The organism is Kaistia sp. SLG-1, assembly GCF_059699055.1.
On record NZ_AP048544.1, the window covers coordinates 1,998,237 to 2,224,758 of the forward strand.

Genomic DNA, 226,522 nt, shown 5'->3' on the forward strand with positions numbered 1-226,522 from the left:
GACGACGCGGACACCCGCCGCCTGTTGGTCGCGACGCAGCGCGCCTGGGTCTCGTTCCGCGATGCCGAATGTGCCTTCAGGGGTTCCGCCGTGGCCGGCGGCAGCGCCGAGCCGATGATCGTCAGCCAGTGCAACGACAATCTTACCCGGCTCAGGATCGAGGACCTCAAGGGCTATCTGGCCTGCCAGGAGGGCGATCTCGACTGCCCGGTGCCGGCCGCGGAGTAGGGCGGGCTCTGTCCAGGCGCGCCCTGACTTCACCTCTCCCTGAGGGAGAGGTCGACGGCCGGAGGCCGGCGGGTGAGGGTTTAGGGAACTAGCCGGATGAGGCCGTAAACCCTCACCCGGAGCTGCGCTCCGACCTCTCCCTCAGGGAGAGGTGAAGAAGCGGCTCCGATCGCGCGGTCGTATACGCCTCCCTCCCTCTCGCAGCACCGCAGGATCGTTCAATCCTGCCAGCGCGCGCCTCCGTATCCTGCCGGCCGGCCGAGGCGATCGCGCCCGGTCGAAGGTGAACGGAAGAGGAGGGAATGGAAATGCTGAACGGTCTCACTCTGGCTGTCTCCGTGGCGGCGCTCGTTCTCGGCATGAGCGCGACGGGCGCCTCGGCGGCGGACAAGGCGGCGACGAAGTCCATCATTCTCGTGCATGGCGGCTTCGTGGACGGCGCCGGATGGCAAGGCGTCTACGACATCCTGAAGAAGAAGGGATATGACGTCACCATCGTCCAGAACCCGACGACGTCGCTCGCCGACGATGTCGCCGTCACCAAGCGGGCCATCGCGGCCGCCCCCGGCAAGGTGATCCTGGTCGGCCATTCCTATGGCGGCGTCGTCGTTTCCGAGGCCGGCACCGATCCCAAGGTGGCGGGCGTCGTCTACATCGCCGCCTTCGCGCCCGACGCCGGCGAATCCGTCTCGAGCCTGATCGCCAATCCGCCGCCGGGCGCGCCTGTGCCGCCGATCCTGCCGCCGGTCGACGGGTTCCTGTTCCTCGACCGCGCCAAGTTCGCCGAGGCCTTCGCGGCGGATGTCCGCCCGGATCTCGCGGCGTTCATGGCGGATTCGCAGGTTCCCTGGGGTGTCGCGGCGCTCGACGGCAAGGTCACCGCGCCGGCCTGGAAGGCGAAGCCGAGCTGGTACCTGATCGCGACCGAGGACAAGATGATCCCGCCGCCGGCGCAGCACGCCATGGCCGCGCGCGCCAAGGCCGTCACCGTCGAGGCCGCCGGCAGCCATGCCATCTATGTCTCGAAGCCCGAGGCGGTCGCCGCGCTGATCGAAAAGGCCGCCGCCGGCGTCCCGGCGAACTGAGCCGCTAACCGAAACCGCCGGGCACCGGCCTCGCCGGCGCCCGTTGCCGTGTCGGCGAAACCCGTCGCGGCCTCCGGTGCATGGGCCATCCGCGCCGCCGCGATCCCTGTGGTTGCGGCGGCGCGGATTTGCTATTCTGCGGGGACGAGCCGGAGGTTCCCATGACCCTCGATGCGATCGTCCATGACGTCGACAAGGCTGTCGACTTGGCATCCGTCCCGGTCGGCCTCCCGGCCAGCTCGAACCACAGGCTCGCCTTTCGGGGCCTCTCCGGCTCGCGGCTTATCTCGGCCGATATCCGCTACGGCCCGACGCCGGCCTATCCCGTCGACGTGCCGCGGCCGTCGAGCCGCGGCAACTGGACCGACGCCTATTCGATCGGCGTGCGCCTGCATGACGGGACGTCCGACGTCTTCGTCGACGCCCGCACCTATTCGCTGCCGCGCCACACGGTCGAGATCATCCTGCCGCAGAGCTTTATCCGCGAGATCGCGGAGGATCTGGAGGTGCCGTATGTCACGCATCTCGGGAACAGCCTCTATCCCATCGTCGACGATCCCTTCCTGATGCAACTGGTGCTGCGCATCCATCCCTTCTTCGAGGCGCCCGAGACGCTCGATCCGCGGCTCGCCGATCATCTGATGTGGGAGCTCGGCATCTATGTCTGCGCCCGCTATGGCGACCTCGCCACGCGCCGCCGCGTCGTCGGCGGCTTGAGCACCTGGCAGGAGCGGCTGGCGAAGGAGATCATCGAGACCAGCCTGATCGGCGGCATCGGTCTCGCGGAGCTCGCCGCGCCCTGCGGCCTGCGCACGAGCCAGTTCGCCCATGCCTTCAAGCGATCGACCGGCGTCGCGCCGCATCAATGGCTGCTCGGTCGCCGCATGGCGCGCGCCACCGAGATGATCGCAGCGCGCCAGGTCTCGCTCGCCGCCGTCGCCGGCATGTGCGGTTTCGCCGATCAGGCGCACATGACCCGCATGTTCTCCCGGCACCTCGGCAAGACGCCCGCGACCTACCGTTCGGCGCCGCACTGAGCGATCCGCCGCCGGGCGGTCCGGAGGCATCGCGGCGGCGCTCCACCGTTCGCCGCGATGACTTCTGCCAGGGGGAGAGAGCGAGGCGGGAAGCTCGACGGATCGAAAGGGCCGCTTAGCCCGTTGATAGCCTGCGCCGGATCCCGGCGTAACTGGAGGTACGGAATCATGACCCGGCATATCCCGAAGATCGCGTTCGCCCTCGCTGCGACGAGCCTGCTCTTCGCCTTCCCCGTTTCAGCCAAGATGGTCCCCTACAAGGCGGACCTGACCGGCAAGCAGGAGACGCCCCCCAATACGAGCAAGGGGCAGGGGACGCTGAAGGCCGATTACGACAGCGCCAACAAGACGTTGAAATGGACCGTCACCTTCACGGATTTGACCGGGCCGGTGACCGCCGCGCATTTCCATGGACCCGCCGCGGCGGGCGCCAAGGCGCCGCCGGTCATCCCGATCAAGGGCAAGATGGCGAGCCCGATCACCGGTTCCGCCACGCTGACCGCCAAGCAGGCGTCCGAGCTCGAAGCGGGCCAGCTCTATTTCAACCTGCATACGGCGAAATTCCCGGACGGCGAGATCCGGGGACAGGTGGCTAAGTAGCGTCGGAGTAGCGCCCGGCGCCCTCGCGGCGCCAGCCTGAAAGAAACCCGCCGACCGGAGTGAACCGGTCGACGGGTTTCAAGAGTGCAGGGCGGGGGCATTGCACCCTCGCATCCTCAACGCGCATCGGTTGTATCGGTTCCGAGTCCGTCTGCGAAAATCGTCGGCAGTACAGGGAGGAGGGCGTCGCGCGGGGCGGAGCGCCCTCAGCCGATCAGGCGTCGATATTCCCGCTCCGGAACGCCATAGAAACCGTCGACGCTTGCCTCCAGCCCCGCGCGGTCGAGCACCAGGATGCGGTTGCGCGTCGCCTTGATCAGTCCCTTGCCCTCGAGCATGTGGATGGCGATCGTCACGCCGGGCCGCCGCACGCCCAGCATCGCCGCGATGAGATCGTGCGTCAGGGGCAGTTCATCGCCCGGAACCCGGTCGAGCGACATCAGGATCCAGCGCGCTAGCCGGCCCTCCAGTTTCTGGCGGCTGCTCGCCAGCACGGTATAGGACACCTGGATGAAGAACGCCTGCGCATAGGCGAGCAGGACGTCCCGCAGGCCGGGGCTGACGGCGAGGACCTCGCGCAGATCCGCCGCCGATATTTCGAGCGCGGTTCCGGGGATCTGGATGAAGACCTCGTGCGGGGATTGATAGTCGCCGAGCAGGATGCTGGAGCCGGAGCATCCTTCCGGGCCGATCAGGCCGATTTCGACCTGGTCGCGCTCGCCGCCGACCGCCACCACCGAGGCGACGGCGGTTTCCAGGAAATAGATCGACGAAACCGGCTGGTCGGGCGTCTGCAGGCGCGTCCTTGTCTCGAGCGAGACCCGCTTCAGCCGGGGAAAGATCCGCCTCCGGTCTTCGATGCCAAGCGCCTTCAGGAGCCGGTTGTTCGTCTTCTCGGGCATCGCCTGCCTCGATCCGGCGCGTGTCCGTCGCGGCGTCCCGCCGGGCCGCGTTCGATCTCCTCCCGAAATGTTCGCAATCGAACCCGCGCGCTAAGCGTATGAAATAGTACAGAGAATTTTCTTGAAAAGTGTCCATTGGCATCTATTTTTCGAGATCAATCTAGATCTGTCATCGGGAGTAGGTGATGCCGGTTCTGTTAGAGGAAATCATCATTTCTGAAGTAATGCATGCGCAGTATGCTGGAGCTTTGGTTGAATTTCAGGATGTGGTCGAGCGGATAAAGGGTATATTCCCTACGGAAGGTGTGACGGATGGCGAAATTGAACTGGCGCTCGTCAATGCCGCCGCGGCGCGAAAGGTGGGCGTTTCGCTGTCGCGCGCCGCGTGACCTCGCCGCTGCTGTGGCCCGGCCGTTCCCCGAAAGTCATGCGGCGGCCCGGCTCCATCTCTTATCTTCCCTAAGGTAACTTTCGTCCCGGCGAGGAGGGATCGCCGGGCAGGCGGAGCAGGCGCTCCGCGCCGCGACGCATCGCCGGACGAAGCCGCGGAAGCACGTCTTCCACTTCGCTTGGGATAGGCGGGGATTCGTCGGGGAGGGCGTTTCCCAGCCCGTCGCCGCGGCCTCGCGGAAGGCCGCGGCGACGTTTTTCGATCGATGGCGGAAGGCCATCCGTGGGGATTACGGGTTCGGCTTGTGCGACTGCTGGAAGCCGGCCACGTCGTATTGGGACACGCTCTTCGGATTGTTGGAGTTTTGCGGCTGCGTCCCGGCGTAGTGGGTCCCGGCATTGCCGCTCGGATTGAAGGCGGAGCCGGGGGCGCTGGCGGCATGGCCCGGCGTGACGCTTCCGGTCTGCGGCGTGCCGATGGTCTGGCTCGGCTGGCCGGTCGTGCCGGTGACGGTGTGGACATTGGCGGCGAGCGCCAGGCCGGCCGAGGCGACGAGCAGCGATGTGCCGAGGATCGTTGGTGCGATGAACTCTCTGGCGATGAACTGTTTCATGGCATTCCTCCCAGAAAACAGTGCTTCAGGAAGGCTCGGGCACGGGAAGCACCCGGCCAGCCGTGGATTTTTCCACCGCGTGCAACCGCATACCACCACCCACGGCGAGCATGTCTGAATTGTAATGTTGGGCGGAAAACGGCGCGGCGGTTGCAGTGGTGGTTCGGGCGGGGGCGAGGCGGGAGCCCATGGGCTGCCCGGAAAACGGCGATTGAGCGAGCAGCTCGATCTAACGCCATGCTCGACGCAACGGACATGACTGGTGCGAGTTGTCGCACAGGAATGGCTGAATTCGGGGATTTTGGGGCTGACTGGCTGGGGCGGGAGGATTCGAACCTCCGAATGGCGGTACCAAAAACCGCTGCCTTACCGCTTGGCGACGCCCCAGCAACGACGCCCGGGGGCGCCGCAATGCCCGTCCTATAGACGGTTGGAGCGGCGCTCGCAACGGTCAGCGCCCCCCGTCATCAACAGCCCTCTTCTCCAGTCATCCACAGGGCCGTCGAAGACCTTCACAAGCCCCCTTGCGGCTCACGAATCCTCTGTCTATAACCCGGCTCATCGGCGGTCACGGAGTGTAGCGCAGCCTGGTAGCGCACCTCGTTCGGGACGAGGGGGTCGCAGGTTCAAATCCTGCCACTCCGACCATCGATCTTCCAGGGCTTGAGAATTCGCCCTGGCCCCTCCCGACAGTTTCCTGACAGAAATGAAGCTGGGCCCGCTACTTGCGGCGGCTTCGCGTTCGCGTTCTGACGCCTGCAACAATCCTCCCCCACATAGCCACTGCCCTCGCACGAATTCGTACGTCGCACGACCCTTGGTAGGGCCTGCGCAAGCGAGCGCTCGTCCCGGTTTTGACGCACCCGCCGCCGTGGCGGCTCCGGGCCGTCCGGATCTACTGAAACGCTTTACAGGGCCGTCTGTCGCTTCTACCTCTGCCGGCTTCGCAACGTTTGCTCGACAGGCCCCCCGATGGTTTCCCCCCCCGCGCCGCTTCCCGCCGATCTCCTGATCGACGCCACCGATGAGATCGCGATCCGCCAGGATTTGACGCTGGTGGCGTTGGCCAAGCGCCCGGCCGACCGCGTGCTGCGCGTCGGGCGGCTGCTCGACGTACATTCGCGGACCTGGGCGGACGATCAGGAGATCGTCATCAAGGGCCGCCGCATCGCCTATGTCGGCCCGGCCGGTTCCTGGACCGGCGAGGCGGCCGAGCGCCTGCACGAGCCGGATCTCGCCGCCGTGCCTGGCTTCGGCGAGGCGCACAAGCATATCGAGAGCTCGCACCTGACGCCGGAACATGAGGCGGCGCTGGTGATGCCGCATGGCGTCACCTGGGTCTGCGAGGCGAGCCACGAATTCTCCAACGTCAACGGCGCCAACAATCTCGAATTCTGGCTGGAGGCGCGCCGGCGCGGCTCGCCGATGAAGATCTTCCCGCTGCCGGGCTCGGCCGTGCCGCCGACCGCCTATGAATGGGGCGGCGGCTATTTCGGCTATGACGAGCAGAAGCAGTTCCTGAACGAGAGCCTGATGGTCGCCGGCCTCGACGAGGTGATGGACTGGCCGTCGGTCTGGAACCCGGAAAACCCGTCCTATGACCGGCTCTGGGGCATGATCCGCGCCACCTTCGAGAAGCGCGCCGTCGTCGAGGGCCATGCAGCCGGCCTGCGCGATCTCGCCTCGATCAACGCCTTCGCCGCCGCCGGCATGGCGTCGGACCATGAGGGCTGGTTCCTGGAGGAGGTCTGGGAGAAGCTGACGCACGGCCTCTTCGTCGAGCTGCGCCCGCATTCGCTGCCCGAGCTGATCCAGGGGCTCCTCGCCAAGGGGCTTTCCGACTGGTCGCAGATCGCCTTCGTCACCGACGACCGCAGCGCCACCGACACGCTGAAGCTGGGCGCGACCGACTACAACATGCGGCTCGCGATCGAGAACGGCCTGGCGCCGGAGATCGCCATCCAGTGCGTCACCATCAACCCCGCCCGCCACATGCGGCTGACGCCCTGGGTCGGCTCGATCGCGCCGGGCCGTTTCGCCGACATCGTCCTGCTCGAGGACGTCGCCTCGCTGAAGATCGCAAAAGTCTGGGCCGATGGCCATCCGGCCTCCGAGGGGACGACATTCGTCGGCGAGCTGCCCGCGATCGATTGGCCGGAATGGGCGACGCGGACGGTGAAGATCGACCGCACCGTTACGGCCGAGGATTTCCGTATTCCCGCGCCGGGCGAGGGCGCGACCGCCAAGGCGGCGCTGCTCCGGCCGTTCCACTGGCATGATGATTTCATAACCATGGAGCTCCCCGTCGCGGACGGCGCTGTGCAGCGCGATTTCGAGCGCAACGTGACGAAGTTCGCCATCGTCGACCGCTTCTCCGGCGAGGCGAAGGTCTCCAAAATGTTCTGGCTGGGGACGGGGCCGCGCACGCCGGATACGGCGCTGGGCGCGACGCTCGGCCATGACAAGCACAATATCTGGGTCGTCGGCTCGTCGGACGAGGCGATGGCGATGGTCGCCAACGAACTGGCGGCGCAGCAGGGCGGCTGGGTGCTGGTTTCGGGCGGCAAGGTAGTGGCGCGCGTGCTCTACGAGGTCGGCGGGCTGATGACGGCGCGGCCGGCCGACGTCCTCGATGCCGAGATGCAGGCGCTCTATGCCGAGGGCGCCAAGATTGACTGGATGTACGAGCCGACCTTCTCGCCGCGCTGGTGGCCGGGCTTCCCGGAGCGGCTCTCCTTCGCGACGCTGACCTGCGCGCCCTGGCGCTGGGTGCTGGTGGCGCCGTCGCCGTTGGCGCCGGAGGGCTTCGTCAATGTGGCGACCGGGGCGACCCATCCGGTCGTCTGGTAAGGATTCCGGCAAACGGCACGATTGGAGGCTGGAAAAGCCTTCGATTTGGGCTGGCCAAAACTTGTGCATGGATTAGAGCATTCGGCCAGACGGGCGTCTGACGCCACAGCAGGGGAAAGAGGTTGCACATGTTCGAGAAATTGAAGCAGGGAATTCGCGTCGCGGCGGTCGCCTTGCCGTTCGCGTTGGGCGGCGTCGTCACGGCCGAGGCGGAAGGCCTGAAGATCGCCATGGTCCTGCCGGGCCCGATCAGCGACAATGACTGGAACTCGGTCGGCTATAACGGCCTGCAGGCGGCCGCCAAGGCGCTCGGCGCCGAAGTCGCCTATTCCGAGAACGTCAACGACGCCGATGCCGAGCGTATCCTGCGCGACTACGCCGCGCGCGGCTACAACCTCGTCTTCGCCCATTCGTTCTCGTTCGGCGACGCGGCATTGAACGTTGCCGAGGATTTCCCGGACACGGTGTTCATGGCCGGCACGGCCAAGGAACTGGCGCCCAATCTCGGCACCTATTCCAACCCGGACTACCAGGGCGCCTATCTCGCCGGCATGCTCGGCGCCGGCGCTTCCAAGTCGAAGACGATCGGCTGGGTCGGCGGCATGCCCGCTCCCAACATGCTCGCCAACCTGCACGCCTATGAGGCGGGCGCGAAGGAGATGGTGCCGGACGCCAAGGTGCTGCACACCTTCATCGGCTCGTGGTTCGATCCGCCGAAGGCCAAGGAAGCCGCCATCGCCCAGGTCGAGCAGGGCGCCGACGTGCTCTCCGCCCAGGGCGTCGGCGTCATCGACGCGGCGCTGGCCAAGAACGTGCTCGCGCTCGGCGCCATGACCGACCAGAACCACCTCGGCCCGAAGGTCGTACTGACCAGCGTGCTCTGGGATCTCGGCCCGCTCGTCACCGCCGTCGGCAAGGCGGTCCAGGACAAGAGCTGGAAGAGCGAGAACTGGGCCTATGGCATCGCCGAGGGCTCGGTGAAGCTCGCCGATTTCCACGGCCTCGACGCCGGCGTGCCGCCGGAGGTTCTGAAGGCGGTGCAGGCGAAGTTCGACGCGATCCAGTCCGGCGCCTTCACCGTGCCGCTCGACACCTCGAACGCCGAGTAGTTTTTTGCTCCCGGCAGGCCGGGCGTTCGCCTCCGGCCTGCCATTTGCATGCTCCGCCGTCATCCCCGCGAAGGCGGGGATCCATCCAGCCAAGACGTCGCCGTGCGAAACGCCGTCTGTCGCGGCTGAATGGATCCCGGGTCAAGCCCGGGATGACGGAGTTTGGGATGGCTGCTGCGACAGCCTCCCAACAGGTTTTGCTTCCCGGCCCGCCAGACGGCGAGAGGACCGATTTGACAGCTTCCGCTCAACCTCTCCTCGACATGCGCGGCATTCGCGTCGTGTTCGGGCCGCTCGTCGCCAATGACGACGTCAACCTGGTGGTCGACCGGGGCGAGATCCACGCGCTGCTCGGCGAGAACGGCGCCGGCAAGTCGACGCTGATGCGGGCGCTCGCCGGCCTGCTCGTGCCGGCGGCGGGCGAGATCCGCATCGACGGCAAACTCGAGCCGCTCGGCTCGGCGCATGAGGCGATGCGGCTCGGCATCGGCATGGTGCACCAGCACTTCATGCTCGTGCCAACGCTGACGGTGGCGGAGAATGTCTGCCTCGGCCTCGCCTCGACCGGCCGCGTCTTTCCGGACTTGAAGACCGCCGCGGCGAAAATCCGCGATCTGGCAGACACCTACGGCCTCGATGTCGATCCGAATGCGCGCGTCGCCGATCTCTCGATCGCCGGCCAGCAGCGCGTCGAGATCCTGAAGGCGCTCTATCGCGGCGCCCGCATCCTGATCCTCGACGAGCCGACCGCGGTGCTGACGCCGCAGGAGACGGAAGGCCTGTTCCGCATCCTGCGCTCGCTGGCGGCCGAGGGCACGGCCATCCTCTTCATCAGCCACAAGCTGAACGAGGTGATGGCGCTCACCTCCGGCGTCACCGTGCTGCGGCAGGGCAGGGTCGTCGCCTCTGCGAAGACCGCCGACACCGACGCGCGCGGTCTGGCGCGGATGATGGTTGGTTCCGAAATCGAGCTGCCGAAGCTCGAAGACGTGCCGTCGCTGGAAGCAGCCGGCGCCGAGCCCGATGCCGCAGGCCAGCCGGCGCGGGCGACGGCGACGCCGATCCTCGCCGTCGAAAACGTCGTCTGCCGCGATGCGCGCGGAACGATCCGGGTCGATCGCGCCAGCCTCAAAGTGCGGCCGGGCGAGATCGTCGGCGTCGCCGGCGTCGACGGCAACGGCCAGCAGGAACTCGCCGAAGCGATCGTCGGTCTCGCGAAGACCGAGGCCGGCACGATCCGCCTGATGGGCGAGGACGTGACGGCGGCCTCGGTGGCGCGTCGCATCGCGCTCGGCCTCGCGCATATCCCGGAGGACCGGCACCGCACGGCGATCGTCGGGCCGATGTCGATCGAGGACAATCTCATTCTGGAGCAGGCCGGCGACGCGCCGCTCTCGAAGCGCGGCTGGCTCGACCGCCGCGCCATCGCCGAAAATGCCCGGCGGATCATGGCCGAATTCGACGTGCGGGCGACCGGCGCGAACCAGAAGGTCGGCACGCTCTCGGGCGGCAACCAGCAGAAGGTCGTGCTCGGCCGGGCGCTGTCGCGCGCGCCGAACCTTGTCGTCGCGGTGCAGCCGGTGCGCGGGCTCGATGTCGGCGCGACCGCCTTCGTGCACCGGCAATTGCTGGCGCGGCGGGCGGCCGGCGCCGGCGTGCTGCTGATCTCGACGGAGCTGGACGAGATCCTGGCGCTGTCGGACCGCATCGTCGTGATGTTCAAGGGCGCGATCATGGGCGAGCTCGCCCGCGCCGATGTGACGGTTGAAAGGCTCGGACTGATGATGGCGGGACGGACGGCATGAGCGCGGTCGAACCGATGCCCGCCGCGAAATTCAAACTGCCGCCGGCGCTCGCCGGCAGCATCTTCGCAGTGCTGGCCGCCTTCGTCGTCGGCGCGGCGCTGATCGCCGCCGTCGGCGTCAATCCGCTCACCGCCTATTCGGCGCTGTTCGAGGCGGCACTCGGCAGCCGCAACGGCCTCGCCGAGACGCTGCTGCGCACCGTGCCGCTGGCGCTCTGCGGCCTTGGCATCGCGCTGGCCTTCCGGGCCGGCGTGTTCAATGTCGGCGCCGAGGGCCAGCTCTTTCTCGGCGGCACGGCGGCGGCCGCCGTCGGCGTGGCGGGGGCAGGGCTTCCAGGCTATCTGCTGCTGCCGGCGATGGGGCTTTCGGCGATGATCGCCGGCGCGCTCTGGTCCGGCCTCGCCGCCTGGCTGAAGCTGCGCTTCCGCGCCGACGAGCTGATCACCACGATCATGCTGAACTATGTCGCGATCCACCTCGTCGGCTTCCTGCTGCACGGGCCGTTGCGCGATCCCAATGCGGCGCTGGCGCAGACGGCGCGGTTGACGGCCGATGCGCGCCTGCCGGTATTGCTCTCCGGCACGCGGCTGCATGCCGGCATCCTGATCGTCGTCATCGCCGTCATCCTCGCCCACCTCTTCCTCTGGAAGCGCACCAACGGTTTTCGCCTGCGCGTCGTGGGACTTAACCCGCGCGCGGCGCTGAACGCCGGCATGAATGTGCGCGGCACCATCCTGTTCGGCTTTCTCATCTGCGGCGCGCTGGCGGGGCTCGCCGGTTTCGCCGAGGTTTCCGGCGTGCAGCGGCGGATGATCGAGAACCTGTCGCCGGGCTTCGGCTATACGGCGATCATCGTGGCGCTGCTCGGCCAGACCAACCCGTTCGGCGTACTTGCCGCCGCCTTCCTGTTCGCGGCGCTGCAGATCGGCGCCACGACGATGGAATCGGCGGCCGGCGTTCCCGGCACGCTCACCACCGTGATCCAGGGTCTCGTCGTGCTGTTCCTCCTCGGCCGCCCGGCGCTCGCCATGCTGCGCGCGCGGTTTTCTGGCGGAGGCGCGAGATGAGGACTGTCTTGTCTCTCACCACCAATCTCCGGCGTCATCCCCGCGAAGGCGGGGATCCATACAGCTTCCGTCGGAAGGCGGCTGCATGGATCCCGGGTCAAGCCCGGGATGACGGCGCGTGTGCTGAAGCCTCGAGCGAGAGGCTCGTTCCATGCAGTTCCTGAATTTCCTCACCGATCCGGTGCTTGCCGGTTTCCTCGCCGCCTCGATGCGGCTCGCCATCCCGATCATGCTGGCGGCACTGGGCGGGCTGTTCTCCGAGCGCTCCGGCGTGCTCAACATCGGCCTCGAGGGTGCGATGCTGATCGGCGCCTTTGTCGGCTTCGTCGCCGCCTTTTTGACCGGCAGCCTGGCGCTCGGCGTCCTCGCGGCTGTTCTCGCCGGCATCGTCTTCGGCCTGGTCCTCGGCTTCTACACGATCACGCTCGGCGCCAATCAGGTCGTCGTCGGCATCGCGATGAACCTGCTCGCCGTCGGCGTCACCGCCTTCTTCTACCGGCTGATCTTCGGCTCCGGCACGCAGAGCCCGCGCATCGACGCCTTTCCGCCGCTGGATCTAGGCCGGCTCGCCGACATCCCGCTGATCGGGCCGCTGCTGTTCCGGCAGGATCTCCTCGCCTATGTCGCGCTCGGCCTCGTCGTCGTCGCCTGGGTGGTGATGGCGAAGACCCGGCTTGGCCTCAACATCCGCGCCGTCGGCGAACATCCGGAAGCGGCGGAGACGCTGGGCCTCGACGTCTATCGCATCCGCTATCTCGCCGTCGCCATCTCCGGCGCACTCGCGGGCCTCGGCGGCGCCTTCCTGTCGCTGTCGGCGACCGGCATCTTCATCGACAACATGACGGCGGGACGCGGCTATATCGCGCTGGCGATCCTGATCCTCGGCCGCCGCCATCCCGTCGGCGTGCTGCTGGCAGCGCTCCTCTTCGGTGCCGCCGACGCGTTGCAGCTGCGCGCGCAGCTGCTGCCGACCGGCGTGCCGTTCCAGTTCATGCTGATGCTTCCCTACGTTCTCACCATCATCGTGCTGGCCGGCTTCGTCGGACGCGGGGGCGCACCCGCGGCCCTCGGCGTGCCGTTCCGGCGCGGCCGCTCCGGAGACTGATTGCCATGCTCGATCTTCATGCCGCCACGTCGCCGGAAGTGAAGGAAGCGCTCGGAAAGGGCGCGGTCGCGGTGCTCGCGGTCGGCGCATTGGAACAGCATGGCGCGCACCTGCCGCTCTCGACCGACACGATCATGGCGCAGGGCGTGGCAAGGCGGATCGCCGCCGAGATCGACGGCCTGCTGCTGCCGCCGATCGCCTATGGCGACGCCTGGAACAATGAGGGCTTCGCCGGCACGCTGTCGCTGTCGTCGGACACGATGCGGGCGATCTTCCTCGATATCGGCCGCGGCCTGAAGCGGATGGGCGTCAAGGCGCTCATCATCATCAATGGCCATTTCGGCAATCGCGTCGCGATCCAACAGGCGGCGCAGGCACTGAAGGTCGAGGCCGGCTTCCCGGTGATGTATCTCGACTATCCCGGCATGGAAGCGATCGCGTCCAAAATCTGCGACAGCGAGCCGGCGGCGCCGACCTTCTACCATGCCGACGAGGTGGAGACCTCGATGGTGCTGGCGCTGGAACCGGAACTGGTGCGGATGGACAAGGCGGCGGCGGAATATCCGGTGTTCCCGGAAACCTTCGGGCTGGAGCCGATGGGGCTCGACAGCTTCAACAAGTCCGGCGTTTTTGGTGATCCGCGTCCGTCGACGGCGGAGAAGGGCGAGACCCTGATCGCCGGCATCGCGGAAGAGAGCGTCCGGTTGATCCGGCTTTTTCTCGCGAAGCTCTAGCGTTTCATTTCAACACGTAGTCTGCATCGCGCAGGGGGCCGGGCCCCCTGCGCGATTTGTTTGGTAGCCGCGATCAGGCGGCCGAGATCTTGACCGCGTCGGTCGAGAGCGCGCCCTCGCGGACGGTCAAGCCGATGCCGCCATCCTTGAACGCCTCGGCGCTGTCGTCCGTCGCCTCGATGGCGACGCCGCCGACGGTGGCCGAGATCGTCGAGCCGACGACCTTGGCGTGGACGGGGATCGCCTTCTCCAGCACGAAGTCGAACGGCTTCGACGCCAGGACCACTTCCTTGTCGTCGCGGACGCGCACGATCTGCAGCTCGCCGCCCTGGGTGATGCGCAGGTCGTAGTAGCGACGCAGGCCCTGGACGCGCAGCGCGACGCCGCCATGCACGGCAAGATGGATCATGATGTCGGCGTCGAGCGCGTAGTCAGTCCATTCGCGGGTGCCGTGCGAGACGATGCCGTCTCCCAGCGACTGCGAGATGCGGAAGCTCGGCGGGAAGCGCTTCGAGAAGAAGCTGACGCCGTTGACCCAGGCCATGCGCCAGAAATCGCCGTCGCCGGCCGGACGCTTCAGCGTCACTTCCGGCGCGCCGTCCCAGCGCAGATAGTCGACCAGGATCTTGCCGTCGGCGCGCGGACCGGATGCCGTCAGCACGACGCCGATCTCGGCGATCGGCTGGCCGTCGAGCTCCGGCAGGCGCCACGAGAGCACGGCGTCGGCGCCGGGGGCGAGCGTCACCGCATCGCCGTCGACATCGCGCAGCTTGTCGGCGCCGTCATAGACGCGGAGCCGCAGCTTTGCCTCGACCGCGCCCTTGTTGGCGGCCGGCGCCACGAGGCGCGCCGTCACCACCTGGCCCGGATAGACCAGCGGCGTCGCCATCAGGTCGTAGGTGCGCATGTTGAGCAGCTCGGGCGGCGAGAAGGTCGGCGTGATCGCCGCCGCTTCCTGGCCGGGGCCGAGCGCCTCGTAGCCGATCGAGAGCGCGCGGGCCGGGCCGAATTCCTCGTTGCCGACGCGGAGGAAGGCGTTCGCGGTGAAGCCACCCTGCGGCCGGAAACCCTGCTGGCTGCCCGGCAGCGAGAAGTGGAACTGCGCGCCGTCCTTCGGCTTGTCGAGACGGCTCTCGCCGGCGAGCAGGCGCCCGAGATTGGCGAGGTAGTAGGAAACGCGGACGGCGTCGTTGATCGAATTGCCGCCATCGGCCGAGGAGATCAGCAGGCGGTCGGCGATCGGGCCGCGCCAGTCGGGGCCGGCCTCGATGCCGTCGAGACCAAGCATGATGCCCATCAGGCAGCCGACATTGCCGGCGTTGCAGTCGGTGTCCCAGCCCGACGTGTTGACGATCATCTGCGCCTTCTGGAAATCGTCCGGCGCGTAGAGCACCGACATGATCATCAGCGCGTGGTTCGGCACGACGTGGCAGTTGCCGGGATATTTGTCGTAGCCGTAGTGGTCCTGGATCAGCTGGCGGGCGACGCGCCAGTCGGCGTTCTCCTTGTGCCAGCGGCGGACGTCGGCGATCAGCCTGGCGATCAGGCTGTCGGCCGGAATGACCGAGAGGCCGACATCGAGCAGGTGGTCGATGTCGCGGCTCTTGAAGGCTTCCGCTTCCATCGCCGCCCACAGCATCGCCGCATAGACGGATTCGCCGTCATGGCTGACCTTGCCGGCCTGTTCGGCGAGCTTCGCCGCCAGCTTCGGCTGGTTCGGCGCGACCAGCGCCCAGCCGTCGATGAAGATCTGCGCGCCGATCTGCTCGGCGACCGGCTGGCCGTTGACGGCGATCGAGCCGGAAGCGGGGGCGGGGATGCCCTTCTTCAGGTTGATCCAGGCGGTGTGCTCGGTCGAGTTGCCGACGCCGCCCCACCACAGGATCGAGCGCTCCTCGACGATGTAGTTGAGCCAGGCCTTGCCGATGTCCTCGGCCTTGAGGTCCGGCGAGATGCCGTAGTCCTCGAGCGCGCGGACGAAGGTGAAGGTGCCGGCGACGTCGTCATCGGTGACGACGAGCGGCTGGTCGAGGCGATCGTGGACGTAATAGTCGATCGGCCCCAGCTCTTCCATGATGCGCTGGTAGGTCCAGCCCTCGAACGGGCGGCCGAGATAGACGCCGATCAGCTTGCCGAGAACGCCGGCATAGACGCGGTCCAGATAATCGTTCGGTAGGGTCAATGTTGCCTCCATGGAAACTTTGTTCTCAGCCCTTCACCGAGCCGCCGGCCATGCCTTCGATGAAGCGGCGCTGCAGCAGGACGAAGAGGATGACGACGGGAAGGACGATGATCAGCGCGGCGGCCATGATCTCACCCCAGTCCGAGCTGTACTGGCCGCTCAGCAGGAAGAAGGAGACGATGGCCGTCATGTTGTCGGAGCCCTGCAGGAAGGTCGTGGCGATCAGGAACTCGTTCCACGAATAGAGCCCGATGATCAGCGCGACGGTCAGGATGCCGGGCGAGACGATCGGCAGCATCACGCGGGTGAAGATCTGCCAGTGATTGGCGCCGTCGATCTGGGCTGCTTCTTCCAGCTCGCGCGGAATGGCGAGGAAATAGGTCCGCAGCAGCATGACGGCGAAGGGCGAGAAGATCGCCGTGTAGATCAGCGCGACGGCGAAGGGGTTGTTGATCAGCCCGAGCTTGGCGAAGCCGAAATAGAGCGGGAACAGGAAGAGCTGGATCGGCGCCGTGGTGGTGCCGAGCAGGTAGAAGGTGACGATCTTCCAGCTCTCGATCTTGCGCCGGGCCAGAACATAGGCCGTCAGCGACGACGTCGAGCACACCAGGACGATGGTGGTCGCCGTCAGGATGGCCGAGTTCAGCATGGTGGTCGAGAAGCGGGCGTCTTCCCAGGCGCGGGTGAAATTGTCCCAGCGGAAGGTTTCCGGCCACGCCAGCGGGTTCTGCACGATCTGCGCCGCCGGCTTGACGGAGTTGAGCACCAGCAGCGCGATCGGGAACAGCGTGATAACAAGCGCGATGACGAGCACGCCATAGGTCAGGAGGAGCGTCGTCCGGTTCTCGACGAGTTTCACTTCGTGCTTCACTGGTGGAACTCCTTGGCCTGCGCCCGGATGTAGAAGGCGGTCGCGATCAGGCCGAACAGGCTGATGACGACGGCGACGGCCGCGGCCTTGCCGACGGCGAGGTCATAGAAGGCGCTGCGATAGGCGAGGGTGGAGAGCACTTCGCTGGAGAAGGCGGGGCCGCCCTGGGTCAGGATGTAGACGAAGTCGAAGACGAGGAACGACCAGATGACGGTCATGATCATCATCAGCGTGATGGTCGGGCGGATCGCCGGGATCAGCACGTAGCGCAGCGTGTTCCAGAAGCTGACGCCTTCGACGCGGGCGAACTCGATCTGCTCCTGCGGCACCTGGCGGAGGGCGGCGAAGAAGATCACGCAGAGGAAGCCCCACCAATGCCAGAGGTCGACGGTGGCGATGCCGAGCAGCGCGGTGGAGGGCTGTGTCAGCGGGTCGACCGTCGGGAAGCCCATGCGCTGGAGCATGCCGTTCACGCCCGAGACCGGGCTGTAGATCATGCCCTGCCAGACGCGCGCCAGGATGGCGGTCGCGATGATCATCGGCATGAAATAGATGACCTGGAAGAACATGCTGCCGCGCTTGGCGACGAGCAGCAGCGTCGCCGCCAGCAATCCCATGAAGATCGGGATGGTCAGGAAGATGCCGGTCCAGATCAGGTTGTTGGTGAGTGCCGTCCAGAACACGCGGTCGGACCAGAGCGCCTGGAAATTCTGCAAGCCGATGAAGACGGGCGTCGTGATGCCGTCCCAGCGGAAGAAGGCCAGCGCGATGGTCAGGAGTGCCGGAATAAGGATGATGACGACATTGATGAGCAATGTCGGGACGAGATAGAGCCGATGCATGCTGGTTTCTCCGCGGGAAGGCGCGGCGGCGCCGATCGCGCCGCCGCTCCGTCAGGCGTGGGGTTTACCGGGCCGGGATGGCCGGCACCTTGCCGTCGGCCTTTTCCTGCAGGAACGACGCGTTCAACTGCTCCAGGAACTGGGCGGTGGTGGTGCGGCCGAGCCAGACTTCCTCGATGCCGCTGACCAGGTAGGAATCGGTCGCCGGCGGCAGGAAGGTCCAGGTCGTGTAGCCGTAGTGGTTGTCGCCGACGGCGTCGGCCAGCGTCTTCATCGTCTCGTTGTAGAGCGGCAGGCCATTGTCGACCTTCACCTTCGACAGGTCGTCCAGCGGCGTGTTCCACTCGCCCGGCCAGACCGAGTTCATGACGCCATAGGTGCGGTCGGAGAAGATGTAGTCGATCGCCGTCGCGGCGCCGTCCGCGTTCTTGGAAGCCGAGGCGATCGAGAAGGTCGAGCCGACGCCGAGCGGATAGACCGGGCCGGCGAGGCCCTCGGCGCTCGGGAAGCCGACGAAGCCGGCCTCGGCGTTGTTGCGCGGGAAATAGGTGTTCACGCGCTGGAACTGCCAGGTGCCCGTCGGCATCATGCCGGCTTGGCCGGATGCCATCTGGGCGAAGGCCTGCTCGTCGGTGAGCGAGAAGTAGTTGGGGCCGAAATAGCCCTTCTGCCACCAGCGGTTCAGCGTATCGATCGCCTTGACGAAGGGCTCGGCCGTCCAGGGGATCTCGCCCTTCAGCGCCTTGTAGACGTTCTCCGGGCCGGCGATCGAGTTCAGCACGATCGAGACATAGTGCTCGTTGGCCGGGCGCCAGTTGGCGTTGCCCGAAGCGAACGGAATGATCTTCTCGGCGAGCATGGCGTCGGCCAGCGTCTCGATCTCGGCGATCGTCGTCGGCGCCTTCCAGCCATGCTTCTCGAACAGGGTCTTGTTGTAGAAGAGACCGAGCGTCTCGTAGGTCTTCGGCAGCGCATAGAGCTTGCCGTCATACTTGCCCATCTCGATGAAGACGGGGAGGATGCGGTCGCCCCAGCCGAAGCGGGTGAGATAGTCGTCGAGCGGCAGCAGCTGGCCGGCGCGGGCCATCGGCGCGACATAGGTCGGGCCGGCGGTATAGACGATGTCGGGGCCGTTGCCGGACAGAAGCGCCACGCGCATCTGCTTGTCGAGCTCGGTGCCGCGATAGTCGATGGTCAGCTTGAGGTCCGGATGGTCGGCATTGAAGGGCTCGATGATGCCGGTCTTGATGAAGCCCTGCTGCTGCGGATCGGCGGCTTCGTACCACCAGGTGATGGGCTTGCCCGCCGCGAGGGCGCTGCCGATCAGGGCGGTGCTGGCGAGGAGCCCGAGGGATCCGGCGATGAATGTGCGTCTGTTCATGGTTTCCTCCTGAGATCAGTCTGACGTCTAGACCGTGCCGCGCTCGATCAGCTGGAACGGCATTTCCTCGGTAGTGCCTCCGCCCGAGCGGGATCCGCTCAGACGGTCGATCAGGATTTCGGCTGCCTTCTCTCCCATCCGGTCCTGGAACTGCGCGACGGTGCTGAGCGGCGGGGTGACAAGCCGCGCCGCCGAGATGTCGTCGAAGCCGAAGACGGCGATCTGGCCGGGGATGTCGATGCCCCGCTCGCGCAGCGCCTGCATGACGCCGATCGCCATCAAATCGTTGGCGGCGAAGATCGCGGTCGGCTCGTAGCCGGTGGCGAGGATCGCCTCGGCGGCGCGAAAGCCGCCTGCCTCGCTGAAGGCGCTCTCGATCGCGACCAGCGGCTCGATGCCGGCGCGGGCGAGCGCCTCGCGATAGCCCTCGACGCGCACACCCTGCGGTCCGCCGCTGCCGGCCACCATGGCGATGCGCCGATGGCCCTTGGCGATCAGGTGCTCGGTGACGGCGACGGCGGCGGCCCGGCTGTCGACGAAGATGTCGTCGACGGCGAGATCGCCGCCCCGCTTCTTGGCCGATTCAATCCGCACCACCGGGACGCCGGTGTTGAGCAGGGGCACGAAATCCTGCACGCGCACCGTGAAGAAGACGCCGATGACGCCGTCGACGCGGCCCTGCCGGGCCCAGTCGAGGAAGTGCCGCTCGCGCGCCGGCACGCCGTCGGTGTTGACGGCGATGACGTCGTAATCGCGCTCCTGGGCGATCTTCTGAACGCCGCGGATGAGGCCCGGATAGAAGGGGTTGGTGATGTCGGGGACGATGCAGGCGATCGTCATCGTCCGCCGCGTCTTCAGCGCCTGCGCGAAGCGGTTCGGCACATAGCCGAGCTCCTCGGCGACGGCACGGATCCGCTGCACGGTCTCGGCGGAGACCGACTGCGTGCTGGCGCCTCCCAGCACCATCGACACCGTCGCCTGCGAGACGCCGGCACGGATGGCGACATCCTTCTGGGTTGGCCTGCTCGACACCGACGCTCCTCCTTATACGTATTATTTATACGTATAAGTGAGCTTTTGCGGAGTCAAATGGATTCCTTTGCTCCATCTCCGCCGCATCGTGAAAGACCCGTCCGGTGGACAGGCTGTTCAACGCCAGGCTGTGGCGGCGGCATGGCCGAAGCGGCTCCGGCGACCTACATGGGGCTCGAACAAGCGCGGATTTCGCGCTTTGAGCCACGGGAGATCCCCATGTCGAACGGCATCCATCACGTTACCGCGATCTCCGGCCCGGCCCGCCGCAACCTCGGGTTCTATGCCGGCATTCTCGGGCTGCGCCTCGTCAAGAAGACCGTCAATTTCGACGATCCCGGCACCTATCACTTCTATTACGGCGACGACGCCGGGCATCCGGGCACGCTTCTGACCTTCTTCCCCTGGGAGACGGCCTCGAAGGGCCAGGTCGGCACCGGCGAGACCTTCGAGACAGCGTTTCGTGTGCCGGCCGCCGCGATCGGCTACTGGGCGCAGCGCTTCGTCGAGAAGGGTGTCGCACACGAGACGCCGGCGCGGCGCTTCGGCGATCCGGTGCTGTCGTTCCGCGATCCTGACGGCATGCGGCTGGCGCTGGTCGGCGTCGCCGGCGCGCAAGGCGAGCCCGGACGGGAAGCGGCCGACATTCCGGCCGAGATGGCGATCCGCGGCTTCCATTCGGTGACGCTGCTGATCGAGGACGCGCAGCCGACCGGCGGTATCCTCGCCGACGTCTTCGGTTTCGCCGAGACGGCGAGCGAAGGGACGACGGTTCGCTACCAGGTCGCGGGTGAGGGGCAGGGCGGCATCGTCGACCTCCGCGTCGCACCGGGTTTTCCGCGCGGCAGTCTCGGCGCTGCATCGGTGCATCACGTCGCCTTCCGCGCCGCCGACGACGCGGCGCAGGCGGCGATGGTCGAGAAGCTGGTGGCGAACCACGGCCTCCGGACGACACGGCAGAAGGACCGCGCCTATTTCCGCTCGGTCTATTTCCGCGAGCCGAACGGCGTCCTGTTCGAGATCGCCACCGACGTGCCGGGCTTCGCCGTCGACGAGCCGCTGGCCGGCCTCGGCCAGTCGCTGAAGCTGCCGGCCTTCCTCGAGCCCCGCCGCGCCACGCTCGAGCGCGTCCTGCCGGATCTCGGCTGAGGCCCAAAAACGAAAACGGCCCGCGCGGAAGCGCGGGCCGTCAAGATTTCAGACGTTTCCGGCGCTTACGCGTCGATGTCGACGTCCTTGGTCTCCTTGCCGGCGAGGAGCGCGATCAGCGTCAGCGTCGCCATTGCCGACAGATAGATGCCGACCCAGAACGGGCTGCCGCCGCCATAGCTCCAGAGCGCCACGGCGACGAAGGGCGCCACAGCGGCGCCGAGGATCGACGACACGTTGTAGGAGATGCCGGAGCCGGTATAGCGGACATTGGCCGGGAACAGTTCCGGCAGCAGCGCGCCCATCGGCCCGAAGGTCATGCCCATCAGCGTGAAGCCGAGGATCAGCCAGGCCATGACGCCGACCGTGCCGGCGGCGAGCAGCGGCACCCAGACGAGGCCGAACAGGATGATGGCGAGCGTGATCCAGATCAGCGTCTTGCGGCGGCCCCAGCGATCGGCCCAGGGGCCGGAGGCGAGCGTGAAGATGCCGAAGAAGACGACGCCGATGATCATCATGACGACGAAGGTGCGGTAGTCGTAGCCGAGGCCCGGCAGCGCGGCGTCGATCGCGGCGCGGCCATAGCTGAGCGAGAACGTCGTCATCAGGTAGAACAGCACATAGGTCGCCAGCATATAGAAGGTGCCGAGGATCAGCTGCCGCCAATGCAGCTTGAAGGCGGCGGCGAGCGGAACCTTCTGCACCTTGCCGGTCTCGACCGTCTTCTCGAAGGCCGCGCTCTCGACGAGGTTCAGCCGGACCCAGAGGCCGACGATCACCATCACGACCGAGAACAGGAACGGGATGCGCCAGCCCCAGTCGAGGAAGGCCGTCGACGGGCGGGACGGATCGTCGGAGGGCATCAGTGCCGCGATGATCAGGAACAGGCCGTTGGCGATGATGAAGCCGACCGGCGCGCCGAGCTGCGGGAAGGTGCCGAAGATGGCGCGCTTTCCGGCGGGCGCGTTTTCCGTCGCGACCAGCGCCGCGCCGCTCCATTCGCCGCCGATGGCGAAGCCCTGCGCGAGGCGCAGCAGCACCAGCAGCCCCGGCGCGAACCAGCCGACCATCGCATAGGTCGGCAGCAGGCCGATCAGGAAGGTGGCGATGCCCATGGTGAGCAACGCGCCGACCAGCGTGATCTTGCGGCCGCGCTTGTCGCCGAGATGGCCGAAGAAGATGGCGCCGATCGGCCGCGCCACCATCGCCGCGCCGAAGATGGCGAAGGAGTTCAACAGCGCCGTCGTCTCGTTGCCGGGCGGGAAGAACAGATGCGGGAAGACCAGCACGGCCGCCGTCGCATAGACGTAGAAATCATAGAATTCGATGGTCGTGCCGACCAGGCTCGCGAGGATGACGCGCGAGCGAGAATTGGCGGGGGCGGCGGGCAGGGCCGCCGCGGTGGTCGATGTCATGGCAAATGGGCTCCACGAGGACGAAGCAGCAGCGACCGGGGTTTTTACCCACGCGGGACGCGGGTGCGTTGGCCTGCCTGGGCGGGCCCGCCCGTTCGGTCGTGTTGCCGACTTTTGGAATTATCGACGGAGCGTATAGCCGAGGTTGAGCGTCTGTGCACGCATTCTGTGCAGGAGAGCTCGCGCGCTAAGCGGCGCGTTCGCCTGCCGCAATCCAGACGGGATGCAGTAGATCGATGCCGCGCATAGGTAGCGGCCAAGATGACGCCGTGCCCGATACTGCGGCGGAACTGGCGTTTTCGCGGCGCGCCGGCTTTCGGGCCGTCGGGGGAGGGTTGTGGCGAAAACGGTCCGCTCCCGGCGCGGAGCAAAAAAGAGCGGCGCGCGGAACGGGTCCGCGCGCCGGCAGTTTCCTGCCTTTCGGCTATTCCTTGTCGGCCATCCGCTTCAGCCGGTCGAGCACTTCGGCGACGACGATGTTCGGCGGCGGCTGGCGCGTGCCGGCCTTCATATTGCTCGGCACGTTCAGGCGCACCTTGACGGCTTCGATATCGACATCCTTGGCGCCGGGGATCGAGGCGACGAAGGCCATGATCGCCGTCATGCCGGCGTCGATATTGCGCATGGCGTGATTGATCTCGTCGATCAAAGCCTGGGTATTCGGTTCCATTACGCCGTTCTCCTTGGATGGGCGCGGCTTGATCCCATGAATTGCCGGAGCTGTCGACCCTTGGCGACGTATCCGGCCGGCGCCGCCGTCTTCCGGAGCGGGACGGTGATTCGCCCGCGTCACGGGCCGACGTGCTTTCCCCAGGGGCACAACCAAGGAATGTGTGTCGTATGGGCAACAATCCAAAAAATCGAACCGCGCCCCACAACCGAAAATGCGCCATTTTTCCTCGATGCACGCATCGCGATCAATCGTATGGCTGACGAACGATATCTCGGACATGTAGTTCAAAATTCAAACTAAATGCTGATTTTTATACTCCTGCAGGTTGCATAAATCAGGAAGTCAACACGAGTTGAGTCCTTAAGGTTGTCTTATTCAACCTGCGGATGCTGTATCTGGACTCCGCCACCGAGCTCTGGCTCATATCTCAGCCATGTAAATGCGCCTGGCGGCTCGTGGGGCTGTCGCCGGCTATGGCTTGGATGAATCCGGGGGTCTGGATGTCGATTTCGAAATGGAACGCTGGCCGCAAGGCCTCGCTGCTGAGCTCAGCCTCCGGCGCGGTGCTGCTCGCAGGCATGGCGATGATGACGCCGCAGCAGGCGAGGGCGGCGTGTACGGCCAGTGGAAATGAATTTTTCGGCAATCGCACGATCACCTGCGCCACAGGTGTGCAGGCAGGTACTTCGGCTTCATCAGGGGTGGGAAGTATCACGACCAATATCAATGCGGGATCGGAGGTAAACTCGCCTATCACTGCCACCGCGACAATCGGCACTTTCACGTTCAACATGCTGGACCAATTCAGTTCTGTTGTTGGCGACGGGACCATGGTGAACGCCAGCTCCGGCGGCGCGCAGAACTGGACCATCAACGGCACGATTAAGAGTAACGATGGAAACGCGATCGTCGCTGGCTCTGCCTCGGGTACGCTCAACATGACGGTGGGCCCTTCGGGCCTTGTGAAGGCTCAGGACGACGCAATCTCGATCACGAAGGCTCTGGGTCAGACCAATGTAACCAACAGAGGAACGATTGACGCGGGTGGCATCGGTCTCAAGATTGCCGCCGGTCAATCGGTGACTATCAAGAATTCCGGGACAATTTCTGGCGACAAGACGGGCATCCAGGCGCTGTCTGGATTGGGCAATGTCGTAATAGGTGGTGAAACGGTCGGCGGCACCACCGTCTATGGCTCGGTGAAGTCCGCGGACGGAGTAGGTATTGTTGGCATTGCCGGTTTTGGCGTGGGCGCCAACTCTGGCGATGTAACGATCGATGCAGGCAAGGTTGAAGCGGGTGCGGGCGCGCTTGATCTTGCCAATATCGTCCCCGGGTTCGATCTCGGCACGATCATCGGCAACGCCACCGGCGTTGATCTGACCGCGGTTGGCATTAGCGGCGGCGTGATTGGCGTTGCCCTGACTGGCAAGGCGACGGTCAATCTTCATGACGATGTGACGGTCGCCAATGGCGGCCTGCTCGGCGCCGCCGCCTTCTCCGTCAACAAGGACGCCAGTGTCTCGCTCGATCCGACCGTCACGGTGAGCGGCGCCCAGATCGGCGCGGCGGCCGCGGCGTTCGCCGACGGCAATGCCACGGTCACCCTCGGTGAGGGAAGCACGGTCAATGCGGCGCTGATCGGCGCGGTCGGCGCCACCCTCGGCACGGGCAACGCCACGGTCACCCTCGGTCAGGGAAGCACGGTCAATGGGGGGCTGGTCGGCTTGGCCGGCGCCACCCTCGGCACGGGCAAGGTGATTGTCACCATCGACGAAAACGCTGAGGTCAACAGCGGCGGCATCGGCGTCGCGGGCCTCGCCCTGAATTCGTCGGTCGAGATCGACGTCAAGAAAGATGGCTCCATCAACGGCGGTGGCGGCGCCATCGTTCCGGTCGTCGTCTCCTATTCGAAGACCGGGACCACGATCAACAATGCGGGCGAGATCCGCGGCGCCGGCGGATCCAGTCAGATCGCCGTGGCGACGGCTGGCGGCCATCTTGACCTGAACAACACCGGCAAGGTTGTCGGCTCGGTGATCGCCTACACGACCGGCGACAATGCCGCCAACTTCATCCACAACAAGGCAGGCGGCATCTGGCAGACCTCGGGCCTCAGCGTCCTGGCGAGAGACGGGGCTGGCGACAATCGCATCCAGAATGACGGGACGGTCGATGCCTCCGGCAACGCCGTTGTCGCCATGGTCGCGGATGAGGGCAACAACGCCATCACCAACAACGGCGCCTTCAACGTCAATGTCGGCAAGCCGGCGACCCTGGCCAACACGTCGCTCTTCGCGCAGTACAGCCAGGGCGGCCAGAACACGATCACCAACAACGGCGCCATGGACCTTGGCGGCATCACCAATTTCGTCCAGTGGACCGACAAGGGCGGCAATCAGGTCACGAACACGCTCAACGGCACCATCGACGCCACCGGCCTGACGACCTTCACGCTCGGCACGGGCAAGGGGACGAACGAACTCGTCAATGACGGCGAGATCAACGGCGAAAACCTCGCCTTCACGCTGCTGAACGGCGGCGGCGACAACAAGGTGACGAATACCGGGGCACTGAACACCACCGGCTCCGCCGTATTCACGCTCGCCACCGACGCCGGCACGAACACCCTGACGAACACCGGCGACATCAAGATCGACGATGCGTCGGTGGTCACGCTGTTCGCGGCCAACGGCGTCAACGAGGTCGTCAACAAGGGCAGCTTCGTGACGGGCGATACGGCCGTGCTCACGCTCGGCGCGCTCGAGGGCTCGAACTCCGTGACGAACGTCGCCGGCGGGACGTTCCGCACTGGTGACGACGCGGTCTTCACGCTGGCGACCGGCGAAGGCGCGAATACTGTCAACAATGGCGGTCTCTTCGTGGCCGGGCAGGACGCCGTCTTCACGCTCGGCGCGGTCACGGGCCACAACCTGGTGACGAATGCCGCCAGCGGGACGTTCCGGACGGGCGACGATGCCGTGTTCACGCTGGCGACCGGCGACGGCACCAATACTGTCGGCAACGCCGGCAGCTTCGTGGCGGGTGACGACGCCGTGTTCACGCTGGGCGCGGTCAAGGGCTCCAACTTGGTGGCGAATGCCGCCAGCGGGACGTTCCGGACGGGTGGGGACGCGGTGTTCACGCTGGCTTCCGGGGAAGGTGCGAACTCGGTCAGCAACGACGGCCGCTTCGTGGTGGGCGACGACGCTGTGTTCACCCTTGGCGCGGTCACGGGCTTCAACTCGGTGACGAACGCCGCCGGCGCGACGTTCCGCACGGGCGACGACGCCGTGTTCTCGCTCGTGACAGGCGCCGGCGCGAACTCGGTCAGCAATGACGGTCGCTTCGTAGCGGGCAATGACGCTGTTTTCACCCTTGGCGCGGTCACAGGCTTCAACTCGGTGACGAACGCCGCCGGCGCGACGTTCCGCACGGGCGACGACGCCGTGTTCTCGCTCGTGACGGGGGCCGGCGCGAACCTGGTCAGCAATGACGGTCGCTTCGTAGCGGGCAATGACGCGGCGTTCACACTGGTGAACGGCGACGGCAACAACACCCTCAGCAACACCGGCCGCTTCTTCGCTGGGAACGACGCGATCTTCACGCTCGGCGCGGTCACTGGCCACAACTCTGTGACGAACCTCGCTAGCGGGACGTTCCGCACCGGCGACGACGCGGTGTTCTCGCTGGCGACGGGCGCCGGCAACAACCGAGTGGACAACGAAGGTCGCTTCGTGGCGGGCGACGACGCCGTGTTCACCCTGGCGACAGGCGACGGCATCAACACGGTCAGCAACGATGGTCGCTTCCGGGCGGGCAACGATGCTGTGTTCACACTCGCCGCCGTCAAGGGCGATAATGCCGTCTCGAACTTTGCCGGCGCGACATTCCGCACGGGCGACGACGCGATCTTCTCGCTGGCGACGGGCGCAGGCACCAACACGGTCAGCAACGCCGGTCGCTTCGTGGCGGGCGACGACGCGGTGTTCTCGCTGTTCGCAGGCGGTGGCGCCAATGCTGCCAATATCGTCAGCAACGATGGCGACTTCCTCGCCGGAAACGACGCGATCTTCACGCTCGGGGCCGTCAAGGGCTCGAACACGGTAACGAACAGCACGAATGGGACGTTCCGCACCGGCGACGACGCCGTGTTCACGCTGGTGAACGGCGACGGCACCAACACGGTCAGCAATGCCGGCGGCTTCGTGGCCGGCAATGACGCGGTGTTCACGCTCGCCGCGGTCAAGGGCGACAACACGGTGTCGAACCTCACCGGCGGGACGTTCCGCACCGGCGACGATGCCGTGTTCTCGCTGGCCACGGGTGATGGCATCAACACTGTCAGCAACGATGGTCGCTTCCGGGCGGGCAACGATGCGGTGTTCTCGCTGTTCGCAGGCGGTGGCGCCAATGCTGCCAATATCATCAGCAACGATGGCGACTTCCTCGCCGGACAGGACGCTGTCTTCACGCTCGGGGCCGTCAAGGGCTCGAACTCGGTAACGAACGGCCCGAATGGGACGTTCCGCACCGGCGATGACGCCGTGTTCACGCTGGTGAACGGGGACGGCACCAACACGGTCAGCAATGCAGGCGGCTTCGTGGCCGGCAATGACGCGGTGTTCTCGCTCGGCGCGCTCAAGGGCGACAACACAGTGTCGAACCTCGCCAGCGGGACGTTCCGCACGGGCGACGACGCGATCTTCTCGCTGGCGACGGGCGAGGGTGCCAATGCCGTCAGCAATGCCGGCGACTTCCTCGCCGGTGACGATGCCGTCTTCACGCTCGGCGCGATCAAGGGCGACAACAGCCTGACGAACAGCGGTCGTTTCGAGATTGGCGATACCTCGGCCTTCACGCTGGTGAGCGGCAAGGGCAACAACACCGTCGACAATTCCGGGACCTTCCTGGGCGGCGATACCACGGCGTTCACGCTCGGCACGCTGGACGGCGACAACAGCCTCCGGAACAGCGATACGTTCGAAGTCTCGGGAACGTCGGTGTTCACGCTCGGAACCGCGCTCGGCGACAATGAGGTCCTCAACACCGGCAACTTCAAGGCGACCGGCACGACGGTGTTCGCGCTCGGAACCGGGGCCGGCGACAGCCATGTCCGGAACGGCTCCGGGGGGAACTTCGACGTCAACGGCTTCACGGCGTTCAGTTTTGTCGGCGGCAGCAGCCTGGTCGAGAACGAGGGCACGTTCCGGTCGACCGGCCTGACGACGTTCACCGGCCTCGACAACTTCAACAATACCGGCCTGCTCAGCATGCAGAACGGCCTGGTCGGCCATGCGCCGATGCTCGCGCCGTACTATGGCTCGAACGTCGGCGACGTCACCTACATGTCCGGCAACTTCAACGCCGGCGCCGGCAGCAAGCTCGCGGTCGACGCCATCCTTGCCGGCCGCTACAACTCCGCCTCCGATCTCCTGATCGTCGGCGGCGACGTGACCGGCAAGACGGCTGTCCATGTCAACTTCGACCCGACCGTGAACGCCGAATACAATCCGGTCGGCACGCCGGTCGTCGGCGTCGTCCTCGGCAATGCGTCGAAGGACGCCTTCTACCTCGCCAACGGACCGATCGATCGCGGGCTCTTCACCTACGATCTCTTCCTCGACTCGCCCGGTCCCACGGCACCGCCCGGTTCCAACGCCTTCGTGCTGGCGAACTATGCCGACAGCAGCGCCTATGCGCTGGCCGAATTCGCCGGTCTCGCCGGGGGCATCTGGAACACGACGTCCGACAGCTGGATCGACCGTGCGGGCGACCTGCGCGTCAGCGCCCAGCAGACCACGGCCGACCCGACCAAGAAGTCGGGCATCTGGGCCCGCCTGATCGGCAATGGCGCCGAGCGCAGCACGGAAACGACGATCACGCCGTTCCAGAACCAGTCGGTGACGCTCGATACCGGCTATGACCAGACGCTCTGGGGCTTCCAGGGCGGTATCGACCACGAGTTCGAGGGCACGGTCGCCGACGGCGTCCTGATCGCCGGCGTGCTCGCGGGCTACGTGACCAGCAATGTCGACTTCAACAATGGCGACAACGTCCGGTTCTCGGGCCCGCAGGTCGGCGTCTATGCCAGCTGGGTCAAGGGTGGCGCGTATGTCGATGCCCTGATCAAGGGCGACTTCCTGAAGGCCGACTACGATATCGGCGGCGCCAGCGACAGCACCGACTCGACGACGATCGGCGGGCGGGTCGAGACCGGCTACCGCTTCTACACGGCGACCGGCATGTTCATCGAGCCGAACGCCAGCCTGGCCTACGCCCATACCCGGATCGACAACGTCACGATCCAGGGCACGCCGGTCAACTTCGACAATGGCGACGGCCTCGAGGGCAAGCTCGGCGCGCGGTTCGGCGGTTCGTCGCTGAAGGACGGCGTCAAGTACGACCCCTATGTCAGCATCGGCATCGCCGGCCAGCTCTTGAGCAACAACACGGTCTTCTTCGACAGCGGCCCGGGCCTCGTCGTCGAGGACGACGCGCCGGATGTCTTCGGCGAGATCGGCGCGGGCATCAACATCTTCTCGACGAAGAGCGGATGGACGGGCTTTGCCAAGGCGGACCTGCGCTTCGGCGACGACTATATCGGCGGCACCGGCAAGATCGGCGCCCGCTGGGCCTGGTAGTCTTCCGGTCCGGGACAAGAACAGGAACCGCCGGCCGCAAGGTCGGCGGTTCAGCCTTTTGCAGCGTCGGTCAAGGGTTCGTGCGGCACAGGTCCTGACGGGGTGCTCTGGCGAGCCGGCGGGATGGTTCCGCCGCCGGCCACCGGCGGGGATAGGGACCGCGACTTGCTTTCACCATCTTGCCGGGAGCACCGACTCCGGCGAAACTCCGCGAAATTTTCTGGGGGACTATATGACCAAGCATTTTGGGCGCGGGTTCGGGCCTGCGCTGGCCGGCGCGGCGCTGTTCTTCGCGGCGCCTTCTCTCGCGGTGGCGCAGGACGCCCCGGCGGCGCCGAGCTGGATCAGCACCTGCCAGGGCCCTGGCCGCGCCGCCGAGCTCGAATGCCAGATGGAGCAGCGCGCCGTCATTTCCGGCTCGGGCCAGCTCGTCGGTTCGATCACGGTGCGCGTCCCGTCGCAGACGCGCGCGCCGGTCCTGATGATCCGCGGGCCCCTCGGCCTGTCGCTGGCCGGCGGCGTCACCATCGACGTCGATGGCGCCAGCGGCGAAGTGCTGCCGCTGCAGACCTGCGACGCTGGCGGCTGCTATGCCGGCGCGCCGGTGAGCGACGCGCTTTTGGCCGCGATGTTCAAGGGCAAGGTCTTCAACGTCACGTTCCAGAACCTGAACAAGGAAGCGATCAAGCTGCCGATGTCGCTGGCCGGCTTCTCGGCGACTTACGGCAAGATCAAGTGATCGGCGGCCGCGGAAGCGGCCGGCAGGAACGACACCAAGAATGACGTGAAGTATGGCGCCAGGCATGGCGCCAAGAAGGACACCAAGAAGGACGCTCCCTGCTGAAGGGAGCGCGGCGGCGGGAGCGGGGGCACGCCGCCCGGGGAAGGCCGAATCCGGGCTTCCCGTTGCGATCCGCCGTGGGGGCAGGCGAGATGATCGAGGACGACTATGACGTCTATGACGAGGAGGAGCCGTCGGGGCGACGCTCCTGGCTCTGGGCTCTCGTCTTCGTGCTCGTCGTCGTGTTTTCCGCCACGGTCGGGATCGTCTGGAAGGACCAGCTGATCGACCCCGCCGTCGCCTGGGCGCAGACGGCCCTCGCGGCGGCGCACGGCGGGGGACCGGACGCTTCCGCGCCGGGCAAAAGCGTCGGCGCCTGGGGGCTTCACTGCGATGCCGGATCCGTCTGCGCGCTGGTCCAGTCCAGGCGGGACGAGGCCGGCCTCGACGCGACCTGGCGCATCGAGCGCGCCGGGGACGGCGAGATGCATGCGGTCTGGACCGTGCCGACCGGGGTGATGGTGCGGGCCGGCATGTCGCTCCATTTCGACGACAAGCAGCCGATCGACGTTCCCTATGATTCCTGCGGCGCGACCTCGTGCGAGGTTCGCGCCAAGCTGACGCCGGGCTTCGTCGACAGCATGCGCGCGGCGAAGGTCAGCGTCGTCCAGGTGACGCTGAAGCCGGGCGACAAGCCGGCTTTCACCTTCAGCCATGACGGCCTGGCGGAGGGGCTGGCCCTGCTGGCGTCGGGCCAGGCGGCTCGCCAGGGGGATTGAGGCCCAGGGGATTGACGTCCAAGGGAACGGACGCCCACTGAGATTGACCCTAGGGGATTGACGCCGGGCCCGCGTGTCGGCAGCCTGCTCCCACAGCTTCCGGTTGGGGTCGATCCGCCCGAAGCGTCGTGAAAATGGCGTGGCCGTGGCGGGTTCGGATGACCGGCGATCTGGCTTCCCTGTTTCGCATGCCCGTGCTTGCCGCGCTTGCGCTGCTCATGGCCAGCGATGCCTTGGGCGGGCCGCTGCGCTACGGGCTCTCGCAGCTCGGCCTGGTCGGCCTCTCCTATGCGCCCATCCTCGTGGCGACGGCCGTCGTCGTCGCCTATCTCGGCCTGCGCTTCGGCTCGCTTCGGGCCGATCCGGCGGCGATCGCTATTTTCACGGTATCCACCCTCTGGCTGTTCCATGCGCTCTGGCTCGGGCGGGCGCCGTTGCAGGCGGCGTTCGGGCTCTACACCTTCATGCCGCTCTTCCTCGGCATGCTGGTCGTCGCGGTCGGCGGACTGCCGGCGGCGCTCCGGATGGTTGGCGCGCTCTGGTGGATCGCCGTGCTCGGCGTCTTCGTCAGCGCCGTCGTCTGGTTCCCGTGGCACGGCCAGAGCTACGAGATCCTCGGCGTGAAGACCGTGTTCGCGCGCAGCTGGAGCGCCTTCGAGGTCGAGCGGCTGCCCGGCTTCTCGCGGGCGAGCTTCACGGCCGCCAACCAGATCGCGCTCGGCGGCGCGCTGCTGCTCGTCGGCCGGCTCGGACGGCCGGCCAAGGCGGCCGTGTGGATCGTCTCGCTCGCCGCCGTCTGGCTGACGACGTCGAAGGCGCCGTTGGTCGCGGTGTTGCTGACGCCGCTGTTCGTCGCCTTTTTTGATCATGCCGGCCGCCGGCCCGGCGCCTTCGAACGCCGCCAGGGATTGCTGGTCCTCCTGCTTGCGATTCTGATCGGCCTGCCCATCGCCGCGCTTCTCGGCCTGCGCCTGCCGCAATGGGGGAATGCCGGCTTCCTGTCGTTCGGCTCGCTCAATCTGCGCCTGGCCGACATGTGGCCGCGCGCCTTCGCGCTGCTCGATCCGCCCTGGCCGCGCCTGCTCCTTGGCCTCGGCTTCGGCGGCATCGGCGCCGGCCAGGCCTATTTCGATCCGGCCCGCTACAGCGCCGCCGACAATCTGTTCGTCTTTCTCTATGCGAGCTTCGGCATCGGCTCGGCCGTGTTCTTGCTCGCCTTCCTGCAGGGCAATCGCGCGCTCGCCGCCGCCGCCCCGGCGGTGTTCCGCAAGGTCTTCGTGCTGGCGGCGGTCCTCCTCGTCATCGGCATGATGTCGAATGTCGTCGAATCGATCTTGCCGGCCCTCCTGCTCGGCATGCTCGCGGGCAAGGCGCTGGATCCGTTCGCCGCCGCCGGTTTGACGGCGCCGGTGCGATCCTCCGGCGTCTCCGCGAGCCTCCCTGCGCCGGTCCGCGTCTGATGGCGATGCGGATCCTGCTGATCGCCGCGCTCTATCCGCCCAATGCGCGGGGAGGCGCGGAGAATTCGGCCGCCAATCTCGCCGCCTGGCTCGCGGGGCAGGGGCATGAGGTCGCCGTCCTGACCGGGGCTCGGCGCGAAGATGAGGTCCTCGACGGCGAGCTGGTGGGCGGCTTGCGGATCTGGCGGCTGCGCACCGCCCATCTCTATCCCGCCGTCGAGGCGCCGGACGCGCCGCTCTGGCAGAAGCCGATCTGGCACCTGCAGGATCATTTCGATCCGCGCAACCGCCGGCTCGTCGCGCGCGTGCTCGACGCCTTCCGGCCGGATTTCGTCGGCGTCCATATCATTCAGGGGATCGGCTATGCCGCACTTGCCGAGATCGCCGACCGCGACCTGCCGACGCTCGTCATGCTGCACGATCTCGGTCTCGCCTGCATCCGGATGTCGATGTTCCGTCGCGGTGAGAATTGCCGCCGCCAATGCGTCGGGTGCCGGCTCTCGGCGCGCTACAAGCTATCGCTCATCCGCCGTTTCCGGCGCGTCGGGTTCAACTCGCCGTCTGAGGCCAATCTGGCGGCGCTCGCGGATTTCTTCCCGGTGTCCGAGTATCCGCACGCCAGCATTCCGAACCCGAACCACTACCTGCCGCCCACGGTGGCGCGCACCGGGGCGGACCGGGTGCGGCTGCTCTATGTCGGCCGCCTGCATCCGAGCAAGGGCGTCGAGATCCTGCTCGACGCCGCGGCGGCGCTGGCGCGCTCGCACCGTTTCCAGCTCGCGATCGTCGGCGGCGGCGTGGAGGAGGCGAGGCTGAGGGCCCGCTATCCGGGCGCGGCGTGGCTGCGCTTTCACGGCCAGGTTTCCGAGACGGAGGTCGCCGACCACATGCAGAACGCCGATCTTCTCTGCGTCCCCTCCGTCTGGCGGGAGAACTGGCCGGGCGTCGTCGTGCGGGCGCAGAGCCTCGGCCTGCCGGTGCTCGGCAGCCGGATCGGCGGCATTCCAGAGCTGGTCGAACCCGGGGTCACCGGCGATCTGGCGGCGCCGGGCGATCGGCGGGACTGGGAACAGGCGCTCGGCCGGATTCTCGTCGAGCCGGCACAACTCTTGGCGTGGCGGCGGAACGCGGAAGCGACGCGGGACCGGTTCGACCAGGACGCGCTCGGCGAGCGGATGGTCGCCTTCATGCAGGCGATTGCCGCCGGGTCCGACTGCCGACCGGGGACGGAAAGCTAGGCGACCCGCCAGCGTCGCGACGAGACGGAATCGACGAAGTCGGTAACGAAGCCCGGCACGTCTTCCGCCGCCATCGGCTGGGCGATCAGATAGCCCTGGATGATCGGGCAACCGAGCGCGCGCACGGCGTCGAGCTGGGCCCGCGTCTCGACGCCCTCGGCGATGATCTCGAGTTCCAGCGCCGCGGCGAGCTCGATGATCGAGCGGACGATCGCGTTGGTCTTCGGGTCGTGCTCGAGGTCGGTGACGAAGGACCGGTCGATCTTGAGGCTGTTGACGGGCAGGGCGCGCAGATGGCTGAGCGAGGCGTAGCCCGTGCCGAAATCGTCGAGCGCGATCGAGAAGCCGAGCCGGCGCAGTTCGTGCAGCGTCGCCTCGATGCGTTCGGCGTCGCGCGACAGGATGGTCGTCTCCGTCACCTCGATGCCGAGCTGGTCGCTGTCCAGCCCGTGCCGGCGCAGCTGCGCCACCAGATCGTCGGCGAAGCCGGGATTGCGCAGATCGAACGCCGTGACGTTCATGTTGGTCCGGATCGCCAGGCCCTGGCTGCGCCAGTTGGCCAGATCCTCCAGCACGCGACCGAGCATCATCTTGGTCATCGCCTGCGCGATGTCGGGCTCGTCGAAGGTCTCGGCGAAGGCGGCGGGCGCCAGCATGCCGCGTTCCGGGTGCTGCCAGCGGGCCAGCGCCTCGAAGCCGGCCAGCCCGCCCGTGCGAATGTCGACCAGCGGCTGGTACACCGGCATGATCTGCCCGGCATCGAGCGCCAGGCGCAGCGCCTTCAACAGGCCGTAGCGGCGCTCGGCGTCGTCGCGCATCGACGGCTCGAAGAACACCGTGCGGCCGCGGCCGGCGCGCTTGGCGCGGTAGACGGCGATGTCGGCATCCGCCATCAGCTCGCCGAAGGTGCGGCCGTCGGCCGGGAAGATGGCGATGCCGGCGCTCAGACTGATCGGCACGTCCTGGCCCTTGACCGAGAACGGGCGGGCGACGGCCACCATCATGCGCCGCACGGCGGTGGCGGCGTCCTCGATGTCGTGCGCGTTGGTCAGCACGACGGCGAACTCGTCGCCGCCGAGCCGGCCGATGACGTCCGATTTGCGGATGGTGCTGCGCAGGCGGCTCGAGATTTCGCGCAACACCATGTCGCCGGCGTCGTGGCCGAGGCTATCGTTGATGTCCTTGAAATGGTCGAGATCGATGATGCAGAGCGCGGCGCGGCGGCGGGCCCGCTTCATCTGCTTCAGCTTCTCCTCGAAGCGCAGCTCGAAGAAGCTGCGGTTCGGCAGGCTGGTCAGGCTGTCGTGATGGGCGAGATGCACCAGTTCCGCCTCGAGGGCGCGATTGCGGGTGATCTCGTCGCGCAGTTCCTGCGTGGTGCGTTCGAGCGACTCGTAGCTCGCCATCAGATCGATGGCGCGCGCCTCCAGCATCTCGTTCGCCTTGATCAGGTCCTGATGCTGCTGGTTGATGGCGCGGGCGGCCGCCAGCGTCGGTCCGATGTCGACGTCGGTGATGGTGAGCCCTTCGCCATGCGGCGCCAGCCGCAGCTGCCGGTCCACCAGCTTGCCGTCCTGCGGATAGCTGGCGTCGAAGACGTCGGAGATCTGGCTCTCGACGGCGCGCACGAAACGGGCGAGCAGGCCTTTTTCCTGGGCAAACGGCCAGATCTCGCGGATCGACCTGCCGATCAGCAATTCCGGCGTCGCATTGAGCCGCCGCGCGGATTCGGCGTTGGCCGCCAGGACCCCGAAATCCTCGATCGCGCCGCTGGCATCGCGGAAGGCATGGATGACGGTGATGGCGTCGGCGCTGACGTTGAACACCGAGCGCAGGATGTTGGTGGCGTCCTCGCGGGGGCGGATATAGCAGAGGAGGCAGGGCGTGCCCCGGTCCTGGACGGGAAGGATCAGCCGCTCGGTGATGCCGACCGCGCCGAAGCCGACCTTGTTGTGCAGGCCGAGGCCCGGCCGGCCGCTCCGCAGCACGTCGACATAGACGGGGCGGAACGAGATCGCGCCGGGATTGGTCAGCGCCTCCAGCGCCTTGCCGGTGGGGTCGTGGCCGAACAGCGCCAGCACGCGGCTGCCGACATGCGCGTAGACGAGCGCGTCGCCATCGGCGCGCAGCAACAGCGTGCGCTCGCCCAGCGGACCCGTGAGCCAGTCGGCGAAATGCGTGAGCTCCGGCAGCGCGCCGTCCTTCGCCTGGAGCCACAATGCATGCAGATCCCGAACGTCGCTGAAGTCGGTCGTTTGCTCGATGTCGTCTGAACGGACGTCAATGTAGTTCGTCAAACGGGACGCTTTCCTGAGGACCACACCGGCGACGAAACTATAGGGCCCTGCCTTTACAAGCGATTAAGTGAAGATCCCGCCCAATTCAATCAATGGGTGCAAGGCTAAGGGACCCTGACAGACTGCGTTGCAAATCTCCCGATCGGCCTCAGGCTCAGGCTGGCCGCCGCCCCGACCTCGCGCCGCGAGGAACGCCTTGCGCGCGTCGTTCCGAGATAAACGGAGGTTGGCGACCGAAACCCTCGCCCGCGAGCGGGAGAGGGCAGGGCGAGGGGGAGTGCGTCTCGAAGGGCGGAGGGTGGCAGCAGCGTCCAGCGCCCTCCGCATTGCCTTAGGGCCCGCGCGCCTGACATCGGCGCGCGGATCCAATATCAGGACGCGCGCGCCAGTTGCGTCGCGGGATGGCGGCGGATCTTGCGCGCGGCGCGCTCCGCGGCGATCACATCCGTGAAGATCTGGCCTTCGAGCGTCGCGAAGGCGCCCTCCAGCGCGTGAAATGCGAAGCTCCTGCCGGACCGGATCAGGATGCCGGCCGCCTCGTCGTCGATCTCGATAATGTAGTTGTCGAACACCGAAGTTCTCCTTTCGCCGCCGAAACCTGCCATGCAAGCTTCAGGCCGCGATCGATCATGTCTCTTTTCGAGAGCCATCCGGACACCGCCCGGCGACCCTCAATGTCGAAATTCAGCCAGAGTTCCGACAGCGGCGACACATCATCATTCGGCGGAGGGGATGACGCAGGGTTGCTGTTGTTTTCGGCATCGAAGATCTCCTCATCGAAATCCAGAGCCACGAACCCGTCGTGACGCTTTAGCGTTTGGTGTCGCGGCGCAAGCTGCTTTTCAAATCACCGCGGCATCGCGTGGATGCGATGCTCATATGGGGCCGAACGGCGCCTTCCTACCAGTCATGCATTTCCTTTTTTTGACACTCGTCGAGGAGGATGTTGCGGGCTTTTCCGCAATGGCGAAAGTCGGGGGAAATTCACGCCTGTGCGCTGTGCGAGGAACGGCGCGAGGAACGGATTGACAAGTCGGGTCGCTTGCAACGTTCTTGAGCCCTGCACGGGAGCGAGCGCACATGACTTATATCGGCATCGACATCGGCACATCGGCAGTGAAGGCGCTGCTCGTCGACGAGAACCAGGCGGTGCTCGCCGAGACGGATGTCCCGCTGCCGATTTCCCGGCCGCATCCGCTCTGGTCGGAGCAGGATCCGGAGGATTGGTGGCGCGCCACCGAGAGCGCGCTCGGCGCGCTCCGGGCCAAGGCTCCGGCCGCGTTCGAGGCGACCGTCGCCATCGGCCTCTCCGGCCAGATGCATGGCGCCGTGCTGCTCGATCAGGCAGGTCGGATCCTGCGCCCGGCCATCCTCTGGAACGACGGCCGCAGCCATGCCGAATGCGCGCAGCTCGAACACCGGCTCCCCGATCTCGGCCGCATCGCCGGCGTGCCCGCCATGCCGGGCTTCACCGCGCCGAAGCTGCTCTGGGTCGCGCGGCACGAGCCGGAGATCTTCGCCAGCATCGCGCATGTGCTGCTCCCGAAGGATTATGTCCGCTTCCGCCTGACCGGCACCTATGTCTCGGAAATGTCGGACGCCGCCGGCACGCTCTGGCTCGACGAGGCGGAGCGCCGCTGGTCGCCGGAAGTGATGAGCGCGACGGGGCTCGATCCCGCCGTGATGCCGAGGCTGGTCGAGGGCTCCGACGTCTCCGGCGCCGTGGCCGCGCCTGTCGCGGCGGCGCTCGGCCTGAAGCCGGGCGTGATCGTCGCGGGCGGCGCGGGTGACGCGGCCGCCGGCGGCGTCGGCATCGGCGCCATCGACGAGGGCGACGCCTTCATCTCGCTCGGCACGTCGGGGCAATATTTCGTCGTCAACGAGACCTATCGCCCGCATCCGGCCGCCTATGTCCACGCCTTCGCGCATGCTTTGCCGGGGCGCTGGTTCCAGATGGCGGCGATGCTGAACGGCGCCAGCGCGCTCGCCTGGGTGGCACAGCTGGTCGGCGAGGCGGATATCGGCAAGCTGCTCGCCCGCGTCGAGGCCGAGCCGGTCCGGAACAGCGACCTCCTGTTCCTGCCCTATCTCGCCGGCGAGCGCACGCCGCACAACGATCCCTATGCGCGCGGCGTCTTCTTCGGCCTGACGCCCGCGACGCAGACGACCGACCTGGTCCGCGCTGTGCTGGAGGGCGTCGCCTTCTCCTTCGCCGACGCGCAGGCGGCGCTGGCCGCCGCCGGCACGCGCCCGACGCGGATGGCGGTCATCGGCGGCGGCGCCAGGAGCCCGCTCTGGATCAAGATGTTCGCCGACGTGCTCGGCGTGCAGATCGTGCTCAACGAGGGCGGCGCCAAGGGACCCGCCTTCGGCGCGGCCAGGCTCGCCATCCTCGCCGCGACGGGCGGACAGCCGGCACGCATCTGCACGGCGCCGCCGATCCGCGCGACGATCGATCCGGACCCGGCCGAGACCGCCCGCTACGCCGAGAAGATCGAGCGCTTCCGCCGGCTCTATACCGTGCTCAAGCCCGAGTTCGCGCGGCGCTGACAAACGCGGCGCTTGAAGCGCCGGTGCGCGCCTTCGGCCTTTTGCTGCAGTTCGTCTCCGGCGGCGTGCTGCTCTCGGCCGAGGCGAGCGCGCTGGTCCGCAATCCCGCCTTCCAGCTCAAGATGGCGATGCTTCTGATCGGCCTCGTCAATGTCGCGGCGTTTCACGGCTTCGTCGCCGTCGATCTCCGGCGCGGCGATCTCGGACGGGCGCGCCCGTTCGCGGCGCTCTCGCTCGCCGTCTGGGTGGTCGTGCTGCTCGCTGGCCGCGCCATCGCCTATCTCTGATGCACCCCTCTGCCGCAGCGCGGTGACGAATCCATATTGACTTAAAGGAAGCTGCGTCGACTAACTGCATCAAAACAAGTTAATCGAGCGGCTGAAAAGCAGCCCGCCGCAGGGAGGCAGGATTGGAGAGGCCCGGCACGGGTCGTGGAAGTAATTCCGCGCAACTTCGCCGCTATTGGGAGTGTCTCGTCCTGCATAGGTTGCGCCGCGCGGGCGAAGCCTGCAAGGCTGACCTTGCCCACGCCGCCGATCTGACCAGCACCGCCATCGGCGCCATCATCCGCAAGATGTTCTTCAATGTCTCGTCCCGCGCCTCGATCGCAATGCGCGGCGACGACAGGGAGCTCGATACCGGCGGAACCCTCGGTTTCGCCGGCCTCGCCTAGCATTCTCGGGAGGAGACCGGGAGCGTCGCGGAGAGACTGGTCGCTTCGCGGACGAGAACAAGAAACGACCAGGGAGGAACGGACATGCTGAAGAAACTTCTGCTTGCCGGCGGCATTCTGGCGCTGAGCGCGGCGCCGGTTCTGGCTGACGAGGTCATCGGCCTGATCACCAAGACCGAAACCAACCCCTTCTTCGTCAAGATGCGCGAGGGCGCCCAGGCGAAGGCCAAGGAGCTCGGCGTCACGCTGATCACCGCCGCCGGCAAGTATGACGGCGACAATGACGGTCAGGTCGCGGCGATCGAGAATTTGATCGCGGCCGGCGCCAAGGGCTTCGCCATCGTTCCCTCGGATTCGAAGGCGATCGTGCCGACGATCCAGAAGGCGCGCGACGCGGGCCTCAAGGTGATCGTGCTCGATACGCCGCTCGATCCGATGAACGCGGCCGACGCCACCTTCGCCACCGACAACCGCAAGGCCGGCCAGCTGATCGGCCAGTGGGCCAAGGGCACGCTCGGCGACAAGGCCAAGGACGCGAAGATCGTCTTCCTCGACCTCGCCACCAACCAGCCGACCGTCGACTTCCTGCGCGACCAGGGCTTCATGCAGGGCTTCGGCATCGACGTGAAGGATCCGAACAAGTACGGCGACGAGGACGATCCGCGCATCTGCACGCATGAAATCAGCCAGGGCGACCAGGAGAAGGGCCGCACGGCGATGGAGAACGCGCTGCAGAAATGCCCGGACGTGAACGTCGTCTACACGATCAACGAGCCGGCGGCGGCCGGCGCGTGGGAAGCGTTGAAGGCGGTCGGCAAGGATGACGGCAGCGTGCTGCTCGTCTCGATCGACGGCGGCTGCCCGGGCGTCAAGAACGTCCAGGCCGGCACCCTCGGCGCCACCTCGCAGCAATATCCGCTGAAGATGGCGGCAATGGCGCTCGAGGCGATCCATGCCGGCAAGATCCCGGAGATCGACCCGAAGGCCGGCTTCCTCGACACCGGCGCGCAGCTGATCACCGCCAAGCCGGTCGACGGCGTTCCGTCGATCACCGTCGAGGAGGGCCTCAAGCTCTGCTGGGGCTGAGACTTTCGCGCCGCGCAAGCGGCTGTCGTCGTAAGACGTGGGGGCGCTTCGGCGCTCCCACGATGAGGCGTCGGGGAGGATGGCCTTATGAGTGACAATGCAACGGGCTCGGCCGCGGCGGAGAGCGGATTGACCGAATCCGCCCCGGTCGGTGTTGCGACCTTCGACGAGATGGACCGCGGCCCGATCCGGCGCGCGCAGGAGTTCCTGCACCGGTTTCCGACCAGCATCCCCTTCATCGTGCTCTTGATCGGCATCGTGATCTTCTCGTTCGCCGCGCCCGGCAAGTTCCTGTCGGCGTTCAATTTCTCGCTGATCCTGCAGCAGGTGACGATCATCGCGATTCTCGGCGTCGCGCAGACGCTGGTGATCCTGACCGCCGGCATCGACTTGTCCGTCGGCGTGATCATGATCCTCGCCTCGGTGGTGATGGGGCGCACGGCGGTCGTCTATGGCGTGCCGGTCGAGATCGCCTTTCCGCTGGGGCTGTTGGTCGGCTTCGCCTGCGGCATGGTCAACGGGCTGATCGTCACCAAGCTGCGGCTGCCACCCTTCATCGTCACGCTCGGCACCTGGAGCATCTTCGGCGCGCTCAACGTCTGGTATTCGAAGAGCGAGACGATCCGCCAGGCCGACATGCAGGAAACCGCGCCCTTCCTGCAATGGACCGGCACGATCCTCCGGCCCTACAATTTCTTCGCCGAGATGGGCCTCGACTGGACCTTCCTGAAGGGCTGGGTGCTGAACTACGGCTCGATCGTGATGCTGCTGGTCGCGGCGGTCATCTGGTACGTGCTGAACAAGACGGCGTTCGGCCGCCACGTCTACGCGGCGGGCGACGATCCCGACGCGGCGCGCCTCGCCGGCATCAATACCGATCGCACGCTGATCGCCGTCTATGCGCTGGCCGGTTTCATCTGCGCCATCGCCGCCTGGGTGCTGATCGGCCGCATCGGCGGCGTCAGCCCGCAGGCCGGCCAGACCGCCAATCTCGATTCGATCACCGCCGTGGTGATCGGCGGCACCAGCCTGTTCGGCGGGCGCGGCTCGATCATCGGCACGCTGGTGGGCGCGCTGATCGTCGGCGTCTTCCGCAACGGCCTGGCCCTCTCCGGCCTCGAGCTGCTCTGGCAGGACTTCGCCGTCGGCGTGCTGATCATCGTCGCCGTCACCATCGACCAGTGGATCCGGAAGATTTCGTCATGACCCTTGAACCTGGAACGGGCTCCGCGCCCGATACGGTCGTCGCGGCGCCGGCGGAGGCCGTGCCCGCGCTCCGGGCCCGCGCGCTCAACAAGCGCTACGGCCGGGTCGTGGCGCTCGACAATGCCGATTTCGACCTGATGCCGAACGAGATCCTCGCCGTCATCGGCGACAACGGCGCCGGCAAGTCGACGCTGATCAAGGCGCTGACCGGCGCCGTGGCGCCCGACCATGGCGAGATCTGGCTGAACGGCCAGCCGGTCGCGTTCAAGAGCCCGATCGAGGCGCGTAACCTCGGCATCGAGACCGTGTACCAGAACCTCGCTTTGTCGCCGGCGCTGTCGATCGCCGACAACATGTTCCTCGGCCGCGAGAAGCGGCGCGAGGACTTCTTCGGCCGGATGTTTCGCACCCTCGACAGCGCCTACATGCAGAAGATGGCGCGGCAGAAGCTGACCGAGCTCGGCCTCTTGACGATCCAGAACATCAACCAGCCGGTCGAGACGCTGTCGGGCGGCCAGCGCCAGGGCGTCGCCGTGGCGCGCGCCGCCGCCTTCGGCAGCCGGGTCGTCATCATGGACGAGCCGACGGCGGCGCTCGGCGTCAAGGAATCGCGAAAAGTGCTGGAGACGATCCTGCGCCTGAAGGAGCGGGGGCTGCCGATCGTCCTGATCAGCCACAACATGCCGCATGTGTTCGAGGTGGCCGACCGCATCCACATCCATCGCCTCGGCAAGCGCATCGCGGTGATCAATCCGAAGCGCCACACCATGTCGGATGCCGTCGCCATTATGACGGGGGCGATGGCGCCACCGGCGGACGAGGTGCCCGCCTAGATCGCGGGAGAGCCGCTGAGGCGGCTTTCCGATCCGCTTCGCCATCGGCTATCGTCGCGGCGACGTGCGCGAGCGGGCAGTTCATGCGATTCCTGGGCAGATCCGTCTATTTCCTGGTCGTTGCGGCGTTTCTCGGCGGCGCCGTCGCGCTGCGCGTGGCCGATCCCTTTCCGGTGCAGGCGATCCGCCTGCTCGCCTTCGACCTCTACCAGCGCATGGCGCCGGCGGCGGCGCTGCCGGAACAGCCGGTGGTTGTCGTCGACATCGACGAGGCGTCGCTGAAGGTGGTCGGGCAATGGCCCTGGCCGCGAACCGTTCTCGCCGACCTGACCCGCAAGCTCGCCGAGGCCGGCGCCGCCTCGGTCGCCTTCGACATGCTGTTCTCCGAGGCCGACCAGAGTTCGCCGGAAGAGGTCGTCCGGCGCCTGCCGCCCGAGCCGGCGGCACTGGTCGCCGCCTCGATCGGCCAGGCGCCGACCCACGACACGATCTTCGCGGCGGCGCTCGCTTCCACCCCCTCCGTGCTCGGGCTGGCGCTTTCCGGCGGCGGCGGGCCGTTGCCGCATCTCAACACGGGCTTCGCCGTCGCCGGCGACGATCCGCGCCCCTTCATCCCGCGCTTCGCCGGCGTCGTCGCCAACCTGCCGCCGCTGGACGAGGCGGCCAAGGGCCTCGGCTCGATCAACTGGATTGAGGATCGCGACCAGATCGTGCGCCGCGTGCCGCTGGTGCTGCGCGTCGGCGACGCGCTGGTGCCGTCCTTCGCGGCCGAGGCGCTGCGGGTCGGCCAGGACGCCGGCTCCTACATCCTGAAGGCGTCGAATGCCAGCGGCGAGGAGGCCTTCGGCCGTTCGACCGGGCTCAACCATATCCGGATCGGCAGCTTCATCGTGCCGACAGACCCGGACGGCGCGATCTGGCTGCGCTTCCGCCCCAGCGATCCCCAAAACTTCATTTCGGCCAAGACCGTGCTCGACGGCAGCATGCCGATCGACCGGGTGCAGGGGCGGATCGTGCTGGTCGGCACCTCGGCCGCCGGACTGCTCGACCTTCGCGCCACGCCGCTCGATTCCGCCGTGCCGGGCGTCGAGATCCATGCCCAGGTGATCGAGCATATTCTGACGGGGCGGACGCTGACCCGGCCCGATTATGCCAGCGGGCTGGAGATCGCCGGCATTGTCGGGCTCGGCCTGCTGCTAGCGCTGATCCTGCCCTTCGTCTCGGCCGCGATGGCGGCGCTGCTCGGCGTGGCGGCGATCGGCGGCATCCTGGTCGGCGGCTTCCTCGCCTTCCAGGAGGCCGGCCTGCTCATTGATCCGTTCTATCCGGCGCTGGTGACCGGCCTCCTGGTGATCGGCAGCGTGCTCTACACCTTCCGCCAGGCCGAGCGCGCCCGCGCCGGCATCCGCCGCGCCTTCCAGCATTATGTCGCGCCGGCCGTGGTCGACGAGATCATCGCCGATCCGGCCCGGCTCGAGCTCGGCGGCGAGGTGCGGGAGCTGACGCTGCTCTTCTGCGACGTGCGCAATTTCTCGGCGCTGTCGGAGGGGCTTTCGGCGGCCGAGCTGACCCGCTTCCTGAACGAGCTGCTGGCGCCGCTCTCCGACATCATCCTCGCCCATCGCGGCACGATCGACAAATATATGGGCGACGCCGTCATGGCGTTCTGGAACGCGCCGCTCGACGATCCCGACCATGCGCGCCACGCGATCGACGCGGCCGAGAAGATGACCGCCACGATGGCCGGCCTGAACGCGGAATGGCAGCGACCGTCGGCGGCGCGGGGGCGGGCGATGCCGGATGTGCGGATCGGCATCGGCATCAACACCGGCCCCTGCTGCGTCGGCAATCTCGGCACGGCGCAGCGCTTCGACTATTCGGCGATCGGCGACGAGGTCAATATCGCGAGCCGGCTCGAGCAGCTGACCAAGGACTACGGCCTCAGCGTCATCGTCGGCGAAGCGACGGCCCGCGAGGCGGGGGCGGCCGGGCTGATCGAGATCGACCAGGTGCAGCTGCGCGGTCGCAGCGGCACGACGCGCATCTTCACGCTCGTTCCCGCCGACGCAGCGCCCGATTTCGTCGAGGCGCAGCGCGCCTTCATCGCCTGCCTGCGCGAGCCGGACCCGAGCATCTGGCAGGCGGCGCTCTACCGGGCGAAATCCGCCGCGCCGGCTCGCTTTGCCACCTATTATCACCTTATGCTGGAACGGCTTGCGGCGCGCGGGGGGCTCGGGGGCGAGCCGGCTTCGCAAATCACCATCGACCTGTGACGGCCGTCACAGGTCTCCCAACTGAGATATGTCAGAATCCAAGCAAGCCCGGCGTTCAAGCCGGCAGCACTCCGGAGGGCCGTGTTGATCGATCCTACGTTCGCAGCGCTGGCCGTCCTGACAGTGTTTCAAGTCAAACACGTCATTTGCGATTATTTCCTGCAGACGACCAACCAGCTGCAGAACAAGGGCCGATACGGCCACCCCGCCGGGTTGATCCATGCCGGCATCCACGTCCTCGGCTCGCTGCCGGTATTCCTGATCCTGCCGGTGTCGCTGCCCGCCGCGGCGCTGATCCTCGCCTTCGAATTCGTCGTGCACTATCACATCGACTGGCTGAAGAACGATCTCACCCGCCGCTACGGCTGGGAGACCAAGGACAAGCAGTACTGGTGGGCCCTCGGCCTCGACCAGTTCGCCCACCAGCTCACCTATCTGGCGATGACCCTGGCGCTGGTGTTGCTGTCGCGGTGAGGGCGGGGGACTTCACCTCTCCCTGTCTGGCCCGTAGTTCGAGAATGGAACCGGCGCCTTGAACCCTCCCCTTGAGGGAGGGTCAAGACCGCCGATCGGCGGTCTTGGGGAGGGGGTAGTTTTACCGCTCCGCGAATATACCCCTTCCCGAAAACGCAAAGCGCGTTTTCGACCTCCCCTCAAGGGGGAGGTTCAAGGAAGAAAGCCGGCCTCCACCGCAGCCCTGCGTGCTTCGAGACGGCCCTGCGGGCCTCCTCAGCATGATGAGGATGGTGTTCTGCAAAGATCATCTCAGGGAGGGGTGAAGAGCCGGCTTCAGCAACCGCCTCAAAACCGCGTCACCACCCTCGCGGTCAGGATGTGGTTTTCAAAATCGCGGTTTTCGTCGTTCGACTGGTTCCACTGGAAGCGGTAGTCGAGGGCGAGGTCGGTCTGCATGCCGAGGGCGCGGTTGAACACGGCGCTCAAGAGCGGCTCGATCATCACGTCGTCGCGCTTGTCGCCATCGGGGGCGTAGAGCTTGCGATAGAGGGTCTGGGTGACGTCGACGCCGCCGCCCAGCGTCAGCCAGTCGGCCACCTTGTTGAAATACTCGACCCGCGCGCCCCACTGCGAATATTCGCCCGGCTTGATGTCGTCGGGGCCCGGCCCGACGTCGATGCCGCCGATGCCGCTCCAGCGCGCATGCGGGGTGAAGACGAGCACGTCGTCCAGCGTCGCCACTTCCGGGATCGCCCAGCGCGCCACGGCATCGGCGTAGAAGCCGTCGGTCGAGACCGACTGGTCGCCGAAATCGCGATAGCCGGCGCGGACCCGCATCAGCTGGTAGGCGCCTTGCAGGTAGCCCTCGAACTGCATGCCGGCGATCGCCTCGGAATAGTAATAGGCATTGTCGAGCGCGGAGACCCCGCCGCCGGCGAAGGGATTTATGGTTAGGCGGGGGCTGACCGGGAGCAGCGGGCCGCTGACCGCGCCGAAATAGGCGTAGTCGAGCTCGCTGACATTGTTGAAATACTCGGCATTGCCGGTGATCAGCGTGCGCCAGCGCGTATCGCCGAAGCGGCGCTCGTCCTCGATGCGGGCATTCGCGAAGGCCTTCAGCGAGCTTTCGAGATCGGTATGCCGCTGCAGCGGATTGCTCTCGTAGCCGAAGCCGGTATCGAAGGTGATCAGCGTCTTGTCCGGCTGCAGCAGATGCCGGATCCGCACCATCGCCGCGAGCGCCTCGGCATTGTCGGGATCGTTGAGCAGCACGCGCTCATAGGTCGCCAGCGCCTTGCGCGGCTGCCCGACCGCCTCGGCGAGGCGGGCATATTCCATGTTGGCTGCGACGTCGGTCGGGTCCGCCAGGACGCGCTGATAGGCCTCCGCCAACGCCTCGGCCTGCGCGCGCTCGACGGCATGCGCGGCCGTCACCCCGGCGCCGGCGACGGCGGCCAGGGCGGAGAGGGCAGCGGCAAGAAGGCGGCGCTTCACGCTCGAATGCTCCCCACGGCGAAACAAGGTTAGCCAAGAGTAAATTCGGGCTCGTCTCGCCGCAATCGCCACGGAGGGGAGGGCGCGCGTTTGACCGCGAACGGTGCAGTTTGGCCACGTCTCGCGCAAATTGCCGTCCTCGGTCGGCAGCTGGCGCCTGTTTCGGCCGCCGGCCTTGGTTTGTCGGCGCGGGAGTGGCAAAATCCCACCGATTTCCCATTCCGCGCGGCCGGGAGCGAACCATGCGTGTCGGCTTATTCCGCAGGACGATCGCGGCGGTTCTGCTCGTTGCGTTCAGCGCGACCGCCGCATCGGCGGCCGAGACCCTGATCGGGCGCGCCGGCGCCGTGCACAACAAGGTCGAGGGCGTCGTGCGCGGGACGGCGCGGCCGCTCGCGGTGCGCGACCCGCTGATCCAGAACCAGCAGGTCAGGACCGGTCGCGATGCGACGGCGCAGCTGCTCTTCCTCGACGAGACGAGCCTCAATGTCGGGCCGGGATCCGACATCACGCTGGATCGCTTCGTCTATGATCCCGGCAGTGCCCGCAACGACATCGCGCTGCGCGCCACAAAGGGCATCTTCCGCTTCGTCTCCGGCTCCTCGGATCCGCGCAGCTATCATTTGAAGACGCCGGTGGCGACGATCGGCGTGCGCGGCACGATCTACGACACCATCGTCGGGCCGAACGAATCCGTCATCGTGCTGGTCGAGGGTAAGCTGGTGGTGACGTTGCCGGGCGGCCGCGTCGTCCATCTCGACAAGCCCGGCAAGACGATCCGTATCCATCGCGGCGGGCGGGTCGAGGGGCCGATCACCTGGGACGGCTCGCTGATCCGGGTTACCGGCGTCGTGCCCTATCCGCTCTACGGCGACAGCTTCCTGCCGTACCCGGAGAAGCTGCGCGCGGAGAGCGGACGGACGGACGCCGTCAACGAGCTCAACGCCCGCGATCTCGGGCGTCGGCCGGATCCGCCGCGCGAGACGCCGGGGCAGAACCCGGGCGGCTGCGTGACGAACTGCTGCAACTGCTCGCGGTAGAGCTCTGTCTGATCCGTCATGTCCGGATGGTGAAGAGCTCTTCTTAAACCTCCCTCAAGGGGAGGGTTCAGCCGCCCTCAGCCGCGTCCGAACAGCCGTCGCATCGCCCCGACGATTTCGTCGGTGCGGACGCCGAGGATCCGGCGGGCGTGCTCGTCGTCGGCGATCTCGTCCAGCTCCGCCCGGCGCCTGGCCAGGAGCGCGCCGAAGCGGTCGAGCAGTTCCGGCGAGCCGGCGAGCACGGCCTCGAGCGCCACCTTGGTGATCTCGACGACCCGGCTCGGCTCGAGGGCGACAACGGTCGCGGCGCGGCGCGCGCCCGTCATCAGCGAGATCTCGCCAAAAATGTCGCCGCGGCCGAGCATGGCGACCTCGCGGTTCGGATGGCGGGTGCCGGCGACGGTGACGTCGACCTTGCCGTCAACGATGATGAACATCGAGGCGCCGAAATCGCCCTCCGCCATCAGGACGCGGCCGGGCGCGACGTCATAGACCTTGCACCGGCCGGCGAGGGCGTCGAGCTGCCGGTCCGAGAGCACGTCTGCGAACAGGCTGGTCCGGCCGAGAACCTCGCGGGCTTCCATGGACGTTTGCCTCCGTTGCCGGCCGAGTGTCGGGCCATCGGCGAGCGTCCGTCAATACGGGGCTTTCGGCGTTTGGGCGGCGGTGGCAACGCCCGGCAGGCGGGGCAATGCCTCGCCCGCACGGCGGCGATCGCCGCCGCTAGCGCATCTTGCTTTCGAAGATGATCGGCGCGGTGAGGCTCAGCTGCGGCATGCCTTCCGGCATGCGGGGGAAGGGCGACGCCTGGCGGACCGCGGCGAGGGCGGCGCTGTCGAGCATCTCGTTGCCGGAGCTGCTGGCCAGAACGATGTTCTGCGCGGCGCCGGAGGGCTGGACCGTGAAGCTGACCATGGCCTTGCCGGAGATGCCGAGGCGCGCCGCCTTCGACGGCGTCCGGGTGTTGCGGCGGATGGCGGCCTGGACCTTGCCCTTGTAGTTCGAATTGGCGGCGGCGCCGGCGCCGGCCTCGCGGGAACGGCCTGTGCCGTTGTCGCGGGCGCTGGAGGCCTGGTTGGGATTGGCGGCGCCCTGGCGGCTTTCCGCCTCGGCATTGCCGCGACGCGGCGCTTCCGCCTTGCGCGTCTTGTCGGCCTTCTGCGCCTTCTCGCGCGGCGGCTTGCGGGTGGGCTCGGCCTTCTCCGTGCGCTTCGCTTCGACCGGCTTGGTCTCGGCCGTCTCTTCCGGTTTCGCTTCCACCGGCTTCGCCTCGACGGGCTTGGTTTCGACGGGCTTGGTCTCGACAGGCTTGGTTTCGACCGGCGTCGCTTCGGCGACGCGCATTTCGGTCGGCTGGACCTCCAGCGGCTTCGTCTCGCTTTCGACCGCCTTCAGCTCCGCCGGCTTGGCGGCGGGGCGCGGCGGCACATCCGTGGTCGCGACTTCGACAGCGGGCTGGGCCGCCGTCGGCTCGACGGGCTTGGCCTCCTGGGCCGGCGCCGCCGTCAGCGCTTCGGTCGGGACGATCTCGGTCGGCTCGGTGGCCGGGGCGGCGGCCAGATCGCTCTCGATCGGCGTCGCCGAAATGTCGGCCGTCAGCGTCGGGGCGATGGCGTTTGCGGTCTCGACCGGCGTGATTTCGGCGGCGGCGGGAGCCTCGACGGCGGCCGAGGTCGCGGGCGCGATGGCGGGCGGCTCGACCGGGGTCGGCATCGTCTCGGCGGGGGCGATCGCCGCCACCGTCACCGGCTCCGACACCTCGACGACCTCGGTATCGAGGGCGACCTGAAGCTCCTCGCTGACGATGTCCTCGACCTCGACATCCGTGCCGAGGACGGCGTCGACTGATCCTTCGATCGAGCTGCCGGCGCCGCTGCCGGCCTCGGCGATGTCAGCCGTGTCGGGCGTGAACGCCGCGACCACGGCGCCATGCGCCGCCACCGAAAGGATGAGGGCCAAGACCCAGGATGCGCGTCGCACGTTCATCATCTAACCTCGCCGCGTCACGCCGCCATCAATTCTCGAACTTGATGTCGGAGCGCGAGGCAACCTGGATGCTTTCGGCGCAGGCGGCCGGCGTGAGACCCGCGCCGGCGCATTCCTTGACGTCGTTGACGAGGATGCGGGCGATCGAGGGGCAGGTCGTCTCGGGGATATCGAACTGGCGGACGCGGCTCTTGCCGGCGGGGACCTTGGCGGTGCGCACGACGACGAAGCGGTCGACGCGGCCCTCCTTGTCGAACAGCACCAGCTCGAGCGCCATGTCATCGATCGACTGTTCGAGGCCGTTGGCGACGACGAAGCTCAGCCGGCAGGCCTTGCCGTTGGCTTCGGCGCCGTTGAGCTCGATCGAGATCGACCGCGGCGCGCCCTCGGCCAGGGCGGTGGTGGTCCCGGCGGCGAGGAGTGCCGCGCAGGCCAAACTCTGGACAAGGGCCGACCGCTTGCGATCGCTCGAAACTGACATGTTCCACTCCGTCTCACGATGGAAGCCGGCGTCATCGTTCGACGATGTCTGCCGCATGTGCAGCTATTAAAATATGAGGGTTAAAGTCAACTATAAACTTCGCGTCAGTGCAACTCAGGAGGGCTGCGGGGCGAAGGAAGCGGTGACGATCGGCGGCATCACCTCATGGTCGAGGTCGAGCAGGCCGCGCAGCTGGCCGCGGTCCTTGGCGACGTCGGCAATCGTGTAGCTGTCGAGGACGGCGAAGAACGCGCGCAGCGCCTCGGCGAGGATCCGGTTCACGCCGCAGGAATCGACCAGCGGGCAATCCCGATTCGTCGTGTCGAAGCAGTCGGTCAGGTAGAAATTGCTCTCCGTCGCGCGCACGACCTCGCCGATCGTGATCGTGTTGGCGGGGCGGGCGAGGCGGATGCCGCCATTGCGGCCGCGGATGGTCTCGACGAAGCCGCTCTCGACGAGCACATGCATGATCTTGAAGAGATGCAGCTCGGAGATGCTGTAGGTGGTGGCGATGTCCTTGATCCGGCTGTTGTTGCCCGGGTTCGCGGCGCAATAGAGCAGGATGCGGATCGAATAGCTGGTCTGTTGGGTCAGGCGCATGGGCGTCCCTCTCGTAACCCGTCTCGCAGGCGCCCGGAATCGGTCGCCCCGCGCACGGTCGTTAATACCTTCTCTTTAAAGTCTCCTTTTCCGGAACTCAACCGACTCGGTGCGCCGCGCGGCTTCCGGCGGGGCGGTCGGACACGAAGATCCGCGTCAGCGTTAACGATTGGCGCATAAAAATGCCGGAAAGCAAAATGCCCGGAAGGCGGACCTTCCGGGCATCGGACTTCATGGGGGCGCCGGAGACAAGCCTCCGGCGGCCGGGATCAGATCAGCGAGCCGTTGACGATCGCCTTGCCCGACTTGTCGAACAGGTGGACCGTTTCCGGAGCGATGACGATGCGAACCTTGTCGCCAGCGCGCTGGCCGGCGAGGCCGTCCGCCTTGACGATCGTCGATTCCGCGCCCTCGACGTCGACATAGAGCATGGTCTCGCCGCCGAGATGCTCGGAGAGCGCGACGGTGCCGGGGACGCCGCCCGTCTCGGTCGGGGCGATGGTGAGATGCTCGGGACGGACGCCGAGCGTCATCGGGCCGGGGGTGACCGATGCGCCGCGCGTCGGGATCGCCAGCGTCGAGCCGCCGGGGAGGGCGACGATGGCCGAACCGCCCGTCACTTCCGTGACGTTGACGTTGAACAGGTTCATCTTCGGGCTGCCGATGAAGGTGGCGACGAAGAGGTTGTTCGGACGGTGGTAGAGCTCGAGCGGCGAACCGACCTGCTCGATGCGGCCGGCGTTGAGCACGACGATCTTGTCGGCCATGGTCATGGCTTCGACCTGATCGTGCGTGACGTAGATCATCGTCGCGCCGAGGTCATTGTGCAGCTTCGAGATCTCGATGCGCATCTGCACGCGCAGCGCAGCGTCGAGGTTCGACAGCGGCTCGTCGAACAGGAACACGTCCGGCTCGCGCACGATGGCGCGACCGATGGCGACGCGCTGGCGCTGACCGCCGGAGAGCTGGGCCGGGCGGCGCTGCAGCAGCTCCGTCAGGTGCAGCATCTTCGCTGCCTTCTGGGTCCGGGCCTGGATTTCGGGCTTCGGCATCTTCGCCATCTTCATGCCGAAACCGATGTTCTCGGCGACGGTCATGTGCGGGTACAGCGCGTAGGACTGGAAAACCATCGAAACGCCGCGTTCGGCCGGCGCGAGACGGGTCACGTCCCGGTCACCGATCCGGACCGTTCCGTCCGTCGTGCCTTCAAGGCCCGCGATCAGACGAAGAAGCGTCGACTTGCCACAACCCGACGGGCCGACGAAGACGCAGAACTCGCCGTCCTTGACCTCGAGATCAACGCCGCGGATGATCGGCACCTCCCCGAACGACTTCTGGACTTCGCGCAACGTCAGACTTGCCATAAATCAACCTCCATGATGGACGCACGAAGAGAGACACCGAAGCGTCCCGCTGGTTTCGTGCGCAGGATCATTCCTCCGGGCCATACCGTCCACGATCCAAGCCCTTGAGTAAAGACCTGAAATGCGGCAGCGGCCGCAGGGCCGGGGATGTTGGTTTTCCTTAGCTCGCGAGGGGTGGATTTTGTTTGAGGTGCGAACCTCAGAAAATGATCCCCGGAACGGCGGAAATGGCCATTTTTCGCCACGGGCACCCATCGCGGCCCCCTCCGGGCCCGCCCGTGGCGCGGGCGCCGGAAGGCAAGGTCCCCCGGCTGTAAAATGCGCGTCATGACGAGATTATGCACAGCCTGAAACGGGCTCGCGGGACTGGCGCCGCCGCGTCGTTGCCACATTTCCTAACGGCAGGTGCGCTATGCTAGGGCGCGGCCGGGGCGTTTCGTCGGGCGGCGCCGAGGCGCTGACGCATCGCGGTCCCGCGGGTCTCGCCCCGACCGCCGATCGCGCCCGATGCGACGGAATCCGCCGCGAAACTTTTTTGCATCGCGTCGACGGATCCGCGAGGCCGCTGCGTTCAAGGGAGGAACGGGCCCACATACCGGAACCAACATGCCGCTTTGGAAACAGATCCTGCTCTGCCTCGTCGTCGTCCTTCTGGCCGCTGGCGGCTGGTATTTCTACCAGCAGCGTGATTCGAGCGGCGGCGCGTTGGTCGCGGCCGGCGGGCAGGGCGGTGGTGGAGGCGGCGGCGGACAGCCGCGCTTCGGTCCGACCTTCGTCGTCACCGATGCCGTGACCAGCGATGTCGAGAAGGATCAGGTCCGCTCCGTCGGCACGGTCAAGGTGCCGCGCTCGATCAATCTCTATCCGCAGGTCTCCGCTGTTGTCACCGAGGTCCTGTTCAAGGCCGGCGACAAGGTGGCCAAGGACCAGCCGCTGGTCCGGCTCGACGATCAGGACCAGCGCGTCGCGCTCGACCTCGCCAATGTGGCGCTGAAGGACGCGAAATCCGCGCTCGATCGCGCCCAGAAGCTCGCCGACAGCCGCAACCTTTCCGTATCGGCGCTGGAAGATGCGCAATCTGGCTATCGCAAGGCGCAGATCGCCGTGCTCGGGGCGCAGATCGCGCTCGATCGCCGGACCATCTCGGCGCCGTTCGAAGGCGTCGTCGGCCTGAGCAACCTGTCGGAGGGCGATTTCGTCACCTCCTCGACGGTGGTCACCACGGTGGACGACGTCTCGACGATGCTGGTCAGCTTCCCGGTGCCGGAGCGCTATTCGGGCCGCCTCGCCGAAGGGCTCGCGGTGAAGGCGACGCCGGCGAGCCAGGCGAACACGTCGATCGCCGGCAAGGTCACCTCGATCGACACGCGTGTCGATCCGGCCGCCCGTACGCTCAAGGTGGAGGCCTCGCTCGATGCGGCCGCCGCCGCGGCGGCCGGCGTCAAGCCCGGCATGTCGGTTGTCGTCACCCTCGATTTCGAGGGCGAGAAGCGGCTGGCGATCTCGGCCCTCTCCATCCAGTGGGACCGCAACGGCTCCTATATCTGGACGGTCAAGGACGACGTCGCGAAGCGGGTGCCGGTCAATGTGCTCGAGCGGCAAAGCGGCCAGGTTCTGGTCGCGGGCGAGGGCCTGTCGGAAGGCGACCGGGTCGTCGTCGAGGGCCTGCAGCGGCTGCGCGACGGCGCCAAGGTGACGGAGCTCGGCATCGATCCGAGCGGGAACCGGGCCGCCGGCGCCGACAAGAGCGAGAGCGGGGCCGGCAACGCGCCGGCAACCGTCGCGAAGGGAGGCTGACGATGCGCGTCGACGGATCGGATACGCCGAACCCCACCACGCACGAGCCCGGTCCGCACGACCCGATGCCGAAGGGCGGCGCGGTGCCGGGCGGCATCTCGGCGCTGTCGGTGCGCCGGCCCGTGCTCGCGATCGTGCTGAACCTCCTGATCGTCGTCGCGGGCCTCGCGGCCTATGGCGGCGTCGAGATCCGCGAGCTGCCGAACATCGACCAGCCGGTCGTCACGATCACCACCACCTATACCGGCGCCACGCCGGACACGATGGACAAGGAGATCACCAGCGTCATCGAGAAGGCGGCGGCCGGCGTCACCGGCTGGACCGACATCTCCTCGCAGTCGACCAGCGGACGCAGCCGCGTCACGGTGCAGTTCTCCGATTCGACCGACATCAACGTCGCCGCCAACGACCTGCGCGACGCCGTCGGCAATGCGCAGCGCAACCTTCCCGACGACGCCGATCCGCCGACCATCGCCAAGGCCGACACCAATGGCGACGCCATCATGCGGCTCGCCATCACCTCGCCGACGATGAAGATCGAGGACCTGACCAAGCTGGTCAACGACGTCATCGTCGATCGCCTGAAGGCGGTCGACGGCGTCGCCGACGTCCAGGTCAACGGCGACCGCTCGCCCAATATCTCGATCTATGTCGACCCGATGCGGCTCGCCGCCTTCGGCCTGACGGTGGCGGATTTGAAGACGGCGCTCGCGACCGTCGCCCTCGACGTGCCGGCCGGCAATCTCCGCGACACCAACCGCAACATGTTCGTGCGCGCCGACGCCAGCGTGAAGAGCGCCGAGGACGTCAAGGCGATCCGCGTCAAGGGCGACACCCGCGTCGGCGACGTCGCCGATGTCGTGTTCGGGCCGGCGGCGAAGTCCTCCAGCCTGCAGGTCAACGGCCGCACCGGTATCGGCATCGGCATCGTCCGCCAGGCGAGCTCCAACACGCTCGCCATCTCGACGGCCGTGCGCGGCGCCGTCGAGGAGCTGACGGCGACGCTGCCGAAGGACGTGACGATCCGCATCACCTCGGACGACGCCGACTTCATCGCCGGCTCCTTCGAGGAGGTCGAGCGCAGCCTTTTCCTCGCCATCGTCATCGTGATCGGCGTCATCTACCTCTTTCTCGGCTCGCTCCGTGCGACGCTGATCCCCGCCGTCACCGTGCCGGTCTCGCTGCTGGGCACCATCGCGGCGATGTATCTGATGGGCTTCTCGCTCAACATCCTGACGCTGCTCGCGCTCGTGCTCGCCACCGGCATGGTGGTCGACGACGCCATCGTCGTGCTGGAGAACATCACCCGCCGCCGCGCCGAGGGCATGGGGGCGCGCGCCGCCGCCGTGCTCGGCGCCAAGCAGGTGTTCTTCGCCGTCATCTCGACCACGGCGACGCTGGCGGCGGTGTTCATCCCGATCTCCTTCTTCAAGGGAACCGCCGGACGCCTGTTCTCCGAATTCGGCTTCGTGCTCGCCTTCGCCGTGGCGCTCTCCGCCTTCGTCGCGCTGACGCTGGCGCCGATGCTCGCCTCGCGCATTCTCGACACCAAGACACCCAAGGTCGCGAAGCGTCCCAACCTTCTGCAGCGCGGCCTCGATGCAGCAGGTAATTTCGGCCAGCGGCTCTACGAGCGCGTGCTCGACTTCTCGCTGAAGGCGCCGCTCGTCATCATCCTGATCAGCGTGGTCTTCGCCGGCGGCGCGGTGCTGGCGTTCGAGATGCTGCCGCAGCAATTGACGCCGCAGGAGGATCGCGGCGCGGTGATGATCGCCATGAACGCGCCGCAGGGCGCGACGGTCGACTATACGCAGGGCCAGATGCAACTGGTCACCCGCGTCGTCGAGCCGCTGCTCAAATCCGGCGAGGCGACCAACATCTTCTCGGTCGCCGGCAATTTCGGCAGTCCCAGCAACGGCTTCATGTTCGTCACGCTGGCCCCCTGGGGCGAGCGCAGCCGCAGCCAGGCCCAAATCAGCGCCGAGATCGGCCAGAAACTGCGCTCGATCCCGGGCGCTGTCATCAATCTGCGCCAGGGCAACAGCCTCGGCATTCGTGGCGGCGGCCAGGGCCTGACCTTCGCCGTCACCGGCGTCGAATATGACGGCATCACCAAGGCGGCCCAGCAGCTGATCGGCACGCTCGCCGCCAATCCGGCATTTTCCAACGTCCAGCTGAACTACGACCTGAACCAGCCGCAGCTCTCGGTCGACATCGACCGCGACCGCGCCGCCGATCTCGGCGTCTCGGTTTCGGATATCGGCACGATCGTCTCGACGCTTCTGGCCGGCGCCGACATGGGCAATTTCTACATCGGCGACGACAAGATCGACATCACGGCGCTGGCGCCCGACGGCATGATCGTCACGCCGAGCGACCTGATGAACGTGCAGGTCCGCACCGCGAGCGGCGCGATGGTGCCGTTGTCCTCGGTGATTTCGGTCAGCGAGGGCGCCACCTCGCCGACGCTGGCTCGTCAGTCGCTGCGCCGCGCCGTGCCGATCACGGCGACGCTCTCGCCCGGCGTCGACCTCGGCTCGGCGATGAAGATCCTGGACGAGGCGGCGGCGAAGGACCTTCCGTCCGGCATGAACATCGTGCTGACCGGCGAGGCGAGGACGCTGACCGAGACGTCGAGCGGCATCCTGCAGACCTTCCTGTTCGCCGTGATCATCATCCTCCTGGTGCTGGCGGCGCAGTTCGAAAGCTTCGTCTCGGCCGCCATCCTGTTCACGACGGTGCCGTTCGGCGTCGCCGCCGGCATCTATGCCATCCTGCTCTCCGGCGGCTCGCTCAACATCTACACCCAGATCGGCCTCGTCATGCTGGTCGGACTGATGGCGAAGAACGGCATCCTCATCGTCGAGTTCGCCAACCAGCTGCGCGACGAGGGCCTGTCGGTCTATGACGCGATCCGCGACGCTTGCCTGATCCGCCTGCGTCCGGTGCTGATGACGATGATCGCGACGGTGCTGGGCGGCCTGCCGCTGATCCTGACCGGCGGCGCCGGTTCGGAAGCTCGCGCCGCGCTCGGCTGGATCATGGTCGGCGGCCTCGGCGTCTCGGCGCTCGCCACCCTGTTCCTGACGCCGGTCTCCTTCCTGCTGCTCGCCCGCTTCTCGAAGCCGCGCATCGCCGAGGAGCAGCGCCTGGCGCGCGAACTCGCCGAGGTCGAGGCGAAGGAGCGCGCGCGCCGGGGCGACGTCCCGGCGGAGGAACGCGCTCCGTCGCCGCTGGCGATCGCGGCCGAATAGGGGAGCGGAACCGTGTCGCCGCAGGCAGAACGGAAACGGGAGGAAGGGCGCGACGCGGCTGCCACGGCCGCGCCGATGCGCTATCGTCTGCTTCCGGGCGGCCAGGCGGATGACGCGGCCGAATTCGAGCATGGGAAAGGTCGGGCGCAGGCATTGGCGGGAATAGACGATCCGGATGACGAGGCTGCGATCCGTGCCGATCACGCGCTCATGCAGGCGGTGGCCGACGGCGAGGACGGCGCCTTCGCGCGCCTGATCGCCGCCGAAGCGCCGAAGCTGACGCGCTTCGTCGCCTCGATCCTCTCCGATCTCGCCGAGGCCGAGGAGGTCGTGCAGGAGGCGCTGCTGCGGCTCTGGAAGCAGGCCGCGACCTGGGAGCCGCAGGCCCGCATCGGCACGTTCCTGCACCAGGTCGCCTACCGCATCGCGATCGACCGCCTGCGCCGGCGGCGGCCGCATGTCGATATCGACGGGCTCGACGACATCCTCGAGGACGAGGGCCCGTCGCCGGAGCGCCAGCTCGTGCGGATGGACGACGGCCGCGTCGTCCAGGCGGCCCTCGACAAGCTCTCGGAACGGCAACGCACCGTCATCGTCCTCGCCCATTTCCAGGAACTGGGCCAGGCGGAGGCGGCGGACATCATGGGAATAGGCGAGCACGCCTATGAATCGCTCCTCGCCCGGGCGCGGCGGCGGCTTCGCAGCCTGCTGGTCCGCAAGGACGAGGATGATCGGCAGGAAGGAAAGCGGTCATGACCAAGACGCCCGGCGGAAAATATTCCGAGCTGGTCAACGCCCCGGCCAATCTGCATGACGCCATCGATCGCTGGGGGCCGGATCTGAACCGCTGGCCCGATCTGATGCTGGTGCGCCGCGCGCGCGAGGCGCTCCTGGCCGATCGCAGCTTCCGGGCCTATCGCGACCAGACGGTGGCGGACGCCGCCCGGCTGAAGCGGGCGGCCGCGGTTCTCGACCAGCGCATCGCCGAAAGCGGTTCCGTCGATCGGATCACCCGCAAGCTGCTCGAGAAGACGGGCACCCGCGTCGTGCACTGGGGCCGGCGGATCGCGGCGCTGGCCGCCGTCGTGGCCGTGTCGGCCGGGCTCGGCAGCGCCTTCGCCGACCGCCTGCCGGAGTTCAAGGCCCAGCCACGGATCGAGGTGGTGCAGCTGGACGCGCTGGTGTTCGGCCCGTCGGAGGCAGATTTCTGATGGCATGGAAGGTCGCCTCGAAAACCCGGCGCACGCTGCTCTGGGCGCTGCTCGTGCTCTCGCTCGGCGCCAACGCGTTCTTCATCGGCGCGACGGTGACGGATTTCATCCGCTTCCGCCACGATACGTCCGACAAGGGCCCGCGCGTCATCCGCACGGAACTGCGCTGGCTGAAGGATCGCCTGTCGCCCGAGGCGGTGAAGAGTATCGAGGCGCAGCTCGACCCCCTGAGGCCCGACATCGTGGCCCGGCTGGACCGGCTGAAGACGCTGCGCGCCGAGCTGAACGCGCTGGTCGCGGCGCCGACCCCCGACAAGGCGGCTATCGACGCGCATCTGCGCAACATCCGGATCGAGGTCGGCGCGATGCAGGAGCAGGTGCAGTCCCGCACCTTCGAGGCGCTGCTGAGCCTTCCGCCGGAGCAGAGGGCGGCCCTCGCGCAGAACCGGGGCGACGACGACTAGCCTCCGTTCTCTCTCTCTCTCTCTCTCTCTCTCGCCCTGTGCCGCTACGGAATGTCGGTGTAGCCTGTGCGGATCGAGGGTGGGCCGCGCGGGCCCGGGAGGAGGGCCCATGAAGCCTTTTGCCGTTGCGGCCATCTCGGCGGTGATGTCGCTTGTTCTGATGGGAACAGCCCCTCTCGCCGCTGAGGATCCGGAGGTCGCGGACCTCCATCGCCGCCTGGTCGAACGCCGCGCCTTCGAGGCGATGATCTGGGGCATGCCGGCGGTCAATGCCGATCTGATGCTGCAGGCGATGCTGAGCCAGACCGACGCGAAGCCAAACGACATCCTCTACTGGTCGCGCCCGGCCGACTGGAAGAACCAGACGCTGACGCCCAATCCGGATTCGATCTACTTCATGTCGTTCTGGAACGTGAAGGACGGGCCGATCGTCATCGAGGTGCCGCCGGCCGTCGGCGGCTCGATCGCCGGCAACATCGTCGATGCCTGGCAGATGCCGCTCGAGGACGCCGGGCCGGAAGGCGCCGACGCCGGCAAGGGCGGCAAATATCTCATCCTGCCGCCTGGCTATCCGGCGCGGGTCCCCAAGGGCTACATCGCGCTGCCGTCCGATACCTATACCGGCTTCGCGCTGCTGCGCTCCAGCCTGGCGAGCCACGCCAAGGCCGACATCGCCAAGGCGGTCGCCTATGGCAAGGCGCTGAAGGTCTATCCGCTGGCCAAGGCCGGCAACCCGCCGCCGACCCGCTTCGTCGACGCTTCCGGCACGCTGTTCGACGCGACCATCCGCTATGACGCGAGCTTCTTCGAGAACCTCGATCGCGTCGTCCAGCGGGAGCCCTGGCTGCCGCGCGACCGCGCCATGATCGACCCGCTGCGCACGCTCGGCATCGAGAAGGGAAAGAGCTATGCGCCCAACGCGGCGACACGCGCGGCGCTGCTCGCCGGGGCGCACGAGGCGCAGGCCTGGCTCTCGGCGCAATATGATGCCGGTTTTCCGGTGATGAACGAGGGGATCCGCTGGTTTCCCGCCGCGCGGGCCGATGTCGTGAAGGCGGTCCAGAACGGCTATGCCGATCCCGACACCTATCCCGTTGACGCGCGCGGCGTCACCTACACGCTGGGCTTCACCGGCATCAAGCGGATCGGGACGGCGCAGTTCTACCTGATGACGAGCAAGGACCGGGACGGCCATCCCTTCGACGGCGGCAGAACGTATCGCCTGCGGGTTCCGGCGGATGCGCCGGTCAAGCAGTACTGGTCCGCGACGGTCTATGACCGCGCCACCCATGCGCTGATCCGCAATCTCGACCGCGCCAGCCTCGCCTCGATCACCAAGGGAGTGGCGAAGAACGCCGACGGGTCGGTCGACGTCTATTTCGGACCCAAGGCGCCGGAGGGCCGGGAGGCAAACTGGGTGCCGACGGATCCGAACGGCGAGTTCGAGCTTCTGTTCCGGCTCTATGGTCCCGAGAAGCCGCTCTTCGACAAGACGTGGAAGCTGCCCGACGTGGAAAAGCTCGCCGCGCCGTGAATGGAGCGCGCCATGGAAAAAGGGCCGCGACATGTCGCGGCCCTTTCTGTTTCGTGATGTCGGTTGCGTCGTGCTCAGCGCGGCGCGGTCAGCCGCTCCGCATCGGCCGCCGTCAGCGGGGCCGGGCGTTCGGTCGTGGTCGAGAGCGTGATCACGCGGCTCTCGGCCGCCGCCTGCAGGATCGACACCATGACGTCGAGCGCGTGCAGGGCGACGCGGCCCGAGCAGCGCGGCTCGCGGCCATGATCTGCCGCGTCGAGCAGGTCGGCGACGCCGAGCATGCGGTAGTTGGCGTGCTTGCCGTCCTGCCAGTTGGACTTGCCGAACGGCGCGTCCGAGGTGTCGACCTCGATATAGTCGCCGCCTTCCTTCGAGTAGCGGATCTTGCCGCCGAAGAAGTTCGGGTCGGGCACCAGCATCGTGCCGTCCGAGCCGTAGAGCTCGATCGGGTTGACGTGGCCGTGCTTCCAGACGTCCCAGCTGGCGCCGAGCGTCACCTGCGCGCCGGAGGCGAAGTTCAGGATGGCGTTGATCGTCGTCGGCGTGCCGACCGGCACGGTCTTGCCCTTGAGCGGGCCTTCCGCCGTCACCAGGCGCTCTTCAAAGCCCTTGCTTGCGACGGCGGTGACCGCCTTGATCGGGCCGAGCAGATTGACCAGGGCTGCGATGTAGTAGGGGCCGAGATCGAGGATCGGGCCGCCGCCCGGCTGGAAGAAGAAGCCGGGATTGGGGTGCCACATCTCCATGCCGCGGCTGATCACATGCATGGTGCCGGCGATGACGCGGCCGATCTTGCCATCGTCGATCAGCTTGCGGGCCGTCTGGCCGCCGCCGCCGAGGAAGGTGTCGGGCGCGCTGCCGAGCTTGAGGCCGCGCGCGTCGGCCTCGGCGACCAGCTTCTTGCCGTCCTCGACGGAGAGCGCGAACGGCTTCTCCGAATAGGCGTGCTTGCCGGCCGAAAGGATCGCGTTCGACACCTCGTAATGGGCCGAGGGGATGGTCAGGTTGATGACCGTGTCGATCTCGGAGTCCTTCAGGAGCTCGTCGACGGTGAGGGCGCGGACGCCGAACTGGCCGGCGCGCGCCTTGGCTGCCTCGGCCGAGAGGTCGGCGACCGCGACGATCTTCGTGCCCGGGAAGAGCGGCGCGAGCTTCAGATAGGCTTCCGAGATATTGCCGGCGCCGATCAGGCCGATCTGGTGGATCTTGGACATGGAACGGTCGCCTTTCAGGAAACCAGGGCCTTGATCGAGGCGAAGGAACGCTCGGCGAACCGCTTCCAGTCGGCGGGATTGTCATGCTCGGCCACCAGCACGCGCGCCTTCGGCGCCTTCTGGATATGCGACCAGAGCGACTTCCAGTCGACGACGCCGTGGCCGACATCGGCCCAGCCGTCTTCCTCGGCCGTGCCGGCCGGGGCGAGGTCCTTGATGTGGAAGGCGATCGTCTCGCCGGCGAGCTTGTCGATCTCGGCCGCCGCGTCCTTGCCGGCGCGGGCCACCCAGCCGATGTCGAGCTCGGCCGAGACGCCGTTGCCGATCAGGTGGTCGATCGGGCGCGAGCCGTCGGCGAGCGTGACATATTCGAAGTCATGGTTGTGGTAGCCGAGGCCGAGGCCGGCGGCCTTCGCCTTCTCCGCCGCCGTGGCGATCGTCTCGTGCAGCTTCTTCCAGCCGTCGACGTCGGTCGGGCGCTGCTCGGCGACGAGATAGGGGATGACGATGGTCTCGGCGCCGATCGTCTTGGCGATGTCGATGAAGCGCTCGGTCTCGCCCGTGACGCCCTCGATCGGCGCATGGAAGGTCGGGGTCACGAGGCCGACGGCGTCGACCTTCCGGCGGTAGCCGGCCGGGTCCTCGCCATAGAGCGGGTAATAGGGTTCGACCGCGTCGTAGCCGATCTTGGCGACACCTTCGAGGACCGTCTCCAGCGGCGGGAAATTGCGGGCGGAGTAGAGCTGGAACGAGATCTTATGCTGCGACATGGGGATGTCTTCCTGCGTCAGTTCGGAAAGAAAGGGCCCGAGAGTGGGCCCGAGGGGGAGGCGAAGGGGAGGTTAGAGACGGCTGCCGGTCGCGAGATCGAAGACCGAAGCCTGTGCGGGCTGGAACCAGGCGTCAACCGAGGACGGCGTGTCGACATGCGCGTCGCCGTCGATGCGGACGGAGAATTGCGAGCCGGCGACGTCGCCCCAGACGAGGCTGTCGGCGCCCATCGGTTCCATCAGCGTCAGATTGACGGGAATGGCGGCGGATTCGGCCTCGCGCTTCTCGAGGTCGATCTGCTCCGGCCGGATGCCGAGGGTCGCCGGGCGGCCATGCTCGGGCGGCTGCTCGAACTCATAGCCGGTCAGGTCGACCAGCCGGCCGTCCTTCAGCTTGAACGCGGCGCGGCCTTCCTCGATTGCCAGCGTGCCGTCGATGAAGTTCATCGAGGGCGAGCCGACGAAGCCGGCGACGAAGCGGTTGAGCGGGCGGCGATAGATCTCCTTGGGCGAGGCGAGCTGCTGGATGACGCCGCCATTCATGACCGCGATCCGATCGGCGAGCGTCAGCGCCTCGATCTGGTCGTGGGTGACGTAGATCATGGTCGAACCGAGGCCCTGGTGCAGGCGCTTCAGCTCGACGCGCAGCTCCGTGCGCAGCTTCGCGTCGAGATTGGAGAGCGGCTCGTCGAACAGGAAGACGTCGACGTCGCGGACCAGCGCGCGGCCGATGGCGACGCGCTGGCGCTGGCCGCCGGAGAGCTCGGCCGGCCGGCGGTTCAAGAGCGGCTGGATCTGCAGGATCTCGGCGGCGCGGGCGACCCGCTTGTCGATCTCGGCCTGCGGCGTCTTCGCCATCTTGAGGCCGAAGGAGAGGTTGCCGGTGACCGTCATGCGCGGATAGAGCGCGTAGGACTGGAACACCATGCCGATGCCGCGGTCCTTCGGCTCTTCCCAGGTGACGTTCTTGCCGCCGATCCAGATCTGGCCGGCCGAGATGTCGAGGAGGCCGGCGACCGCGTTCAGGAGCGTGGACTTGCCGCAGCCGGAGGGGCCGAGCAGGACGATGAACTCGCCCTGTTCGATCTCGAGGTCGAGGTTCTTCAGAACCTTCAGGTTGCCGAACTCGATCTCGAGGTCACGGATGGAGACTGTGGCCATGGCTTATCCCTTCACGGCGCCGGCGGCGATACCGCGCACGAACCAGCGTCCCGATATGAAATAGACGACGAGCGGAACGAGGGCGGTCAGGATCGTCGCCGCCATGTTCACGTTGTAAAGCTTCTCGCCCTGGGTCGAGTTGACGATGTTGTTCAGCTGCACCGTCATCGGCAGGTTCTCGCGGCCGGCGAAGATCACGCCGAACAGGAAGTCGTTCCAGATGCCGGTCACCTGCAGGATGCAGGCGACGATGACGATCGGCGTCGACATCGGCAGCATCAGGCGGAAGAAGATCTGGAAGAAGCCGCCGCCGTCGACGCGCGCCGCCTTGAACAGCTCGATCGGCAGGCTCGAATAGTAGTTGCGGAACAGGAGCGTCATCAGCGGCAGGCCGAAGATGGTGTGGGTGACGACGATGCCCGTCATGGTGCCGTAGATGCCGATCGTCGAATAGATGCGCACCAGCGGGTAGATGAAGACCTGGTAGGGCAGGAACGCGCCGAGCAGCAGGATGGCGAAGAGCAGGTTCGCACCCTTCACGCGCCAGAGCGACAGCGCGTAGCCGGTCAGCGCGCCGATGAAGATCGACAGGATGACGCTCGGGATCAGGATGCGGACCGAATTCCAGAAGCCGACCTTGATGCCGCCGCAGTTCAGGCCCGTGCAGGCGGAGTTCCAGGCCTGGATCCAGGGCTCGATCGTCGCCTCCGAGGGCAGCGAGAAGATGTTGCCCATGCGGATCTCGCCCATCGTCTTCAGCGAGGTGACGAGCATTACGTACATCGGCAGCAGGAAGAAGAGCGCCGCAAAGACGAGGAAGGCGTAAAGCCCGATGCGGCCGGCGGTGACCGAGCGGGGGCGCGGGCCGGAGGGACCGCTGAGCGCCGCCGCCGTGGCAGGGGTGGAGGTTGCCTGCAGCATCACTTGGCTCCCTTGGCGCGTTCGGGCCGGAAGTACTCGTAGTAGAGCCACGGCGTGATGATCACGAGGACGATGACCAGCAGCACCGAGGAGGCGGCGGTCGCAAGGCCGATGTTCGAACGCCCGAACAGGTAGTCGAGGATAAACTTGGCCGGGACTTCCGAGGCGATGCCGGGGCCGCCGCCGGTCAGCGCGATGACGAGGTCGTAGACGCGCACCACGGCGAGCGAGAGCAGCACGACGGAGGTGATGATGGTCGGCCGCAGCATCGGCACGACGATGTTGAGATAGACGCGCCAGGCCGGGATGCCGTCGACGCGGGAAGCCTTCCAGAGCTCCTGATCGATGCCCCGGAGGCCCGCCAGCATCAGCGCCATCACAAGGCCGGAGGCTTGCCAGACACCGGCGATGATGACGACATAGATCGCCTTGTCGTTCTGGATGATCCAGTCGAAGCGGAAGTCGGTCCAGCCCAGATTGCGCACATATTGCTGCACGCCGAGCGTCGGATTGAGGATCCACTGCCAGGCAAGGCCGGTGACGATGAACGACATCGCGTAGGGGTAGAGAAAGATCGTCCGGAAGGTGTTCTCGAAGCGGATCTTCTGGTCGAGCGCCGCTGCCATCAGGAAGCCGAGGATGAGGCAGACGAAGATCAGCCCCACGCCGAAGATGACCATGTTCTCCAGCGAGATGATCCAGCGTGGCGTCGCGAACAGGCGCTCGTACTGGCGGATTCCGATGAAGTTCATCGAGGGTAGGAGCCTCGAGTCCGTGAAGGAGATCTGCACGGTCCACAGCATCGTCCCGAGATAGGCGAAGACGACGATGATGAAGGCGGGTATCAGCGCCACATAGCTGGCGACATTCTTCCGGCGGCGAGGCTTCACGCTTCCCGACCTCTCTGGCTCAGACTGTACGTGTAGAGGGGCAATCCGGCGACGCGAGCGGAGGGGACGCCGCGCCGCCGGATTGTCATGGTCGAGGGCGTTACTTCGCCTGCTCGACGGCCGTGTTCCACTTCTCGACAAAGGCATCGGCCGTCATCGAGGGATTGGCCCAGTATTCGGCCACGACGTCCGTCAGGCTCTGCACGACGTCGGCCGAGGCCAGGATGTCGGCTGCCGGGATCTGCTTGTCCGGATCCTGCAGGACCTGGACGCCGATCTGGGCGCAGGCGTCCAGCTTGGAGTTGTCGACGTCGAGGCGGACCGGGACGGAGCCCTTCTTGGCGTTGAACGCGACCTGCGCGTCCTTCGACATGAAGGTGGTGGCGAGAAGATCCTGAGCCTTGGTGCCGGCTTCATCCTTCAGCTTCGGGAAGATGAAGACGTCGCCGCCCATGATGAAGTTCTTCTGGCCCGGCCCGAGGATACAGCCGAAGTCCTTGCCGGCGACCTGGTCGGCCAGCACGAACTCGCCCTTGGCCCAGTCACCCATGAACTGGAAGCCGGCCTTGCCCGTGATCACCATGCCGGTCGCGACGTTCCAGTCGCGGTTCGGATTGCCCGGGTCCGAGTAATCGCGGATCTTGCCGAAGATCTCTGCGACCTTCTTGAATTCCGGCGACTTGACCGCTTCCGGATCGAGGTCCTTGTAGACCTTGAGGTAGAGATCCTTGCCGCCCTCGCTGAGCAGGATGGCGTTCAGCATCAGGTTGAGCTGCCAGGGCTGGCCGCCGACGGCGACCGGGATGATGCCCGCCGCCTTCAGCTTGTCGCCGACGGCGAAGAACTCGTCCCAGGTGGTGGGCTCGGCCGCGCCGACCTTTTCGAGCGCCGGCTTGCTGTACCAGACCCAGTTCTGGCCGTGATTGTTGATCGGCACGGCGATGACGTGGCCGTCACGCGTGACCGCGTCGTAGAACGCCGGCGGCAGGGCGGCCTTCCAGCCTTCCTTCTCGGCGATGTCGTCGAGGTTGCGGATCAGGCCCTGGGCGACCAGCTCGTCGATCTGCTTGCCGGTGTTGAACTGCATGGCCGCCGGCGGATCGCCACCGATGATGCGGTTGATGCCGATCGGGCGAGCCGTGGCGCCCGAACCGCCGATGGCGGTGTCGACCCATTCGCCGCCCGCGGCGTTGAAGGCCTTGGCGAATTCCTTGACGGCGGCGGCTTCACCGCCCGACGTCCACCAATGGAATACTTCGGCCTTTTGCGGATCAGCCTGGGCGACGCCCACGGCCAAACCAACCATCGCGACGGCGCCCAAGAGCACTCGCGTAACGCGCTTCATGCTTTTCCTCCCAAATGAGACGCCCCGTCGAGGCGTCTGCTCAACGAACGTTTCGTCACCGATCCATCGGACTTGCGATATCCGTATTCTTGTAATCGATTACATCTACCGTATACTCCCTGCGCCGGCTGTCAACGCAAAGTTATTTTGCAGTGCGAAAGAAAAAGGTCCGGCATCGAAGGGACTCATGTCGCAACAATCGGAAACTCCCGAACTCGAAGGTCCGGCGCGCGCCGCCACGATCCAGGACGTGGCGCGCAGGGCAGGGGTTTCCACGGCGACCGTGAGCCGGGCCCTGGCGCTGCCCGAGCGCGTCGCCGAAGCGACCCGCGAAGCCGTGTTCTCGGCGATCCGCGAGACCGGCTATACCCCCAACGCCGCGGCCCGCTCGCTGCGTGCGAAATCGACCAAGATGGTGCTGGTGCTGCTGCCGGGGATCGGCAATTCCTTCTTCACGCCCGTGCTCAATGCGCTCGAGGAAGTGTTCACGGAGGCCGGTTACGGCGTGCTGATCGGCTATACGCGCGAGAGCCGCCGCCGCGAGACCCACTATGCGCGGGTGATCCGGGCGGGCCAAGTCGACGGCGTGCTGGTGGTCACCGGCAACGTGCCGCGCGACGAGGAATTCGCCTCCGTTCCGGACACGGTGCCGACATCGCTGATGTTCGCGGACATGCCGGGCACCGAGCATGTCTCGCTCTTCGACGTCGACAACCGCGAGGCCTCGGCGGCGGCCGTCCGCTATCTGATCAGCCAGGGACACCGGCGGATCGCCCACATCCCCGGCGCCGCCGGCGGGGTCGAGGCGCAGGAACGACTCGGCGGTTATTGCGATGCAATACGCGAAGCGGGTTTGCCGGTGGACGAGGCGCTGATCTGGCGCGGCGCCAGCAATTTCGACTTCGCCTCGGGCGACCGGGCGGCGGCGCGCTATTTCGAGCTGGCCGCAAAGCCGACGGCGGTGTTCGCGGCGGCGGACGAAATCGCGCTCGGCTTCATGCGCGCGCTGAAGAGCAAGGGCGTCGGCATCCCTTCGGACGTTTCGGTGGTCGGCTTCGACGACATCGAATATGCCGTCCACTACGACCCGGCGCTGACGACGATGCGCCAGCCGCGCACCGAACTCGGCCGGCTCGCGGCCCATGACCTTCTCGGCCGCATGACGGGGCGCAACGAGAAGGTGGCGCTCTCGAAGGTCCGGCTGCCCTGCGAGCTGGTAGTGCGCGAGAGCGTGCGACGCATCGAATAGGGGCTCCCTCGCCGAAGAACCTCCGCTGGAACCCTCCCCTTGAGGGAGGGTCGAAAACGCCTTGGCGTTTTCGGGGAGGGGTAACTTCGATGGGCCAAGCCTGGTTGGCGCGTGCTCGACGCGCTCGGGGAAAGAACCCCTCCCCAAAACCGCTTCGCGGTTTTGACCCTCCCTCAAGGGGAGGGGTCAGGCGGAGTTCCGGCCGGCTTGCGGCGACGCCTTACCCCGCCAGCTCCTCGCGCAGCATTTCCAGCGTCAGCCATTCCTCCTCGGCCGCGTCGCGCTCGTTCTGTGCGGCGGCGAGGCGGGTGTTGGCCGTGTCGAACGCCTTGCGGTCGCTAGCGAACAGGTTCGGCTTGGCGATCGTCGCTTCCAGCTTGGCGATTTCGGCGGTCAGCGCCTCGATCTTCGCCGGCAGCGTCTCCAGCGCGTGCTTCTGCTTGAAGGAGAGCTTGCCCTTGGCCGGCGCGGCGCGCTCGGCGGCGGGCTTCTTCTCGTCCTTGCGCGGCTCGCCCTTGGCGATCGCGCGAGCGGGCGCGGCGGCGCCGCGCTGCGCCAGCATGTCGGTATAGCCGCCGGCATAGTCGGTCCAGCGGCCGTCGCCTTCCGCCACGATCACCGAGGTGGCGACGCGGTCGAGGAAGTCACGGTCGTGGCTGACGAGCAGGATCGTGCCCTCGTAGTCGTCGAGCAGCTCTTCAAGCAGGTCCAGCGTCTCCAGGTCGAGATCGTTGGTCGGTTCGTCGAGCACCAGCAGGTTGGACGGGCGGGCAAGCGCCCGCGCCAGCATCAGCCGGCCGCGCTCGCCGCCGGAGAGCGCCGTGATCGGCGCACGCGCCTGCTCCGGCGTGAACAGGAAGTCGCGCATATAGCCGATGACGTGGCGCGGCTGGCCGTTGACCATGACGTTGTCGCCGCGGCCTTCGGTCAGCGCATCGGCGAGGCGGAGGCTCGCGTCCAGGCTTTCGCGGCGCTGGTCGAGCGTCACCATCTGCAGATTGGTGCCGAGCTTGATCGTGCCGCTGTCGGGCGCGAGCACGCCGGTCAGGAGGTTCAGCAGCGTCGTCTTGCCGGCGCCGTTCGCGCCGACCAGGCCGATGCGGTCGCCGCGCAGGATGCGGGTCGAGAATTCGCGGACGATGGTGCGCTCGCCGAACGCTTTCGAGACATCGGCCGCCTCGACGACAGCCTTGCCGGAGACGTCGCCCTCGCTCGCCTGCAGCTTGACGCTGCCGACGGCGCGGCGCTGGTCGCGCCGTTCCTGGCGCAGGCCTTCCAGCTTGCGCAGGCGGCCCATGTTGCGCTTGCGCCGGGCGGTGACGCCGTAGCGCACCCAGTCGATCTCCTGGCTGATCTTGCGGTCGAGGCGCTCGCGCTCCTTCTCCTCCTCATGCAGGACGCTGTCGCGCCATTCCTCGAAGGCGGAGAAGCCCTGTTCGAGCCGGCGGGTCGTGCCGCGGTCGAGCCACAGCGTCGCCTTGGACAGGCGCTCCAGGAAGCGGCGGTCGTGGCTGATCAGCACCAGTGCCGAGCGCATGGATTTCAGCGTCTCTTCCAGCCATTCGATCGCCGGCAGGTCGAGATGGTTGGTCGGCTCGTCGAGCAGCAGCACGTCCGGCTCCGGCGCGATGGCGCGGGCGAGCGCCGCGCGGCGCGCCTCGCCGCCGGAAAGCTGGCCGGGCGTCTCCTCGCCGGTGAGGCCGAGCGCCTCCATCAGCATGGTGGCGCGATAGGGATCGTCTCCCGGCCCGAGGCCCGCCTCGACATAGGCGCGCACCGTCGGGAAGGCGGAAAGGTCCGGCTCCTGCGGCAGGTAGCGCAAGGTCGCGCCGGGCTGCACGAAGCGCGTGCCCGAATCCGCCTCGACGGTGCCGGCGGCGATCTTCAGGAGCGTCGACTTGCCGGAACCGTTGCGGCCGACGAAGCACAGCCGCTCGCCGGCCGAGACCGACAGCGTCGCGTTTTCGATGAGCGGGCGTCCGCCGAAGGTGAGGCGGATATCCTGGAGGAGAAGAAGAGGAGGAGCCATGCGCGGGATGTAGCGGTCGCCGTGCGCCCAAGCAAGGCGGATCGCGCGCCCCATGGCGGGCCGCGAGCGTTTCGCCTAAGCTGGCCCGCGACCGCGCGAGACGCCCCCGGGGAGAATGAAGTTGGAAGATCGAGGCTCCGGAGCATCGCCGCAGGCGGAACTGGTCGGGCTGATGCGGGCCGTGGCGGCGCGCGACGAGACGGCGTTCCGGACGCTCTACGAGCGCAGTTCCGCGAAACTTTTCGCGATCGTCCGGCGTATCGCAATCAGTGAGGCGGCGGCCGAAGAGGCGCTGCAGGAGGCGTGGGTCCGGATCTGGAACCATGCCGACCGTTTCGATCCGGCCCTGGCGTCCCCCATCACGTGGATGACGACGATCGCGCGCCATGCGGCGATTGATGCTGTGCGCAAGGGGGCGGAGCGGGTGTCGGCGACGGCGGTCGTCATCGATGAGGAACTGGCGGACAAGCTGCCGGCTCCGGGAGCGGTGGCGGACGGCCTGACGGCGCCGCACCTCAGGCGCTGTCTCGAAGGGCTCGATGCCGACCGGCGCGGCATGGTGCTGCTCGCCTATAGCTACGGTTACAGCCGGGAAGAGCTGTCGCGCCGCTTCGACAAACCGGTGGCGACGGTGAAGACGATATTGCGGCGCAGCCTGATCGCGCTGAAGGAGTGCCTCGGTGGCCGATAAAGACGAAATCGAAGGCGTGGCCGGCGAATATGTCCTGGGCACGCTCGACAAGGCCGAGCGCGACGCCGTCGAGGCGGAGAGCGCCGGCGATCCCGCGCTCCGTGCCGCGATCGGCGACTGGGCCGGCCGCCTGCAGCCGCTCGCGGATCTCGCCGGCGAAACGCCGCCGCCCGCCAGCGTCTGGAGCGGCATTCTCGGTCGCATCCGCGCCACCGGCGGGGATGCGCGCGTGCTGCTGCTCGAACGCACGGTCCGCCGGCTGCGGATCGCGGCGGTCGGCTTCGGCGCCATCGCCGCGGGGCTGGCGATCTTCATCATCAGCGAGCGCGAGCTGCCGCCGCCGCCGATGGCCGGCATGAACTATGTCTCGGTGCTGAACGGGGAGGGCGGCCGGCCCGCCTTCGTCGCCATGGTCAACACCGAGACCGGCATGATCAAGCTGCGCCGGGTCGGCGAGGCGCCGCCGCCGGACAAGAGCTTCGAGCTCTGGCAGGTGCCGGAGACGGGGCCGACCGTCTCGATGGGCGTCGCCGACCAGCAGAGCGACCTGATGCCGATGAACGTGTCGCTGAAGCCGGGCGAGAAGCTCGCCATCTCGCTCGAGCCGAAGGGCGGCTCGCCGACGGGCCAGGCGACCGGCCCCGTCGTTTATGTCGGCGACCTGCTGGCGGTGAAGTAAAGACGGGCGCTTAGGCTACCGCCTTCACGCGCTGGTTGATCCAGTTGCCCAGCCGCTCCAGGGCGCTGTCGAGGATCTCGTCCCGCTTCGAGAAGCAGAAGCGCACGAAGGTTCCGGGCGCGTCGCCATCATAGAAGGCCGAGACGGGAACGGCGGTGACGCCGGCCTCCACCGTGATGCGCTGGCAGATCTCGGCATCGGTGCCGGTAAGGCCGAGCGGCGCCACGTCTGCGGTGACGAAATAGGTGCCGGCGCAGGGCGCGACGCCGAAGCCGAGGCGGGCCAGGCCCGTGGCGAGCCGGTCGCGCTTCTGCGCGAGATCGCCGGCGAGCGACGCATAATAGTCGTCGCCCTTGCCGAGGCCGAAGGCGACGGCGGTCTGCAGCGCCGCCGGCGTCGTGAAGGTGGTGAACTGGTGCGCCTTGGTGATCGGATCGAGCAGGCGCGGCGTCGCCGTGACGTAGCCGACCTTCCAGCCCGTGAGTGAAAACGTCTTGCCGGCCGAGCCGATGCGGATGGCGCGCTCGCGCATGCCGGGCAGCGTCATCAGCGGGATGTGCTCGCGCCCGTCGAAGACGATGTGCTCGTAGACCTCGTCGCAGATCGCATAGGCGTCGTGGCGTACGCAGAGCTCGGCGATGAAGGCGAGCTCGTCGCGGGTGAACACCTTGGCGGCGGGGTTCATCGGGTTGTTGAGAAGGATCGCCTTCGTCTTGTCGGAGAAAGCGGCCGCCAGCGCGTCCCGGTCGAGCTCCCAGAGCGGCGGCGTCACGCGCACCAGCTTCGGGATGCCGCCGGCGCGGCGGATCAGCGGCAGGTAGCAGTCATAGAGCGGTTCGATGACGACGATCTCGTCGCCGGGCTCGATGACGGCGGCGATGATGTCGGACAGCGCCTCGGTGGCGCCGGAGGTAATGAGTACTTCCGACTTCCAGTCGACGTCGAGATCGTAGAAGCGCTTGTTGGCGGCCGCGACGGCCTGGCGCAGCGCCGGCACGCCCATCATCGGCGGATACTGGTTCGGCCCGGCGATCAGCGCCTCGGCCGCGAGGCGGCGAACGTCCTCGGGTCCGTCGACATCGGGAAAGCCCTGGCCGAGATTGATCGAGCCGTGCTCGATGGCAAGCCGCGACATGACCTCGAAAATCGTTGTCGGCAGACCGGTATAGACGGGATTGGTTGTTTTCATCGACGACTCCACTCGGCGCGGGAGATTATGGCGGGCCTCCCGGCGGCGCAAGCAATCCCGTGCCCTGGCGCCGGCTCTCCGCAACCGACATTTTCTCTCGGCCCATCGGCCGCGATCCCGTCGTGGGAAATTTTCGACGGCGGGCTGAAACCGTTTCCAACCGCGTTCGTATAAGTCAGTGGAAGTACGTTTCAGGGCTTATCATCGGAACGTTGAGCGGTTTTCGGTCAGTATCGCATGGATCAAATGCGGTTCTGTGGCTGGTTGATCTATGGTCGGTTCTCAATCTTTGTTTCGATAGTTCCTGAGCGTGACTTCGAGAGTTGGATCTGGATCGGCGATCGGGCATGGCCCGTCGCCGCAGGAGGAAGTTCATGTCTCGTCTTGTCAAGATTACCCGGGGCGCCGCGGTTGCAACTCTTGTTTTCGGCGGTGTCGCCACGGTGGCGATACCCGCCTTCGCCGAGACCGCCATGAAGGCCGGGGCTGCGATGAAGGGCGACACCGCCATGAAGATGTCGATGGAGACCGTCATGGTCGGCGGCGCGGCGATGTATCCCACCAAGAACATCGTCGAGAACGCCGTCCATTCGAAGGACCACACGACCCTGGTCACCGCCGTCAAGGCGGCGGGCCTGGTCGATACGCTGGCCGGGAAGGGGCCGTTCACGGTCTTCGCGCCGACCAACGAAGCCTTTGCCAAATTGCCGAAGGGGACGGTCGATACGCTGTTGAAGCCCGAGAGCAAGGCCAAGCTGACCAGCGTCCTGACCTATCACGTCGTCCCCGGCAAGATTTCCGCCGCCGACATCCGCGCCGCCGCGAAGACGATGAACGGCATGGCCGAATACAAGACCGTCGAGGGCGAGACGCTGAAGTTCAAGGTCGACGGCAAGAAGATCTGGATCATGGGCGAGGGCGGCGGCAAGGCCCAGATCACGATTCCCGACGTCAACCAGTCGAACGGCGTCATTCACGTCGTCAACGCGGTTCTCCTCCCTTAGCCTCCCCGGGATGAGACCGACCTGAGCCCGGCCGAAAGGCCGGGTTCTTTTTGCCGGCAGCGCCTCTCGACGCCGCTCGCAAAATAAAATCGTCCGGCGCTGAAACTTTTGCGGACCCGCGCGCGTATCCCGGATGCTGGAGGGCGATGCCGTCTTCTTGCCTCCTGACGGATCGCCCATTCCTCCGCGCCCGATCGCTCCCGCGATCGGCGCACGGCGCCGTCCCGGAGGTAGCCCCGCCCACCGGGGCGGCGACCCGTGCCTCGTGGCTTTCTTCCCGCTACGACGCAAAGGCACGCGAGCGGCAGAGCCCACCTTGGCGGAGGCCTCCGCGCACCGTTGGCCGGCCGCCATGCCGCACTAGATTCCCATCATCCTGAGGTGCCCGAGCGCAGCTCGGGCCTCGAAGGACGCACGGTCCCGGTGCAACTTATAGACTGCACGGCCGCCCTGCGTGCTTCGAGACGGCCCTGCGGGCCTCCTCAGCATGATGAGGGTGGCGATTTGCAGGGACCTCGCCACAGGAGGTGCAGAAGCGTCAGTACGTCAGCACGGGCGGCAGGTTCTTCGCCTGCTCGATCCAGCTTTCGACCAGCTTTTCTGCCGGCAGCTGGCGGACCAGCTTCTTGGCCGCGTTGATCTCGGTCATCTTGGCGGTGAGGTTGTCGGCGCGGCGGGTCTTCAGTTCCTTGACCGTGTCGACGCCGGCCGCCTCGAGCAGCTCGGAATATTCCTCGGCGACGCCCTTGATCCGCATCAAATCGGCCATGTTGGCCCATTTCAGGATCTTGTGTTCGTCGATGCCGGATTTCTCGGCGACTGCCTTGCGCCCCTTGGGATCCTTGGCCTGCTCCAGCAATGCGCCGGTCGTCTTGATGCCGACGGCGGTGAGTTTCTCGGCGAAGGCCGGGCCGATACCTTCGATATCTTTGATGGGGTAAGACATTCTCGAACTCTCCTGAGCGAATCCCAAGTGTTTGAAGTCTAGAAAGGGATGTTCGCTTGTGCGTACCGTTAAGGCAAGTCGTCTCGTCCGGCGGCGTCGGGAGCGGCAAGATTGCGTCGCCGGAATTCGGTCCTATAAGGTCGCAAGGCCCTTCGATCACCGGAGGGGCGATGGCCTAAGGGAATGTGTCGATGCCGATGCTGGAAGCGGACAAGATCTATCTCGGGACGAGCGACAAGCCGGAATATCTCCTGCTCGGCCTCGCCAACCGGCATGGACTGGTCACCGGCGCCACCGGCACCGGCAAGACGGTGACGCTGCAGGTGCTGGCCCAGGGCTTCTCCGACGCCGGCGTCCCGGTCTTCTGCGCCGACATCAAGGGCGACCTCTCCGGAATCGCCGAGCCGGGCACGCCGCAGGATTTCCTGTTGAAGCGGGCGAAGGAGATCGGCTTCGAGGACGAGTACAAGTTCAGCGCCTGCCCGACGATCTTCTGGGACCTGTTCGGCCAGCAGGGCCATCCGATCCGCACCACGGTCAGCGAGATGGGGCCGCTGCTGCTCGCGCGGCTGATGAATTTGAACGACACGCAGGAGGGTGTTCTGACCATCGCCTTCCGCGTTGCCGACGAGGAAGGGCTGCTGCTGCTCGACCTCAAGGACCTGCGCGCCATGCTCGGCTTCATGGCCGAGAACGCGGACCGCATCCAGGCGAAGTACGGCAACGTCACCAAGGCGTCGGTCGGCGCGATCCAGCGCCAGCTGCTGGTGCTGGAGAACCAGGGCGGCGACGCCTTCTTCGGCGAGCCGGCGCTCAATATCGCTGATCTGATGCGCACCACGATCGACGGCCGCGGCGTGGTCAACGTGCTGGCCGCCGACAAGCTGATGAATTCGCCGCGCCTCTACGCCACCTTCCTGCTGTGGCTGCTGTCGGAACTGTTCGAGGTGCTGCCCGAAGTCGGCGACCCGGCCAAGCCGCGCTTGGTCTTCTTCTTCGACGAGGCGCATCTCCTGTTCGACGAGGCGCCGAAGGCGCTGCTCGAAAAGGTCGAGCAGGTGGTCAAGCTGATCCGCTCGAAGGGCGTCGGCGTCTATTTCGTCACCCAGAACCCGCTCGACGTGCCGGACAGCGTGCTGTCGCAGCTCGGCAACCGCGTCCAGCATGCGCTGCGCGCCTATACGCCCCGCGACCAGAAGGCGGTGAAGGTCGCGGCCGACACGTTCCGGCCCAATCCTGCCTTCAAGACGATGGACGTCATCACCCAGCTCGCCGTCGGCGAGGCCCTGGTCTCGACGCTGGAGCCGAAGGGCGTGCCGGGCATCGTCGCGCGCACCTCCATCCGGCCGCCATCCTCGCGCATCGGGCCGGTGACGCCTGCCGAGCGCGCGCAGATCATTGCCACCAGCCCGGTCGGCATCGCCTATGACAAGACGGTCGATCGCGAGTCGGCCTACGAGATCCTCGGCCGCCAGCAGGCGGAGGCGGCTTCCGCTGATGGCGAGGACGGCGCCGCGCCGTCGTCCGGGGGCTTCGACGTCGGCTCTATCCTCGGCTCGCTGCTCGGCACCAACAAGAAGCGCGGCGAGCGCTACACGGCGACGCAGCGTGTGGCACGCGATGTGACGCGGACCGTCACCAACAAAGTGGCGGGCGACGTCGCTGCCAATATCGGCAAGAGCGTCGCCGGCTCGATCGGCGGCTCGGTTGGCCGCTCCATCGTGCGCGGCGTGCTCGGCAGCATTCTTCGCCCGCGCTGAAGACTAGAGCCTTTCATCGTTTCATGGAAACGACGAAAGGCTCTAACTCTTTGTTTAGTCGCGTTTTCTTCACGCGAACCGGTACCCACTTCGCTCGAAAACGCTCTAAGCCGAACCCAGACACATAAAATCCCCGGAGCCGAAACTCCGGGGATTTTCGTTGGGATTGTTGTCCCGCCTAGATCAGGCGGCGGTCTTGAGGCCCTCGGCCTCAAGCGCGGCCTTGACCGCGGGACGCGCCGCAACGCGGTCGAAATAGGCGTCGAGCTTCGGACCGACGTCGAACTTGAAGGCCCGGGCCCAGCGCAGGATCGTGAACAGATAGCCGTCGGCGACGCTGAAATCGTCGCCCATCAGGTAGGGCTTGTCGCCGAGCGCGTCGGTCAGGTAGCCGAGGCGCAGCTTCAGACGCTCGGTGAAGCTCTGCTTGGCTTCCTCGTTCACCGCCGGGTTGAAGAACGGGCTGAAGCCCTTGTGCAGCTCGGTCGCAATGAACGAAAGCCAGTCCATCAGCTGGTAGCGCTCGGTCGAGCCGAGCGGGGCGGCGAGGCGCTTCTCCGGGGCGAGGTCGGCGATCATCTGGACGATGACCGGGCCCTCGGTGACAATGCGGCCGTCGTCGAGTTCCAGCGCAGGCACATAGCCCTTGGGGTTGATCGCCTTGAAGTCCGAACCGGTCTCGGTCGACTTGGCGCGCAGGTCGACCTTTTCCATCGTGAAGGGGACGCCGGCTTCGCGGAGCGCGATATGGGGCGAAAGCGAGCACGCGCCCGGAGCGTAGTAAAGCTTCATGCAGAACATCCTGGGGAAGGGGCCGTCGGGAGACGGCGGGGAATGGTTTGGCGTCTGGCGTCGATCTGTAAGTTGGGCTTTCCAACGCGGGCGCGCAATGCGGTGAAATGTGGCTGCACCGTCAACAAGCGCTTGCCTTTTCTTTTGCTGGCCGCAAGCGTATCAGGACCGTTTATCGCGCGTACCTCGCACGCCTCTCCCTGGAGCCCGCTCGTGTCCGATCGCCTCGCCGACGTTCTTGCCCATATCGACGCCGATATCGAAAACAGCCTCGCGCGGCTGTTCAAGCTGGTCCGCATCGAGAGCATTTCGACCGATCCGGCCTATGCCGGCGCCTGCCGCGAGGCGGCCGAGCTGATCGCCGCCGATCTCGCCTCGATCGGCTTCGAGGCGAGCTCCCGGCCGACCGCCGGCCATCCGATGGTCGTCGGCCACCAGGACGGCGGCAAGGGGCCGCGCGCCCTGTTCTACGGTCATTACGACGTGCAGCCGGTCGATCCGATCGAGCTCTGGGACACCGCGCCTTTCGAGCCGAAGATCGTCACCGCCGCCGACGGCACCAAGCAGATCGTCGCCCGCGGCACCTCGGACGACAAGGGCCAGCTGATGACCTTCATCGAGGCGTTCCGCGCCTGGAAGGCGGTCACTGGCAAGCTGCCGATCCCGGTCTCGGTCATCCTGGAGGGCGAGGAGGAATCGGGCGGCGCCAATCTGGTGCCGTTCATGCAGGCCAACAAGGACGAGCTGAAAGCCGATTTCGCCTTCGTCTGCGACACGAACATGTGGGACGCGCAGACGCCTGCCGTGACGACGATGCTGCGCGGCCTGGTCGGCGAGGAGATCACGATCACCGCCGCCTCGCGCGACCTGCATTCCGGCATGTATGGCGGCGCCGCGCGCAACCCGATCCACGTCCTCGTCTCGATCCTCGACGGCCTGCGCGACGAGAACGGCCGCGTCACGCTGCCGGGCTTCTATGACGGCGTCGGCGAGGTGCCCGACAGCACCCGCCAGCAGTGGCAGTCGCTCGGCTTCGATCCCGACAAGTTCCTCGGCGAAGTCGGCCTCAGCGTGCCGGCCGGCGAGGTCGACCGCAGCGTGCTGGAGAAGATCTGGGCGCGGCCGACCTGCGAGGTCAACGGCATCTCCGGCGGCTATACCGGCAAGGGCTTCAAGACGGTGATCGCCTCGCAGGCCTTCGCCAAGGTCTCGTTCCGTCTGGTCGACAAGCAGGATCCGGACAAGATCCGCGCCGCCTTCCGCGCCTATGTGCAGTCGAAGCTGCCGGCCGATTGCACCGTCGAATTCACCGCGCATGGCGGCTCGCCGGGCATCCGCCTGTCGGCCGACAATCCGGCGCTGGTCAAGACGCGCGCGGCGCTGACGGACGAATGGGGCCATGAATGCGTCGTCGTCGGCTCGGGCGGATCGATCCCCGTCGCCGGCGACTTCAAGACCGTGCTCGGCCTCGACGCGCTGATGGTCGGCTTCGCGCAGGAGAACGACCGCATCCATTCGCCGAACGAGAAGTACAACCTCTCCTCGTTCCACGGCGGCATCCGCTCCTGGGCGCGTGTCCTCGCCGCCCTTTCCGAGGAGAGCGGTTCGTGAAGATCTGCGTTTTCTGCGGTTCGAGCGCCGGCTTCCGGCCGGATTATCACGAGGCGGCGGTGGCGCTCGGACGCGCCATTGCCCAGCGCGGCGCATCGCTCGTCTATGGCGGCTCGAAGGTCGGCCTGATGGGCGCGGTCGCCGATGCGGCGCTGATGGCCGGCGGCGAGGTGATCGGCGTCCTCCCGACGGCGCTGCGCGACAAGGAAATCGCCCATCCCGGCCTGACGCAGCTGCATATCGTCAACTCGATGCATGAGCGCAAGCAGATGATGGCCGATCTCTCGACCGGCTTCGTCGCGCTGCCGGGCGGCCTCGGCACGCTGGAGGAATTGTTCGAGATCTGGACCTGGGCCCAGCTCGGCTACCACCGCAAGCCGGTCGGCCTGCTCGATGTCGCCGGCTTCTACGACAAGCTCGAAGGCTTCCTCGACCACACGGTCGAGGCCGGCTTCGTGCGGGCCGAGCATCGCGACATGCTTGTGGTCGACGAGGACCCGGTCTCGCTGCTCGACCGCTACGAGACCTACCAGCCGGTTGCGGTGGCGAAATGGATCGGCCCGACGGAGCGTTGATCGGCTGCGCGAGGGCGGTGTCCCGGCCAAGCCCCGGGACGCTGGCCCTCTGTTTTCCGAATGACGCCACCTCAATCGGTCACTAAGGCCTTTCCTGCAAGCTCGACCATCATCCTGAGGTGCCCGGCGAAGCCGGGCCTCGAAGGAGGGTCCAGGAAGCGATCCCTGACGGAGACTGAGCGGATGCCGGATCGCTGGGCGTCTGCCGCATAGTACCCCGCTGGACCCTCCTTCGAGGCTTCGCTACGCGAAGCACCTCAGGATGATGGTGGAGGCGGTTGAGGGAGAGGCAAAGGGTAGCCTGCGGGCCTACTTCGCCTTCGCGCCTTCCGCCGCCGCCACCGGCGGGACCTGCTTCAGATATTCGGCGATCGCCGCGCGGTCTTCGGCCGGGAGCTTCGCCATGTTGCGCTGGACCTCGGCCATGGTGCCGCCGATCGAATCGAACGAGGGCGTGAAGCCGGTTTCGAGCGCGTTGGCGATGTCCTCGGCGCTCCAGTCGCCGATGCCGCCGGGGCCGGGCGTGATGTCGGGGATGCGGCCCTTGCCGGAGGGGTCGGGCGCGCCGCCGAGGGCGCGGTTCCTCTCCAGGCCGCCGAGCGCGGTGCGCGGCGTGTGGCACTCGTTGCAGTGGCCGGGCCCCTCGACCAGATAGGCGCCGTGATTGACGGCTTCGCTCTTCGCCGGATCGGGCGCAAACGTCTCGCCGTCGAGATAGAGCCACTTCCAGAGCCCGAGGCCGCGCCGGATCGAGAAGGGGAAGGGGAGCTCGTGCGGCTTGTTGGCGGTCGCGTCGGCGGGCAGCGTATCGAGATAGGCCTTCAGATCGACGAGGTCCGGCACCGTCATCCGCTGATAGGACGTATAGGGGAAGGCCGGATAGAGATGCGATCCGTCGGGCGCCAGGCCGCGCTTCATCGCGTTTACGAAGTCGAGCGTGCTCCAGTTGCCGATGCCATGCGCCTTGTCGGGCGACAGGTTCGGCGCGTGGAAGGTGCCGAAGGGCGAGGCGATCGCCACGCCGCCCGAGAGTTTGAGAAGATCGCCGTCCTTGGCGCCAGGCGCCGCGTGGCAGGATGCACAGCCGCCGGCCCAGAACAGCCGTTCGCCCTTCGCCGCGTCGCCCGGCTTGTCGGGCAGAACGGAGGCGTCGAGCGGCTGCGGCGCGGTCAGGAACCAGAAAGCCGCCGCGGCGAGGGCCGCGACAGCGATGACGGGAATGGCGGCGGTACGGATACGCACCGGTCAGCTTTTCTTGACGCGGAACTTCTCGTGGCAGCTCTGGCAGCTGCCGCCGACCGCGCCCGCCGATGCCTTGATGGCGTCGAGCCCGCCGGCAGCCGCCGCGGCGCCCGCCGTGGCATCGGCGCCGAGCTTGACGGCGATCGCCTCGAAGCCGGCCTTGTCCTGCCAGATCGCCGGCGAGGCCGTCGTCTTGCCCTGGTCGGAGCCTTCCGGGAACAGGGAGGGGAAGCTCTTCATGTCGACGGCAAGCTTCTCGAACGCGGCCTGCGCGGCGGCGGCGTCATAGTCCGTCTTGCCCTGGACCATTTCGAAGATCGTCTTGGCAGCGGCTGCGTTCGCCTTCATCAGCGCCTGACGCTCGGCGATGACATCGTCTGCGGCATGGGCCAGCCCCGTGGCCCCGAGCGTCAGGACGAGCCCGGCCAGAATGATCTTGAAGCGCATCGAGTAACCTCCGTTGTGGTGTCCGGAACGGTTCTAAGTTTTCCCGCTAAACGTGACGGTGGCAAGTCGGAGTGAATCCGTCACGCAAAAATGATGACGCCGGACAAGCCTTTGCGCGCATCACTTGCCAGCGCCGGGGGCGGATCGGAAACACCCATAGCTTTGATTGTGCATCGGAGCGGAGGCGAGTTGCCGGACACGTTGCCGGTGCCTATGTTGCATCCGGAACCTTCCCGCCGGGGCATCGTTTGCAAGCGAGTCCCACCCAACCGACATGGTCGATAGGAGTCTTCCCATGGCTTTCGAACTTCCGCCGCTCCCCTATGACTACGAGGCGCTCGCGCCCTTCATGTCGAAGGAGACGCTGGAGTATCACCACGACAAGCACCATCAGGCCTATGTCACCAACGGCAACAACCTGCTGAAGGACTCGGGCCTCGAGGGCAAGAGCCTGGAAGACATCGTCAAGGAGAGCTACGGCAAGAATGCCGGCCTCTTCAACAATGCAGGCCAGCACTACAACCACCTGCATTTCTGGAACTGGCTGAAGAAGGACGGCGGCGGCAAGAAGCTGCCGGCCAAGCTGCAGGCGGCGATCGATTCCGACCTCGGCGGCTACGACAAGTTCCGCACGGACTTCATCGCAGCCGGCACGACGCAGTTCGGCTCCGGCTGGGCCTGGGTCGAGGTCAAGGACGGCAAGCTCGCCATCTCCAAGACCCCGAACGGCGAGAACCCGCTGATCCACGGCGCGACACCGATCCTCGGCGTCGACGTCTGGGAGCACTCCTATTACATCGACTACCGCAACGCCCGCCCGAAGTACCTCGAGGCGTTCGTCGACAGCCTGATCAACTGGGACTACGTCCTGGAGCTCTACGAGAAGGCCGTCTGATCCGGCGCTCGGAATTTCTGACGGAAACCCCGGCCTCGCGCCGGGGTTTTCTTTTGGGGCTGTAAATCAGGCCGTGGCGAGGCCCGCCTGCGCCAGCCATTCGCGCATCAGCGCGTCGGCGCGCCGAGCCAGCGCAGGGCCATATTCGGCCGCGTCTCGACGCAGGCGAGGGATGTCTATGCCGGCTCCGGCCAGCTCGGCCGCGTGACCGACCAGCCAGCGCTCGAAGCGCAGCCCGGTATCCGCCTCGGGATGGAACTGCAGGGCGAGGATCGCCGGGCCGAGCGAGAAGGCCTGCTGGGCGCAAAGCGAGGTCGAGGCGAGATGGCTCGCTCCCTCCGGCAGATCGTAGGTGTCGCCGTGCCAATGCAGCACCGGCCCGCCCTCGAGATGGCGCAGCGGGCTGGCGGCCCCGGCGGCCGTCAGCGTCACCGGCGCAAAGCCGATTTCCTTGACCCCGGACGGAAACACGCGCCCGCCAAGCGCCGCCGCCATCAGCTGCGCGCCGAGGCAGAGGCCGAGCGTCGGCCGGCCGGCGGCGAGGCGTCGGGCGAGGAAGTCGCGCTCGGCCTTCAGGAAGGGATAGGTTTCGTCCTCATAGACGCCGATCGGTCCGCCGAGGACGACCAGCAGGTCCGGCGCCAGCGGGTCGCCGGCCAGGAAATCCGCGTCGCCGGCATCGCGATATGTGATGGAGAAGCCCGCATCGGCGAGGGCCGGCGCGAACACGCCAAGATCCTCGAACTGGACATGGCGGAGCGCCAGAACTGTCTTCGACATCGTCTCGATCTGTCATGGAGGAGAGGGCGGGCCGGGCGGCGCGGCTCTGTTGAATGGATGGTATGCCGGCGGGTCAGTACCGCGCCGGCAGGCCCTGCTTGCAGAAGGTGAAGTTCATCAGCCGCGGCCATTCCGACTGGGTGTCGTAGAGCCAGTGCTTGCATTCCTTCTGGGTGCGGAAGCAGCCGACGCCCCAGGCGGGCTCGAGACCGCGATCCCAGACATCCGGCTTCGAGCCGGAGAAGCGCGAGAACCAGACCTTGCCGGGGCCGATCGCGGCCGCGAGGCCCCGGCAGTCGCCCTGCGAAACATTCTGGCCGTAGCTCAGGCCGAAGAAGACCTGCGCGCTCGCCTGCGAGGGAACTGCGACCAGCCCCGCCAAGGTCGACGCAACCAGTGCCGCCGCCGCCAATCGTTTCATCGTGACGCCCTCGATTACCCCTGACGTTAAGGTGCGGCAGCGCCGGATGAAGTCAAGCGCCGCCGCGTTTGTCGAGAGGGAAGATCAGCCGTTGCCGATGATCTTGCTGGCGACGATCTTGATCGCGAAGGCGGTCGAGAACGCCGTCTCCTTCAGCCGGTCGAAGCGGCCGGAGGCGCCGCCATGGCCGGCGTCCATGTTGGTCTTCAGCATCAGCACCGCGTCGCCGCGCTTCGTCTCGCGCAGCTTCGCGACCCATTTCGCCGGTTCCCAATAGGTCACGCGCGGGTCGGTCAGGCCGCCGATCGCCAGGATCGGCGGATAGGCGTGGGCGCCGACATTGTCGTAGGGCGAGTAGGACGCGATGTTCTTGAAATCCTCCGCGCTCTCGATCGGGTTGCCCCATTCCGGCCATTCCGGCGGCGTCAGCGGCAGGGTGTCGTCGAGCATGGTGTTGAGCACGTCGACGAAAGGCACCTCGGCGATGATGCCGCCGAAGAGATCCGGCTGCATGTTGGCGACGGCGCCCATCAGCATGCCGCCGGCCGATCCGCCCCAGGCCACGATTTTTCCGCGCGACGTGAAGCCTTCCTTGGCCAGATATTCGCCGGCGGCGATGAAGTCGGTGAAGGTGTTCACCTTCTTCTCGCGCCTTCCGTCGGTGTACCAGCGGAAGCCCTTGTCCTTGCCGCCCCGGATATGGGCGATGGCATAGACGAAGCCGCGATCGACCAGCGACAGGCGCGAGATCGAGAACGAGGCGGGGATGGTGATGCCGTAGGCGCCATAGCCATAGAGCAGGCAGGGCGCGCTGCCGTCGAGCTTCGTGTCCTTGTGGTAGAGCAGCGACACCGGAACCGTCTCGCCGTCGGCGGCCTTGGCGAACACGCGGCGCGTCACATAGTCGGCCGGGTTGTGGCCGGAGGGAATCTCCTCCTCCTTGCGCAGCGTGCGTTCGCGCGTCGCCATGTCGTAGTCATAGACGCGCGACGGCGTCGTCATCGACGAATAGGTGAAGCGGAGCGTCGAGGTGTCGAACTCGTAGCCGTCGCCCATGCCGAGCGAATAGGCCTCCTCGTCGAAGGCGATCGCATGTTCCTCGCCGCTGGCGAGCGCCCGCACGACGATGCGCGGCAGGCCCGCGAAGCGCTCCAGCCGGACCAGGTAGTCCTTGTAGACGGTCATGCCGAGGATCAGCGTGCCGGGATTGTGCGGCACCAGGTCCTTCCAGTTCGCGCGGCCGGGCGAGGCGACCGGGGCGGTGACGATCTTGAAGTCCTCAGCGTCGCCGGCATTGGTCAGGATGTAGAGCGTGTCGCCATTGTGGTCGACGGAGTATTCCTCCGCCGTCTGGCGCTCGGCGATCAGGCGAGGCTCCCCGGTCGGGTCCTCGGCGTCGAGCAGGCGGACTTCCGAGGTTTCGTGGTCGTGGCTGTCGATCAGGATGTAGCGCGAGGACTGCGTCTGGCCGACGCCGAGGAAGAAGCCCGGATCCTGCTCCTCGAAGACGAGCACGTCGTCCGCCTGCGGCGTGCCGACGACGTGGCGGTAGACGCGGCAGGGGCGGTGGTTGTCGTCGAGGACGGTATAGAAGATCGTGTTGCTGTCGGCCGCCCAGACGCCGCCGCCCGTCGTCGCCTCGATCGTGTCGCTGAGATCGGCGCCGGTCGCGATGTCGCGGACATGCAGCGTGTAATATTCCGAACCCTTGTCGTCATAGGCAAAGGCGAGAAGCTTGTGGTCGGGGCTGTGGTCGGCGCTGCCGAGCCGGAGATAGGCGCGGCCCTCGGCCAGCTTGTTGCCGTCGAGCAGGGTGGTTTCCGGGCCGCTGCCGTCGCGCGCCGTGCGGACGACCAGCGGCTGCTCGGCGCCCTCGGTGAAGCGCATCGCATAGGCGAAGGGGCCGTCGGGCGAGGGAACGGAGGAATCGTCTTCCTTGATCCGCCCGCGCATCTCGGCGAACAGAGTCGCCTGCAGCGCCTCGGTATCGGCCATCTCATTGGCCGTATAGGCGTTTTCCGCCTCGAGATGGGCGCGGATATCTGGCGCCAGCACGCTCGGATCGCGCATCACCTCCTGCCAATTGTCGGCGCGAAGCCAGGCATAGTCGTCGGTGAGCGTGACGCCGTGATGGCTTGATGTCACGGGGCGCTTGGCGGCAATCGGCGGGTTCACGAGAGATATGGCTCCTGCGGGAGGATCGTTGGGACAGGGCGGGACGGCTCGGTAAGCGTCCGTTCGAAAGGAGGCGTGTATTGGTACCGCCGCGCGGGCGGGGGTTCAATGCGGGGGTATTGGAGGCACGGCAGACTTCTCCCGCCGCCAGGAGACGCGGGCGAAGACGGTGGTTTCCTCTCCGCCAGCCTTGGGCAGGCGAAGAGGGGCGCTGACGAGGTCGAGCGCGTCGCCGTCCAGCGTGAAATAGCGGACCTGCTCGCTGCCGACCCAGGGCTCGAACCAGGCGATGTCGACCGAGGTCACGAGCCGGTTCGGCGGTTCCAGCCGATAGGGGCCGGAATAGGCGATCAGCGACTGGAACGCCGCCGCCTGCTCGCCTTCGGAATGCGGAACGGAACGCTCGCCCGGCGTCATCAGGGCGAAGAAGCGGCCATCGGCGTGGAACAGGATCGTGCCGGAAGGGCGCGCCCCGAAGGGCTCGTGGCGTTCTCCCGTCCGGACGTCCTCATAGACGAAGGACTTCAACAGCCATGCGCCGAGCAGTCGATCGTTCTCCATGGCCGCGCCTCGTTTCTCCGAGCCGCCGGCCCGCCTTCCGGCTCAGGCTTCCTCGCCGTCGTCCGGCTTCAGCTTCAGGGCGGTGCCGTTGGTGCAATAGCGCAGGCCGGTCGGGTTCGGCCCGTCTGGGAAGAGATGGCCGAGATGCGCCTCGCAGCTGGCGCAGACGATCTCGGTCCGCACCATGCCGTGCGAGCGGTCGGTCACTTCGCTGATCGCCTTGTCGTCGACGGCGTCGAAGAAGCTCGGCCAGCCGCTGCCGGATTCATACTTGGTCTCGGAGCGGAACAGCGGCGCGCCGCAGGCGACGCAGGTATAGAGCCCGGCGCGCTTCTCGTGCAGATAGGGTCCGGTGCCCGGCCGCTCGGTCGCCTGCTGCCGCGTGACGGCATATTGCTCCGGCGTCAGCTCGGCGCGCCATTCGGCGTCGGTCTTCTCGATCTTGGGACGGTCGGTGGTGGACATGCCTGCTCCTCGGTCTGTGGCCGCTACCTTGGCGACAGATGGCAATCGGGTGAAACACAGCTCGTTGTTCTAGATAGGCGATCGCCGCAAATTCACAATCGCTTCCGTTCGCCTTGTCGCACCCGTCGCTTTTACGGTCGTGTTTGTCTTGGGTTGGGCGGCTCATCGTGCTTTATCTCAGCCGATCCATCGAATCACGATCCCGTCCCGAAGATGTCCTGAACAGGAGGAGCTGATTACATGCTGCGCACCGCCAGCCTTGCCCTCTTTCTGTTTGCATTCTGGCTGCTGCTTTCAGGGCATTACACGGTCTGGTTGATCGCATCGGGCGCGATCCTCTCCGTCCTCTTGGCGCTTCTCGGCCGGCGTTTCGGATTTTCTGACGAGGAGGGGCATCCGGTCGATCGTCTTCTGTCCGGCCTGACCTACTGGCCCTGGCTCGCCCGCGAGATCGTCAAATCGGCGATCGGGGTGACCCGGATCATCCTCGATCCGAAGCTGCCGATCTCGCCGCAGCTCTTCCACACCAGGGTCTCGGCGCGGACGCCGGTCGGCATCGCCACCTACGCCAATTCGATCACGCTGACGCCCGGCACGATCACGGTCGCGATCGACCGCGAGAAGGATCATTTCCTCGTCCATGCCCTGACGAAGGAGGGCGCCGCCGATGTCGAGGCCGGCGAGATGGACCGCCGCGTCGCCCGCTTCGAGGGGAGGGAGGCATGATCGCCGCAGCCCTTCTCGCCGTTCTGGTCGCGATGGCGCTGGTCGTCGTTAGGGCCCTGCGCGGGCCGACGACCTTCGACCGGCTGCTCGCCGCCAATTCGATCGGCAATGGCGCGATCCTCGTCCTCGCGCTGTTCGGCTTCCTGACCGGGCGGCCGGAATTCCTCGATCTCGGCCTCACCTACGCGCTGCTCAACTATGTCGGCATCTTTGCCGTGCTGAAGTTCTTCCGGCACGGCTCGCTCGGCGCCGAGGCGGAGGCGGACAAGTCTTGATGGCGCTCATCACCCAGATCGTCGCGGGCCTCTTCCTGTTCGCGGGCGCGTTCTTCCTGATCGCCGGCGCGATCGGCATGAACCGGATGCCGGATCTCTTCACGCGCATGCACGCCGCCTCGGTCGCCGACACACTGGGCGTCAGCCTGATGCTGATCGGCATGGTGTTTCTGGCCGGCTTCTCGCTGGTTTCGGTCAAGCTCGCGCTGCTTCTCGCTTTCCTGCTCTTCATGGGTCCCGTCGCCTCGCATGCGCTCGCCGCGGCGGCGCTGCAGGCTGGCGTCAAGCCTGTGCTGGCCGGGGACGGCAAGCGGACCGAGCCGGCCACGGCGAAGAAGGCCGGCGGCAAGCCGAAGGCCGCGACGCGGAAGGGCCGCAAGTCATGATCGAGACCGCGGTCACCATCGTCCTCTTGCTGCTGCTCGGCGCGGTCACGATCGGCATCGTCCGCGTGCGCGGCCTGTTCGCCGCCGTGGTCCTGCTCGGCATCTACAGCTTCCTGATGGCGACGCTGTTCATCGTGCTCGATGCCGTCGACGTCGCGATGACCGAGGCCGCCGTCGGCGCCGGCGTCTCGACCGTCTTCTTCCTCGGCGCGCTCTACCTGACCGACACCGTCGAGGCGCCGTCGACGCGCGGACAGTTCGTGCCGCTTCTCGTCGCCCTGGTCACGGCCGGCGCGCTGGTCTGGGGGCTCAGCGACCTGCCGGAGTTCGGCTCGCCCGACCAGCCGATCCACCGCCAAGGCGCCGATTATCTGGCGCGGTCGGTGCCGGAGACCGGCATTGCCAACGTCGTCAGCGCGGTTCTCGCCAGTTATCGCGGCTTCGACACGCTGGGCGAGACGACGGTCGTCTTCACGGCCGGCATCGGCGTGCTGGCGCTCTTGCGCCGCCGCCGGAGCGAGGGAGGCAACTGATGCGGTTCGACATCATCCTGCGCGTCGCGACCAAGTTCATGCTCGCCCCGCTGCTTCTGTTCGCGCTCTATGTGCAGCTGCACGGCGATTACGGCCCGGGCGGCGGTTTCCAGGCGGGCGTCATCGCGGCAGCGGCCATCATTCTCTACGGCCTGATCGTCGGTCTTGCCCCGGTGCAGAAGATCGTCCCGATGCGCCTGCTGGAGGTCCTGATCCCCGGCGGCGTGCTGATCTACATGGGCGTCGGCATCGCCGGCCTGCTGACCGGCGCCAATTTCCTCGACTACAACCATCTCGCCCATGACGCCGTGCACGGGCAGGAATGGGGCGTGTTCCTGGTCGAGATCGGCGTCTTCATGACCGTGTTCTCGACCATGGTCGCGATCTTCTATGCCTTCGCCGGCCGGAGGCGCTCGTGATCGCCCATTTCAGCCAGATCGCCACGATCTTCCTGATGGTCGCCGGCCTCTATGTCGTCATCGCGCGCGGCAACATGGTCAAGAAGCTGATCGGCCTGTCGTTGTTCCAGACCTCGGTCTACCTGCTCTACATCCTGCCCGGAAAGCTCCTCGGCGGCACGGCGCCGATCCTTGACGCCGGGCATGCCGTCTACGCCAACCCGCTGCCGCATGTGCTGATCCTGACCGCCATCGTCGTCGGCATCGCCACGCTTGCGCTCGGGCTGACGCTGGTGGTGCGGATCAAGGAAGCCTACGGCACGATCGAAGAAGACGAGATCATCGCCAGGGATACGCCGAAGGCTCGCTCGACACCCGGCTGGGGCGCGAAATCCGCATGATCGCGCCGCACCTGCCGATCCTTTTGATCGTCGTTCCGCTGCTTGGCGCCGTGCTGGCGGCGCTGTCGCGCCATCCCTTTGCCGCCTGGGCGATCGCGCTCATCGCCTCCGCCGCGACGGCGGCGATCGCGATCGCGCTGCTCTGGCGCGTACAGGCGGAAGGGGTGATCTCCTACCGCATCGGTGGCTGGGCGCCCGAGCTCGGCATCGAATATCGCGTCGACGCGTTCAATGCCTTCATCGTTGTTCTGGTCGGCATCGTCGCCGTCGTGACGATGCTCTATGCGCGCCGCAGCGTTGTGGCCGAGATCATCCCCGAGCGCATCGCGTGGTTCTACACGATGATGCTGCTCTGCATCGCCGGCCTGCTCGGCATCGCGGTGACGGGCGATGCCTTCAACGCCTTCGTCTTCCTGGAGATCTCGTCGCTCGCGACCTATACGCTGATCGCGCTCGGGCGCGACCGGCGGGCGCTGGTCGCCGCCTACCAGTATCTGATCGTCGGCACGATCGGCGCGACCTTCTACGTCATCGGCGTCGGGCTGATCTATCTCTCGACCGGCACGCTCAATCTGGGCCTGATCGTCGAGCGCCTCGCGGGAACAGAGGGATCGCGCGCGTTGATCGTCGCCGAGGCGTTCATCGCTGTCGGCATCTGTCTGAAGCTGGCGCTGTTCCCGCTGCATGCCTGGCTTCCCAACGCCTATGCCTATGCGCCGTCCGCCGCCACCACGCTGCTCGCCTCGACCGCCACCAAGGTGGCGCTCTATCTGCTGGCGCGCTTCCTGTTCACCGTGTTCGGCGGCCATGTCGATGTCGGCGAGATCCCGATCGGCTCGATCCTGATCGTGCTGTCGGTGGCGGCGATGTTCATCCCGTCCGCCGCCGCGATCTTCCAGAACGACGTCAAGCGCATCCTCGCCTTCTCGTCGGTCGGCCAGATCGGCTACATCACGCTCGGCCTCGCGCTCGCCAATCCGACCGGACTGACCGGCGGCCTGCTGCACCTCTTCAATCACGCGCTGATGAAAGGCGCCGCGTTCATGGCGATCGGCGCGATCGTCTTCCGTTCGGGCACGGCCAAGCTGGACGAACTCTCCGGTATCGGCCGCACCATGCCGTGGACCTCAGCCGCGCTGACGATCGCCGGCCTCGGCCTGATCGGCGTGCCCGGCACCAGCGGTTTCGTCTCGAAATACTATCTGATCCTCGGCTCGCTCGAGGCGGGCCTCGGCTGGCTGGCGATCCTGATCGTCGCGAGCTCGGTCCTCGCTGTGCTCTATGTCGGCCGCATCGTCGAGGTGGTCTGGTTCCGCGAGCCGGCAATGGCCGCCCGTGAAAGCCGGGAGGCGCCGTTCGAGCTGCTCGTGCCGATGTGGATCCTTGCCGGCGCGACGATCTGGTTCGGCATCGACGCGGAATGGCCGGCCGGCCTCGCCGCGGCGGCCGCCAACCGGCTGCTCGGGGTGGCGCCATGACGGCTTTCCCCCTGACCGACGCGAACCTGCTGGCGCTGTCGCTGGCTCTGCCGGCGCTCGCGACGCTGGCGATCGCGCTGCTCGGCCGCTGGCCGAACGCGCGCGAGGCGGCGACGCTGGTCGGCGCGGTGCTGTTGTTCGGCGTGGTGATGGCTCTGCTCACGCATGTGCTGCAGGGCGCGCGGCCGGAGCTGCACCTCGCCTCTGTCGCGCCCGGTCTGGCGCTGGCGCTGAAAATCGATCCGCTCGGCATGCTGTTCGCCGCCGTCGCCTCGACGCTCTGGATCGCGAATTCGCTCTATTCGATCGGCTACATGCGCGGCAATGACGAGCCGCGCCAGACGATCTTCTATGCCTGCTTCGCGATCGCCATCTTCGCGACGATGGGGCTGGCTTTCGCCGGCAATCTCTTCACGCTCTTCGTCTTCTACGAGATCCTGTCGCTCTCGACCTATCCGCTGGTCACGCACAAGCAGAGCCCGGCGGCGATGAAGGCCGGCCGGGTCTATCTGCTGACGCTGATCGGCGCCTCGATGATCCTGCTGCTGCCGGCGATCGTCTGGACCGGCATGGTCGCCGGCACGCTCGATTTCCGCACCGGCGGCATTCTCGACGGCAAGCTCGGCGCGGGCGCAATGACCGTGCTGCTCGCGCTCTTCGTCTTCGGCGCGGCCAAGGCGGCGGTGATGCCGCTGCATCGCTGGCTGCCGGCCGCGATGGTGGCGCCGACGCCGGTCTCCGCGCTGTTGCATGCCGTCGCCGTCGTCAAGGCAGGCGTCTTCACCATCCTCAAGGTCGTCGTCTCGGTGTTCGGCATCGAGACGCTCGCGGCGAGCGGCGCCAGCCAGTGGCTGGTCTATGTCGCTGGCTTCACCATCGTCGCCGCTTCGATCGTCGCGCTCCGGGCGGATGATCTGAAGCGCCGTCTCGCCTATTCGACGGTCGGCCAGCTTTCCTATGTCGTGCTTGCCGCCGCGCTTGCTTCGCCGGTGGCGGTGCTCGGCGCAGCACTCCATATCGCGGCACACGCGGTCTCCAAGATCACGCTCTTCTTCGCCGCCGGCTCGGTCTACACGGCCGAGCATGTCACCAAGGTCAGCCAGATGGACGGCATCGGCCGGCGCATGCCCTGGACGATGGGAGCCTTCGCCATCGGAGCGCTGTCGATGATCGGCCTGCCGCCGGCGGCCGGGTTCCTCGGCAAATGGTTCATCCTTGACGCGGCGACGGGTGCTGCGAACTGGGTCGCGGTCGGCGTCATCATCGTCTCGACCGTGCTGAACGCCGCCTATTTCCTGCCGATCCTGACGCGCGCCTTCCTGCGACCGGCGAACGGCCCCCGCCAGGAGGCGCCGCTGCCGATGGTGGTCGCGCTGACGGCCACTGCGGCCGGCACGGTGCTGCTGTTCCTGTTTCCCGGCGTGCCGTTCCGCCTCGCCTCGATGATCGTGGGAGGGTGAGATGGAGCGCACGCGTCGCCGGGTTCTGTTTTGCCTGTTGTTTCTGCTCGTTCTGCTGATCGGCGCCGACCTCTTCGTCGAGCACCACGCCAGTTTCTGGATCGAGGGCACGCCGGGCTTCGCCGCCTGGTTCGGGCTCTCGAGCGCGGCGTTGGCCGTTGCCGTCGCCTGGGGCTGGGCGAGGCTGATGCGCCGTCCGGGGGAGAGCTCCGATGACTGAGACCTTCGGCCCCCTGTCGCCGGCGCTTATCCTCATCCTCGCTGGGCTGCTATTGCCGCTCCTCAAGGGCTGGTTGCGCGACGGTGTCTTCCTGGCCGCGCCGCTCGCCGCGCTCGCCCTCGTCTGGCTGCTGCCGCTCGGGCCGGGACTGGTCGTCGACTGGCTCGGGCTTCCTCTCATGCCGCTCGCGCCCGACCGGATGGCGCGCATCTTCGGCACCGCCTTCGGCCTCGCCGCCGTCGCCGGCGCGCTCTATGGCGTCACGCAGCCAAACGTCGCCGAGAAGGCCGCGGCCCTGATCTACGCCGGCGCCGCGCAGGGCATCGCCTTCGCCGGCGATCTGGTCACGCTGTTCGTGTTCTGGGAAATCATGGCGATCGGCTCGACCGTGGTCATCTGGTCGAACGGCAACGCGCGGGCCGGCCTGCGCTATGCTCTGATCCATGTCCTCGGTGGCGTGCTGCTCTTCGCCGGCATCACCGCCGAAATCGCGACGTCCGGCAGTGTCGCCCTGCAGGCGATCCGCGCCGACAATCTCGGCCGCTGGCTGATGCTCGCGGGCATCCTCGTCAATGCCGGCGCGCCGCCGCTCTCGGCCTGGGTTGCCGACGCCTACCCGAAGGCGTCGTGGTCGGGCACCGTGTTCCTGTCGGCCTTCACCACCAAGGCCGCCGTCCTGGTGCTGATCCGCCTGTTTCCCGGCGAGCCGGCGCTCGTCTGGTTCGGCCTCGCCATGGCGGTCTACGGCCTCGTCTATGCGCTGCTCGAGGACGATATCCGCAAGCTGCTTTCCTATTCGATCGTCGGGCAGGTCGGCTTCATGCTGGTCGCGATCGGCATCGGTTCGGAGCTGGCGCTCGCCGCCGCCGCGCTGCATGCCTTCGCGCACATCCTCTACAAGGCGCTCTTGATGATGACGGCCGGCGCCATCCTGCGCGCCACCGGCGAGACGAGGCTCTCCGCGCTCGGCGGCCTTGCCCGCGCCATGCCGCTGACCGCAGCTGCCCTGCTGGTCGGGGCCTTCTCGCTCTCCGCTGTGCCGCTCACGGCCGGATTTGTCAGCAAGTCCGCGATCCTGGCCGCGCTCGCTGAGGACCAGGCGGGATGGCCCTGGTTCGCGCTGACGGCGATATCCGCCGGGTCGTTCCTCTATGTCGGGCTCAAATTGCCGTGGTTCGCGCTGTTCCGTTCCAGCAAGCCGCGCGATGTGGCGGCGACCGCGTGGTCGATGAAGGCGGCGATGGCGCTTCTCGGCGGCAGCATCCTCGCGATCGGCTGTTTCCCCTCGGCGCTCGCTGGTCTCGTCCCGGAGATCGCCGATGTCGCTGTTATGACGCCGGACCACATCCTGTTCCAACTGCAACTCTTAATCGCCGCAAGTTGCATATTTGTCGGCTTGTTTCCGTTACTTCAGCCCAAAGCCGGATTTACGCTGGATGTCGACTGGTTCTGGCGGGAACTGCCGCGAAAGGCCGCGGTAGTCTGGGGCCTTGCCTGCCGGCCGCTGCAAGACAAGGCCGCTGACCTGCGCGGCATTCTGCACGGGAGCTGGAGGGAAGTCTCAATTCGGGCCGTCGCGCAATTGTCCGGTGCCTCCAACTGGCGGACGGGACGAATCGCCTTCTGGGCGACGGCACTGCTCGCGACATATGTGTTGATCGCGGCATTGTGAATGGGTTTCCGCCGCTCAATGTGAACACGAGAAGATTGACCGAGACGAATCGTCGCGAGCACAAAGATGTGCCGCGGCCTATCGTTGCCGCGACTTAGTGCTTGTCTTTAAGCAACATGACTTATATAGGTGCGACGAAGTAACGGAATTAGCGCGCCGATAGGCACGGTCGCCCCCTGGATTTGTCCGGCGCTGGCGCTTTCGAAGCTGCAAGCTTTCAATTTCTTCGTTACAGAATTGCGATGACACAACCGAAGTTAGGGTAGACCATGATTGAAAAAACGGCAGGAAGCGACCTCATAGATCTGACGGCTGATATCGTCTCCGCTTATGTCAGCAACAATTCGGTGTCGGCCAACGACCTCCCGGGACTGATCACTGAAGTCTATCAGGCGCTGAACCGTACCCATGGCGGCGTGGTCGAGCCCGAGCCCGAGCCCCTGAAGCCCGCTGTGAACCCGAAGAAGTCGGTGTTCCCGGATTTCATCGTTTGCCTCGAGGACGGCAAGAAGTTCAAGTCGCTGAAGCGCCACCTGCGCACGCACTATGACCTTTCGCCGGAAGAATACCGCGAGAAGTGGGGCCTGCCGGCAGACTATCCGATGGTTGCTCCGAGCTACGCGGCTGCGCGTTCCGAGCTCGCCAAGAAGATGGGCCTCGGCCAGCAGCGCAAGCGCCGCTAATCGATCCGCTAGTATAGTTTTTCGAGAAGGGCCCGGCATCGCCGGGCCCTTCTTGTTTTCCGCGTCAGGATCGGTGGATCGGCGTCGATAGCAGCAGGCGCTCGGCCTCATAGGCCTGGCGAAGCGCGATGTGGCGGTTGATGTCATAGGTCCAGTGACCGGCACGGCCGCGCATCCGCTCGGCCCGGAGCGCCCGCGCCAGCCTGGCGACGATCCGGCGGCGCATCGCCTCGCCGGTATCGGCCATCTCCTCCGGCATCATTGGCAGCAGGGGAGGCAGGGAGGTCTGCCGTCGGTAGGCGGCGACACCCGCGGCGACGATTGTGCCAACCGCCTGTTTCGCCCGGTCGGCCACCGGCATCGATTTCGAGGAAGGGCCGCGAGTGCGGCGCGATGGGTCGATCATGACGGGCTCCGTTGTTGCGGAACCCATTGTCGGGCCGTGGCGATACGCGGGGATTGGCTCGGGCTCTGTCCCCGCATCGCTGCCGGATCCGCCGGACGGCTCGTTCGAGCCCGAAAAGAATCTATCCCCGTGCTTGCGGCCTCGGTCTAAGCTGTCATAGGATTATTTTCCTATATCGCCGAAACAAGCGGGAGGGAGCGGAATGGACGCACGATCGGACCAGACACCGGACCGGGAGATCCGGCGGCGACAGCGGGAGCAGGAGGGCACAAAGCGAATGCTCGTCTCCATCGTCGGCTCCGCTCTCGATGTCGAGGCGGGCGACCTCTGTGCGACGGGTCGTGGCACGGCGCAGGCCGCCTATGCCCGCCAGGTCGCGCTCTATCTCGCCCATACGACGCTCGGCCTCACCTATACCGAGGCTGGCCAACTGTTCGGCCGGGACCGGACAACGGCCGCGCATGCCTGCCGCCGGATCGAGGACGATCGCGAGCAGGCGCGGGTCGATCAGTTGGTCGATTGCCTCGAACGGGCGGCGAGCCGCTCCATCGGCCGCCGGTCCGCAGCCGGAGGGCGTTCGTGATGGCGGCGCGCGCGGCGTTGAAGCTGGCGCGGCGGCTTGCGACCGCCGGCGCGCGGATCGAGCGGGCGGCGGACGGCTATGTCCTCGCCTCGCCGCTGTCGGCGCGCCGGATGGGGGTCGACACCGCCGATGTCAAGGCGCTGCTGGCGGATGGCGCCCTCGCGGCGGACGGATCGGACGGGCTGGTGCTCTCCGCCGCCGGGCGGGTGATGGTGCGCCGGTCGCTCGCCGGCGGCGACGATTTCTCTAGCCAGCACCAGGCGCGCGAAACGCAGACGATCGAGCGGGATGGCGGCCGGCACAGCGTGACGGTCGACATCAGCGAAAGCCCGCTCGCCTGGCTGCGCAGCCGCAAGGGGCGCGACGGCAAGCCGCTGATCGACGACGCCGCTTTCCAGGCGGGGGAGAGGCTGCGCGCCGATTTCACCCGGGGCCAACTCATGCCGCGCGTGACCTCGAACTGGTCGGCGGCGGTGGCGAGCGGCCGGCGCGGCGGCGCGGGCGGCATGGCGGAACTGACGGAGGCGGCGCTTTCAGCCCGCATGCGCCTTGAGAGGGCGCTCACGGCGGTGGGGCCGGAGTTCTCCGGCGTGCTGGTCGATTTCTGCTGCTTCCTCAAGGGGATCGAGGACATCGAGACGGCGCGCGGCTGGCCGAAGCGCTCGGCCAAGCTGGTGCTGCTGCTGGCGCTCTCGGCGCTCGCCCGTCACTACGGCCTCGCCGTGATGGCGCGGGGAGGCGAGGGCGGAATGCGGCACTGGGGAAGCGAGGACTTCCGGCCGACGATCGGCTGATCAGCCGGCGGCCGCGGCCGCCTCGGTCTTGATGCGGTTCACCATCGAACGCAGCCCGTTCGAACGCTGCGCTGTCAGATGCTCGCGAAGGCCGATCTTCTCGAACACGGCCTCGGCGTCGGTCTCGACGATCTCGGCTGCCGGACGACCGGAAAAGAGAGCGATGACGATGGCGACGAGACCGCGCACGATCAGCGCATCGCTGTCGCCCTTGAAGTCCAGATGCGGACCATCGGCTTCCTGCCGGACGTTCTTCTCGAGCCAGACCTGGCTGGCGCAGCCCTGCACCTTGTTGGCGTCGTTATGCGCTTCCGGCGCCAGCGGCGCGAGGCCGCGGCCGAGCTCGATCAGATAGCGATAGCGATCGTCCCAATCGTCGAGAAAGGCGAAATCGTCGAGAATCCGGTCGATGGGGGCGAGCGTGGCGGTGATGTTCATGGTCTCTCGCATATAGCGTCTCGCGGACCGCTATGAAACCGCCGGGGCGAAAGAATGACGTTGTTGGCGCGCGGTTCCGGTCAGGCGTTGCGGTCGTGCGCCTTCGGAGCATGCCACTGCGGCGCCATGTCGGCGGGCGTCAGCGTGCCGTCCTTCGCGACGCCCGGCAGGGTCGGCATGGCGAGCTTGCCGTCGACCGCGTTGTAGAGGAGGCCGACGCCATAGCGGGCCTTGGCGCCGAAGGCGGCGAGAGCCGCGCCGCCGCTGCTGCAGACATCCGGCTGGCGCTCGCACATGCCGGCGAGGTCGGAGACGGCGCCCTGTGCCGCGACGAGGGCGTCGATCGCGCTGACGCGGGGCGCGTCGGTGCCGCTGTTCGGGTCGCCCGGGATCAGCAGAACGACGACCGAAAACCAGAATGCTGCCCGGATGAGAAACATGGAACCAGCCCTTCCGACTGTGCCTGAAACGCGGGACGGTCACGGCTTCTCCGTGAACCTGTCGCCACCTTAGCGGGAGCGGCTATAGGCCAGGTTGAGATGCAACGCCGAATTTGAGCAATGGCGTTCGCAGTTTGCTAACCATGAGCAACTTGCGCGGGAGGGGGCGGCGGCTGCGCTGTGCGGCAATTCTCGACTTTGTTCATCGCGGGCATCTTTCCGGCAGGCTTATCGCCTCCGCCCTACCGATTCGGTCTTGAGCCGAGGTCGGCCACGAGGTGGCTCCATGCCGCCGCGATGCCGTAACGAGGGCCAGCCAGCCAGCAATTGTCACGCCGGCGCGAGTATTTCTGCGCCAAAGGACCGGCTTGAGCCTTGCCGCCGATCGCGTCGTTCGCCCTTTGTGTCCGCCCCCTTAGGGTTCCTTTAAGCGCCGGCTGCCATGATGCCCTCATTGCCGGATGGTCAGGCGCGGAGGTTCCGCGACGGGGCCGAAAGGCCGGAACGAGCGTCACCGGTGTGTTGCGTATGACGGTTTCCTTCGAGCCCTTGCGGCGCGTTATCGATGGACTTGTGCATGGTTCGGCCAGCGAGGATTCGCTGGTCGCGAGCCGGCACAGGGCCTTCATCGCCGCCCATCTTGCCGTCGGGCTCGGTGTGCTCCTGCTGTTCCCGATCTGGCTGGCGCTTTCCGGCGCCCCTTCGTTCGGCTCGGCGGTCGCCTTCGCCTTCCTCGCCGCGCCGCTGCCGATCGCGGCCTTCCTGTCGCGCACCGGCCGCTATGAGGCCGCGCATCTCCTGTCGGCGCTGGCGCTTGCGGGGCTCGTCGTCCTCGGCGGCGCGCTGACCGGCGGGCTCCAGTCGCCCGCGCTCATCCTTCTCGCCATCGTCCCGGCGGAAGCCGCGCTTTCCGGCGCACGCCGCATCACGCTTGCCTCGATCGGCATGGCGGCGGTCGCGCTCGCCGCGCTGGCGACGGCGTCGCTGGCCGGATGGCTTCCGGTCGAAAGCGGGGCATCGGCCGGCTTCGTGCCGATCCTCATCATCGCCGCGCTGCTCTATGGCGCCGGGCTGGCGCTGCGGATCGAGCAGGTCTATCGCGAGGCGGATCTTGCCGCGCGGGACGGCGAGGCGCGCTACCGGATGCTGGCGGAGAACGGCACCGATCTCATCACCCGTCACAACAGCGTCGGTGCGCTCGAATATGCGTCGCCCGCCGCGCGGACCATGCTGGGCTGCTCCGCCGCCGATCTCGCCGGCCACGGCCTGTTCGACCGCGTCCATGTCGCCGATCGCCCGGCCTATCTGCACGCGATCTCCGAGACGGACAGGACCGGCGAGCCGCGCACGCTGGAGTTCCGCCTGCGCCGGGCCGATACGGCCTCCGATTTCCTCTGGGTCGACATGCGCTGTCGCCCCGTCCTCGATCCCGCGACCGGCGTCCGTACGATCGTCGCGGTGATGCGCGACATTACGGAAGCGCGGACGCAGCAGACCGAGATCGTCGCCGCGCGCTCTTCGGCCGCCGAGGCCAACCAGTCGCAGATCCAGTTCCTCGCCCATGTCAGCCACGAGCTGCGCACGCCGCTCAACGCGATCATCGGCTTTTCGGAAATGCTGGAGCGCGAGCTGTTCGGCAAGTTCGAGATGGCCCGCCATCGCGACTATATCCGGCTGATCCATTCTTCCGGCGAACACCTGCTGCAGGTCGTCAACAGCGTGCTCGACATGTCCAAGATCGAGGCTGGCAAGTTCGAGGTCGTGGCAGCGCCGTTCCCGGTCGCGCCGCTGGTCGATTGCGTGCTCGACATCATGTCGCAACAGATCACGGGCCGGGGGCTCAAGCTCGTTCGCCGGATCGATCGCGACCTGCCGGACGTCGTCGCCGACCGGCGCGCCTGCCGCCAGATCCTGCTCAACCTGCTGTCGAACGCGGCGAAGTTCACCGAAGCCGGTGGCACCGTGACCGTCGCGGCGCGACTGGAAAGCGGCGACCTCGTGCTCGAAGTCGCCGATACCGGTGTCGGCATCGCCGCCAGCGACCTGCCGCGCATCGGCACGCCCTTCGTCCAGGCGGACGCCCGCCACGAGCGCCGCGCCGAGGGAACCGGACTGGGTATCTCGGTGGTGAAGGGACTGGTCGAGCTGCAGGGAGGTACGTTCACACTCGCAAGCGAGGCGGGCCGTGGCACCACGGCGACCGTGCGCCTTCCCCTTCGCAACCGCCGACCCACCCTTGTCGGTGGGGCCGGGCCTGTCCTCGAGGAGAGGGAGCGCCGGCGTGCGTGAGGCCCCGACCCGGCGCAAGCGGCCGGCCGCCCGCTCCAGGAAGCCCGTCAAGGACAGCGAGGGGCTGCTCAGCCGCCTGGCCGACAAGGTGATCGAGAACCCGCTTCAGTCAGGCGGGCTCGTGGTCATCCTGATCGTCGGTTCCGTGATCGTCTCCAACGCCGCGTTCCTGCAGACGAAGCGGCATCCTGATCCGCTCTTCGTGACGCGGGGCGGAACCGCGCAAGATCAGTCCGATACGGCATCGTCCGATGGGGAGCCGGCCCCCGTGCCGCTGCCGAAGAGCCGGACGCAGGTGGCGCTGCCGCACACGCAGCCTCAACCGACCCCCGTCTCCACCAGCACGGTAGCGGCAGCGACGCCCAGCAACCTGATCGCGGATACGCAGCAGGCGCTGGCCGCCGCCAAGCTCTATACGGGCGCCGTCGACGGCGTCATGGGCCCGCAGACCAAGGCGGCGATCTCCGCCTTCGAGAAGAAGATCGGCCTGATCCCGACCGGCCAGCCGAGCGCCCGGCTGCTCGGCCAGATCCGCAAGGGCCAGCCGCGCGCCGAGGTCGCCGAACCGGCTTCCACCGGCTCGATCGAGGATCCGGCGACCCGCGCCCGGATCAAGAAGGTGCAGGTCGCCTTGAACCAGATCGGCTATGGGCCGGTTGATGTCGATGGGCGCGGCGGCGGCAAGACGGCGAATGCCATCCGCCGTTTCGAGCTCGACAACGGCCTGCCGATGACCGGCGCGGCGGGCGACGCGGTGATCGCCAAGCTGGTCCTGATCGGCGCGATGGGCACGCTTTGACAGCCAGGAGGCGTTGATGCGCCTGACATCCGGCCTCTGGGTGGCGGCCTATGTGCGACGTGCTTTCGTCGAGGGGGCGTTCGCGGCGGTCGTCCGGCGCGGCTCCGAGGAGGCGGGCGCCATCTTCGTCGTCGTCGACTGGCTCGACGGCACGGTCGATCTCTACGGGCCGGCCCCGCAGACGGCGTTTGACGACAGCAAGCCGACCGACCGGCTGTTCTCCCATATCGGCAAGCGGATCGATCGCCTGGCTCTGCAGGCGCGGATCGCGTCCGAAATGCGGTTCGATCCGGACGTCTGGGTGGTCGAGATCGAGGACCGCGCCGGCCGCGCCTTCCTCGACATCGCCACAGACTGACTTCAGCCCATCGTACCCGTCAGCACCGGTTTCGCCTGATCCGGCTTGGCATGGTCCGCCGCGTGTCCGGTCGCAGGCTGGCGCGTTTCCTTGCGCGGCGCATCGGCGAAATGGGGCTGGTGCGACGGGCTGGCGGCCGTGCCGTCGCTCCGCCATTCGGCGACCAGGCGATCGGCGACCGCCTTCTCCAGGCCACCGAGCAGGCCGGTGAGCCGAAAGAACGTCTCGACCGCCGAACTGATCACCGGATTGGCGAGCAGCAGCACCTGCTGCGCCTCGGCATCGGCGAGGCCGATCGCCCTGAGGAGCACCACCAGCGCCTCGCCGGAAGGGTCGTCGAGCAGGGCGGTGACCCTGTCGACGTCGAGCCGGAGACCGTCGGCCAGCGTCCGGATCAGCGCGTCGCGCTGACGCTGGCGGGCGAGCAGGCTGAGCCGCGCCCGGCTCATCGCCGCGCGGAAGGCATGGTCGATTTCCATCGGCGTCAGCCGGGAAGGCTGGATCGGCGCTCCCGAGATCGAGGCGAGCCGCGCCAGGCGGCCGGCGCGGTCGAGGTCGAGAAATGCATCGGTCGCATGCGGCGCCGCAACGGCAGCCGGCGCGACCGGCTCGGCCGCCTCGGTCGTTGCGATCGGGGCCGGCGCGAGCGGTTCCGGGGCCTTGGCCGCAGCGACGGGAGCGGCCGCCGGGGCGGACTTTTTGGCCTTCTCCGGCTGGGCGGCAGGCTGCTTCTGGGCGCGTGTGAGCGATTCGAACGTCCGGCGCGACAGGCCCTCGGGCACCGGCGTCTCGGTCGCAATCGCCGTCAGCTCGGCGCTGAGGCTCGCAGTAAGGACCCGCGCGGCGGCGAGCGCCGACAGGGGGGACTTTTCGGGCGCGATCTGATTCGCGGGCTCGACCGGCGCTACCTCGGGTTTCGAGACGGCGGGGACAGCGGGCTCTTCCGGCGCGGGAGCGACTGCCGCGACCGCGGGCAGGGGCTCCGGAGCGGCGGGTGGCGGCGGGATCTCGTAGGCGAGCGGCGCATCCTCGGCCGCCTCGGGCAGCAGCGCGATCGTCTCCGCGTCGCCGGTGAGGCGGAGCGCCTGCACGATGTCGGGGGCGAGGTCGTCGCGCGCCGCGATCATGCGGAAATGCGCCGGCCCGGTCGCCGCCAGGATCGCCAGGAGATCGAAGGAGGACAGCTCGGCATGGCGCAGCACCGGCGAGGCGATCTCGACCAAGTCCTTGCCCAGCATGCGTAAAATCGCGCCCGGCGCATCCGGGTGGCGGGCCAGCCGCTCCGCCACGAAGGCGCGGTCGGCCGGCGTCACCTTGGTCAGGAAATGCGCGGTCAGTTCTTCGAAGCGGCGAATTTCCGCCTGGTCGTGCGCCTTGTCGAGCACGAACAGTTCCGTCGTTGCGCGGAGCAACGCGGCATCGCGGCTTTGCTGGCTCGATACGGCCATGGCCATGAGACCATCCGAAAAATACGAGGGATGCATGATGACGCGTTACCCGAAGTGCCGTCGACGCGATCGCAAATTCCGGTGGCAAGCCCCGATCGCCAAGCCCGTGCCGATTGTGCCCGGAAGTCGTTAGCGTTCCGTTAACCTTGCCGGTCCGTAAATGGTGCTATTGTGCTTGAGAGAGTGTCCGCCAGGCAGTCGGGGCGTCGATCCGGCCGAACGGACCTCGAAGGAGGTCACATGGGCACCATACTGACCTACACGGCAGCCCGGCGCAGACGCGCGCGGTCGGAGCTCCCGAAAGAGGGGACCTGCCAGATCATCATCTTCTCGGGCGTCCGCATCGATCGGTCGCGGCCGGAGCGGCCGGTGCCACCGCCATCCACGACGGCCGCGCAACGACCGACGCCGGGTCGCGGCGCTTGAGCTAGTTCTTCTCGTCGGGAGCGACGGGGGCGGGGGCTTCCGCCGAGGGCAGCTCGGCGGAGCAGTTGGCCGCGCGCAGCATGGTCTCCGCTTTGCCGAGCAGCGTCGGATCCGCGACGAAGCTGCGGATCAGCGCGAAGCCGCGCGTGATCGGCACCTGGATGACGATCGACTGATCGAGGGCGGCGATCGGGTTCTCGCGCAATTGCGCCATCTGCACCGGCGTCGCGATGACGAGGTCGATGTCAGCCCGCTCGGCCGAACGGTCGTTCAGGCTGTAGACATTGCTGCCGCGCCGATTGAACACCGCGATCGACCAGAAATCGTCCGGCATCGCCGCCTTGATGCGGATCGGCCCGTTCTCGAGCGAGAAGCGGCAGGCGGCATACGCCATTTCCGGATCGAGATAGGGCAGCGGCTCGGTGCCCGGCTCCGACATCGGCAACAGATGGAACGCGCCGTCTCGCCCGAACCGGCCGAGCGAGGTCCAGGCGTCGCGATTGGCGAAATCCGGCAAAAGCAGGATGGCGGCGATATGGATGATGCCGCCGAGAAGCAGCCCGCCGAGGACGTAGAGGAGGAGGCGGATCATGAGCAGCCGACCCTCTCGATCGCCGGCAGCACGATGTCGCCGATCGCAGCCCCTCCGGAAAGCGGCGTGTCGTAGAGGCGGAGGATCAGCCGGATGCGCTCGCCGGTCGTGACCGGCAGCCAGTTGCCCGGCTGCGGCTTCGGCGCCACCGCAATCTCGAAGCTGCCGTCCTCGCGCCGCAGGATTTCGCGCGAGTGGAAGGCCGTGCGCCGCGCCGGATTTTCCATCAGGTGGCCGTCCTCGTCATAGACGGTCAGCGTCCAGAGCCGCGCCGGCGGCGTCTGGCCGGAGACGCGGTAGCGGCAGCCGCCTGTGAGGCGTTGGCCGGACGAATCCACCTCTGCGCTGAAGGCGAGGCCCTCGCCGCCGCCGAGCGGCACCTCGCCGGAGCGCGCCAGCATCGCCTCGGTATAGGGATCGGCGTTCGGGCTGCCGGAATCCGGCCACGCCGTCCACGCCCCGCGCGTCACCGCGCCGAACAGCCGGTCGCGGTCGAGCACCAGGAACGCCGAGCCGAGGCCGACGACAATGGCGATCGCGATGGCGACGGCGAGATGGATCAGGAATCGCAAGGGCGGCCTCGAAATGGAGCGCGGCGACGATAACGCGGCCGGACGATGGACGATAGCGCGCTCGTTGCAAAGCGATGCCGCACCCGGATGCGCCCAGCGCGGAATACGACGGCAGGAAACGGGTTGCCAGATGCAACGAGGACGGGCAGAGCTTCTGCACCACAGCAGGGAGCGGCCGTTTCGATGACCACAGGCCAGACCGAGTTACACCAGACCCCGATCGGTCAGACCCAGATTCGCCAGACCCAGATTCGTCCGACGATGACCGGCGCCGACTGGTCGCTGCTGGTCCTGCTCGCGGCACTCTGGGGCGGCTCGTTCTTCTTCATCGCCATCGCCGGCAAGGAACTGCCGCCCTTTACCATCGTGTCGCTCCGGGTCGGCATCGCGGCATTGATTCTCGTGGCGCTGCTGCGCCTTACGGGCCGGCCGCTCCCCGCCGGCTGGCGGGTCTGGCGCGTGCTGTTCGGCATGGGCCTCATCAACAACGTCATCCCGTTCTCGCTGATCGTCTGGGGCCAGACCCAGATCCCGAGCGGGCTCGCCGCCGTGCTGAACGCGACGACACCGTTCTGGACGGCGCTGATCGTCAATTTCCTGACCGTCGACGAGAAGCTGACGGCGACCAAGGTGACGGGGATCGTGATCGGCGTTCTCGGCGTCGCCGTGCTGATCGGCCCCTCCGTCTTCCTGAACCTCGGCGGCGATGGCCTCGGCGCGCTGGCGATCCTGGCGGCGACGCTCGCCTACGGCTTTTCCGGCGCGCTCGGCCGCCAGCTCCCCCGCCTCGGCGTCGCCCCGATGACGGCGGCGACCGGGCAGATGATCGCCGCGACGACGATGATGATCCCGCTCGCCGTCCTGTTCGATCATCCCTGGCAGCTGCCGGCCCCGAGCTGGCAAGTCTGGGCCGCGATCCTCGGCCTCGCCGCCTTCTCGACGGCGCTCGGCTACATCCTGTTCTTCCGCCTGCTGGCCCGCACCGGCGCGACCAACACCTCGCTGGTAACCCTCCTCGTCCCCGTTTCCGCCATCCTGCTCGGCACGCTGGTGCTGGGCGAACACCTCGAACCCAGGCATTTCGCCGGCATGGCCCTCATCGCGCTGGGCCTCGTCGCGATCGACGGCAGGGTCTGGCGGTGGGTGAGGGGGAGACGGGTGGTGGAGGTGGGGTGAGGGGTAAGGCGAGTAAGACACGACTCAGATAGCTTGTGAGGAGCTAACAAAACGAGGCAATAGTAGTCGTGGCAAATAGGAGAGCAATCGGGCCTTCCGGACCTTCGGTGGCCCATATGCGGAGTCCGTATTCGTCGCGTTGCGGTCGGAGCTTCTCGTGCGGTCCCCACCCTAGAAGAGACCACCTGCTTACGGCTGGGTTCCTTGATCGCGCGGCAATGTTTGACTAGACTTTCGGTAGAATCCTCAATAGCGCCCTTAGCATGATTTCAAAAAAAACAGATGACTATTCGTCAGAGGATGCGATCGAAGCAATCGCTCACCTCAAGTCATTGATCGAGACGCGGCAATTCAAGAAAGAACAACTGCAAAAATATGAGGTGATCACGGATCTGCGTCGACTGGCTTGGGCTGCATCAACGGGTTCGGTTAGGTTGCGTTTGGAGGCACTTTCAGTTCTCGGTAAGGCGGCAGAGGTTTCGGTGCCCATTGCGGCTGTCGTTAGGCCGCTCATAACCGGAGCCCTATCTGAACGACCTCCGCACACGGAAAGATGGGGCAATGCCGATGACAGGTATTACTTCGCCAAGGCACTGTCTGGGTCGTCCAATACATGGGTCGGTCGTTATGCTGCGCGCGAACTCGCGATAGCTGGCACCTCGGAGGTCCGCTCCAAGGACGTATGGGCCGAATTGGCTCTCGCCAACTGCAATAGTATTGCCGAAGTTGTCGAGGAGATAACTCAGGGGTTGAGGGGGCAACAAAGTGAGGGGGTAGAGGATCTCCTCACTCCATTTCGTCGGCTTAACAGGGTGTGCGAGACACTATTGAAGCCCCTTCGATTTTCTGAGCTTCCAGCGGGATCGGGTCTCGGGGCCGCGCTGCGTTCTCTTTTTAGCTTGCCCGCGGCGAGCTCAACACTCGAGTTCGTGAAGGTTCGGGAGGCGACTGCGTTATCGGCGATGGATCTCGTGACGACGATTCTCCGCCTCCGGGTCGACACCCTGTTTGATCCGGATATGTACAGAGCAGTCAGCGCTCCGCTGAACTGGTGGCGTCCTGCGACCCCTCCTGTAAGCGTGGAAGAGCGTGTCAACCGTGCAGCGAATCTCGCGGTCGATGCGCTCCTTATCGTGGCTCGGCAAGGGCACAAGGATGTCGCGTTGAGGCGATCGATTGTTGCCGCTCTAGGAAGTAAGAAAATAGATGAGATAGCGTCTAGCAAGGCTGCGGCCGATCCTAGCCTTCTGCCGGAGGTGTCGCATTGGCTGTCAACTGGGCGTGAACTCCCGGCCATGGGTCGGAACGAAATCCTCGGAGAGGTTCTCGAGCAGGAGATGGACGAGCTGATAGCGCGTATGGCGATCGAGAAACATAGGCTTGAGCTGACGCCAGCAGATGTTCGTCAGATCGGTGACGCCATCGAGGCCTTCGAGCCCATCCATGCGTCCACTATCAAGACAGTCGGCATGCATCTCGACCTGCTGGAACAGGCGGTTGATGCCATCCTGCGCAAGCGTGGGATTTCCGTTTCGCCCGAACGTGGCGAGACGGTGCGCTTCGATCCGCGTGCGCATGAGTGTTCTAAGTTTATGGAAACATCTAGGGAAGTAAAGGTTCTTGTGCCGGGGGTTGTGAAGGTAACGCCTGGAAGGCCTCCAGTTATATTGGTAAAGGCAATCGTCAAGTAGAGTGAATGGGGGAGGATTGTGAGCAAGGCGCGTGCTATTGATTTGTTGATGAACCTTTTGGAGCGAGCCGAAAGCGGCGAGCGGACGTTCCTAACTTCACGGGAGGTGGGTGCCCTCAAATCACTTCTGCTTGACGGGGCTGATCCTCTAATCGTCGAGCCCGTTCCAGCAGCTTCCACTTCTGCTCCGCAGCGTCTCAACGCTGAGGCCGTCAAGCATTACAAGCTGGCCTTGGATCTCGGCAGCACGCAAAACGAATCTAGCAATTCGATAGTCTGTATCGATTTCGGAACTTCGTTTTCCAAAGCATTCGCTACAGTTACAGAGTCGGGCGATACTAGATATGTCGATCTTCCCATTGGAGATGGGGCCGCTGGAAGCCGGCTAACGACCCCGTCCGAGCTTCTATTGGCTGATGGTAAGATTTTTTTTGGCTCCAAGGCGCGCCAGTATGTCGAAGATACGCAGACTTCTACGGAGGCAATTATTGATTCAATTAAGCAATTTATCACGTTGGGGAAGGAGGTCTCGAAGCTCGCCGCCGCGCGCCTGCCGTCAGTGCAAGACGGACATGGGGCTTTAACCCAACGCGACGTGCTAGTTCTCTACCTTGCACATCTAATGCATCTCACAGAGACGGCCTTAGCCGCTGCTGGGCTCTCGAAAAATCTTTCGCGCCGGTTCGCTCACCCTGCGTGGAAGGATCATTCTAAAGATGAAAACGCTGCTGAAATGCGTCGTCTTATGGCGGAGTCGATCGTGCTTGCGCGCTCGGTCGGTGAGGACCTTGCGGATGCGATGGAGCTTGCGAAAGCAGTGGCGCTTCTCGAGCAGTTGAAGACTCTGTCTGACGAACTGCTTCCGGTGGCGCTGATCGGCGAACCCGTACGGGAGGCAACTGCAGCAGGGGCTGGTGCTCTTCTCTCTACTCCGGAGAACGCGCGGCAGGCCTATCTTGTCGTGGACGTTGGAGCAGGCACAACTGACGTCGCGGGCTTTCTATGTGTGAACAATCCGAACTGGGATCAGGCCAGGGTATTCGAGATTTCCACCGCTGCTACCGCTATGAACAGGGCAGGCAACATGATTGATCAGATCCTGCACAAATATATCCTCGATAAGAGTTCGTTTGCTCAAGATACAACCGAATATCGTTCCTCCGCGATTGACATCCGTCGACAGCGACGAGCACTGAAGGAGCGGCTTTTCGACGAGGGAAGGCTGACAGTGTTGCTTCCCACTGACGAGGTGGTAGAGGTTGAACTTGATGATTTCCTTAACTTGCCTCAAATGCTGGACTTCTCACAAAAGCTGCATGACCTCGTAGCGCATGCAGCCGTGATTGTAGCAGGATCTGCATCGAGGATTAAACTTGTGGCGACTGGAGGTGGGAGTCGGTTGCCGTTCGTTAGGAAACTGGCGGAAGACGGTGTCCGGTTTGGCCAGCGCCATATCTACTTCGACTTTGTGGAGGCGATGCCAAGTACGCTGCCAGAAACGAACCCCGAACTTAGCGCCGCATTTCCGCAAGTTGCAGTGGCATTTGGCGGGTCACTTCCAGAGTTGCCCGAACAGCGATCGAGCGTGCCTTCAGGGATAGAGGATGCTCCGAAGCGCATGACCGTGCCAATGTATAAGTCGTCGTGATGTTGAGAGATGCGTGCTCGCTTCCTCCTGCGGCCGCCGCTAGTTGGGCTATGCCAACCTTTCATGCGCCGCTTTAGGCCCATACGGCTCGGTTCATTGCGTTGGTGTATCAGCGTCGCCGACTACTCGGCTGTACCGGATCGCCCGCGCGACTTTCGGTTCGGCCAGTCTGCCGATGATGCGAGTGCGAGGTCAAAGTCGGACGCCGTCCCTGATGCAGATACCGCCCCTCGCCGACACGCCCCGTGCACAGTCCTCCAGACTCGTGCACACCGGGACCCCAGACGACATCCATGGCCGAGACCGACCTTTATCTTCCCCTGAAGGCCTTCATGGAGGGCGCCGGCTATGCCGTGAAGGGCGAGGTCAATGGCTGTGACCTGGTCGGCGTCCGGGAGGGCGAGCCGCCCATCCTCGTCGTCTGCGAGATGAAGCTTTCCTTCAACCTCGAGCTGGTCCTGCAGGGCGTCAACCGGGCGAAGATCTCGGACGAAGTTTGGCTCGCGGCGCGGGCCTCGAAGGGCAAGGGGCGCGAGCATGACGCGCGCTTCCGCAATCTCTGCCGGCGCCTCGGCTTCGGGCTGATCGCCGTCTCGGCATCCGGAGCGGTGGAGGTCATCGTCGCGCCCTTCGCGCAAGCGCCGCGCCGGGATCCCAAGCGGCGGTCGCGGCTGCTCGACGAGCACAAGCGCCGGGTCGGCGATCCGCAGATCGGCGGTGGGCGCGGCAAGCCGATCATGACCGCCTACCGGCAGGACTGCATCCTGTGCGCGACGTCGCTGCTTTCCGGGCCGCAGAGCCCGAAGCAGCTAAAGACACTGGTCGCGCGGGCGCCGACGATCCTGCGCAGCAATGTCTATGGCTGGTTTGTCCGCGAGAGCCGGGGAATCTACGGGCTGACGGAGCTCGGCAGGGCCGCCGTGCTGCCGCCGCCGGACTGATTTTCCCCTCGCGCGCCGAGCCTAGCCGGATGTCGGCGATGACCGGCTTTCCAGCGCACGCCTTATGCCCGAATGGGCCGTTTCGTTGCGGCTCCGCATGAGGGCGATCGCCGCCTCGGACGCCTTGTCGGGGTGGCCGGCGTCGAAGGGCGGCGCGGGGTCGTATTCGAGCGCGAGCTGGATCGCCTTTGCCACCTCCGGCCCCGCCAGCTCGGTGACGATCGCGAAGGCGAAATCGATGCCCGAGGTGACGCCGCCCGCGGTGAAGAGATTGCCGTCGCGCACGACGCGCGCCTTCTCATACCGGGCGCCGACGAGGGGCAGGAGGTCGACATAGGCCCAGTGCGTGGTGGCGCGGCGCCCCGCGAGCAACCCGGCCGCGCCGATCAGGAAGGCGCCCATGCACACCGAGGTGACATACTTTGCACGCGCCCCCTCGCGCCGGATGAAGTCGATCGTCTCTGCGTCGGCGAGCGCCTCGACGATGCCGGGGCCGCCGGGCAGGCAGATCAGGTCGAGCGGGGGTGAGCCCTCGAAGGTGCGGCTCGGCAGGATGGCGAGGCCACGGTCGCTCGAAACCGGCTGCCGCGTCTTGGCGATGACATGGGTCTTCGATGGCGGGAACGGGCTTTCGACGGCGAGCGAGGGCGGCGTTGCAAGCCGGCTCAGGACTTCGAACGGGCCGGTGAAGTCGAGTTGCGTGAGGCCGGGGAAGATCACGAAACCGATGTTGAACTCCGACATCCCGCAACCTCCTCCGGATGTCACGACATCGCCATGCGCCGCGAGATCATCGCGCCTGGCGACGATGTCCGCAACGGGGCGAAACCTGTCCGCCGGCCTTGTCCAGGCGCGGAGCAGGGCCGATGCGGCCGGTTCCTGCAGGCCTTCCGGCGTCGCCTTCCCAAGCGTAATCTAGGTCGGCTGCCGCGTCCCGATCGGGCGGACGGCGACCAGCGAAGGGAGGCGGATCTTGGCATTCGTCGAAGAGCTGAAGGACAGCGCACGCGACCGGCTCGTTTCGGTGCCGGAGGATGCGCCGCTCGTCGAGGCGGCGCGCCGGCTGCATGCCGGAACCGACATCGTCGTCGTCTGCGCGCCGTCCGGCACGCTCGCCGGGATCCTGACCAAGACCGATCTGGTCGGCTTCTTCGTCGCGGCGACGCGGCTGGACGAGCCGGTGCGCGAGGCGCTGGTGGCGCGGTCGCAGGTCGTCACCTGTCGCCTCGACGACGAGCTGCACGCCGTCTGGCGGCTGATGCAGTCGCGCGATCTGAAGAACATCCCGATCGTCGACCAGGCCGACCGCCCGATCGGCATCCTCAACGCCCGCGACGCCCTCAACGCCCTCCTGCTCGACACCGAGATCGAGGAAAGGCTGCTGCGGGATTATGTGATGGGGCTGGGGTATCGGTAGGGGGGGCTGCCGACGCTGGGTGAGGCGTTTGGGCATTCGTCCTGACATCTCCCGGAGCCCCAAAACCCTACGTCAGTCAAGACCATCTAGCGGGGCAGGCGCCAGCAGGCCCGATAACCTGATCTCCATATTCCCGTTAAAGTCATATATCAGATTTTACACAACTACCGATAGACATCTCGCCATCATATTGCTACCAAATCGAACTAATTCGGTCTGCCGCACACATCTACCTGCGGTTCTCTAGGCGCAGAAAAATCCAGGTGATCATCTACAGTGAAGGTGAGTGGGCAGGCGGCAATCAATTTCGATAGAATTAGGCCGATCATCCGAAAAGTGGAACACTTCTTGACCGAAATTACAGTAGTTATTTGCACCTACAATCGAGCTAGCTATCTTGATGAATGTCTTCGTGCACTCAGCCAGCAGGTGTGTGATGCTGGAGTCTACGAAGTAATTGTTGTTGACAATGCTAGCACGGACGCGACGCAGGATATCGCGCGCGGTTGGGCGTCCAGAGACCGGCGGATCTCCTATATCTACGAACCCATACAAGGGCTGGCCAGGGCGCGAAATACAGGGCTTCGCAATACGAAGTCGCCGTTCATTTCCTTCACGGATGACGATGCGATCGTTGCGGAGAACTGGATATCGCTCATGTTGGCGAGCTTCTCCTCGCTGCCGCCAAGCGTATTTGCAGTCGGAGGCGAGATCGATCCGATCTTTGAAATAGCTCGCCCCGGATGGCTTACCGATGAGCTACTAAGGCCGCTATCTGCTCATCTTGGGTGGTCCGAAACCGCTCGACTTTTGCAGGGCGAAGAATGGATCTGTGAAGTCAACTCGACGTACCGGACCGAAAAGCTGCGGCAGTATGGCGGATTTCCAGAGGAGCTTGGTCGCCAGGGCGATCTGCTCTTATCCGGAGAGAATTATGTGAACGAGGTAGCCCGCCGTAGTGGCGACTCTATCTACTTTGATCCGAGAATACGAGTTTCTCACTTTATTCCAGCTTCGCGACTTACGAAAGATTGGTTTCGTCGTCGGTTCTTCTGGCAGGGGGTAACAGCATCATTGCTACCCCGAATTGCCGCCGCGAGATATGGACTTACGCATGATCATTGGCATGAGCTGCATGTGCCGATTTCGCCGAGAGATTGGGTAAAAATGGCTTCCGACGAAGGCAACGATGCCGAGTTCATCGAGAATTGCGGGCATATTCATGAGCTTGGCTACCTGCTTGGGGCGATGAACTTGATCGCTGGCCGGTGACGCCAATGACGTCACACGAAAAGATAACTGTTATTATTGCGACTATTGGCCGGCCGGATGCGGTCAAGCGTCTCGTGCGGAGTATTCAGCTCCGCTACCCCAGCGTGCCGATCCTTGTCGGAGAGCAGATTGATGGCACAGGCTCTTCGGAGTTGGAGGGGATCGACGCAGATGTATTGCGTTTTCCTTACGATTACGGGGTCTCCGCCACGAGGAATGCTCTGGCGTCTCATGTTTCTACGGACTACTTTGTCTTATGTGACGACGATTTTATATTTGGAGAACTAACTGATATTTCTCCGGCAACTGACATTTTGGACAGCAATGAAGACATAGGTGTAGTCGGGGGGCTCTTGTTCGATGTGTTCGATGGAGACCGAATTAATGAAAGGTCACCGCGTCATTGGGAAAAATGGTTACATCTGGATAAGACGCGCAAAACGCTTACGATGGCGCCGATAGCGTATGAATTTCCGGAATACTCTTATATTAAATCTTGGAGATATTTGCGCGCCGATGCTGTCGTGAACTGGGCGGTGATGCGTACGGGCCTGTTTAGGGATGGCGTACTTTGTTGGGATGCGCAGTTCAAGATCGCCGGCGAACATGAAGACTTCTACTTGCGTCGAAAAGTCATGGCACCCCAAGTTGGAGTGGTATATTGCCCAGATCTGATCGCATATCATCACAGCAATCTAAGCTGGTACGGAGACAGCTATCGGAATCTGCGGTCTCGTCTCGAGGGGTGGGCTCATTTTCGGAATAAGTGGAATATAGATCGTGTAATAGATATTGAAGAAATTGTCGGAAATTGCATTGATACGACAGATTCTGCTGTCCATCCTGCTGCGGGGGGATACAAACTTTTCATGGATAATCTCAACAAGCGCGGTGGGAGGAGGGCTATCGATCGCAATTCGGTCGGTATCGATGCCAAAGGAAACCTGTATTTCAATCAAGTAAATTATCGATCTACAAATCGTGTAGAAGACGAAAGGTTGTTTCTCTCCGAGACGACGCGCGAACTTCGAGTTGCCCGTTCTGCTGAGTTCGTAACCCGCATGCGGGCCGCCGGGCAGCAACCCTACGACGTTGACATGCTCGTTCGCGAGAATAGCTACCTGAGAGATCGAGATATTTGGACGCGGTTGCTTTTTCGCCCCAGCGGACGTCCCATCCGGCCATTACGCCGCATCTTGTTCCACAACAATGGCAAGCCACGGGGAATCTTCCGCAAATACGTCATGCGGGCGGCGGCCAAGCCTGGCACGGCCCTGAACTATTGGATGACGCACCCGGCCTATCTTGGGCTGCCACGTGCTGTCCGACTTCCTGAGCATGAATATTGAATAGCAGGGGACGCAATTGCGGAGTCTAGTGATCAATCTTGATAGGTCTCCTGAGAGACTCGACTGGATGCAGCGCCACTTCCAACAGATTGGCGCGACCTTTGAGCGCGTCCCTGCCGTTGATGGAAATTGCCTTACCGCTTCAGAAGTAGACCGCCACGCCGTGCCCCGTGCGGATGGCCAACGGCTCTCGGTAGCTGAGGTGGCCTGTTTCCTCAGCCATCGCCGTTGTTGGGAGATAATCGCTGAGGGTAACGCCCCATATGGCGTCGTATTAGAGGACGATGTCCTTTTTGTTGCGGAATTTGCTCCGCTTCTGTCGTCTCACGCCTGGATCCGAGCTGGTGTGGAAATTGTGAAGCTTGAAGCGCCGCATCCAGACTCCTTCAAAGGAAGCCAGAGGAATTCTTCAAAGATAACTCGCCTGCATCGGACCGGAAAATCCTGGGATGGTGCCGCTGCATATATTGTATCAAAATTGGCTGCGAAAGAATTATTAAAAGAAGAGAACTTTGATTGCCCTGTAGACCAGTTTCTTTTTGACGTAAATCTGGAAGGAAGGCGTCTCGTTACGCACGAAGTACGGCCGGGTGTATGCATCCAAGCCAGCAAGGTAGGGCAGTCCGATGGTTATCTAACGAGTACGATCGGCTCGAACCGAATGGACACGACTGTGCCCAAACCTAGATTGGGCCGTAAGGCGAAGTTTTTCCGGGAACTCTGGAGGCCGTTCAAGCGCCTTACGACCCGCCTGGCGGATAACATCTACACGCTGCGCGCTCCACGGATAACGGTCAGCCGATCGAGGCGGTCCTGAACGGGACGAATTGCGGATCCGCTAGGCTCATCGGCTAGACTGAGCTGAAACATGGAAAATCTCGCATGACAGCCGTCGAGGATGCCCGGTTCTGGGACAAATCCGCCAGGCGCTATGCCCGGTCCGCCGTCGCGGACGTGAAGGGGTATGAGCGCACGCTCGAGCGGACGCGCGCCTTTCTGCGGCCGGGCCATGACGTGCTGGAGCTCGGTTGCGGCACCGGGTCCACGGCGTTGCGCCTCGCGGGCGGTGTGAAAAGCTACCTCGCGACGGACATTTCGCAAGCAATGATCGCGATCGCCGAGGCGAAGGTGCGAGACGAGCCGACGCCTAATCTTATCTTTCGAGCGGCGACAGCCGAGGACCTGATGCGTCGGGCGGATCGCTTCGATGTCATTCTCGGCTTCAACTACCTTCATCTCGTGCGCGATGTCCGGGCGACGCTGCGGGCGTTTCATTCGTTGCTGAAGCCCGAGGGCGTGTTCATCTCCAAGACGCCCTGCGTGGGGGAGATGAACGTTCTGGTTCGCCGGGTCCTGCTTCCGGCGATGCGCTCGATCGGCAAGGCGCCGCATGTCAGCCTGTTCGATGCGCAGGCGCTCAAGCAGCTCCTGGCCGACGAAGGGTTCACCCTCGTCGCGACCGAGACGCATGCCAGCAAGGGTCGGGACGCCCGGCCGTTCATCGTCGCGAGGAAGCAATAGGCGAGCCGAGCCCCTTCACCCGCGCTTCAGCATCTCCAGCAGTTCCTGGCCCGCCATGCCGAGCGGGTTCTGCTTCATCCAGCGGAGGTGCAGCGGCAGCTTCAGGCCGTTGGCGACGTTGGAGAAGGGCAGGATGCGGACGCTGCCTTCGCGCGCCAGTGGCGTCGCCACCGAGAGCGGCAGGTTGGCCCAGCCGAGGCCGGCCTTCACCATGTTGACCGCCGTGGCGAGGCTGTCGGTGCGCCAGTAGGAGCCGGCGATCAACTGGCGGAAATCCGAGATCGGGTGCTCGGTACTGGCGATCAGGATCTGCCGGTGGTGGAAGAGGTCGTCGAGCTTCAGCGTCTCGACGTCGACGAGCTCCGAGCCATGCCGGGTCGAGACGACGGCGACCAGCGTCTCCGTGCCGATGAAGTGAAAATCCTCCTTGCGGCTCGTCTCCAGCCCGCCATAGGCGATGCAGAGATCGATGCGGCCTGTGCGCAGGCGCTCGACCACGTCGTCCTGCGGCGCGGTGGTGATCTCGATCGCGAGCAGCGGATGGCGGGCCGAGACATCCGAGATCGTTTGCATCAGCCGCGCATTGTCGATGTCGGCGGCGATCCCGATGGCGAGCCGCGTCTCCAGTCCGTCGGATAGCTCGGTCGCGTGGGCGGCGAGCTGCTCGAGCTGCTCGGCGATGACGCGGGCATGCGGCACCAGCGCCAGCGCCGCCGGCGTCGGGCGGACCTGTCGCGCCTCGCGCACGAACAGCGCGTAGCCGAGCTCGGCTTCCAGATTGGCGATCGCCATGCTCACCGCCGAGGGGACGCGATGCAGCACGCGCGCCGCCGCGGAGAACGAGCCCTGGTCGATCACCGCCAGGAAGAGCTCGATGCTGTCGCTCGAAAAGATCATGCCCTGACCTATCAGCTGAACTGATGGCTGGCAACTTTTCCTGTCTGCGCCGTTGCTGGTAGACGACGGCCACACATCGGCCGTCCGGCCGTTCTCAAGAGGTGATTTGGTGCAAGGCGTTCTTCGCAGAGTGGTCTACGTTTCGGTGTTCGAGATTTCCGGGACCCTCATCTCGGCCTTCATGCTGGCCTATCTTTCCGGTTCCACGGCGTCGCATACGGGTCCGCTGGCGATCATGATCTCGACCACCGCGGTGACGGTCAATCTGATCTACAACTGGCTGTTCGAGCGCTGGGAATCGACGCAGGCCGCCCGCTCCCGCTCGCTGGCGCGGCGGATCCTGCATGCCGTCGGCTTCCAGGCGACGCTGGTGATGTTCCTGATCCCGCTGATCGCCTGGTGGATGCAGATCTCGCTCCTCGAGGCGCTGCTGCTCGACGCCGTGCTGATCGTGTTCTTCCCCGTCTACATGTTCGTCTTCAACTGGGCCTTCGACGGGATCTTCGGCCTGCCGGATTCGGTGACCAAGGGCCGTGTCGGGGACGAAGCGGAAGCCGCCGCGTGAGGGTGGCGCCTGCTGCATAGGACAGCGGTCCGGTGCGTCCTTCGAGACGCGCCCTATCGGTCGCTCCTCAGGATGTTGAGGGTTTTGACTTTGCCGACATCGGCATCCCGAATCTCAACATGCTGAGGAGGCCTGAAGGGCCGTCTCGAAGCACGCACCTTGAAGCCGCCACAGGTCGTTGCGACGGGGTCGTCGTGACAGATGACCGGGCCGGTCCTCAGCCGTAGACGGCGGCGCGGATCGCGTCGGGGTAGGGGCCGTTGACGCCGGCGACGGCGGTGTTCGAGAACGAGACGACGGAGAGCTTGCGCACGGGGTCGACGAACCAGGAATGGCCGTAGACGCCGCCCCATTGCCAGGTGCCGGGCGAAAACGGCGAGGCGTTGGCGGCGGGATCATAGGTGATCGACCAGCCGAGGCTGAAGCCGCGACCGGGAACGGTCGTGTCGAAGGCGCCGATTGCGTTGGTCGCAAGCAGCTTCAGGCTTTCGGAGGAGAGGATCGGCGCGCCGCCGCGCCGCATCGCCTCCAGGAAGGCGAGGATATCGCCGGCCGTGCCGAACATGCCGGCGCCGCCGGACGGGAACGAGGCGGGATCGAAATTGCGGTCGGGCGCGAAAGTGAGCGTGCCGGCCTTGCCCGCGACGGGCTGGTGCGCCGCCATCGGCGTCGGGCGCGGGTCGCCATCGGCATAGGCCGTGGCGAGCCGGGCGCGATCGGTCGGCAGAAAGGCCGTGTCGGCGAGGCCGAGCGGCACGGTGACGCGCCGGGCGATGATCTCGGGCAGGCCGAGGCCGGTCGCCTTTTCCAATACGGCGCCGAGTACGTCGATGCCGACGGAATAGGCCCAGGACGATCCCGGCGCGAAGGCGAGCGGCTGCGCCGCGATCTTCGCCAGGTTCTCCGCCATGCCGCGTCCCGGCTGGTCCAGCCCTTCCGAGATGCCGGCCGACTTGTCGTAGCCGTAGATCAGCCCGCTCGTATGGGTGAGCAGGTGGCGAAGCGTGATGACGGGCTCGCTGCCATCGGCGAGCTTCGGGCGGAAATCCGGCAGGAAGCGCGTCACCGGGTCGTCGAGGCCGAGAACGCCGGCTTCCGCGAGCGACAGCGTCGCCGCGGCGACGAGCGGCTTGGTGACCGAGGCGAGGCGGAAGATCGTGTCCTCGGTGGTGCGGCGCCCGGCCTCGCGATCGGCATAGCCGGCGGTGCGCCGGTAGACGGTCTCGCCTTCCTCCGCCACCAGCACCACGGCGCCGACGATCACCTCGTTGCGGATCGCCTCGTCGATGACGGCGTCGAGCCGGGCGGCGCGCTTGTCGCGGCTGGCGGAGGGAGGGGTGTCGGTCATCGGGTACTCCGGGCAAGAAGCGGGGAGACAGAATGAATCAGGTCTCGCGTCACATGCAACCCTCAGCCGAAGCCTGATTGCACCGCCTGCTTTTGCGCGCATACGCTGCGGGTCGAACCGCCAAACAAAAGGGCCCCCGCGCGGTTCAGCGCGGAGGCCCGGATGGCGTCATTCGATCGGCAGGATCAGAACTTGTAGTTCAGGCCGAACTTGACCGTCTGCAGCGACGAGAAATCGGCCTTGTACGCGCCGCTCGCATTGAACGCATTGACGGTGAAATCCTTCGAGCCGAGATCGGCATAGAGATATTCGACCCTGGCGGTGACGTTGTGGGTGACGGCATATTCGAGGCCGGCGCCGACCGTCCAGCCGCTGAAGATCTGGCTGTCGCCGCTGGTGAGGTTCGGCGCGCTCGGAATGTTGCTGCTGATGTAGACTTCAGACTTGGCGTTGGCCCAGGCAAAACCACCCGTCACATAGGGAAGGAAGCGGTCGACGGCATAGCCGGCGCGCCCGCGAACCGTGCCAAGTGCCGTGATCTCGCTGCGGGTGCCGATTTCAAAGTACTGGCCGCCGCCGCTGATGCGCAGAGCGCCGCTATCCTTCAGGTCGGCGAAGGCTGCGTCCGCCTCGATGCCGAGCACGACGTTGTTGGCGAGCTGGTAGTTGTAGCCAAGCTGGCCGCCGCCGAGGAAGCCGTCCGGCTTGTTGCCTCTGCCCTCGCCGTAGATATCCGTCATCTCGGTATCGAACGTGGCCCGGCCATAGCCGGCATGGACGCCGGCGTAGAAGCCGGTCCAGTTGAAGGCCGGCGCGGCGACGGGCTCGGGCGGCGCGACGGTGAGATCGGCTGCCTGTGCGCCGGCCAGCCCGAAGGCGGTCGCGGCCGCGAGGCCAAGAATATGTTGGATCATGTGATTCCCCTGATAGTTGCGTGACTTAGAGGCAACCGGCTGGCTGCGTCCAGTCGTCGGGCGTGTTTCTCGCCCCGTTCCGGTCACGCATTCAGGGAGGAATTCACCTGCCGCAGGGGACTGCAGGTGTTCTTGTCGTGCGATTGCGCCGCGGCGCGCCAGGCGGCCGCGGCGCATATCGCCGCTTCGATAGGCTGGGCGGGATCAGAACTTGTAGTTGAGGCCGACCTGCACCGTCTGGACCTTGAGATCGGCCTGGACCGGGGTGCCGAGGTCGAAATCGCGCGAGCCGAGATCGGCATAGAGATAGTCGAGCTTGGCGGTGATGTTGTTGGTCACGGCATATTCGACGCCGGCGCCGATCGTCCAGCCGGTGTAGGTCTGCTTGTTCGAGGCGGCGTTGTGGATGAGCTGCTGGCCGTCGACCGTGATCGTGTTCGAGAAGGCGAGGTCGGCGCGCGCCCAGGCGAGACCGCCGGTCACATAGGGCAGGAAGCGATCGGTCGCATAGCCGAGCCGGCCGCGCACCGTGCCGAACGTATCGATCTTGGTGGAATAGGCGATTTCGACCGCGGCTTCCGACGGATCGCCGATGACGGTGTCGATGTCGTCCTTCAGGCTGCCGAACGAGACGTCGGCCTCGACGCCGAGCACGAGGCGGTTGTCGAACTGGTAATTGTAGCCGACCTGGCCGCCGCCGAAGAAGCCGTCCGGCTTCAGGCCGCCATAGGCGTCGGTCGGATCCGAGGTGAAATCGCCCCAGCCATAGCCGGCGTGACCGCCGAGATAGAGGCCGGTCCAGCTGAATGCCGGCGCGGGCACCGGCTCCGGCGGGGCCGCCGTCAGATCCGCCGCCTGTGCCGCTCCGGCCATGCCGAGAGCCAACACGATACCCAGTCCCAAAGTCTTCATGCTGGTCTCCATCCGACTTGCGTATTTGCTGGCCAGCATAGTGGATGGATATGCCAAGGAAATATGAACGCAGTCGAATTGGTTTTTATGCAGTACGATGTTTTAGGCGTTGTTGCAGAATTGCTATGACATTTCGATTTTATACTTAAATCGTCGAATCAATTTGATTGCATTTTGTTTCGAATGTTGATATTTTTGGTAGAATGGAGGCCGATCGACGGTTGTGCGCGGAGAATTATTCGCGCTGAACGGCGGCGATGGCAGGCCCGCCATCTGCGGGGGGCACCCCTGAGCCCCAGCAGGCCGATCCACCGCCTCCACCATCATCCTGAGGTGCGAAGGAGGGTCCAGCGGGGCATTCCGGTTTGTCGACGGGCTCTGAAGGTCCGAGGCGATCCCTGGGCCCTCCTTCGAGGCCCGGCTTCGCCGGGCACCTCAGGATGATGGTCGAGTTTTGGAATGCAGTCCGAGACGGCCCTGCGGGCCTACTTGGCATGACGCGAGTGGTGTTTTGCAGATGACTCGTGACGGCGAGCCAGCGCGGCCTGCCGAATACCGCTACTCGTCGCCAAGCGCCGCGGCGCGCAGGGGCTTGTCCGTCTCGTAGGAGACCGCGTTCAGCGGCTTCAGCGGCGGCGCCGTCTCGAACAGCTTTTCGAGCGCGATCAGCCGTTCCGTCGTGTCGGCCGAGAGCGAGAGGGGCCGCTGGTCGGCGCCGCCGGTGCTGGCGATCGCCGGCGCCGGGCGGTTGCCGTCGGAGGCCGGCTCGTTGATGTACGGGATCGGCTTCAGCTCGATGCCGTTATGGGCATAGGTCATGACGCGGTTCCACGTCTGCGCCGGCAGCGAGCCGCCCGTCATCTTGTTCGACGAGGTGAAGTCGTCATTGCCGAACCAGACGCCGCCGACATAATTGCCGGTGAAGCCCATGAACCAGGCGTCGCGATAGGCATTGGTGGTGCCGGTCTTGCCGGCCGTCTTGATGCCCTGCAGCTTGGCGGCGCGGCCGGTGCCGCGCTCCGGCACCTGGCCGAGCATGTAGTTCATGGCGCCGACCGTCTTCTCGTCGAGCACGCGCTCGGGCGGGCCGACGTCGCGCTTGCGGTCGAAGATCACCTTGCCCTGGCTGTTGACGATCTGCGTGAAGGCATAGGGCGTTGCCTTGAAGCCGCCATTGGCGAAGACGGCATAGGCACCGGTCATGTCGAGCACGCGCACGTCGGTGGCGCCGAGCGGCAGCGACTTTGAGTTCACGATGTTGGTGGTGATGCCCATCTTGTGCGCGAGATCGATGATCGTCGGCCGGCCGACCGCGCCGGCGAGGCGGACGGCAACCGTGTTCAGCGAGTGGATCAGCGCCGTGGTCAGCTGGATCGAGCCCATGTAGCGGCCGCCATAGTTCTTCGGCGACCAGTTGCCGATCGAGATCGGCGCGTCCAGCACGACGCTCTTCGGCGTATAGCCGTGCAGCACCGCCGCCGTGTAGACGAAGGGCTTGAACGACGAGCCGGGCTGGCGCAGCGCGTCGGTGGCGCGGTTGAACTGGCTTTCGCCATAGTCGCGGCCGCCGACCAGCGCCCGCACGGCGCCATCCGGCTCGGCGACGACCATTGCGGCCTGGCTGACGCGGTAGCGCTCGCCGGATTCGCGCAGCGCGTTCTCGACCGCCTCGTCGGCAGCCTTCTCGATGTTCATGTCGACGGTCGAGCGGACGATCAGGCTGCGGTCTCCGTCCGGCACCTGTTTCTTGACCTCGTCGAAGGCCCAGTCGAGGAAATAGTCGGGCGAGGTGTCGGCCGCCTTGCGGACGACGTCGGCGGGCTTGCGCCGGGCGCCCATCACCTGGCCCTCGGTCATGAAGCCGGCCTGCACCATGTTGGTCAGCACGTCGTTGGCGCGGGCGCGCGCCGCCGGCAAATTGATGTGCGGCGCGTAGCGGGCAGGGGCCTTGTAGAGCCCGGACAGCATCGCCGCCTCGGCCAGGTTGATGTCGGTGACCTTCTTGCCGAAATAGAACTCGGACGCCGCCGCCGCGCCGAAATTGCCGCCGCCCATATAGGCGCGGTCGAGATAGAGCTGCAGGATGTCGTGCTTGGAGAGGTTGCTCTCCAGATAGAGCGCCAGGAACGCTTCCTTGATCTTGCGGTCGAGCGTGCGCTCGTTCGACAGGAACAGGTTCTTCGCCAGCTGCTGGGTGATCGACGAGCCGCCCTGGCGCACCGCGTCGTTGCGCAGGTTTTCCATCAGCGCGCGCGCCGTGCCGATGATGTCGATGCCGAAATGGGTGTAGAAGCGCCGGTCCTCGGTGGCGAGCGTCGCCTTGATCAGGCTGTCCGGCATTTCCTCCAGCGGCACGGCCTCGGAATGGCGCACGCCGCGCTTGCCGATCTCGGCGCCGTAGCGGTCGAGGAAGGTGACGGAATAATCCGATTGCGCCAGCCAGTCCTGCTTGGTCGCGTCGAAGGCCGGCAGCGCAAGCGTCAGCATCACCACCGCGCCGCCGGTGGCCATGGTCAGCCCGTCGCCGAGGAGTTCGATGGGCGCGCGCCGCCAGCCGGTCAGGCGGAAATGGCGGGCGAAGCGCGACAGCGCCTCGGCGGCTTCCTTGAGCGCCGTCCAGATCCGGTAGAGCGTGCTGTCGATGAAGGCGTCGATCTCGATCAGCCGGATCCGCTCTTTCGGAGCGGGCGGCGGCACGTGGCCAGCCTCGGGCGGAACGGGCGCGCGGCGGAACCGGTCGCGTAGCGCGCCGGTCCAGTCCGATATGCGATCCCGAAGCTTGCGCAAGGCCTGTTCCATTGAGAGTCGAATGGTTCTAGAAAGCGGTCTGAAACATCGCGTTCCAGAGGGTTCTGGCCCGTCCGGAAGGCCCGGTGCGCGGATCGCCCCGAAATTGGGCCGGTTCTCGCCGATGCTGAGAGGATACGCAATCTCCATGCCCTTGCAAGGAAAGGACGCGCGACCCGCCGCGGCCTCCGCGCAACACGATGCCGCAGACGAACTGCCGTTCTGGAAGCGCCTGACACTCGAGGAAATGAGCTCGGAGCAGTGGGAATCGCTCTGCGACGGCTGCGCGCGCTGCTGTTTGAACAAGCTCGAGGACTGGGATACCGGCCAGATCGTCTGGACGGCGATCGCCTGCGAGCTGCTCGACGACGAGACCTGCCGCTGCAAGGATTATCCGAACCGGCATGATTTCGTGCCGGACTGCATCCCGCTCGACCCGGAAGCCGTGCGCACGCTGACCTGGCTGCCGCCGACCTGCGGCTACCGGCTCGTCGCCGAAGGACACGACCTCTACTGGTGGCACCCGCTCGTCTCCGGCGATCCCGAGACCGTGCACGAGGCCGGCATCTCCACCTCCGGCCGCACGGTCAGCGAAAGCGACATCCCGGTCGAGGAATACGAGGACTTCATCGTCGAATGGCCCGGCGAGCTGATCGAGCCGGAAAAGCCGAAGGGGTAGGGGGCGACCTGCCGCCACTTTTCTTCACCTCTCCCTGAGGGAGAGGTCGGAGCGAAGCTCCGGGTGAGGGTTTACGACCTCTCCGGATGGTTCCCTAAACCCTCACCCGCCGGCCTGCGGCCGTCGACCTCTCCCTCAGGGAGAGGTGAAGGGACGCTCCGCCCATTGTTCCTCACCCCACCCCCACGCTCGCCGTCATCCCGGCCTCCGAGCCGGGATCCATTCAGCCGGGTTGCCGGCCGCATGAACCTCCCCATGCCTCGGCCGCATGGATCCCCGCCTGCGCGGGGATGACGGGGAGGGTGTTGCGCCGGCATTGTTCTTCCGGCGAGTGCCGTTCGGGGCGCCTTTGCCCGCCCCGCGCTCGCCGTCATCCCGGGCTTGACCCGGGATCCTTTTCCGCCGGGTTGCTGACAGTGCGAACCTCCCGAGGGCGCGGCTGGATGGATCCCTGCCTGCGCGGGGATGACGGGGAGGGCGTTGCGCCGGCATTGTTCTTCCGGCGGGTGCCGTTCGGGACGCCTCGCCCGCCCCACGCTGGCCGTCATCCCGGCCTCCGAGCCGGGATCCATTCAGCCGGGCTGCCGGCCGCATAAACCTCCCGAGGGCGCGGCCGCATGGATCCCTGCTTTCGCAGGGATGACGGGGAGGGGGCACGGCCGCCGTAGGGATTGCGGGGAGGGGCACGGCCGCCGGCGAGGGCCTATCCTCCCACCCGAAACCGCTGCCGGTACGCCCTCGGCGTCACGCCGCGCTGCGCCTTGAACTGGCGGTTGAAGTGGGCGAGCGAGTCGTAGCCGGCGTCCGCCGCGATCACCGCGATCGGCTTGCCGCCGCCCGACAGCATGGCGCAGGCGGCGCCGATGCGGATCTTTGCCAGATAGCTCGTCACGCTCTGTCCGGTCTGGCGCACGAACAGCCGGTGCAGGCCGGATGGGCTCAGCGCCGCGATGTCGGCCAGCGCATCGAGGCTCAGACGCTCGGCATAGCAGCGATGCAGGTGATCGAGCACCCGGTCGACGCGGCCGCGATCGGCCTGCCGCTCCGGCGCTGCGGCGGGAAGCGCCAGCGGCGAGGCGAGCGGCTCGGCCGCCACGTCACGCGCGAGATGCGCGAGGACGCGCAACAGCTCGATCAGCCGATCCTCCGGGCCGAGCCCGAACAGCGCCTCGATCCTCGGGCGAACCTCCCGCGCCGCTTCCTCCGAGAATTTCAGCCCCGTGCGGGCGCGCGCCAGCATCTCGGCAACCGTGCGGAACTCGGTGAACACGCCGCCGAGCGGCGTCGTCCATTGCGGCAGGAACCACATCACCAGCGCCACATGCGGGCGGCCGGGATCGAGCTTGTCGGCCGAACACCAGCTGTGCGGCAGGTTGGGGCCGACCAGCACGAGGTCGCCATCGTCATAGGCGCCGATATGGTCGCCGATGAAGCGCTGGCCGCGCGAATTCAGCGTCAGGGTGAGCTCGAACTCGGGGTGATGGTGCCACTGGAACGGGATCTCGTCGTCGAGCCGGCGGTTCAGCGTCGCCCAGGACGCGCCCTCCGGCACCGCCAACCTTTCGAGAAACGGCCTCATTCTGGTCTCCGGGTCCATCGTGACGCCACAATAGTATCAGTCTTCGCCGGGATCGGCGAACATGGCATCGGGCGCGGCGCTATTCTTTTTCTCAGGAACCGTCCAGTCGGGACGGGTGAGGAGAGGGAGGACAAGATGACCATGGCCGCCGGAATGGGCACAGCGCCAATGCGCGACAGCCACCCGACCACGCAGCAGGAGACGCAGCTCAAGGACATCCAGAAGACGCTGCCGCTGCGCGTGCTGAGCGAGGCCGACTGGCAGCATTGGGTTACGCGCGGCTATGTCATCGTCCGCCAGGCCGTGCCGGCGGAAAATGTCGAGCGGCTGGTCGAGACGCTCTGGCGCTTCGACGAGAAGGACCCGGCCGATCCCGCGACCTGGTACGCGCCGCAGCGCCGCGACCATTTGATGAAGGAGCTGAACGGCACCGGCATGCTGGAGATCTACAATCACCAGCATCTCTGGGACAATCGCCAGCAGCGCCGCGTCTATGACGCCTTCGTCGACATCTGGGATCGCGAGGATCTCTGGGTGACGATCGACCGCGCCAATCTGAACCCGCCGAAGAAGGTGAAGGGCAACCCGAACGGCTTCATCCACTGGGACGCCGACACCTCGCTCATGCCCCCGCCGATCGGCGTGCAGGGCGTGTTGAGCCTGAAGAAGCAGGACGGCGACGTCGGCGGCTTCCAGTGCATTCCGGAGCTCTTCGCCGGCTTTGACGACTGGGTGAAGACGCAGCCGGAAGACCGCGACCCGATGCACCCGGACACGACAGGGCTCTCGATCACCAATATCGACATGGAGGCGGGAGATCTTTTGATCTTCAACTCGCTGCTCGCCCATGGCGTCCGGCCCAACCATTCGGACGGCCGCGTCCGCATGGCGCAGTACATCTCCATGCATCCGGCCGAGGAGCAGAACCTCGCCGAGCGCACCGAGCGCATCCGCCTCTGGCGCGAGCGCGACCACCCGAAGCGCGACGCCTTCCCGGGCGATCCGCGCGAGTGGGAGAGGCACAACGCCGAGACAGCGAAGCTGACGGAGCTCGGCGAGAAGCTGCTCGGACTGAGGAGCTGGCGGGAGTAGGGGCTGCTTGGCGCGGCGGCAGGGTCACGGAAAGCAAGACCCTCACCCAACCCTCTCCCGCAAGCGGGCGAGGGCTTTTGGGGTCTCATCCGTCCCGACGCTATGCAGAAGAAGGGTCGGCGGCTTCCACTAAGGCGTGTCCGCCGTCACGTTCAAGCCGGTTGCTCCGGAAATACGATCCGCGCCTGAACACCGACTTCCTGCAAAAGATAGAGCAACGCCCCGCCATCGAGTAGCTCGATGGGCTTGTCCTTTGCGAAGTCGAATGCATCTGGCCCGTAACCGCTTGTTGTCACGAGGATGCCCTTGTTCGCTCCTTCGTTCATCATCGTTCCGAACAAGTCGCGAACGGCGGACACGCCGACAGTGCTCCGGTAGCGTTTGGCTTGAATGACGACTTTGCCGCCAAGTACTGGGCGAGCGTCGTAGGCGACGCAATCGACTCCTCCGTCGCGAGACGAGCGCGTCAACTTGCTTTCCAAGCCCATTTGCCCAAAGAGATTCGCGACGAGTTGTTCAAACTCATATGGGTTGAGATCCATGAGATTGGTCGCGGAATCCAGCGCGGATATCAGGTCCGATTGATCGATGAATCGGGCGTCGGCCATCTGAAATTCGACGATCGGCTTTACGGCCTGAGCCTCGTCCGGTCGTGAGGAGACTTGAGCGCCGAGATTCTTGAGGCAGACCCGCTTGTCGACCCGCGCTAGATCAATGTCGGTGAATCGCTCTTTGCTCGTACGGACTGAAATGAGATGAGGCTGGATATCCTTGCCGGTAGCTGGGTCGATAGTGCGAATGAATCCATTAAAGCAAACGACATCGATATGTTCTCCTTGATCGGATTCGAAGACTTCGTGGATCGTTCGCAGTGCAACGCTGGCGATGAGTTCTTGGTATGATGACTTGATTTCCACCGCTTTGCGTGGCTTCTCGTTAATTGAATCGGTAGATTTAACGTATCGATATTCTTGGGCGGTCGGGATGGCAGATATACTCGGGAGCTCGTACTGAACGACGAGCTGTCTGGAGCCCGACGTGTAAGCCACAGAGAATACGTGCGGAAAATCATCGGGATAATTGGATCGCTCTAGGACCATGTTGTGATAGGCAACGATCGCATCCGGATCGCCGATCATGTAATTGGTCTGAAAGATATCGACCTCTGCGTTGCGTTGGGCCTGCCGTTCGTCATGCAATTGGCGCGCGGAGAGATGTTCGCGCTCAAGGATCGAGAGGGTTGAGCGTCTGCGTTCTTCTGCGTTGGTCCATTCCTCCATTGCCGCACGAAATCTCGCTTTTCCGACATCGAGAGCTGCCTCAAATTTGCGGCGGGCTCCCGGGATCAGCGATTTGAGTCCGCGCGGCTCCTGCAGCCCCCCGATGAAGGCATCTTGCTCCGGCGCCGGAACTGCAAGTTTGAGGTGAGCCGGAAGCTTCTGGACTGGAGGCTTTTCATTGAGCTTGAGGCTGTCGAAGGAGATGGTGTCATCGATAGAGAGCGTGTGACTTAGGATCTCGGCCAATGACGCGAGCCTATCCTCCAGCTCCAGGTTGAGATCCGCCACGGCGTCTTCTCGACCTTGCAAGTAGGCAGCGCGCTCTTCCCGTTCGCGTTCCTTCATGGTCCGCGCGTGCAAGCGGAGGGCCTGGCCATGCTCCCGTTCGGCGCGTGCGGCTTCGCGAGCGGCAGATCGAGCTTGGCGTTCAGCTTCCCTCAATCGTCTGTTGCGATCCATTTCGGCGCGACGTTGCTGCCTCGCGATGTCTCGCGCGATCGCCATTAAAATTCCAGCGCCACTCCGTCGAGCCATGCTCCGTCCCCAATGTCGCTTAAACTTAAAGGTGTATAATTCCGTAGATACGCCTTTAGCCCACGGCGTGCCTAGAGCGCATCCACCGATATGTTTGCGCGCAATACCTTTGGCGCGGCCAAGTGTGCCGCACGCCGTGCGTCCTCATTTCACGCGTCCGTGAACGATTGGTCCTTTTTTATCCGCGCGGGGTCTCCCATCTCTCGGAAACCCTTCCCAGGGGTGTTCGACGCCCGTCGCGGTGCCGCCAAGCCGGTGCCGCCGCCTTTTCATCGCGGGGCGCGGAGGATCTACTCGACCCATGGCCGGATGTGCGCGCCGCTCGCGCGCGATGCGTCCGGCTCCATCATCGAAGGACGAGACAATGCCCAATGACATCTCAGCCGCGGCTTCCGGTCAGTTTCTGATTGGCGGCGATCTGGCCGTCAACCGGCTCGGCTTCGGCGCAATGCGGATCACCGGGCCCGGCATCTGGGGCGACCCGCAGGACATCGCCGAGGCGGAGCGCACGCTGAAGCGCGTTCCCGAGCTCGACATCGACCTGATCGACACCGCCGACAGCTACGGCCCGTTTGTCAGCGAGGACCTGATCGCCGACGTCCTCTATCCCTACAAGAACCTCGTCATCGCCACCAAGGGCGCGCTGACCCGGCATGGCCCGAACATCTGGCAGGTGGTCGGCCGGCCGGAATATCTGCGCCAGACGGTCTTGATGAGCCTGCGCCGGCTGAAGATCGACCGCATCGATCTCTGGCAATTGCACCGGATCGATCCGCGCGTGCCGCGCGACGAGCAGTTCGGCGTCATCGCCGACATGCAGAAGGAAGGGCTGATCCGCCATGTCGGCCTCTCCGAGGTCTCGGTCGAGGAGATCCAGGCGGCGGAGAAGTTCTTCCCCGTCACCACGGTGCAGAACCAGTACAACCTCGTCGATCGCAAGAGCGAGGCCGTGCTCGACTATGCCGAGGCCAACCAGATCGGCTTCATCCCGTGGGCGCCGCTCGCCTCCGGCGATCTCGCCCGGCCGGGCTCGGCGCTGACCACGATCGCCGGCAAGCTCGGCGCGACGCCGAGCCAGGTGGCGCTCGCCTGGCTCCTGAAGCGCTCGAAGGTGATGTTGCCGATCCCCGGAACCGGCAGCGTGAAGCATCTCGAGGAAAACACGGCCGCGGCGTCGATCGAGCTCTCCGACGCGGAGTTCACCGCCCTCGACACCGAAGCCCGCCGCGCGGCGTAGGTTCGTTTGGGATGCTGCCGGCCGCGGCGTTTTTCGTGGCCGGCGGATGTCCCCGACCTTGTGGCTCTAGCCTAGCCCCCACTCGCCGTCATCCCGGGCTTGACCCGGGATCCATCCAGCCGGGTTGTCGGGAGTGAACCTCCCGGCGCGTCGGCGGCATGGATCCCCGCCTGCGCGGGGATGACGGGGAGGGTGGCGAAGCTCGCGTGCAAGCCTTGGTCTCGGCTGAACAACCGGAACGGTTGACGGTCCGCCCCGCCGCACTTCCCCATGCCTCAGTTGTATGGATCCCGGGTCAAGCCCGGGATGACGGCGAGCGCGGGTCGATGCGGCACTCGATTCTGCTAGAAGGACACAGGCCTCCCTTCACCTCTCCCATGGGGAGAGGTCGGAGCGAAGCTCCGGGTGAGGGGGTAGGGAATTATCCGGTGAAGCCTGAACCCCTCACCCGCCGGCCTGCGGCCGTCGACCTCTCCCCATGGGAGAGGTGAGGACGCTGCCTGCGCGGGGATGACGGCGGTGGGGGGCTCAATCCGGCAGCGCGAACGCCACGATCTCGTCCGACACCCTTGGCGTGAGGATCGAATTGCCGCCGACGGTGAAGACGACATATTGCTTGCCCTTGTAGTCGTAGACCGCCGGCATCGCGACGGCGGGGGCCTCGACCAGCGCCTTCCAGAGCACCTCGCCGGTCTTCAGGTCGATGGCGCGGACGCGGGAATCCATCGAGGCGCCGATGAAGACCACGCCCGTCGCGGTGATGACCGGGGCGCCGATGGTGATCGTCCCCCAGGATTCCGGCATGTAGAAGCCCCATTTCTGGATCTGGCCGAACGGCTTGTTCCAGAGCTGGGCGCCGGTCTTCAAATCATAGGCCGCGAGCGTGCCGTAGGGCGGCTTCCAGCACGGCATGCCGATCGGGTTCAAAAACGTGTTCAGGTTCATGCCGTAGGGGCCGCCGGTTTGCGGGAACAGCCCGCCGGTCTCCGAGCCGCCGCTGACCGCCTTGTCGTAATCGGCGCGGGTCATCAGCTGGTAGGTCTGCACGGCGCTGGAGGAATTGACGACGAAGGTCTGCGAGCGCGGATCGAGCGCGCCACCGCCCCATTCCGTGCCGCCGATCGTGCCCGGATAGACGAGCGAACCCTGCAGGCTCGGCGGCGTGAAGCGGCCCTGGTCGACGAGCGATTTCGCCGTGCGGCTGCAATAGCCGAGGCTCGCCCAGTCGGCGAGATCGTAGACGCCCGGCCACTTGTCCGGCACCACCGGCTTCGGCAGGTCGACGAAGGGCTGGGTCGGCGAGGCATGCTCGCCCGGCACGGTCGAGGCCGGAACCGGCTTCTCCACCATCGGATAGATCGGTTCGCCCGTGGTGCGGTCGAGGATGTAGAGGAAGCCCTGCTTCGAGGTTTGGATCAGGGCGGGGATGGTCTTGCCGTCCTTTTCGAGGTCGAACAGGGTCGGCGCGGCGTTGGTGTCGAGATCCCAGATGTCATGATGGACCAGCTGCCGGCTCCACAGCATCTTGCCGGTCGGGATGTCGAGCGCCGTCACCGAGGTGATCACCTCGAGCCCCGCCGGAATGTCGCCGCCATAGAAATTGGGGCTCGGCGACGAGACGGGGATGTAGAGGATCTGCCGCTCCGGATCGACCGACATCGAGGCCCAGACATTGGCCGTGCCGGTCTTGTCGATGACTTCAGGCGGCAGCGAGTGGAACTCCCAGCGCACGGCGCCGGTGCGTGCGTCGAGCGCGAAGATGGTGCCGGGGCTGTCGACCGTCTGGTCCCAGTCCTTGCCGGCCCAGCCGAGCAGCAAATAGTCCTTGAACACGGTCGGCGGCTGCAGCAGCGACAGCGGCCATTTGGCGTTCTGGGTGTTGTAGACGTTGATGTCGAGCACGCCGGCCTTGCCGAAATCGGCGCAGGGCTTGCCGGTATCGGCGTCGACCGCATGCAGCTTGGCGTCCATCGTGCCGATATAGATGCGCTTGTCGCAGGCCTTGCCGGCGACCGGATTGTCGGCCTGCCAATAGGCGACGCCGCGGTTTTTCAGGTCCGGCTGGGTCAGCGCCTTCAGCTCGCCCTTGCTGTCATAGGTCCATTTGACCTTGCCGGTATCCGGCTCGATCGCGAAGATCCGGTAGAACGGCGTGCCGAGATAGACGGTATTGTTCACGAAGAGCGGCGTCGCCGACCAGACCGAGGGCGGCGTCACGCCGGAGCCGTCCGACATGTCGCCGGTATGTACCTTCCACGCGACCTTCAAATCTTTGACGTTGGCCGGCGTGATCTGGGTCAGGGGCGAGAACTTCTGCGCCTTGAGATCGCCGTTGAAGGTCGACCATTCGTTCTGCGTCGCGCCAGGGGCTGCATTATTGGCGGCATCCTGCGCGGCGGCGGGGCCGCCGGCGAGGCAGAGCGCCGCGAGGACGGCCAGCGGCGCCAGAAGGCGTCGGGCGTCCGGTCGGGAGAGACGAAGTTCGGTCCGCTGCATGATCTCGGCCCTTCGACATCGGATGAGGTAAGTTTGCGCTGTCGTCAGCGGCTCCGCCGGCCGGCGACGTGCAGGATCCAGCCGACGAGGGCGGCCAGCATGAGGAGAAGCAGGGCCTGGCTTTCGAGCAGATAGGCGGCGAAGCCGGTGCCGAGGATGTCGACGAGACATCCGATGACCAGGAACCAGCGCAGGAACGCCCCCGGGCGCGCGCGGGCGAGGATTACCGCCGCCACCAGCAGGATCGCCGTCGAGACGATCACCAGGATGGTGCCGGGCTCGCCGGCGATGCCGCTGTCGCGATTGAAATAGTTGAGGATCGAGACGATCAGGCCGGCGAGCGCCGCCAGCGCCATGATCCAGGCGCCGAGCGGGCGGACGCCCCATGTCGCGCCGCGTCGATCGACGGTTTCGATGCCAGTCGTACTGCTCATCCAGTCCCCCGACATACAGAAGGGTCCGGCGCGGTCAGCCGGATGTGACCTGCCGGAAGACTAAACCATAAGTAGCTCGCCGACAGTCCCCTTATGGTTCACATTGACGGCATCGCCCGGCGCGTCGCGCCGGTTCGGACCGATCGTCGAATGAGGATGCCATGGACTATACCCGCCTCGGCCGTACGGGCCTCGAAGTCTCCCGCCTCTGCCTCGGCTGCATGAGCTATGGTGATCCCTCGCGCGGCAACCATGCCTGGACGCTGCCGGAGGCGGAGAGCCGGCCCTTCATCAAGAAGGCGCTCGATCTCGGCATCAATTTCTTCGATACGGCGAATGTCTATTCCGACGGCACCAGCGAGGAGATCGTCGGCAAGGCGCTGAAGGATTTCACCCGCCGCGAGGAGGTGGTGATCGCCACCAAGGTGCATGGCCGCATGCGCCCCGGCCCGAACGGCGCCGGGCTCTCGCGAAAAGCCATCCTGCAGGAGATCGACGCCAGCCTGACCCGGCTCGGCACTGATTATGTCGATCTCTACCAGATCCACCGCTTCGACTATGAGACGCCGGTCGAGGAGACGCTGGAGGCGCTCGACGAGGTCGTGAAATCGGGCAAGGCGCGCTATATCGGCGCTTCCTCCATGCATGCTTGGCAGTTTGCCAAGATGCTGGGCGCGCAGGAGCGGCTCGGCCTCTCCCGCTTCGTCTCGATGCAGAACTACGTCAATTTGCTCTATCGCGAGGAGGAGCGCGAGATGCTGCCGCTCTGCGCGGACGAGGGCATCGGCGTCATCCCGTGGAGCCCGCTGGCGCGAGGCCGGCTGACGCGCGACTGGGACGAGAAGACGGCGCGCGCCGAGACCGACGAATTCGGCAAGGGGCTCTATGCCCGCACCGCCGATGCCGACCGGCAGGTGGTCGAGGCAGTCGCGCATGTCGCCGCCCAGCGCGGCCTGCCGCGTGCGCAGATCGCGCTCGCCTGGGTGCTGTCGAAGTCGGTCATCACCGCGCCGATCGTCGGCGCCACCAAGCCGCACCACCTCGACGACGCCGCGGCGGCGCTCTCCGTCCGCCTCGACGATTTCGAAATCGCCGCGCTGGAGGCGGCCTACGTCCCGCACGCGGTGGCAGGGTTCATGTGAGGGGGACAAGCCTTCTTCCTTGAACCTCCCCCTTGAGGGGAGGTCGAAAACGTCCTTGGCGTTTTCGGGAGGGGGCGCTTTCAGGCGACCTGCAACCTGTCCGACGAGCAACCCCTCCCCAAGACCGCCCAAGGCGGTCTTGACCCTCCCTCAAGGGGAGGGTTCATGCACTCGGCTTCCTTGTCGAAGGCTTGCCTTCATCCTGCAGGCCATGTCCGCCGCCCGCTTTACCCATCCCCGGCCGAGGCGCAACATGACGGCTTCCGTCCCGAGGATGGACGCCATGACCGACGCGATCGCCGAGGCTCGGCGGGCTTATGCCGAGGATCTCCGGAGCCGGGCGGGCCTCCGCTCGGAGGCGCTGGTCGAGGCCTTTGCCGCCGTGCCGCGCGAGCGTTTTCTCGGGGCCCCGCCCTGGCGGATCAAGAACCCGTCCGAATTCGCCGATTTCTGGACCGTGACGGGCCCGGATCCGCGCCCGCTCTATCAGGACGTGCTGGTGGCGCTCGATCGGGCGCGGGGCATCAACAACGGCCAACCGAGCCTCTGGGCGCAGGTGTTCGACCGGCTCGACCTCCGGCCCGGCATGACGATCGTGCATCTCGGCTGCGGCACCGGCTACTATACCGCCATCCTCGCCGAAGCCGTCGGGCCGGACGCGCCAATCACCGCGATCGAGATCGATGCCCGGTTCGTCGCCCGGGCCCGCGAGGCGCTCTCGCTCTGGCCGCAAATTCGCGTGGTCGCCGGCGACGGCGCGAAGATGGCGCTGCCGGAGGCGGATCTGGTCGTCGCCAGCGCGGGCGCTACCCATCCGCTGGCGCTCTGGCTCGATGCGCTGGCGCCCGGCGGCCAGCTGCTGTTCCCGATGACCTCCGCCTTCGGCCCCGGCGCCATGCTGCTCGTCACGCGGCGCGCCGGGGCGGCGCATGCGGCCGAATTCCTGTGCGGCGCGGCCTTCATCACCTTTGTCGGCGCGCGAGACGAGGCGATCGGCCGCGGCCTCGCGAGCGCCTTGTCACGGGATGGCGGCGACCCCGTCCGGTCGCTCCGCCGCGACGAGCACGCCGAGGAGGCGAGCTGCTGGCTGCATGGCAGGGACTGGTGCCTGTCGCGGCGCGAGCCTGGCTGAGGGCGGGCCGTCGCCCCGGACTGGAGCCGGAGGCGGCACTGTGATTGGATGCGGCATCGGCACGGGAAGGTACCCGCATGGCGGAATACTGGACCTCGGCAGGGATTGCAGTCCTCTTCGCGGCGGTGGCGCTCACCATCGTCTTCGGCAGCTATTTCCTCGCCCGCCGGCTGCTGCATATCGGCGTCGAAACGGACAAGACCTTCGAGGCGGCCGGCTCGATCGCTGTTCGTATCGCCGCGCTGCACGGGCTGATCCTGGCGCTGGTCTATGCGCAGGAACTCGACGACTACAAGGACATCCGCAACGTGCTGACCCAGGAGGCGACGGCGATCTCCGACGTCTATCACGACGCCGGGCGCTATGGCGGGCCAATCGTCGGGCCCGTCCAGCAGACGCTGGCGCGCTATCTCGACACGGTCGTCAACCAGGAATGGGACCAGCTCGGGCGCGGCGAGGGCCTGTCGGCGCAGGCCTGGACCGAATGGGACGACGTCTACCAGAAGCTGCTCGACCTGACGCCGACGACCGACCGCGAGCGCTATCTGGCAAACCGCATGCGCGACCGGATCACCGCCGTCGCCGGCTTCCGCCAGCTGCGCGAGACCACGGCGATCGGCCGCTTCAGCAGCCTGTTCTGGGCGCCGGCGCTGATCGGCCTGGCGCTGCTCGCCGTGCCGTTCTCCGTCTATCGCCCGAGCCGCAGCAATCTGATTTTGCTCGGGATCTTCGCAATTTATTCCGGCGTGATCCTGTTCTTCATCTACGCCTTCGGCAATCCCTTCGCGGCGCCCGGCAAGCTGGAGCCGGCGCCGTTCGAGCACCTCCTGCGCGGCGGCATCGGCAGGAGCCTGCTTACCGGGAACGGATAGGCGTTTTCGACGCGGCGCTGCCGCCTCCAGCTACCTTGCCGTCCAGCCGCCGTCGACGAGGATGGTCTGGCCGGTGATCATCGAGGCGGCATCGGAGGCGAGGAAGACGACCACGCCCGAGACCTCCTTCGGTTCGCCGATCCGGTGCAGCGCGGCGATGCGGTCGAGCACGTCGGCGCGGAAATCGGGATCGGATAGCGCCTCGGCGGTGCCGTCGGTGCGGATGAAGGTCGGCGCGACGCAGTTGACGCGGACATTGTGCTTTCCCCACTCGACCGCGAAGCACTTGGTCATGTGGCCGACGGCCGCCTTGCTCAGGCAGTAGATCGCCTCGCCGGGGAGCGCGATCGCGCCGGCCTGCGAGCCCATGTTGATGATGGCGCCGGACTTTCGCGCGATCATGTGGCGGCCGGCATGCTGCGACAGGAAGAAGGTCGACTTGACGTTCAGGTTGATGGTGAAGTCGAACTCGTCTTCCGGAAAATCCTCGACCGGCCCTTCGGTGCCGCCGCCGGCATTGTTGACCAGGATGTCGAGATGGCCGAACTGCGCGATCGCCGTATCGATGGCGGAGCAGGCCTGCTTAAGGTCGAGCACATCCATCGCGAGCGGCAGGGCGCGGCGGCCCATCGCCTCGATTTCCGCCGCCAGCCCGCCATCGGCGGCGACGTCGCGCAAGCCCAGCGCCACGTCGGCGCCGGCCGCCGCCAGCGCCAGCGCAGTCGCCCGCCCCAGCCCGCGCGCCGCGCCGGTGACGAGGGCCGTGCGGCCGGTGAGATCGAAACTCGGCAGATCGCTCATCGGTTTCCCCTCCCAAGGACTTTCTAGTTTTCTCATCGTCCCACTGAGCCTCGTGCGACACCCGGCTCCATGGCGGACGATCCGATCCTGTTTTAGAGCACACACGACCGAATACGGAGAAGCGGAAATGGGCGCGGCTGTTCTGTGGCAGAGGGCCGAAGGCGCGATCGTCTTCCTCGCCGGCTTCCTGATATTTCTTCACGGCGACGCGGGCGTGTCCTGGTGGCTCGCGGTGCTGCTCTTCCTGGTCCCGGATCTCAGTTTCCTCGGCTATCTGCTCGGGCCGAAAGTCGGCGCGGTCGTCTACAACACGGTCCACATCTACGGTTTCGGCGCCGCCATTCTCGCCATCGGGCTGTTCTGGTCGCTGCCGGTCTGCGCGGCGCTTGGCGCGCTCTGGCTGGCCCATGCCGGCTTCGACCGGATGCTCGGCTACGGCCTGAAACTGCCGGAAGGCTTTGCCTTCACCCATCTCGGCCGGATCGGAAAGTAGTCTGCCAACTGAACGCTGGAACGGGGCGGCGGCAGGGACTGCCGGGATGCCGGTCTTTCTAGGCCAGCAGCACAGGCGGCCCGCGAAAGATGTCGCAACGGATAGGAAAATAATCCTTGACACCGTGACGCTGCTCCGGTAGGGTTCAGGCATCGTCCAAGAGTTGCGTCCGGCGGCGCTGTACCGCTCCCTCCCAAGTCCGTTCCATCCTCGCCGTCATCCCGGGCTTGACCCGGGATCCATTCAGCCGGGTTTTCAGCCGCGCGAACCTCCCTATGGCGCGGCTGCATGGATCCCCGCCTTCGCGGGGATGACGGGGAGGGTGCGGCGGCGGTCGTGCTCCTTTTTCGTAGGTTTTGCGGGGCGTCTCATACGTTTGGCGATCCGTCCGCCCATCCACCACCGAGGCCAGCAGCAAAATGCCGGAACTGACCCTCGATCAGTGGGCCGCGGTCCGCGTCGCCTATGAGACCACGGCGCTGGGCCTTCGTGAGATCGCCGCGCAGCATGGCGTCAGCCATGTCTCGGTGGCGAAGCAGGCGGCGCGGCATGGCTGGCTCAGGCCTGGCGAGGCGCCGCCGCTGCCGGATGAGGCGGCCGAGGAGAAGCTGGTGGCGCGGCTCTATCGCACCTTCGAAAAGCAGGTGGCCGAACTGGAGCTCCGCTTCGCGAACGGGGAGGGCGGCGTCGACGAGAAGGACGCCCGCACGCTTTCCGTGCTGGCGCGGACGCTCGAGACGCTGGGAAAACTGCGCGAAGGGACCGACGATGCCGCTGGAGACGCTCCCGTCGACATCGAGGCTCTCCGGGCGCGGCTTCAGGCGCGCCTGGAACAGCTCGACGCGGCGGGGCCTGCGGCCGACGCGGCTGCTGGCGGAGCTTCGGCCTGACGAGATCGAGGCGTTCCAGCTCGACTGGGATTTTTGGGCCCGCGACGACCAGTTTCCGCCAGACGGCGACTGGCTCACCTGGCTGATGATCGGCGGGCGCGGCGCCGGCAAGACGCGCGCCGGCGCAGAATGGATCCGTGGCCTCGCGGCCGGGCGTCCGGGTTTTGCGAACTCGCCGGTCGGCCGTATCGCGCTGGTCGGCGAGACGCTCGCCGATGTCCGCGACGTGATGATCGAGGGTGTCTCCGGCCTGCTCTCCGTGCATCCGCGCCGCGAGCGGCCCAACTGGCAGCCCTCGCGCCGCCGGCTCGAATGGCCGAACGGCGCGGTGGCGCTCTGCTTTTCGTCGGAGGATCCCGAGAGCCTGCGCGGCCCGCAGTTCGAGGCGGCCTGGGCGGACGAGCTCGGCAAATGGCGTTATCCGGAGGCGTGCTGGGACATGCTGCAGTTCGGCCTTCGGCTCGGCGCGCTGCCGCGCCAGCTGGTGACGACGACGCCGCGTCCGATCCCGTTGCTGAAGCGGCTGCTCGCGGCCGAGCGGACGGTGATCACCCGCGCCGGCACCTCGGCCAACCTCGCCAATCTGGCGCCGGGGTTTCTGGAGCGCGTCGTCGGGCGTTATCGCGGCACGCGGCTCGGCCGGCAGGAGATCGACGGCGAATGGATCGAGGATCGCGCCGACGCGCTCTGGAGCCGGAATGAAATCGAGGCGGCGCGCGTCGAGGCGCCGCCGGAACTGGTGCGCATCGCGGTTGCGGTCGACCCGCCCGCCTCGCGGCGGAAGGGGGCGGACGCCTGCGGTATCGTTGCCTGCGGTCTTGCCGCCGACGGCATCGCCTATGTGCTGGCCGATCGCAGCCTCGCCGAGGTGAAGCCGGCCGCCTGGGCCGCCGCCGCGGTCGGGCTCTATCGGGCGCTCGACGCCGACATGCTGGTCGCGGAGGTCAACCAGGGCGGCGACATGGTGGCGAGCGTCATCAACGAGGTCGATCCGGCCGTGCCGGTGACCTCGGTTCGCGCCACTCGCGGCAAATATCTGCGGGCCGAGCCGGTGGCGGCGCTCTATGCGCAGGGGCGCGTGCGCCATGCCGGCACGTTCCCGGCGCTCGAGGACGAGATGGCCGATTTCGGCCCGGAAGGCTTGCCCAACGGCCGCTCGCCCGACCGTCTCGACGCGCTGGTCTGGGCGCTCTCGGCGCTGATGCTGTGCGCGCCGGGCGAGCCGAGGATCCGGACGATGTGAGCGTCAATCTGGCCGAAGGCAGGATCTTCGCTTGTCTTGCGAGGCGAATCCCCGGACGAGTCAGACTATCGTCGTTTCGGCGGAGTACCCTGTGCTCAAAGCGCCGGAGTTCGACAGGTCTGGATGGATCAAGTGGGGCGCTATCGATGGAGTCGGTCTACCAGCTTTCGGTGCAGATGTTGTTCTTCTTGTTTGCCGTCTTTGGAGTAGGCTTTTATCTGGTCGGAAGGCTGGCGCTCTACAGCCTGTCGCGGCATGCATCGCATGACATCTTCTCGATGCCGCAGCCGGCCTTTCTCGGAACGATCGCCACCGCCTGGGCGCTTTCGCTCGGCTTCATCGCCGCCGATATCTGGGCGGTGAACTCCAAGGCGGACGAGGCGACGAGCATGGAGCGCTCGACGATCTCGCGCCTCCTGCGCAGCGCCGAGCCGGATATCCTCGATTCCCAGCGCCTGGCCGAGGGCGTGATCGCCTACCGCAAGGACGTCGCGATCAAGGAGTGGCTTCAGGGCAAGAACGTGGAGCCCGATCCCGATGTCGAGAAGACGCTGCACGATATTCACGGCGAGATCGCGTTGCTCGCCCGGGGCGGCGCCCCGTCGCCGCTGATTTCGCAGGTGATCCGTGATTTCAGCGACCTGCAGGAGGCCCGGAACCTTCGCCTCGCGGTCGGCAACACGTCGATCGACTTCTACAAATGGTATCTGGTGATGTTCCTGACGCTGCTGACCGCGATCACGCTGGCCGCGACGCATGCCGACCGGGCAAGGGCCGGGCGGCGGGCGCTGGCGATCTATGCGGTGACCGCTTCGGTGAGCCTCTGGATCCTGGCCATTCACGCCAACCCCTATGACGGGCTCGAGGAACTGCATCCCTCGCTCCTGTTCACGAACCACAAGCAGGTCGACCTCGCGCTCGAGCCGTGAGCGCCGCTCAGGCCGATGGGACGGGTTCCGGGTCGGCCGGAGCAGCGGGCGGAGGGTCTGGCAGGATTTCGCGAGACGGCTGGCGCGCCGCGATGATCCGGTTGCGGCCGCCGCGCTTCGCCTCGTAGAGCGCGCGATCCGCCTCGGCGAGCACGCGATCAATATTGGCCGCCTGCGGTCCGCCGACGGCGAGCCCGGCGCTGGCGGTGCAGGTCAGGCGCGTTTCGGCTTCGACCAGGGCGATGAAGCGGGCGCGCACCGCCTCGGCATGGCGCATGGCCTGGTCGAGCGTCGCGTCCTGCAGGATAACAGCGAATTCCTCGCCGCCGATCCGCGCGGCCGAGGCGCTCGCGGGAAGGTTCGCCTTCAGCGCCTCCGCGAACAGCGAGATGACGCGGTCGCCCATGGCGTGGCCGTGCGTGTCGTTGATCGACTTGAACTCGTCGATGTCGAAGAGGAGCGTGACGTCGGTCGGCTTCATCTCGCCGGCATGGGTCTCGAACAGGGCGCGGCGGTTCATCAACCCGGTCAGCGGATCGGTGAGCGCCTCGCGCCGGTGCGCCTGGGCGGTTCGGATCTGGCTCAGCGCCATCGTCATGGCGCCGAGCGCCGGGATCGCGCCGATCACCAGCATGACGGAGAGATCCTGGGCCCAGTTTCGCGGCGGCCCGGTTACTACGATGCCGTCGCGGACCAGCACCAGCACCGCGCGCGGCAGGAAGGAAAGCCCGACGAGCAGATAGAGCGAGGCGATGCCGAGCGTCGTCATCGGCGCCTGCTCGCGCGCCCGCCAGAACTGATACGACGTCATGAGAAGCAGCGCCGCCGAACCCATGAAGCCGACGGCATAGGTGATGCCGTTGTAGCCGGAGAGAAGCGGTAGCCACATCGGGATTGCGGTGACGAGGCTCGCCGTCGCGATCCGCCGCCAAGGCGATCCGCCCAGCCGGAACTGCGTCGCGCTGCCATAGAGATTGGCGATGCCGCCGAGCAGCAGCGCGAAGGCGATGCCCAGCACCCAGTTCGACGGGTGGAAGCTGTCGAGCGTCGAAAAACCGACGCTGACGGCGATCATCACCGCGCCGATCGCGCAGGTCAGGAGAAAGCCGTCCCCGCGCGACGTCTTCCAGGCCGCGAACAGGATGACGGAGAGGAACGCGGTGGCGAAGCCGATGGCGACGAGGAGCGAGGCGAAGTCGAGCACCGGATGGACCCCTGGTGGCGCGTTGCCTTGTGGCCGGAATGCCTTGCGAGGGCTCTAGGTCGAGCCTCGTCTTCAGTGTCTGCGCCCATAGTTCATCGGGTGAACGAGAACGCAAGAGGCAGCCGCGCCGTTTGGCGCCGCCTGGCCGTGTAGATGCCAGTGTCGGAGTTGCATGGCAAGAGCGCCGGCAACCCGATTTCGTCGCCTGGCGGGAAGCCGTTCCGGAGCCGGCGGCTCGGGAAGGCTGCCCCGCTTCCGCCCTCCGGCGGTTCCGGACGGTGAGCTTTGATCGGAGACGTCATGAAACCGAGCCTCATTTCCCGTCTTATGGGCGGGCGTCGCGCCGCCGTGCCCGAGGCGAAGGCGTCGCGCGCCGGTCCGCTGATCGCGCTGCAGGGGCAGGGGAAGCCCGCCTGGACGCCGCGCGACCTCGCCTCGCTCTCCCGCGAAGGCTTCATGAAGAACGCCATCGTCTATCGCGCCGTCTCGATGATCGCGGAAGCCGCCGCCTCGGTGCCGCTCCTCCTCTATGAAGGCGACGCCGAACGGCCGGACCACCCTTTGCTGGCGCTGGTTTCCCGCCCGAACGGCCGCCAGTCCGGCTCGGCGTTTTTGGCGACGCTCTACGCCAACCTGCTCGTTTCCGGCAACGCCTATGCCGAGCTGGTCCAGCTCGGGGCCGAACCGGCGGAACTGCATGCGCTGCGGCCCGACCGGATGAAGGTCGTGCCGGGGGCGGATGGCTGGCCGGAGGCGTATGAATACACCGTCGCCGGCCGGTCGGTTCGCTTCGCGATCGAGGACGGCCTGTCGCCGATCCTGCATCTCCGCCTGTTTCATCCGCTCGATGACCATTACGGCTTCGCGCCGCTGGAGGCGGCGGCGGTCGCGCTCGACCTGCACAACGCCGCCGGTGCCTGGAACAAGGCGCTGCTCGACAATGCGGCGCGGCCGTCCGGCGCGCTGGTCTACAAGGGCGAGGGCGGCGCCAATCTCAGCCAGGAGCAGTTCGAGCGGCTGAAGCGCGAGCTGGAGGCGAACTATACCGGCGCGGTCAATGCCGGGCGGCCGCTGCTGCTGGAAGGCGGGCTCGACTGGACGTCGATGGCGCTCACCCCGCACGACATGGACTTCATCGAAGCCAAGAACGGCGCGGCGCGCGAGATCGCGCTCGCCTTCGGCGTGCCGCCCATGCTGCTCGGCATTCCCGGCGACAACACCTTTTCCAATTACGCCGAGGCGAACCGGGTGTTCTGGCGCCAGACGGTGCTGCCGCTGGTTAGCCGCACCGCCGACGCGCTCACCGCCTGGCTGTCGCCGCATTATCCTGGCGCGCCGCGCCTCGGCTTCGACACAGACGCCGTCGAGGCGCTTTCGGCCGATCGCGCCGCGCTCTGGGCAAGGGTCGGCGCCGCCGATTTCCTCACCCAGGACGAGAAGCGCCAGGCGGTCGGCTATGGCGCGGCGGGGCAAGGAGACGGGGATAGAGACGAGGAAGGAGAGGAGCGGTGGACGACGTGACCCGCAGCTTCGCCGAACGCGGCGACCTCGCGCATCTCGCGCTCTTCCTTTGGGCCTCCGGCGCCAGCGGTCTCCTGGTCTGGGCGCTGAAGGAACTCGCCAACTCCAACCGCCGCTTCAACGACTTCGTCGCCGAGATCGCGCGGCTGAATCGGTTCTTCAACGACCGGCGGTAAGGGATTCTGGGATTGGGGTATTTCGGGGCGGCGGCCAACTTCTCCCTCAACACAAAACTGAGGGAATGAAGCCGGGTGCGCTGGATGAGCGCGGCGATCCGCATCGCCGGTAAATAACGTCCGACGTCACACCGTCCATCGTCATCCCTGCGAAAGCAGGGATCCATGTCGCCCCGGGGCGCCGGCCTCTGGAGGCTTGCGCGGCGTGACGATGGATCCCTGCTTTCGCAGGGATGACGGCGAGCCTGTGGAGGCGCCGAGGGCGGGTCCTGCCATTCTTCTCCCTCCCTCTGCGCATAACTGGAGACAGTGCCGAAATGACCGCGATGTTGAACCGCATGCTCCGGCGGATCGCGCCGGACCACCGGCAGGTGTTTCGCGATTTCGTGGGCGCGCTGGAGCGCCTGATTTCACGCGAGGCCGGCCAGGGCTGAGCCGTCCGTTCCAACCCTTTGATCCGACTCCCTTTCCCGCGGCGCTTGCCGCGAAGGAGACCGCATGGCCATCCCGCAGACGCCCGCCCTCGAGACCAAGTTCGCCGCCGCCGACCTTTCCGGCATCGACGGCGAAGGGGTCTTTTCCGGCTATGCCAGCCTGTTCGGCACGGCCGACCTCTCCGGCGATCTCGTCATGCCGGGCGCCTTCCGCCGCTCGCTGGCGAGCCGGGGCGCGGCCGGCATCCGCATGCTCTACCAGCACGATCCGGCCGAGCCGATCGGCGTCTGGATGGAGATCCGCGAGGACCCGCGCGGCCTGTTCGTCAGGGGGCGGCTGATGCCCGACGTGGCGCGGGGCCGCGAGGTCGCGAGCTTGATGCGGGCCGGCGCGCTCGACGGGCTCTCGATCGGCTTCAAGACCGTCAAGGCCCGCGCCGACCGCGCCGCCGGTATCCGCAAACTGATCGAAATCGACCTCTGGGAGATCTCGGTCGTCACCTTCCCGATGCAGCCCGACGCCCGCGTTTCGACCGTGAAGACTACCGGCCTGGCGGCGCGGATGCGCCGGGCCGCCCGCTCCCTCCACCCCATAAGGACAACGCGATGACCGAGACCCTCTTCGCTGCCCCCGAAGCGAAAGCCGCCGAGAGCGGCGACGTTTCCGCCGCCTTCGACGATTTCATGCGCGCCTTCGAGGCGTTCAAGGACACCAATGACGAGCGGCTCGCCGAGATCGAGACCAAGCTCACGGCCGACGTCGTCACCACCGACAAGCTCGACCGCATCAACAAGGCGCTGGACGAGCTGACGCTGAAGGGGCGCCGCCCGCCGCTTTCCGCCGAGCGCGGTCCGGCCCGGCCTTCCGAGCACAAGCAGGCGTTCGAGAGCTATGTGCGCGGCGGCGACGAGGACGGCTTCCGCCGGCTGGAGCAGAAGGCGCTCTCGGCCGGCTCGAACGCCGATGGCGGCTATCTCGTGCCGATCGAGACGGAGACGGAGATCGGCAAGCGCCTCGCCGCCATCTCGCCGATCCGCGCCATCGCCGATGTCCGCCAGGTCTCTTCCGGCACTTATCGCAAGCCCTTCATGACCGCCGGTCCGGCGGTCGGCTGGGCCGGCGAAACCGACGCGCGGCCGCAGACCGGCTCGCCCACCATCGCCGCGCTCGATTTCCCGGCGATGGAGCTCTACGCCATGCCGGCGGCGACTGCGGCGCTCCTCGACGACTCGGCCGTCAACATCGACGACTGGATCGCCGCCGAGGTGGAGGGCGCCTTCGCGGCGCAGGAAGGCACCGCCTTCGTCTCCGGCGACGGCAGCAACAAGCCGAAGGGCTTCCTCGCCTATACCACCGCCGCCGAGGCGAGCTGGGTCTGGGGCAAGCTCGGCTATGTCGTGACCGGCACCTCCGGCGCGCTGCCCTCCAGCAACCCGTCCGACGTGCTGGTCGACCTGATCTACACGCTGAAGGCCGGCTATCGCGCCAATGCCCGCTTCGTCCTGAACCGCCGCACCCAGGCGTCGATCCGCAAGCTGAAGGACGCCGACGGCCATTACCTCTGGCAGCCGGCGGCGGTGGCGGGCGGCGAGGCGTCGCTGCTCGGCTTCCCGGTCACCGAGGCCGAGGACATGCCCGACATCGGCGCCAATTCGCTGTCGCTCGCCTTCGGCGATTTCAAGCGCGGCTACCTCGTCGTCGACCGCCTCGGCGTCCGCGTGCTGCGCGATCCCTATTCCGCCAAGCCCTATGTCCTCTTCTACACCACCAAGCGCGTCGGCGGCGGCGTCCAGGATTTTGACGCCATCAAGCTGCTGAAGTTCGGCACGAGCTAGGGCTGCGGGGCTCTGTCGTCATCCTCGCGAAGGCGAGGATCCATCCAGCCGGGTTTTAAGGGGGTTTCGCGCCTCCCGATGCCTCGGCTGAGTGGATCCCGGGTCTCCGCCCGGGATGACGGCGTGCGTGCGGCAGCGCCACGACCTTCTCCCTCCCCCTTGTGGGGAGGGCGGGGTGGGGGTACCGGCGCCGAATGTGGAGATTAGCCGGCTGATAACCGCCTGAGACTTCGCAGATGGCACCCCCTCCCTAACCCTCCCCACAAGGGGGAGGGAATCGAACTCGAAATGGCCGGCCCCGGTCCCCCTCCCGTCGGGGCTCGCCGGGAGCGGCGCCTGGCTTCCCGCCGGCGCCGCTCCATCCCAATACCCATCCTCATCCAGGAGCCATCATGACCGCAGCGCTCGTTTCCGGGCCGGCGACCGAGCCGGTGTCGCTCGCCGACGTCAAGGCGCATCTGCGCGTCGACGGCACGGCGGAGGACGATCTGATCGCCGCCGCGATCGTGGCGGCGCGCACCCATGTCGAGAGCGAGACGAGGCGCAAGCTGATCGCCCAATCCTGGCGGATCTATCTCGACGAGTGGCCGTCCGGCCGCGCCATCGAGCTGCCCCTCGCGCCGCTGATCTCGGTCGAGAGCGTCACGCTCTACGACGTCGTCGGCGCGGTGCATGTCCTCGACGCCGCCGACTACCGCGTCGACGCCGCCCGCCTGCCGCCGCGCATCGTGGCGAAGCTGAAGCCGGCCGTGGCGCTCCATGACAATGGCATCGAGATCGACGTCACTGCCGGCTATGGCGTCACCAGCCTCGCCGTGCCGGCGCCGCTCCGGCAGGCGATCCTGATGCTCGTCGCGCACTGGTATGAGCATCGCGGCGCCATCGGCTTCGACCAGGCCGGCGATGTCGCGCCGCTCGGCTTCGAGGCGCTGGTCGCGCCCTACCGGGTGCGCTCGCTGTGACCGGCTTCGACCCCGGCCAGCTTTCGAGCCGCGTCGTGCTCGAGCGTGCCGTTCGCACGGCGGACGGCGCCGGCGGCGCGACCGTCACCTGGGAAGTCGTCGCCACCCTTTGGGCGGCGATCGAGCCCATCGCGGCCGGCGAGAGCTTTGCCGCCGACCGGCTTTCGACCCGCGTCACCCACCATATCCGGATCCGCTTCCGCGCCGATGTCGAAGGCGGCATGCGGATCGCGCATCGCGGCCGGATCCTGCGGATCGCCGCCTGGCGCGACCCGGACGAGACGCGGCGCTTCCTCGTTCTCGAAGCGGCGGAGGAACGGGCATGAACGCGCGGGCGCTCACCGGCGCGGCGCTCGCCGCCGCCTTGCGGAAGGCGGTCGCGCCGGCCGTGTCCGAGGCGCTGCAGCGCAATGCCGACCGGCTGCGAGCGGCGCTCGCGGATGCCGGGGACGGGCGCGATGAACCCTCTCCCCCCTTGTGGGGGAGAGTTGGAGAGGGGGGTACCAGCTCCGTGCTGGGGGCAGAACCTCCCGACATCGGCGCCGGCACCCCTCACCCTGACCCTGACCCTCTCCCACAAGGGGAGAGGGAAACGGAGCGATTTCTCTCTGCGCCGAGCCTTTCACAAGGGGACGATCGCCGCCCGATCTCCCATGGCTCCGGCCTCTCCGTCGACGTCACCCTCACCGGCGAAAACCTGTTCGCCCGTGAATTCGGCGCGCTCGACGCGGCCGCCGATCCCGTCATCGGCCCGGCGACATCCAGCCTGAAAAGGAGATCGCGATGATCGCAGCGCTCGAACTGCAGGCGGCGGTCGTCGCCCATCTACTCGCCGACGCGGATCTCGCCGCGCTGGTAGGCAACCGTATCCATGACGGCGCGCCGCGCGCTGCAGCTTTTCCCTCCGTCACCTTCGGCGAGACCGGACAGGCCGACTGGTCGAGCGACAACGAGGCGGGTGGGGAGGTACGGCTCAGCCTGCATGTCTGGTCGCGCGGCGTCGGCAAGCGCGAGGCCTGGACCGTCATCGGCCATTTGATGCGCCTGCTGCATGACGCGCCGCTTTCGCTCGAGGCGCATGCGCTGGTGCTGCTGCGCGTCACCTTCGCCGAAGTTCGCCTCGATCCGGACGGGCTTACCGAGCACGGCGTCGTGCGGATCGCGGCGCTGATCGAGGACTAGCTCCGTTTCGCCAGCCAGTCGGGCCGCAGGATCGCCATCACCAGCTCGTCATGGTGCTCGCCGCCAATGAATGCGCTGCCGCGAGAAACGCCTTCGGCCTGGAAGCCGACGGATTCATAGGCGCGGCGGGCGCGCAGATTATGCGGGAACAGGCCGAGCGACAGCCGGTGCGCGCGTGTCTCGGTGAAGACGCGGTCGATCACGCCGTTGAGCAGCGCCTTGCCGAAGCCCATGCCCGGTTCGGCGACGGCGATCCGCTTCAGGAGCGTCGACCGCTCCGGCGCGTCCCAGTCGCGCAACAGCGCGAAGCCGAGCGGTTCCGGCTCGCCGTTTGCGTGAACGGCGCGGGCGAGGAAATAGGCATATCGCGGCTCCGTCATCGCCTGAAGGTGCTGCTCCGCCTCCCAGCGGCCGACCAGGGCCTCGTAGCCCGGCCGCCGCTCGGTCGCGACGAGGAAGGGGATGTCGCTTTCCCTAGCGCGGACGACTTCGACAGCAGGCATCGGCGAGCTCCCGGCGAAACACGATCAACCATCACAAGGGGATAGAGGATGACCGCGCAGAAGGGCAAGGATCTGCTCCTGAAGATCGACACCACCGGATCCGGCGCGTTCGCAACCGTCGCCGGCATGCGCACGCGGCGCTTCGCGCTGAACGCCGAGACGGTCGACATCACCGACACGGATTCGGCCGGCCGCTGGCGCGAGTTGCTGGCCGGCGCCGGTGTGCGCCGCGCCAGCGTTTCCGGCTCCGGCATCTTTCGCGATGCCGCGACCGACGCCGCGATCCGCACGCTGTTCTTCGACGGCGCGATCCGGGATTTTCAGCTGATCGTGCCGGATTTCGGCACGTTGCAGGGGCCGTTCCAGCTCACCGCGCTCGATTATGCCGGCGAGCATGACGATGCCGTCACCTACGAGATCGCGCTGGAATCGGCCGGCCTCGTCAGCTTCACGGCGGCGGCGTGATGGCGAACCGGCATCGCGGCGAGATCGAGGCCGTGCTCGACGGCAAGCCGCATACACTCTGCCTGACGCTCGGCGCGCTGGCGGAGCTGGAGGCGGCCTTCGGCGCGGAGGATCTGTCGGCGCTCGCGAAGCGCTTCGGCGAGGGCAGGCTCTCGGCGCGCGACGCGATCCGCATCCTCGGCGCGGGCCTGCGCGGCGCGGGGGAGACCATCGACGACCACCAGGTCGCCGCGATGCGCACCGAGCACGGCGCGGCGGGATTTGCTGGAATCGTCTCCGAGCTGTTGGGCGCGACGTTTGGCGGGGGCGGGGGGTGAGCGGAGGTCAGCAAGACCCTCACCCCAACCCTCTCCCGCAAGCGGGCGAGGGGGCGAACGGCGGGCTTCATCCACTGCGGCGCCATTCGCCTGGAATGGAAGCGTCGAAGGGAAGGGAAGTCTCGCCCCCCGAAGCTCGGTCAGCTCCGTTGCCCGAGGCTCGGCCAACGCCCTCTCCCGGGAACAGGGAGAGGGTTGGGGTGAGGGCCTTGCTTCCTTCAGGCCGAGAAGCCCAGCCCTTTCCCTGGCGCGAGGCGATGGCGATGGGGTTTGGGGTGCTGAAGCTCTCGAGCCGCGAGTTCTGGGCGCTGACGCCGCGCGAGCTCGCCGCCGCGATCGAGGGCCTGACCGGCAGGACGCAAGCTCCGATGAACCGCGCCGCCTTCGAGGATCTGGCGCGGCGGTATCCGGACCAGGCGCAGACGGAGCGCTGAGAGCCCCTCGCCATCATCCTGAGGTGCCCGGCGCAGCCGGGCCTCGAAGGAGGGTCCAGAAGACTCCCTTGGCTGCTGCCGGTTCGAATGGCTCTCCGGCGTTTCGGAGCTCCGCTGGACGCTCCTTCGAGGCTTCGCTGGCGCGAAGCACCTCAGGATGATGGCCGGGTTCGATGTTGAACTGAAGGAATAGGGCGCCTGTCAGCGCCGCGCGAAAGCTGGAGGTCACATGACCACACCGATCGACGAACTCTCCGTCCGCATCACCGCCGATACCTCCGCCTTCACCGCCTCGCTGGATGACCTGGCCAAGCAGGCGGACGGGTTTTCCGGCACGATCAGCCGGGCGTTTCGCGACGCCGTCGTCGGCGGCAAGGAATTCGACGACATCCTGAAGGGCCTGGCGCTGCGCTTCTCGACCATGGCGCTGAACGCGGCGCTGAAGCCGATCGAAAGCGGCATCGGCGGCCTGCTGTCGGGGCTCGTCGGCTCGCTCGGCGGGCTGGGCGGGGTCAAGCCGTTCGCCAAGGGCGGCGTCGTCGCCAGCCCGACCTATTTTCCCTTGTCCGGCGGGCTCGGCCTGATGGGCGAGGCCGGCGCCGAGGCCGTCATGCCGCTCGCGCGCGGACCGGACGGCCGGCTCGGCGTTTCGGGCGGCGGCGGCGCGCCTGTTACCGTCAACATCGCCATCCAGACGCCGGACGCCGCCTCGTTCCGGAAATCCGAGGCGCATGTCGCCGCCACGCTCGCCCGCGCCGTCGGGCGCGGCAGAAGGGGGCTTTGATGCCGCTGATCCCCGCCTTTCACGAGGTCCGCTTCCCGACCAACATCGCCTTCGGCTCCTCCGGCGGGCCGGAGCGGCGCACCGAGGTGGTGATGCTCGGCTCCGGCGGCGAGCGGCGCAATGCCCGCTGGGCGGAATCGCGCCGCCGCTACGACGCCGGCTATGGCGTGCGCTCGCTAGCCGACCTCCATGCGGTGATCGCCTTCTTCGAGGAGCGGCGCGGAAAGCTGTTCGGCTTCCGCTGGCGCGACCGCGCCGACGACGGCTCCGCCCCGCCGGGCACCGCGCCGGCCGCGACCGACCAGCGCCTCGGCGTCGGCGACGGAGTGACGACGGTGTTTGCGCTGAAAAAGACCTATGGCGGCCTGCATGCGCCCTATGCGCGGGTGATCGCCAAGCCGGTCGACGGCACGGTTCTGGTCGCGGTCGACGGTGTCGAGCTGGCGGCGGGGGATTTCGCCGTCGACCCCGCGACCGGCCTCGTGACGCTCGCGGCTGCGCCGGCGGAAAGCGCCGTCGTCACCGCCGGCTTCCGCTTCGACGTGCCGGTGCGCTTCGATACCGACCAGCTGGTGATCAACCTCGCCGCCTTCGAGGCGGGCGAGATCCCGTCGATCCCGATCGTGGAGATCCGGCCATGAGGGCGATCCCGGCGGCGTTCGCTGCGCATCTCTCCGGCGACGCCTCGACAACATGCCATGCCTGGCGGCTGACCCGGCGCGACGGCGTCGTGCTGGGGTTCACCGACCATGACCGCGACCTCGTCTTCGACGGCGTCACCTTCGAGGCGGCGACGGGGCTTTCGGCCAGCGAGGCGAGCGCCGAGACCGGCATGGTGACCGGCGGCATGGAGGTCGCCGGCGCGCTCATCTCCGACCGGCTGTCGGAAGCGGAGCTCGCCGCCGGCGCCTTCGACCACGCCCGGATCGAGACCTTCCTCGTCAACTGGGCCGCGCCCGAAGAGCGGCTGTTGCTCCGCGTCGGCCATATCGGCGAGGTGCTGCGCGAGGATGGTGCGTTCCGGGTCGAGATCCGGGGCATCGCGGCCGCGCTCGACGAGCCGCAGGGCCGGGTGTTCCGCGCCGTCTGCGACGCGGATCTCGGGGACGGGCGCTGCAAGGTCGATCTCGACAATCCCGCGTTTCGTGGCACCGGCGCAGTGGTCGTCGCCGCGGACGGGCGGCGCTTTTCCGCCTCGGGGCTCGATGGCTTCGCCGCCGGCTGGTTCGAGCGCGGCGTCGTCCACTGGACGAGCGGCGCCAATGCCGGCCGCCGAGCCGTCGTCAAGGCGGACCGCACGGAGCCGGGCGGGCGGCGGATCGAGCTCTGGACCGCGATGACGGCGCCGATCGCGCCAGGCGACGGTTTCAGCGTCACCGCCGGCTGCGACAAGCGCTTCGGAACCTGTCGAGAGAAATTCGCCAACGCGCTGAATTTTCGCGGTTTTCCGCACATGCCGGGCAATGATTTCGCCCTCGGCTATGCGCGGAACAGCGGCCGCAACAATGGCGGCCGGCTGACCGGGTGAGGGCAGACGCAACATCGGTGGATGGCTCTCAATCTGGCCGCGCACTCCCGTCATCCCCGCGAAGGCGGGGATCCATTCAGCCCGGGCCTCGGGCGGTTTGCCTCCCGATTGCACGGCTGGATGGATCCCGGATCTCCGCTTCGCTGCGTCCGGGATGACGGCGAGCTTGAGGTCTTTGACAACACTCCCTGTCGTCATCCAGAAGGCTATTCGGACCGGACAACCGGCGTCGCCGCGTCGAGCACTGCTTCCAGCTCGTCGATCGCGGCGAGGGCGTCGCGGAGGGCGGCGGCCCGCTTGGCGTCGTCCGAGGATGCGCGGCTGACGATCTGCAGCGCCTCGAAGCAGCGCGCCGCCGTATCCGTCGCCGCCGCGCCGACGGCGGGCGACCAGGTCACATGAGACAACGCGACGTCGATCTCCCGGCTGATCGCGTTCTTGGCTGGCCATGCGGTTTCGCGGGTCAGCCCGCCCAGGATCTCGCGCAGCGAAGCCATGTTTTCGGTGTGCTGGGGCATTTTGAGTTCCTAAGTGCCGTCCGGGGTCGTCGCATCCCCTCGTTCAACGCCACGACCGCCGCTGCCTGCGCAGCCGGCGGACCGTCGCAGATTCGGACATGGATCGAAATGGCAGAACCGCTTTCCCGTGAGGCGATCGTCACCGCGGCGATGGCCTGGCTCGGCACGCCCTATCGGCATCAGGCCTCGCTCCAGGGCGTCGGCGCCGATTGCCTCGGGCTGGTGCGCGGCGTCTGGCGCGCGGTCTATGGCGTCGAGCCGGAGGAAATGCCGGCCTATACGGCCGACTGGGCCGAGGCGCGCGGCATCGAGACGCTGGCCGAGGCGGCGGCCCGCCACATGCCTGCCGTTCCGGTCGACGCGGCCGGGATCGGCGATCTGCTGCTCTTCCGCTGGCGCGTTGGCCTGCCCGCCAAGCACGCGGCGATCCTCGTCGCGCCCGATCGCTTTCTGCATGCCCATGACGGCGCTTCCGTCGCCACCGCCGCCTTCTCGCCCTGGTGGCGGCGGCGCGCCGCCTTCGCTTTCAAATTTCCCGGAGTGACCGACTGATGGCGACCCTCGTCCTGCAGGCGGCCGGTGCCGCCATTGGCGGCCTGTTCGGCCCCGTCGGCGCCATTCTCGGCGGCGCGGTCGGCGCGATGGCGGGCTATGCCGTCGACCAGACCCTGTTCGGCCGGGATATCGAGGGGCCGCGCCTCGGCGATCTCTCCGTCCAGCGCTCGGAGGAGGGCACGCCGATCCCGCGCGTCTATGGCCGCGCCCGTCTGGCCGGCCAGGTGATCTGGGCGACGCAGTTCCAGGAGGTGAAGGAAGAGGAGGGCGGCAAGGGCGGGCCGACCGTCACCACCTATTCCTATTTCGCCAATTTCGCCGTCGGGATTTGCGAGGGGCCGATCGCCCGCATCGGCCGGGTCTGGGCCGACGGCAATCTGATCAACCTCGCCGATGTGCATCACCGGATCCATCTGGGTGGCGAGGACCAGGGCGCCGACAGCCTGATCGAGGCGAAGCAGGGCGCAACGCCCGCCTATCGCGGCACGGCGATGGTGGTGTTCGAGCGCCTGCCGGTGGGCGACTACGGCAACCGCCTGCCGCAGCTTGCCTTCGAGGTGTTTCGTCCCGTCGGCGGCGTGGAGGACGAGATCCGCGCCGTCGTCATCATCCCCGGCGCGTCGGAGTTCGCCTATGACCCGCTGCCGGTCTACACCGCGAAGGGGCCGGGCCGCCGCGTCACCGTCAACCGTCATGTCGACGGCGCCCGCACCGACTGGGAAGCCTCGATCGACGATCTGCAGGCGCTCTGCCCGAAGCTCGAGCGGGCGGCGCTCGCCGTGTCGTGGTTCGGCGACGATCTCCGCGCCGGCCATTGCACCGTCGCGCCGCGCGTCGAGGACTTTTCGACCGCCACCAGCCCGACGAGCTGGCGTGTCGCCGGGTTGAACCGCAGTGCGGCGCGGGCCGTGAGTCGGATCGACGACCGGCCCGCTTTCGGCGGCACGCCCTCCGACGAGAGCGTCATCCGCGCCATCCGCGATCTGAAGGCGCGTGGGCTCGCCGTCACCTTCTATCCCTTCCTGATGATGGACATCCCCGCCGGCAACGCGCTGCCGCATCCCTATTGGGACGCAAGCCAGCCGGCCTATCCCTGGCGCGGCGAGATCACCGGCGCGATCGCGCCGGGGCGGCCCGGCACGCCGGACAAGACGGCGGCGGCAGCGAGCGAGATTGCCGCCTTCGTCGGCACGGCGGCGCGGACGGATTTTTCCGTCTCGGGTGGCGCGGTGCATTATTCAGGTCCCGCCGAATGGACCTACCGACGCATGGTCCTGCACGCCGCCTATCTCTGCAAGGCGGCCGGTGGCGTTGACGCCTTTCTCATCGGCTCGGAGCTTCGCGGGCTGACGACGCTGCGCTCGGGACCGTCGACCTATCCCTTCGTCGCGGCGCTGAAGGCGCTCGCCGCCGATGTGCGCGCCATCCTGCCTTCGGCCAAGATCACCTATGCCGCCGACTGGAGCGAGTATTTCGGCCATCAGCCGGGCGACGGCTCGGGCGACGTCCACTTCCATCTCGATCCTCTGTGGGCGGATGCCGCGATCGACGCGATCGGCATCGACAGCTACGTGCCGCTCTCCGACTGGCGCGACGGTTATGACCATCTCGACGCACAGACGGCAGAGAGCGGCCGCGACGTCGACTATCTCCGCGCCAACATCGCCGGCGGAGAGGGCTTCGACTGGTACTATGCGAGCGACGCCGACAGGCTCGCGCAGATCCGCTCGCCGATCACCGATGGCGGGGCGGGCAAGCCCTGGGTGTTCCGCTACAAGGACCTCGTCGGCTGGTGGTCGAACCTGCATTTCGACCGGCCGGGCGGTGTCGAAATCGGAACGCCGTCCGCCTGGGTGCCGCAATCGAAGCCGATCTGGTTCACCGAAATCGGCTGCCCGGCGATCGACAAGGGCGCCAACGAGCCGAACGTCTTTCCAGATCCGAAGGTTGGCGGCTCGCGCCTGCCGCATTTTTCGAATGGCGGCCGTGACAGCCTGATGCAGGAACGCTTCCTGACCGCCGTGCTCGGCTATTGGGATCCGGCCGCGCCGGATTTCTTGGCGAGCGCGAACCCGCTCTCCGCCGTCTATGGCGGGCGGATGGTCGATCCCCGCCGCACCTATGTCTGGTCCTGGGACGCGCGGCCCTATCCGGCCTTCCCACGGCTGACCGACGTCTGGTCGGACGGCGGCAACTGGGAGACCGGCCATTGGCTGAACGGTCGGCTCGGCAACCTCTCCACCATCCGCCTGGTCGAGCGCATCCTGCGCGACTATCGCTTTCTCGACTTTCGCGTCGGCGATCTCGAAGGCGTGGTGGACGGGTTCGTCATCGCCCGCGTCGGCTCCGCGCGGCAGGCGCTGCAGGGGCTTTCCGAGGCGCTCGGCTTCGAGGCGGCGGAATCGGGCGCCGTCGTCCGCTTCGTCCGTCGCGGTCTGCCGCGCCTGACGCTCTATCCCGCCGATCTGGTCGAGGAGGGCGAGCAGCCGCTCATCGCCATCCGCCGCGCGCAGGAGACGGAATTGCCGGCCGAGCTCGCCTTCGGCTTCATCGACGGCGCCGGCGATTATCGCGACCGCGTCGTCGCCTCGCGCCGGCTGGAGGCGGCGGGGCAGCGGCAGGCCGCGCTTTCGACCGGCATCGTCACGGATGACGGCCTGGCGGTGGCGCTCGCCGATCAGCGCCTGCAGGAAATCTGGGACGGCCGCGAGACGGTGTCGCTGGCGCTGACGGATCGCCGTCTCGGCATAGAGCCGGCCGACGTCGTCAGCCTGCTCCGGCCCGAGGGGCGGGTGAGCTTTCGGGTCACCAAGGTCGAGGACGGGCTGGCGCGGCGGATCGAGGGGCGGACGGTCGATCCGTTCGGGTCGCCGGTCACGGCGGGCGCGCCGACTTCAAGTGTTCCGGGCTGGACACCAGATCCGGGGCCGCCGGAGGTTGTCATTCTCGACCTGCCGTCGCTCTCGGGCGTCGAGCCGGTGGCGGCGCGGATCGCGCTCTTTGCCGATCCGTGGCCGGGGGCCTTCGGCGTCTCGATCGGCTCGGCGGCGGCCGGCTACCGGCTGCGCCAGACAATGACGCAGCCCGCTACGATGGGGACGATCACCGCCGCCGTGCCGCCCGGACCGGTCGGCCGCTGGGACCGAGCGACGACGCTTTTCGTGTCGCTGCCGGCCGGTGCGATCGCCGCGCTGCCGGACGAGGCGGTGCTGAATGGCGGCAACCTCGCCGCGATCGGCAGCGAGGCGGCCGGCTTCGAGATCATTCAGTTCCGCTCGGCCGAGCTGATCGGCGAGGGGCTCTGGCGCGTGTCCCATCTGCTGCGCGGGCAGGGCGGCACGTCGGATCTGGCGGCGCTCGGACATGCCGTCGGCGCCCGCTTCATCCGGATCAACAGCGCGACGCCGCTTCTCGATCTCGACCCGTCCGAGATCGGACTGGCGAGGACGCTCCGCGCTGGGCCGCTGGCGATCGCCTATGACCCGGAGCGGTTCACCACCCTCGACTTCACGGTTCAGGGCCGGTGGCGGCTGCCCTTCGCGCCGGTGCATCTGCGCGGCCGCTGCGATGCGACCGGCAACGTGCATCTCGCCTGGATCCGCCAGACCCGGGTCGACGGCGACGGCTGGGAGCAACCGGAAGTGCCGCTCGGCGAGGCCGTCGAGGCCTATCGCGTCGAGATCCGGGAGGGCGCGACGCTTCGGGGCAGCTTTGATACGGCCGTGCCCCAGCTGAGCCTTTCGGCCGCCACGCTCGCCGGCCTGCTGAGCGCGCCGGGCGCCGATTTCACCGCCCGCGTCCGCCAGCTGAGCGCGACGGCGGGACCGGGCCTTGCAACGGAGATCCTTGTCCATGGCTGACCAGACCTTCCACCTCGCGCTTCCCTATCTGGCGCCGTCGCAGGCGCAGAAGCACGTCACCCACAACGAGGCGCTGCGCCGGCTCGACGGGCTGGTGCAGTTGGCCGTCGAGGCGGCGTCGGCGAACACGCCGCCGGGCGCGCCGGCGGAAGGCGCCCGCTATCTGCTCGGCGCCAGTCCGACCGGCGTCTGGGCCGGGCAGGCCGGCGCGCTTGCCGTGTTCGCGGAAGGCGCCTGGTGGTTCGCGACGCCGGAGGTCGGCTGGCTCGCCTATGACAAGGCGACCGCGGCGCTGCTGGTGCGTAAGGCGGGGGGCTGGACGGCCGTGTGACGTCCGGCCCGCCCTGAACGACTGAAACCCAAACCTCGGAGAACCAATATGAGCGACCCCTTTGCCGGGACGGCGACGGGCCTGTCCGGTCCGGCGCTGCGCCATTTCGCCGTTACCCCTTCCGACACGGCCGACCTCGCCATCCGTCCGCGCGCCCTGGTCTTCCAGACGGACGGCGCGGCGGTCGTCCGCGACGAGGCGGGGACGACGCTGACCTACAGCCGCTATGCCGGTGACGTCCTGCCGATCCGCGCCGTGCGGGTGCTCGCGACCGGCACGACCGCGACGATCGTCGGGTGGGTCTGATGCGGATGCCCGGTCTCGACCTCGTGCGGCGGGGGAGCGCGGGACGGCGGCGCGCTCCGCCCGCCGACCTCGGCTTTCCGCTCGCCGACTACCCGCTGGCGATCCGCCGGCGCGGCGGCCGCTTCCTCTGCGACTTCAAGCCGGGGGCCTATGCCGCGGCGGCGCTCGCCGGTCCCGCCTATTACGTCGACATCGCCACCGGCAATGACGCGAATGCCGGCACCAGCTGGGGCACGGCGGTGAAGTCCATCTTCGCCGCCACCCAGCTCGGCAATGCCGGCGGCGTGCCGTTCCAGGTCTGGGTCAAGGCCGGCACTTATTCGCGCGTGAACAACTTCACCAATATGGGCCCGATGGTGATCCCGACCCAGCCCGCCGCCTACCGCGCCTTTGGCGGGCGCGTCACCTGCTGGTCGGGGCACGACCTCTCCTGGCCGGCAACGCCGCATGCCACCTATGGCAATTGCTACGCCGTGGCGCGCTCCACGGTCACGGTCGTGCTCGATCTCCTGAAACAGAACGCCTTTGGCGATCCGGCCGAGCTCGTCCGCGTCGCCGATGCCGCCACCTGCAATGCGACGCCCGGCTCGTGGGCGCAGGAGGGCGGAACGCTGTTTGTCCGCCGCGCCGACGGCGCCGTGCCGAGCAACATCAACACGCGGGTGCTGATCGTCGTCGATGCCTTCGCGCTCGATGCGACGGGGAAATCGGCCTATCTCGAAGGCTTCGATTTCCAGGGCGGCGCCAATGGCGGCGTGTTCGTCCATGGCAGCGCCGCCCGCCATGTGATCGCGGTGGATTGTTCGGCTCGCTATGCCGGCGGACCCAGCCATGCCGGCGACGGTTTTCTCATCGAGGATAGCCAGGGCCTCGCCGCGCTCGTCCGCTGTGTCGCCGCCTCCAACGCCAATGACGGCATCAGCTTCCAGTGGACGCGCGGCGGCGCGCCGACGCTCTCGCCGCTGACGATCGATTGCCGCAGCTATGACAATGGCCGTCACGCGCACCTCGCCAACAACGGCCTCGCCTGTCACGACGGGCTGGCGGCGATCGAGATCGGCGGCGACTACCACGACAATTGCGGCGCCAACGTCCTTTTGACCGATGCCTCGAAGCTCTGGTGCATCGGCACGTTCGCGTCCCGGAGCCTCGGCGATGTCGGGCGCGGCGGCAGCGACGGACCGATCGATTTCCACGCCGCCGGAACCTCGCAGATGTGGCTGGAGCGGACGCGATCCGCTGTCTCGACCCATGCGCTGATGGCAACCGACACGGCCCGCATCCGCTTGCGCCAGCACGAGAAAGGCGCCGGCCAGGCCGAACTCGCGGTCGGCGGCGCCAGCATCCTCACTGACTGAACGGATCGCCAAAAGGCGAAGCCCGCCGCTGGGGGGGGCAAGCGGCGGGCTCTCCGGTTGGGGAACCGGTGTCGAGACGCTGTGCATCTCGGATGGACAACACCGCCGTGTGGTCCGGGTTCCCTGCAATCGCGGTCGATTGAGAGATTTTTTTGCCGCCCGTCCGATCGGAGGTTGTCCCATGCCTGTCACCAGTCCGGCCGGGCTCGAGCAGCTCATCGCCGAGGAAGGGGAAGTGCTGCGCGCCTATCGCGATATCGCCGGCGTCTGGACCATCGGCGTCGGGCTGACTGCGGCCTCGGGCGTGGTCACTCCGAAGGCCGGCATGACGATCACGCAAAGCGAAAGCCGCGCCCTGCTGGCCGAGGCTTTGGCCCGTCGCTACGAGCCGGCGGTCGCGAGCGTCATGCCAGGGGCGAGGGCGCATGAGTTCGACGGCGGCGTCTCGTTTCATTTCAACACTGGCGCCATTGGTCGCGCTTCCTGGGTGCGGGCCTGGCGGATCGCCGACCGGGCCGCCGTATGCTCCGGGCTCAAGGCCTGGAACAGGGCCGGCGGCAGGGTGGTCGACGGGCTGACCCGCCGCCGCGAGCGCGAGGCGGCGCTGATCCTCGATGGCCGGCGCGAGACCGGCGGCGCCGGCTTCGCCTCCCTTCGGCCGGGCGACAGCGGCGTGGCCGTCCGCGCCCTGCAGCATGAGCTGATCCGGCTCGGCCTCCTGTCCGGGCCGGCGGATGGCGATTTCGGCCCGCTAACCGAAAGCGCCGTCCGCTCCTTCCAGGCGGCGCATCCGCAGCTCGCCGTCGATGGTGTCGTCGGGCCGGCGACGCGGGCGCAGATCGCCCGCGTCCTTGCCGGGCGCCGCGCCATCGCCGTGACGGCGGCCGGCGGATCGCTGGCGACGGGCGGCGCGATCGCGCCGGCGGGCCATCCGGCGCTGGCGCCCGCGACGGCGGGTCTGCTGGTCGCTGGGCTCTTCGTTGTCGCGCTCGCCGTCCTCGCCTGGCGCTATCGCGACGAGATCCGCGCCTTCATCACGCTGAAGAGGAGTGGCTGACATGCCGACGCTCAATCCCTTCGACATCCTGCTCGGCGCCGTGGGTGGCGCGGTCTCGCGCATGGCCGGTCGCGCCGACAATCCGCTGACGGCGGAGATGGCGCCGACCATCACCCGCGCCATCGTCGAGGAGATCGCCGCCGATCCTGTCGTGCGCCATGCGACGAACGCCGAGCCCTGGTACGCCTCGCGCGTCACCTGGGGCGCGATCATCGCGGCCGCGGCGCCGATCGTCGGTCTTATTCTCGGTCATTCCCTTACGGCAGAGGACCAGGCCTCGCTCGGCGAGATCGCCGTGGCGCTCGCTACATTGACGGGAGCGGGACTGGCGCTTTACGGTCGTTGGCGCGCCCGGACGCCGCTTCGCCTCAAGTGAGCTTTCGCGCGAAGGTTGTCGGCATTCAGATCATGTTCATATGAGGCCGGCTACGAGGGGGGCATGTCGAAGCACCTCATCACCTTCATCCTGTTGACGGCCCTTTTTGTCTGGTTCGGGACCGACGTTTCCGGACCGAAATCGGCCTATGGCGAATCCTGCCTCTCGCAAGGCGAGGCCCGGCAGGCCGTCCAGCGCGGCGACGCGATCTCGCTCAGCGAGATCCGCGGCTCCGTGGCGGGAAATGGTGGTGAAGTGGTGTCGGCGCAGCTCTGCAAGGCTGGGAACCGCCTCATTTATGTTGTCAACGTGCTCGGCGAGGGGGGCGAGGTGAAGCGTGTCCGCGTCGATGCGCGCGACGGCTCCATCGTAGGACGCTAGACCCATGCGCATTCTCGTCGTCGAGGACGATCCCGATCTCAACCGCCAGCTCGCCGAAGCGCTGAAGACGGCCGGCTATGTCGTCGATTCCGCCAGGGATGGCGAGGACGGCCACTTCCTCGGCGATACCGAGCCCTATGACGCGGTCGTGCTCGACATCGGCCTGCCGCGCATGGACGGCATCAGCGTGCTCGAGGCCTGGCGCCGCGCCGGCCGCAACATGCCGGTGCTGATCCTCACCGCGCGTGATCGCTGGAGCGACAAGGTGCAGGGCATCGATGCCGGCGCCGACGATTATGTCGCCAAGCCTTTCCACATCGAGGAAGTGCTGGCGCGCATTCGCGCGCTGGTGCGCCGCGCCGCCGGCCACGCCACCAACGAGATCGAATGCGGCCCGGTCCGCATCGATACCAAGGCGGGTCGCGTCACGGTCGACGGCAATCCGGTCAAGCTGACGGCGCATGAGTACAAGGTGCTCGAATATCTGATGCACCATCGCAACCGCGTCGTCTCCCGCACCGAGCTGATCGAGCATCTCTACGACCAGGATTTCGATCGTGATTCCAATACGATCGAGGTGTTTGTCGGACGGCTGCGCAAGAAGGTCGCCGCCGACCTGATCGAGACGGTGCGCGGCCTCGGCTACCGCATCGTGACGCCGGGCACGGCGACGGCCAGCGGCGGCGACTGATGCGCGTCAACTCGCTCGCGTTCCGGCTGATCGCCGGCGCGTCGATCTGGAGCGCCATCGCCCTCGTCGTCGCGGGCGTGATCCTGACCTCGCTTTATCGCGACACGGTGGAACGCGCCTTCGACGAGCGTCTCTCGGTCTATCTGAAGACGCTCGTCGGCAATCTTGCGACGCAGCCACCCGGCAAGCTCGGCGATCCCGGCAATCTCGGCGAACAGCGCTTCGAGCTGATCTATTCCGGCTGGTACTGGCAGATCCGCCAGGTCGACGGCCCCGTCCTGCTCGCCTCGCGCTCGCTCTCGACCGACACGCTCGACCTCGCCAAGGCGACCTCGCGCAACACCGTCGACGGCATCGAGCAGGCGACGATGGAGGGGCCGGACCGCCAGCAGCTGCGCGTCCTCCAGCGCACCATCACCTTTGACGTCGATCATCGCTACGATGTTCTGGTCGCCGGCAACGCGTCCGAGCTCCGCGAGGACATCGTCGATTTCTTCACCAGCGTCGCCCTGACGCTGGCGGTGTTCGGTATCGGCCTGGTTGCCTCGACCGCCTTCCAGATCCGCTGGGGCCTTCGCCCGCTCGACCAGGTCCGGCGCCAGCTTGCGGCGCTCCGCAGTGGCCGCGAGCAGAGCTTCGAGGGGCCGTTCCCGGCCGAGATCGAGCCGCTCGCCAAGGAACTCAACGCCCTGATCCATTCGAACCAGCAGATCATTGAGCGCGCGCGCACGCATGTCGGCAATCTGGCGCATGCGCTGAAGACGCCGCTCAGCGTCATCACCAACGAGGCGCGTTCGGACGACGGCAAGCTGGCGGTGAAGGTCGGAGAGCAGGCCGAGCTGATGCGGATGCAGATCAACCACCACCTCGATCGCGCCCGCATCGCCGCCCGTTCGCAGGTGATCGGCGCGGTGACGGAGGCGGACCCGGTGCTGCAGCGCCTCGTCCGCGCCATGCGTCGCATCCATGAGGATCGCGGCCTCGACATCGCGCTGCATGTCGGCCCGGAAGCGCGCTTCCGCGGCGAGCAGCAGGATCTCGAGGAGATGGTCGGCAATCTCGTCGACAACGCCTGCAAATGGGCGGGCTCCAAGGTGGCGGTCGAAGTCAGCGTCATTCCCGCCGCCGGAGATATGGACGGATCGCTGATCATCCGGGTCGACGATGACGGCCCCGGCCTGACGGAGGCCGAGCGGCTCGAGGCGACCCGGCGCGGCAAGCGGCTGGACGAAAGCAAGCCGGGTTCCGGTCTCGGTCTCTCGATCGTGACGGACCTGGTATCGCTCTACGAGGGCGCTTTCGAACTCGACCGCTCGCCGCTCGGTGGCCTTCGCGCCGAGGTTCGCCTGCCGGCGGCATAAGGGGTGGTCCGTAATTTCGCCACGCTGATGGTGGATTGCGGATCGACGGCGCGGCGGACAATATCGAAGCCATGCACGGGCGAAAAAGGTGTGATGTCATGCGGTTGGGGTCGTGGAGTATGGTGGGCGTCGTTGCGACGACGCTGGCTGGCTGCGCCAGCACCGGCCCGAACGAGGGTCTCGGCACCGTCGGCGGCGCCCTGGCCGGTGGCGTCATCGGCAACCAGTTCGGCAGCGGCTCGGGCCGCGTCGCCGCCACGGCGGCGGGTGCCCTGATCGGTGGCCTGGTCGGCCAGTCGATCGGCCGCAGCCTTGATGATCAGGAGCGCCGGCGCGCGCAGGAGGCCGAATTCCAGGCGCTGGAATATGGCCGGCCGGGCTCCCCCGTCGACTGGCGCGGCGAGCGCGCGGGTTATCGCGGCGAAGTCGTTCCCGGGCCGCGCTATCGCATCAACGCCTATGATTGCCGCGACTACACGCACCGCATCTGGATCGACGGCGAGCCCCAGGTCGCGCGCGGCACGGCGTGCCGCCAGGAGGACGGCACCTGGCGTCCGATCGACTGAGGAGCCGGCAACCTTCCGTCCGCGACAGAATGCGACGTGCGCGGCCGTGGCTTAGAGGCTAGAACCGGTCCAGGAACAAAACATGCTTCTTTGGATCGCCATGGCCGTGCTGACGGCCGCCGCTTCGCTTGCCGTGCTCATTCCCCTGGGCAGGCCGGCCCGTGTCCAGTCCGCGCATGCCGGCGCCGCCCGGTCGATTTACCGGGATCAGCTCACCGAACTGGCGCGCGACAAGGAGAGGGGCCTGATCGGCGACGCCGAGGCGGAAGCCGCGCGAATCGAAATCGCGCGCCGGCTGCTCAACAGCGAGGACGCCGGCGATGCCGGGGCGGACCGGTCGCGGTCGGCCTATCGCATCGAGCGCCTGCTCGCCGTCGTCGCGATTCCCGTGATCGCCATCGGCACCTATCTCTATGTCGGATCGCCCCAGCTCGCGGATCGGCCGGGCGTCGATCGCGCCGCCGAGGCTACGGCGACGGGAGATGTCGACGGGCTGATTGCCAAGGTCGAGGACCATCTCGCTGCGAATCCCGAGGATGGCCGCGGCTGGGAAATCCTGTCGCCGATCTATATGCGCCTCGGCCGTTTCGACGACGCGGTCCGGGCACTCGGCAACGCCAAGCGCCTGCTCGGCTCCACGGCCGAACGCGAATCGCTCTACGGCGAGGCGTTGACGCGGGCGAGCGGCGATGTCGTGACCGAGGAGGCGCGCGCCGCCTTCGAGAAGGCGCTCGCATTTGATCCGCAGGATGTGCGGTCTCGCTTCTATCTCGCCTATTCGCTCGCCCAGTCGGGCAGCAAGCCGGAGGCGATCGCCGCCTGGAGCGCGCTGATCGCGTCGGCGCCGGCGGATGCGCCATGGTTGCCGTCCGCGCGCGCCGAACTGGCGAAACTGCAGCCGGCCGCGACTGCGCCGGCCGTCCCGGCCGCGCCCAGCGCTCCCGGTCCGACCGAGGCGGACGTCGCCGCCGCCGCCAGCCAGACGCCGGCCGAGCGGCAGCAGATGATCGAGGGCATGGTCCAGGGCCTCGCCACGAAGCTCGATGCCGAGCCCGCCGACACGCAGGGCTGGGAGCGGCTTTTCCGCGCCTATATGGTTCTCGGCAAGCCGGGTGACGCCAGCGCCGCGCTTGATCGCGCGCGCGGCAAGCTGGCCGAGCAGCCTGAGCTGCTCGCCGTCGTCGAGAAGGCCGCCCAGGACATCGGGGTCGGCAAAAATGGCTCGTGATTTGGCAAGGATTGATCGTTCGACATGACGCGTAAGAAGCGCCGCCTGACCCTCATCAGCCTTGCCGGCGTCGTCCTGGCCTGCGCCGTCGGGCTTGTGCTCTTCGCCCTCTCGGATGGCATCACCTTCTTCACCTCGCCGTCAGACGTGCTGTCCAAGCCGCCGGCGCCGGAACAGCGCATTCGCCTCGGCGGGCTGGTCGAGCAGGGCTCGGTCGTCAAGAAGGCGGATGGCGAAGTGCTGTTCGCCGTGACCGACGGCCGCGCGACCGTTCCGGCCCGCTTCGTCGGCATCCTGCCGGATCTGTTCCGCGAGGGGCAGGGCGTCGTCGCCGAGGGCAGGGTCGATGCCAACGGCCTGTTCGAGGCCGATACCGTGCTCGCCAAGCATGACGAGACCTACATGCCGAAGGAAGTCGTCGAGGCGCTGAAGCAGAGCGGCGAATGGCGGCCCGAGGATGGCTCCGGCCCGGCGCCGCAGGCGGTGACGCGATGATCGTCGAGATCGGCCACTACGCACTCGTTCTCGCCCTGGCGCTGGCGCTGGTCGGCGGCACCGTGCCGTTCTGGGGCGCGCTGCGCGGCGACGAACGCCTGATGACGGTGGCCTCCACCACGGCCGTCGCGCAGTTCGTCTTCGTGCTGATGAGCTTCGCCGCGCTCACCTACGCTTATGTCGTCTCCGACTTTTCGGTCCAGAACGTCGTCGAGAACTCGCATTCCCTGAAGCCGCTGCTCTACAAGATCTCCGGCGTCTGGGGAAACCATGAAGGCTCGATGCTGCTCTGGGTGCTGATCCTGGCGCTGTTCGGGGCGCTGGTGGCACTGTTCAGCGAGAACCTGCCGCTCAAGCTGAAGGCCCTCGTTCTCTCGGTCCAGGCCTGGATCGGCGCGGCCTTCCTGTTCTTCATCCTGATCGCCTCGAACCCGTTCCTGCGGCTTGATCCGGCGCCGTTCGAGGGGCGCGACCTCAATCCGCTGCTGCAGGATGTCGGCCTCGCCATCCATCCGCCGCTGCTCTATCTCGGCTATGTCGGCTGCTCCATCTCGTTCGCCTTCGCCATCGCGGCGCTGGTCGACGGCCGCATCGACGCCGCCTGGGCGCGCTGGGTGCGGCCCTGGACGCTGGCCGCCTGGTGCTTCCTGACGCTCGGCATCGCCATGGGCTCCTACTGGGCCTATTACGAGCTCGGCTGGGGCGGCTGGTGGTTCTGGGATCCGGTCGAGAACGCGAGCTTCATGCCCTGGCTCGCCGCGACGGCGCTCTTGCATTCGGCCATCGTCATGGAGAAGCGCGAGGCGCTCAAGATCTGGACGATCCTGCTCGCCATCCTGACCTTCTCGCTGTCGCTGCTCGGAACCTTCCTCGTCCGTTCCGGCGTGCTGACCTCGGTGCATGCCTTCGCCACCGATCCGACGCGCGGCATCTTCATCCTCGTCATCCTCTGCATCTTCATCGGCGGCGCCTTCTCGCTGTTCGCGACCCGCGCCGGCACGCTCAGCCAGGGCGGGCTGTTCGCGCCGATCAGCCGCGAGGGCGCGCTGGTCTTGAACAACCTGCTGCTGACGGCGGCCTGCGCGACGGTGCTGGTCGGCACGCTCTATCCGCTGGCGCTCGAGGCGCTGACCGGCGAGAAGATCTCGGTCGGCGCGCCGTTCTTCGACATGACCTTCGGCCCGATGATGGTACCGCTTCTGATCGCCGTGCCGTTCGGGCCGCTGCTCGCCTGGAAACGTGGCGACATCGTCGCGGCGGGGCAGCGCCTGCTCTTCGCCTTCGGCGCCGCGATGGCCGCCGTCATCCTCGGCCTCGCCCTGATGGGCACGCCGGCGGCGCTGGCGCTGTTCGGCGTCGCGCTGGCGGTCTGGCTGATGGTCGGCGCACTCTCGGAGATCGCCTTCCGCATTAAGCTCGGCCGCGCCGGCCTCGCCGAGAGCTGGCGGCGTGGCGCCGGCCTGCCGCGCTCGGCCTGGGGCACGGCGGTAGCGCATTTCGGTCTCGGCATGACGGTGCTCGGCGTCGTCGCTGCCACTGCCTGGAACACCGAGACCATCGTCTCGATGAAGCCGGGCGAACAGATGACGGTCGGCAAACGCACCGTGACGATGGACGGCTTCGTGCCGATCCGCGGCGGCACCTATACCGGAACCGGCGTGCGCTTCACGGTACGCGAGGGCGGCAATGTCGTAGCCACGATGGAGCCGGAGAAGCGGATCTACACGGTGCAGAACATGCCGACGACCGAGGCCGCGCTCAAGACCTTCGGCTTCTCGCAGCTCTATATCTCGCTCGGCGACATCTCGACCGACGGCTCGACCGTGGTCCGCGTCTACTGGAAGACGCTGGTCACGCTGATCTGGCTCGGCGCGCTGGTCATGTCGCTGGGCGGCGCCCTGTCGCTCTCCGATCGCCGTCTCCGCGTCGGCGCGCCAAAGCCTTCCCGGCGCTCCGTCGCCGTGCCGGCGGAGTAGGGCGATGCGCCGCCTCCTCCTCGCCTGCGCCCTGATCGCCTCCGCCTTGCCGGCCCTTGCCGTGCAGCCGGACGAGATCCTCAAGGATCCCGCGCTGGAGGCTCGCGCAAGGGCGCTTTCGATCGAGCTCCGCTGCCTGGTCTGCCAGAGCCAGTCGATCGATGATTCGGACGCCACGATCGCGCGCGACCTGCGAATCCTCGTGCGCGAGCGGCTCGAGGCGGGCGACAGCGACGATCAGGTCAAGGCGTTCCTCGTCGATCGCTATGGCGAATTCGTGCTGCTGAAGCCGCGCTTTACCTGGCATACGGCGGTGCTCTGGGGCGCCCCCCCGGTCCTGCTGATCGTCGGCGGGGCGCTGGCTTTCGGCGTGTTCCGTCGTCGCCGCTCGGCGCCGGCGTCCAGTCTGACCCAGGCCGAAGAAGCCCGTATCGAGGCTCTTCTGGCCAAGGACGACTGAGCCCTTTTCCAACATTACGAACCTTTCACGTTCATGTCAGGCACCCGTAAGGTTGCCCAGCGCATCTTCGTCGTCATGGAGCAGCGATCTCGTGCTGCTCGCCTTTCAGTAAGTCGACGGAGACACACATGACCGAACAGACCCCCGCTCCGAAGTCCACCCAGACCCGGTTCCGCAGCCGCGCCCTGCTGGGAACGGCGCTCGCCGCCGTCATCGTTGGCGGACTCGCGGGTCAGGCCCTGGTCAGCTCCCACACCCCGGCTTATGCCGAGGCCGTCCGCGTGCAGCCGCAGCAGCTGCCGAGCTTCGCGGACCTCGTGGACAAGGTGAAGCCCGCCGTGGTCAGCGTCCGTGTCAAGTCGACGACGACGGCGGCCGATGATTCCAGCGGCGCCCCGGATGCGTTCGGCTTCCCGAACCCGGACCAGTTCCCGCCCGGCTCGCCGATGGAGCGCTTCTTCCGCCAGTTCCAGGACCAGCAGGGTCCGCAGGGCAAGAACCGGCTGCAGCGCCAGAAGCCGCGCCAGGCGATCGCCCTCGGCTCGGGCTTCTTCATCTCCGAGGATGGCTATGTCGTCACCAACAACCACGTCGTCGACGGCGCCACCGAGTTCACCGTCACCAATGCGGACGGCAAGGAATTCAGCGCCCGCCTGATCGGCACCGACGATAAGACCGACCTCGCGCTGCTCAAGGTCGATGACGCCGAGAAGTTCACCTATGTCGAGTTCTCGAAGGGCCATTCCCGCGTCGGCGACTGGGTCGTCGCGGTCGGCAATCCGTTCGGCCTCGGCGGCACGGTGACGGCGGGCATCGTCTCGGCCCTCGGCCGCGAGATCGGCGCCGGTCCGTATGACGACTTCATCCAGATCGACGCCTCGGTGAACAAGGGCAATTCCGGTGGCCCGACCTTCAACCTCGCCGGCGAAGTGATCGGCATCAACACCGCCATCTACTCGCCGTCGGGCGGCAGCGTCGGCATCGCCTTCGACATTCCGGCGGCGACCGCAGAGCGCGTGATCAAGGACCTGAAGGATCATGGCGAGGTCGTTCGCGGCTGGCTCGGCGTTCAGATCCAGCCGATCACCAAGGACATCGCCGATAGCCTGAACCTGAAGGAAGCCAAGGGCGCGCTCGTCAGCGAGCCGCAGGAAGACAGCCCGGCGACCGTTGCCGGCATCAAGTCCGGCGACGCGATCCTGACGGTGGACGGCAAGACCGTCGAGGATGCCCGCAACCTGGCGCAGATCATCGCCGGCTACTCGCCGAACACGACGGTCAAGCTCGGCGTCTGGCGCGGCGGCAAGTCCGAGACCGTCGACGTCAAGCTCGGCAAGCTGCCGGGTTCGGAGAAGCAGGCCAGCGCCAAGCAGGCCGACGAGAAGGGCGCATCCGTCGCCGATCTCGGCCTCGCTCTGACGGCGGCCCCGGACGGCAAGGGTGTCGTGGTTTCCGATGTCGATCCGAGCGGATCGGCGGCGGAGCAGGGCATCCAGGCTGGCGACATCATTCTCGCGGTCGGCGGCAGTGAGGTTACGCGTCCCGGCGACGTCGAGCGTGAAGTCGTCGATGCGAAGAAGCAGGGCATGAAGGCCGTGCTGATGCGGGTGAAGTCCGGTGACCAGACCCGCTTCGTGGCACTACCCTTCGGCAAGGCCTGAGGAACTACAGCCGGCGTAGGCGCTGTGCGAGCCCCCAGCGTCTACGTTCGGCCTGGCAGGCGGGAGTTTTCCCGCCTGCCTCTTTTTCAGGGCCCGGGCTTCTGCACCCACCAGCAAAAAACGTTTAACCTGCCGCCATGCGAATCCTGATCGTTGAAGATGATCGTGAAACGGCCAGTTACCTGCTGAAGGCATTGCGGGAGGCTGGCCATGTGCCGGACCACGCCGCCGACGGCGAGGAAGGCGGCTTTCTCGTCGACTCGAACAAGTACGACGTCATCGTCGTCGACCGCATGCTCCCCAAGAAGGACGGGCTGACGCTGGTCGAGGAAACGCGGCGCAAGGGCAACGACACCCCCGTCCTCATCCTCTCGGCGCTTGGCCAGGTCGATGACCGCGTCACGGGATTGCGCGCCGGCGGCGACGATTATCTCGCCAAGCCCTATGCCTTCTCCGAACTGCTCGCCCGCATCGAGGTGCTGGCCCGCCGCCGCAAGCCCGGCGAGGCGGAGACCATGCTCAAGGTCGGCGACCTCGAGCTCGACCGGCTCAGCCATCTGGTGCGCCGTGGCGAGATCAACATTCCGCTGCAGCCGCGCGAGTTCCGCCTGCTCGAATATCTCATGAAGCATGCCGGCCAGGTCGTGACGCGCACCATGCTGCTCGAGAATGTCTGGGATTATCACTTCGATCCGCAGACCAACGTCATCGACGTCCACATCTCGCGGCTGCGCTCGAAGATCGACAAGGGTTTCGCCGAACCGCTTCTGCATACGGTTCGCGGCGCGGGATACATGGTCCGTGACGGGGTTCGGTAAAGTCGTTCGCACGACTGCCTTCAAGCTGTCGGCCGTCTATTTCATCGTCTTCACGGTGTTCGCGGTCGCCTTCGTCGGCTGGATCACGCGCGAGACCGACCGCTTCCTGACGCAGCAGGTGCGCGACACGATCGAGGCCGAGATCGGCGTGCTCGCCGATGAGGGGCTGCGCAGCGGCCTGACCGGCATCGTCGCCGCCATCGAGCAGCGCAGCCGCATCCCGGGCGCCAGCCTCTATGTCATCACCGACTCGGAAGGGCGGGTCGTCGCCGGCAACGTCACCGAAGTTCCGCAGGCGCTCCTGAAGCGCAGCGGGCTCGAGCCCGTGACCATTCCCTACAAGCGGCTCGAAGGCGAAACGGCCCACCATATCGCCATGGTGCAGGTTCTGCCGCTTCCGAACAATTTCCGCATGCTGGTCGGGCGCGACATCAGCGAGATCGAGCGCATCCGCGACGTCATCGGCAAGGCGATGATCAGCGCCGTCGTGCTCCTGATCTTTCTCGCCCTGACATCCTGGTTCTTCGTCAGCCGGCGCGTGCTGAAGCGGATCGATTCGGTCACCGCGATGAGCCGCCAGATCATGGCCGGCGACCTCTCGGGCCGGCTGGAAGTGACGCCGGCCGGCGACGAGTTCGATCGCCTGGCGGAGAACCTCAACGCCATGCTCGACCGCATCGAGCATCTGATGCACGGCCTCAAGGACGTCTCCGACAACATCGCGCATGATCTGAAGACGCCGCTGACGCGGCTGCGGACCCGGGTCGAAACCACCTTGGCCGGGCGCGCGGAGATGGAGACCTATCGCGCCGCGCTCGAAGCGACGATCGACGAATCCGACCAGCTCATCCGCACGTTCAATGCGCTGCTGATGATCGCCCGCGTCGAGGCCGGTTCGCCGGATGGCGCCATCGGGCCGATCGACATCGCCGACATCACCGCCGAAATGGTCGAGTTCTACGAGCCGGTGGCCGAGGAGGCCGGCGTGCGGCTGACCTTGGCGCAGGATGTCACGCTGCCGATGGAGGGGAGCCGAGAGCTGATCAGCCAGGCGCTCGCCAACCTGCTCGACAATGCGATCAAATATGTCCGGAGCGGCGAGGCGCCGCCGGGCGAGGCGACCGTGGCCGTCGAAGCCCGCCGGATCGACGGCGACATCGTGGTTTCCGTCGCCGACAACGGACCCGGTATTCCCGCCCAGGAGCGGACGCGCGTGCTGCAGCGTTTCGTCCGGCTGGAAAAGAGTCGTTCACAGCCGGGCAGCGGTCTCGGTCTCAGCCTTGTCGACGCGGTGGCGAGGCTTCACCATGGCGCCGTCGCGATGAGCGACGCCGGACCGGGACTTGTCGTGGCCTTGCGCTTCCCCGTCCAGACCTGACGCGGAAGGACCGTGCGATGGCTGTACGCAAAACGAGATCGATGGCCGAGCCGTCCGGTCTTCCGCTCGCCGCCGCCATCGCCGCCGATCTGCGACCGCCCAAGGCGGCGCGCAGCCGCGAGATCCTCGGCGATCTGCAGGTCGCCGCCAAGGAAGCGGGCGCCGGCCCGGCTTTTGCCGAACTGCTGCACGCGCATGCCGGGCTCGGTCCGTTCCTCGCCGCCGTCTTCGATGCCTCGCCCTTCCTGCGCCAGATCGCGCTCGACGACGGGAAGCGCCTCGTCGGCATTCTGGCGGAGAACCCCGAAAGCCGTTTCGCCGATCTGATGGCCGCCGTCGCCGCGTCGTGGCGCGACACCGACGAAGCGAGCCTGATGACGACGCTGCGCCGGGCGCGGGCCGAGGTGGCGCTGCTCGTCGGCCTCGCCGATCTCGGCAGCGTCTGGTCGGTAGACCGCGTCACCGGCGCGCTGACGACATTCGCCGAGACCGCCGTCGCCGCGACCGTGGATTTCCTGCTCGCCGACGCCCACCAGGCCGGCAAGCTGCGCCTGCCGCATCCCGACGAGCCGTCGCGCGATTCCGGCTGGATCCTGCTCGGCATGGGCAAGTGCGGCGCGCGCGAGCTCAACTATTCGAGCGACATCGACCTGATCGTGCTCTTCGATCCGGAGCGCGCGCAGCCGACCGATCGCGACGAGATCGGCGCGCTGTTCGTCCGCATGACCCGCCGGCTGGTCAAGATCCTGCAGGAGCGGACGAGCGACGGCTACGTCTTCCGCACGGATTTGCGGCTTCGTCCCGACCCGGGCTCCACCCAGGTGGCGATCTCGACGCCGGCTGCCTTCCTCTATTACGAGGCGAGCGGCCAGAACTGGGAACGCGCCGCCATGATCAAGGCGCGGCCGTTTGCCGGCGACATCGCGGCCGGCGACGATTTCCTGGCCGAGTTGGCGCCTTTCATCTGGCGCAAATATCTCGACTTCGCGGCGATCGCCGACATCCACTCGATCAAGCGCCAGATCCATGATCATCGCGGCCACGAGCAGGTGGCGGTCGCCGGCCACAACATCAAGCTCGGGCGCGGCGGCATCCGCGAGATCGAGTTCTTCGTCCAGACCCAGCAGCTGATCGCCGGTGGCCGCGACCGCGAACTGCGGGGGCGACGCACGCTCGACATGCTGGATATCCTCGCCGCCAAGGGCTGGATCGCGCCGGAGACGGCGGAGGAACTGGCGCGCTGCTATCGCTTCCTGCGCGCCATCGAGCACCGCCTGCAGATGATCGCCGACGAGCAGACCCACACGCTCCCCGAGACGGAGGAGGGGCTGGAGGTCATCGCGCGCCTGATGGGCTACCGGACGGTGAAGGCCTTCTCCAAGGATCTGGTCGCGACGCTGGAGAAGGTGCGCGATCACTATATCCAGCTGTTCGAGGCGGCGCCGCCGCTTTCCTCCTCGCTCGGTAGTCTCGTCTTCACCGGCGACGACGAGGATCCGGAGACGGTGGCGACGCTAGCGAGCCTCGGCTACCGCAATCCGCGCGAGGTGAGCCGGACGATCCGCGGCTGGCATTTCGGCCGCTATCCGGCGATGCGCTCGGCCGCCGCGCGCGAGCGGCTGACCGAGATTACCCCGGCGCTGCTCGAGGCGCTGTCGTCGACCGACAACGCCGACGCCGCCTTCAACGCCTTCGACCGCTTCCTCGCCCGCCTGCCGGCCGGCGTCCAGCTGTTCGCGCTTCTGAGCTCGAATCCTGGCCTGTTGAACCTTCTCACCACCATCATGGGCACGGCGCCGCGCCTGGCGGAGATCGTCACGGCGCGGCCGCACGTTCTCGACGCGGTGCTCGACCCCGCCTTCTTCGGCCGCCTGCCGGATAGGGCGATCCTTGCCGCCCGGCTCGACGCCAGCCTCGCCGAGGCGGAATCGCTGGAGGACGTGCTCGACCGGGCGCGCATCTTCGGCAAGGAGCAGGGTTTCCTGATCGGCGTCCGCGTCGTCGCCGGCTCGGTCAGCACGCGCGCCGCCGGCTTCGCCTATGCCGACCTCGCCGACCTTCTCGTCTCGACCCTGCTGGAGCATGTCCGCAAGGCGCTCGAGGCGCAGCACGGCACGATCCCGCAGAGCCGGATCGCGCTGCTGGCGATGGGCAAGTTCGGCGGGCGCGAGATGACGGCGTCGTCGGATCTCGATCTCATCCTGCTCTATGATTTTCCCGATAGCGAGACGGGCTCGAACGGCGCACGGCCGCTCTCCGGCAGTCAGTATTTCGCGCGGCTGACGCAGCGCCTGATCGCGGCGATCTCCGCGCCGACCGCCGAGGGCTCGCTCTACGAGGTCGATTTCCGCCTGCGGCCTTCCGGCAATTCCGGGCCGCTCGCCACCCATATCCGCTCCTTCGTCGAATACCAGACCAAGGAGGCCTGGACCTGGGAGCACATGGCGCTGACGCGGGCGCGGCCGATCGGCGGCGACGAGAGCTTGATCGCGGCCGCCGTGGCCGATGTTCGCGCCATCCTCTCCACGCCGCACGACCAGAAGAAGGTCCAGCGCGACGTTCTGGAAATGCGCGCGCTGCTGGAGGTCGAGAAGACGGCCGAGGGGCCATGGGACCTGAAGCAGGTGCCGGGCGGCCAGATCGACATCGAGTTCATCACCCAGTACCTGCAGCTCGTGCATGGCGCCGCGCATCCGGAGATCCTCGATGTCGAGACCGAGGTATCGCTCGCGGCCGCCTCGCGCGCCGGGCTGCTGCCGGCGACCGAGGCGGAGATCCTGCTGCCGGCGCTCCGGCTCTATCAGAAGCTGGTGCTGATCCTGCGGCTCAGCGTCGACGGCCCGTTCAACCCGGCCGAGGCGCCGCGCGGCCTGCTCGGCCTCCTGTCGCGCGCCGGCGAGCTGCCTGACTTCGCGACCCTCGACGCCCATGTCCAGGCGACGCAGAAGGACGTCCGCGCCGCCTTCGAGCGCATCATCGGCAAGGTTCGCAAGAGCAAGAGAGCCTAGCGACGCGTCACGCGTCGCTGGCTTCCCGCATAGGCTGATGGTCAGCGGGAAGGTTCGGCCGAAGCGCCGAGCCGGAGAGCGACGCCGGCCGAGGCGCCGGTCGGGGGCTCGAGCTGCGCCGTCTGCATCAGCGGCAGGCGGATCGAGACGATCGTGCCCTTGCCCTCCTGGCTGCGGATGCGCATCGCGCCGCCATGCAGCTCCGCCAGCGAGCGGGTGATGGCGAGGCCGAGGCCCGAGCCCTTGTGGCTCTTGGTGAACTGGTTCTGCACCTGTTCGAAGGGCTGGCCGAGCTTCTTCAGCGCTTCCTTCGGAATGCCGATGCCGTTGTCCTCGATGGTCAGCGTGACGGCGCTGCCGATCTTGCGGGCGCGGACGCTGATATGGCCGTTCTCCGGCGTGAACTTCACCGCGTTCGACAGGAGGTTGAGCACCATCTGCTTCACCGCGCGCCGGTCGGCATGCAGGCTGAGCGTGTTCTCCAGGTCGGCCGCGATGGTGACCTTGCGCGCCGCGGCTTCCGGCGTCATCACCCGGGCGGCCTCGTCGACGATCTGGTCCAGCATCAGCGGTTCCATGTCGAGCGTCATGCGGCCGGCTTCGATCCGGGCCATGTCGAGGACGTCGTTGATGACGTTCAGCAGGAAATTGCCGCTGGCGTTGATGTCCTGGCAGTACTCGCCGTATTTCGGCGAGCCGAGCGGGCCGAACAGCCCCGACTGCATGATCTCCGAGAAGCCGATGATGGCGTTGAGCGGCGTGCGCAGCTCGTGGCTGATATTGGCGAGGAATTCGGACTTGGTGCGGTTGGCCGCCTCGGCGCGATCCTTCTGCTCCGAATACTTCTCGGCGAGCTCGACCATCTCCTGCGCCTGCTGCTCCAGCTTCTGGCGCGACTGGCGGAGGTCGGCGATGGTCGCCATCAGGCGGCGCTCGCCGTCGATCAGCTTTTCCTCGTGGCGCTTGATCGTCGTGATGTCGGTGCCGACGGAGACGAAACCGCCATCCTTGGTGCGGCGCTCGCTGATCTGCAGCCAGCGGCCGTCATTGAGCTGCGCCTCGAAGGAGCGGGCGCCTTCCTCGGCGCGGCCTTCGGACGGGACCTGCGCCCGCACCACCGGCTGGTGGCCGGCCGCAATGACCTCGGCATAGGGCGTGCCGGGCTGCAGGACGGCATCCGGAATCCCGTGCAGCTGCTGGTACTTCGAGTTGCACATGACGAGCTTGTTCTCGATGTCCCAGAGCACGAAGGCCTCCGAGATCGTCTCGATCGCGTCGCGCAGGCGGATGTCGGCGGTGCGCGAGCTCTCGGCGAGGCGCATCTGTTCGGTGACGTCGACGGCGATGCCGATCAGGTGCGGCTCGGTGCCGTCGGCGCCGACCAGCTCGACGCGGATGCGCAGCCAGACATAGCTGCCGTCGGCCTTGCGCATGCGGAACATGCGGTCGACGGTCGTCTCGTTCGCCTCGTAGAGCGCCTCGACCAGGTTCATCAGGTCGCCGTCTTCCGGGTGGACGAGCTCGTTGACCTCGCCGAAGCCGAGCAGCGTGTCCCGTGGCGCCATGCCCACAAGTTCGAACATGGATTTCGACCAGAACAGGCGGCCGCGCGCGACGTCCCAGTCCCACAGGCCGCAGCGGCCGCGGCGGAGCGCCGTGTCGAAGCGGTCATAGGTCTCCTGGTAGATGATGTCGGCTTCCTGGGCGCGCGCCGACTGCGAGAAATAGCCGTACAGGATCACCAGCAGGATGCCGCTGGTGCCGACGAAGACCGAGACGTTGAGCGAGACATCGGCGCGCCAGTCGCGATAGATGGCGGTCAGCGGGGTGGCGACGGCGACGAAGCCGAGGCGACCGTTCAGGTGGCGGAGCGTGGCGAGCGCCGGCTGGTCGCCGTCGACGGTGACCTTGAGGACGCCGGCGCGGTCACCGAAGATGACGAGCGGCTGCGCGCCGGAGATCACTTCGGTGAAGCTGCGTTCCTCTTCCATCGGCGAGCGCGGCGCGGTGGCGATGATGCGGCCGTTGGTGTCGGCGACATAGACCCGCTCGCCGGTGTTGGAGGCGCTCGGCGGCAGGGCGTTGTCGAGCGCGTTCTGGACGGCCATCTGGTAGCGGTCGTTCGACAGCGTCGGCTCGATCTGGTCGAGCGACTGCGCGAGATAGCTCGCGACCATGCCCATCATGTCGCGCGACTGGTTCTCGCGCTCCATGCGGAGGTCGTACAGCTGCATGAAGCGCGCGAGGGCGACGATCAGCAGGAAGATGATGATGAGCACGGGGATGCAGCGGCGCAGGATCGGCTCGGACGAGACGAGCTTTTCGTAGGCCGGTTTCGCGAGCAGCCTCGCGTGACCTTTGATCATCTGCTTGCGTCGAAACAACATCCCGGCAATAGGCATGCGCTCGCTCGCAGACGCACTGGCTGTCTCTGCCCGCGCCATCTCGGCCCCCTGGTACCCGCTGTCATCGGGCCAGTCCCTTGCCCCGAATCACCCCCATTTGAATCGACGCGAATCACATTGTCCAGACGGCATTAGGGTTTCGTTAAGCATAATTTTCAGGCCGCGCCGGAGGCGTGTCCGGAGCGGCGGTTTGTATGCCAGGAATGGCGGATTTTCTAGCTTTTTATGCTCAGGCGAGGGTCCGTGTGACGATGTCGCGCGTGTCCGGCGAGAGGGCTTTCGCCGCGGCGATCCGCTTCAAGGCCGCCTCGGCATGACCGCGCCGCACCGGCTCCAGCGCGCGCCACGACCGGAAGCTGACCAGGAGCCGCGACGTCGTCTGCGGGTTGCGCTTGTCGAGGTCGAGCGCGAAGTCGGTGAGGAACTCGTAGCCGGCGCCGTCGATGCGGTTGAACTGGGTCTGGTTGGCGCCGGCGAAGCTGCCGACGAGGGCCCGGATCCGGTTCGGATTGTTCGCCGCGTAGGAGGGGTGGCGCAGCAGCGCCTGCACGCGGTCGAGCGTTTCCGACGAGGGAACCGTCGCCTCGAGCATCAGCCACTTGTCGAGCACGAGGGCGTCGTCGGCGTAGCGGTCGTGGAAGGCGTTCAGGACGGCGCGGCGCTCCGGCAGCGCCGCCTGCGAAAGCACGCCGACCGCCGCCAGCCGGTCCGTCATGTTGCTGGCGCCCTCGAAATGGCGCAGCGCCCGGTCGACCGCCGATTGCGAGCGGGTGGCGAGCAGGAGGTCGAGCAGGGTGTTGCGCAGCGCCCGCCGGCCGGCGCTGCCGGCGTCCGGCGCATAGGCGCCGGCCTCGGTCGAGAGCGCCTCGTAGCGGCGGCTGAGGCGATCCTCCAGGCCCGTGGCGATGGAGAGCCGCAGGGCGCGGCGCGCCGCCGCGATGGCGTCCGGGTCAACGTCGTGGCCGAGCTCGCGGGCGATGTCCGCCTCGCTCGGCAATTGCAGCACCTGGGCGCGGAAGGCCGGCTCCAGCAGCTCGTTGTCGAGGACCTCGCCGAGCGCCTCGATCAGGGCGGGCTCGACATGGGCGGGGCGGCCCTTGATCTGGTCGGCGGTGCCGGCGATCAGGTTGCGCATCGCCAGCGTCTGCGCCGCCTGCCAGCGGTTGAACGGGTCGCTGTCAGCGCGGACCTGGAACAGGAGGTCGGCCGTCGAGATGTCGATGGCGAGGCGGACCGGCGCGGAGAAGCCGCGCAGGAGCGACGGCACCGGCCGCGCACCGACGCCCTCGAAGGTCAGTGTCTGGCTCGTCTCCGTCAGGTGGATGACGTCGTTCTCGACGCGTCCGCCGCGGACCTCCTCATAGCCGAGATCCTCGCCGTTCGGCCCCATCAGGCCGAAGCGGATCGGGGTGTGCATCGGCTTCTTCATGGTCTGCCCGGGGGTCGCCGGTACGCTCTGCGTGAGGGACAGGCGATAGGTCCGGGCGGCGGCGTCATAGTCGCCCTTGGCGATGATCTGCGGCGTGCCGGCCTGCGTGTACCAGAGGTGGAACTGGGCGAGGTCGACGCCGGCCGCATCGGCGAAGCTGGCGAGGAAATCCTCGACCGTCGCCGCCTCGCCGTCATGGCGCTCGAAATAGAGATCCATGCCCTTGCGGAAATCCTCGGGGCCGAGGATCGTCTTCAGCATGCGCACGACCTCGGCGCCCTTCTCGTACACGGTCGGCGTGTAGAAGTTGCTGATTTCATGATAGATCTCGGGGCGGACCGGATGGGCGAGCGGGCCGCCATCCTCCGGGAACTGCCGTGCCTGCAGCGTGCGCACGTCGGCGATCCGTTTGACCGCGCGCGAGCGCATGTCGGACGAAAACTCCTGGTCGCGGAAGACGGTCAGCCCTTCCTTCAGGCAGAGCTGGAACCAGTCGCGGCAGGTGATGCGGTTGCCCGTCCAGTTGTGGAAATACTCGTGCGCGATGACGCCCTCGACATTGGCGTAGTCGGCATCGGTCGCGGTATCCGGATCGGCAAGGACGTACTTGTCGTTGAAGATGTTGAGACCCTTGTTCTCCATCGCGCCCATGTTGAAATCCGACACGGCGACGATGACGAAGATGTCGAGGTCGTATTCCAGGCCGAAGACGTCCTCGTCCCACTTCATCGAGCGCTTCAGCGCGTCCATGGCATAGGCGCAGCGTTCTTCCTTGCCGTGCTCGCAATAGATGCGCAGCTCGACGTCGCGGCCCGACAGGGTCGTGAAGCTGTCGGTGATGACGCCGAGGTCGCCGGCGACCATGGCGAACAGGTAGGACGGCTTGGGGAAGGGGTCGTGCCAGACGGCGAAATGGCGGTCGGTGCCGGGGATGTCGCCGCTCTCGACCGGATTGCCGTTGGCGAGCAAGACCGGTGCATCGATCTTCGAGGCTTCGATGCGCGTGGTGTAGACGGCGAGCACGTCCGGCCGGTCGAGGAAATAGGTGATGCGGCGGAAGCCTTCCGCCTCGCACTGCGTGCAATAGGTGCCGCTGCTGCGATAGAGGCCCATCAGCTTGGTGTTGGCGTCGGCGTCGACCTCGGTCTCGATCTCCAGCGTGAACGGCGCGTTCGGCACGCCGGTGATCGTCAGGAGATCGGGCGTCGCCACATAGCGGTCGGCGGGGAGGGGGCCGCCGTCGAGCTTCAGGCCCTTCAGGACGGTCTCGTCGCCGATGAGTTCCAGCTTGCCGCTCGCTGCCTCTTCCGTGTTCGGCCGGATCGAAAGCGTGGCGGTGACGCGCGTCGCCTTGGGGGCCAGGACGAAGTTCAGCGCGACCCTGTCGATGGTGAAGGCCGGAGCGCGGTAGTCTTCGAGCCGGAAAGCGGCGGTGTCGGTTTTCATCAAGGAAGTCTCCCGCGCGACCGGCCTCGGATCAGCCAGTTCAGTAGATCTCTAATCTAGGGGCTTCGGCTGGGGCTCGCTATGGCAAAGCCGGAATTCCCCTGAAAGTCGGGAAACCTTTCCGCGGATGGGGCATCCAAGCCAATGCGTCGCACTGGCCGGATGCGGCGAAGCTCTGTAACACTGCGACCGGCAGATCGGGCGTTCGGCTCGCAGGGGCGGTGCATGGCAAATTCCTGGCGACAGCTGGCAGGAGAGGTGGGGAGCGCCTTCGGCGTTCTGGCCATTCTCATCCTGACGCTGCTCGCGCCGGTGCATGCCAGCGCCGAGGCCCGGCTGGCGCTGGGTGACCGCAGCGGCCTGACCATTCTCTGCCTTCCGGCCGGCGAACAAACGGATCCCGCCAAGGGAACGAAGGTCAGCGCCTGCGATATCTGCGTGCTGTCGCAGGTCGCCAAGGCGTTCGGGCCGGCGCCGGCGTTGCCGGTTTCGCAGCCCGCGCTGCCGGTCGCCTTCACGCTGCTGCCCGCCGTCCAGTCGATCGATGCCGGGGCGGCGCTGGTCTTCCTTCCCGACGCGCGCGGGCCTCCGCTCGCCTGAAATCGCCGGCCGTCCCCTCGGGCGGTCGTCTCGCGCCGGCGCGGCTCCGCACCGGCAATGCATTGCGATTTCAGGTGAATTTCATGAACAAGCTTCTGTTCGCTGGCGCCGCTGGCGTCCTGTTTCTGTCCGCTTCCGCGGCTTCCGCCCACGTGACGCTCGCAACCCAGGAGGCCAAGCTCGGCACGAGCTACAAGGCCGTGCTGCAGGTCGGCCATGGTTGCGCCGGCTCGCCGACCGTCAAGCTGCGTGTCCAGATCCCCGAGGGCGTCATCAACGTCAAGCCGCAGCCGAAGCCCGGCTGGACGGTCGAGACCGTCAAGGGCGCCTACGCCAAGACCTACGACCTCTGGGGCGCCAAGGTGTCGGAAGGCGTGAAGGAGATCGTCTGGTCGGGCGGCAGCCTGCCGGACGACTTCTATGACGAGTTTGCCTTCCGCACCTACCTGACCGGCGAACTCCCGGCCGGCCCGCTCTATTTCCCCGTCGTGCAGGAATGCGAGAAGGGCAGCGAGCGCTGGATCGAGATTCCGGCGGCGGGCAAGTCGGCGGACGACTACGAGCAGCCTGCGCCGGCCGTGACGCTCTCGCCGAAGGGCTGAGGGATGTCCCTGCGTGGCCTTCTTCTGTGCCTCGCCCTGATCCTCCTCGCGGCGCCGCTGGCGCCGCGAGAAGCGTCGGCGCATGCGGCGCTGGTGGCGAGCGAGCCCGCCGCCGGCAGTATTCTGCCAACCTCGCCCGACACGGTCGAGCTGACCTTCAGCGAGGCGGTGGCGCCGCTGGTGTTCCGCCTGCTGTCGCCGGGCGTCGCCGCGACCGACCTCGCCGGCGCGCGCAGCGACGGCGTCCGGCTGATCCTGCCGCTGCCGGCGGAGCTGGGGCAGGGCACCCATGTCGTCAGCTGGCGGGTCGTCTCCGAGGATGGCCATCCGATCGGCGGTACGCTGGTCTTCTCGGTCGGCGCCGCCAGCGGAACCGTCGGTTCGGCGGCGACCGAGGTCGCCTCCCTCGATATCGCCCTCGGCCTGTGGCTCGCCCGGGTCGGGCTCTATTCGGCGCTCTTCCTCGGCATCGGCGGCGTGTTCTTCGCGGCGTGGTCGTCGCGCGCGCCGATCCGGCCGGGCGTCTTGCGCAGCATCTGGACGGCCTTGCTCGGCCTCGGCGTCGTCTCGGCCGTCGTCGGTCTCGGTTCACAGGGCCTCGATGCGCTCGACCTGCCGCTGTCGGGGCTTGCAAACCGCGACGTCTGGGCGACCGGCCTTTCCACCAGTTTCGGGCGCACGGCTGTCATCGCCGTGATCGCGTCGGTGCTCGGCATCGTTGCATTGCGCACCTCGGCGCTCGGTCCGCGCCGCGCGCTTGCCGCCATCGCCATGCTGGCGCCGGGGCTGGCGCTGGCCGCAACCGGCCATGCCTCGGCCGCCGCGCCGCAATGGCTGATGCGGCCGCTGGTCTTCCTGCATGCCGGCGCCATCGCCTGGTGGGCGGGTGCGCTGTTGCCGCTAGCGGTAGCGCTGCATGCCGGTCGTGGTCGGGCGATACTCGTGCGGTTTTCGCGGATCGTTCCTTTCGTCTTCGCCATCCTCCTCGTTTCGGGCATCGTCATCGCCATCGTGCAGATGGGTGCTTTCGAAGCGTTCTGGACGACCGGCTATGGCCGCATCCTGGCCCTGAAGCTCGGCGTCGTGGCGCTTGTGCTGGTCCTTGCCGTGCACAACCGGCTCGCGCTGACCCGGCCCGTTGTCCTCGGTGACGAGCGCGCGACGCGCCGCCTGGTCCGCTCGATCGCGGCGGAACTCGCCCTGGTCGTCATCGTCTTCGGGCTCGTGGCCGGCTGGCGCTTCACGCCGCCGCCGCGCACACTCGACGCGGCGCTGCCGCCGATCGAGCTGCATCTCCATGGCGAGAAGGCGATGGCCGAGTTCGTGCTGACGCCGCATGCCTCGGGCGCCGCCACGGTCGACATCGACCCGCTCGACGCCGATGGCGTGCCCTTCAAGCCTCGGGAGATCAGTGTTTCCCTGGCGCCGTCCAATGGTGGAATGGAGCCGATCCGCGTGCCGGCGGAGCCGGGCGAGGATGGCCGCTGGCGCGCGTCAGTGGCGGGGCTCACGGGCACGCCCGACTGGAAGATCCGGATCGACCTGCTGATCAGCGACTTCGACAAGGTCATTCTGGAGGGCCAGTTCACGCTGTCCACGCTTCCGTAGACGTCAATTGCAAACTCTGAGTTGCCTACCTCATTTCCTGATGATATTTCATCAGGCGGGAGGAATACCTCGTGGGCAAGACGACGCTGCAAGACGTCGCCCGGGAGGCCGGTGTCAGTCTCGCGACCGTGGATCGCGTGCTGAACGGGAGAGCCGGCGTCCATGCGCGAACGGTCGAGAAGGTGCAGACCGCTGTCGATCGGCTGAATTATCAGCCGGATCGGATGGCGTCGCGCCTGGCGCGCGGCCGCGACTATCGTTTCGAAATCCTGCTTCCCAGCGGGACGAACGAGTTCATGCGCGTGCTCGAAACCGAGTTTCGCGCCACCGCCGAGCGCTATGTGCACGAGCGGGTCCTGCTCAACATCACCCAGGTCGATGTCTTCGACGGCGAGGCGCTGGCGACGGCGCTGGAAAAGCTTCCCACCGACATTGACGGCCTCGCCGTCGTGGCGCTCGACCATCCGGCCGTCGCCGAGGCGATCAATACGATCGTCGCCCAGGGCATCACCGTGGTGACGCTGGTTTCTGACCTGCCGGGAACGCGCCGCTCGCATTTCGTTGGCATCGACAACTACGCCGCCGGACGCACGGCGGCGAGCCTGCTCGGGCGGTTCCTCGGCCGGCGGCAGGGCAAGGTCGGGCTGATCGCCGGATCGCTGGCGCTGCGCGATCACATCGAGCGCCAGTACGGCTTCGAGCAGATCGTCGCCCGCGAATATCCCAATCTCGAAGTGCTGCCGGTGCGCGAGGGGCGCGACGAGGACGAGCGCGTGCGATCGGCCGCCGAGGCGCTGCTCGCCGAGCATGACGATCTCGTCGGCGTCTACAATGTCGGCGGCGGCACGCCCGGCATCGTCGCCGCGCTCGAAAGCGCCGGCCGGACCCGCGACATCGTCTTCGTGGCGCACGAGCTGACGGCCTTCAACCGTCGCCATCTCATCCGAGGCCCCATCGACGCGATCATCAACCAGGATCCCGGCCACATGGCCCGCAGCACCGCGCGCATCCTGCTCGCGATGCGCGAGGGCATGGAGATCGTTCCCGGCCAGGAACGCATCAAGATCGATATTTTCATCCGGGACAACGTGCCCTAGGGGCGTGTCCAGACTTCAACCGACCAGGCTTCCACCGACCGAGGGCGTCAGCCCGAGACGACAGACCCGAAGGAGACTTTCGATGAAGACGATCAAGGGACCCGCCATTTTCCTGGCGCAGTTCGCCGGTGACGCCGCGCCGTTCAACTCGTTCGACGCGATCTGCGGATGGGCCTCCTCGCTCGGCTACAAGGGCGTCCAGATCCCGACCTGGGACAGCCGCCTGATCGATCTCAACAAGGCGTCGGAATCGAAGGATTACTGCGACGAGCTGGCCGGCACCGCCGCCAAGCATGGCCTCGAGATCACCGAGCTCGCCTCGCACATCATTGGCCAGCTGGTCGCCGTGCATCCGGTCTATGACGAACTGATGGACGGCTTCGCGGTTCCCGCCGTGCGCGGCAATCCGAAGGCGCGCCAGGAGTGGGCCGTCGACCACGTGAAGCGCGCCGCCCGCGCCTCGAAGAACCTCGGCCTCAAGGCACATCCGACCTTCTCGGGCGCGCTGGCCTGGCCGTTCCTCTATCCGTTCCCGCAGCGCCCGGCCGGCCTGGTCGAGGAGGCGTTCGCCGAGCTTGGCCGTCGCTGGACCCCGATCCTCGACGTGTTCGAGGAGAACGGCGTCGACGTCGCCTACGAGATCCATCCGAGCGAGGATCTGCATGACGGCATCACCTTCGAGATGTTCCTCGACGAGGTGAAGAACCACCCGCGCGCCAACCTGCTCTACGATCCCTCGCACTTCGTGCTGCAGCAGCTCGACTATCTCGACTACATCGACATCTATCACGAGCGCATCAAGGCCTTCCACGTGAAGGACGCCGAGTTCAACCCGACCGGCCGCCAGGGCGTTTATGGCGGCTACCAGAGCTGGGTGAACCGCGCCGGCCGCTTCCGTTCGCTGGGCGACGGCCAGGTCGATTTCGGCGCGATCTTCTCGAAGCTGACGGCCTACGACTATGACAGCTGGGCCGTGCTCGAGTGGGAATGCGCGCTGAAGCATCCGGAAGACGGTGCGCGCGAGGGCGCCGAGTTCATCAAGCACCACATCATCCGCGTCACCGAGCACGCCTTCGACGATTTCGCCGGCGCCGGCACCGACGAGGCGGCCAACCGCCGCATTCTCGGCATCGCCTGACCCCCACAGGCAACGTAGCAGGAATTGGAGTAGATCATGGCAATCGGAGCCAGCAAGGAAGAAGCCACCAGCCGTCGCATCCGCCTCGGCATGGTCGGCGGCGGGCAGGGCGCGTTCATCGGCGCCGTGCACCGCATCGCGGCCCGCATGGACGACCAGTATGAGCTCGTCGCCGGCGCGCTGTCGTCGGATCCGGCCCGCGCTAGCGCGTCGGCCAAGGACCTCGGCATCGCCGCGGACCGCTCCTACGCCTCGTACGAGGAAATGGCCAAGGCCGAGGCCGCGCGTCCGGACGGCATCGAAGCCGTCGCGATCGTCACGCCGAACCATGTGCACGCACCGGCCGCCAAGGCGTTCCTGAACGCCGGCATCCACGTCATCTGCGACAAGCCGATGACGCTGACGGTCACCGAGGCGAAGGAGCTGGTGGATCTGGTGAAGTCGTCGGGCAAGATCTTCGCCCTGACCCACAACTACACCGGCTATCCGATGATCCGGCAGGCCCGCGCCATGGTCGCCGCCGGCGAGCTCGGCGAGATCCGCCTGATCCAGGCCGAATATCCGCAGGATTGGCTGACCGAGCGGGCCGAGGCTTCCGGCTCCAACAAGCAGGCCGAATGGCGCACCGACCCGGCCCGCACCGGCGCCGGCGGCTGCATCGGCGACATCGGCACCCACGCCTACAACCTCGCCTGCTACGTCTCCGGGCTGGAGCTGGACGAGCTCCTGGCGCAGCTTTCGACCTTCGTCGAGGGCCGTCTCGTTGACGACGACGTGCAGATCCTGCTCAAGTGGAAGGGCGGCGCCAAGGGTATGCTCTGGGCGAGCCAGGTTGCTGTCGGCAACGAGAACGGTCTGAAGCTGCGAATCTACGGCACCAAGGGTGGCCTTGAATGGACGCAGGCGGATCCGAACTATCTCTGGTTCACCAAGTTCGGTGAGCCGAAGCAGCTTCTGACCCGCAACGGCGCTGGCGCCTGGGCGGAAGGCACGCGCGTCAGCCGCGTGCCGGGTGGCCATCCGGAGGGGTATCTGGAGGGCTTCGCCAACGTCTATACGGAAGCAGCCCGCGCCATTCATGCGGCGCGTGACGGTAGTGCGGTCGACCCGGCCGTGAACTATCCGACGGTCGAGGACGGCCTGGTCGGCATGCAGTTCATCGAAGCCGCCGTCGCCTCCTCCAAGGCCGGCAACGTCTGGACCAAGGTCGGCTGATGACCAACGCCGAAGGGAGAGACATGGTAACGCCTACGCAACCGGCTCTCCTTGAGGCCGTAGGAATTTCGAAATCGTTCGGACCCGTCGAGGTGCTGGGAGACATCAACCTGTCTCTCGTGCCCGGCGAGGTCCACGCCATCATCGGCGAGAACGGTGCCGGAAAATCCACGTTGATGAAGATCCTCGCCGGCCATCTGCCGCCGACGAAGGGAGAACTTCGGATTGACGGGCAGCCGGTCGTCATGGCCGGGCCCGTCGACGCCGAACATCGCGGCATCGTCCTGGTGCACCAGGAGATCCTGCTCGCGCCCGATCTGACCGTGGCGCAGAACATCTATCTCGGCCGCGAGCTCCGCAAGGGCCTGACGCTCGACGACAAGGCGATGAACCAGGGCGCGGCAGAAGCCGTTCGCGCGCTCGGCATCGACATCGATCCGACGACGGTCGTCGGCCGGCTTTCGATCGCCCAGCGCCAGCTGGTGCAGATTGCCCGCGCTTTGCTGGTGCCGCACCGGGTCGTCATCTTCGACGAGCCGACCGCCTCGCTGACCTTGACCGAGACGGACGCGCTGCTGCGCGTCATCCTCGACATCAAGAAGAAGGGCGCCGCCGTCCTCTACATCTCGCACCGCCTGCCGGAGGTGAAGGAGATCGCCGACCGGGTGACGGTGCTGCGCGACGGCAAGCTGATCACCACGCGCCCGGCCGAGGGGCTGGAAGCCGTCGACATGGCGCGGCTGATGGTCGGCCGCGACGTCGCCAAGCTCTATCCCGACCGCGTCGCCACGGCGGCTACCGGCTATGCGCTGGAGGTCGAGGGCCTGGACGTGCCCGGCTATGCGCACGACGCCTCGTTCAAGCTCCGCCAGGGCGAGATCCTCGGCTTCGCCGGGCTGGTCGGCGCCGGGCGCACCGAGCTGCTCGAAGGCGCGGTCGGCCTCCGCCCGGCGCACGGCAAGGTGAAGCTGAACGGCAAGCCGGTGAATTTCGTCAGCGTCCGCGACAGCATGCGCGCCGGCATCGTCTATCTGAGCGAGGACCGGAAGGGCAAAGGCCTGCTGCTCGCGCAGAATCTCGGTATCAACCTGACGCTGGCAGCCCTCGGCCAGTTCCTGCGCGGGATGCTGATCGATCGCCGCAAGGAAGCGAAGGCGCTCGACGACTCGATCGCCGAATTCGACATCCGCACGCGCAACAAGGATCTGCTCGCAGGCCAGCTCTCGGGCGGCAACCAGCAGAAGCTGCTGCTTGCCAAGATGATGCTGCTCGATCCGAAGATCGTCATCATCGACGAACCGACCCGCGGCATCGACATCGGCACCAAGGAACAGATCTACAAGTTCATCGCCGAGCTGGCAGAGAGCGGAAAATCGGTCATCGTCATCTCGTCCGAGATGCAGGAGGTGATCGGCATCTGCGACCGCATCCTCGTCATGCGCAACGGGCGCATCGTCGGCGAGGTGGCGGGCGACCGCATGACCGAGGACGAGATCGTCGTCCTCGCAACGGGTGTTACATCGAGGGAGGCCGCCTCGATGGCGGAACACGCATGACCGATACCACGGCAAACAAATCAGCCGCGCGTCGATCGCTCGGCGACATCGATCTCCGGGCCGTCGCGCCCTTCGTCGCGCTGGCTTTCCTGCTGGTGCTCGGCGCGCTGGTGAATCCGAACTTCATCGGCGTCGACAACCTGCTCAACGTGCTGACGCGCAGCGCCTTCATCGCGATCATCGCGGTCGGCGCCACCTTCGTCATCTCGGCCGGCGGCCTCGATCTTTCGGTCGGCGCCATGTCGGCCTTCGTCGCCGGCGTCATGATCCTGTTCATGAACACCGGCGTCGTCGATGGCCAGATCCCGATGCTCGTCGTCGCCATGCTGCTGGCGGTCAGCGTCGGCGCGCTCTGCGGCCTCGCCAACGGCGTCATCACCACGGCCGGCCGGATCGAGCCCTTCATCGTCACGCTCGGCACGATGGGCATTTTTCGCGCGCTCACGATCTATCTCGCCGAGGGCGGCTCGATCGCCATGAAGGCGCCGGATCTGCGCGCCGCCTATCGCCCCGTCTATTTCGGCAACCTCTTCGGCGTGCCCATCCCGATCCTCGTCATCCTCGCGGTCGCGCTGATCGGCGCCTTCCTGCTATACCGGACGGCGTTCGGCCGGCACGTCATCGCCGTCGGTTCGAACGAGGACGTCGCCCGCTATTCCGGCATCCCGGTCAACCGCGTCCGCACACTGACCTACGTCATCCAGGGCGTCTGCGTCGCCATCGCCGTGCTCGTCTATGTGCCGCGCCTCGGCGCCGCCACGCCGACGACCGGCCTGCTCTGGGAGCTGCAGGCGATCACGGCCGTCGTCATCGGCGGCACCGCGCTCAAGGGCGGCGTCGGCCGCATCTGGGGCACGATCTGCGGCGCGCTCATTCTCGAAGTGGTCGGCAACATCATGGTGCTGTCCAACTTCGTCAGCGAATACCTCATCGGAGCCGTTCAGGGCGCGATCATCATCATCGCGATGCTGGTCCAGCGTTCGCTCGTTCGGAAGCGGTGAGGGGAGAAGGGGGAGTTCAATCCCCCAAGTTGCACTGACTGACTAAAAAGGGAGAGAGAAATGCGTAAGCTTCTACTTGGATCCGTCGCGGCGGGCCTCATGCTCGTCGCCGGTTTCGCCCAGGCGCAGGAAACCAAGACGATCGCTGTCTCGATTCCGGCTGCCGACCATGGCTGGACCGGCGGCGTCGTCTACCACGCCCAGGAGCAGGCCAAGCGCCTCGAGCAGCGCTATCCGGGCCTCAAGGTCATCGTCAAGACGTCGCCGGACGGCGCGTCGCAGGCGAACGCCCTGCAGGACCTGACCACGCAGGGCATCGACGCCCTGGTCACCCTGCCGCACAATTCCGACGAGCTGACGGATCCGATCCGCCAGGTCAAGGACAAGGGCGTGTTCATCACGGTCGTCGATCGCGCGCTCACCGACAACACGGTCGCCGACCTCTACGTCGCCGGCAACAACCCGGCGCTCGGCCGCGTCGCCGGCGAGTACATCAAGGAAAAGCTGAACGGCAAGGGTAACGTCGTCGTCATCCGCGGCCTGCCGATCGTCATCGACGAAGAGCGCAACAAGGGCTTCGACGAGGGCATCGCCGGCAGCGAGATCAAGGTTCTCGATCGCCAGTTCGGCAATTGGAGCCGTGACGACGCGTTCAAGGTCATGCAGGACTACCTGGCCAAGTTCCCGCAGATCGACGCGGTCTGGACCCAGGACGACGACATGGCTGTCGGCGTGCTCGAGGCCATCAACCAGGCCAAGCGCGAAGACATCCAGTTCGTCATCGCCGGCGCCGGCATGAAGGACATGATCAAGAAGGTCATGGACGGCGACAAGATGATCCCGGTCGACATCCTCTATCCGCCGGCGATGGTCGCCGTCGCGATGGACCTGACGGCCGCCGGACTCTACGACCACCTGCCGGTCCGTGGCAGCTACATCCTCGACGCCACGCTGGTGACGAAGGAAAACGCCAAGGACTTCTACTACCCCGACTCGCCGTTCTAATCGGATCGGCCTGACCGGTTGGCCCTCTCCCGCGCCGCGGGGGAGGGCTTTTTGTTGGGATTCTTTCTTGGATACCCTGCCGCGCCTAAGGCTGAGACACGCAGTGCCGGCGGCTCAGGCGCGCCGCGCCGACAACCCCAGGCTCGCCGTCATCCCGGGCTTGACCCGGGATCCATTCAGCCGCGGCATGGGGAGGCTCGCGTCTGGTCATGCAGGCGTCCCTGCAAAACACCTCCCCCAACATGCTGAGGAGGCCCGAAGGGCCGTCTCGAAGCACGCAGAGCGCGGATGCGATGGATGAGTTGCCCTTGTGCCGTGCGTCCTTCGAGACGCCTTGCTTGCGCAAGGCTCCTCAGGATGTTGGACATCGGAGCGTTGCACGATCTGCCAACGCCCGTCCCCCCGCCTAAAGCGGCAACAAATCCGTGTTCTTGACCTCTTCCATCACGGCGTAGGTATGCGTCTCGCGCACGCCGGGGAGCGACAGCAGGCTGTCGGAGAGGAAGGCGCGGTAGGCGTTCATGTCGCTGACGCGGGCCTTGATCAGATAATCGAAGCCGCCCGCCACCATGTGGCATTCCATCACCTCCGACGCGCGGCGGACGGCGGTGGCGAAATGGTCGAACACATCAGGCGTCGTGCGATCGAGCTTCACCTCGACGAAGACCAGCAGGCCGAGATCCAGCTTCTCCGCCGAAAGGCGCGCGTGATAGCCCTCGATGTAGCCCTCGCGGGTCAGGCGCTTGACGCGGTCGGCGGTCGCGGTCGGGGACAGGTTGACCTTGGCGGCGAGCTCCAGCGTGGTGATGCGGCCATCCGCCTGCAGGGCCTTCAGGATGGCGCGGTCGATGCGGTCCATGCGGTTCGGGTCTTTCTCGAATGAATGCGGTCAGTCCGAGGGCAGGGCCGCCAGGAAGTCGAGGACCTCGGCGTTGAAGAGATCCGGCCGCTGCAGCGGCGCGAAATGCGTGACGCCTTCGAGGAGGCGCAGGCGGCCCTGCGGCAGGGTCCGGGCCAGGTATTCGGCATGCTCGGTCTTGATGAATTCATCGTTCGCGCTCTGCAGGACGAGGACCGGCGCGTTGATCCCAGCGAGATCGCCGGCGCTGTAGTCGGGCAGCGTTCGCTGCATAACGCCGACCGCCTCGGAGAAGGCCTTGAAGTCGTCCGGCGTCACGGAAAGCGCCGCATAATCCCCGACATGGCGGCTGAAACAATTGTCGATCACCGGCGTCGGCACGAAAGGCTTGGTGCCGCTCGTATCGACGTTGCAGGCGAAGAAGAGCACGCCGGAAACGCGCTCTGGATGGCTGCGCGCCAGCGCGAGCCCGGCGCAGGCGCCGTCGCTCCAGCCGACGATCGCCGCCTTCGGGATTTCCAGCTCGTCCATCACCGCGAGGACATCGGCGGCCAGCAGGTCATACGAGTAGGGCTGGCCATCGCGCGTGCTGCGGCCATGGCCACGGCTGTCGATGACGGTGACGGCGTAGCCGGCATCCGTGAGCGCTGGCACCTGGTAGCCCCAATTGCCGCTGTTTCCGAGCCCGCCATGCAGCAGGATCACCGGCGCGCCGCTGCCGAACTGCGCCTGCCAGATGCGAGCGCCGCGATGGGCGACATAGCCCTGCCGCCCCGTCAGCGGCAGCTGTGCTGCACCCTGCGCCGCGAAGCGAGCGAGATCGTCGTCGGTGATGGTCATCGGAGCATCCATCGGCTTGTGGCGGGAGGGATAGTGAAAATCACGGCAGAGACGAATCTCGCCGAGATAATCACGGTTTTGACCGTCATCAAACCCCAAAGCAGCGCTTCCGGAGGCGATAGAGTGCGGCCAACGCCATTCCGGAGCCTTCCATGCCGACCGCCGCCTTTGAACCCTTCCGCGCCCCCTACGCCGGTGACGACGCCGCGCTGATCCGCCACGCGATCCGTGGCGCCATGCTCGACGCCAGCGCCGAGACACGCATCGACCGGCGCGCCACGGCCTTCATCGAGGCGATCCGCGGCCAGTCCGGCGCCGTCGGCGGCATCGAGGACTTTTTGCGCGAATTCGGCCTTTCGACCCGCGAGGGGCTGGCGCTGATGGTGCTGGCCGAGGCGCTGCTGCGCGTGCCCGACGCGGCGACGCAGGATCGCCTGATCGAGGACAAGCTCGGCGGCGCCGACTGGAGCGAGCATAGCGGCAAGGCGGAGGGCTGGTTCGTCTCCGCCTCGACCTGGGCGCTCGGCCTTTCGGCCCGGATCGTTACGCCGACCGACAGCGCCGACGGCATCCTCGCCGGCCTCGTCAAGCGCCTGGGCACGCCGACCGTGCGCACCGCGACGCGCCAGGCGATGCGCTTCCTCGGCTATCATTTCGTGCTGGGCCAGACGATCCAGGACGGGTTGAAGCGCGCCAAGACCTTGGAAAAGCAGGGTTTCCGCTATTCCTACGACATGCTGGGCGAGGGCGCCCGCACGGCGGAGGACGCCGAGCGCTACTTCCAGAGCTACGCCATGGCGATCGACGCCATCGGCAAGGGCGCCGGCAAGAAGGCGCTGCCGGATCGTCCCGGCATCTCGGTCAAGCTCTCGGCGCTGCATCCGCGCTACGAGGCCACCAACCATGCCCGCGTCATGGCGGAGCTGGTGCCGCAGCTGGTCAAGCTGGCGGCGCAGGCGAAGAGCTACGACCTGAACTTCACCGTCGACGCCGAGGAGGCCGACCGGCTGGAGCTGTCGCTCGACGTGATCGCGGCGGCACTGGCCGATCCCTCGCTCGCCGGCTGGGACGGCTTTGGTCTCGCCATCCAGGCTTACCAGAAGCGCGCCGCCGCCGTGATCGACTGGATCGGCGAGCTGGCGAAGGCGCTCGACCGCAAGTTGATGGTGCGCCTCGTCAAGGGCGCCTATTGGGACACCGAGGTGAAGCGGGCGCAGGAGCGCGGGCTCGATGACTATCCCGTCTTCACCCGCAAGGCCGCGACCGACCAGAACTATCTCTATTGCGCGCGCAAACTGCTGGATCTGCGGCCGCGCATCTTCCCGCAATTCGCCACCCACAACGCGCTGACCGTCGCCACCATCCTGGAGATGGCCGGCGAGGCGACCGGCTTCGAGCTGCAGCGCCTGCACGGCATGGGCGAGGCGCTGCACAAAGCCGTGCATGAGAGCGTGCCGACGGTCTCAACCCGCATCTACGCCCCGGTCGGCGGCCATCGCGACCTGCTCGCCTATCTCGTCCGCCGCCTGCTCGAAAACGGCGCGAACTCCTCGTTTGTGGCGGTTGTCGGCGATCGCTCGGTGCCGATCGTGAACCTGCTCCACCGCCCCGACACGACGCTGGAAGGGGGCGCGCGCGCCCGCAACCGCAACCTGCCCCTGCCGGCGGATCTCTATGGCGCCAGCCGGCGCAACTCGGCCGGCCTCGAATTCGGCCATGCGGCGACGCTGGCGGCGCTGGTCGAGGGCATGAAGGCGGAGGACGGCACGGCGCTGGTCGCCAAGCCGGTGGTGGCGACGCCGCTCGAAGACGGCAAGCCGCAGCCGGTGCTGAGTCCGGTCGACGGGCGGACAGTGGTCGGATCTGTCATTTCCCTGCCCGAGGATGCGGTCGATGCCGTCATGCAGGCGGGTCAGAAGGGATTCCACGCCTGGCAGGCGACGCCGGTCGAGGACCGTGCTAGCGCGCTGGAGAAAATGGCGGATCTGCTCGAGGCGCACCGTGACCGGCTGATGAGCCTGCTCGCCCGCGAGGCCGGCAAGACGCTGGCGGATGGCCTGTCGGAAGTGCGTGAAGCGACGGATTTCTGTCGTTTCTACGCTGCCGAGGCGCGCCGGCATTTCGGCCAGCCGGTCCGGATGCCGGGCCCGACCGGCGAGCGCAACGAGCTCCAATATCGCGGCCGCGGTGTCTTCGTCGCCATCTCGCCGTGGAATTTCCCGCTCGCGATCTTCCTCGGCCAGGTGACGGCGGCGCTCGCCGCCGGCAATGCGGTCGTCGCCAAGCCGGCCGAGCAGACGCCTGTCATCGCCTTCGAGGCGATCCGGCTGCTGCACGAGGCGGGCGTGCCCGTCGCGGCCTGTCAGCTGGCACCCGGCGACGGCAAAATCGGCGCCCGTCTTGTAAACCATCCGTTAACCGCGGGCGTCGCCTTCACCGGCTCGACCGAGACGGCCTGGTCGATCAACCGCTCGCTCGCCGCGAAGCAGGGACCGATCGTGCCGCTGATCGCCGAGACGGGTGGCTTGAACGCCATGATCGTCGACGCGACGGCGCTGCCGGAGCAGGTGACCGACGACGTCGTCGCCTCCGCCTTCCGCTCGGCCGGCCAGCGCTGCTCGGCGCTGCGCATCCTCTATCTGCAGGAAGATGTCGCCGACCGCATGCTGGAGATGATCGAGGGCGCCGCCGCCGAGCTCAAGGTAGGCGACCCGCGCGATCCGAAGACCGACCTCGGCCCGGTGATCGATGCCGAGGCGAAGGGCAATCTCGACCGCCACCTCGCGGCGATGCGGAAGTCGGAGACGGTGCGCTTCGAGGGCAGGGTGCCGAACGCCGGCACCTATGTCGCGCCTGCCATCATCGAGCTCAGGGAGGCGAAGACGCTCGACCGCGAGGTGTTCGGCCCGATCCTGCATGTGGTGCGCTGGAAGGCGAAGGAGCTCGACAAGGTGATCGCGTCCGTCGCCGCCACCGGCTACGGCCTGACGCTCGGCATCCACAGCCGCATCGACGAGACGGTCGACGCCATCGTGGAAAAGCTCGCCGTCGGCAATGTCTATGTGAACCGCAACGTCATCGGCGCCGTCGTCGGCACCCAGCCCTTCGGCGGCTCCGGCCTCTCCGGCACGGGCCCGAAGGCCGGAGGCCCCAACTATCTGCTCCGTTTCGCCGAGGAGCAGGTGATCTCGGTCAATACGGCCGCCGCCGGCGGCAACGCCTCGCTGATGGCGATGGCGGACGGGTAGGCAGATAACGGTGATGCGGGCGGGATCGGCATCCCGCCCGTTCGGCCGACGTTTTGGGGATGTGACGGCGCGGCGCGGCTGCTATGATCGCGTTGACGTCGGGGATTGCCCCGTTTTGACCGTGCGCGTTGTGCGCCACACGCCATCTGCTATAAGCACGCGCGGCCGCCAGCGGGTGCGGTGAATGAGATGACCAGTTCATGGCTCTGAATGCTCCGGGTTCCGGCACCGGGACCCCAACTCCGGATGTGGCCCATGAAGCGCCACCCGGAACCGCCTCCGAGGAAAGTGGCGGCGCAGCGGTAGCTCATGCTGGGTTCTTCACCCTCGCGCTCGGTTCGGTCGGCGTCGTCTATGGCGACATCGGCACCAGCGTCATCTACGCGCTGCGCGAGGCGCTGCATGCGGCCGAGCGGGCGCATGGCGATCTCTACCGCGAGGACGTGATCAGCGTCATCTCGCTGATCATCTGGACGCTCACGATCATCGTGACGCTCAAATACGTCGTCATCCTGCTGCGCGCCGACAACAATGGCGAGGGCGGCACGCTTTCGCTGATGGCGCTGGCGCTGCGCGCGACCGGCCGATCGGCCCCCATCATCTTCGTGCTCGGCGTCGCCGGCGCGGCGCTCTTCTACGGCGACGCGGTGATCACGCCGGCGATCTCGGTGCTATCGGCCGTGGAGGGCCTGACGCTCGTCACGCCCGCCTTCGACGGCTATGTCATCCCGATCACCATCGTCATCATCACCGCGCTCTTCCTGGTCCAGCGCTACGGCACCGCCAAGGTCGCCGCCTGGTTCGGGCCGATCACCGCCCTCTGGTTCATCGTCATGACCATCGGCGGCTTCATGCACATCGCCGACGATCCCGGCATCTTCGCAGCGCTCAATCCGTATCACGCCGTCCGCTATGTCACGACCAACGGCCATACCAGCCTGCTGGTCATCGGCGCCGCCTTCCTGTCGGTGACCGGCGCCGAGGCGCTCTATGCCGATCTCGGCCATTTCGGCCGCAAGCCGATCCAGGCCGCCTGGCTCGCCTTCGTCTTCCCGGCGCTGACCGCCAACTATCTGGGGCAGGGCGCGCTGGTGCTGGCCAACCCGGCGGCGATCAAGAACCCGTTCTACCTGCTGTTTCCGGAATGGGCGCTGCTGCCGGTGGTGCTGCTCGCGACGATGGCGACGGTCATCGCCTCGCAGGCGGTGATCTCCGGCGCCTTCTCGATGACCCGTCAGGCGATCCAGCTGAAGCTGTTGCCGCGCATGGAGATCGAGCACACGTCCGAAACGCATGCCGGCCAGATCTACATGCCGCAGGTCAATTCGATCCTGATGGTCGCCGTCCTGCTCCTCGTCATCATGTTCGGCTCGTCGAGCCGGCTTGCCACCGCCTACGGCATCTCGGTCACGGCGGAAATGGTGATCACGGCCTGCCTCGCCTTCATCGTCGTCTGGCGCTTCTGGCGCTGGCCGCTGTGGGTTTCGGTGCTGCTGATCGCGCCGTTCCTGATCATCGACCTCGTCTTCCTCGGCGCCAATCTGCTGAAGATCACGGAAGGCGGCTGGCTGCCGATCCTCTTCGCCGTCGCGATCATGGTGGTCATGCGCACCTGGGTGCGCGGCACCAAGATCCTGTTCGAGAAGAGCCGCCGCGCCGACGTGCCGCTCAGCGAGCTGGTCAAGAACCTCGAGAAGAGCAGCGTCGTCCGGGTTCCCGGCACGGCGGTGTTCCTGACCTCGGATCCGGAGACGGCGCCTTCCTCGCTGCTGCACAGCCTGAAGCACTATCGCGTGCTGCATCAGAAGAACGTGCTGCTCACCGTCGTCACCAGCAACACGCCGCATATCGACGATGCCGACCGCGTGCGAATCGACCCGATCAACGACAGTTTCACGCGCATCTTCATGACCTTCGGCTACATGGAGACGCCGAACGTGCCGAAGGCGCTCAGCCTCTGCCGCAAGCAGGGCTGGAAGTACGACATCATGTCGACGTCGTTCTTCCTGTCGCGCCGCTCGATCAAGCCGGCGAGCCACCACCTGTTCTCGCGCATGCAGGACAAGCTGTTCATCAAGCTGGCGATCAACGCGAGCGACGCGACGGAATATTTCCACATCCCGACCGGCCGCGTCGTCGAAATCGGCACGCAGATGTCGTTCTGATCGGGGCATCCGGGACGAAACAAGAAGGCCGCCACGAGACATCTCGGGCGGCTTTTTTCGTTTGGATGGTTGGAGACACGGCACGGGGGAGCGCGAATGTCAGGCATGGGGTGGATTGCGGACGGTCGGCTTACGGGCGGTCTTCCCACGAGCAGATAAGGGTCAACAGGCGGATTGGACGCCAGTGCCAGACAGCTAGGCAACTATTGGATCTGTTACCCATGGCAGAGCTTTTCCCTCGCCACAAACCAAGTCGGTGCGTCGCTCTGTCAGGTCGATATTAGGAACGTAAAACGTCGTTGGATCAGGGGCGATTAGCGCGATGGAGAACAATTGTTTGAAGTGCGAAGAGGTGATGCTCGATCCTTCAACCAGGGAGTACGGTCCGAACCTCACAGAAAACAGAATAATCGCAGCACAAACGGCCTCAATGCATCGCTCTAGGGATGCCTCACGGAAGTGCAATTCCCTGTCGTGTTTGGTTTTGTTGTAGGCGTCATACCACAAAAGGGATTGGGTGGGGTTCTGCGCTGACCACCCCGCAAATGGCCGTATTGGAGTAACGGACGAATAAGGTTTCAGGGTCACTTCGTAGTCGGCGAGGAAAAGTGAGTCTTTGAGCCTTACATAGTCGGTGGTGTTCAGGTTACGACCTCGATTCCCAATAAGGCCAGCATCTCGCGCGTGGCGCTGCCAATAATTCTCCACCTCGGTAGCAGCAAGGATCAAAAGCTCTCGGCTCTTGTGGCCGAAGCTCTGCAAACCCTGTGTATTAGGCTCGACATACAAGAAGAGGTCATAGAGACGCTCAATGAGCAATTGGAGCGCTTGTTCAGCAGACAGCCGTTCGGCGTCGGTGACGCCCAGCGCCTCATTCACCTCAGCGGTGAAATATAGCCCTGGTCGCCAAACTCCACGGACTGCGCGACCTGGGTCGCGTTGCATTGGGCGCACATCCTCTGCTGCAAAAGTCGTGCTGGCCCATTTGCTGAGATCGGCGCTCGTTTTTTCAGAAACAGTCAATCCGCTGCTGATGCTATAAAGCCCAGTATCTCGACCGTATATTGAGACTACGAACTCCCCTGAGCGGTATGCATAGCTTCGGGGTTGGTCATGATGAACGGTTGGTACCCACCCTGGCATAGTCGTTGCACGATTTCTAAGCGTGATGCTCAATTTGCGCCCTATCTCGCTGTCTCAGCTATTCTTTTAAAACCGACATCCACGCGTAAGCTATGCCACTTTGCTCGGCGGACCTGAATAGCGAGTGGGCCCGTCTATGAGCCGAGAGCGAAGCTGCAAGCACTTGGCGAGGCCCTGCACGCAGGATCGAACTGCCCCCGAATGTCCGAAATGGGGTCGTTTTCAGACCGACGCCAATGGGGTGGTTTCCAGACGGCAGGTTTTGGCCGCTGTGCCTTGAAAGCTGCCATCCATAAACCAAGCGTCGTAGGGCAACGCCCCGATGTGGCCTAGCAAATCATCCTCAGCTAATCAGGAGCTTGGTACGCCGAAATCGGGCGCATAAGGATAAGCATTGGCGCGATTTTGGGGGGTGCGAGAATGAGTGGGGTAACCAAGGCCGCGAAGAAAGACGGTCGCACATTGACGGTAGACGAGTTAGCCCATCTTGGTGGACATCAGGCGCGAGTATTTCTTAATGCGATCCGGCTGCTTGATGACGCCCGCGTGCTCAGAAAGCAACGAAGGTATGCCTCTGCCACTGCTCTTGCTGTCTTGAGCATCGAGGAAGTGGGGAAATTCGTCATTACCCATCCGCATTTTGGACCGAGAATTTCCGCCACTGCGCGGCGTGGTCGCGACGCGAAACTTGATCACAGGGCCAAGCAGAGGGCTGCTGCGCAAATGGTGCGAGATTTCATGGGTATAGATGAAATAGATGCCCTCGCAAATCTCGCTGGCTACAAACTAACTATTGTTGCAAAAGATTCAGATCGTGTTCCTTCCGTAACAATTGAAGAAGTGATCTCAACCATTGAAGAAGGTGACTTGGACGGCTTGATCGCCAATTCTGGCTTTGGGGAGCATCTCAAATTTCCGGTTCATCTGCTCCAAGGCAGATATGACGACGTCAAGAAGAAGTGCTTCTATGTAGACGTTGATGGCCAGGGAGCAGCCACTTCGGGCCCGGACGAAATCGACAGGGAAACGTGCGACAGCGCCATGCGCACGGCCAGCAAAGCGATTTCCGCAACCAAGCTGGGTTTGCGACGATATAGGCGTCTTGAGGCCAACTGACCGAATGGCAGGTTTCGGTGGATTAGCTGATGGACTCAAATGTTCAACTCGGGGTCGTGAACGGACCTATTGCTTTAGCAGGATTTCCTACGGCCGTTGCATTGTGTGGATCCAGGGGGAACTCGGCCTCACTCCGCCGAAACTTCCGCCGGCTTCCGGCCGGGCCGCACCAGGAAGAGCAGCAGCGCGATGAAGCCGGCCGCGACCGAGAAGGGGAGCGCTTCGGCGCCGAAGAGGTCCATTAGCAGGCCGATCGGCGTCGAGCCGATGACGGAGCCGGCCGAATAGGCCATGGCGAAGCCGGTCGAGACGACGGCGAGCCGCTGGCCGCGATAGTCCTGGCCGATCAGCACGATGCCGAGCGTATAGAGGCCGGATACCGTGCCGCCGGCGAGGAAAATCACCGGCTCGAGCAGGAAGGTCCTGTCGATGACGAGCGGGAAGGCCAGCGTGCTGACGACGGCGAGGACGGCGCAGCCGATCAGCGTCAGCCGGCGGCCGTGCCGGTCGGCGAACCAGCCGAGCGCCACGATCAGCACCGCCTCGCCGAGGCTGAACACCGCGACCAGGCGCGAGGCGCCGGCGTCGGTCAGCCCATGCGCCAGGCCATAGAGCGGCAGCAGGCTCTGCATCGCCGTCTCGCCGATGCCGGTGAGAAAAGCGGCGGCGATCAGGCTGCCGGCGAGGGTGAGGGACATCCGCAGCGTGTGGGCGTTGCCGCTCTCTTCCTCGTCCTCGACCTCGCCGACCGCCGAGCGGATCGACAGCGCCACGGCGACGCCGATGGCGAGCGGCACCATCGCGGCGACGAGCGGCAGGCTGCCGGTCGAGCCGGTGCCGCTGAGGAGCAGGGGGCCCATGAACTGGCAGGCGGCATAGAGCGTGCCCGACGCGCCGACGATGCGGCCGCGATTCTTGTCGTCGACGACGCCGTTCAGCCAGATCTCCGTCGTGGTCCAGAGCGCCGAGAAGCAGGTTCCCATGACGAAGCGCGCCACGAACCAGACGACGATGTCGTCGAAGACGAGGATCGCCGCGAAGGAGGCGAGCGAGAGCGCGAACTGCGCCGCCACCAGCAGGCGCAGCCCCATCCGGTCGATCAGCCAGGGCACGAAGGGGCCGAAGATCAGGATGCCGGCGCCGGCGATCGAGGCGTTTAGGCCGATCAGCCAGGTGGCGATGCCCTTCTTTTCCAGCGCGAGCGAGAAGAACGGATAGGAATAGCCGAACAGCAGCGCCTCGATGCCGATCAGCAGCAGGATGCCGGCGACGCGCCAGTAGCGGGTTCGCGCGGCGGTGGACTTGGTATCTTGGGAGGCCATCAGATCTCGCAGAGAGGCTCGGGGCACCAGCACCGGATACCCTGCGGCACCAGGTCGAACGTCCGGTAGTCGGCGGTCAGTTCCTCGCCGACCGCGATCTCGCGATCGGCGAAGACGTAGAGCTGGTCCTCCACCCGCGTGTTCGGATGGCAGGAATGGTTGAGGAAGTCGATGCCGGCGGGCTCTTCCATCGGCAGCAGGCAGAGCAGCTTGCGGCCGATCAGCTTCAGATGCACCGACTGGCGCCACCAGTAGTCGTCGAGCTCGTCCTGCTTATCGAGATCGATCAAGAGCGCCTTGCCGTCGAAGAAGCCGAGCAGCGTATCCTTCGGAATGACGGCGCTGGCGTGGATCGTCTTGTGATCGTCGCTGATCGCGCGGACCTCGATGACCTCGTCGTTCGTGTAGCTCATGCGATCACTTCCTGAAGTCGAATGCTGGGATACCGCCGGACTGTCCGTCGCGGCTTGCCTGGTAGCGTTGTCCGTCGAATAGCGCGGCGAGCCAGCGCTCGCAAAGCCGGTTCGCATAGACAATGGGCATTTCGTGGTCGTGCGGCTCCTTGGCGAGCTCGGCGAACACCGGATCGTTGTGCGGCGCCGTCCAGGATTGCTGGTCGTCCGAAAGATGGACCGCGCGCTCGAAGGTCGCGGAGATCTTCTGGTAGCCCTGGATGGTGTTGATCGACATCTTCTGCCAGGCGGTAGCGCATTTGTGTAAGAGCCGCTCCAGCTCGCGCCGCTCGGTGACCTCGTGCGGCGCGCAATGGAAATGGCGCTGGCAGAGATCGCGCACCAGCATGCCGAAGGCGAAGGCGTCGGACGTCGTGTTGATGGCGAGGAACGGCGTGCTCAGCGCCGGGTCGTAGAGCGGGTCGGCGACCACGGCGGCATGGGGACAGAAGGCGACGGGGAAGAACTCGTAGATGGTCGGGATCCCCGTCACCGGGCAAGTGACCTCGAACGGGATCGCCACGGTCTCGCTGTTCACCAGCGCGCCGGCGCTCTCGGCCAGGCCGGCGTCGACCATGATCTGCGCGAGCAGGCGCAGTTCGTCTTCCGAATTGGTGAAGCTGCGCTGCGTCTCCACGATCGCCAGGAAGCCGGTCTTCCGGTAGTCCTCGACGTCGAGGCGGAAGGCGTTCAGCGCCTCGGAGAACTGGTAGCCGTTGCGGACATGGGCCACCGTGTAGCGGCCGAGCTGGAACTCGCGCTTGCCGGCGGAGCAGCGCAGATCCGCCTGCAGCCAGTCGTCGAATTCGCTATTCGTCGGTACTTTGGGATGAAATGGGCAACCGACAGCGCCCGAAGACGCTATCCCAGCCGAATCATCATCCGGTGGGAAGTTCATGTTGCCCCCGCAGCGCTACCCAGACTTTAAATGGACGTGATTGCATCGAAATTGGAGACATAATCAAAGCAATGTCAACCATATTATAGACAAGTCTACTGATCTATTTCCTGTGTCTCTCCGCCGGTTCCGAAGGGGAGGCGGCGGCCAGCCGACCGCATTGCATCGTGCCTTCACAGTCGCCCCCGCGCTCGGTCTGGTCGGTTCGCCAGCGATCGCTAAAATCGTCGTAAACCGGTTAAGGCCGCATAAAAGGCTGATGCCTAGGGTAGCGTCGAAAGAAAAACGAGATGGACACGCGACGCATGTCTCACCCGATCGCCGGGCGAATTACATTCAATCTGGTAGCCGGCATTGTCGTCACGATCGTGACGGTCATCTCGGGCGTCGCCTGGATGGCCTATCGCCAGAACGATCAGGCCGCTGAACAGACGCGCACGATGGTGATGGGCGGCGTCGATGCGATGCATACCCGTGTCCAGGGTCTCGCCAACGATTACTCGTGGTGGGAGGAGGCCTATGACGCCTATCTCCGCGACGACAACGCCTGGATCGAGGCGAATATCGGCACCGGCATCATCGATACCCAGATCGCCGATTTCCTGGCGATCGTCTCGCCCGATCGCGAGCTGAAATACGGCTGGTGGACGCCGGCCGACGCGCCCAATTCCGAAACGGTGATGTCGCCGAAGCTGATCGCGAAGATCGAGGAACTGATCCGCACCGCGCCGATCGAGAACAACGCGGCGCGCTCCTCCTATGTCGAGACCGCCGCCGGCACGCTGCTCTTCGCGGTGTCGCGCATCGCCCCCGTCTCGAAGGTCGACACCGTCAAGGCCGAGAACCTCCCGGTCCTGGTCATGGGCTTCTATCTGAGCAACCAGCGCCTGTCGGAGCTCGGCCGCACCTTCCTGATCAACGATCTCCGCCTCGAGCGCGAGAACCTCGACAAGCTGGACAATGATTTTCCCGAGATCCGCGACATCTATGGCGAGGTGATCGGCCGCTTCGTCTGGACGCCGCCGACCCCCGGCTTCGCGGTGCTGCGCAATGTCGTGGCGCCGATCGCCGGCGGCCTGCTGCTGTTCTGCCTGATCGCGATGTGGACGGTGCTCAGGGCCCGGCGCCTCGCCCTTTCGCAGGCGCTGAGCGAGCGCCAGGCCGTCACCGCGGCGCGCACCGACAGCCTGACCGGCCTCACCAACCGCTACGGATTCAACGAGCTGAGCGACAGCGCCCAGTTCAGCGATGCCTGCGATGCCGGCGAGGCGGCGATCATCTATCTCGACGTCAACGGCTTCAAGTCGGTCAACGACTCGATCGGCCATGCGGGCGGCGACGAGCTGGTGGGGCTGCTCGCCGAGCGCCTCTCGATGATCCTGCCGCCCGACGCCCGCTTCGCCCGCGTCGGCGGCGACGAGTTCGCCGTGGCTCTGACGGGGCGTTCGGCCTCGGCGGCGGTCGCCGGCGTCGCGTCGGCCATGGTGCACGCGCTCGACCAGCCCTTCAGCGTCGCCGGCTTCCAGTTCCAGGTGACGGCGGCGGTCGGCTATGCCGTCTCCGACGGCAACGAGGTGACGCCGGCCGAACTGCTGCGCCGCGCCGACCTCGCCATGTACCAGGCGAAGAACGCCGCCGAGCGCGATGCCGTACCCTATCATTCGGGCCTCGAGACCGGCGCGCTGCACCGCAAGCGGCTCGGCATGGCGCTGCGCGGCGCCATCGAGGGCAACGAGCTCTCGGTCGCCTACCAGCCGATCGTGCGGGCGAGCGACCTCGCCATCGTCTCGGTCGAGGCGCTGGTCCGCTGGGACTCGAAGGAGTTCGGCCGCGTGTCGCCGGCCGAGTTCATCCCGGTCGCCGAGGAGACCGGCGTCATCCACGACATCGGCAAGTTCGTGTTCCAGCGCGCCTGCCAGGACATGATCGAATGGCCGGGCCTGAAGATGTCGATCAACGTCTCGCCGGCGCAGCTGCGCGATCCGAGCTTCGCCAACGATCTCGGCGCGATCGCCCGCCGGCATGACGTCGTGCCGAACCGCTTCAAGCTGGAGCTCACCGAAGGGCTCTTGGTGCGCAATCCGACCATCGCCAAGCGCAAGCTGGCGCGGCTGAAGTCGATGGGCTTCGGCCTGTCGTTGGATGATTTCGGCACCGGCTTCTCCTCGATCGGCTATCTGCGCCAGTTCCCGTTCGACTGGCTGAAGATCGACAAGTCCTTCATCTCGGAGCTCGGCACCAACCCGACCGCCAACGCGCTGATCCAGTCGATGATCGCGCTCGGCGACGCCATGGACATCGCCGTCGTCGCCGAGGGCATCGAGACGGTCGAGCAGCTGCAGCTGCTGCGCCTGCTGCAATGCGAATATGTCCAGGGCTTCCACCTGGCCAAGCCGATGTCGGCGGCCGAGATCACCGCGCTTCTCGCCGGCCTCGGCGAAAGCCGCCGCCTGTTTCCCGACCTGGCGCCGCCGCCGATGCTGGACAAGGACCGCCTGATCAATCTCGTGCAGTCCTGAGTGGCTGGCCTGTCATGTTGGATTTAGGGGAAAGCGGCCTTCTTTCTTGAACCTCCCCCTTGAGGGGAGGTCGAAAACGCCCTTCGCGTTTTCGGGAGGGGGCAATTCGCTGAGCTTGCGGCAAATCCGACGAAGAACCCCTCCCCAAGACCGCCATCTGGCGGTCTTGACCCTCCCTCAAGGGGAGGGTTCAAGGCGCCTATTCCATCGCCGGGATGACGGCGGAGGGTGGCGCGGCCGACGGGCTTGTCCACGCGCCATCTCAACATGAGGGCTCTGTCACCAGCTCTCCCTCCTCAGGAGACCTTCGCGTATCCCTGCCCAGCCGTCGTGCCACGTAGGATCTCCATCATCCTGAGGTGCCCGAGCGCAGCTCGGGCCTCGAAGGACGCACGGACGAGGGGCAGTCCGATCGATGGCACAGCCGCTCTGCGTGCTTCGAGACGGCCCTGCGGGCCTCCTCAGCATGATGCGGGTGGTGATTGCAACCGTCTCCTGAGGCGAGGGGCGAGGCGGCTCGAATGGGAGTCGTCCCCCGCACGCACTGGCCTCGGTCGGGCCGGCCTGCGATAGTCCCCGTCATGACGGTGCATCCAAGTCTGATTCAGGGATCTCTTTCCGCCGACGAGGCGCGCCGTGTCGCGCTCGCGGCGCAGGGCTTCGGCGGTGGCCGCGACGCCACGCCGGCGCAGTGGCGGCGGCTCGCGCCGCTGGTCGAGCGGATGGGGCTGCTGCAGCTCGATTCGGTCAACGTGCTGGTGCGCTCGCATTATCTGCCCCTGTTCAGCCGGCTCGGCGCCTATTCCCGCGCCGCCCTCGACGAGCGCGCCTTCGCGGGCGGGGCCAAGCGGGCGCTGTTCGAATACTGGGCGCATGAGGCGTCGCTGCTGCCGCTCGACTATTACCCGCTGATGCGATGGCGGATGAAGCGCGCCGCCGCCGGCATCGGCATCTATGGCGGGCTCGTCACCTTCGCGGCCGAGAACCCCGGCTATCTCCGCGCCGTGATCGACGAGATCGGCCGTCGCGGGCCGCTGGCGGCGAGCGAGCTGGACGATCCGGGCGAGCGCAGCGGTCCCTGGTGGGGCTGGCACAAGGGCAAGACGGCGCTCGAATATCTGTTCTGGACGGGAGAGGTGGCGACGAGCCACCGGCGCGGCTTCGAGCGCATCTACGACCTCGCCGAACGCGTCATTCCGTCTGCCGTCGCCGGCGCCAACGTGCCGGACGAGGCCGACGCCATTCGCGCCCTGGCGCTCGCCGGCGCGCGGGCGCATGGCGTGGCGACGGAAATCGACATCCGCGATTATTTCCGCCTGCCCGTCGCCGAGGCGCGGCTGGCGCTGCAACAGCTGGTGGAGGAGGGGGCGCTTGCCCCGGTGCGCGTCGATGGCTGGAAGCAGCCGGCCTACTTCGCCGTCGAAACGCCGATCCCGAAGCGGCTGGCGCCGACGGCGCTGCTGTCGCCGTTCGACCCGCTGGTCTGGCACCGTCCCCGCACCGAGCGGATCTTCGATTTCCACTACCGGCTGGAATTCTACACGCCGGAGCCGAAGCGGGTCTTCGGCTATTTCGTCATGCCGTTTCTGCATCGCGGCCGGCTCGAGGCGCGGGTCGATCTGAAGGCGGATCGCGCCGGCGGACGGCTGCGGGTTCTCGGCGTCTTCGCCGAGGAGAAACTTCGGCGGACGGACGAGATGATCGCCGCGCTGGCGCAGGAACTGCGGCGCCTGGCCGGCTGGTTGCAGCTCTCCGACATCGTCGTCGAGGCGGAGGCGCCGCTCGCCGTCACGCTCCGCGAAGCGCTGCGCACAGCCGACGCCTGATTCCGCAGCGCTCGGATATATTTTCATTCGCGTTAAGGTTGATGTGCTTGTATGCCGTTGGGGGAATTGACCTTCAGCGGTGCCATGAATCTACTTCCGCGATCGACGTTCAGATTTGCGTTGCGTATCGCCCTGCCAGTACTTCTCGTGCTGGCGGGATCGATCGTCTTCATGATCTTCGCCCTGCAGGAAATGGCCGGCGAGGTCGACCAGATCGACGCCGCCGCGACGGAGCGTTCCGCGACCGCCTCGCTGGCGGCGCTCTTGAAGCAGATGCGCGACGTGCATGGCGACTACGCCGTCTGGGATGACGCCGCGATCAAGCTCTACAACACCGTCGATACCGAATTCGCCACGCGGAACTTCAAGGAATCCACCCGCTCGGCGGTGTTCTTCGATTCCGCCTATCTGCTGGACGAGAACGGGCAGCACGTCTTCGCCTATCGCCGCGGCGGCGTCGCGCCGCGTGGCCCGCTGGAGGAGTTCGGCTCGCCGCTGCAGGTGATGCTGACCGCGCTCGCGCGGAACTACACGGAATACGACGCCAAGGCCGGCCTCATGAAGGACCGCTCCGGCGCCATCACGGCGGTCGTCGTCGGTTCGATCTATCCGACCAGCAGCACGGTTGCGCGGGCGCGCGGGAAGCCGCGCCTGCTGGTGCTCGCGCACACGCTCGACGATCGGTCGATTCGTCACCTGGGGAATGATTTCGCCATCGAGGGCATGTCGCTCAGCTTCGATCCGAACTTCGCCGGCCAGCGGGTGCCGCTGATCGATCCGACCGGCAAGTCGATCGGCGCGCTGACCTGGCAGGAGCGCAGCCCCGGCAACGAGGCCTATGGGCGGGTGGCGCCCGTCGCCTATGTCACGCTCGGCCTGATCGGCACGACCATCCTTTTCCTGCTCGGCATCGGCTACGCCAATCTGGTCTCGGCGCGCCGGCGCGAGCGCCAGGCGATCCATGACGCCCATCACGACAGCCTGACGGGCCTGCCGAACCGGGCCGCGCTGACCAAGGGGCTAGATATCGCCGTCCGGCGCAACGGGACGCAGCCGCTCGCGGTGATCTTCCTGGATCTCGACGGCTTCAAGGAGGTCAACGACTCCTATGGCCATGATACGGGCGATCGGCTGCTGGAGCGCGTCGCCCGCGGGTTCAAGGCCATCTGCGGCCAGCGGGGGCTTTTGGCCCGCGTCGGCGGCGACGAGTTCGCGCTGGTGCTCGACAGCTCCGACACCGTGGCGGCCGCCGAGGAGATCGCCAACCGGCTCGTCCAGTTCCTGCAGGCGCCGCTCAACATCGACGGCCGCGTGCTGACGATCGGCACCAGCGTCGGCATCGCCTTCGCCGGCGAGGGCGGCATGACGGCGGAGGAGCTGCTGCGACGCGCTGACGTCGCCATGTACCAGGCCAAGGAGCTCGGCCGCAGCCGCGTCGCGCTCTACGACCGGTCGATCGACACCGATAAGATCGAGCGCCGCGTGATCGCCGACGAATTGCGGCTGGCGCTCAAGCACAATGCGCTTCAGCTCGTCTACCAGCCGATCTACGACGCCGTGACCATGCGCCCTGCGCTGGTGGAGGCGCTGCTGCGCTGGCATCACCCGGTGCGCGGCCTGGTTGCGCCGGACCTGTTCGTCTCCGTCGCCGAGGAAATGGGGCTGATGGACGAGCTCGGCACCTGGGTTCTGCGCCATGCCTGCCGGGACGCCGTGGCGTGGCCGGAGGTCGGCCTCGCCGTCAACGTGTCGCCGGTGCAGTTCCGCAATCCCGGCTTCGACCGGATCCTGGCCACGATCCTTGCCGAGACCGGCCTGCCGCCGTCGCGGCTCGAGATCGAAATGACGGAGACGAGCCTCGTCACCTATCCCGACCGCGCCCAGAACATCGTCGCACTGCTGCGCATTCACGGCATCAGCGTCGCGCTCGACGATTTCGGCACCGGCTATTCGTCGATCGGCTATTTGAGGCGCTTCGCCTTCGACAAGCTAAAGATCGATCGCTCGCTGGTCCACGGCGTCTCCGTCGACCCGGAAACGCGCCGGCTCTGCGAGGCGACGATCGCGCTGGGGCTGGCGCTCGACCTGAAGGTGACGGCGGAGGGCCTGGAGACCAAGGCCGATGTCGAGATCATGCGGGCCGCCGGCTGCTCGCATCTGCAGGGCTATTATTTCGCCCGCCCGATGGCGGCCGAGGCCGTCACCGAGCTTCTGGCACGAACCGACGACGACGACGAACAGGCGGCCGGATCGCTGCAGCGCGCCTGACCGCCGGCTCCGTTGCGCGGATCAGGCGAGCGCTTTGACCGCCGCCGCGATCGCCTTGCCGAGCGCGACATGCGCGTCGGGATCGAGGTGGATGCCGTCATAGGCGCTCGAACGGATGTGCTGTCCCGCGTCGAGGAATGCCGCGCCATGCTCCTTGGCGATGGCCGCGTAGAGCGTCGCGAAGGCCTGCGATTTGGCGAGGCCGCCGGCCAGCATCGGCGTGTATTCCGGCTTCTCGCCGGTATGGTCGAGGATCGGCGCCGGCGCCACCACGAGGATCTTCGGCACGCCGGAATTGTTGCCGGCCTCGGCCTGCTTGATCACCTTGATCAGCTCGCCGACGCCCTTGGCGATATCCTCCGCCGGCACGTTGAAGCGCGCCTTGAGGTCGTTGGTGCCCAGCATGATGACGACGACGTCGAGCGGCCGGTGCGAGCGAAGGCAGGGCAGGAGGTAGGTCTTGCCGTTCATGTACTCGCCCTCGACGGGGTCGGAGTGCACGGTGGTGCGGCCGGGAAGCCCTTCCTCGATCACCAGCCAGTCGGCGCCGAGCTCGTTCTGCGCGATGCCCGGCCAGCGCTCGTCACGCCCGTAGCGATCATCGGGACGGGCGACGGTGGCGGCGCCCCAGGTGTTGGAATCGCCATAGGCGAGTACGGTCTTCATCGAAACTGCTCCTCCCGGCGAATCTGCTTCGCCCCTGCGAAACCGATCAAACATCAAGGCTGATATTTCTCAAGCGGGGGGCTTACGCGCGGCCCACGCCCCTCTAGGATCGGCGCCGTCGCCGGCGCGACTCTCGTCGCGCGACGCCCCGCATGCCGATGGAGACCCTGGAATGAGGAAGCCCGCCGAGACCGATGCGCCGATCCTGCCGGTGATCGCCGAGCGCTGGAGCCCGCGCGCCTTCGATCCCGAAAAGACGCTGACGGAAGCGGATCTGAAGCCCCTGTTCGAGGCCGCGCGCTGGGCGCCTTCGTCGAGCAACACCCAGCCCTGGCGCTTCGTCTACGCCTTTCGCGGCGAGCCGTTCTTCGACACGCTGGTCGACTGCGCCGTCGAGGGCAACCGGCCTTGGGTGCGGCGCTGCTCGGTGCTCGCCTATGCGATCGCAAAGACCCATTCCGACAGCGGCCGCGCGCTCTGGCACAATCGTCACGATACCGGCATCGCGCTCGGCTATCTGCTGCTGCAGGCGACCGCCAACGGCCTCGCCGTGCATCCCTTCGGCGGCTTCGAGAGCGACAAGGTGATCGCCGCCGCCCATGTGCCGGAGGGCTATGAGCCCTGCACCGGCATCGGCATCGGCTTTCCCGGCGATCCGGACATCCTGCCGGAGCGGGACCGCGAGCGCGAGCTCGGCGGCCGCGAGCGCCGCGCCGTGCGCGATTTTGCCTTTCACGGCCCCTGGCCGGAGGCCTGAGGCGGAGATGAGCCCCGGCGGGAGGATGGCGGCTCATGGCCGCCGCGCCGGATGAACGACAATGGGAGTGAGTGACATGACCACCGAGGACAAGAGTCAGGACCCGGTTCGCTGGGGCATCATCGGGCCGGGCGGCATCGCCAAGGCGTTTCGCGATGGGCTGAGCCATTCGCGCAACGGCCGGCTGGTTGCGATCGGCAGCCGCAATCCGGCCAAGCCCGGCCTCGCCGAGGATTTCCCCGGCGCCCGCATTCTGGACGGCTACCAGGCGCTGCTCGACGACCCCGAGGTAGAGGCCGTCTACATCGCGACGCCGCATCCGGGCCACGCCGAATGGGCGATCAAGGCGGCCGAGGCCGGCAAGCACGTGCTGGTCGAGAAGCCGCTCGGGCTCACCGCGTTCGAGGCGGAGGCGATCTTCCATGCGCACAGGAAGGCCGGCACCTTCGCGGGCGAGGCCTTCATGTACCGCCTGCACCCGCAGACCAAGCGGCTCTATGACCTGGTCGCCGAGGGCGCGATCGGTGAAGTGCGCGCCATCAAGTCGAGCTTCGGCTTCGCCATGCCGGGCTTCGATCCCGCGCACCGGCTCTATGCCAACGACCTCGCCGGCGGCGGCATCCTCGACGTCGGCTGCTATCCGGTCTCGATGGCGCGGCTGATCGCGGGTGCTGCCGCCGGCAAGCCCTTCCTCGATCCGGTGGAAGTGCAGGGCGCGGCGCATCTGGGAAAATCCGGCGTCGACGAATGGGCGGCGGCGATCCTGACCTTCCCGAACGACATTATCGCCGAAGTCTCCTGCAGCGTGTCGCTGGCGCAGGACAATGTTCTGCGCATCCTCGGCACCAAGGGACGCATCGAGGTCTCGGACTTCTGGTTCGCCGGCGGCAAGGAAGGCGGCACCGGCACGATCCGCATCGTGCGCCCGGACGGTAATGTCGAGGCGATCGAGGTGGCCGAGGCCGGCTGGCTCTATTCCTTCGAGGTCGACGCGGCCAGCGAGGCGATCCGCGCCGGCAAGCAGGAGCTGGCGTCGCCCGGCATGAGCTGGGCCGACACGCTCGGCAATCTCAGAACGCTCGACAAATGGCGCGCGGGCGTCGGCCTGGTCTTCGACATCGAGACGCCGGCGCGCAAGACCACCACCATCAAGGGCGCCAAGCTTTCGCGTGGCGAAAAATCGATCCCGAAGCGGCAGATCGCCGGCGTCAACCAGCCGACCTCGGTGGCGGCGCTCGGCTTCGAGTTCTTCCCGGATTTCGCCAGCGCCTCGGTGCTGCTCGACGCCTTCCACGAGGCGGGCGGCAATCTGTTCGACACCGCCTACATCTATGCCGGCGGCAAGACGGAAAAAATCCTCGGCGACTGGCTGACGAGCCGGGGCGTCCGCGATGAATCCGTCGTCATCGGCAAGGGCGCGCATTCGCCGCTCGTCTATCCCGATGTCATCGGCAAGCAGCTGACCGAGTCGCTCGACCGGCTGCAGACCGACCATGTTGACCTCTACTTCATGCATCGCGACAACCCGGACGTGCCGGTCGGTGAGTTCGTCGATGCGATGGACGCCGAGGTGAAGGCCGGCCGCATCCGCGGGCCCTATGGCGGCTCCAACTGGACGCGCGAGCGCATGGACGCGGCGATCGCCTATGCGCAAGCGAACGGCAAGCAGAAGCCGGGCGCGCTCTCCAACAACTTCTCGCTGGCCGAGATGCTCGATCCGATCTGGGCCGGCTGCGTCGCCGCCTCGGACGATGTGTGGAAGGCCTGGCTCGACGAGCGGCAGATCCCGAACTTCGCCTGGTCGAGTCAGGGCCGCGGCTTCTTCACCGACCGCGCCGGCCGCGACAAGCGCGACGACGAGGAGATCGTCCGCGTCTGGTATTCGGAGAAGAACTTTGGCCGTCGCGACCGGGCGATCGAGCTGGCCAGGAAGCTCGGCCGCGACCCGATCCACATCGCGCTCGCCTATGTGCTGGCGCAGCCCTTCCCGGTGGTGCCGCTGATCGGCCCGCGCACGCTCGCCGAACTCGAGGACAGCCTCTCCGCCCTCGACATCCAGCTGACGCCCGAGCAGGTCGCCTGGCTCGACAAGGGCTGAGCGGTCGTTAGTAGACCCTCACCCCGACCCTCTCCCGCACGCGGGAGAGGGAGGCCGCCTGCGCCGGTGAAGGGCGGTGGTCCTGGCTCGGTCGCCGATACCGCTCTCTGACACCGCGTTTCCAAGAACTCGACCATCATCCTGAGGTGCCCGGCAAAGCCGGGCCTCGAAGGAGGGTCCAGGGAACTCCTGATTTGATCGCGGGGGATATCGCCAGACTTCGCCTGCAAGCCGGAGTGCTGGCTGGACCCTCCTTCGAGGCTTCGCTGACGCGAAGCGCCTCAGGATGATGGCGGAGGGTTTCGATTGGCTGGCCTCACACTTGGTCACCCGCTCGCCGTCATCCCGGACTTGACCCGGGATCCGTTTCCGCCGGGTTGGCGGCCGCGCGAACATCCCGGTTGCGCGGCTGCATGGATCCCTGCTTTCGCAGGGATGACGGCGGAGTGTGGGAATCCAGTTGAGCTCTACTGTCGGCAATTGCGGTCGACGCCTTGCCTCACACGCAGCCACCCGCTCGCCGTCATCCCGGGCTTGACCCGGATCCATTCAGCCGGGTTGGAGGCCGCGCGAACCTCCAGATGGCGCGGCTGCATGGATCCCTGCTTTCGCAGGGATGACGGTGAGGGTGGGAATTCGGTTGAGCTCTAACGGTGGCAGACGCGTTCGACGCCTTGGCTCCCACGCAGCCACCCGCTCGCCGTCATCCCGGGCCTGACCCGGGATCCATTTCCGCCGGGTTGGCGGCCGCCGCGAACCTCCCGGTTGCGTGTCTGTATAGATCCCCGCCTTCGCGGGGATGACTACGGAGTCTGGGAATCCGGTCGGAGCTCTGGCGGCGGTGGCAGACGCGTTCTACGCCTTGCCTCACACGCAGCCACCCGCTCGCCGTCATCCCGGGCCTGACTCGGGATCCATTTCCGCCGGGTTGGCGGCCGCCGCGAACCTCCCGGTTGCGCGGCTGCATGGATCCCTGCTTTCGCAGGGATGACGACGGAGGGTGGGAATTCGGTCGGAGCTCTATCGGTGGCAGACGCGTTCGACGCCTTGCCTCACACGCAGCCACCCGCTCGCCGTCATCCCGGGCTTGTCCCGGGATCCATTCAGCCGGGTTGATGGCCGCGAAGTGCCCCTGAAGGGCGAGGCAGCAGCCGTATTCCAGCTTGCCGAAGCCCGGCCTATTCCATTTCCGTGTCGCGCGCGGATGGCGTCGACATCGTCATCTGGCGCTGCGGCGTCGGGCGCGCGTGCAGCAGCGCTGCGGCGAGCGAGCGGTTGAGCGCCTTGTACTGGCTGCGCAGCGCCTCTTCGCGGAGGTCGGCGGCGTTCGGGGTCTTGGCCCGGCTGGTCATCGTCATGTCTCCTCTAACCGCCGCTGCGCTCAGGCGCAGCGGCCGCGTCGTTCCGGCTCTTCGTCCGGCTGCGCCTCGATCGGCTCGGGGCCGATCGGCAGGTCAGCCAGTTCACGCAGGCTTCGTGTCCAGAGTGTGGACTCCGGAAATTCATTCTCGTTGTCGGCGACCGGGACCGGCTCGGCCGCCCAATCGACGATGGCCCTGAGAAGCCTGTAGATCGTCATGGTTCATCTCCTCGGCTGACGTCGAGGAAGCATGGTCCTAAACCGATCGCGGCGATATCGACATGATCTCGGTCACACTTTAGAAAAACTGCATGGCCGATCCCTTCAAAGTCCCGCTTAACGCGCTCCGCGCTATAGAAATCGTCGCCCGTAGCGGCACACTCGCAATCGCGGCCGATGAACTTGGCGTGACCTCGGGCGCGGTCAGCCAGCATATCCGCCGCGCCGAGGCGCGACTGGGCGTGCTCCTGTTCGAACGGACGCCGCGCGGCCTCGTCCCCACCCCGGCGCTGGAGGCGGCGCTGCCGCTGCTCTCGGCCGGCTTCCGGCAGGTCGCCGAGGCGGTGTCGGTGATGGAGGGCGACCGGCGCGGCACGCTGACCATCACTACCGCGCCGACCTTCGCGGCGCGCTGGCTGGTGCAGCGCCTCGGCCGCTTCACGCGGGAAAACCCGGATATCGAGATCCGCTTCGTCGCGTCGACCACCGTTGTCGACCTGGCGCGGAGCGACGTCGACTGCGCGATCCGGCTCGGCCGCGGCGATTGGCCGGGCGTCGCCGCCGAAAAACTGCTGCCGCAGCCCTTCTTCCCCGTCTGCGCGCCGCTCTGGCGCGACCAACTGCGCGAGCCGGGCGATCTCGGCCACGTGCCCGTTGTCGCCGACGAGGGCACGATGGTCGAATGGGCCGCCTGGTTCGAGGCGGCCGGCGCGCCGATGCCGAAGCTCGCCGGCCCGTCCTTCACGGATCCGATCCTGGCGCTGGAGGCGACGATTTCGGGGCAGGGGGTGATGCTGGCCTGGCAGATGGTGGTGCAGGACGCGCTCGACACGGGGCGTCTCGTGCGTCCCTTCGCGACGGAGGCGAAGACCGATCTCGCCTACTGGTTCGTGACGACGGAGGCCAAGCGGAAGAACCGCAAGGTGCGGCTCTTCCATGACTGGCTCACGCGCGAAATGGCGCTGTCGACCGGCATCGCGCCGGGCTCAGGTTGAGCCGGGCAGGGCGCCTTCCGCATAGGCCGAGGCGTATTCGGCGCTGGGCGGGATCGGTGTGATCACGTCGATCAGCACGCCGTTCGGATCGGCGGTGATGAAATGGCGCTGGCCGAACGGCTCGTCGCGAAGCTCGAGTCGCATCGGCAGCCCGGCGGCGGTGAGCCGCGCATATTCCGCGTCGACGTCCTCGACCTCGAAATTGAGCAGCAGGCCGGCGACCGTGCCTTGCCCGGTTTTGGGAATCGTCTCGTGCGAACCGTCGAGGATGGCGAGGTTGACGGTGGGATCGCCGGCCGATTGCAGATGCACGTACCAGTCGCTCTCGAAGAGCGCCGCGAAGCCGAAATGCGCCATGTAGAACGCCGCTGTGCCGGCGACGTCGCGCGTCATGACGACGGGATAGAAGCTGGTGATCTTCATTGGGGTCTCCATGGCTTTCCACGCTCCGGGATTTAACATACAGTCTGCATGTTTCTTTTCCTTAACATACAGGCTGTATGTATGCAATCGCCGCGCAGTAACCAGGACCGCACCGAGAAGACCCGCGCCGCGCTGATCGCGGCGGCGCGGACGCTGTTCGTCGACAAGGGCTATGCCGAGACGGCGACGCCGGAGATCGTCGCGGCGGCCGGGATCACGCGCGGCGCGCTCTATCACCATTTTCGCGACAAGCGGGACCTGTTCCGCGCGGTGGCGGAGGAGGAGGCGAGGGCCGTGGCGGCGGGCATCGAGGCCTCAGCGCCAGCGGTTGAAAAGCCGCTCGACGCGCTCCTCGCCGGCAGCCGCGCCTATCTCGACGCCATGGCCGCGCCGGGCCGGACGCGGCTGCTTCTGATCGAGGCGCCGGCCGTACTCGGCCTCGCCGAGACGCGCGCGCTCGACGAGGCGCATGCGGCGCGCACGCTCCGGGAAGGGCTCGCCGCGCTCGGCGTCGCGGAGGGCGCGGAAGCCGTCGGCGACCTGCTTTCGGCCGCCTTCGACCGGGCGGCGCTCGCGCTCGACGCCGGCGGCGATCGCGCGGCCTATGAAGCGGCGCTTTCGCTACTTATAAGGCGTCTGGTGTCGTGACGCGCTTTGTCCGGGGCGGACGCCCCGGCGGGCTGACAGGCAGGAAAGATCTCAGATGAGCGATTGGAAGGACCGGGTCCGGGAGCGCGAGCGTGTGCTGCTCTCCGACAATTGGGGCCGGCTGCACAAGAACGTCTTCGACTATCGCCGCTCCGACGGCACCTGGCAGGAGCAGGTCCGCGAGACCTATGACCGCGGCGACGGCGCGGCCGTGCTGCCCTATGACCCGGATCGCGGCACCATCCTGCTGATCCGCCAGTTCCGCTATCCGGCCTTTGTCCGCGGCCATGAGGAGCCGTTGATCGAGGCCTGCGCCGGCCTGCTCGACGCCGACGATCCCGTCACCTGCATCCGGAAGGAAGCCGAGGAGGAACTGGGCGTCCAGCTCGAGGCACCCCGCCGCGTCATGGTTTCGTTCATGTCGCCGGGCAGCGTCGTCGAGCAGCTGCACCTCTTCGTCGCCCGCTACCAGCCCGGCGACCGCATCGGCGATGGCGGCGGCCACGTCGACGAGGGAGAGGACATCGAGGTGCTGGAGCTCGCCTTCGACGAGGCGCTCGCCATGGTCGACGACGGCCGCATCTGCGACGCCAAGACGATCATGCTGATCCAGTACGCGGCGCTGAAGGGCCTGCTGAAGGGCGGGTCGTAGCGCGGCCCGGACCGGCGACGCCGTTCTTCCTTCTTGAACCTCCCCCTCGAGGGGAGGTCGAAAACGCCCTTCGCGTTTTCGGGAGGGGGGCTTCGCGCGGCTCGCGCCAATCCGACGAAGAAACCCCTCCCCAAGACCGCCAACAGGCGGTCTTGACCCTCCCTCAAGGGGAGGGTTCAGGACGCCAGCTTTGAATTATGGCCGGCCCCTCAGGACTTCCCGGCGGCGTCATAATCCCGGCGGCTGGCGCGGATTGCCTCGTGATGCGCGCTCGCCCAGCCGGTCAGCACCTTCATCGGCTCGGCCAGCGAATGGCCGAGCTCGGTCAGCGCGTATTCGACCTGCGGCGGCGTGGTCGGGAAGACCTGCCGGCTGACCAGGCCGTCGCGCTCCAGGCTGCGCAACGTCACCGTCAGCATGCGCTGCGAGATGCCGGCGACGGCGCGCTTCAGCGCATTGAAGCGCTGCGGCCCCGTCGTCAGCTGCAGCACGGTCAGATAGCTCCAGGCATCGCCCAGCCGGTCCAGCACGTCGCGGACGGGACACTCTTCGGCGGGAAGCACGGTCATGCCTGCGAACGGACCGTTCACCAGCGGCGTTCCAATCGCCTTTCCCGCCGCCGGCGACACAGCGATGAAATCCCGCGATTCCGCCATTTCGTTCATGGGTCGGTTTCCTTCTGGCGGCGAGGTGGTTCCCCCGCTGTGCCCTGGTTCAGGGGAGATGCGTCCTTCCCGGATGCAAGTCAAGCGCCTAGTTACGGATCGTAACCGCACGGATGCGGCAAGGGCAGGCGGGATCGTTCGCCGTTCCAGGAAAAAGGACTTCAAGAATGAAGATCGCAGTCATCGGTGCGACGGGCTTCGTGGGCGCGGCCGTGGTCGCGGAAGCGCTGGCGCGCGGCCATCAGGTGGGGGCGATCGCCCGCCATCCGGAAAAGCTCGCCGAGGCGCCGGGCCTGACCCGGATCGTGGGCGACGTACGCGACGCTGACCGGGTCGCGGCGCTGGTCGCCGGCTACGACTATGTCGTCAGTGCCTACAATCCCGGCTGGACCAATCCCGATATCTATAACGAGTATCTGCTCGGCGCGGCGGCGATCGTCGCCGGCGTGAAGAAGGCCGGCCTGCCGCTGCTCGTCGTCGGGGGCGCCGGCAGTCTCGAAGTGGCGCCGGGCGTGCAGGCGGTCGACCTTCCGGAATTCCCGGAGACCTGGAAGCCCGGCGCGCTCGCCGCCCGCGACGGCCTGAACGAGATCCGCAAGGAAACCGAACTCGACTGGACCTTCCTGTCGCCGGCCGCCTTCCTGGAACACGACACGCCGCGCACCGGCCACTACCGCCTCGGCGGCGACAATCCGGTCGTCGACCCGGCGACGGGCACGGCGCATATCTCGATCGGCGATCTCGCCGTCGCGATCCTCGACGAGGCGGAAGCCCGCAAACACAAGCACCGCCGCTTCACCGTCGGCGTCTGACACAAACAGAAAGCCGCCCGGATCGGATCCGGGCGGCCGAGGCCTTCGCCAGGATCGACGACGGCCACCTCTGCAACGCAAGACGATCCTGCTGATCCCGTTTGCCGCGCTGAAGGGGCGCCGACCGCGTAGGATGGCTGGTCGAGCCGTCGGCCATCTGCTTTCATGGACTAGTAAGGGAATCATTCGATCGCCTTTCGGCAAGGCGGCGCCTTCGATAGCATCAGGTGAAATGCACCGCCTCATTTCCGCATTGCGACGATTGGGTGGTGTCATCGGTGTCCTGTTGCCGGTCCAGGGCGCGTTGGCGGCAGACCGGCTGGTTCTGTTCGACGCCGACGGCTTCGAGGTCCGCGCCCATCTGCAGATCGGCGGCAACGCCGTCTTCGAGCGCAATCTGTTCTGGAATCTCGCCGAGACGGTCGCGCCGGCCGTCGGCTTCGACGCGAACACCGACTGGCTCGAGGGCTATGTCATGCCCGGCCTCAGCTTTTCCAAGGAGATCGGCGACGCGTTGACGGCCTATGGCAAGGTTTCGATGGTGGCTTCGGGGACGCTTGGGATCGACGCCTTCGACGTGGGAGGCACGGGACGCGTCACCCTCGAGGACGGCTATCTCGGCCTCCGCTCGCGGGATACGAGTGGCGCGGTGCCCTGGTTCGACGTCTCGCTCGGTCCGCGCGACTACAAGGCCGGCACCGGCATGCTGATCGCCAATGGCGGCGCCAACGGCTTCGAGCGCGGTGCCTTGAAGCTTGGCCCGCGCGACGCCTGGGAGAGGGCGGCGCTCGCCCGGTTTGGCTTCAGCGGGTTTTCGGCGACGGGGTTCTATATCGAGCCCAACGAACTGCCGCGCAATCCGACCAACACGCAGATCGTGGGCGGCGATTTCCGCTATGATGGCCCCGCGGACACCTATGCCGGAGCCACGATCGGCTACGTCCCGACGTCGACGGCGCCCTATCCCAAGGCGGCGCCGGGCGGGATCGGGGTTCCCGCGATCCTTTCCGATGGCCGCGACGGTCTGAAGTTCGTCAATCTCTATGGCCGCGCCTTGCCCTTCGAGGGCAAGCTCGAAAATCTCTTCGTCGGCGGCGATTTCGCCTATGAGTGGAACGAGCGCATCGACATGCGGGCCTGGGGCGGCAGGGCGCAGATCGGCTATACGTTCGCCAGCCTCGGCTGGACCCCGGTTCTGACCTACACCTATCAGACCTTTTCCGGCGACGACCCCTCGACGCCCGCGCTCGAGCGCTTCGATCCGCTCTACTACCAGGGCACGCCGAGCGCCTGGTCTACGGGCTCGAAGTCGTCGATGGTCTTCATCAACTCGAACGTCAACGCGCATCAGCTCAGCTTGAGCGTCCAGCCGACGCCGCGCGACACGCTGACGTTTCGCTATGCCTATATCGACGCCAACCAGCTGCGAAGCCCGATCCAGTTCGGCCAGGCGACGCGGCTCGAATTCGCCAACGGCGTCTCCGACCCGGTCGCCGGCGTGACCGAGCGCCACCTCGCGGACGACGTCTATCTCGAATATATCCGCGCGATCACGCTCAGTACCTATCTGACGACCGGCATCAGCGCGTCCGTGACGGGCGCCGGCATGAAGTCGATCCTCAGCGGCGACGCGCCGATCTGGTATGGCGGCTACGCCAATATCGTCAGCGATTTCTGAGCGCGCGCGGCTCGGCTCAGCGCGACGCGAAGCGGCGGACTGCCGAAAGGCCGTCCGGAAAGATCCGGACGGCCCCGTTTGCTGAAGCGGGCCTCGCCCTACTCGATGACGATGCTGGGCGCCTGTCTTGCGCCGGAGCCGCCCGAGACATTCGCCCAGATCTTCGCGGCGATGTCCTTGTAGACGCGGGCATGCGGCCCTTCCGGCGCCGTGGCGACGACCGGCCTGCCGCTGTCCGATGTCTCGCGGATCACCATTTCGAGCGGCACTTCGCCGAGGAACGGCACGCCGAGCCGCTCGGCTTCGCGCTTGGCGCCGCCATGGCCGAAGATGTCGTAGCGGGCGCCGGTGTCGGGGGCGATGAAATAGCTCATGTTCTCGACGATGCCGAGCACCGGCACGTCGACCTTGCGGAACATGGCGAGGCCCTTGCGCGCATCGATCAGCGCCAGGTCCTGCGGCGTCGAGACGATGACGGCGCCGGCGAGCGGCACCTGCTGCGCCATGGTCAATTGCGCGTCGCCGGTGCCGGGCGGCATGTCGACGACCAGCACGTCGAGCGGCGCCCAGGCCACCTCGCGCAGCATCTGCGTGATCGCCGACATCACCATTGGCCCGCGCCAGATCATCGGCGTCTCTTCCTCGACGAGGAAGCCCATCGACATCGTCTTCAGCCCATAGGCCTCCATCGGCTTCAGCGTCCGCCCCTCGATCGCCTCGGGCCGGCCGGAAAGGCCGAGCAGGCGCGGCACGGACGGACCGTAGATATCGGCGTCGAGCAGGCCGACCTTGAACCCGTTGGCGAGAAGGCCGAGCGCGATGTTGACGGCGGTGGTCGACTTGCCGACGCCGCCCTTGCCGGAGGCGACGGCGATGATCGCGCCGACGCCGGGAATGCCGGGCTTGGCGGAGGAGGTCGGCCGGGCCGGCGTCGGGCGCGGCGGGTGGGCGGCGGGCGATTCATGCGCATGCGCGTGCGCCGCCGGACGGGGCGGTTGCGGCGCGGGGGCGCCGGCTTTCCGCTCGGCCGTCAGGATGACGAGCGTGCTCTCGACGCCCTCGAGCCCGCGCACGGCGGCGGCGGCCTTCTCGCGCAGCGGCTCCAGCTCATGCGCGCGCGCCGCGTCGACGGTGATCGAGAACATCACCTTGCCGCCATTGATGAGAATGTCCGAGACGAGGCCGAGGCTGACGATGTCCCCGTTGCCGTCCGGACCTTCGACCGAGCGCAGCCGCTCGAGAATGGCGTGTCTGTCGAGGGCGGTCATGGCAGGCGGTATTCCTTGTTGTGGCGTTGACGGGCGACCTTAGTCCATCAGGGCCGCCAAGGGGTATCGGATTCAGGCGGATCCCCCGCGCGCGAAACGGCGCAGGCCGGCCGCAATGCGGTCCGAGGATTCGGGCGCGAATCCGGCGCCCGGATGGCGGGTGTGCGGAGAGGCAACAGCGGCGAAGATGGCTCGCCTTGCGCGACCGCGTTCGGGCAGGAATGCCGGAGAGGAACCGAAAGTCGTTTATTTTCAGCGCGTTGCGTTAACCGGCCTTGCCCCATCTATTACCAGAAACTTAACCACAACCGTCACACGGAAGACATTCGGTGTTGCATTTCTGTCATAGCGCCCGATCACGCTTTCGCTATGATCTGAGACACGGAATCACGAGATGAGATTCCGGTCGCAACTACCGGCCACCCTGGGGTGGGGGCCAACAAAAGTAGAAGCGGCTGAACGGGGATTAGGACGGACTTCGAACGAGCTGACGAGAAGGGGTGATCCTAACGGGTCTACTCGGCAGCGACGAGAAGAATGAAATACTCTCCTGGTTTTACCTTTTTGGAGGTCAGGATATGAACTTTAAGACCCTTCTCCTCGGCTCTGCAGCAGCCATGATCATGGCTGGCGGCGCTCAGGCGGCGGATCTCACGGTCGCCGAGCCGGTCGACTACGTGAAGGTCTGCGACGCTTTCGGCACGGGCTTCTTCTATTCGCCGGGCACGGACACCTGCATCAAGGTCGGCGGCTACCTGAAGTTCGGCACCTCCTTCGGTGATCGTTCGGGCGCCAACTTCGTCGGCGTCTTCAACCCGATCTACTCGAACAGCAACTGGGGCAACTTCTACACGGAAGCCTCGATCCAGCTGACGGCTTCGTCGGTCACCGAATACGGTAACCTGACCGGCTTCATCGACTACCGCGCCAAGACCGGCAACGTCCGCGGCACGGGCGACGTCCAGAACTACGTCAACGCCGCGACGAACTCCGCTTACGTCGATAGCGCCTACCTCGAGCTCGGACCGCTCAAGGCTGGTTACTTCACCTCGCTGTTCGACTTCGGCCGTGGTTACAACGACACCGGCATGTTCGGTTCGGACTCGACCACTGACCACATCCAGCTGACCTACGCCGTCAACGGCTTCGGTCTGGCGATCTCGGTGGAAGACGCGCGCGACCGTAACGCCTTCGGCCAGTTCAATGGCTCCATCACTGACAACACCGTTACTCCGCCTGTCACCAATTATTACTCCGGTGGTCAGGACAACATTCCGGACATCGTCGGCGCCGTCACCTACGCTTCGGGCATCTTCTCGGCCAAGGTTGCTGCGGCCTGGACCCATCAGGCTGTCAACATCGGCAGCGGCACGGGCACCAGTGCTGATCCGTTCAACATCGACGCGCAGGACGGTTGGGCGATCGGTGGCGGTCTCGAGATCGCGCTTGACAACTTCTCGGCTGGCGACCGCTTCTTCGTGTCGGCTGCCTATGGCGACAACGCCAACTCCTACACCGGTCTCGCCGGCGGCACCTCGGTGTCGGGCTTCGTCGGTCCGGTCCTGAGCTACGACTTTGCGTCGGCTCCGGGTTCCAGCTGGAGCGCGCTCGCTTCGTACAAGCACGTTTGGACCCCGCAGCTGTGGTCGTCGCTCTCGGGCGGCTACGCTCAGTTCAGCGGCAGCGACAACCTTGATGGTGCTGATGTCGACGCCTGGCGCGCTGGCTTCACCACCGCCTACACCCCGGTCAAGGGTCTCGATATCGTCGGCGACGTCTTCTACACGGACGTCAAGGTCAAGAACGACAACTCGAACGCTGGTATCCCGGGGCGCCCCGCCCTCGCCACCGGCGATCAGGACGGCAGCGGTTGGACGTTCAACCTGTTCCTGAAGCGCTCCTGGTAATTCCAGGATAGCTTAGCTATCGAAGGCCCGGCGGAGCGATCCGCCGGGCTTTTTCGTTTTTGGGTATCGGAAACCGGGCGACTGCCATGCCGGTATGTGCTCATCGAGCGGCTTGTTGTGCGGCCGCTCACGGAATGACCGATATTCTGTCCACCGCGACGGGCGCGGGACGCGCGAACTTCGACCGTTCTGCGCGGGTGACGGCCTTCGTCGCCCGCTCTAGAATGCCCGGATGGAATGGACCGATCAGGGCCTGGTACTGGGCGTGCGGCAGCATGGCGAGACGAGCGTCGTTCTCGAGCTGATGACGGCCGGGCGCGGGCGGCATCTCGGCCTGGTGCGCGGCGGCCGTTCGCGCCGGCTGGCGCCGGTCCTGCAGCCGGGCAATACCGTGCAGGCGATCTGGCGCGCCCGTCTCGACGAACATCTCGGCATCTTCACGATCGAGCCGGTGACGAGCCGCGCCGCGCGGCTGATCGGCGATTCCGGCACGCTTTTCGCGCTGCAGACGCTGACCGGCCACCTTCGCCTGCTCGCCGAGCGCGAGCCGCATCCGGCCCTCCATGGCGCGGTCGAGGCCGTGCTGGATGCCGTCGCGGCGGCCGAGCACCCGCAATGGTTCGATTTCGCCACCTTCATCGCCCGGTTCGAACTGATCCTGCTCGAGGAACTGGGCTACGGGCTGGATCTATCGGCCTGCGCCGCCACCGGCGCGCGGGAGGAACTGCTCTATGTCTCGCCGAAATCCGGCCGGGCCGTCAGCCGGGCAGGGGCGGCGGGCTATGAGGAGCGGTTGCTGCCGCTCGCGCCGTTCCTGACCGGCGGACCGTCGAACGGCGCGCCGGAGGAGCTGCGCGATGCCTTCCGCCTGACCGGGCATTTCCTGTCGAAGCACATCTATGGCCCGCGCGGACTGCGCGAGCCGACGGCCCGCACGGAACTCCTGACGCAGCTTGATCGGCTGATTTCCGTTCAGGCCGTCTGAGAACCGGGCCATAATTCGAAACTAGGCCTGGATCGACGTTTGGGGGGCAGGGGCTGTTGTCCAAACCTCGAGCCCTCTCGACCGATCGACCGGCTCCGACCTCATCCTGAGGTGCTTCGCGGAGCGAAGCCTCGAAGGAGGCTCCAGCGGAGTACTTCTGTTTGCGCGCGAGTCCGACGAAATCTGCCTCGCTATCTGCGGCCTGAGAGTTTCGCTGGACCCTCCTTCGAGGCCCGGCTTCGCCGGGCACCTCAGGATGATGGTCGAGTTCTACCCGACAGGATCGTACCAAACGCCCTTGATCAGCGTGCCCAGCAGAAGTCGCGCACCTTCGGCGAGTAGCGGAACGGGTTCAGGGCAATGTCCTGGCGGCAGCGGTTGCGGATGCCGAGCTGCAGGGTCGGATCGAGCGACGCCTTGAAGGCGGCGAGCGACGCGGTGTCGTCGGGGACGGTCGAAAGGTCGAAGCCGAAGACCTTCCAGTCGGGCAGCGGGCCGGACTCAATCCCGCTCGTGGGGAAGCTGTTGGCGCTCGTCGCCGCCGCGGGCGACGCCGAAAACACGGCCGGCGCGGCGAGAAGCGCCAGGGCGACGATACCGAGGGCGGTTTTGGACAGGCTCATCATGGATCCTCATTCAATCGAACGACCGTACGATCTGCGATATATACGGAATATCGTTGCCGGAGCGTGAAATACAACCGCGACATGGCCGCCTGCGACGCCGCCCGGCCGCGCGATTGGGTTGCTGGAAATGTGCAATGTCTCCGTTCCGCCATCCGCGCCGGGTTAAACTGGCGCGCCCCACGATTCGGACGCCAAACCGTCGAGATCATCTTGCGCTACGCCATCTATGCCACGCCTTCCGCCGATCATCCCCTGTCGCTCGCCGCGGCCCGCTGGCTCGGCCGCGACGCCTTCAGCGGCGAGGATCATCCGCTGCCGGAGGTCAACGGCTTCTCTGGCGGCACGATCGAGGCCTATCTGGCGGATCCGGCCCGTTATGGATTTCACGGCACGCTGAAGGCGCCGTTCACGCTGGCCGAGGGGCAGAGCGAGGCGGCGCTGATCGCGACGCTCGACGCCTTCGCGGCCGATGCGGCGCCGGTAACGGTTCCGGAACTGGTGATCCGCCGGCTCGGCCGTTTCTTCGCGCTCGTGCCCAACGAGCGCGTCGAGGCGCTGGACGCGCTGGCCGGCCGGGTCGTCGCCGATTTCGAGCCTTTCCGCGCGCCGCTTTCGGAAGCCGACATCGCCCGCCGCCGCGCTGCCGGGCTGACGCTCGACGAGGAGACGAACCTCATCCGCTGGGGCTACCCGTATGTGTTCGATGCGTTCCGCTATCACATGTCGTTGACCGGCCGGGTTCCGAAGGATGACGCGGAGCCGATGGCGACGGAATTGAAGCGCCATTTCGCCGATTTCGACGGCAAGCCCTTCGTACTCGACCGCCTGGCGATCTTCATCGAGCCGGAGCGCGGCGCGCCCTTCGTCGTGCATCATGTCGCGACGCTGGCCGGAGGCGCGCGCTGATGGCCGAGCAGATCTTCACAAACGCCCGGATCGTGCTGGAAGACGAGATCGTCGAGGGCAGCCTGCTGGTGCGCGACGGCAAGATCGCCGATTTCGACAGCGGCGCGACGCGCCATGGCGAGGATCTTGGCGGCGATTACCTCGTGCCCGGCTTCGTCGAGCTGCATACCGACCATCTCGAGAACCATTATGCGCCGCGTCCCGGCGTGCGCTGGAACCCGATCGCGGCGGTGCAGTCGCATGACGCGCAGGTCGCCGGCGCCGGCATCACCACCGTGTTCGATGCGCTGCGGGTTGGCATGGACGAGGACGCGCGCACCTCGACGGCCGAGATGCAGATGCTGGCTGACGCCATCGAGACGGCGAAGCGGGAGGAGCGGCTGCGCGCCGATCACCTCTTGCATCTGCGCTGCGAAGTGTCGGCGCCCGACGTCCTCGATGGTCTCGCCGGCTTCCTCGACGTGCTGCCGGTGCGCCTCGTCTCGCTGATGGATCATTCGCCGGGCCAGCGCCAGTTTGCCAGCCTCGACAGCTATCGCGCCTTCTATCAGGGCAAGATGGGCATGTCGGACGCCGCCTATGAGGCGTTCGCCGCCAAGCGCATTGCGCAGGCGGACGAGTTCTCCGCCTGGCACCGCCGCGAGATCGTTGATCTCTGCCATCCGCGCTCCATTGCCGTGGCGAGCCATGACGACGCAACGGTGGCGCATGTCGAGGAGGCGGCGTCCGACGGCGTCTCCATCGCCGAGTTCCCGACGACGATCGAGGCCGCCGCCGCGTCGCGCGCCGCCGATATCCAGGTGTTGATGGGCGCGCCCAATCTGGTGCGCGGCGGCTCGCATTCCGGCAATGTCTCGGCGGTCGTGCTGGCCGAGGCCGGGCAGCTCGACATCCTGTCGTCGGACTATGTGCCGTTCAGCCTGATGGTCGCCGTCTTCGCGCTGCCGGGGCTGGTGCCGTCGATCAGCCTGCCGCAGGCGGTGCGCCTGGTCACGCGGGCGCCGGCCGAGGCGGTCGGGCTCGACGATCGCGGCGCGATCCGTCCGGGCCTTCGCGCCGATCTCGTCCGGGTGCGCGCCGGCGAAGGCGTACCGGTGGTGCGCAGCGTCTGGCGCGAGGGCGAGCGCGTCTCGTAGCGGGCCGCCTCGCGCAGATGTGCGCTCCCTAGCCGGCGTGGCCGTTCTATGCTCCGTCGCCGGGTCGCCAGGACCCGGCGAGTAGGAGGAGCGTATCATGGCCACGCAACAAGGCGTTCATACCCATCCCGCAATGAACCCGGTGATCCGCAAGCTCGCGGACGAGATCCAGCCCCTGCTCGACGGGATCGGCGCCTGCATGGATCGCGGCGACGCGCGGGAGGCGGCAACGTACTTTACCGACGACGCCAATGTGATCAGCCCGAGCGGATTGACCGGTTCCGGCATAACCGGTGTCCAGCGCGTGCTCGCGGCCGACATGGCCTCGATCCTGAAGGGCACGCAAAGCCACTTCACGATCGAAGCGGTGCGGCCGCTCGGCGACGTCGCCTTCGTCGATGCGTTGCACGAGATCAGCGGCATCGAGGCGGCCGGCGGACAGCCTTTCCAGATCCATCTGGTCGCTCTCGTCCGCAAGCAGGGCAACAGCTGGAAGCTGCTGGAGGCGCGGCCCTATGCGTTCATGCCGCCGATGACCAAGCACTGACGCGCGGGTCGATCCGGCCCCGGCCCGGGGCCGGCGTTATTTCTCGACGATGATCGCCGTGCGCATCATGCCGATCTCGTGGACGGCCTTGAAGAACACCTCGGCATTCGCCTTGTCGAGGCGGACGCAGCCATGCGAGGCGGGGCGGCCGAGATGCCGGGTCTCGCTCGTCGCGTGAACCGCGATGCCGTCATTGAAGAAGACCGAATAGGGCATCGGCGCGTTCTCGTATTTCGACGAATAGTGCATCTCGTCGAGATAGTCGGGACGGAACTGGCCGGGCGGCGTTTCAAAACCCTTGCGGCCGGTCGAAACCTTCCAGCTATAGGTTTCCTTGACGCCGTTGCCGCGGTTGACCACGACGTCCATCTGCTGCTTCGAGAGGTTCACCGTGGCGCGGACGCCGGCCGGCGCCGGGAACAGCGAATTGGCGGAGGCGAGCTGCGGCAGGGTGATCAGCGCGGCGAAGGCAAGCGGGGCGACGAGGCGGCCCAAGGAGCGGACGACAGGGCGGGCGGTCATGGCGGCGGGTTCCCAAGTGGGGCTCAGTGTGGGGGCTTAGGGTGGGACTCGGTGTGGGACTCGGTCGGGCCGGAAAGCACAACCGTCGATATGTCTTAGCGCTCGTCCGAAACGCTGTCAGTGATCATCGTCACGCCAAGCGGGTCCGGGTTACGATTTTCTCAGCGTGTGATCACGACGCGCGCATTTTTCATGCCGCGCTCGGCGATCAGCTGGTAGAGCCGGCGGGCATTCTCGGGCGCCAGGCGGATGCAGCCATGCGAGGCCGGCCTGCCGAGCGAGCGGACATGCGGGGTACCGTGGATCGCATAGCCGCCATGGAAGAAGACCGAGTTCGGCATGGGCGCATCATCGTATTTGCGCGAGTACCACATCCGGTGCATGCGGGTTGGCCGGTAGCTGCCGACGGGCGTCCGGTAGCCCTTCCGTGCCGTCGAGACGTCCCAGCCATAGCGCGCCCGGCCATCGACATAGACGATCATCTGCTGCGACGAGAGATTGACGCGGGCGACGACGTCGGCCTTCGCGGCTTGCGGCGGGGCGGTGACGAGGGCGGCGATGCCCAGCGTCGCGGATAGCCCGAGCATGGCGAGGGGGCGGCAGAGGGCGAAGGGCGGGGGCATGCTCGTCTGGCTCCTCGAATATCCGATCATCCTGCCGTAAGGGTAACAGGAAATCCTGAACAACCGGTAATCCCGTTCACTTGATCCAGCCCATGCATGGTTGCAGGGGCAGGGTTGCAGCCATGGGGGATGTCGGCATGTCGGGAACGGTCGAATGAGCCGACGAACCGTGCTAGCAACACCCGGCCGGATGCTCTTTCCAGGGGATCCGCGTGGGCGCGAACCATTTGTCGTTCGCCCCGATCCGCAGGAAACGCTTTCGCGCCAAAGGAGAGCATGGATGTCCGTCGTGGCCCAGACCCGCCGTTTGACGGCGATCGATATCGGTAGCCGCAAGGGTGGCACGCCGATCGTCTCGCTGACGGCCTATCACGCCCATACGGCGGCGATCATGGATGCCTATGTCGACTTCATCCTGGTCGGCGATTCGCTCGGCATGGTCATGCACGGGCTCGAGAGCACGGTTCCCGTCACCCTCGACATGATGATCCTGCAGGGGCTCGCGGTGAT

The 226,522-nt window shown here is 66.7% G+C and carries 208 protein-coding genes and 2 tRNA genes (2 of these 210 only partly in view); 138 read left to right on the plus strand and 72 right to left on the minus strand.

What is annotated here, in order from left to right; translation table 11 throughout:
* From AC6HZP_RS08925 to AC6HZP_RS08940, 4 genes are all read left to right on the plus strand, one after another.
* On the plus strand, positions 1–228 hold the 3' portion of the coding sequence (locus tag AC6HZP_RS08925) for a lysozyme inhibitor LprI family protein (protein WP_497526269.1). 192 nt of this gene lie to the left of the window's left edge; the window shows 228 of its 420 coding nt (coding positions 193–420); the start codon falls outside the window, past its left edge; its stop codon occupies positions 226–228.
* A 359-nt stretch (positions 229–587) separates the two neighbouring features.
* Positions 588–1,313 carry an alpha/beta fold hydrolase gene (locus AC6HZP_RS08930; RefSeq protein ID WP_497526766.1) on the plus strand — a complete coding sequence of 242 codons (726 nt, stop codon included), beginning with the start codon at positions 588–590 and terminating at the stop codon, positions 1,311–1,313.
* Positions 1,314–1,474: 161 nt separating this feature from the next.
* The gene (locus AC6HZP_RS08935; RefSeq protein WP_497526270.1) at positions 1,475–2,350 is read left to right on the plus strand and encodes a helix-turn-helix domain-containing protein; all 876 of its coding nucleotides are present in this window, start codon (positions 1,475–1,477) and stop codon (positions 2,348–2,350) included.
* Positions 2,351–2,518: 168 nt separating this feature from the next.
* A complete protein-coding gene (locus AC6HZP_RS08940) occupies positions 2,519–2,950 on the plus strand; it encodes a CHRD domain-containing protein (RefSeq protein WP_497526271.1) in 432 nt (143 codons plus the stop codon).
* A 206-nt stretch (positions 2,951–3,156) separates the two neighbouring features.
* Here the strand turns inward: AC6HZP_RS08940 and AC6HZP_RS08945 are convergent, their stop codons facing one another.
* Positions 3,157–3,852, minus strand: a complete 696-nt coding sequence (locus tag AC6HZP_RS08945; protein WP_497526272.1) for a Crp/Fnr family transcriptional regulator — start codon at positions 3,850–3,852, stop codon at positions 3,157–3,159.
* A 185-nt stretch (positions 3,853–4,037) separates the two neighbouring features.
* Here AC6HZP_RS08945 and AC6HZP_RS08950 point away from each other — a divergent pair, with 185 nt between their 5' ends.
* A complete protein-coding gene (locus AC6HZP_RS08950; RefSeq protein ID WP_201403219.1) occupies positions 4,038–4,241 on the plus strand; it encodes a hypothetical protein in 204 nt (67 codons plus the stop codon).
* Positions 4,242–4,532: 291 nt separating this feature from the next.
* Here AC6HZP_RS08950 and AC6HZP_RS08955 read toward each other — a convergent pair whose 3' ends face one another.
* Together AC6HZP_RS08955 and AC6HZP_RS08960 are read right to left on the minus strand one after the other, a co-directional pair.
* The gene (locus tag AC6HZP_RS08955; RefSeq protein ID WP_497526273.1) at positions 4,533–4,856 is read right to left on the minus strand and encodes an adenylate cyclase; all 324 of its coding nucleotides are present in this window, start codon (positions 4,854–4,856) and stop codon (positions 4,533–4,535) included.
* Between the two features lie 312 nt (positions 4,857–5,168).
* Positions 5,169–5,243: transfer RNA gene (locus tag AC6HZP_RS08960), tRNA-Gln, on the minus strand.
* A 184-nt stretch (positions 5,244–5,427) separates the two neighbouring features.
* Between AC6HZP_RS08960 and AC6HZP_RS08965 the strand changes: the two genes are divergently transcribed.
* The 7 genes from AC6HZP_RS08965 to AC6HZP_RS08995 all read left to right on the plus strand — a co-directional run bounded on the left by AC6HZP_RS08965 (position 5,428) and on the right by AC6HZP_RS08995 (position 13,526).
* Positions 5,428–5,504 (plus strand) — tRNA-Pro (locus AC6HZP_RS08965).
* A gap of 324 nt (positions 5,505–5,828) precedes the next feature.
* Positions 5,829–7,706, plus strand: coding sequence for an adenine deaminase (locus AC6HZP_RS08970; protein WP_497526274.1), 1,878 nt, complete (start codon positions 5,829–5,831; stop codon positions 7,704–7,706).
* A 128-nt stretch (positions 7,707–7,834) separates the two neighbouring features.
* Complete coding sequence (locus AC6HZP_RS08975) at positions 7,835–8,815, plus strand: BMP family protein (protein WP_497526275.1); 981 nt, start codon at positions 7,835–7,837, stop codon at positions 8,813–8,815.
* Between the two features lie 233 nt (positions 8,816–9,048).
* Positions 9,049–10,620, plus strand: coding sequence for an ABC transporter ATP-binding protein (locus AC6HZP_RS08980; RefSeq protein WP_497526276.1), 1,572 nt, complete (start codon positions 9,049–9,051; stop codon positions 10,618–10,620).
* Complete coding sequence (locus AC6HZP_RS08985) at positions 10,617–11,687, plus strand: ABC transporter permease (RefSeq protein WP_497526277.1); 1,071 nt, start codon at positions 10,617–10,619, stop codon at positions 11,685–11,687. The genes AC6HZP_RS08980 and AC6HZP_RS08985 overlap by 4 nt, the downstream gene beginning before the upstream one ends.
* Positions 11,688–11,838: 151 nt before the next feature.
* On the plus strand, positions 11,839–12,792 hold the full coding sequence (locus tag AC6HZP_RS08990; protein ID WP_497526278.1) for an ABC transporter permease: 954 nt from the start codon (positions 11,839–11,841) through the stop codon (positions 12,790–12,792).
* Positions 12,793–12,797: 5 nt separating this feature from the next.
* On the plus strand, positions 12,798–13,526 hold the full coding sequence (locus AC6HZP_RS08995; RefSeq protein ID WP_497526279.1) for a creatininase family protein: 729 nt from the start codon (positions 12,798–12,800) through the stop codon (positions 13,524–13,526).
* A gap of 73 nt (positions 13,527–13,599) precedes the next feature.
* On the opposite strand, the gene AC6HZP_RS09000 is transcribed toward AC6HZP_RS08995, so the two are convergent.
* The 5 genes from AC6HZP_RS09000 to AC6HZP_RS09020 form a co-directional block, all read right to left on the minus strand.
* Positions 13,600–15,708, minus strand: a complete 2,109-nt coding sequence (locus AC6HZP_RS09000; protein ID WP_497526280.1) for an ADP-ribosylglycohydrolase family protein — start codon at positions 15,706–15,708, stop codon at positions 13,600–13,602.
* A gap of 25 nt (positions 15,709–15,733) precedes the next feature.
* The gene (locus AC6HZP_RS09005; RefSeq protein WP_497526281.1) at positions 15,734–16,579 is read right to left on the minus strand and encodes a carbohydrate ABC transporter permease; all 846 of its coding nucleotides are present in this window, start codon (positions 16,577–16,579) and stop codon (positions 15,734–15,736) included.
* Positions 16,576–17,421 (minus strand): carbohydrate ABC transporter permease, encoded by an 846-nt coding sequence (locus AC6HZP_RS09010; protein ID WP_497526282.1) that lies wholly within the window; start codon positions 17,419–17,421, stop codon positions 16,576–16,578. The genes AC6HZP_RS09005 and AC6HZP_RS09010 overlap by 4 nt, the downstream gene beginning before the upstream one ends.
* 64 nt (positions 17,422–17,485) lie before the next feature.
* Entirely contained in the window at positions 17,486–18,802 is a 1,317-nt protein-coding gene (locus AC6HZP_RS09015) for an ABC transporter substrate-binding protein (RefSeq protein WP_497526283.1), read from the minus strand.
* Positions 18,803–18,829: 27 nt separating this feature from the next.
* Entirely contained in the window at positions 18,830–19,834 is a 1,005-nt protein-coding gene (locus AC6HZP_RS09020; RefSeq protein ID WP_201403238.1) for a LacI family DNA-binding transcriptional regulator, read from the minus strand.
* Between the two features lie 219 nt (positions 19,835–20,053).
* Here AC6HZP_RS09020 and AC6HZP_RS09025 point away from each other — a divergent pair, with 219 nt between their 5' ends.
* Positions 20,054–20,983, plus strand: coding sequence for a ring-cleaving dioxygenase (locus AC6HZP_RS09025; protein ID WP_497526284.1), 930 nt, complete (start codon positions 20,054–20,056; stop codon positions 20,981–20,983).
* A gap of 65 nt (positions 20,984–21,048) precedes the next feature.
* Here AC6HZP_RS09025 and AC6HZP_RS09030 read toward each other — a convergent pair whose 3' ends face one another.
* Together AC6HZP_RS09030 and AC6HZP_RS09035 are read right to left on the minus strand one after the other, a co-directional pair.
* Entirely contained in the window at positions 21,049–22,398 is a 1,350-nt protein-coding gene (locus tag AC6HZP_RS09030) for an MFS transporter (RefSeq protein WP_497526285.1), read from the minus strand.
* 424 nt (positions 22,399–22,822) lie between these two features.
* Positions 22,823–23,068 carry a hypothetical protein gene (locus AC6HZP_RS09035; protein ID WP_201403241.1) on the minus strand — a complete coding sequence of 82 codons (246 nt, stop codon included), beginning with the start codon at positions 23,066–23,068 and terminating at the stop codon, positions 22,823–22,825.
* A gap of 503 nt (positions 23,069–23,571) precedes the next feature.
* On the opposite strand from AC6HZP_RS09035, the gene AC6HZP_RS09040 reads away from it, so the two are divergent.
* From AC6HZP_RS09040 to AC6HZP_RS09060, 5 genes are all read left to right on the plus strand, one after another.
* A complete protein-coding gene (locus AC6HZP_RS09040) occupies positions 23,572–29,715 on the plus strand; it encodes a hypothetical protein (protein WP_497526286.1) in 6,144 nt (2,047 codons plus the stop codon).
* Between the two features lie 232 nt (positions 29,716–29,947).
* Positions 29,948–30,454, plus strand: a complete 507-nt coding sequence (locus AC6HZP_RS09045) for an invasion associated locus B family protein (protein ID WP_201403243.1) — start codon at positions 29,948–29,950, stop codon at positions 30,452–30,454.
* A gap of 194 nt (positions 30,455–30,648) precedes the next feature.
* Positions 30,649–31,275 carry an invasion associated locus B family protein gene (locus AC6HZP_RS09050; RefSeq protein ID WP_497526287.1) on the plus strand — a complete coding sequence of 209 codons (627 nt, stop codon included), beginning with the start codon at positions 30,649–30,651 and terminating at the stop codon, positions 31,273–31,275.
* A gap of 158 nt (positions 31,276–31,433) precedes the next feature.
* Positions 31,434–32,735: a hypothetical protein gene (locus AC6HZP_RS09055; RefSeq protein WP_497526288.1), complete on the plus strand. Its 1,302-nt coding sequence runs from the start codon at positions 31,434–31,436 to the stop codon at positions 32,733–32,735.
* Positions 32,735–33,973, plus strand: coding sequence for a glycosyltransferase (locus AC6HZP_RS09060; protein WP_497526289.1), 1,239 nt, complete (start codon positions 32,735–32,737; stop codon positions 33,971–33,973). The genes AC6HZP_RS09055 and AC6HZP_RS09060 overlap by 1 nt, the downstream gene beginning before the upstream one ends.
* Here AC6HZP_RS09060 and AC6HZP_RS09065 read toward each other — a convergent pair.
* Together AC6HZP_RS09065 and AC6HZP_RS09070 are read right to left on the minus strand one after the other, a co-directional pair.
* Entirely contained in the window at positions 33,970–36,270 is a 2,301-nt protein-coding gene (locus AC6HZP_RS09065; RefSeq protein ID WP_497526290.1) for a putative bifunctional diguanylate cyclase/phosphodiesterase, read from the minus strand. The two genes, AC6HZP_RS09060 and AC6HZP_RS09065, sit on opposite strands and share 4 nt — an antisense overlap.
* Positions 36,271–36,641: 371 nt before the next feature.
* The gene (locus AC6HZP_RS09070; protein WP_497526291.1) at positions 36,642–36,842 is read right to left on the minus strand and encodes a hypothetical protein; all 201 of its coding nucleotides are present in this window, start codon (positions 36,840–36,842) and stop codon (positions 36,642–36,644) included.
* Between the two features lie 508 nt (positions 36,843–37,350).
* On the opposite strand from AC6HZP_RS09070, the gene xylB reads away from it, so the two are divergent.
* From xylB to AC6HZP_RS09110, 8 genes are all read left to right on the plus strand, one after another.
* The gene (gene xylB, locus AC6HZP_RS09075) at positions 37,351–38,820 is read left to right on the plus strand and encodes a xylulokinase (protein ID WP_497526292.1); all 1,470 of its coding nucleotides are present in this window, start codon (positions 37,351–37,353) and stop codon (positions 38,818–38,820) included.
* A 23-nt stretch (positions 38,821–38,843) separates the two neighbouring features.
* Entirely contained in the window at positions 38,844–39,107 is a 264-nt protein-coding gene (locus AC6HZP_RS09080; protein WP_497526293.1) for a hypothetical protein, read from the plus strand.
* A 122-nt stretch (positions 39,108–39,229) separates the two neighbouring features.
* Positions 39,230–39,493 (plus strand): hypothetical protein, encoded by a 264-nt coding sequence (locus AC6HZP_RS09085; protein WP_497526294.1) that lies wholly within the window; start codon positions 39,230–39,232, stop codon positions 39,491–39,493.
* Between the two features lie 87 nt (positions 39,494–39,580).
* Positions 39,581–40,579 (plus strand): sugar ABC transporter substrate-binding protein, encoded by a 999-nt coding sequence (locus AC6HZP_RS09090; RefSeq protein WP_201404384.1) that lies wholly within the window; start codon positions 39,581–39,583, stop codon positions 40,577–40,579.
* Positions 40,580–40,666: 87 nt separating this feature from the next.
* Positions 40,667–41,785 carry an ABC transporter permease gene (locus AC6HZP_RS09095; protein WP_201403252.1) on the plus strand — a complete coding sequence of 373 codons (1,119 nt, stop codon included), beginning with the start codon at positions 40,667–40,669 and terminating at the stop codon, positions 41,783–41,785.
* Positions 41,782–42,618 carry an ATP-binding cassette domain-containing protein gene (locus AC6HZP_RS09100; protein ID WP_497526295.1) on the plus strand — a complete coding sequence of 279 codons (837 nt, stop codon included), beginning with the start codon at positions 41,782–41,784 and terminating at the stop codon, positions 42,616–42,618. Before AC6HZP_RS09095 ends, AC6HZP_RS09100 begins: the two co-directional genes overlap by 4 nt.
* An 83-nt stretch (positions 42,619–42,701) precedes the next feature.
* Positions 42,702–44,891 (plus strand): CHASE2 domain-containing protein, encoded by a 2,190-nt coding sequence (locus tag AC6HZP_RS09105; RefSeq protein ID WP_497526296.1) that lies wholly within the window; start codon positions 42,702–42,704, stop codon positions 44,889–44,891.
* Between the two features lie 84 nt (positions 44,892–44,975).
* Positions 44,976–45,365, plus strand: a complete 390-nt coding sequence (locus AC6HZP_RS09110) for a DUF3307 domain-containing protein (RefSeq protein WP_244669879.1) — start codon at positions 44,976–44,978, stop codon at positions 45,363–45,365.
* A gap of 327 nt (positions 45,366–45,692) precedes the next feature.
* Here AC6HZP_RS09110 and AC6HZP_RS09115 read toward each other — a convergent pair whose 3' ends face one another.
* A complete protein-coding gene (locus tag AC6HZP_RS09115) occupies positions 45,693–46,841 on the minus strand; it encodes a tetratricopeptide repeat protein (protein ID WP_497526297.1) in 1,149 nt (382 codons plus the stop codon).
* Between the two features lie 242 nt (positions 46,842–47,083).
* Between AC6HZP_RS09115 and AC6HZP_RS09120 the strand changes: the two genes are divergently transcribed.
* The gene (locus AC6HZP_RS09120) at positions 47,084–47,881 is read left to right on the plus strand and encodes a FecR family protein (protein ID WP_497526298.1); all 798 of its coding nucleotides are present in this window, start codon (positions 47,084–47,086) and stop codon (positions 47,879–47,881) included.
* 77 nt (positions 47,882–47,958) lie between these two features.
* Here AC6HZP_RS09120 and AC6HZP_RS09125 read toward each other — a convergent pair whose 3' ends face one another.
* The 5 genes from AC6HZP_RS09125 to AC6HZP_RS09145 form a co-directional block, all read right to left on the minus strand.
* Positions 47,959–48,465, minus strand: coding sequence for a cyclic nucleotide-binding domain-containing protein (locus AC6HZP_RS09125; RefSeq protein WP_497526299.1), 507 nt, complete (start codon positions 48,463–48,465; stop codon positions 47,959–47,961).
* A 139-nt stretch (positions 48,466–48,604) separates the two neighbouring features.
* Positions 48,605–49,861 (minus strand): energy transducer TonB, encoded by a 1,257-nt coding sequence (locus tag AC6HZP_RS09130; RefSeq protein WP_497526300.1) that lies wholly within the window; start codon positions 49,859–49,861, stop codon positions 48,605–48,607.
* 34 nt (positions 49,862–49,895) lie between these two features.
* Positions 49,896–50,348, minus strand: coding sequence for a hypothetical protein (locus AC6HZP_RS09135; protein ID WP_497526301.1), 453 nt, complete (start codon positions 50,346–50,348; stop codon positions 49,896–49,898).
* Between the two features lie 114 nt (positions 50,349–50,462).
* Positions 50,463–50,948, minus strand: a complete 486-nt coding sequence (gene rirA, locus AC6HZP_RS09140) for an iron-responsive transcriptional regulator RirA (RefSeq protein WP_201403259.1) — start codon at positions 50,946–50,948, stop codon at positions 50,463–50,465.
* Positions 50,949–51,217: 269 nt separating this feature from the next.
* Positions 51,218–52,312, minus strand: coding sequence for an ABC transporter ATP-binding protein (locus tag AC6HZP_RS09145; RefSeq protein ID WP_497526302.1), 1,095 nt, complete (start codon positions 52,310–52,312; stop codon positions 51,218–51,220).
* 606 nt (positions 52,313–52,918) lie between these two features.
* Here AC6HZP_RS09145 and AC6HZP_RS09150 point away from each other — a divergent pair.
* From AC6HZP_RS09150 to AC6HZP_RS09175, 6 genes are all read left to right on the plus strand, one after another.
* Positions 52,919–54,109: an efflux RND transporter periplasmic adaptor subunit gene (locus AC6HZP_RS09150; RefSeq protein ID WP_497526303.1), complete on the plus strand. Its 1,191-nt coding sequence runs from the start codon at positions 52,919–52,921 to the stop codon at positions 54,107–54,109.
* A gap of 65 nt (positions 54,110–54,174) precedes the next feature.
* Positions 54,175–57,363 carry an efflux RND transporter permease subunit gene (locus AC6HZP_RS09155; RefSeq protein ID WP_497526767.1) on the plus strand — a complete coding sequence of 1,063 codons (3,189 nt, stop codon included), beginning with the start codon at positions 54,175–54,177 and terminating at the stop codon, positions 57,361–57,363.
* Positions 57,364–57,375: 12 nt separating this feature from the next.
* Positions 57,376–58,119 carry an RNA polymerase sigma factor gene (locus AC6HZP_RS09160; RefSeq protein WP_497526304.1) on the plus strand — a complete coding sequence of 248 codons (744 nt, stop codon included), beginning with the start codon at positions 57,376–57,378 and terminating at the stop codon, positions 58,117–58,119.
* The gene (locus AC6HZP_RS09165) at positions 58,116–58,574 is read left to right on the plus strand and encodes a hypothetical protein (RefSeq protein ID WP_497526305.1); all 459 of its coding nucleotides are present in this window, start codon (positions 58,116–58,118) and stop codon (positions 58,572–58,574) included. The genes AC6HZP_RS09160 and AC6HZP_RS09165 overlap by 4 nt, the downstream gene beginning before the upstream one ends.
* Positions 58,574–59,038 carry a periplasmic heavy metal sensor gene (locus tag AC6HZP_RS09170; protein ID WP_201403264.1) on the plus strand — a complete coding sequence of 155 codons (465 nt, stop codon included), beginning with the start codon at positions 58,574–58,576 and terminating at the stop codon, positions 59,036–59,038. Before AC6HZP_RS09165 ends, AC6HZP_RS09170 begins: the two co-directional genes overlap by 1 nt.
* Before the next feature lie 109 nt (positions 59,039–59,147).
* Complete coding sequence (locus AC6HZP_RS09175) at positions 59,148–60,572, plus strand: DUF1254 domain-containing protein (RefSeq protein WP_497526306.1); 1,425 nt, start codon at positions 59,148–59,150, stop codon at positions 60,570–60,572.
* Between the two features lie 74 nt (positions 60,573–60,646).
* On the opposite strand, the gene AC6HZP_RS09180 is transcribed toward AC6HZP_RS09175, so the two are convergent.
* The 6 genes from AC6HZP_RS09180 to AC6HZP_RS09205 form a co-directional block, all read right to left on the minus strand.
* Positions 60,647–61,786: a Gfo/Idh/MocA family protein gene (locus AC6HZP_RS09180; protein WP_497526307.1), complete on the minus strand. Its 1,140-nt coding sequence runs from the start codon at positions 61,784–61,786 to the stop codon at positions 60,647–60,649.
* A gap of 14 nt (positions 61,787–61,800) precedes the next feature.
* Positions 61,801–62,556, minus strand: a complete 756-nt coding sequence (locus AC6HZP_RS09185; RefSeq protein WP_497526308.1) for a sugar phosphate isomerase/epimerase family protein — start codon at positions 62,554–62,556, stop codon at positions 61,801–61,803.
* A gap of 72 nt (positions 62,557–62,628) precedes the next feature.
* Positions 62,629–63,717, minus strand: a complete 1,089-nt coding sequence (locus AC6HZP_RS09190; RefSeq protein WP_497526309.1) for an ABC transporter ATP-binding protein — start codon at positions 63,715–63,717, stop codon at positions 62,629–62,631.
* A 3-nt stretch (positions 63,718–63,720) separates the two neighbouring features.
* Positions 63,721–64,638, minus strand: a complete 918-nt coding sequence (locus AC6HZP_RS09195) for a carbohydrate ABC transporter permease (RefSeq protein ID WP_201403269.1) — start codon at positions 64,636–64,638, stop codon at positions 63,721–63,723.
* Positions 64,638–65,528, minus strand: coding sequence for a carbohydrate ABC transporter permease (locus AC6HZP_RS09200; RefSeq protein WP_201403270.1), 891 nt, complete (start codon positions 65,526–65,528; stop codon positions 64,638–64,640). The genes AC6HZP_RS09195 and AC6HZP_RS09200 overlap by 1 nt, the downstream gene beginning before the upstream one ends.
* Before the next feature lie 100 nt (positions 65,529–65,628).
* A complete protein-coding gene (locus tag AC6HZP_RS09205) occupies positions 65,629–66,873 on the minus strand; it encodes an ABC transporter substrate-binding protein (RefSeq protein WP_244669880.1) in 1,245 nt (414 codons plus the stop codon).
* 187 nt (positions 66,874–67,060) lie between these two features.
* Here AC6HZP_RS09205 and AC6HZP_RS09210 point away from each other — a divergent pair, with 187 nt between their 5' ends.
* Complete coding sequence (locus tag AC6HZP_RS09210; protein ID WP_497526310.1) at positions 67,061–68,122, plus strand: LacI family DNA-binding transcriptional regulator; 1,062 nt, start codon at positions 67,061–67,063, stop codon at positions 68,120–68,122.
* A 220-nt stretch (positions 68,123–68,342) separates the two neighbouring features.
* On the opposite strand, the gene AC6HZP_RS09215 is transcribed toward AC6HZP_RS09210, so the two are convergent.
* Positions 68,343–70,151 (minus strand): ABC-F family ATP-binding cassette domain-containing protein, encoded by a 1,809-nt coding sequence (locus tag AC6HZP_RS09215; RefSeq protein ID WP_497526311.1) that lies wholly within the window; start codon positions 70,149–70,151, stop codon positions 68,343–68,345.
* Between the two features lie 115 nt (positions 70,152–70,266).
* Here AC6HZP_RS09215 and AC6HZP_RS09220 point away from each other — a divergent pair, with 115 nt between their 5' ends.
* Positions 70,267–70,842 (plus strand): sigma-70 family RNA polymerase sigma factor, encoded by a 576-nt coding sequence (locus tag AC6HZP_RS09220; protein WP_201403273.1) that lies wholly within the window; start codon positions 70,267–70,269, stop codon positions 70,840–70,842.
* Positions 70,832–71,521 carry an anti-sigma factor gene (locus tag AC6HZP_RS09225; protein WP_497526312.1) on the plus strand — a complete coding sequence of 230 codons (690 nt, stop codon included), beginning with the start codon at positions 70,832–70,834 and terminating at the stop codon, positions 71,519–71,521. Before AC6HZP_RS09220 ends, AC6HZP_RS09225 begins: the two co-directional genes overlap by 11 nt.
* Positions 71,522–71,531: 10 nt before the next feature.
* Here the strand turns inward: AC6HZP_RS09225 and AC6HZP_RS09230 are convergent, their stop codons facing one another.
* Positions 71,532–72,710: an aminotransferase gene (locus AC6HZP_RS09230; protein WP_497526313.1), complete on the minus strand. Its 1,179-nt coding sequence runs from the start codon at positions 72,708–72,710 to the stop codon at positions 71,532–71,534.
* Between the two features lie 374 nt (positions 72,711–73,084).
* Here AC6HZP_RS09230 and AC6HZP_RS09235 point away from each other — a divergent pair, with 374 nt between their 5' ends.
* Positions 73,085–73,714, plus strand: coding sequence for a fasciclin domain-containing protein (locus AC6HZP_RS09235; protein WP_497526314.1), 630 nt, complete (start codon positions 73,085–73,087; stop codon positions 73,712–73,714).
* A gap of 538 nt (positions 73,715–74,252) precedes the next feature.
* On the opposite strand, the gene AC6HZP_RS09240 is transcribed toward AC6HZP_RS09235, so the two are convergent.
* The gene (locus tag AC6HZP_RS09240; protein WP_497526315.1) at positions 74,253–74,660 is read right to left on the minus strand and encodes a DUF4332 domain-containing protein; all 408 of its coding nucleotides are present in this window, start codon (positions 74,658–74,660) and stop codon (positions 74,253–74,255) included.
* Positions 74,661–74,857: 197 nt separating this feature from the next.
* On the opposite strand from AC6HZP_RS09240, the gene AC6HZP_RS09245 reads away from it, so the two are divergent.
* Positions 74,858–76,420: a helicase HerA-like C-terminal domain-containing protein gene (locus AC6HZP_RS09245; RefSeq protein ID WP_497526768.1), complete on the plus strand. Its 1,563-nt coding sequence runs from the start codon at positions 74,858–74,860 to the stop codon at positions 76,418–76,420.
* Positions 76,421–76,603: 183 nt separating this feature from the next.
* Here AC6HZP_RS09245 and gstA read toward each other — a convergent pair whose 3' ends face one another.
* On the minus strand, positions 76,604–77,212 hold the full coding sequence (gstA, locus tag AC6HZP_RS09250; protein WP_497526316.1) for a glutathione transferase GstA: 609 nt from the start codon (positions 77,210–77,212) through the stop codon (positions 76,604–76,606).
* 213 nt (positions 77,213–77,425) lie between these two features.
* Between gstA and AC6HZP_RS09255 the strand changes: the two genes are divergently transcribed.
* Complete coding sequence (locus AC6HZP_RS09255; protein ID WP_497526317.1) at positions 77,426–78,823, plus strand: M20/M25/M40 family metallo-hydrolase; 1,398 nt, start codon at positions 77,426–77,428, stop codon at positions 78,821–78,823.
* Positions 78,820–79,398, plus strand: coding sequence for an LOG family protein (locus AC6HZP_RS09260; RefSeq protein ID WP_497526318.1), 579 nt, complete (start codon positions 78,820–78,822; stop codon positions 79,396–79,398). The genes AC6HZP_RS09255 and AC6HZP_RS09260 overlap by 4 nt, the downstream gene beginning before the upstream one ends.
* 309 nt (positions 79,399–79,707) lie before the next feature.
* Here the strand turns inward: AC6HZP_RS09260 and AC6HZP_RS09265 are convergent, their stop codons facing one another.
* Positions 79,708–80,640 carry a cytochrome c gene (locus AC6HZP_RS09265; protein ID WP_497526319.1) on the minus strand — a complete coding sequence of 311 codons (933 nt, stop codon included), beginning with the start codon at positions 80,638–80,640 and terminating at the stop codon, positions 79,708–79,710.
* 3 nt (positions 80,641–80,643) lie between these two features.
* Positions 80,644–81,087 carry a c-type cytochrome gene (locus AC6HZP_RS09270; RefSeq protein ID WP_201403282.1) on the minus strand — a complete coding sequence of 148 codons (444 nt, stop codon included), beginning with the start codon at positions 81,085–81,087 and terminating at the stop codon, positions 80,644–80,646.
* A 295-nt stretch (positions 81,088–81,382) separates the two neighbouring features.
* On the opposite strand from AC6HZP_RS09270, the gene AC6HZP_RS09275 reads away from it, so the two are divergent.
* Entirely contained in the window at positions 81,383–81,982 is a 600-nt protein-coding gene (locus AC6HZP_RS09275) for a superoxide dismutase (protein ID WP_201403283.1), read from the plus strand.
* Between the two features lie 66 nt (positions 81,983–82,048).
* On the opposite strand, the gene AC6HZP_RS09280 is transcribed toward AC6HZP_RS09275, so the two are convergent.
* The 5 genes from AC6HZP_RS09280 to msrB all read right to left on the minus strand — a co-directional run bounded on the left by AC6HZP_RS09280 (position 82,049) and on the right by msrB (position 86,384).
* Positions 82,049–82,762 (minus strand): glutamine amidotransferase, encoded by a 714-nt coding sequence (locus AC6HZP_RS09280; RefSeq protein ID WP_497526320.1) that lies wholly within the window; start codon positions 82,760–82,762, stop codon positions 82,049–82,051.
* 73 nt (positions 82,763–82,835) lie between these two features.
* Complete coding sequence (locus tag AC6HZP_RS09285) at positions 82,836–83,183, minus strand: hypothetical protein (RefSeq protein ID WP_497526321.1); 348 nt, start codon at positions 83,181–83,183, stop codon at positions 82,836–82,838.
* A gap of 84 nt (positions 83,184–83,267) precedes the next feature.
* The gene (locus AC6HZP_RS09290) at positions 83,268–85,358 is read right to left on the minus strand and encodes a S9 family peptidase (protein WP_497526322.1); all 2,091 of its coding nucleotides are present in this window, start codon (positions 85,356–85,358) and stop codon (positions 83,268–83,270) included.
* A gap of 105 nt (positions 85,359–85,463) precedes the next feature.
* Positions 85,464–85,919: a lipocalin-like domain-containing protein gene (locus AC6HZP_RS09295; RefSeq protein WP_497526323.1), complete on the minus strand. Its 456-nt coding sequence runs from the start codon at positions 85,917–85,919 to the stop codon at positions 85,464–85,466.
* 42 nt (positions 85,920–85,961) lie between these two features.
* Positions 85,962–86,384 (minus strand): peptide-methionine (R)-S-oxide reductase MsrB, encoded by a 423-nt coding sequence (gene msrB, locus AC6HZP_RS09300; RefSeq protein WP_497526324.1) that lies wholly within the window; start codon positions 86,382–86,384, stop codon positions 85,962–85,964.
* A 240-nt stretch (positions 86,385–86,624) separates the two neighbouring features.
* Between msrB and AC6HZP_RS09305 the strand changes: the two genes are divergently transcribed.
* The 11 genes from AC6HZP_RS09305 to AC6HZP_RS09355 all read left to right on the plus strand — a co-directional run bounded on the left by AC6HZP_RS09305 (position 86,625) and on the right by AC6HZP_RS09355 (position 94,616).
* Positions 86,625–87,110 (plus strand): Na+/H+ antiporter subunit E, encoded by a 486-nt coding sequence (locus tag AC6HZP_RS09305; protein ID WP_497526325.1) that lies wholly within the window; start codon positions 86,625–86,627, stop codon positions 87,108–87,110.
* On the plus strand, positions 87,107–87,385 hold the full coding sequence (locus AC6HZP_RS09310; RefSeq protein ID WP_497526326.1) for an MrpF/PhaF family protein: 279 nt from the start codon (positions 87,107–87,109) through the stop codon (positions 87,383–87,385). Before AC6HZP_RS09305 ends, AC6HZP_RS09310 begins: the two co-directional genes overlap by 4 nt.
* Positions 87,385–87,771, plus strand: coding sequence for a monovalent cation/H(+) antiporter subunit G (mnhG, locus tag AC6HZP_RS09315; RefSeq protein ID WP_497526327.1), 387 nt, complete (start codon positions 87,385–87,387; stop codon positions 87,769–87,771). The genes AC6HZP_RS09310 and mnhG overlap by 1 nt, the downstream gene beginning before the upstream one ends.
* Positions 87,768–88,304 carry a DUF4040 domain-containing protein gene (locus tag AC6HZP_RS09320; RefSeq protein WP_497526328.1) on the plus strand — a complete coding sequence of 179 codons (537 nt, stop codon included), beginning with the start codon at positions 87,768–87,770 and terminating at the stop codon, positions 88,302–88,304. The genes mnhG and AC6HZP_RS09320 overlap by 4 nt, the downstream gene beginning before the upstream one ends.
* Positions 88,304–88,723 carry a Na(+)/H(+) antiporter subunit B gene (locus AC6HZP_RS09325; protein ID WP_497526329.1) on the plus strand — a complete coding sequence of 140 codons (420 nt, stop codon included), beginning with the start codon at positions 88,304–88,306 and terminating at the stop codon, positions 88,721–88,723. The genes AC6HZP_RS09320 and AC6HZP_RS09325 overlap by 1 nt, the downstream gene beginning before the upstream one ends.
* On the plus strand, positions 88,720–89,103 hold the full coding sequence (locus AC6HZP_RS09330) for a cation:proton antiporter subunit C (protein ID WP_497526330.1): 384 nt from the start codon (positions 88,720–88,722) through the stop codon (positions 89,101–89,103). Before AC6HZP_RS09325 ends, AC6HZP_RS09330 begins: the two co-directional genes overlap by 4 nt.
* A complete protein-coding gene (locus tag AC6HZP_RS09335; RefSeq protein ID WP_497526331.1) occupies positions 89,100–90,581 on the plus strand; it encodes a monovalent cation/H+ antiporter subunit D family protein in 1,482 nt (493 codons plus the stop codon). Before AC6HZP_RS09330 ends, AC6HZP_RS09335 begins: the two co-directional genes overlap by 4 nt.
* Positions 90,578–92,041 (plus strand): proton-conducting transporter transmembrane domain-containing protein, encoded by a 1,464-nt coding sequence (locus tag AC6HZP_RS09340; RefSeq protein ID WP_497526332.1) that lies wholly within the window; start codon positions 90,578–90,580, stop codon positions 92,039–92,041. Before AC6HZP_RS09335 ends, AC6HZP_RS09340 begins: the two co-directional genes overlap by 4 nt.
* Position 92,042: 1 nt before the next feature.
* Positions 92,043–92,261 (plus strand): hypothetical protein, encoded by a 219-nt coding sequence (locus AC6HZP_RS09345; protein ID WP_497526333.1) that lies wholly within the window; start codon positions 92,043–92,045, stop codon positions 92,259–92,261.
* On the plus strand, positions 92,254–93,933 hold the full coding sequence (locus AC6HZP_RS09350; protein WP_497526334.1) for a proton-conducting transporter transmembrane domain-containing protein: 1,680 nt from the start codon (positions 92,254–92,256) through the stop codon (positions 93,931–93,933). The genes AC6HZP_RS09345 and AC6HZP_RS09350 overlap by 8 nt, the downstream gene beginning before the upstream one ends.
* A 269-nt stretch (positions 93,934–94,202) precedes the next feature.
* Complete coding sequence (locus AC6HZP_RS09355; RefSeq protein ID WP_018184086.1) at positions 94,203–94,616, plus strand: Ros/MucR family transcriptional regulator; 414 nt, start codon at positions 94,203–94,205, stop codon at positions 94,614–94,616.
* A gap of 64 nt (positions 94,617–94,680) precedes the next feature.
* Here the strand turns inward: AC6HZP_RS09355 and AC6HZP_RS09360 are convergent, their stop codons facing one another.
* On the minus strand, positions 94,681–95,022 hold the full coding sequence (locus AC6HZP_RS09360) for a hypothetical protein (protein WP_497526335.1): 342 nt from the start codon (positions 95,020–95,022) through the stop codon (positions 94,681–94,683).
* 277 nt (positions 95,023–95,299) lie between these two features.
* Here AC6HZP_RS09360 and AC6HZP_RS09365 point away from each other — a divergent pair, with 277 nt between their 5' ends.
* Entirely contained in the window at positions 95,300–95,605 is a 306-nt protein-coding gene (locus tag AC6HZP_RS09365; protein WP_497526336.1) for a helix-turn-helix domain-containing protein, read from the plus strand.
* A complete protein-coding gene (locus AC6HZP_RS09370; protein ID WP_497526769.1) occupies positions 95,605–96,399 on the plus strand; it encodes a DUF6456 domain-containing protein in 795 nt (264 codons plus the stop codon). The genes AC6HZP_RS09365 and AC6HZP_RS09370 overlap by 1 nt, the downstream gene beginning before the upstream one ends.
* Here AC6HZP_RS09370 and AC6HZP_RS09375 read toward each other — a convergent pair whose 3' ends face one another.
* Together AC6HZP_RS09375 and AC6HZP_RS09380 are read right to left on the minus strand one after the other, a co-directional pair.
* Positions 96,400–96,837, minus strand: coding sequence for a SufE family protein (locus AC6HZP_RS09375; RefSeq protein ID WP_497526337.1), 438 nt, complete (start codon positions 96,835–96,837; stop codon positions 96,400–96,402). It abuts the gene before it with no gap.
* An 80-nt stretch (positions 96,838–96,917) separates the two neighbouring features.
* Complete coding sequence (locus tag AC6HZP_RS09380; protein ID WP_497526338.1) at positions 96,918–97,277, minus strand: DUF5330 domain-containing protein; 360 nt, start codon at positions 97,275–97,277, stop codon at positions 96,918–96,920.
* Positions 97,278–97,805: 528 nt separating this feature from the next.
* Here AC6HZP_RS09380 and AC6HZP_RS09385 point away from each other — a divergent pair.
* From AC6HZP_RS09385 to AC6HZP_RS09395, 3 genes are read left to right on the plus strand one after another with little or no spacing between them, the layout of a single operon-like run.
* Entirely contained in the window at positions 97,806–99,566 is a 1,761-nt protein-coding gene (locus AC6HZP_RS09385; RefSeq protein WP_497526339.1) for a PAS domain-containing sensor histidine kinase, read from the plus strand.
* Complete coding sequence (locus AC6HZP_RS09390) at positions 99,559–100,365, plus strand: peptidoglycan-binding domain-containing protein (protein WP_497526340.1); 807 nt, start codon at positions 99,559–99,561, stop codon at positions 100,363–100,365. Before AC6HZP_RS09385 ends, AC6HZP_RS09390 begins: the two co-directional genes overlap by 8 nt.
* A 16-nt stretch (positions 100,366–100,381) precedes the next feature.
* Entirely contained in the window at positions 100,382–100,723 is a 342-nt protein-coding gene (locus AC6HZP_RS09395; protein WP_497526341.1) for a DUF1491 family protein, read from the plus strand.
* Positions 100,724–100,725: 2 nt separating this feature from the next.
* Here the strand turns inward: AC6HZP_RS09395 and AC6HZP_RS09400 are convergent, their stop codons facing one another.
* From AC6HZP_RS09400 to AC6HZP_RS09410, 3 genes are all read right to left on the minus strand, one after another.
* The gene (locus AC6HZP_RS09400; protein WP_497526342.1) at positions 100,726–102,177 is read right to left on the minus strand and encodes a hypothetical protein; all 1,452 of its coding nucleotides are present in this window, start codon (positions 102,175–102,177) and stop codon (positions 100,726–100,728) included.
* 421 nt (positions 102,178–102,598) lie between these two features.
* Positions 102,599–103,189 carry a DUF1254 domain-containing protein gene (locus AC6HZP_RS09405; protein ID WP_497526343.1) on the minus strand — a complete coding sequence of 197 codons (591 nt, stop codon included), beginning with the start codon at positions 103,187–103,189 and terminating at the stop codon, positions 102,599–102,601.
* On the minus strand, positions 103,186–103,761 hold the full coding sequence (locus tag AC6HZP_RS09410; protein ID WP_497526344.1) for a DUF1214 domain-containing protein: 576 nt from the start codon (positions 103,759–103,761) through the stop codon (positions 103,186–103,188). The genes AC6HZP_RS09405 and AC6HZP_RS09410 overlap by 4 nt, the downstream gene beginning before the upstream one ends.
* Positions 103,762–104,022: 261 nt before the next feature.
* Here AC6HZP_RS09410 and AC6HZP_RS09415 point away from each other — a divergent pair, with 261 nt between their 5' ends.
* The 4 genes from AC6HZP_RS09415 to AC6HZP_RS09430 all read left to right on the plus strand — a co-directional run bounded on the left by AC6HZP_RS09415 (position 104,023) and on the right by AC6HZP_RS09430 (position 109,216).
* Positions 104,023–104,937 carry a DMT family transporter gene (locus AC6HZP_RS09415; RefSeq protein WP_497526770.1) on the plus strand — a complete coding sequence of 305 codons (915 nt, stop codon included), beginning with the start codon at positions 104,023–104,025 and terminating at the stop codon, positions 104,935–104,937.
* A 263-nt stretch (positions 104,938–105,200) separates the two neighbouring features.
* The gene (locus tag AC6HZP_RS09420) at positions 105,201–106,628 is read left to right on the plus strand and encodes a hypothetical protein (protein WP_497526345.1); all 1,428 of its coding nucleotides are present in this window, start codon (positions 105,201–105,203) and stop codon (positions 106,626–106,628) included.
* An 18-nt stretch (positions 106,629–106,646) separates the two neighbouring features.
* On the plus strand, positions 106,647–108,275 hold the full coding sequence (locus tag AC6HZP_RS09425; protein ID WP_497526346.1) for a hypothetical protein: 1,629 nt from the start codon (positions 106,647–106,649) through the stop codon (positions 108,273–108,275).
* Between the two features lie 293 nt (positions 108,276–108,568).
* A complete protein-coding gene (locus AC6HZP_RS09430; RefSeq protein WP_497526347.1) occupies positions 108,569–109,216 on the plus strand; it encodes a DUF2161 domain-containing phosphodiesterase in 648 nt (215 codons plus the stop codon).
* Positions 109,217–109,237: 21 nt separating this feature from the next.
* Here AC6HZP_RS09430 and AC6HZP_RS09435 read toward each other — a convergent pair whose 3' ends face one another.
* Positions 109,238–109,960 carry a DJ-1/PfpI family protein gene (locus AC6HZP_RS09435; RefSeq protein ID WP_497526348.1) on the minus strand — a complete coding sequence of 241 codons (723 nt, stop codon included), beginning with the start codon at positions 109,958–109,960 and terminating at the stop codon, positions 109,238–109,240.
* A 229-nt stretch (positions 109,961–110,189) separates the two neighbouring features.
* Here AC6HZP_RS09435 and AC6HZP_RS09440 point away from each other — a divergent pair, with 229 nt between their 5' ends.
* The 5 genes from AC6HZP_RS09440 (at position 110,190) to AC6HZP_RS09460 (ending at position 114,775) form a co-directional block, all read left to right on the plus strand.
* Positions 110,190–110,633 carry a CBS domain-containing protein gene (locus tag AC6HZP_RS09440; RefSeq protein ID WP_201403313.1) on the plus strand — a complete coding sequence of 148 codons (444 nt, stop codon included), beginning with the start codon at positions 110,190–110,192 and terminating at the stop codon, positions 110,631–110,633.
* Positions 110,634–110,981: 348 nt separating this feature from the next.
* Positions 110,982–111,905, plus strand: coding sequence for a glycosyltransferase family 2 protein (locus tag AC6HZP_RS09445; protein ID WP_497526349.1), 924 nt, complete (start codon positions 110,982–110,984; stop codon positions 111,903–111,905).
* Between the two features lie 5 nt (positions 111,906–111,910).
* A complete protein-coding gene (locus AC6HZP_RS09450; RefSeq protein ID WP_497526350.1) occupies positions 111,911–113,254 on the plus strand; it encodes a glycosyltransferase family 2 protein in 1,344 nt (447 codons plus the stop codon).
* 28 nt (positions 113,255–113,282) lie between these two features.
* Positions 113,283–114,071: a glycosyltransferase family 25 protein gene (locus AC6HZP_RS09455; RefSeq protein ID WP_497526351.1), complete on the plus strand. Its 789-nt coding sequence runs from the start codon at positions 113,283–113,285 to the stop codon at positions 114,069–114,071.
* 65 nt (positions 114,072–114,136) lie between these two features.
* Positions 114,137–114,775, plus strand: a complete 639-nt coding sequence (locus AC6HZP_RS09460; protein WP_497526352.1) for a class I SAM-dependent methyltransferase — start codon at positions 114,137–114,139, stop codon at positions 114,773–114,775.
* A 15-nt stretch (positions 114,776–114,790) separates the two neighbouring features.
* On the opposite strand, the gene AC6HZP_RS09465 is transcribed toward AC6HZP_RS09460, so the two are convergent.
* Complete coding sequence (locus tag AC6HZP_RS09465) at positions 114,791–115,672, minus strand: LysR family transcriptional regulator (RefSeq protein ID WP_497526353.1); 882 nt, start codon at positions 115,670–115,672, stop codon at positions 114,791–114,793.
* A 109-nt stretch (positions 115,673–115,781) separates the two neighbouring features.
* Between AC6HZP_RS09465 and AC6HZP_RS09470 the strand changes: the two genes are divergently transcribed.
* Complete coding sequence (locus AC6HZP_RS09470; protein ID WP_201403316.1) at positions 115,782–116,237, plus strand: PACE efflux transporter; 456 nt, start codon at positions 115,782–115,784, stop codon at positions 116,235–116,237.
* Between the two features lie 217 nt (positions 116,238–116,454).
* Here the strand turns inward: AC6HZP_RS09470 and AC6HZP_RS09475 are convergent, their stop codons facing one another.
* From AC6HZP_RS09475 to AC6HZP_RS09490, 4 genes are all read right to left on the minus strand, one after another.
* Positions 116,455–117,585: a serine hydrolase domain-containing protein gene (locus AC6HZP_RS09475; protein ID WP_497526354.1), complete on the minus strand. Its 1,131-nt coding sequence runs from the start codon at positions 117,583–117,585 to the stop codon at positions 116,455–116,457.
* Between the two features lie 185 nt (positions 117,586–117,770).
* The gene (locus tag AC6HZP_RS09480) at positions 117,771–118,499 is read right to left on the minus strand and encodes an outer membrane protein (RefSeq protein WP_497526355.1); all 729 of its coding nucleotides are present in this window, start codon (positions 118,497–118,499) and stop codon (positions 117,771–117,773) included.
* A gap of 204 nt (positions 118,500–118,703) precedes the next feature.
* Positions 118,704–119,411, minus strand: a complete 708-nt coding sequence (locus AC6HZP_RS09485; protein WP_497526356.1) for an outer membrane protein — start codon at positions 119,409–119,411, stop codon at positions 118,704–118,706.
* A gap of 558 nt (positions 119,412–119,969) precedes the next feature.
* On the minus strand, positions 119,970–122,108 hold the full coding sequence (locus AC6HZP_RS09490) for a transglycosylase domain-containing protein (protein ID WP_497526771.1): 2,139 nt from the start codon (positions 122,106–122,108) through the stop codon (positions 119,970–119,972).
* 337 nt (positions 122,109–122,445) lie between these two features.
* Between AC6HZP_RS09490 and AC6HZP_RS09495 the strand changes: the two genes are divergently transcribed.
* Positions 122,446–122,877 carry a YcgN family cysteine cluster protein gene (locus tag AC6HZP_RS09495; RefSeq protein WP_497526772.1) on the plus strand — a complete coding sequence of 144 codons (432 nt, stop codon included), beginning with the start codon at positions 122,446–122,448 and terminating at the stop codon, positions 122,875–122,877.
* A 703-nt stretch (positions 122,878–123,580) separates the two neighbouring features.
* On the opposite strand, the gene AC6HZP_RS09500 is transcribed toward AC6HZP_RS09495, so the two are convergent.
* On the minus strand, positions 123,581–124,456 hold the full coding sequence (locus AC6HZP_RS09500; protein ID WP_497526357.1) for a cupin domain-containing protein: 876 nt from the start codon (positions 124,454–124,456) through the stop codon (positions 123,581–123,583).
* A gap of 153 nt (positions 124,457–124,609) precedes the next feature.
* On the opposite strand from AC6HZP_RS09500, the gene AC6HZP_RS09505 reads away from it, so the two are divergent.
* The gene (locus tag AC6HZP_RS09505) at positions 124,610–125,548 is read left to right on the plus strand and encodes a phytanoyl-CoA dioxygenase family protein (protein ID WP_497526773.1); all 939 of its coding nucleotides are present in this window, start codon (positions 124,610–124,612) and stop codon (positions 125,546–125,548) included.
* 152 nt (positions 125,549–125,700) lie between these two features.
* Here the strand turns inward: AC6HZP_RS09505 and AC6HZP_RS09510 are convergent, their stop codons facing one another.
* A complete protein-coding gene (locus AC6HZP_RS09510; RefSeq protein WP_497526358.1) occupies positions 125,701–127,332 on the minus strand; it encodes a restriction endonuclease in 1,632 nt (543 codons plus the stop codon).
* 394 nt (positions 127,333–127,726) lie between these two features.
* Here AC6HZP_RS09510 and AC6HZP_RS09515 point away from each other — a divergent pair, with 394 nt between their 5' ends.
* Complete coding sequence (locus AC6HZP_RS09515) at positions 127,727–128,599, plus strand: aldo/keto reductase (RefSeq protein ID WP_201403323.1); 873 nt, start codon at positions 127,727–127,729, stop codon at positions 128,597–128,599.
* 528 nt (positions 128,600–129,127) lie between these two features.
* Here AC6HZP_RS09515 and AC6HZP_RS09520 read toward each other — a convergent pair.
* Both AC6HZP_RS09520 and AC6HZP_RS09525 read right to left on the minus strand, forming a co-directional pair.
* Entirely contained in the window at positions 129,128–131,095 is a 1,968-nt protein-coding gene (locus AC6HZP_RS09520) for a pyrroloquinoline quinone-dependent dehydrogenase (RefSeq protein WP_497526359.1), read from the minus strand.
* A 44-nt stretch (positions 131,096–131,139) separates the two neighbouring features.
* Entirely contained in the window at positions 131,140–131,529 is a 390-nt protein-coding gene (locus AC6HZP_RS09525; RefSeq protein WP_201403325.1) for a hypothetical protein, read from the minus strand.
* A gap of 161 nt (positions 131,530–131,690) precedes the next feature.
* On the opposite strand from AC6HZP_RS09525, the gene AC6HZP_RS09530 reads away from it, so the two are divergent.
* The 3 genes from AC6HZP_RS09530 (at position 131,691) to AC6HZP_RS09540 (ending at position 134,675) form a co-directional block, all read left to right on the plus strand.
* On the plus strand, positions 131,691–132,671 hold the full coding sequence (locus AC6HZP_RS09530) for an aldo/keto reductase (RefSeq protein ID WP_497526360.1): 981 nt from the start codon (positions 131,691–131,693) through the stop codon (positions 132,669–132,671).
* 283 nt (positions 132,672–132,954) lie between these two features.
* Complete coding sequence (locus tag AC6HZP_RS09535; protein WP_497526361.1) at positions 132,955–133,803, plus strand: protein-L-isoaspartate O-methyltransferase family protein; 849 nt, start codon at positions 132,955–132,957, stop codon at positions 133,801–133,803.
* A gap of 77 nt (positions 133,804–133,880) precedes the next feature.
* Positions 133,881–134,675 carry a bestrophin-like domain gene (locus tag AC6HZP_RS09540; RefSeq protein ID WP_497526362.1) on the plus strand — a complete coding sequence of 265 codons (795 nt, stop codon included), beginning with the start codon at positions 133,881–133,883 and terminating at the stop codon, positions 134,673–134,675.
* A gap of 30 nt (positions 134,676–134,705) precedes the next feature.
* Here the strand turns inward: AC6HZP_RS09540 and AC6HZP_RS09545 are convergent, their stop codons facing one another.
* On the minus strand, positions 134,706–135,476 hold the full coding sequence (locus AC6HZP_RS09545) for an SDR family NAD(P)-dependent oxidoreductase (RefSeq protein ID WP_497526363.1): 771 nt from the start codon (positions 135,474–135,476) through the stop codon (positions 134,706–134,708).
* A gap of 127 nt (positions 135,477–135,603) precedes the next feature.
* Between AC6HZP_RS09545 and AC6HZP_RS09550 the strand changes: the two genes are divergently transcribed.
* The 4 genes from AC6HZP_RS09550 (at position 135,604) to AC6HZP_RS09565 (ending at position 139,031) form a co-directional block, all read left to right on the plus strand.
* Entirely contained in the window at positions 135,604–135,969 is a 366-nt protein-coding gene (locus tag AC6HZP_RS09550) for a DUF4260 domain-containing protein (protein ID WP_497526364.1), read from the plus strand.
* A gap of 419 nt (positions 135,970–136,388) precedes the next feature.
* Entirely contained in the window at positions 136,389–136,859 is a 471-nt protein-coding gene (locus tag AC6HZP_RS09555) for a hypothetical protein (RefSeq protein WP_497526365.1), read from the plus strand.
* The gene (locus tag AC6HZP_RS09560; protein ID WP_497526774.1) at positions 136,822–138,102 is read left to right on the plus strand and encodes a DNA-packaging protein; all 1,281 of its coding nucleotides are present in this window, start codon (positions 136,822–136,824) and stop codon (positions 138,100–138,102) included. Before AC6HZP_RS09555 ends, AC6HZP_RS09560 begins: the two co-directional genes overlap by 38 nt.
* 146 nt (positions 138,103–138,248) lie before the next feature.
* Positions 138,249–139,031 carry a bestrophin-like domain gene (locus AC6HZP_RS09565; RefSeq protein ID WP_497526366.1) on the plus strand — a complete coding sequence of 261 codons (783 nt, stop codon included), beginning with the start codon at positions 138,249–138,251 and terminating at the stop codon, positions 139,029–139,031.
* A 7-nt stretch (positions 139,032–139,038) separates the two neighbouring features.
* Here AC6HZP_RS09565 and AC6HZP_RS09570 read toward each other — a convergent pair whose 3' ends face one another.
* A complete protein-coding gene (locus AC6HZP_RS09570; protein ID WP_497526367.1) occupies positions 139,039–140,235 on the minus strand; it encodes a GGDEF domain-containing protein in 1,197 nt (398 codons plus the stop codon).
* A gap of 300 nt (positions 140,236–140,535) precedes the next feature.
* Here AC6HZP_RS09570 and AC6HZP_RS09575 point away from each other — a divergent pair, with 300 nt between their 5' ends.
* The 8 genes from AC6HZP_RS09575 (at position 140,536) to AC6HZP_RS09610 (ending at position 146,346) form a co-directional block, all read left to right on the plus strand.
* Positions 140,536–141,756, plus strand: coding sequence for a phage portal protein (locus tag AC6HZP_RS09575; protein WP_497526368.1), 1,221 nt, complete (start codon positions 140,536–140,538; stop codon positions 141,754–141,756).
* Positions 141,744–141,932, plus strand: a complete 189-nt coding sequence (locus AC6HZP_RS09580) for a hypothetical protein (RefSeq protein ID WP_201403338.1) — start codon at positions 141,744–141,746, stop codon at positions 141,930–141,932. Before AC6HZP_RS09575 ends, AC6HZP_RS09580 begins: the two co-directional genes overlap by 13 nt.
* Positions 141,933–142,430: 498 nt before the next feature.
* Positions 142,431–142,976 carry an HK97 family phage prohead protease gene (locus AC6HZP_RS09585; RefSeq protein ID WP_497526369.1) on the plus strand — a complete coding sequence of 182 codons (546 nt, stop codon included), beginning with the start codon at positions 142,431–142,433 and terminating at the stop codon, positions 142,974–142,976.
* Complete coding sequence (locus AC6HZP_RS09590; RefSeq protein WP_497526370.1) at positions 142,973–144,202, plus strand: phage major capsid protein; 1,230 nt, start codon at positions 142,973–142,975, stop codon at positions 144,200–144,202. The genes AC6HZP_RS09585 and AC6HZP_RS09590 overlap by 4 nt, the downstream gene beginning before the upstream one ends.
* Before the next feature lie 392 nt (positions 144,203–144,594).
* Positions 144,595–145,164, plus strand: coding sequence for a head-tail connector protein (locus tag AC6HZP_RS09595; protein WP_497526371.1), 570 nt, complete (start codon positions 144,595–144,597; stop codon positions 145,162–145,164).
* Positions 145,161–145,490 (plus strand): phage head closure protein, encoded by a 330-nt coding sequence (locus AC6HZP_RS09600; RefSeq protein WP_497526372.1) that lies wholly within the window; start codon positions 145,161–145,163, stop codon positions 145,488–145,490. The genes AC6HZP_RS09595 and AC6HZP_RS09600 overlap by 4 nt, the downstream gene beginning before the upstream one ends.
* A complete protein-coding gene (locus tag AC6HZP_RS09605; protein ID WP_497526373.1) occupies positions 145,487–145,951 on the plus strand; it encodes a hypothetical protein in 465 nt (154 codons plus the stop codon). Before AC6HZP_RS09600 ends, AC6HZP_RS09605 begins: the two co-directional genes overlap by 4 nt.
* A complete protein-coding gene (locus tag AC6HZP_RS09610) occupies positions 145,948–146,346 on the plus strand; it encodes a DUF3168 domain-containing protein (protein WP_497526374.1) in 399 nt (132 codons plus the stop codon). The genes AC6HZP_RS09605 and AC6HZP_RS09610 overlap by 4 nt, the downstream gene beginning before the upstream one ends.
* On the opposite strand, the gene AC6HZP_RS09615 is transcribed toward AC6HZP_RS09610, so the two are convergent.
* Positions 146,343–146,849, minus strand: coding sequence for a GNAT family N-acetyltransferase (locus tag AC6HZP_RS09615; RefSeq protein WP_497526375.1), 507 nt, complete (start codon positions 146,847–146,849; stop codon positions 146,343–146,345). The two genes, AC6HZP_RS09610 and AC6HZP_RS09615, sit on opposite strands and share 4 nt — an antisense overlap.
* 48 nt (positions 146,850–146,897) lie before the next feature.
* Here AC6HZP_RS09615 and AC6HZP_RS09620 point away from each other — a divergent pair, with 48 nt between their 5' ends.
* The 6 genes from AC6HZP_RS09620 to AC6HZP_RS09645 all read left to right on the plus strand — a co-directional run bounded on the left by AC6HZP_RS09620 (position 146,898) and on the right by AC6HZP_RS09645 (position 150,377).
* Positions 146,898–147,314: a phage major tail protein, TP901-1 family gene (locus AC6HZP_RS09620; RefSeq protein WP_497526376.1), complete on the plus strand. Its 417-nt coding sequence runs from the start codon at positions 146,898–146,900 to the stop codon at positions 147,312–147,314.
* On the plus strand, positions 147,314–147,631 hold the full coding sequence (locus AC6HZP_RS09625) for a gene transfer agent family protein (protein ID WP_497526377.1): 318 nt from the start codon (positions 147,314–147,316) through the stop codon (positions 147,629–147,631). Before AC6HZP_RS09620 ends, AC6HZP_RS09625 begins: the two co-directional genes overlap by 1 nt.
* Before the next feature lie 200 nt (positions 147,632–147,831).
* The gene (locus AC6HZP_RS09630; RefSeq protein WP_497526378.1) at positions 147,832–148,065 is read left to right on the plus strand and encodes a rcc01693 family protein; all 234 of its coding nucleotides are present in this window, start codon (positions 147,832–147,834) and stop codon (positions 148,063–148,065) included.
* A 229-nt stretch (positions 148,066–148,294) separates the two neighbouring features.
* The gene (locus AC6HZP_RS09635) at positions 148,295–148,849 is read left to right on the plus strand and encodes a phage tail tape measure protein (RefSeq protein ID WP_497526379.1); all 555 of its coding nucleotides are present in this window, start codon (positions 148,295–148,297) and stop codon (positions 148,847–148,849) included.
* Entirely contained in the window at positions 148,849–149,490 is a 642-nt protein-coding gene (locus tag AC6HZP_RS09640; protein ID WP_497526380.1) for a phage distal tail protein, Rcc01695 family, read from the plus strand. Before AC6HZP_RS09635 ends, AC6HZP_RS09640 begins: the two co-directional genes overlap by 1 nt.
* Entirely contained in the window at positions 149,487–150,377 is an 891-nt protein-coding gene (locus AC6HZP_RS09645; protein WP_497526381.1) for a phage/gene transfer agent baseplate hub protein, read from the plus strand. The genes AC6HZP_RS09640 and AC6HZP_RS09645 overlap by 4 nt, the downstream gene beginning before the upstream one ends.
* Before the next feature lie 206 nt (positions 150,378–150,583).
* On the opposite strand, the gene AC6HZP_RS09650 is transcribed toward AC6HZP_RS09645, so the two are convergent.
* The gene (locus AC6HZP_RS09650) at positions 150,584–150,895 is read right to left on the minus strand and encodes a hypothetical protein (protein WP_497526382.1); all 312 of its coding nucleotides are present in this window, start codon (positions 150,893–150,895) and stop codon (positions 150,584–150,586) included.
* A gap of 108 nt (positions 150,896–151,003) precedes the next feature.
* Between AC6HZP_RS09650 and AC6HZP_RS09655 the strand changes: the two genes are divergently transcribed.
* From AC6HZP_RS09655 to AC6HZP_RS09745, 19 genes are all read left to right on the plus strand, one after another.
* Complete coding sequence (locus AC6HZP_RS09655) at positions 151,004–151,447, plus strand: NlpC/P60 family protein (protein WP_497526383.1); 444 nt, start codon at positions 151,004–151,006, stop codon at positions 151,445–151,447.
* On the plus strand, positions 151,447–155,310 hold the full coding sequence (locus AC6HZP_RS09660; protein WP_497526384.1) for a baseplate multidomain protein megatron: 3,864 nt from the start codon (positions 151,447–151,449) through the stop codon (positions 155,308–155,310). Before AC6HZP_RS09655 ends, AC6HZP_RS09660 begins: the two co-directional genes overlap by 1 nt.
* Positions 155,303–155,641 carry a DUF2793 domain-containing protein gene (locus AC6HZP_RS09665; RefSeq protein ID WP_497526385.1) on the plus strand — a complete coding sequence of 113 codons (339 nt, stop codon included), beginning with the start codon at positions 155,303–155,305 and terminating at the stop codon, positions 155,639–155,641. The genes AC6HZP_RS09660 and AC6HZP_RS09665 overlap by 8 nt, the downstream gene beginning before the upstream one ends.
* Positions 155,642–155,689: 48 nt before the next feature.
* Positions 155,690–155,947 carry a spike base protein, RCAP_Rcc01079 family gene (locus tag AC6HZP_RS09670; protein ID WP_497526387.1) on the plus strand — a complete coding sequence of 86 codons (258 nt, stop codon included), beginning with the start codon at positions 155,690–155,692 and terminating at the stop codon, positions 155,945–155,947.
* Positions 155,947–157,305 carry a hypothetical protein gene (locus AC6HZP_RS09675; protein ID WP_497526388.1) on the plus strand — a complete coding sequence of 453 codons (1,359 nt, stop codon included), beginning with the start codon at positions 155,947–155,949 and terminating at the stop codon, positions 157,303–157,305. The genes AC6HZP_RS09670 and AC6HZP_RS09675 overlap by 1 nt, the downstream gene beginning before the upstream one ends.
* Before the next feature lie 181 nt (positions 157,306–157,486).
* A complete protein-coding gene (locus tag AC6HZP_RS09680; RefSeq protein WP_497526389.1) occupies positions 157,487–158,362 on the plus strand; it encodes a glycoside hydrolase family protein in 876 nt (291 codons plus the stop codon).
* Position 158,363: 1 nt separating this feature from the next.
* Complete coding sequence (locus tag AC6HZP_RS09685) at positions 158,364–158,738, plus strand: hypothetical protein (protein WP_497526390.1); 375 nt, start codon at positions 158,364–158,366, stop codon at positions 158,736–158,738.
* A gap of 63 nt (positions 158,739–158,801) precedes the next feature.
* The gene (locus AC6HZP_RS09690; protein ID WP_201403359.1) at positions 158,802–159,119 is read left to right on the plus strand and encodes a PepSY domain-containing protein; all 318 of its coding nucleotides are present in this window, start codon (positions 158,802–158,804) and stop codon (positions 159,117–159,119) included.
* A 4-nt stretch (positions 159,120–159,123) separates the two neighbouring features.
* Positions 159,124–159,810 carry a response regulator transcription factor gene (locus AC6HZP_RS09695; RefSeq protein WP_201403360.1) on the plus strand — a complete coding sequence of 229 codons (687 nt, stop codon included), beginning with the start codon at positions 159,124–159,126 and terminating at the stop codon, positions 159,808–159,810.
* On the plus strand, positions 159,810–161,171 hold the full coding sequence (locus AC6HZP_RS09700) for an ATP-binding protein (protein WP_497526391.1): 1,362 nt from the start codon (positions 159,810–159,812) through the stop codon (positions 161,169–161,171). Before AC6HZP_RS09695 ends, AC6HZP_RS09700 begins: the two co-directional genes overlap by 1 nt.
* Positions 161,172–161,290: 119 nt before the next feature.
* Entirely contained in the window at positions 161,291–161,737 is a 447-nt protein-coding gene (locus AC6HZP_RS09705; protein WP_244669890.1) for an RT0821/Lpp0805 family surface protein, read from the plus strand.
* A gap of 82 nt (positions 161,738–161,819) precedes the next feature.
* Positions 161,820–162,965, plus strand: a complete 1,146-nt coding sequence (gene ccmI / locus AC6HZP_RS09710; protein ID WP_497526392.1) for a c-type cytochrome biogenesis protein CcmI — start codon at positions 161,820–161,822, stop codon at positions 162,963–162,965.
* A gap of 24 nt (positions 162,966–162,989) precedes the next feature.
* Positions 162,990–163,460 (plus strand): cytochrome c maturation protein CcmE, encoded by a 471-nt coding sequence (ccmE, locus tag AC6HZP_RS09715; RefSeq protein WP_497526393.1) that lies wholly within the window; start codon positions 162,990–162,992, stop codon positions 163,458–163,460.
* Positions 163,457–165,436 carry a heme lyase CcmF/NrfE family subunit gene (locus AC6HZP_RS09720; RefSeq protein ID WP_201403365.1) on the plus strand — a complete coding sequence of 660 codons (1,980 nt, stop codon included), beginning with the start codon at positions 163,457–163,459 and terminating at the stop codon, positions 165,434–165,436. The genes ccmE and AC6HZP_RS09720 overlap by 4 nt, the downstream gene beginning before the upstream one ends.
* 4 nt (positions 165,437–165,440) lie before the next feature.
* Positions 165,441–165,896: a cytochrome c-type biogenesis protein gene (locus AC6HZP_RS09725; protein ID WP_497526394.1), complete on the plus strand. Its 456-nt coding sequence runs from the start codon at positions 165,441–165,443 to the stop codon at positions 165,894–165,896.
* Positions 165,897–166,024: 128 nt separating this feature from the next.
* Positions 166,025–167,557, plus strand: a complete 1,533-nt coding sequence (locus AC6HZP_RS09730) for a Do family serine endopeptidase (RefSeq protein WP_201403367.1) — start codon at positions 166,025–166,027, stop codon at positions 167,555–167,557.
* Positions 167,558–167,694: 137 nt separating this feature from the next.
* Positions 167,695–168,375 (plus strand): response regulator transcription factor, encoded by a 681-nt coding sequence (locus tag AC6HZP_RS09735; protein ID WP_201403368.1) that lies wholly within the window; start codon positions 167,695–167,697, stop codon positions 168,373–168,375.
* Positions 168,359–169,753, plus strand: a complete 1,395-nt coding sequence (locus AC6HZP_RS09740; RefSeq protein WP_201403369.1) for an ATP-binding protein — start codon at positions 168,359–168,361, stop codon at positions 169,751–169,753. The genes AC6HZP_RS09735 and AC6HZP_RS09740 overlap by 17 nt, the downstream gene beginning before the upstream one ends.
* 17 nt (positions 169,754–169,770) lie before the next feature.
* Complete coding sequence (locus AC6HZP_RS09745; protein WP_497526395.1) at positions 169,771–172,761, plus strand: bifunctional [glutamine synthetase] adenylyltransferase/[glutamine synthetase]-adenylyl-L-tyrosine phosphorylase; 2,991 nt, start codon at positions 169,771–169,773, stop codon at positions 172,759–172,761.
* A 41-nt stretch (positions 172,762–172,802) separates the two neighbouring features.
* On the opposite strand, the gene AC6HZP_RS09750 is transcribed toward AC6HZP_RS09745, so the two are convergent.
* Complete coding sequence (locus tag AC6HZP_RS09750; RefSeq protein ID WP_497526775.1) at positions 172,803–175,148, minus strand: PAS domain-containing sensor histidine kinase; 2,346 nt, start codon at positions 175,146–175,148, stop codon at positions 172,803–172,805.
* A gap of 247 nt (positions 175,149–175,395) precedes the next feature.
* The gene (gene pepN, locus AC6HZP_RS09755) at positions 175,396–178,041 is read right to left on the minus strand and encodes an aminopeptidase N (RefSeq protein WP_497526396.1); all 2,646 of its coding nucleotides are present in this window, start codon (positions 178,039–178,041) and stop codon (positions 175,396–175,398) included.
* 225 nt (positions 178,042–178,266) lie between these two features.
* Here pepN and AC6HZP_RS09760 point away from each other — a divergent pair, with 225 nt between their 5' ends.
* The 9 genes from AC6HZP_RS09760 (at position 178,267) to AC6HZP_RS09800 (ending at position 187,863) form a co-directional block, all read left to right on the plus strand.
* Entirely contained in the window at positions 178,267–178,641 is a 375-nt protein-coding gene (locus AC6HZP_RS09760; protein ID WP_497526397.1) for a hypothetical protein, read from the plus strand.
* Positions 178,642–178,724: 83 nt separating this feature from the next.
* Positions 178,725–179,243: a YcnI family copper-binding membrane protein gene (locus AC6HZP_RS09765; RefSeq protein WP_497526398.1), complete on the plus strand. Its 519-nt coding sequence runs from the start codon at positions 178,725–178,727 to the stop codon at positions 179,241–179,243.
* A gap of 3 nt (positions 179,244–179,246) precedes the next feature.
* Complete coding sequence (locus tag AC6HZP_RS09770; RefSeq protein WP_497526399.1) at positions 179,247–180,851, plus strand: copper resistance CopC/CopD family protein; 1,605 nt, start codon at positions 179,247–179,249, stop codon at positions 180,849–180,851.
* A gap of 71 nt (positions 180,852–180,922) precedes the next feature.
* Positions 180,923–181,948, plus strand: a complete 1,026-nt coding sequence (locus AC6HZP_RS09775; protein WP_497526400.1) for a LacI family DNA-binding transcriptional regulator — start codon at positions 180,923–180,925, stop codon at positions 181,946–181,948.
* An 82-nt stretch (positions 181,949–182,030) separates the two neighbouring features.
* Positions 182,031–183,086 (plus strand): sugar phosphate isomerase/epimerase family protein, encoded by a 1,056-nt coding sequence (locus AC6HZP_RS09780; protein ID WP_201403376.1) that lies wholly within the window; start codon positions 182,031–182,033, stop codon positions 183,084–183,086.
* Positions 183,087–183,122: 36 nt separating this feature from the next.
* Positions 183,123–184,301: a Gfo/Idh/MocA family protein gene (locus AC6HZP_RS09785; protein WP_497526401.1), complete on the plus strand. Its 1,179-nt coding sequence runs from the start codon at positions 183,123–183,125 to the stop codon at positions 184,299–184,301.
* 23 nt (positions 184,302–184,324) lie between these two features.
* Positions 184,325–185,857, plus strand: a complete 1,533-nt coding sequence (locus tag AC6HZP_RS09790; RefSeq protein ID WP_497526402.1) for a sugar ABC transporter ATP-binding protein — start codon at positions 184,325–184,327, stop codon at positions 185,855–185,857.
* Complete coding sequence (locus tag AC6HZP_RS09795; protein WP_201403379.1) at positions 185,854–186,858, plus strand: ABC transporter permease; 1,005 nt, start codon at positions 185,854–185,856, stop codon at positions 186,856–186,858. Before AC6HZP_RS09790 ends, AC6HZP_RS09795 begins: the two co-directional genes overlap by 4 nt.
* A 60-nt stretch (positions 186,859–186,918) precedes the next feature.
* Positions 186,919–187,863, plus strand: coding sequence for an ABC transporter substrate-binding protein (locus AC6HZP_RS09800; protein ID WP_497526403.1), 945 nt, complete (start codon positions 186,919–186,921; stop codon positions 187,861–187,863).
* A gap of 406 nt (positions 187,864–188,269) precedes the next feature.
* On the opposite strand, the gene AC6HZP_RS09805 is transcribed toward AC6HZP_RS09800, so the two are convergent.
* Together AC6HZP_RS09805 and AC6HZP_RS09810 are read right to left on the minus strand one after the other, a co-directional pair.
* On the minus strand, positions 188,270–188,722 hold the full coding sequence (locus AC6HZP_RS09805) for an Lrp/AsnC ligand binding domain-containing protein (protein ID WP_201403381.1): 453 nt from the start codon (positions 188,720–188,722) through the stop codon (positions 188,270–188,272).
* Positions 188,723–188,752: 30 nt separating this feature from the next.
* Positions 188,753–189,562, minus strand: coding sequence for an alpha/beta fold hydrolase (locus AC6HZP_RS09810; protein ID WP_497526404.1), 810 nt, complete (start codon positions 189,560–189,562; stop codon positions 188,753–188,755).
* Positions 189,563–189,714: 152 nt separating this feature from the next.
* On the opposite strand from AC6HZP_RS09810, the gene putA reads away from it, so the two are divergent.
* Together putA and AC6HZP_RS09820 are read left to right on the plus strand one after the other, a co-directional pair.
* A complete protein-coding gene (gene putA, locus AC6HZP_RS09815) occupies positions 189,715–192,810 on the plus strand; it encodes a bifunctional proline dehydrogenase/L-glutamate gamma-semialdehyde dehydrogenase PutA (protein WP_497526405.1) in 3,096 nt (1,031 codons plus the stop codon).
* A 200-nt stretch (positions 192,811–193,010) separates the two neighbouring features.
* Positions 193,011–194,975 (plus strand): potassium transporter Kup, encoded by a 1,965-nt coding sequence (locus AC6HZP_RS09820; RefSeq protein ID WP_497526406.1) that lies wholly within the window; start codon positions 193,011–193,013, stop codon positions 194,973–194,975.
* A 195-nt stretch (positions 194,976–195,170) separates the two neighbouring features.
* On the opposite strand, the gene AC6HZP_RS09825 is transcribed toward AC6HZP_RS09820, so the two are convergent.
* Positions 195,171–195,998: a hypothetical protein gene (locus tag AC6HZP_RS09825; RefSeq protein ID WP_497526407.1), complete on the minus strand. Its 828-nt coding sequence runs from the start codon at positions 195,996–195,998 to the stop codon at positions 195,171–195,173.
* Between the two features lie 540 nt (positions 195,999–196,538).
* Here AC6HZP_RS09825 and AC6HZP_RS09830 point away from each other — a divergent pair.
* Entirely contained in the window at positions 196,539–197,234 is a 696-nt protein-coding gene (locus AC6HZP_RS09830; RefSeq protein ID WP_497526408.1) for an AbiV family abortive infection protein, read from the plus strand.
* 128 nt (positions 197,235–197,362) lie between these two features.
* Here AC6HZP_RS09830 and AC6HZP_RS09835 read toward each other — a convergent pair whose 3' ends face one another.
* From AC6HZP_RS09835 to AC6HZP_RS09845, 3 genes are read right to left on the minus strand one after another with little or no spacing between them, the layout of a single operon-like run.
* Positions 197,363–198,556: an MFS transporter gene (locus AC6HZP_RS09835; protein ID WP_497526409.1), complete on the minus strand. Its 1,194-nt coding sequence runs from the start codon at positions 198,554–198,556 to the stop codon at positions 197,363–197,365.
* Positions 198,556–198,969, minus strand: coding sequence for an SET domain-containing protein (locus tag AC6HZP_RS09840; protein ID WP_497526410.1), 414 nt, complete (start codon positions 198,967–198,969; stop codon positions 198,556–198,558). The genes AC6HZP_RS09835 and AC6HZP_RS09840 overlap by 1 nt, the downstream gene beginning before the upstream one ends.
* Positions 198,970–198,973: 4 nt before the next feature.
* Positions 198,974–199,906, minus strand: coding sequence for a hypothetical protein (locus AC6HZP_RS09845; RefSeq protein ID WP_497526411.1), 933 nt, complete (start codon positions 199,904–199,906; stop codon positions 198,974–198,976).
* 305 nt (positions 199,907–200,211) lie between these two features.
* Between AC6HZP_RS09845 and AC6HZP_RS09850 the strand changes: the two genes are divergently transcribed.
* The 3 genes from AC6HZP_RS09850 to AC6HZP_RS09860 all read left to right on the plus strand — a co-directional run bounded on the left by AC6HZP_RS09850 (position 200,212) and on the right by AC6HZP_RS09860 (position 206,519).
* Positions 200,212–202,425, plus strand: a complete 2,214-nt coding sequence (locus AC6HZP_RS09850; protein WP_497526412.1) for a putative bifunctional diguanylate cyclase/phosphodiesterase — start codon at positions 200,212–200,214, stop codon at positions 202,423–202,425.
* 581 nt (positions 202,426–203,006) lie between these two features.
* Complete coding sequence (locus tag AC6HZP_RS09855; RefSeq protein ID WP_497526413.1) at positions 203,007–204,251, plus strand: winged helix-turn-helix domain-containing protein; 1,245 nt, start codon at positions 203,007–203,009, stop codon at positions 204,249–204,251.
* 120 nt (positions 204,252–204,371) lie between these two features.
* The gene (locus AC6HZP_RS09860) at positions 204,372–206,519 is read left to right on the plus strand and encodes a putative bifunctional diguanylate cyclase/phosphodiesterase (protein WP_497526414.1); all 2,148 of its coding nucleotides are present in this window, start codon (positions 204,372–204,374) and stop codon (positions 206,517–206,519) included.
* A 21-nt stretch (positions 206,520–206,540) separates the two neighbouring features.
* Here the strand turns inward: AC6HZP_RS09860 and AC6HZP_RS09865 are convergent, their stop codons facing one another.
* Entirely contained in the window at positions 206,541–207,185 is a 645-nt protein-coding gene (locus AC6HZP_RS09865) for an SGNH/GDSL hydrolase family protein (protein WP_497526415.1), read from the minus strand.
* A gap of 172 nt (positions 207,186–207,357) precedes the next feature.
* Between AC6HZP_RS09865 and AC6HZP_RS09870 the strand changes: the two genes are divergently transcribed.
* The gene (locus AC6HZP_RS09870; RefSeq protein ID WP_497526416.1) at positions 207,358–207,942 is read left to right on the plus strand and encodes a nitroreductase family protein; all 585 of its coding nucleotides are present in this window, start codon (positions 207,358–207,360) and stop codon (positions 207,940–207,942) included.
* 76 nt (positions 207,943–208,018) lie between these two features.
* Complete coding sequence (locus AC6HZP_RS09875) at positions 208,019–210,040, plus strand: aldo/keto reductase (protein WP_497526417.1); 2,022 nt, start codon at positions 208,019–208,021, stop codon at positions 210,038–210,040.
* A 1,178-nt stretch (positions 210,041–211,218) separates the two neighbouring features.
* Here AC6HZP_RS09875 and AC6HZP_RS09880 read toward each other — a convergent pair.
* Together AC6HZP_RS09880 and AC6HZP_RS09885 are read right to left on the minus strand one after the other, a co-directional pair.
* Positions 211,219–211,392, minus strand: coding sequence for a hypothetical protein (locus AC6HZP_RS09880; RefSeq protein ID WP_497526418.1), 174 nt, complete (start codon positions 211,390–211,392; stop codon positions 211,219–211,221).
* Positions 211,393–211,421: 29 nt separating this feature from the next.
* Positions 211,422–211,619, minus strand: coding sequence for a hypothetical protein (locus AC6HZP_RS09885; protein ID WP_497526419.1), 198 nt, complete (start codon positions 211,617–211,619; stop codon positions 211,422–211,424).
* 92 nt (positions 211,620–211,711) lie between these two features.
* On the opposite strand from AC6HZP_RS09885, the gene AC6HZP_RS09890 reads away from it, so the two are divergent.
* Positions 211,712–212,614, plus strand: a complete 903-nt coding sequence (locus AC6HZP_RS09890) for a LysR substrate-binding domain-containing protein (protein ID WP_497526420.1) — start codon at positions 211,712–211,714, stop codon at positions 212,612–212,614.
* Here AC6HZP_RS09890 and AC6HZP_RS09895 read toward each other — a convergent pair.
* Positions 212,606–213,037 carry a VOC family protein gene (locus AC6HZP_RS09895; RefSeq protein WP_497526421.1) on the minus strand — a complete coding sequence of 144 codons (432 nt, stop codon included), beginning with the start codon at positions 213,035–213,037 and terminating at the stop codon, positions 212,606–212,608. The two genes, AC6HZP_RS09890 and AC6HZP_RS09895, sit on opposite strands and share 9 nt — an antisense overlap.
* A gap of 81 nt (positions 213,038–213,118) precedes the next feature.
* Here AC6HZP_RS09895 and AC6HZP_RS09900 point away from each other — a divergent pair, with 81 nt between their 5' ends.
* The gene (locus AC6HZP_RS09900) at positions 213,119–213,685 is read left to right on the plus strand and encodes a TetR/AcrR family transcriptional regulator (protein ID WP_497526422.1); all 567 of its coding nucleotides are present in this window, start codon (positions 213,119–213,121) and stop codon (positions 213,683–213,685) included.
* 55 nt (positions 213,686–213,740) lie between these two features.
* Complete coding sequence (locus AC6HZP_RS09905) at positions 213,741–214,337, plus strand: NUDIX domain-containing protein (RefSeq protein ID WP_201403400.1); 597 nt, start codon at positions 213,741–213,743, stop codon at positions 214,335–214,337.
* Positions 214,338–214,546: 209 nt separating this feature from the next.
* Here AC6HZP_RS09905 and AC6HZP_RS09910 read toward each other — a convergent pair whose 3' ends face one another.
* Complete coding sequence (locus AC6HZP_RS09910; protein ID WP_497526423.1) at positions 214,547–215,002, minus strand: winged helix-turn-helix transcriptional regulator; 456 nt, start codon at positions 215,000–215,002, stop codon at positions 214,547–214,549.
* A 167-nt stretch (positions 215,003–215,169) separates the two neighbouring features.
* Between AC6HZP_RS09910 and AC6HZP_RS09915 the strand changes: the two genes are divergently transcribed.
* Positions 215,170–215,814: an NAD(P)-dependent oxidoreductase gene (locus AC6HZP_RS09915; protein WP_497526424.1), complete on the plus strand. Its 645-nt coding sequence runs from the start codon at positions 215,170–215,172 to the stop codon at positions 215,812–215,814.
* 232 nt (positions 215,815–216,046) lie between these two features.
* Positions 216,047–217,492, plus strand: coding sequence for an alginate export family protein (locus AC6HZP_RS09920; protein ID WP_497526425.1), 1,446 nt, complete (start codon positions 216,047–216,049; stop codon positions 217,490–217,492).
* A 98-nt stretch (positions 217,493–217,590) separates the two neighbouring features.
* Here the strand turns inward: AC6HZP_RS09920 and AC6HZP_RS09925 are convergent, their stop codons facing one another.
* Complete coding sequence (locus tag AC6HZP_RS09925) at positions 217,591–218,760, minus strand: Mrp/NBP35 family ATP-binding protein (protein WP_497526426.1); 1,170 nt, start codon at positions 218,758–218,760, stop codon at positions 217,591–217,593.
* Between the two features lie 578 nt (positions 218,761–219,338).
* Here AC6HZP_RS09925 and AC6HZP_RS09930 point away from each other — a divergent pair.
* On the plus strand, positions 219,339–220,667 hold the full coding sequence (locus AC6HZP_RS09930; protein ID WP_497526427.1) for a porin: 1,329 nt from the start codon (positions 219,339–219,341) through the stop codon (positions 220,665–220,667).
* A gap of 232 nt (positions 220,668–220,899) precedes the next feature.
* Positions 220,900–221,652, plus strand: coding sequence for a DNA repair protein RecO (recO, locus tag AC6HZP_RS09935; RefSeq protein WP_497526428.1), 753 nt, complete (start codon positions 220,900–220,902; stop codon positions 221,650–221,652).
* 302 nt (positions 221,653–221,954) lie between these two features.
* Here the strand turns inward: recO and AC6HZP_RS09940 are convergent, their stop codons facing one another.
* Positions 221,955–222,278, minus strand: coding sequence for a hypothetical protein (locus tag AC6HZP_RS09940; protein WP_497526429.1), 324 nt, complete (start codon positions 222,276–222,278; stop codon positions 221,955–221,957).
* Positions 222,279–222,488: 210 nt separating this feature from the next.
* Here AC6HZP_RS09940 and AC6HZP_RS09945 point away from each other — a divergent pair, with 210 nt between their 5' ends.
* The 3 genes from AC6HZP_RS09945 to AC6HZP_RS09955 all read left to right on the plus strand — a co-directional run bounded on the left by AC6HZP_RS09945 (position 222,489) and on the right by AC6HZP_RS09955 (position 224,867).
* Positions 222,489–223,184, plus strand: coding sequence for a DUF1045 domain-containing protein (locus AC6HZP_RS09945; RefSeq protein WP_497526430.1), 696 nt, complete (start codon positions 222,489–222,491; stop codon positions 223,182–223,184).
* Positions 223,184–224,320, plus strand: a complete 1,137-nt coding sequence (locus AC6HZP_RS09950; RefSeq protein WP_497526431.1) for an alpha-D-ribose 1-methylphosphonate 5-triphosphate diphosphatase — start codon at positions 223,184–223,186, stop codon at positions 224,318–224,320. The genes AC6HZP_RS09945 and AC6HZP_RS09950 overlap by 1 nt, the downstream gene beginning before the upstream one ends.
* A 97-nt stretch (positions 224,321–224,417) precedes the next feature.
* Positions 224,418–224,867 (plus strand): nuclear transport factor 2 family protein, encoded by a 450-nt coding sequence (locus AC6HZP_RS09955; RefSeq protein ID WP_201403410.1) that lies wholly within the window; start codon positions 224,418–224,420, stop codon positions 224,865–224,867.
* 36 nt (positions 224,868–224,903) lie between these two features.
* Here AC6HZP_RS09955 and AC6HZP_RS09960 read toward each other — a convergent pair whose 3' ends face one another.
* Entirely contained in the window at positions 224,904–225,389 is a 486-nt protein-coding gene (locus AC6HZP_RS09960; protein ID WP_201403411.1) for a L,D-transpeptidase, read from the minus strand.
* A 161-nt stretch (positions 225,390–225,550) separates the two neighbouring features.
* Positions 225,551–226,012 carry a L,D-transpeptidase gene (locus AC6HZP_RS09965; protein WP_497526432.1) on the minus strand — a complete coding sequence of 154 codons (462 nt, stop codon included), beginning with the start codon at positions 226,010–226,012 and terminating at the stop codon, positions 225,551–225,553.
* 280 nt (positions 226,013–226,292) lie between these two features.
* Between AC6HZP_RS09965 and panB the strand changes: the two genes are divergently transcribed.
* Positions 226,293–226,522 carry the beginning of a 3-methyl-2-oxobutanoate hydroxymethyltransferase gene (gene panB, locus AC6HZP_RS09970; protein WP_497526433.1) on the plus strand. The gene runs 589 nt beyond the window's last position, so only the first 230 of its 819 coding nucleotides appear in the window; the start codon lies at positions 226,293–226,295; the stop codon falls past the right edge of the window.

Coding starts and splice junctions, on each gene's coding strand:
- AC6HZP_RS08930 (WP_497526766.1), top strand. CDS start 588: ATGAGCGCGACGGGCGCCTCGGCGGCGGACAAGGCGGCGACGAAGTCC.
- AC6HZP_RS08935 (WP_497526270.1), top strand. CDS start 1,475: ATGACCCTCGATGCGATCGTCCATGACGTCGACAAGGCTGTCGACTTG.
- AC6HZP_RS08940 (WP_497526271.1), top strand. CDS start 2,519: ATGACCCGGCATATCCCGAAGATCGCGTTCGCCCTCGCTGCGACGAGC.
- AC6HZP_RS08945 (WP_497526272.1), bottom strand. CDS start 3,852: ATGCCCGAGAAGACGAACAACCGGCTCCTGAAGGCGCTTGGCATCGAA.
- AC6HZP_RS08950 (WP_201403219.1), top strand. CDS start 4,038: ATGCCGGTTCTGTTAGAGGAAATCATCATTTCTGAAGTAATGCATGCG.
- AC6HZP_RS08955 (WP_497526273.1), bottom strand. CDS start 4,856: ATGAAACAGTTCATCGCCAGAGAGTTCATCGCACCAACGATCCTCGGC.
- AC6HZP_RS08970 (WP_497526274.1), top strand. CDS start 5,829: ATGGTTTCCCCCCCCGCGCCGCTTCCCGCCGATCTCCTGATCGACGCC.
- AC6HZP_RS08975 (WP_497526275.1), top strand. CDS start 7,835: ATGTTCGAGAAATTGAAGCAGGGAATTCGCGTCGCGGCGGTCGCCTTG.
- AC6HZP_RS08985 (WP_497526277.1), top strand. CDS start 10,617: ATGAGCGCGGTCGAACCGATGCCCGCCGCGAAATTCAAACTGCCGCCG.
- AC6HZP_RS08990 (WP_497526278.1), top strand. CDS start 11,839: ATGCAGTTCCTGAATTTCCTCACCGATCCGGTGCTTGCCGGTTTCCTC.
- AC6HZP_RS08995 (WP_497526279.1), top strand. CDS start 12,798: ATGCTCGATCTTCATGCCGCCACGTCGCCGGAAGTGAAGGAAGCGCTC.
- AC6HZP_RS09010 (WP_497526282.1), bottom strand. CDS start 17,421: ATGCATCGGCTCTATCTCGTCCCGACATTGCTCATCAATGTCGTCATC.
- AC6HZP_RS09015 (WP_497526283.1), bottom strand. CDS start 18,802: ATGAACAGACGCACATTCATCGCCGGATCCCTCGGGCTCCTCGCCAGC.
- AC6HZP_RS09025 (WP_497526284.1), top strand. CDS start 20,054: ATGTCGAACGGCATCCATCACGTTACCGCGATCTCCGGCCCGGCCCGC.
- AC6HZP_RS09030 (WP_497526285.1), bottom strand. CDS start 22,398: ATGACATCGACCACCGCGGCGGCCCTGCCCGCCGCCCCCGCCAATTCT.
- AC6HZP_RS09035 (WP_201403241.1), bottom strand. CDS start 23,068: ATGGAACCGAATACCCAGGCTTTGATCGACGAGATCAATCACGCCATG.
- AC6HZP_RS09040 (WP_497526286.1), top strand. CDS start 23,572: ATGTCGATTTCGAAATGGAACGCTGGCCGCAAGGCCTCGCTGCTGAGC.
- AC6HZP_RS09045 (WP_201403243.1), top strand. CDS start 29,948: ATGACCAAGCATTTTGGGCGCGGGTTCGGGCCTGCGCTGGCCGGCGCG.
- AC6HZP_RS09050 (WP_497526287.1), top strand. CDS start 30,649: ATGATCGAGGACGACTATGACGTCTATGACGAGGAGGAGCCGTCGGGG.
- AC6HZP_RS09055 (WP_497526288.1), top strand. CDS start 31,434: ATGACCGGCGATCTGGCTTCCCTGTTTCGCATGCCCGTGCTTGCCGCG.
- AC6HZP_RS09060 (WP_497526289.1), top strand. CDS start 32,735: ATGGCGATGCGGATCCTGCTGATCGCCGCGCTCTATCCGCCCAATGCG.
- xylB (WP_497526292.1), top strand. CDS start 37,351: ATGACTTATATCGGCATCGACATCGGCACATCGGCAGTGAAGGCGCTG.
- AC6HZP_RS09095 (WP_201403252.1), top strand. CDS start 40,667: ATGAGTGACAATGCAACGGGCTCGGCCGCGGCGGAGAGCGGATTGACC.
- AC6HZP_RS09100 (WP_497526295.1), top strand. CDS start 41,782: ATGACCCTTGAACCTGGAACGGGCTCCGCGCCCGATACGGTCGTCGCG.
- AC6HZP_RS09105 (WP_497526296.1), top strand. CDS start 42,702: ATGCGATTCCTGGGCAGATCCGTCTATTTCCTGGTCGTTGCGGCGTTT.
- AC6HZP_RS09120 (WP_497526298.1), top strand. CDS start 47,084: ATGCGTGTCGGCTTATTCCGCAGGACGATCGCGGCGGTTCTGCTCGTT.
- AC6HZP_RS09125 (WP_497526299.1), bottom strand. CDS start 48,465: ATGGAAGCCCGCGAGGTTCTCGGCCGGACCAGCCTGTTCGCAGACGTG.
- AC6HZP_RS09135 (WP_497526301.1), bottom strand. CDS start 50,348: ATGTCAGTTTCGAGCGATCGCAAGCGGTCGGCCCTTGTCCAGAGTTTG.
- rirA (WP_201403259.1), bottom strand. CDS start 50,948: ATGCGCCTGACCCAACAGACCAGCTATTCGATCCGCATCCTGCTCTAT.
- AC6HZP_RS09145 (WP_497526302.1), bottom strand. CDS start 52,312: ATGGCAAGTCTGACGTTGCGCGAAGTCCAGAAGTCGTTCGGGGAGGTG.
- AC6HZP_RS09150 (WP_497526303.1), top strand. CDS start 52,919: ATGCCGCTTTGGAAACAGATCCTGCTCTGCCTCGTCGTCGTCCTTCTG.
- AC6HZP_RS09155 (WP_497526767.1), top strand. CDS start 54,175: ATGCCGAAGGGCGGCGCGGTGCCGGGCGGCATCTCGGCGCTGTCGGTG.
- AC6HZP_RS09165 (WP_497526305.1), top strand. CDS start 58,116: ATGACCAAGACGCCCGGCGGAAAATATTCCGAGCTGGTCAACGCCCCG.
- AC6HZP_RS09170 (WP_201403264.1), top strand. CDS start 58,574: ATGGCATGGAAGGTCGCCTCGAAAACCCGGCGCACGCTGCTCTGGGCG.
- AC6HZP_RS09175 (WP_497526306.1), top strand. CDS start 59,148: ATGAAGCCTTTTGCCGTTGCGGCCATCTCGGCGGTGATGTCGCTTGTT.
- AC6HZP_RS09180 (WP_497526307.1), bottom strand. CDS start 61,786: ATGTCCAAGATCCACCAGATCGGCCTGATCGGCGCCGGCAATATCTCG.
- AC6HZP_RS09185 (WP_497526308.1), bottom strand. CDS start 62,556: ATGTCGCAGCATAAGATCTCGTTCCAGCTCTACTCCGCCCGCAATTTC.
- AC6HZP_RS09190 (WP_497526309.1), bottom strand. CDS start 63,717: ATGGCCACAGTCTCCATCCGTGACCTCGAGATCGAGTTCGGCAACCTG.
- AC6HZP_RS09195 (WP_201403269.1), bottom strand. CDS start 64,638: ATGCTGCAGGCAACCTCCACCCCTGCCACGGCGGCGGCGCTCAGCGGT.
- AC6HZP_RS09205 (WP_244669880.1), bottom strand. CDS start 66,873: ATGAAGCGCGTTACGCGAGTGCTCTTGGGCGCCGTCGCGATGGTTGGT.
- AC6HZP_RS09210 (WP_497526310.1), top strand. CDS start 67,061: ATGTCGCAACAATCGGAAACTCCCGAACTCGAAGGTCCGGCGCGCGCC.
- AC6HZP_RS09215 (WP_497526311.1), bottom strand. CDS start 70,151: ATGGCTCCTCCTCTTCTTCTCCTCCAGGATATCCGCCTCACCTTCGGC.
- AC6HZP_RS09220 (WP_201403273.1), top strand. CDS start 70,267: ATGAAGTTGGAAGATCGAGGCTCCGGAGCATCGCCGCAGGCGGAACTG.
- AC6HZP_RS09230 (WP_497526313.1), bottom strand. CDS start 72,710: ATGAAAACAACCAATCCCGTCTATACCGGTCTGCCGACAACGATTTTC.
- AC6HZP_RS09235 (WP_497526314.1), top strand. CDS start 73,085: ATGTCTCGTCTTGTCAAGATTACCCGGGGCGCCGCGGTTGCAACTCTT.
- AC6HZP_RS09240 (WP_497526315.1), bottom strand. CDS start 74,660: ATGTCTTACCCCATCAAAGATATCGAAGGTATCGGCCCGGCCTTCGCC.
- AC6HZP_RS09245 (WP_497526768.1), top strand. CDS start 74,858: ATGCTGGAAGCGGACAAGATCTATCTCGGGACGAGCGACAAGCCGGAA.
- gstA (WP_497526316.1), bottom strand. CDS start 77,212: ATGAAGCTTTACTACGCTCCGGGCGCGTGCTCGCTTTCGCCCCATATC.
- AC6HZP_RS09270 (WP_201403282.1), bottom strand. CDS start 81,087: ATGCGCTTCAAGATCATTCTGGCCGGGCTCGTCCTGACGCTCGGGGCC.
- AC6HZP_RS09275 (WP_201403283.1), top strand. CDS start 81,383: ATGGCTTTCGAACTTCCGCCGCTCCCCTATGACTACGAGGCGCTCGCG.
- AC6HZP_RS09280 (WP_497526320.1), bottom strand. CDS start 82,762: ATGTCGAAGACAGTTCTGGCGCTCCGCCATGTCCAGTTCGAGGATCTT.
- AC6HZP_RS09285 (WP_497526321.1), bottom strand. CDS start 83,183: ATGAAACGATTGGCGGCGGCGGCACTGGTTGCGTCGACCTTGGCGGGG.
- AC6HZP_RS09295 (WP_497526323.1), bottom strand. CDS start 85,919: ATGGAGAACGATCGACTGCTCGGCGCATGGCTGTTGAAGTCCTTCGTC.
- msrB (WP_497526324.1), bottom strand. CDS start 86,384: ATGTCCACCACCGACCGTCCCAAGATCGAGAAGACCGACGCCGAATGG.
- AC6HZP_RS09305 (WP_497526325.1), top strand. CDS start 86,625: ATGCTGCGCACCGCCAGCCTTGCCCTCTTTCTGTTTGCATTCTGGCTG.
- AC6HZP_RS09310 (WP_497526326.1), top strand. CDS start 87,107: ATGATCGCCGCAGCCCTTCTCGCCGTTCTGGTCGCGATGGCGCTGGTC.
- mnhG (WP_497526327.1), top strand. CDS start 87,385: ATGGCGCTCATCACCCAGATCGTCGCGGGCCTCTTCCTGTTCGCGGGC.
- AC6HZP_RS09320 (WP_497526328.1), top strand. CDS start 87,768: ATGATCGAGACCGCGGTCACCATCGTCCTCTTGCTGCTGCTCGGCGCG.
- AC6HZP_RS09325 (WP_497526329.1), top strand. CDS start 88,304: ATGCGGTTCGACATCATCCTGCGCGTCGCGACCAAGTTCATGCTCGCC.
- AC6HZP_RS09335 (WP_497526331.1), top strand. CDS start 89,100: ATGATCGCGCCGCACCTGCCGATCCTTTTGATCGTCGTTCCGCTGCTT.
- AC6HZP_RS09340 (WP_497526332.1), top strand. CDS start 90,578: ATGACGGCTTTCCCCCTGACCGACGCGAACCTGCTGGCGCTGTCGCTG.
- AC6HZP_RS09345 (WP_497526333.1), top strand. CDS start 92,043: ATGGAGCGCACGCGTCGCCGGGTTCTGTTTTGCCTGTTGTTTCTGCTC.
- AC6HZP_RS09350 (WP_497526334.1), top strand. CDS start 92,254: ATGACTGAGACCTTCGGCCCCCTGTCGCCGGCGCTTATCCTCATCCTC.
- AC6HZP_RS09355 (WP_018184086.1), top strand. CDS start 94,203: ATGATTGAAAAAACGGCAGGAAGCGACCTCATAGATCTGACGGCTGAT.
- AC6HZP_RS09360 (WP_497526335.1), bottom strand. CDS start 95,022: ATGATCGACCCATCGCGCCGCACTCGCGGCCCTTCCTCGAAATCGATG.
- AC6HZP_RS09365 (WP_497526336.1), top strand. CDS start 95,300: ATGCTCGTCTCCATCGTCGGCTCCGCTCTCGATGTCGAGGCGGGCGAC.
- AC6HZP_RS09370 (WP_497526769.1), top strand. CDS start 95,605: ATGGCGGCGCGCGCGGCGTTGAAGCTGGCGCGGCGGCTTGCGACCGCC.
- AC6HZP_RS09375 (WP_497526337.1), bottom strand. CDS start 96,837: ATGAACATCACCGCCACGCTCGCCCCCATCGACCGGATTCTCGACGAT.
- AC6HZP_RS09380 (WP_497526338.1), bottom strand. CDS start 97,277: ATGTTTCTCATCCGGGCAGCATTCTGGTTTTCGGTCGTCGTTCTGCTG.
- AC6HZP_RS09385 (WP_497526339.1), top strand. CDS start 97,806: ATGACGGTTTCCTTCGAGCCCTTGCGGCGCGTTATCGATGGACTTGTG.
- AC6HZP_RS09395 (WP_497526341.1), top strand. CDS start 100,382: ATGCGCCTGACATCCGGCCTCTGGGTGGCGGCCTATGTGCGACGTGCT.
- AC6HZP_RS09400 (WP_497526342.1), bottom strand. CDS start 102,177: ATGGCCATGGCCGTATCGAGCCAGCAAAGCCGCGATGCCGCGTTGCTC.
- AC6HZP_RS09405 (WP_497526343.1), bottom strand. CDS start 103,189: ATGATCCGCCTCCTCCTCTACGTCCTCGGCGGGCTGCTTCTCGGCGGC.
- AC6HZP_RS09415 (WP_497526770.1), top strand. CDS start 104,023: ATGACCGGCGCCGACTGGTCGCTGCTGGTCCTGCTCGCGGCACTCTGG.
- AC6HZP_RS09420 (WP_497526345.1), top strand. CDS start 105,201: ATGATTTCAAAAAAAACAGATGACTATTCGTCAGAGGATGCGATCGAA.
- AC6HZP_RS09430 (WP_497526347.1), top strand. CDS start 108,569: ATGGCCGAGACCGACCTTTATCTTCCCCTGAAGGCCTTCATGGAGGGC.
- AC6HZP_RS09435 (WP_497526348.1), bottom strand. CDS start 109,960: ATGTCGGAGTTCAACATCGGTTTCGTGATCTTCCCCGGCCTCACGCAA.
- AC6HZP_RS09450 (WP_497526350.1), top strand. CDS start 111,911: ATGACGTCACACGAAAAGATAACTGTTATTATTGCGACTATTGGCCGG.
- AC6HZP_RS09460 (WP_497526352.1), top strand. CDS start 114,137: ATGACAGCCGTCGAGGATGCCCGGTTCTGGGACAAATCCGCCAGGCGC.
- AC6HZP_RS09465 (WP_497526353.1), bottom strand. CDS start 115,672: ATGATCTTTTCGAGCGACAGCATCGAGCTCTTCCTGGCGGTGATCGAC.
- AC6HZP_RS09475 (WP_497526354.1), bottom strand. CDS start 117,585: ATGACCGACACCCCTCCCTCCGCCAGCCGCGACAAGCGCGCCGCCCGG.
- AC6HZP_RS09480 (WP_497526355.1), bottom strand. CDS start 118,499: ATGATCCAACATATTCTTGGCCTCGCGGCCGCGACCGCCTTCGGGCTG.
- AC6HZP_RS09485 (WP_497526356.1), bottom strand. CDS start 119,411: ATGAAGACTTTGGGACTGGGTATCGTGTTGGCTCTCGGCATGGCCGGA.
- AC6HZP_RS09495 (WP_497526772.1), top strand. CDS start 122,446: ATGAGCTCGGAGCAGTGGGAATCGCTCTGCGACGGCTGCGCGCGCTGC.
- AC6HZP_RS09500 (WP_497526357.1), bottom strand. CDS start 124,456: ATGAGGCCGTTTCTCGAAAGGTTGGCGGTGCCGGAGGGCGCGTCCTGG.
- AC6HZP_RS09505 (WP_497526773.1), top strand. CDS start 124,610: ATGGGCACAGCGCCAATGCGCGACAGCCACCCGACCACGCAGCAGGAG.
- AC6HZP_RS09510 (WP_497526358.1), bottom strand. CDS start 127,332: ATGGCGATCGCGCGAGACATCGCGAGGCAGCAACGTCGCGCCGAAATG.
- AC6HZP_RS09515 (WP_201403323.1), top strand. CDS start 127,727: ATGCCCAATGACATCTCAGCCGCGGCTTCCGGTCAGTTTCTGATTGGC.
- AC6HZP_RS09520 (WP_497526359.1), bottom strand. CDS start 131,095: ATGCAGCGGACCGAACTTCGTCTCTCCCGACCGGACGCCCGACGCCTT.
- AC6HZP_RS09525 (WP_201403325.1), bottom strand. CDS start 131,529: ATGAGCAGTACGACTGGCATCGAAACCGTCGATCGACGCGGCGCGACA.
- AC6HZP_RS09530 (WP_497526360.1), top strand. CDS start 131,691: ATGGACTATACCCGCCTCGGCCGTACGGGCCTCGAAGTCTCCCGCCTC.
- AC6HZP_RS09535 (WP_497526361.1), top strand. CDS start 132,955: ATGACCGACGCGATCGCCGAGGCTCGGCGGGCTTATGCCGAGGATCTC.
- AC6HZP_RS09540 (WP_497526362.1), top strand. CDS start 133,881: ATGGCGGAATACTGGACCTCGGCAGGGATTGCAGTCCTCTTCGCGGCG.
- AC6HZP_RS09545 (WP_497526363.1), bottom strand. CDS start 135,476: ATGAGCGATCTGCCGAGTTTCGATCTCACCGGCCGCACGGCCCTCGTC.
- AC6HZP_RS09550 (WP_497526364.1), top strand. CDS start 135,604: ATGGGCGCGGCTGTTCTGTGGCAGAGGGCCGAAGGCGCGATCGTCTTC.
- AC6HZP_RS09555 (WP_497526365.1), top strand. CDS start 136,389: ATGCCGGAACTGACCCTCGATCAGTGGGCCGCGGTCCGCGTCGCCTAT.
- AC6HZP_RS09565 (WP_497526366.1), top strand. CDS start 138,249: ATGGAGTCGGTCTACCAGCTTTCGGTGCAGATGTTGTTCTTCTTGTTT.
- AC6HZP_RS09575 (WP_497526368.1), top strand. CDS start 140,536: ATGAAACCGAGCCTCATTTCCCGTCTTATGGGCGGGCGTCGCGCCGCC.
- AC6HZP_RS09585 (WP_497526369.1), top strand. CDS start 142,431: ATGGCCATCCCGCAGACGCCCGCCCTCGAGACCAAGTTCGCCGCCGCC.
- AC6HZP_RS09590 (WP_497526370.1), top strand. CDS start 142,973: ATGACCGAGACCCTCTTCGCTGCCCCCGAAGCGAAAGCCGCCGAGAGC.
- AC6HZP_RS09595 (WP_497526371.1), top strand. CDS start 144,595: ATGACCGCAGCGCTCGTTTCCGGGCCGGCGACCGAGCCGGTGTCGCTC.
- AC6HZP_RS09605 (WP_497526373.1), top strand. CDS start 145,487: ATGAACGCGCGGGCGCTCACCGGCGCGGCGCTCGCCGCCGCCTTGCGG.
- AC6HZP_RS09610 (WP_497526374.1), top strand. CDS start 145,948: ATGATCGCAGCGCTCGAACTGCAGGCGGCGGTCGTCGCCCATCTACTC.
- AC6HZP_RS09615 (WP_497526375.1), bottom strand. CDS start 146,849: ATGCCTGCTGTCGAAGTCGTCCGCGCTAGGGAAAGCGACATCCCCTTC.
- AC6HZP_RS09620 (WP_497526376.1), top strand. CDS start 146,898: ATGACCGCGCAGAAGGGCAAGGATCTGCTCCTGAAGATCGACACCACC.
- AC6HZP_RS09625 (WP_497526377.1), top strand. CDS start 147,314: ATGGCGAACCGGCATCGCGGCGAGATCGAGGCCGTGCTCGACGGCAAG.
- AC6HZP_RS09635 (WP_497526379.1), top strand. CDS start 148,295: ATGACCACACCGATCGACGAACTCTCCGTCCGCATCACCGCCGATACC.
- AC6HZP_RS09640 (WP_497526380.1), top strand. CDS start 148,849: ATGCCGCTGATCCCCGCCTTTCACGAGGTCCGCTTCCCGACCAACATC.
- AC6HZP_RS09645 (WP_497526381.1), top strand. CDS start 149,487: ATGAGGGCGATCCCGGCGGCGTTCGCTGCGCATCTCTCCGGCGACGCC.
- AC6HZP_RS09650 (WP_497526382.1), bottom strand. CDS start 150,895: ATGCCCCAGCACACCGAAAACATGGCTTCGCTGCGCGAGATCCTGGGC.
- AC6HZP_RS09655 (WP_497526383.1), top strand. CDS start 151,004: ATGGCAGAACCGCTTTCCCGTGAGGCGATCGTCACCGCGGCGATGGCC.
- AC6HZP_RS09660 (WP_497526384.1), top strand. CDS start 151,447: ATGGCGACCCTCGTCCTGCAGGCGGCCGGTGCCGCCATTGGCGGCCTG.
- AC6HZP_RS09665 (WP_497526385.1), top strand. CDS start 155,303: ATGGCTGACCAGACCTTCCACCTCGCGCTTCCCTATCTGGCGCCGTCG.
- AC6HZP_RS09670 (WP_497526387.1), top strand. CDS start 155,690: ATGAGCGACCCCTTTGCCGGGACGGCGACGGGCCTGTCCGGTCCGGCG.
- AC6HZP_RS09675 (WP_497526388.1), top strand. CDS start 155,947: ATGCGGATGCCCGGTCTCGACCTCGTGCGGCGGGGGAGCGCGGGACGG.
- AC6HZP_RS09680 (WP_497526389.1), top strand. CDS start 157,487: ATGCCTGTCACCAGTCCGGCCGGGCTCGAGCAGCTCATCGCCGAGGAA.
- AC6HZP_RS09685 (WP_497526390.1), top strand. CDS start 158,364: ATGCCGACGCTCAATCCCTTCGACATCCTGCTCGGCGCCGTGGGTGGC.
- AC6HZP_RS09690 (WP_201403359.1), top strand. CDS start 158,802: ATGTCGAAGCACCTCATCACCTTCATCCTGTTGACGGCCCTTTTTGTC.
- AC6HZP_RS09695 (WP_201403360.1), top strand. CDS start 159,124: ATGCGCATTCTCGTCGTCGAGGACGATCCCGATCTCAACCGCCAGCTC.
- AC6HZP_RS09700 (WP_497526391.1), top strand. CDS start 159,810: ATGCGCGTCAACTCGCTCGCGTTCCGGCTGATCGCCGGCGCGTCGATC.
- AC6HZP_RS09705 (WP_244669890.1), top strand. CDS start 161,291: ATGGTGGGCGTCGTTGCGACGACGCTGGCTGGCTGCGCCAGCACCGGC.
- ccmI (WP_497526392.1), top strand. CDS start 161,820: ATGCTTCTTTGGATCGCCATGGCCGTGCTGACGGCCGCCGCTTCGCTT.
- ccmE (WP_497526393.1), top strand. CDS start 162,990: ATGACGCGTAAGAAGCGCCGCCTGACCCTCATCAGCCTTGCCGGCGTC.
- AC6HZP_RS09720 (WP_201403365.1), top strand. CDS start 163,457: ATGATCGTCGAGATCGGCCACTACGCACTCGTTCTCGCCCTGGCGCTG.
- AC6HZP_RS09725 (WP_497526394.1), top strand. CDS start 165,441: ATGCGCCGCCTCCTCCTCGCCTGCGCCCTGATCGCCTCCGCCTTGCCG.
- AC6HZP_RS09730 (WP_201403367.1), top strand. CDS start 166,025: ATGACCGAACAGACCCCCGCTCCGAAGTCCACCCAGACCCGGTTCCGC.
- AC6HZP_RS09735 (WP_201403368.1), top strand. CDS start 167,695: ATGCGAATCCTGATCGTTGAAGATGATCGTGAAACGGCCAGTTACCTG.
- AC6HZP_RS09745 (WP_497526395.1), top strand. CDS start 169,771: ATGGCTGTACGCAAAACGAGATCGATGGCCGAGCCGTCCGGTCTTCCG.
- AC6HZP_RS09750 (WP_497526775.1), bottom strand. CDS start 175,148: ATGTTGTTTCGACGCAAGCAGATGATCAAAGGTCACGCGAGGCTGCTC.
- pepN (WP_497526396.1), bottom strand. CDS start 178,041: ATGAAAACCGACACCGCCGCTTTCCGGCTCGAAGACTACCGCGCTCCG.
- AC6HZP_RS09760 (WP_497526397.1), top strand. CDS start 178,267: ATGGCAAATTCCTGGCGACAGCTGGCAGGAGAGGTGGGGAGCGCCTTC.
- AC6HZP_RS09765 (WP_497526398.1), top strand. CDS start 178,725: ATGAACAAGCTTCTGTTCGCTGGCGCCGCTGGCGTCCTGTTTCTGTCC.
- AC6HZP_RS09770 (WP_497526399.1), top strand. CDS start 179,247: ATGTCCCTGCGTGGCCTTCTTCTGTGCCTCGCCCTGATCCTCCTCGCG.
- AC6HZP_RS09780 (WP_201403376.1), top strand. CDS start 182,031: ATGAAGACGATCAAGGGACCCGCCATTTTCCTGGCGCAGTTCGCCGGT.
- AC6HZP_RS09785 (WP_497526401.1), top strand. CDS start 183,123: ATGGCAATCGGAGCCAGCAAGGAAGAAGCCACCAGCCGTCGCATCCGC.
- AC6HZP_RS09790 (WP_497526402.1), top strand. CDS start 184,325: ATGGTAACGCCTACGCAACCGGCTCTCCTTGAGGCCGTAGGAATTTCG.
- AC6HZP_RS09795 (WP_201403379.1), top strand. CDS start 185,854: ATGACCGATACCACGGCAAACAAATCAGCCGCGCGTCGATCGCTCGGC.
- AC6HZP_RS09800 (WP_497526403.1), top strand. CDS start 186,919: ATGCGTAAGCTTCTACTTGGATCCGTCGCGGCGGGCCTCATGCTCGTC.
- AC6HZP_RS09805 (WP_201403381.1), bottom strand. CDS start 188,722: ATGGACCGCATCGACCGCGCCATCCTGAAGGCCCTGCAGGCGGATGGC.
- AC6HZP_RS09810 (WP_497526404.1), bottom strand. CDS start 189,562: ATGACCATCACCGACGACGATCTCGCTCGCTTCGCGGCGCAGGGTGCA.
- putA (WP_497526405.1), top strand. CDS start 189,715: ATGCCGACCGCCGCCTTTGAACCCTTCCGCGCCCCCTACGCCGGTGAC.
- AC6HZP_RS09820 (WP_497526406.1), top strand. CDS start 193,011: ATGGCTCTGAATGCTCCGGGTTCCGGCACCGGGACCCCAACTCCGGAT.
- AC6HZP_RS09830 (WP_497526408.1), top strand. CDS start 196,539: ATGAGTGGGGTAACCAAGGCCGCGAAGAAAGACGGTCGCACATTGACG.
- AC6HZP_RS09835 (WP_497526409.1), bottom strand. CDS start 198,556: ATGGCCTCCCAAGATACCAAGTCCACCGCCGCGCGAACCCGCTACTGG.
- AC6HZP_RS09840 (WP_497526410.1), bottom strand. CDS start 198,969: ATGAGCTACACGAACGACGAGGTCATCGAGGTCCGCGCGATCAGCGAC.
- AC6HZP_RS09845 (WP_497526411.1), bottom strand. CDS start 199,906: ATGAACTTCCCACCGGATGATGATTCGGCTGGGATAGCGTCTTCGGGC.
- AC6HZP_RS09850 (WP_497526412.1), top strand. CDS start 200,212: ATGTCTCACCCGATCGCCGGGCGAATTACATTCAATCTGGTAGCCGGC.
- AC6HZP_RS09855 (WP_497526413.1), top strand. CDS start 203,007: ATGACGGTGCATCCAAGTCTGATTCAGGGATCTCTTTCCGCCGACGAG.
- AC6HZP_RS09865 (WP_497526415.1), bottom strand. CDS start 207,185: ATGAAGACCGTACTCGCCTATGGCGATTCCAACACCTGGGGCGCCGCC.
- AC6HZP_RS09870 (WP_497526416.1), top strand. CDS start 207,358: ATGAGGAAGCCCGCCGAGACCGATGCGCCGATCCTGCCGGTGATCGCC.
- AC6HZP_RS09875 (WP_497526417.1), top strand. CDS start 208,019: ATGACCACCGAGGACAAGAGTCAGGACCCGGTTCGCTGGGGCATCATC.
- AC6HZP_RS09880 (WP_497526418.1), bottom strand. CDS start 211,392: ATGACCAGCCGGGCCAAGACCCCGAACGCCGCCGACCTCCGCGAAGAG.
- AC6HZP_RS09885 (WP_497526419.1), bottom strand. CDS start 211,619: ATGACGATCTACAGGCTTCTCAGGGCCATCGTCGATTGGGCGGCCGAG.
- AC6HZP_RS09890 (WP_497526420.1), top strand. CDS start 211,712: ATGGCCGATCCCTTCAAAGTCCCGCTTAACGCGCTCCGCGCTATAGAA.
- AC6HZP_RS09895 (WP_497526421.1), bottom strand. CDS start 213,037: ATGAAGATCACCAGCTTCTATCCCGTCGTCATGACGCGCGACGTCGCC.
- AC6HZP_RS09900 (WP_497526422.1), top strand. CDS start 213,119: ATGCAATCGCCGCGCAGTAACCAGGACCGCACCGAGAAGACCCGCGCC.
- AC6HZP_RS09905 (WP_201403400.1), top strand. CDS start 213,741: ATGAGCGATTGGAAGGACCGGGTCCGGGAGCGCGAGCGTGTGCTGCTC.
- AC6HZP_RS09910 (WP_497526423.1), bottom strand. CDS start 215,002: ATGAACGAAATGGCGGAATCGCGGGATTTCATCGCTGTGTCGCCGGCG.
- AC6HZP_RS09915 (WP_497526424.1), top strand. CDS start 215,170: ATGAAGATCGCAGTCATCGGTGCGACGGGCTTCGTGGGCGCGGCCGTG.
- AC6HZP_RS09920 (WP_497526425.1), top strand. CDS start 216,047: ATGCACCGCCTCATTTCCGCATTGCGACGATTGGGTGGTGTCATCGGT.
- AC6HZP_RS09925 (WP_497526426.1), bottom strand. CDS start 218,760: ATGACCGCCCTCGACAGACACGCCATTCTCGAGCGGCTGCGCTCGGTC.
- AC6HZP_RS09930 (WP_497526427.1), top strand. CDS start 219,339: ATGAACTTTAAGACCCTTCTCCTCGGCTCTGCAGCAGCCATGATCATG.
- recO (WP_497526428.1), top strand. CDS start 220,900: ATGGAATGGACCGATCAGGGCCTGGTACTGGGCGTGCGGCAGCATGGC.
- AC6HZP_RS09940 (WP_497526429.1), bottom strand. CDS start 222,278: ATGATGAGCCTGTCCAAAACCGCCCTCGGTATCGTCGCCCTGGCGCTT.
- AC6HZP_RS09950 (WP_497526431.1), top strand. CDS start 223,184: ATGGCCGAGCAGATCTTCACAAACGCCCGGATCGTGCTGGAAGACGAG.
- AC6HZP_RS09955 (WP_201403410.1), top strand. CDS start 224,418: ATGGCCACGCAACAAGGCGTTCATACCCATCCCGCAATGAACCCGGTG.
- AC6HZP_RS09960 (WP_201403411.1), bottom strand. CDS start 225,389: ATGACCGCCCGCCCTGTCGTCCGCTCCTTGGGCCGCCTCGTCGCCCCG.
- AC6HZP_RS09965 (WP_497526432.1), bottom strand. CDS start 226,012: ATGCCCCCGCCCTTCGCCCTCTGCCGCCCCCTCGCCATGCTCGGGCTA.